The organism is Micromonospora sp. NPDC048930 (assembly GCF_043197935.1).
Classification (GTDB): domain Bacteria; phylum Actinomycetota; class Actinomycetes; order Mycobacteriales; family Micromonosporaceae; genus Micromonospora.
Window position 1 is genome coordinate 1 of record NZ_JBICUB010000015.1, and the last position, 162,847, is coordinate 162,847.

The 162,847-nt window shown below is 73.8% G+C and carries 155 protein-coding genes and 2 tRNA genes; 92 read left to right on the top strand and 65 right to left on the bottom strand.

The features are described 5' to 3' along the window. Positions 1-158: 158 nt before the first annotated feature. Entirely contained in the window at positions 159-881 is a 723-nt protein-coding gene (locus tag ACGFI9_RS29645; protein WP_393183364.1) for a low temperature requirement protein A, read from the top strand. A gap of 302 nt (positions 882-1,183) precedes the next feature. Here ACGFI9_RS29645 and ACGFI9_RS29650 read toward each other — a convergent pair whose 3' ends face one another. Beyond that, positions 1,184-2,254, bottom strand: coding sequence for a hypothetical protein (locus tag ACGFI9_RS29650; RefSeq protein ID WP_393183113.1), 1,071 nt, complete (start codon positions 2,252-2,254; stop codon positions 1,184-1,186). Beyond that, positions 2,251-3,030, bottom strand: a complete 780-nt coding sequence (locus ACGFI9_RS29655) for a SigE family RNA polymerase sigma factor (RefSeq protein WP_393183115.1) — start codon at positions 3,028-3,030, stop codon at positions 2,251-2,253. Before ACGFI9_RS29655 ends, ACGFI9_RS29650 begins: the two co-directional genes overlap by 4 nt. A 143-nt stretch (positions 3,031-3,173) precedes the next feature. Here ACGFI9_RS29655 and ACGFI9_RS29660 point away from each other — a divergent pair, with 143 nt between their 5' ends. Further along, a complete protein-coding gene (locus ACGFI9_RS29660; RefSeq protein ID WP_393183117.1) occupies positions 3,174-3,818 on the top strand; it encodes a hypothetical protein in 645 nt (214 codons plus the stop codon). An 81-nt stretch (positions 3,819-3,899) separates the two neighbouring features. On the opposite strand, the gene ACGFI9_RS29665 is transcribed toward ACGFI9_RS29660, so the two are convergent. After that, on the bottom strand, positions 3,900-4,028 hold the full coding sequence (locus ACGFI9_RS29665; protein ID WP_393183119.1) for a hypothetical protein: 129 nt from the start codon (positions 4,026-4,028) through the stop codon (positions 3,900-3,902). 113 nt (positions 4,029-4,141) lie between these two features. Next, the gene (locus ACGFI9_RS29670; RefSeq protein WP_393183121.1) at positions 4,142-4,849 is read right to left on the bottom strand and encodes a vancomycin high temperature exclusion protein; all 708 of its coding nucleotides are present in this window, start codon (positions 4,847-4,849) and stop codon (positions 4,142-4,144) included. A 106-nt stretch (positions 4,850-4,955) separates the two neighbouring features. On the opposite strand from ACGFI9_RS29670, the gene ACGFI9_RS29675 reads away from it, so the two are divergent. Then, the gene (locus ACGFI9_RS29675; protein ID WP_393183122.1) at positions 4,956-5,405 is read left to right on the top strand and encodes a hypothetical protein; all 450 of its coding nucleotides are present in this window, start codon (positions 4,956-4,958) and stop codon (positions 5,403-5,405) included. Here the strand turns inward: ACGFI9_RS29675 and ACGFI9_RS29680 are convergent. Genes ACGFI9_RS29680 through ACGFI9_RS29690 form a run of 3 tightly spaced genes read right to left on the bottom strand, consistent with a single transcriptional unit; the run spans position 5,393 to position 6,868 of the window. Next, positions 5,393-6,145, bottom strand: coding sequence for a class I SAM-dependent methyltransferase (locus ACGFI9_RS29680; RefSeq protein WP_393183124.1), 753 nt, complete (start codon positions 6,143-6,145; stop codon positions 5,393-5,395). The two genes, ACGFI9_RS29675 and ACGFI9_RS29680, sit on opposite strands and share 13 nt — an antisense overlap. A gap of 18 nt (positions 6,146-6,163) precedes the next feature. Beyond that, positions 6,164-6,526, bottom strand: a complete 363-nt coding sequence (locus ACGFI9_RS29685; protein ID WP_393183126.1) for a PH domain-containing protein — start codon at positions 6,524-6,526, stop codon at positions 6,164-6,166. Between the two features lie 33 nt (positions 6,527-6,559). Beyond that, positions 6,560-6,868: a 4a-hydroxytetrahydrobiopterin dehydratase gene (locus tag ACGFI9_RS29690; protein ID WP_393183128.1), complete on the bottom strand. Its 309-nt coding sequence runs from the start codon at positions 6,866-6,868 to the stop codon at positions 6,560-6,562. Between the two features lie 184 nt (positions 6,869-7,052). Between ACGFI9_RS29690 and ACGFI9_RS29695 the strand changes: the two genes are divergently transcribed. Continuing rightward, positions 7,053-7,493, top strand: a complete 441-nt coding sequence (locus ACGFI9_RS29695) for a (deoxy)nucleoside triphosphate pyrophosphohydrolase (protein WP_393183130.1) — start codon at positions 7,053-7,055, stop codon at positions 7,491-7,493. An 82-nt stretch (positions 7,494-7,575) separates the two neighbouring features. On the opposite strand, the gene ACGFI9_RS29700 is transcribed toward ACGFI9_RS29695, so the two are convergent. From ACGFI9_RS29700 to ACGFI9_RS29725, 6 genes are all read right to left on the bottom strand, one after another. Continuing rightward, positions 7,576-8,646 (bottom strand): succinate dehydrogenase/fumarate reductase iron-sulfur subunit, encoded by a 1,071-nt coding sequence (locus tag ACGFI9_RS29700; protein ID WP_393183132.1) that lies wholly within the window; start codon positions 8,644-8,646, stop codon positions 7,576-7,578. Next, a complete protein-coding gene (locus tag ACGFI9_RS29705) occupies positions 8,646-10,559 on the bottom strand; it encodes a fumarate reductase/succinate dehydrogenase flavoprotein subunit (protein WP_393183134.1) in 1,914 nt (637 codons plus the stop codon). Before ACGFI9_RS29705 ends, ACGFI9_RS29700 begins: the two co-directional genes overlap by 1 nt. A gap of 11 nt (positions 10,560-10,570) precedes the next feature. Beyond that, positions 10,571-11,377: a hypothetical protein gene (locus ACGFI9_RS29710; protein ID WP_393183135.1), complete on the bottom strand. Its 807-nt coding sequence runs from the start codon at positions 11,375-11,377 to the stop codon at positions 10,571-10,573. 256 nt (positions 11,378-11,633) lie between these two features. Then, on the bottom strand, positions 11,634-13,052 hold the full coding sequence (locus ACGFI9_RS29715) for a TldD/PmbA family protein (protein WP_393183137.1): 1,419 nt from the start codon (positions 13,050-13,052) through the stop codon (positions 11,634-11,636). Continuing rightward, on the bottom strand, positions 13,049-14,485 hold the full coding sequence (locus tag ACGFI9_RS29720) for a TldD/PmbA family protein (protein ID WP_393183139.1): 1,437 nt from the start codon (positions 14,483-14,485) through the stop codon (positions 13,049-13,051). Before ACGFI9_RS29720 ends, ACGFI9_RS29715 begins: the two co-directional genes overlap by 4 nt. 33 nt (positions 14,486-14,518) lie before the next feature. After that, positions 14,519-15,067 carry a Uma2 family endonuclease gene (locus ACGFI9_RS29725; protein WP_393183141.1) on the bottom strand — a complete coding sequence of 183 codons (549 nt, stop codon included), beginning with the start codon at positions 15,065-15,067 and terminating at the stop codon, positions 14,519-14,521. A gap of 238 nt (positions 15,068-15,305) precedes the next feature. On the opposite strand from ACGFI9_RS29725, the gene ACGFI9_RS29730 reads away from it, so the two are divergent. The 5 genes from ACGFI9_RS29730 to ACGFI9_RS29750 all read left to right on the top strand — a co-directional run bounded on the left by ACGFI9_RS29730 (position 15,306) and on the right by ACGFI9_RS29750 (position 21,352). Continuing rightward, the gene (locus ACGFI9_RS29730; RefSeq protein WP_393183143.1) at positions 15,306-16,409 is read left to right on the top strand and encodes an ABC transporter ATP-binding protein; all 1,104 of its coding nucleotides are present in this window, start codon (positions 15,306-15,308) and stop codon (positions 16,407-16,409) included. Continuing rightward, the gene (locus ACGFI9_RS29735) at positions 16,406-17,506 is read left to right on the top strand and encodes an ABC transporter ATP-binding protein (protein ID WP_393183145.1); all 1,101 of its coding nucleotides are present in this window, start codon (positions 16,406-16,408) and stop codon (positions 17,504-17,506) included. Before ACGFI9_RS29730 ends, ACGFI9_RS29735 begins: the two co-directional genes overlap by 4 nt. Continuing rightward, positions 17,503-18,510: an ABC transporter permease gene (locus ACGFI9_RS29740; protein ID WP_393183147.1), complete on the top strand. Its 1,008-nt coding sequence runs from the start codon at positions 17,503-17,505 to the stop codon at positions 18,508-18,510. The genes ACGFI9_RS29735 and ACGFI9_RS29740 overlap by 4 nt, the downstream gene beginning before the upstream one ends. 13 nt (positions 18,511-18,523) lie before the next feature. Further along, positions 18,524-19,510: an ABC transporter permease gene (locus tag ACGFI9_RS29745; RefSeq protein ID WP_393183149.1), complete on the top strand. Its 987-nt coding sequence runs from the start codon at positions 18,524-18,526 to the stop codon at positions 19,508-19,510. Positions 19,511-19,615: 105 nt separating this feature from the next. Next, the gene (locus ACGFI9_RS29750) at positions 19,616-21,352 is read left to right on the top strand and encodes an ABC transporter substrate-binding protein (RefSeq protein WP_393183150.1); all 1,737 of its coding nucleotides are present in this window, start codon (positions 19,616-19,618) and stop codon (positions 21,350-21,352) included. Between the two features lie 72 nt (positions 21,353-21,424). Here the strand turns inward: ACGFI9_RS29750 and ACGFI9_RS29755 are convergent, their stop codons facing one another. Then, positions 21,425-23,569 (bottom strand): prolyl oligopeptidase family serine peptidase, encoded by a 2,145-nt coding sequence (locus ACGFI9_RS29755; protein WP_393183152.1) that lies wholly within the window; start codon positions 23,567-23,569, stop codon positions 21,425-21,427. An 86-nt stretch (positions 23,570-23,655) separates the two neighbouring features. On the opposite strand from ACGFI9_RS29755, the gene mshB reads away from it, so the two are divergent. From mshB to ACGFI9_RS29770, 3 genes are all read left to right on the top strand, one after another. After that, positions 23,656-24,579 carry an N-acetyl-1-D-myo-inositol-2-amino-2-deoxy-alpha-D-glucopyranoside deacetylase gene (mshB, locus tag ACGFI9_RS29760; RefSeq protein ID WP_393183154.1) on the top strand — a complete coding sequence of 308 codons (924 nt, stop codon included), beginning with the start codon at positions 23,656-23,658 and terminating at the stop codon, positions 24,577-24,579. 17 nt (positions 24,580-24,596) lie between these two features. Next, the gene (locus ACGFI9_RS29765; protein WP_393183156.1) at positions 24,597-25,070 is read left to right on the top strand and encodes a hypothetical protein; all 474 of its coding nucleotides are present in this window, start codon (positions 24,597-24,599) and stop codon (positions 25,068-25,070) included. Positions 25,071-25,157: 87 nt separating this feature from the next. Beyond that, a complete protein-coding gene (locus tag ACGFI9_RS29770) occupies positions 25,158-25,622 on the top strand; it encodes a hypothetical protein (protein WP_393183158.1) in 465 nt (154 codons plus the stop codon). A 67-nt stretch (positions 25,623-25,689) separates the two neighbouring features. Here ACGFI9_RS29770 and ACGFI9_RS29775 read toward each other — a convergent pair whose 3' ends face one another. After that, positions 25,690-26,649: a GNAT family N-acetyltransferase gene (locus tag ACGFI9_RS29775; RefSeq protein ID WP_393183159.1), complete on the bottom strand. Its 960-nt coding sequence runs from the start codon at positions 26,647-26,649 to the stop codon at positions 25,690-25,692. Between the two features lie 79 nt (positions 26,650-26,728). On the opposite strand from ACGFI9_RS29775, the gene fdxA reads away from it, so the two are divergent. Genes fdxA through ACGFI9_RS29800 form a run of 5 tightly spaced genes read left to right on the top strand, consistent with a single transcriptional unit; the run spans position 26,729 to position 30,506 of the window. Further along, complete coding sequence (gene fdxA, locus ACGFI9_RS29780; protein ID WP_089005361.1) at positions 26,729-27,055, top strand: ferredoxin; 327 nt, start codon at positions 26,729-26,731, stop codon at positions 27,053-27,055. After that, entirely contained in the window at positions 27,052-28,161 is a 1,110-nt protein-coding gene (dapC, locus tag ACGFI9_RS29785; protein WP_393183366.1) for a succinyldiaminopimelate transaminase, read from the top strand. The genes fdxA and dapC overlap by 4 nt, the downstream gene beginning before the upstream one ends. Before the next feature lie 20 nt (positions 28,162-28,181). Further along, positions 28,182-29,207, top strand: a complete 1,026-nt coding sequence (locus ACGFI9_RS29790) for a prephenate dehydrogenase (protein WP_393183161.1) — start codon at positions 28,182-28,184, stop codon at positions 29,205-29,207. Positions 29,208-29,211: 4 nt separating this feature from the next. Beyond that, positions 29,212-29,859 (top strand): SIMPL domain-containing protein, encoded by a 648-nt coding sequence (locus tag ACGFI9_RS29795; protein WP_393183163.1) that lies wholly within the window; start codon positions 29,212-29,214, stop codon positions 29,857-29,859. Next, the gene (locus ACGFI9_RS29800; protein WP_393183165.1) at positions 29,859-30,506 is read left to right on the top strand and encodes a nucleoside/nucleotide kinase family protein; all 648 of its coding nucleotides are present in this window, start codon (positions 29,859-29,861) and stop codon (positions 30,504-30,506) included. The genes ACGFI9_RS29795 and ACGFI9_RS29800 overlap by 1 nt, the downstream gene beginning before the upstream one ends. Here ACGFI9_RS29800 and ACGFI9_RS29805 read toward each other — a convergent pair. Together ACGFI9_RS29805 and ACGFI9_RS29810 are read right to left on the bottom strand one after the other, a co-directional pair. After that, on the bottom strand, positions 30,483-33,074 hold the full coding sequence (locus tag ACGFI9_RS29805) for a hypothetical protein (RefSeq protein ID WP_393183167.1): 2,592 nt from the start codon (positions 33,072-33,074) through the stop codon (positions 30,483-30,485). The two genes, ACGFI9_RS29800 and ACGFI9_RS29805, sit on opposite strands and share 24 nt — an antisense overlap. 86 nt (positions 33,075-33,160) lie before the next feature. Next, positions 33,161-33,727, bottom strand: coding sequence for a sugar O-acetyltransferase (locus ACGFI9_RS29810; RefSeq protein WP_393183169.1), 567 nt, complete (start codon positions 33,725-33,727; stop codon positions 33,161-33,163). Positions 33,728-33,832: 105 nt separating this feature from the next. On the opposite strand from ACGFI9_RS29810, the gene ACGFI9_RS29815 reads away from it, so the two are divergent. After that, entirely contained in the window at positions 33,833-37,207 is a 3,375-nt protein-coding gene (locus ACGFI9_RS29815; protein ID WP_393183171.1) for a S8 family serine peptidase, read from the top strand. 82 nt (positions 37,208-37,289) lie between these two features. On the opposite strand, the gene dapD is transcribed toward ACGFI9_RS29815, so the two are convergent. Continuing rightward, entirely contained in the window at positions 37,290-38,249 is a 960-nt protein-coding gene (gene dapD, locus ACGFI9_RS29820) for a 2,3,4,5-tetrahydropyridine-2,6-dicarboxylate N-succinyltransferase (protein WP_393183173.1), read from the bottom strand. Positions 38,250-38,273: 24 nt separating this feature from the next. Between dapD and dapE the strand changes: the two genes are divergently transcribed. Then, a complete protein-coding gene (dapE, locus tag ACGFI9_RS29825; RefSeq protein WP_393183175.1) occupies positions 38,274-39,347 on the top strand; it encodes a succinyl-diaminopimelate desuccinylase in 1,074 nt (357 codons plus the stop codon). Positions 39,348-39,414: 67 nt separating this feature from the next. Here the strand turns inward: dapE and ACGFI9_RS29830 are convergent, their stop codons facing one another. Further along, a complete protein-coding gene (locus ACGFI9_RS29830; protein ID WP_393183177.1) occupies positions 39,415-39,576 on the bottom strand; it encodes a hypothetical protein in 162 nt (53 codons plus the stop codon). A gap of 156 nt (positions 39,577-39,732) precedes the next feature. On the opposite strand from ACGFI9_RS29830, the gene ACGFI9_RS29835 reads away from it, so the two are divergent. The 7 genes from ACGFI9_RS29835 to ACGFI9_RS29865 all read left to right on the top strand — a co-directional run bounded on the left by ACGFI9_RS29835 (position 39,733) and on the right by ACGFI9_RS29865 (position 50,536). Further along, the gene (locus tag ACGFI9_RS29835) at positions 39,733-40,611 is read left to right on the top strand and encodes a TIGR00730 family Rossman fold protein (protein WP_393183179.1); all 879 of its coding nucleotides are present in this window, start codon (positions 39,733-39,735) and stop codon (positions 40,609-40,611) included. Between the two features lie 3 nt (positions 40,612-40,614). Continuing rightward, positions 40,615-41,160 (top strand): TIGR00730 family Rossman fold protein, encoded by a 546-nt coding sequence (locus tag ACGFI9_RS29840; protein WP_393183181.1) that lies wholly within the window; start codon positions 40,615-40,617, stop codon positions 41,158-41,160. Between the two features lie 88 nt (positions 41,161-41,248). After that, on the top strand, positions 41,249-44,794 hold the full coding sequence (locus ACGFI9_RS29845; RefSeq protein ID WP_393183368.1) for an ATP-dependent helicase: 3,546 nt from the start codon (positions 41,249-41,251) through the stop codon (positions 44,792-44,794). After that, positions 44,791-48,219, top strand: coding sequence for an ATP-dependent helicase (locus tag ACGFI9_RS29850; RefSeq protein WP_393183183.1), 3,429 nt, complete (start codon positions 44,791-44,793; stop codon positions 48,217-48,219). Before ACGFI9_RS29845 ends, ACGFI9_RS29850 begins: the two co-directional genes overlap by 4 nt. Before the next feature lie 228 nt (positions 48,220-48,447). Further along, positions 48,448-48,651, top strand: coding sequence for a cold-shock protein (locus ACGFI9_RS29855; protein ID WP_067374184.1), 204 nt, complete (start codon positions 48,448-48,450; stop codon positions 48,649-48,651). 222 nt (positions 48,652-48,873) lie between these two features. After that, positions 48,874-50,184 (top strand): DEAD/DEAH box helicase, encoded by a 1,311-nt coding sequence (locus ACGFI9_RS29860; protein ID WP_393183184.1) that lies wholly within the window; start codon positions 48,874-48,876, stop codon positions 50,182-50,184. 163 nt (positions 50,185-50,347) lie between these two features. Continuing rightward, positions 50,348-50,536 (top strand): hypothetical protein, encoded by a 189-nt coding sequence (locus tag ACGFI9_RS29865; protein ID WP_393183186.1) that lies wholly within the window; start codon positions 50,348-50,350, stop codon positions 50,534-50,536. 29 nt (positions 50,537-50,565) lie between these two features. On the opposite strand, the gene ACGFI9_RS29870 is transcribed toward ACGFI9_RS29865, so the two are convergent. The 4 genes from ACGFI9_RS29870 to ACGFI9_RS29885 are packed head-to-tail and all read right to left on the bottom strand — an operon-like array spanning position 50,566 to position 53,746. Then, positions 50,566-51,033 carry an RrF2 family transcriptional regulator gene (locus ACGFI9_RS29870; protein ID WP_393183188.1) on the bottom strand — a complete coding sequence of 156 codons (468 nt, stop codon included), beginning with the start codon at positions 51,031-51,033 and terminating at the stop codon, positions 50,566-50,568. A 4-nt stretch (positions 51,034-51,037) separates the two neighbouring features. Then, positions 51,038-51,922 (bottom strand): ABC transporter permease, encoded by an 885-nt coding sequence (locus ACGFI9_RS29875; protein WP_393183190.1) that lies wholly within the window; start codon positions 51,920-51,922, stop codon positions 51,038-51,040. Next, a complete protein-coding gene (locus tag ACGFI9_RS29880) occupies positions 51,912-52,688 on the bottom strand; it encodes an ABC transporter ATP-binding protein (protein WP_393183192.1) in 777 nt (258 codons plus the stop codon). Before ACGFI9_RS29880 ends, ACGFI9_RS29875 begins: the two co-directional genes overlap by 11 nt. Next, positions 52,685-53,746, bottom strand: a complete 1,062-nt coding sequence (locus ACGFI9_RS29885) for an ABC transporter substrate-binding protein (RefSeq protein WP_393183194.1) — start codon at positions 53,744-53,746, stop codon at positions 52,685-52,687. The genes ACGFI9_RS29880 and ACGFI9_RS29885 overlap by 4 nt, the downstream gene beginning before the upstream one ends. A gap of 230 nt (positions 53,747-53,976) precedes the next feature. Between ACGFI9_RS29885 and ACGFI9_RS29890 the strand changes: the two genes are divergently transcribed. The 3 genes from ACGFI9_RS29890 (at position 53,977) to nudC (ending at position 57,686) form a co-directional block, all read left to right on the top strand. Then, positions 53,977-55,287, top strand: a complete 1,311-nt coding sequence (locus tag ACGFI9_RS29890) for a M16 family metallopeptidase (RefSeq protein WP_393183196.1) — start codon at positions 53,977-53,979, stop codon at positions 55,285-55,287. Further along, a complete protein-coding gene (locus ACGFI9_RS29895; RefSeq protein ID WP_393183198.1) occupies positions 55,284-56,621 on the top strand; it encodes a M16 family metallopeptidase in 1,338 nt (445 codons plus the stop codon). Before ACGFI9_RS29890 ends, ACGFI9_RS29895 begins: the two co-directional genes overlap by 4 nt. 117 nt (positions 56,622-56,738) lie before the next feature. Further along, positions 56,739-57,686 carry an NAD(+) diphosphatase gene (nudC, locus tag ACGFI9_RS29900; RefSeq protein ID WP_393183200.1) on the top strand — a complete coding sequence of 316 codons (948 nt, stop codon included), beginning with the start codon at positions 56,739-56,741 and terminating at the stop codon, positions 57,684-57,686. A 213-nt stretch (positions 57,687-57,899) separates the two neighbouring features. Here the strand turns inward: nudC and ACGFI9_RS29905 are convergent, their stop codons facing one another. The 3 genes from ACGFI9_RS29905 to ACGFI9_RS29915 form a co-directional block, all read right to left on the bottom strand. Further along, entirely contained in the window at positions 57,900-58,223 is a 324-nt protein-coding gene (locus tag ACGFI9_RS29905) for a hypothetical protein (RefSeq protein ID WP_393183202.1), read from the bottom strand. A 212-nt stretch (positions 58,224-58,435) separates the two neighbouring features. After that, positions 58,436-58,675, bottom strand: coding sequence for a DUF397 domain-containing protein (locus ACGFI9_RS29910; RefSeq protein WP_393183204.1), 240 nt, complete (start codon positions 58,673-58,675; stop codon positions 58,436-58,438). A gap of 73 nt (positions 58,676-58,748) precedes the next feature. Beyond that, on the bottom strand, positions 58,749-59,726 hold the full coding sequence (locus ACGFI9_RS29915) for a helix-turn-helix domain-containing protein (protein ID WP_393183206.1): 978 nt from the start codon (positions 59,724-59,726) through the stop codon (positions 58,749-58,751). A 231-nt stretch (positions 59,727-59,957) separates the two neighbouring features. Here ACGFI9_RS29915 and ACGFI9_RS29920 point away from each other — a divergent pair, with 231 nt between their 5' ends. Continuing rightward, entirely contained in the window at positions 59,958-61,229 is a 1,272-nt protein-coding gene (locus tag ACGFI9_RS29920; protein ID WP_393183208.1) for an MFS transporter, read from the top strand. A 59-nt stretch (positions 61,230-61,288) separates the two neighbouring features. On the opposite strand, the gene ACGFI9_RS29925 is transcribed toward ACGFI9_RS29920, so the two are convergent. Further along, complete coding sequence (locus tag ACGFI9_RS29925; RefSeq protein ID WP_393183210.1) at positions 61,289-61,531, bottom strand: mycoredoxin; 243 nt, start codon at positions 61,529-61,531, stop codon at positions 61,289-61,291. Positions 61,532-61,623: 92 nt separating this feature from the next. On the opposite strand from ACGFI9_RS29925, the gene ACGFI9_RS29930 reads away from it, so the two are divergent. The 3 genes from ACGFI9_RS29930 to ACGFI9_RS29940 all read left to right on the top strand — a co-directional run bounded on the left by ACGFI9_RS29930 (position 61,624) and on the right by ACGFI9_RS29940 (position 64,673). Continuing rightward, entirely contained in the window at positions 61,624-63,780 is a 2,157-nt protein-coding gene (locus tag ACGFI9_RS29930) for an ATP-dependent DNA helicase UvrD2 (protein WP_393183212.1), read from the top strand. A 130-nt stretch (positions 63,781-63,910) separates the two neighbouring features. Next, the gene (locus ACGFI9_RS29935) at positions 63,911-64,165 is read left to right on the top strand and encodes a hypothetical protein (RefSeq protein ID WP_393183214.1); all 255 of its coding nucleotides are present in this window, start codon (positions 63,911-63,913) and stop codon (positions 64,163-64,165) included. Positions 64,166-64,307: 142 nt separating this feature from the next. Further along, complete coding sequence (locus ACGFI9_RS29940) at positions 64,308-64,673, top strand: WhiB family transcriptional regulator (RefSeq protein ID WP_089005380.1); 366 nt, start codon at positions 64,308-64,310, stop codon at positions 64,671-64,673. Between the two features lie 332 nt (positions 64,674-65,005). On the opposite strand, the gene ACGFI9_RS29945 is transcribed toward ACGFI9_RS29940, so the two are convergent. From ACGFI9_RS29945 to ACGFI9_RS29955, 3 genes are all read right to left on the bottom strand, one after another. Then, complete coding sequence (locus tag ACGFI9_RS29945) at positions 65,006-66,352, bottom strand: ABC1 kinase family protein (protein WP_393183216.1); 1,347 nt, start codon at positions 66,350-66,352, stop codon at positions 65,006-65,008. After that, positions 66,349-67,476, bottom strand: a complete 1,128-nt coding sequence (locus ACGFI9_RS29950; RefSeq protein WP_393183218.1) for a TOMM precursor leader peptide-binding protein — start codon at positions 67,474-67,476, stop codon at positions 66,349-66,351. The genes ACGFI9_RS29945 and ACGFI9_RS29950 overlap by 4 nt, the downstream gene beginning before the upstream one ends. A gap of 203 nt (positions 67,477-67,679) precedes the next feature. After that, complete coding sequence (locus ACGFI9_RS29955; protein ID WP_012014940.1) at positions 67,680-67,847, bottom strand: DUF5679 domain-containing protein; 168 nt, start codon at positions 67,845-67,847, stop codon at positions 67,680-67,682. Positions 67,848-68,341: 494 nt separating this feature from the next. On the opposite strand from ACGFI9_RS29955, the gene ACGFI9_RS29960 reads away from it, so the two are divergent. Both ACGFI9_RS29960 and ACGFI9_RS29965 read left to right on the top strand, forming a co-directional pair. Continuing rightward, entirely contained in the window at positions 68,342-68,872 is a 531-nt protein-coding gene (locus tag ACGFI9_RS29960) for a M48 family metallopeptidase (RefSeq protein WP_393183220.1), read from the top strand. A 248-nt stretch (positions 68,873-69,120) separates the two neighbouring features. Then, positions 69,121-69,972 (top strand): hypothetical protein, encoded by an 852-nt coding sequence (locus ACGFI9_RS29965; protein ID WP_393183222.1) that lies wholly within the window; start codon positions 69,121-69,123, stop codon positions 69,970-69,972. A gap of 113 nt (positions 69,973-70,085) precedes the next feature. Here the strand turns inward: ACGFI9_RS29965 and ACGFI9_RS29970 are convergent, their stop codons facing one another. Further along, complete coding sequence (locus ACGFI9_RS29970; RefSeq protein ID WP_393183224.1) at positions 70,086-71,288, bottom strand: zinc-dependent metalloprotease; 1,203 nt, start codon at positions 71,286-71,288, stop codon at positions 70,086-70,088. Between the two features lie 183 nt (positions 71,289-71,471). Between ACGFI9_RS29970 and ACGFI9_RS29975 the strand changes: the two genes are divergently transcribed. The 9 genes from ACGFI9_RS29975 (at position 71,472) to ACGFI9_RS30015 (ending at position 79,870) form a co-directional block, all read left to right on the top strand. Further along, positions 71,472-72,485 (top strand): PDZ domain-containing protein, encoded by a 1,014-nt coding sequence (locus ACGFI9_RS29975; RefSeq protein ID WP_393183226.1) that lies wholly within the window; start codon positions 71,472-71,474, stop codon positions 72,483-72,485. 122 nt (positions 72,486-72,607) lie between these two features. Next, a complete protein-coding gene (locus tag ACGFI9_RS29980) occupies positions 72,608-75,595 on the top strand; it encodes a UPF0182 family protein (protein WP_393183228.1) in 2,988 nt (995 codons plus the stop codon). A 153-nt stretch (positions 75,596-75,748) separates the two neighbouring features. Continuing rightward, a complete protein-coding gene (locus ACGFI9_RS29985; protein ID WP_393183230.1) occupies positions 75,749-76,258 on the top strand; it encodes a SigE family RNA polymerase sigma factor in 510 nt (169 codons plus the stop codon). Next, the gene (locus ACGFI9_RS29990) at positions 76,248-77,174 is read left to right on the top strand and encodes a hypothetical protein (RefSeq protein WP_393183232.1); all 927 of its coding nucleotides are present in this window, start codon (positions 76,248-76,250) and stop codon (positions 77,172-77,174) included. The genes ACGFI9_RS29985 and ACGFI9_RS29990 overlap by 11 nt, the downstream gene beginning before the upstream one ends. 49 nt (positions 77,175-77,223) lie before the next feature. Continuing rightward, a tRNA-Met gene (locus tag ACGFI9_RS29995) sits at positions 77,224-77,297 on the top strand. 115 nt (positions 77,298-77,412) lie between these two features. After that, a tRNA-Met gene (locus ACGFI9_RS30000) sits at positions 77,413-77,486 on the top strand. A 114-nt stretch (positions 77,487-77,600) separates the two neighbouring features. Then, the gene (locus tag ACGFI9_RS30005; protein ID WP_393183234.1) at positions 77,601-78,200 is read left to right on the top strand and encodes an ArsR/SmtB family transcription factor; all 600 of its coding nucleotides are present in this window, start codon (positions 77,601-77,603) and stop codon (positions 78,198-78,200) included. Beyond that, on the top strand, positions 78,197-79,492 hold the full coding sequence (locus tag ACGFI9_RS30010; RefSeq protein ID WP_393183236.1) for an MFS transporter: 1,296 nt from the start codon (positions 78,197-78,199) through the stop codon (positions 79,490-79,492). Before ACGFI9_RS30005 ends, ACGFI9_RS30010 begins: the two co-directional genes overlap by 4 nt. A gap of 129 nt (positions 79,493-79,621) precedes the next feature. Further along, positions 79,622-79,870 carry a hypothetical protein gene (locus ACGFI9_RS30015; RefSeq protein ID WP_393183238.1) on the top strand — a complete coding sequence of 83 codons (249 nt, stop codon included), beginning with the start codon at positions 79,622-79,624 and terminating at the stop codon, positions 79,868-79,870. A gap of 39 nt (positions 79,871-79,909) precedes the next feature. Here ACGFI9_RS30015 and ACGFI9_RS30020 read toward each other — a convergent pair whose 3' ends face one another. Then, complete coding sequence (locus tag ACGFI9_RS30020; RefSeq protein WP_393183240.1) at positions 79,910-81,238, bottom strand: ABC transporter substrate-binding protein; 1,329 nt, start codon at positions 81,236-81,238, stop codon at positions 79,910-79,912. A 184-nt stretch (positions 81,239-81,422) separates the two neighbouring features. Here ACGFI9_RS30020 and ACGFI9_RS30025 point away from each other — a divergent pair, with 184 nt between their 5' ends. From ACGFI9_RS30025 to ACGFI9_RS30050, 6 genes are all read left to right on the top strand, one after another. Continuing rightward, positions 81,423-82,256: a phosphoribosylaminoimidazolesuccinocarboxamide synthase gene (locus ACGFI9_RS30025; protein WP_393183242.1), complete on the top strand. Its 834-nt coding sequence runs from the start codon at positions 81,423-81,425 to the stop codon at positions 82,254-82,256. 93 nt (positions 82,257-82,349) lie between these two features. After that, positions 82,350-83,123 (top strand): helix-turn-helix transcriptional regulator, encoded by a 774-nt coding sequence (locus tag ACGFI9_RS30030; RefSeq protein ID WP_393183244.1) that lies wholly within the window; start codon positions 82,350-82,352, stop codon positions 83,121-83,123. Positions 83,124-83,149: 26 nt separating this feature from the next. Continuing rightward, positions 83,150-83,314: a DUF397 domain-containing protein gene (locus ACGFI9_RS30035; RefSeq protein ID WP_393183246.1), complete on the top strand. Its 165-nt coding sequence runs from the start codon at positions 83,150-83,152 to the stop codon at positions 83,312-83,314. A 157-nt stretch (positions 83,315-83,471) separates the two neighbouring features. Then, positions 83,472-83,969, top strand: a complete 498-nt coding sequence (locus tag ACGFI9_RS30040) for a SigE family RNA polymerase sigma factor (protein ID WP_393183248.1) — start codon at positions 83,472-83,474, stop codon at positions 83,967-83,969. Then, the gene (locus ACGFI9_RS30045) at positions 83,966-85,111 is read left to right on the top strand and encodes a hypothetical protein (protein ID WP_393183249.1); all 1,146 of its coding nucleotides are present in this window, start codon (positions 83,966-83,968) and stop codon (positions 85,109-85,111) included. The genes ACGFI9_RS30040 and ACGFI9_RS30045 overlap by 4 nt, the downstream gene beginning before the upstream one ends. 39 nt (positions 85,112-85,150) lie before the next feature. After that, positions 85,151-86,089: a ribose-phosphate diphosphokinase gene (locus ACGFI9_RS30050; RefSeq protein WP_393183250.1), complete on the top strand. Its 939-nt coding sequence runs from the start codon at positions 85,151-85,153 to the stop codon at positions 86,087-86,089. A 33-nt stretch (positions 86,090-86,122) separates the two neighbouring features. Here the strand turns inward: ACGFI9_RS30050 and ACGFI9_RS30055 are convergent, their stop codons facing one another. Beyond that, positions 86,123-86,590: an ATP-binding protein gene (locus tag ACGFI9_RS30055; RefSeq protein ID WP_393183251.1), complete on the bottom strand. Its 468-nt coding sequence runs from the start codon at positions 86,588-86,590 to the stop codon at positions 86,123-86,125. A 115-nt stretch (positions 86,591-86,705) separates the two neighbouring features. On the opposite strand from ACGFI9_RS30055, the gene macS reads away from it, so the two are divergent. Together macS and ACGFI9_RS30065 are read left to right on the top strand one after the other, a co-directional pair. Beyond that, positions 86,706-87,830, top strand: coding sequence for a MacS family sensor histidine kinase (macS, locus tag ACGFI9_RS30060; RefSeq protein ID WP_393183252.1), 1,125 nt, complete (start codon positions 86,706-86,708; stop codon positions 87,828-87,830). 11 nt (positions 87,831-87,841) lie between these two features. Then, complete coding sequence (locus ACGFI9_RS30065) at positions 87,842-88,474, top strand: response regulator (protein ID WP_393183370.1); 633 nt, start codon at positions 87,842-87,844, stop codon at positions 88,472-88,474. Positions 88,475-88,477: 3 nt separating this feature from the next. Here the strand turns inward: ACGFI9_RS30065 and ACGFI9_RS30070 are convergent, their stop codons facing one another. The 3 genes from ACGFI9_RS30070 to ACGFI9_RS30080 form a co-directional block, all read right to left on the bottom strand. Continuing rightward, positions 88,478-89,050 carry a DUF5709 domain-containing protein gene (locus ACGFI9_RS30070; protein WP_393183254.1) on the bottom strand — a complete coding sequence of 191 codons (573 nt, stop codon included), beginning with the start codon at positions 89,048-89,050 and terminating at the stop codon, positions 88,478-88,480. A gap of 81 nt (positions 89,051-89,131) precedes the next feature. After that, positions 89,132-89,881, bottom strand: a complete 750-nt coding sequence (locus ACGFI9_RS30075) for an ATP-binding protein (protein WP_393183256.1) — start codon at positions 89,879-89,881, stop codon at positions 89,132-89,134. Between the two features lie 56 nt (positions 89,882-89,937). Further along, positions 89,938-90,939 carry an SDR family oxidoreductase gene (locus ACGFI9_RS30080; protein WP_393183257.1) on the bottom strand — a complete coding sequence of 334 codons (1,002 nt, stop codon included), beginning with the start codon at positions 90,937-90,939 and terminating at the stop codon, positions 89,938-89,940. Positions 90,940-91,175: 236 nt separating this feature from the next. On the opposite strand from ACGFI9_RS30080, the gene ACGFI9_RS30085 reads away from it, so the two are divergent. Continuing rightward, complete coding sequence (locus ACGFI9_RS30085; RefSeq protein WP_393183259.1) at positions 91,176-92,438, top strand: glycosyltransferase; 1,263 nt, start codon at positions 91,176-91,178, stop codon at positions 92,436-92,438. 91 nt (positions 92,439-92,529) lie between these two features. Here ACGFI9_RS30085 and ACGFI9_RS30090 read toward each other — a convergent pair whose 3' ends face one another. The 4 genes from ACGFI9_RS30090 to aroA form a co-directional block, all read right to left on the bottom strand. Continuing rightward, on the bottom strand, positions 92,530-93,429 hold the full coding sequence (locus ACGFI9_RS30090; RefSeq protein ID WP_393183372.1) for a hypothetical protein: 900 nt from the start codon (positions 93,427-93,429) through the stop codon (positions 92,530-92,532). A 60-nt stretch (positions 93,430-93,489) separates the two neighbouring features. Further along, positions 93,490-94,299 (bottom strand): histidinol-phosphatase, encoded by an 810-nt coding sequence (gene hisN, locus ACGFI9_RS30095; protein WP_393183261.1) that lies wholly within the window; start codon positions 94,297-94,299, stop codon positions 93,490-93,492. 97 nt (positions 94,300-94,396) lie between these two features. After that, positions 94,397-95,527: a ribosome small subunit-dependent GTPase A gene (gene rsgA / locus ACGFI9_RS30100; protein WP_393183263.1), complete on the bottom strand. Its 1,131-nt coding sequence runs from the start codon at positions 95,525-95,527 to the stop codon at positions 94,397-94,399. After that, positions 95,497-96,798: a 3-phosphoshikimate 1-carboxyvinyltransferase gene (gene aroA / locus ACGFI9_RS30105; RefSeq protein WP_393183265.1), complete on the bottom strand. Its 1,302-nt coding sequence runs from the start codon at positions 96,796-96,798 to the stop codon at positions 95,497-95,499. The genes rsgA and aroA overlap by 31 nt, the downstream gene beginning before the upstream one ends. 102 nt (positions 96,799-96,900) lie before the next feature. On the opposite strand from aroA, the gene ACGFI9_RS30110 reads away from it, so the two are divergent. The 5 genes from ACGFI9_RS30110 (at position 96,901) to rsrA (ending at position 100,371) form a co-directional block, all read left to right on the top strand. Continuing rightward, the gene (locus ACGFI9_RS30110; protein WP_393183266.1) at positions 96,901-97,611 is read left to right on the top strand and encodes an SOS response-associated peptidase; all 711 of its coding nucleotides are present in this window, start codon (positions 96,901-96,903) and stop codon (positions 97,609-97,611) included. A gap of 211 nt (positions 97,612-97,822) precedes the next feature. Then, positions 97,823-98,215: a WhiB family transcriptional regulator gene (locus ACGFI9_RS30115; RefSeq protein ID WP_393183268.1), complete on the top strand. Its 393-nt coding sequence runs from the start codon at positions 97,823-97,825 to the stop codon at positions 98,213-98,215. Positions 98,216-98,310: 95 nt separating this feature from the next. Further along, positions 98,311-98,928 (top strand): alpha/beta family hydrolase, encoded by a 618-nt coding sequence (locus tag ACGFI9_RS30120; protein ID WP_393183269.1) that lies wholly within the window; start codon positions 98,311-98,313, stop codon positions 98,926-98,928. 347 nt (positions 98,929-99,275) lie between these two features. Beyond that, a complete protein-coding gene (locus ACGFI9_RS30125; protein WP_393183270.1) occupies positions 99,276-100,082 on the top strand; it encodes a sigma-70 family RNA polymerase sigma factor in 807 nt (268 codons plus the stop codon). 1 nt (position 100,083) lies between these two features. Beyond that, positions 100,084-100,371 (top strand): mycothiol system anti-sigma-R factor, encoded by a 288-nt coding sequence (gene rsrA / locus ACGFI9_RS30130; RefSeq protein WP_393183272.1) that lies wholly within the window; start codon positions 100,084-100,086, stop codon positions 100,369-100,371. Between the two features lie 100 nt (positions 100,372-100,471). Here rsrA and ACGFI9_RS30135 read toward each other — a convergent pair whose 3' ends face one another. Continuing rightward, positions 100,472-100,711: a 50S ribosomal protein bL37 gene (locus tag ACGFI9_RS30135; RefSeq protein ID WP_393183273.1), complete on the bottom strand. Its 240-nt coding sequence runs from the start codon at positions 100,709-100,711 to the stop codon at positions 100,472-100,474. Positions 100,712-100,758: 47 nt separating this feature from the next. On the opposite strand from ACGFI9_RS30135, the gene ACGFI9_RS30140 reads away from it, so the two are divergent. Both ACGFI9_RS30140 and ACGFI9_RS30145 read left to right on the top strand, forming a co-directional pair. Beyond that, positions 100,759-100,974, top strand: coding sequence for a biotin/lipoyl-binding carrier protein (locus ACGFI9_RS30140; RefSeq protein WP_073834949.1), 216 nt, complete (start codon positions 100,759-100,761; stop codon positions 100,972-100,974). Then, entirely contained in the window at positions 100,971-101,483 is a 513-nt protein-coding gene (locus ACGFI9_RS30145; RefSeq protein WP_393183275.1) for a GNAT family N-acetyltransferase, read from the top strand. The genes ACGFI9_RS30140 and ACGFI9_RS30145 overlap by 4 nt, the downstream gene beginning before the upstream one ends. 43 nt (positions 101,484-101,526) lie before the next feature. On the opposite strand, the gene ACGFI9_RS30150 is transcribed toward ACGFI9_RS30145, so the two are convergent. Then, positions 101,527-102,096 (bottom strand): TetR/AcrR family transcriptional regulator, encoded by a 570-nt coding sequence (locus tag ACGFI9_RS30150; RefSeq protein ID WP_393183277.1) that lies wholly within the window; start codon positions 102,094-102,096, stop codon positions 101,527-101,529. Positions 102,097-102,210: 114 nt separating this feature from the next. Between ACGFI9_RS30150 and ACGFI9_RS30155 the strand changes: the two genes are divergently transcribed. Continuing rightward, positions 102,211-103,800 (top strand): MDR family MFS transporter, encoded by a 1,590-nt coding sequence (locus ACGFI9_RS30155; RefSeq protein WP_393183279.1) that lies wholly within the window; start codon positions 102,211-102,213, stop codon positions 103,798-103,800. A gap of 175 nt (positions 103,801-103,975) precedes the next feature. Here ACGFI9_RS30155 and ACGFI9_RS30160 read toward each other — a convergent pair whose 3' ends face one another. Then, on the bottom strand, positions 103,976-105,796 hold the full coding sequence (locus ACGFI9_RS30160; RefSeq protein WP_393183281.1) for a tetratricopeptide repeat protein: 1,821 nt from the start codon (positions 105,794-105,796) through the stop codon (positions 103,976-103,978). Positions 105,797-105,981: 185 nt separating this feature from the next. On the opposite strand from ACGFI9_RS30160, the gene ACGFI9_RS30165 reads away from it, so the two are divergent. Further along, a complete protein-coding gene (locus ACGFI9_RS30165) occupies positions 105,982-107,013 on the top strand; it encodes an SIS domain-containing protein (protein ID WP_393183374.1) in 1,032 nt (343 codons plus the stop codon). A 25-nt stretch (positions 107,014-107,038) separates the two neighbouring features. After that, positions 107,039-108,589, top strand: a complete 1,551-nt coding sequence (locus tag ACGFI9_RS30170) for a sensor histidine kinase (RefSeq protein ID WP_393183282.1) — start codon at positions 107,039-107,041, stop codon at positions 108,587-108,589. A gap of 120 nt (positions 108,590-108,709) precedes the next feature. Here ACGFI9_RS30170 and ACGFI9_RS30175 read toward each other — a convergent pair whose 3' ends face one another. After that, entirely contained in the window at positions 108,710-110,314 is a 1,605-nt protein-coding gene (locus ACGFI9_RS30175; RefSeq protein ID WP_393183283.1) for a glycosyltransferase family 39 protein, read from the bottom strand. A gap of 550 nt (positions 110,315-110,864) precedes the next feature. On the opposite strand from ACGFI9_RS30175, the gene ACGFI9_RS30180 reads away from it, so the two are divergent. Genes ACGFI9_RS30180 through ACGFI9_RS30195 form a run of 4 tightly spaced genes read left to right on the top strand, consistent with a single transcriptional unit; the run spans position 110,865 to position 114,245 of the window. Continuing rightward, positions 110,865-112,571 carry a nitrite/sulfite reductase gene (locus ACGFI9_RS30180; RefSeq protein WP_393183285.1) on the top strand — a complete coding sequence of 569 codons (1,707 nt, stop codon included), beginning with the start codon at positions 110,865-110,867 and terminating at the stop codon, positions 112,569-112,571. Continuing rightward, a complete protein-coding gene (locus tag ACGFI9_RS30185) occupies positions 112,568-112,726 on the top strand; it encodes a hypothetical protein (protein ID WP_393183287.1) in 159 nt (52 codons plus the stop codon). The genes ACGFI9_RS30180 and ACGFI9_RS30185 overlap by 4 nt, the downstream gene beginning before the upstream one ends. Then, positions 112,723-113,490, top strand: a complete 768-nt coding sequence (locus ACGFI9_RS30190) for a phosphoadenylyl-sulfate reductase (protein WP_393183288.1) — start codon at positions 112,723-112,725, stop codon at positions 113,488-113,490. Before ACGFI9_RS30185 ends, ACGFI9_RS30190 begins: the two co-directional genes overlap by 4 nt. Further along, a complete protein-coding gene (locus ACGFI9_RS30195) occupies positions 113,472-114,245 on the top strand; it encodes a sirohydrochlorin chelatase (protein ID WP_393183290.1) in 774 nt (257 codons plus the stop codon). The genes ACGFI9_RS30190 and ACGFI9_RS30195 overlap by 19 nt, the downstream gene beginning before the upstream one ends. A gap of 123 nt (positions 114,246-114,368) precedes the next feature. On the opposite strand, the gene ACGFI9_RS30200 is transcribed toward ACGFI9_RS30195, so the two are convergent. Continuing rightward, the gene (locus ACGFI9_RS30200) at positions 114,369-114,626 is read right to left on the bottom strand and encodes a WhiB family transcriptional regulator (RefSeq protein WP_073834718.1); all 258 of its coding nucleotides are present in this window, start codon (positions 114,624-114,626) and stop codon (positions 114,369-114,371) included. Positions 114,627-115,073: 447 nt separating this feature from the next. Next, on the bottom strand, positions 115,074-116,024 hold the full coding sequence (locus tag ACGFI9_RS30205) for a diacylglycerol/lipid kinase family protein (RefSeq protein ID WP_393183291.1): 951 nt from the start codon (positions 116,022-116,024) through the stop codon (positions 115,074-115,076). Here ACGFI9_RS30205 and ACGFI9_RS30210 point away from each other — a divergent pair. Beyond that, complete coding sequence (locus ACGFI9_RS30210; RefSeq protein WP_393183293.1) at positions 116,023-116,457, top strand: hypothetical protein; 435 nt, start codon at positions 116,023-116,025, stop codon at positions 116,455-116,457. The genes ACGFI9_RS30205 and ACGFI9_RS30210 overlap by 2 nt on opposite strands. Positions 116,458-116,489: 32 nt before the next feature. On the opposite strand, the gene ACGFI9_RS30215 is transcribed toward ACGFI9_RS30210, so the two are convergent. The 3 genes from ACGFI9_RS30215 to sodN all read right to left on the bottom strand — a co-directional run bounded on the left by ACGFI9_RS30215 (position 116,490) and on the right by sodN (position 117,909). Then, the gene (locus tag ACGFI9_RS30215) at positions 116,490-116,897 is read right to left on the bottom strand and encodes an anti-sigma regulatory factor (protein ID WP_393183295.1); all 408 of its coding nucleotides are present in this window, start codon (positions 116,895-116,897) and stop codon (positions 116,490-116,492) included. Positions 116,898-116,929: 32 nt separating this feature from the next. Next, on the bottom strand, positions 116,930-117,439 hold the full coding sequence (locus ACGFI9_RS30220) for a GNAT family N-acetyltransferase (RefSeq protein ID WP_393183376.1): 510 nt from the start codon (positions 117,437-117,439) through the stop codon (positions 116,930-116,932). Between the two features lie 65 nt (positions 117,440-117,504). Next, a complete protein-coding gene (gene sodN / locus ACGFI9_RS30225) occupies positions 117,505-117,909 on the bottom strand; it encodes a superoxide dismutase, Ni (protein ID WP_355635326.1) in 405 nt (134 codons plus the stop codon). A gap of 84 nt (positions 117,910-117,993) precedes the next feature. Here sodN and ACGFI9_RS30230 point away from each other — a divergent pair, with 84 nt between their 5' ends. From ACGFI9_RS30230 to ACGFI9_RS30240, 3 genes are all read left to right on the top strand, one after another. Further along, a complete protein-coding gene (locus tag ACGFI9_RS30230) occupies positions 117,994-118,353 on the top strand; it encodes a S24/S26 family peptidase (RefSeq protein WP_393183297.1) in 360 nt (119 codons plus the stop codon). A 140-nt stretch (positions 118,354-118,493) separates the two neighbouring features. Beyond that, a complete protein-coding gene (locus ACGFI9_RS30235) occupies positions 118,494-119,669 on the top strand; it encodes an NADP-dependent malic enzyme (RefSeq protein WP_393183299.1) in 1,176 nt (391 codons plus the stop codon). 42 nt (positions 119,670-119,711) lie between these two features. Further along, positions 119,712-120,674: a zinc-binding dehydrogenase gene (locus tag ACGFI9_RS30240; RefSeq protein WP_393183301.1), complete on the top strand. Its 963-nt coding sequence runs from the start codon at positions 119,712-119,714 to the stop codon at positions 120,672-120,674. Positions 120,675-120,699: 25 nt separating this feature from the next. Here ACGFI9_RS30240 and ACGFI9_RS30245 read toward each other — a convergent pair whose 3' ends face one another. After that, positions 120,700-121,665, bottom strand: a complete 966-nt coding sequence (locus ACGFI9_RS30245) for an alpha/beta hydrolase family protein (protein ID WP_393183303.1) — start codon at positions 121,663-121,665, stop codon at positions 120,700-120,702. Between the two features lie 207 nt (positions 121,666-121,872). Between ACGFI9_RS30245 and ACGFI9_RS30250 the strand changes: the two genes are divergently transcribed. Further along, positions 121,873-122,040 (top strand): hypothetical protein, encoded by a 168-nt coding sequence (locus tag ACGFI9_RS30250; RefSeq protein WP_393183305.1) that lies wholly within the window; start codon positions 121,873-121,875, stop codon positions 122,038-122,040. A gap of 36 nt (positions 122,041-122,076) precedes the next feature. Here ACGFI9_RS30250 and ACGFI9_RS30255 read toward each other — a convergent pair whose 3' ends face one another. From ACGFI9_RS30255 to ACGFI9_RS30290, 8 genes are all read right to left on the bottom strand, one after another. Further along, positions 122,077-123,195: an acetate/propionate family kinase gene (locus ACGFI9_RS30255; RefSeq protein ID WP_393183307.1), complete on the bottom strand. Its 1,119-nt coding sequence runs from the start codon at positions 123,193-123,195 to the stop codon at positions 122,077-122,079. Then, positions 123,192-125,258 carry a phosphate acetyltransferase gene (gene pta, locus ACGFI9_RS30260; RefSeq protein ID WP_393183309.1) on the bottom strand — a complete coding sequence of 689 codons (2,067 nt, stop codon included), beginning with the start codon at positions 125,256-125,258 and terminating at the stop codon, positions 123,192-123,194. The genes ACGFI9_RS30255 and pta overlap by 4 nt, the downstream gene beginning before the upstream one ends. A gap of 71 nt (positions 125,259-125,329) precedes the next feature. Further along, positions 125,330-126,034, bottom strand: coding sequence for a DUF998 domain-containing protein (locus ACGFI9_RS30265; RefSeq protein WP_393183310.1), 705 nt, complete (start codon positions 126,032-126,034; stop codon positions 125,330-125,332). A 109-nt stretch (positions 126,035-126,143) separates the two neighbouring features. Further along, a complete protein-coding gene (locus ACGFI9_RS30270) occupies positions 126,144-126,323 on the bottom strand; it encodes a DUF6104 family protein (protein ID WP_393183312.1) in 180 nt (59 codons plus the stop codon). Positions 126,324-126,411: 88 nt separating this feature from the next. After that, entirely contained in the window at positions 126,412-130,134 is a 3,723-nt protein-coding gene (locus ACGFI9_RS30275) for a multifunctional oxoglutarate decarboxylase/oxoglutarate dehydrogenase thiamine pyrophosphate-binding subunit/dihydrolipoyllysine-residue succinyltransferase subunit (protein WP_393183314.1), read from the bottom strand. A 260-nt stretch (positions 130,135-130,394) separates the two neighbouring features. Continuing rightward, entirely contained in the window at positions 130,395-131,207 is an 813-nt protein-coding gene (locus tag ACGFI9_RS30280) for an ABC transporter permease (protein ID WP_393183316.1), read from the bottom strand. Next, positions 131,204-132,142: an ABC transporter ATP-binding protein gene (locus tag ACGFI9_RS30285; RefSeq protein ID WP_393183318.1), complete on the bottom strand. Its 939-nt coding sequence runs from the start codon at positions 132,140-132,142 to the stop codon at positions 131,204-131,206. The genes ACGFI9_RS30280 and ACGFI9_RS30285 overlap by 4 nt, the downstream gene beginning before the upstream one ends. 160 nt (positions 132,143-132,302) lie before the next feature. Next, on the bottom strand, positions 132,303-132,959 hold the full coding sequence (locus tag ACGFI9_RS30290) for a hypothetical protein (protein WP_393183320.1): 657 nt from the start codon (positions 132,957-132,959) through the stop codon (positions 132,303-132,305). Between the two features lie 246 nt (positions 132,960-133,205). Between ACGFI9_RS30290 and ACGFI9_RS30295 the strand changes: the two genes are divergently transcribed. From ACGFI9_RS30295 to ACGFI9_RS30335, 9 genes are all read left to right on the top strand, one after another. Then, positions 133,206-133,982: a GNAT family N-acyltransferase gene (locus tag ACGFI9_RS30295; protein WP_393183322.1), complete on the top strand. Its 777-nt coding sequence runs from the start codon at positions 133,206-133,208 to the stop codon at positions 133,980-133,982. Next, positions 133,979-134,908: a lysophospholipid acyltransferase family protein gene (locus tag ACGFI9_RS30300; RefSeq protein WP_393183324.1), complete on the top strand. Its 930-nt coding sequence runs from the start codon at positions 133,979-133,981 to the stop codon at positions 134,906-134,908. The genes ACGFI9_RS30295 and ACGFI9_RS30300 overlap by 4 nt, the downstream gene beginning before the upstream one ends. A gap of 110 nt (positions 134,909-135,018) precedes the next feature. Further along, a complete protein-coding gene (locus ACGFI9_RS30305; protein ID WP_393183326.1) occupies positions 135,019-135,852 on the top strand; it encodes a DUF4097 domain-containing protein in 834 nt (277 codons plus the stop codon). Beyond that, complete coding sequence (locus ACGFI9_RS30310; protein ID WP_393183328.1) at positions 135,849-136,466, top strand: PadR family transcriptional regulator; 618 nt, start codon at positions 135,849-135,851, stop codon at positions 136,464-136,466. The genes ACGFI9_RS30305 and ACGFI9_RS30310 overlap by 4 nt, the downstream gene beginning before the upstream one ends. Positions 136,467-136,547: 81 nt before the next feature. Beyond that, on the top strand, positions 136,548-137,249 hold the full coding sequence (locus ACGFI9_RS30315; RefSeq protein WP_046571468.1) for a response regulator transcription factor: 702 nt from the start codon (positions 136,548-136,550) through the stop codon (positions 137,247-137,249). Continuing rightward, entirely contained in the window at positions 137,246-138,802 is a 1,557-nt protein-coding gene (locus tag ACGFI9_RS30320; protein WP_393183330.1) for a sensor histidine kinase, read from the top strand. Before ACGFI9_RS30315 ends, ACGFI9_RS30320 begins: the two co-directional genes overlap by 4 nt. A 62-nt stretch (positions 138,803-138,864) precedes the next feature. Beyond that, positions 138,865-140,430, top strand: coding sequence for a trypsin-like peptidase domain-containing protein (locus ACGFI9_RS30325; RefSeq protein ID WP_393183332.1), 1,566 nt, complete (start codon positions 138,865-138,867; stop codon positions 140,428-140,430). A 161-nt stretch (positions 140,431-140,591) separates the two neighbouring features. Beyond that, the gene (locus ACGFI9_RS30330; protein ID WP_393183334.1) at positions 140,592-141,263 is read left to right on the top strand and encodes a BON domain-containing protein; all 672 of its coding nucleotides are present in this window, start codon (positions 140,592-140,594) and stop codon (positions 141,261-141,263) included. 133 nt (positions 141,264-141,396) lie between these two features. After that, positions 141,397-142,458: a glycosyltransferase family 4 protein gene (locus tag ACGFI9_RS30335; protein ID WP_393183377.1), complete on the top strand. Its 1,062-nt coding sequence runs from the start codon at positions 141,397-141,399 to the stop codon at positions 142,456-142,458. A gap of 4 nt (positions 142,459-142,462) precedes the next feature. Here the strand turns inward: ACGFI9_RS30335 and ACGFI9_RS30340 are convergent, their stop codons facing one another. Beyond that, a complete protein-coding gene (locus ACGFI9_RS30340; RefSeq protein ID WP_393183336.1) occupies positions 142,463-143,917 on the bottom strand; it encodes a protein kinase in 1,455 nt (484 codons plus the stop codon). A gap of 177 nt (positions 143,918-144,094) precedes the next feature. On the opposite strand from ACGFI9_RS30340, the gene ACGFI9_RS30345 reads away from it, so the two are divergent. The 6 genes from ACGFI9_RS30345 (at position 144,095) to ACGFI9_RS30370 (ending at position 152,538) form a co-directional block, all read left to right on the top strand. Continuing rightward, complete coding sequence (locus tag ACGFI9_RS30345; protein ID WP_393183338.1) at positions 144,095-144,928, top strand: patatin-like phospholipase family protein; 834 nt, start codon at positions 144,095-144,097, stop codon at positions 144,926-144,928. Beyond that, positions 144,928-145,950: a 1-acyl-sn-glycerol-3-phosphate acyltransferase gene (locus ACGFI9_RS30350; protein WP_393183339.1), complete on the top strand. Its 1,023-nt coding sequence runs from the start codon at positions 144,928-144,930 to the stop codon at positions 145,948-145,950. The genes ACGFI9_RS30345 and ACGFI9_RS30350 overlap by 1 nt, the downstream gene beginning before the upstream one ends. A 31-nt stretch (positions 145,951-145,981) precedes the next feature. Then, on the top strand, positions 145,982-146,302 hold the full coding sequence (cutA, locus tag ACGFI9_RS30355; protein ID WP_393183341.1) for a divalent-cation tolerance protein CutA: 321 nt from the start codon (positions 145,982-145,984) through the stop codon (positions 146,300-146,302). A gap of 47 nt (positions 146,303-146,349) precedes the next feature. Next, a complete protein-coding gene (locus ACGFI9_RS30360) occupies positions 146,350-150,057 on the top strand; it encodes an SCO7613 C-terminal domain-containing membrane protein (RefSeq protein ID WP_393183343.1) in 3,708 nt (1,235 codons plus the stop codon). 124 nt (positions 150,058-150,181) lie between these two features. Further along, the gene (locus ACGFI9_RS30365) at positions 150,182-151,234 is read left to right on the top strand and encodes a fatty acid desaturase family protein (protein WP_393183344.1); all 1,053 of its coding nucleotides are present in this window, start codon (positions 150,182-150,184) and stop codon (positions 151,232-151,234) included. 155 nt (positions 151,235-151,389) lie between these two features. Beyond that, positions 151,390-152,538 carry an FHA domain-containing protein gene (locus ACGFI9_RS30370; RefSeq protein ID WP_393183346.1) on the top strand — a complete coding sequence of 383 codons (1,149 nt, stop codon included), beginning with the start codon at positions 151,390-151,392 and terminating at the stop codon, positions 152,536-152,538. A gap of 58 nt (positions 152,539-152,596) precedes the next feature. Here the strand turns inward: ACGFI9_RS30370 and rocD are convergent, their stop codons facing one another. From rocD to ACGFI9_RS30385, 3 genes are all read right to left on the bottom strand, one after another. After that, positions 152,597-153,811: an ornithine--oxo-acid transaminase gene (rocD, locus tag ACGFI9_RS30375; RefSeq protein WP_393183379.1), complete on the bottom strand. Its 1,215-nt coding sequence runs from the start codon at positions 153,809-153,811 to the stop codon at positions 152,597-152,599. Further along, positions 153,811-154,626 carry a dimethylargininase gene (ddaH, locus tag ACGFI9_RS30380; protein ID WP_393183381.1) on the bottom strand — a complete coding sequence of 272 codons (816 nt, stop codon included), beginning with the start codon at positions 154,624-154,626 and terminating at the stop codon, positions 153,811-153,813. Before ddaH ends, rocD begins: the two co-directional genes overlap by 1 nt. 173 nt (positions 154,627-154,799) lie before the next feature. Further along, complete coding sequence (locus ACGFI9_RS30385) at positions 154,800-155,438, bottom strand: NAD(P)-dependent oxidoreductase (RefSeq protein WP_393183347.1); 639 nt, start codon at positions 155,436-155,438, stop codon at positions 154,800-154,802. 105 nt (positions 155,439-155,543) lie between these two features. Here ACGFI9_RS30385 and ACGFI9_RS30390 point away from each other — a divergent pair, with 105 nt between their 5' ends. Then, positions 155,544-155,981, top strand: coding sequence for a winged helix-turn-helix transcriptional regulator (locus ACGFI9_RS30390; RefSeq protein ID WP_393183349.1), 438 nt, complete (start codon positions 155,544-155,546; stop codon positions 155,979-155,981). A gap of 42 nt (positions 155,982-156,023) precedes the next feature. On the opposite strand, the gene ACGFI9_RS30395 is transcribed toward ACGFI9_RS30390, so the two are convergent. After that, positions 156,024-156,728, bottom strand: coding sequence for a thrombospondin (locus ACGFI9_RS30395; protein ID WP_393183351.1), 705 nt, complete (start codon positions 156,726-156,728; stop codon positions 156,024-156,026). Positions 156,729-156,865: 137 nt separating this feature from the next. On the opposite strand from ACGFI9_RS30395, the gene ACGFI9_RS30400 reads away from it, so the two are divergent. Beyond that, on the top strand, positions 156,866-157,675 hold the full coding sequence (locus ACGFI9_RS30400; protein WP_393183352.1) for an Fpg/Nei family DNA glycosylase: 810 nt from the start codon (positions 156,866-156,868) through the stop codon (positions 157,673-157,675). Between the two features lie 87 nt (positions 157,676-157,762). On the opposite strand, the gene ACGFI9_RS30405 is transcribed toward ACGFI9_RS30400, so the two are convergent. After that, on the bottom strand, positions 157,763-158,602 hold the full coding sequence (locus ACGFI9_RS30405; RefSeq protein ID WP_393183354.1) for a helix-turn-helix domain-containing protein: 840 nt from the start codon (positions 158,600-158,602) through the stop codon (positions 157,763-157,765). A 114-nt stretch (positions 158,603-158,716) separates the two neighbouring features. Between ACGFI9_RS30405 and ACGFI9_RS30410 the strand changes: the two genes are divergently transcribed. Beyond that, positions 158,717-159,310 (top strand): NADPH-dependent FMN reductase, encoded by a 594-nt coding sequence (locus tag ACGFI9_RS30410; RefSeq protein ID WP_393183356.1) that lies wholly within the window; start codon positions 158,717-158,719, stop codon positions 159,308-159,310. Between the two features lie 39 nt (positions 159,311-159,349). Here ACGFI9_RS30410 and ACGFI9_RS30415 read toward each other — a convergent pair whose 3' ends face one another. Continuing rightward, positions 159,350-160,219: an aminoglycoside phosphotransferase family protein gene (locus ACGFI9_RS30415; RefSeq protein WP_393183358.1), complete on the bottom strand. Its 870-nt coding sequence runs from the start codon at positions 160,217-160,219 to the stop codon at positions 159,350-159,352. An 89-nt stretch (positions 160,220-160,308) separates the two neighbouring features. On the opposite strand from ACGFI9_RS30415, the gene ACGFI9_RS30420 reads away from it, so the two are divergent. Continuing rightward, positions 160,309-160,749: a SigE family RNA polymerase sigma factor gene (locus tag ACGFI9_RS30420; protein ID WP_393183360.1), complete on the top strand. Its 441-nt coding sequence runs from the start codon at positions 160,309-160,311 to the stop codon at positions 160,747-160,749. Positions 160,750-160,800: 51 nt separating this feature from the next. After that, positions 160,801-162,354: a recombinase family protein gene (locus tag ACGFI9_RS30425; protein ID WP_393183362.1), complete on the top strand. Its 1,554-nt coding sequence runs from the start codon at positions 160,801-160,803 to the stop codon at positions 162,352-162,354. Positions 162,355-162,847 lie beyond the last annotated feature (493 nt).

Here is a 162,847-nt window from a genome sequence, read left to right on the forward strand (position 1 = left end):
AGCCATCAATGATGGAAGCCCGAGACGCCGTATGAGCAGGCGTCGCATGCTGTTTCTGCCGATGGCGGGACAGCCACTCTAAGTTCCGCTTCAACGTCTGACTCCGTCCCTTCGGCGATCAGAAGGTCGGGGAAAACACCTCGTCCACCACGTGGGAGCTGTTCTTCGGCCTGGTGTTCGTCTTCGCCTTCGTCCAGGTCACCAACCTGATGGCCGACGATTTCACCGCCCATGAAGTGCTCAACGGGCTGCTGGCCCTGACCCTCCTGTGGTGGGCCTGGTCGATCTCGGCCTGGATCGCCAACCGGGTACGGGCTGATTTCGGCCTGACCCGGACGGTCGTGCGTGGTGCTCGCAATGCCACTGCTCGGCGGCTCCGCGCTCCTGTTCGCGGCGGCGATCCTGCCGCAGCGGCTGTTCCACCACCTTTGGCAGATCCACGCCGCCCGACCGCACTCTGGGCAGCGTCAAGCTACCGATCTCCGGCTGGCTCATCTGGGTTGAAGAAGATTTTCACGAGTTCCGGAGCCGGCCGGTTCGTGTCCCTGCACGGGCTCGCCGTGTACGTCCTCTATGGCGGCGTGGCGCTCTTCCTGCTCAGCCACGTCGCGTTCCAATTGCGGATCACCAGGCTCTTCAGAACGATCATCTGGCCGCGCCTGACCGTGGCGGCGCTGCTGATCGCGCTGATCCCGATCCTCGACGGGAGAAGAGCCGTGCTCGCACTCGGCCTCCTCGCCGCCTGCTGCGTCCTGCTCGTCGTCGTGGAGGTCATCGTCGCGGACGGCCAGCGCAGGAGGCTGCGCGAGGAGACCCTCATGCATCACGCGGACGAAGAGACGGAGATGGGCACCGGCTGGTCGCATCCCGGTGGGCGGTGAACGAACAACCTGAGAGCGTCATGTCTGTGAGACATAAATATGCCTCACAGACATGACGCTCCGAGGGGAGGGGCGTCCCACTCGCGGGAGCGCACCGGGGTCGGCTGTGGGCCGGCGCGTGCTCGGCGGGATCGCACTGCGGCACGGCGGCGACGACTACGTGCGGTGGGCCGGTCACATCGGTTACGGCATCCGGCCGTCCGCGCGTCGGCGTGGGCTGGCCACCTGGGCGCTGGGCCGGATGCTCGCGCGCGGAGCCCGGCGGCGTGTCGTTCGACGAGGACCCGGCACGCCCGGCCTGGTCAGCCCAGCCAGCGCACGCCCTCGGCGATTCGCAGCAGTTCCTGGCTGACGTTGCTCGGCCTCGGTGGGTGGTTCCGCGGGTCGCCTATGGGGAGGTTCACCGAGACGGTCAGCTGCCCGCCGTGGAAGCTCTCGACCACGAGCACGTCGCCCTGATTGATCAGGTAGGCCCGGCTCCCCTGGACGTCGACGGTCCGCTCGGTGCGCATGGCGCGCTCGGCCTCGGCCAAGTTGATCACGTTCCTCGGGTCGGAGCTCCAGGAGATGCCGTACCCGATGCCGGTGTCCACATACGGTTTCTCGATGGCCACCCCGTCCTCCGTGGTGGCTGTGCCCGATCCGACGATCCGGCCCGACCCGTCCTGGTAGCCCACGCTGGCCGTGGCACCGCCGGCACCCTGTCCGATGTGGTCGAGGCGCTGACCGGAGGGCAGGTACGTCGGGGCGAACGGGACCGTGAGCGAGCCCGCGGGCGCTTCGCTGATGTGCTCGGCGATTCGTTGTGCCGTCGGCGCCAGCCCTGTCGTCGCCTTCCCGCTCGGCTGGCCGACGCCGTACTCGAGGAAGACCCAGTGACCAGACGGGAGCGGGAACCGGATGAACGTCCGGGTTCGGCGGGTCACGATCTGGCCGTTACGACCGTTGACCGTGACGGGCTTCCATCCCGGCTTGATCTTTGCGTATCCCTGCCAAGCCGACTGGTCGATCGACACGGCCAGGTACGGGCCGCCTGCCATTGGATACAGGACGCTCTGCCGCCGGGGGCCGCAGTCCCGGGTCGGCTCGTCCAGGCCCTCCGGCAGCCAGCCGAAGCTCAGTCCACACGCCTGCGCTGGCACGGCTGGCGGCGCCGGGCTCCCCGCCGGGCGGGGGGAGGAGCGTTCCGAGCGGTCGACCACCACCGCCGTGCCGGTGAGCGCGAGCACGGCGAGGCCGGCGAGGCCGGCGGTGGCGTACCGGCGTCGGCGGCGGGACCGGGCGATGCCCGTGCGCACCCCGGCCAGGACCACGTCGGGGTCCGGCGTGTACCGCTCGCCCTCGGTGAGCGCGCGGGTCAGTCGTGCGTTCATCGACTCTCCTCCATTTCCCACTCCAGCCGAAGGGTGGCGAAGGCGCGGGCCCGGTAGACCCGCACCGACGAGACGGCGCAGTTGAGCACGTCGGCGATCTCCCCGTCGGATAGGTCCTCGTAGTAGCGCAGCACCAGTACGGCCCGCTGCTGCGGCGGCAGCGTCGCCATCCGGGCCCACAGGTCGTCGCGCTCGGCATGCCCGACGGCGTGGTCCGGGCCGTGTTTCTCGACCGGTCGGCGGGCCTGGTCCAGCGCCGCCCGGCGCGCCCCGCGTCGCCGCAGCGACAGGTATTCCGTGAGCACCATCCGGCGCAGGTAGAGATCCGGCCGGTCCATCCGGGCGATCCGCCCCCAGCGGGCGTGCGCCCGGATCACCGCGTCCTGGACCACGTCCTGGGCGAGGTCCCGGTCGCCGGTCAGCACGGCCGCGTACCTCAGCAGGGCCGGCAGCCGGGCGGCGATCACGTCGTCGAAGCTCTCCACCCGCAACACCTCCTGCCCTGAAAACGTCACCGACGCCGCCGAACGTGACACCGGCGGCGGGACGAAGCATGGACCAGCCGTCCAGCCGCCCGGGCACCGCGTGTCGCTGCCGCTGTGTTCCACGCAGTGCCCCGGTGGCCCGGGCGGCGGCGGTGCCGGCCGGAGGTCGCGGTAGGCCTCGGCGGCGATCGCAAGGCCGGGGATCCCGAGCGCGACGGCCAGCACGAGGAAGACAGCGGCGGTACGGACGAGCCGCAGCCGGTACGCCACCTGGCCGGGTCGGCCCGGCACCGCATGAGCCGGCGTACTCAGCCGGTCGCGCCGTGGTGGCGATCACCGCGGCGCTCATCACCGGCTAGTCCCTCTCCAGGGGTAGACGATCTGCCTCGCTCGCTGGAGTCGGCCTCCAGGGAGCCGGGCCTACGGTGTCGGCTGTGGACGATTCTGCTCGCCAGCGCCGCTGGCCCGCGTACACCATGGCGGTGCTGTTCCTCGGCTATGCCGCCGGGAAGGCTGTTCTGGCCGTGCAGCACCGGCTCGGGTTTCCGGGCGGCCCGCCGGTGTCGGCCGCCGAGACCGCACGCTACGCCCGCGACTTCATGGCTCCGGCCACCGCGCAGTGGCTCGCGACCGCGTCCGGCGTGGTCGGTGCGTGCCTCGCCCTCGCCACCGTCACGCGGTTGGGGAGACGGGTGCCGAGAACACTGATGCTGCCGGTGCTGGCCGGCATGTTCCTGGCCGTGGCGAGCGGTGCCGGGATCATGATGCTGGACGGCTTCGTCGGCATCGGTGTCGGCTGGCGGTGGTACCACGGCCTCCTCGGGCTCGTGGTGATCGGGCTTCAGGCCGCGATGATCCGGTCCTACCTGAGGGCGACGAGGCGCCGCGTTGGCTCGTCACCTGGCGCGCTGGGACCTGCTGCTCTGGTCGCCGTTCTTCCTGCTCTGGGGAGCATCGTGGACGATCGCGGCAGGGCGACTGGCCAGACCCGTTCCGGGGCTTCGGTGAACGTCGCAAGCTTCCACTGCCCGCCGCGCTGCGCGAGGCGTACCTGCTCTTCGGTCGGCGGGACGACCTGAACAGCAACCCTCACGGGGCGTTGTGCGGGGCGTCCCTGCCCGGGTAGTTGGGCAGGGGGAACGGCATAGCGCTCGCGGGGTTCAGGCCGGGCGGGTCAGCTCGACCTCGTCGGCCGCCAGGACCTCGACGCCGCCCTGCGGGTCACGGACCTCCAGCACCGGTACGCCCTCGTCGAGCTGCAACGACCGGCGCTCCTTACCGCTCGGCATCCGCGCGGCTGCCCGGCGGCCGGCGCTGCCTGCTCCGGGCTGACCACGACGGGCCGTGTGCCCGCCGGCTCACCCTAGGACACCGCGAGTGAGCGGGGCCCGGACGCGCCTCGTCAGCCGTCACGGAGGGCGTCGTCGACGCCGGTCTCGTGGCGGCCGAGGTGGACGGGATCGCGGCCGGAGAGCACGTCCACCGCCGCCTTCACGCAGGCGGCGTACTCCCGGGTGGAGCTGATCCACCAGCGCTGGGCGTACCGCCGGGCGGTGTCGTCGCCGACGCCGTTCGCGTCGATGCCGAGGTGCCGGCACAGCGACACGGCGCGGGGCAGGTGGAAGGACTGGGTCACCACCGTCGCCCGGTCCACGCCGAAGATCCGCTTCGCCCGCGCGCAGGAGTCGTAGGTGTCGAAGCCGGCGTAGTCGAGCACCACCTTCCGCTCCGGCACCCCCCGGTCGACCAGCCAGCGCCGCATCGCGTCGGGCTCGTTGTAGTCGGCGTTCATGTTGTCGCCGGACACCAGGATCGCGCGGACCTTGCCGGCGTCGAACAGCCGCCGCGCGATCTCCAGCCGCCCGGCGAGGAACGCCGAGGGGATGCCGTCCGGGCCCACCTTGGTGCCCAGGACCAGGGCTACCGGCGCGTCCGGCACCTCGGCCTCGGTGAAGACGTGGCCGTCCGCGCCGCCGCGGATCCACGCCGCGCTGCCCACCACCCCGCCGGCCAGCAGCAGCACGCCGACGGCCGCCACGAGGAGTACGCGGCGCAGGAGCCGCCGGTGCGTCCCGCACCACCGGTTGAGCGCCCTGAATCGCCCCCGCATGGGGGCGATTATCCCGGCCTGTGTCCGGCCACGTTGCCCCGTGGGTTCCGGCGTGGCGGTCCGATCGCGACTAGCGTGGATGCGTCGACGGCGGGAGGAGGACGGGATGGCGCGGCGGAATCCGGTGCTCGCGCGGCTCGACGTGCTGGTCGGGCGGTGGACGGTGCAGCCGGCGGTCGAGGGCCTCGGTGCCGGGTGGACGGAGTTCACCTGGGTCGAGGGCGGTCAGTACCTGCGGCAGTTCTCCGACGCGGAGCCGCTGCCGGAGACCGCGCCGCAGGCGTGGCGGGAGAACAATCCACTGCCCACCACCCAGCTGATCGGTCTCGACGACACGACCGAGGCGTTCAGCGTGCTGTACGCCGACGCGCGGGGCGTGCACCGGGTGTACCAGATGACGTTCGCCGACCAGGTCTGGCGGATGTGGCGGGACGCGCCCGGCTTCCACCAGCGCTGGATCGCGACGGTCGGCGCGGACACCGTCGACGGCCGCTGGGAGAGGTCGACGGACGGCGCCGACTGGACGATCGACTTCGCGCTGACCTACCGCCGCTGAGCGCCCCGGCCCGGTCGCCCGGCGGGCGCTCGGGCGACGACGACGAGCTCGCCGTCGTCGCTCGCCCCGACCGGCTCCCCGGCCCAGCCGCCGTACATCCGCTCGACGGTGAAGCCGGCGGCCGCCAGGGACGCCCGCAGCTCCACCTCGGTCCGGAACCGCAGCGTGCCCGGGCTGCGCAGCTCCTCCCCGTCGGGGAGGAGGTAGTGGTGCAGGAAGCTGACCAGCCCGTCGCGTACCTCGGTCAGCTCGGTCCAGGCGTCCACCGTGCCGTCGGGCAGGGTGAGACGGCGGCGGGAGTCGGTCGGGTTCCAGCGTTCCCAGCGGCGGGCCGCCGGGTCGCGGGAGTCGAACGCCAGCCGGCCCCCGTCGACCAGGGTCCGGCGCAGCGCGGCCAGGGTGGCGGCCCACTCGGCGTCGTCCCGGATCTCCTGCGCCACGTGGCTGGTCAGCACGGCCAGGTCATGAGCGGCGTCGGGCAGGTCGGCGGCGGTGCCCTCGACCCAGGTCACCCGCTCGGCGCCCGGCTTGACGCGGGCCGCGGCCAGGGCCGCCCGCGCCGGCTCGACTCCGGTGACGGCGTGGCCGGCGGCGGCCAGCGCCAGGGTGAGCCGCCCGGTGCCGCAGCCCAGGTCGACCACGCGGGCCGCCGGGGTCTCCGCCGCGAGGCGGAGGAAGAACTTGTCGTCGCGCCCCCACGGGTTCTCCACGTCGTAGATCGCCGCCAGCCGTGCCGTCACGACCGGTCAGGGTAGCGGTCAGGAGATGTGGTGGAGGATCACGTTGTGGACGTGGTGGCTCTTCTGCGCGCCCCGGAACTCGATCTCGTAGGTGTGCGTGCCGACGTGGATGGCGATCGCGCCGGTGGAGAAGAACGACCCGCCCCAGGACTTGTTGCTCACCACGCTCACGCTGGTGATCTTCGAGTACGGGATGCTGGTGATGGCGTACTTCTTGCCGACGAAGGAGCGGTCCTGGATGATCACCCGCCGGTCGGTCAGGCCGATGAACCCGGTGCCCGTGCCGATCGCGTCGTAGACGGCGATGATCTGTTCGCCGGGTAGGAGGCCGCTCTGGATCTGCTGGAACTGTTCCCTGCGGTCGTACGTCGGAGTGGCCATGCACCCGACGGTAGGTGGGGTGTGCCAGCCCGCTCAGGGCTCGGTGACCGCGCGGACCGCGTCCTCGATGCGGGCGGCCAGCAGGACCTCGCCCTCGGTGAGCGGCTCGCCGTCGCCGTGGCCCACCTTGATCTGCGTACGGTCGGCCCGGCGGCTGATCTCGGGGCGCAGCCGCAACGCGTCCGCGACCACCGCGACGCGCTCGGTCAGCGCGGCGTGCTGGGTGTCGTCCAGGACGAGGGTGCGGCGGATCTGCTCACCCTCGCGGGTCCACCCGGACAGCAGGGCGAGGGCGTCGCTGAGGTAGTCGTGCTTTGACCGGCTGTTGAACAGCACGCGCATCACCGCACCTCCCAGGCGTCGTTGCCGGCTTGTGGCCAAATCGTCGCCGTCCCGTGTCCTCGTAGACGCTCTCTAGTCTGTCGTCGCGCGGATGGTGTGTCCACGCCCACACTTCCGTGTTCTGTTGGCCTGACGTCGGCCTCAGGTACCCAAACCGCCGATTGATCTGGCACCCTGGACGGCCGTGCGGACCGAACGGGTTAGCGGGAACGGGCAGACCGAACGGCGGGAACCGAAGGTGGTCGTCGGGGCGGCGATCATCGCGGACGGCAGGGTGCTGGCCTGCGCACGTTCCGCGCCGCCCGAGGTGGCCGGCCGCTGGGAGTTTCCCGGCGGCAAGGTCGAGCCGGGCGAGGGCGAGGTCGCCGCGCTGATCCGCGAGTGCGCCGAGGAGCTCGGCGTACGCGTGGAGATCGGCGCGCGGGTCGGCCGCGACGTCCGGATGGCGCACGGACGATCCGTTCTCCGGGTGTACGTGGCCCGCCTCCTCCACGGTGACCAGCCGAAGGCCCTCGAGCACTCCGAGCTGCGCTGGCTCTCCGCCGCCGAACTCGACAGCGTGCCCTGGCTCCCCGCCGACGCGCCGGTCGTCGCGGCGCTGCGCCCCCTGCTCGGCAAGGTCTGAGCGGGAGAGCCGGACACCGGGGCGGAAACGGGACGGGGGCCGGCGGCATCCGCCGCGGCCCCCGTCGTCGTGTCCGTGCTGCTCAGTGCTTCGGCTCGTCCTGCTGCGGGTGAGCGAAGTTGAGGTGCTCCGGCGGCAGCGGGAAGGCCACGTCGTCGCCGAACGGCGACGGCGCTGCGGCCCGGTCGAAGGTCAGCTCGGTCAGCGGGAGCTTGCCGTTGGCGTCCACCGCCGGGGCGGTCGGGTGCGGCACCTCGCGGTGCCAGTTGACGCCCTGCTGCGCCTGCGTCTCGGCCCGCGTGTCGTGCGAGCCACCGGCGTGCGAGTGCACCCCGCTGTGAGCGGGGTTGGCGGTCACGGCGCCGCTGGAATGCCCGCTGGTCACGCTGGTCTGAGGCACCTGACCCCTCCGGAAGATCTTGCTACCAAGCCACACCAGGGGATCGTACCTGCGGTCGACGACCCGCTCCTTCATGGGGATGATCCCGTTGTCGGTGATCTTGATGTGCTCGGGGCAGACCTCGGTGCAGCACTTGGTGATGTTGCAGTAGCCGAGGCCCATCTCGGCCTGCGCGTACTCCTTGCGGTCGGTCTTCGCGTCGAGCGGGTGCATGTCCAGCTCGGCGGCCCGGATGAAGAACCGGGGACCGGAGAACGCGGGCTTGTTCTCCTCGTGGTCACGGATCACGTGGCAGACGTTCTGGCACAGGAAGCACTCGATGCACTTGCGGAACTCCTGCGAGCGCTCGACGTCCACCTGCTGCATCCGGTAGTCGCCGGGGGCCACGTCGGCCGGCGGCGCGAACGCCGGCGTCTCCCGGGCCTTCTCGTAGTTGAACGAGACGTCGGTGACCAGGTCCCGGATCACCGGGAACGTCCGCAGCGGGGTGACCGTGACGGTCTCCTCCTCCTCGAACGTCGACATCCGGGTCATGCAGCTCAGCCGCGGCTTGCCGTTGATCTCCATCGAGCAGGAGCCGCACTTGCCCGCCTTGCAGTTCCACCGGCACGCCAGGTCCGGCGCGTCGGTGGCCTGGAGGCGGTGGATCACGTCGAGGACGACCTCGCCCTCGTTGACCTCGACCGTGTAGTCCTGGAGGTCCCCGCCGGTCTCGTCGCCCCGCCAGATCCGGAACTGTCGCTTGGTCCCCATTACTTGCCCGCCTCCTCAGCGAGGGCGTCGAACTCGGCGAGTTCCTCGTCGGTCAGGTACTTGGAAAGCTCGGCCCGGTCGAAGAGCTGGATCAGCTCCGAGCGCATCTTCGGCAGCGGCTTCTGGGTCAGCCGGACCGTGTCGCCGTCCAGCGCGCAGACCAGGTTCACCTGCCGCCACTTCGGGTCCATCCCCGGGTAGTCCTCCCGGGTGTGCCCGCCGCGCGACTCCTGCCGCTCCAGGGCGGCCTTCGCGGTGCACTCCGAGACCACCAGCATGTTGCGCAGGTCCAACGCCAGGTGCCAGCCGGGGTTGTAGCGCCGGCCGCCGGACGCGCTCACCTTGGCCACCCGCTCGCGCAGCTCGCCGAGCTTGCTCAGCGCGTCGACCAGCTCGCCCTCCCGCCGGATGATGCCGACCAGATTCCCCATCACGGCCTGGAGGTCCTGCTGGAGGGTGTACGGGCTCTCCCCGGTGTCCCGCTGCAGCGGCGCCAGCGCCGTCTCCACCGCGGCCTCCACCGCCGCCACCGACACCTTCGGGCGGGCGGCGAGCTGGTCGGCGTACGAGGCCGCGTGGCCGCCCGCCCGCTTGCCGAAGACCAGCAGGTCGGAGAGGGAGTTGCCGCCGAGCCGGTTGGAGCCGTGCATGCCGCCGGAGACCTCACCGGCGGCGAAGAGCCCGCGCACGGTGCCGTACGCGGCCCCGGAGTCCGGGTCCACCTCGACACCACCCATCACGTAGTGGCAGGTCGGGCCGACCTCCATCGGCTCCTTGGTGATGTCGACGTCGGCCAGCTCCTTGAACTGGTGGTACATCGAGGGCAGGCGGCGGCGGATCTCCTCGGCCGGCAGCCGGGAGGCGATGTCCAGGTAGACGCCGCCGGCCGGCGTACCCCGACCGGCCTTGACCTCGCTGTTGATCGCGCGGGCGACCTCGTCGCGGGGGAGCAGCTCGGGCGGACGCCGGTTGTTGTCCGGGTCCTTGTACCAGCGGTCCGCCTCGGCCTCGTTGTCCGCGTACTGCTTGCGGAACACGTCCGGGACGTAGTCGAACATGAACCGCTTGCCTTCGGAGTTCTTCAGCACCCCACCGTCGCCGCGGACCGACTCGGTGACCAGGATGCCCTTCACCGAGGGGGGCCAGACCATGCCGGTCGGGTGGAACTGGAGGAACTCCATGTTGATCAGAGTCGCCCCGGCGCGCAGCGCCAGCGCGTGACCGTCCCCGGTGTACTCCCAGGAGTTCGAGGTGACCTTGTAGGAGCGGCCCACCCCGCCGGTCGCCAGGACCACCGCCGGGGCTTCGAAGAGGACGAACTCGCCGGACTCCCGGTAGTAGCCGAAGGCGCCGGCGACCCGGTCGCCGTCGAGCAGCAGCTCGGTGATGGTGGTCTCGGCGAAGACCTTGATCCGGGCCTCGTAGTCGCCGTGGTCCCGCTTGTCCTCCTGCTGGAGAGAGACGATCTTCTGCTGGAGGGTGCGGATCAGCTCCAGGCCGGTCCGGTCACCGACGTGCGCGAGCCGGGGGTACTCGTGGCCGCCGAAGTTCCGCTGGGAGATCTTCCCGTCCTTGGTGCGGTCGAAGAGCGCACCGTACGTCTCCAGCTCCCAGATCCGCTGCGGCGCCTCCTTCGCGTGCAGCTCGGCCATCCGGAAGTTGTTGAGGAACTTGCCGCCGCGCATGGTGTCCCGGAAGTGCACCTGCCAGTTGTCGCGCGGGTTCACGTTGCCCATGGCGGCCGCGGCGCCGCCCTCGGCCATCACGGTGTGCGCCTTGCCGAAGAGCGACTTGGAGATGATCGCGGTCTTCTTGCCGGCGAGCCGGGCCTCGATCGCCGCGCGCAGGCCGGCGCCGCCGGCCCCGATCACGACGACGTCGTAGTGGTGTCGTTCGATTCGCGTCTCAGTCATGTCCCGGGCCTTCAGTTGATGAACCGCAGGTCGTTGAACCACCCGGCCGCGACCGCCATGACGTAGAAGTCGGTGAGCGCCAGGGTGCCGAGGGTGATCCAGGCGAGCTGCATGTGCCGGACGTTCAGCCAGGACACCCCGGTCCAGGCCTTGTAGCGCACCGGGTGCTTGGAGAAGTGCTTCAGCCGGCCGCCGATGATGTGCCGGCAGGAGTGGCAGGAGATGGTGTACGCCCAGAGCATCACCACGTTGCCGATCAGGATCAGGTTGCCGAGCCCGAAGCCGAAGCCCTTGGGCGAGTGGAAGGCGTAGATCGCGTCGTACGTGTTGATGATCGAGATGATCGCGGCGGCGTAGAAGAAGTAGCGGTGCAGGTTCTGGCCGAGCAGCGGGACGCGGGTCTCACCGCTGTACGCCTTGTGCCCGTCGGGGACTGCGCAGGCCGGCGGCGACAGCCAGTACGACCGGTAGTACGCCTTGCGGTAGTAGTAGCAGGTCAGCCGGAACAGCAGCAGAAACGGCAGGGTCAGTGCCGCGTCCGGGATGATCCACCAGCCGGGCAGGAAGCTGCCGAAGTGCGAGGAGCCCTCGACGCACCGGTCGGTCACGCAGGGGGAGTAGAACGGCGTGAGGTAGTGGTACTGGTCCACCCAGTACCACTTGTGCATGAAGACCCGGACCGTCGCGTAGATGACCCAGGCGCTGAGCCCGACGACGGTGATCAGTGGCGCGAACCACCAGCGGTCGGTCCGCAACGTCTTCGCCGCTATCGCGGCGCGTGCCCGCGCCCCGTGCGGCCTCGTTGCCGTTGATGTCATTCGAGTCGTCTCCCTGACGGCGCCCTCGCGAGGGCGGCGGATCACCTTCCGTACCGGTCAGTGGACCGGCGAGACCGCGTCCACTGCCACGTCTTGCGCACACCAACGACCGCGTCGGCGAAACCGACGCAGCTAAGTGACACACGTTACGCCGATCTTCGCGGCCCGGCCGCGCAACGCAGTGTCCCGTGTGTCCCGGTGCTTGGAAAGACCCAAGCCATGATCAATATCTGGGGCGGGGGACGCGGCGGGCCGGTCAGCCCGAGGCGCCGCCGGTGAAGTTCCACGAGCCCAGCCGTACCGGCGGGCCCTCCCACCAGGCGCCGTCCACCCGGTCCGGCTGCCGCACGGGGATGCGGCCCAGCCCGAGCACCCGGCCCGGGCCCAGGGCCCGGGGGTACGACTCGGTGAACCGGAAGTCGCGGACCGCCCGGGTCGGCACGCCGTCCTCCACCAGCCAGACCCCGTTGCGGGTCAGCCCGGTGATGACCAGGCGCTTCGGGTCCAGCACCCGGGTGTACCAGAAGTCGGTGACCAGCAGGCCACGAGTCATCCCGCCCACCAGCGCGGCCGTGTCCGGGTCGGCGACCGCCCCGGTGACCCCGCCGCTCACCTGCTCGGCCGCCAGCGGCCCGCCGCCGGTCGGGCCGCCCGTCGCGGCGTCGGCCGCCGGCAGGAGACGGAGGTTGCGCGGGATCGGGCCGAACGTCGACCCGCCGACCATCCCGTGCCCGGTCGACCCGGTGCCCGCCTCGGCACCGCTGCGCCGGTCGTGCGCCACCGCCCGGGTGGTGCCCGCCTCGACCAGGGGCAACGCCCGGCGGGGCGTGCCCTCCAGGTCGTACGGCAGCCCGGAGCCGTGCAGCGGGTCGTCCACCAGGGTCACCGCCGGGTCGAACTGGGCCCCGCCCGGCTCGGCGAAGGACTGCCGTTCGGTGTACCGCTTGCCGTTGAAGCCGTACCAGGCCAGGTTCTGTAGCAGGTCGCCGACGGCGGCCGGTTCGAGCACCACCTCGTACCGGCCCGGGGGCAGCTCCACCGGGTCGGCCGCGGCCCGCGCCTTCGCCCCGGCCCGGGCGCCGAGCGCCGCGCCGTCGAGGTCGGCGAGCCGGTCGGCGCAGAGCCGGGCCACGCCGTCCGCCCCGCCGGTGCGCGCGATGCCGTCCATCGCCGCCTCGGCCGTCCGCCCTACCGCCGAGTGCCCGGCCGAGTTGGCGAACGCCCCCGACCGGTACGCCGTCCGGCAGTAGCCGGCCGCCTCCAGCCCCTCGACCGCGTCCACGAAGGCGCGCACCCGGGTGGCCCGCTCGTCCGGCGGGGCGTACGCGGTGGCCTCGTCGAACACGGCGGCCGGCGGGACCGGCGCGGGCGGGGTGAGCCCCGGCCAGGCCGGGTCGGGCGGGCAGAGCCGGGCGGCCGCCAGGGTCCGCTCGACCAGCGCGGTCAGCCCGGCGGCGTCGACCAGGCTGCCGCCGCCCGCCGCGGTGCGCCCGTCGGCGTGCAGCCGCAGCCGGACGGTGGTGCCCGACTCGGCGACGTTCTGGTGGATGAACGAGTTGGCGAACCGGGTCAGCGCCAGCTCGGACCGGGTCACCACCACCTCGGCCTGCGCGTCCGGCCCGGCGAGCCGGCGGACCAGCTCCACCACGCGGCCGGCGAGGTCCAGCTCGGTCATGCCCGCACCCCCACCCGTACGTTGCGGAAGCGGGCCGGGGCGGCCGGGTGGCCGGTGTGCCCGACCTGGCCGGGCTGCCCCTTCCCGCAGTTCGGTGTGCCCCACGGGACGATCTCCGCGGAGAGCATGTCCATCGAGCGCCAGAAGACCGGCCCGATTCCGGTGTACGTCGGGTTGCGCAGCATCCGCCCCCGCCGGCCCTTCTTCACCTCCCAGCCGATCTCGCAACCGAACTGGAAGTTGAGCCGCTTGTCGTCGATCGACCAGGAGCGGTTGACGTCCATCAGCACCCCGTCGTCGGTGGCGTCGATGATCTCGTCGAGGGTGTGCGGGCCGGGCTCCAGGCCCACATTGGTCATCCGCACCATCGGCAGCCGGGCCCAGCCGTCCGCCCGTACGCTGCCGCCGTAACCGAGACCGGCGACGGCGGCCGAGTCGCGGCCGGCGAGCACCCCCACCCAGCGGCCGGCGCGGACCGCGTCCCGCCGGACCGCCGGGGAGCCCTCGTCGTCGAAGCCGAAGCTGCCCAGCGCGCCGGGGATGGTCGGGTCGATGGTGATGTTCATCAGCTCGGAGCCGTAGCGCAGCGAGCCGAGCCGGCTCAGGTCCAGCCAGGAGGTGCCGGCGAAGGCGGCCTCCCAGCCGAGGATCCGGTCCAGCTCGATGGCGTGCCCGACCGACTCGTGGATCTGCAGGGCGAGCTGCTCGCCGCCGAGGATCAGGTCGGTCTCGCCGGCCGGGCACTCCGGGGCGGTGAGCAGCTCGCGGGACTCCTCGGCGATCCGCGCGGCGTGCGCGGCCAGGTCGAGCGAGGTGACCAGCTCCCAGCCGGTGGTGCCGTACTGCCCGCGGTAGCTCGGATAGGAGCGGCGCTGGGTCTCGCCGTCGCCGATCGAGGTGGCCGAGATGCCGCCGCCGCACTCCCGGATCCGCTGGTCGATCCGGTGCCCCTCGCTGGAGACGAACCACTTCGCGGTGTCCCAGATCTGGTAGAGCCCTTCGGCCAGGTCGGCGCCGTGCGCGCGCATGGTCTCCGTGGCCCGGACCAGCAGGTCGCCCTTGTCGGAGAGCGGCACGCCGAGCGGGTCCACGTCGCAGGCCGAGGCCCAGCTCGCCACCGCCGCCCCGACCGGGACCAGGTCGACCGCCGGGCCGGGGACCCGCGCGCTCGCGGTGGCGGTCGCCGCGGCCCGCCGGCCGGCCTCGCGCGCCGCGGCGTCCGACAACTCCGGTACGGCGTGGAAGCCCCAACTCGACCCGACCAGCGCCCGGACGCCCAGCCCGATGCTCTCGTCCTGGGTCAGCTCCTCGATGTCGCCGTTGCGCGCCGACATCGACTCGTAGCGGCGGTGCATCACCCGGGCATCCGCGTACCGGGCTCCCGCGTCGAGGGCGGCCTGGACGGCGGCGGCAGCCGCGTCGAACTCCGTCATGCGCCCGACCCTAGGCGAGCCGACCGGCATCCGTCAGGGGACGAGATCCTCTGGCCGGATCCTCGCCCGGAGTGGCTCAAGAAGCTCCAGCACCTCGCCCGGCTTCGTCACTGACAGCTCCCGGTAGTGCCGGCCCTGCCGCCGGTACAGGTGCAGCGTGCCGTTCTCCTGCTCGACGAGCAGGTACCACCCGATGCCGGCGGCGGCGTAGTAGTGCATCTTGAGCACCTTGTCGGTGGCGGCGTTGCTCGGCGAGATGATCTCGCAGACCAGCCGGACCGCACCCGCTTCGATGATGAGTTCGTCGAGGTCGACCGGCTCGGTGACGACGAGGTCGGGGATGGGGACGCGGCCGGGCCGGAGCCGCACGTTCACCGCCTCCAGCAGTTCCAGCCCCACGGCTTCGGCGGCCGCCTCGAGAATGTTGCCGAGCTTGCGTGAGATCCGCTGGTGCCGTGGCGTGGGGGCTGGCGTCACGTGAAGGCTCCCGTCGAAGAGTTCGACGCGCTGCTGCGTCTCGCCGAGGGCGAGGTACTCCTCTTCGGTCCACGGTCCGTCGTGGTCGAACACCGCCGCAGTCATGGTCACCTCCACCTCGTGCCGGCGGGAATCTTCACTTGGTCGCCGCACCCATGGTCGCACCTCACGTGCGACGACGCGGCGACGATGTCCAGCCACAAGCGCGAATGTCCAGGTGAGGACTGTTCAGGTCGGAAACCTAGTCGTTACGCTGTGGCCGCTGACAGGCCGCCGTTTGTAGCTTATTTTCGCCTCCAGAAGTTTGCTGTAGGTTCTCTTCGTCACCGAGGGGGAGGCGGTCATGGGCAGGTCGGAGACGGTGCCGTCCGGGGGACCGGACCGCCCCGAAGTGCCGGAGCAGCGCTCCGGCGAGGGCCCCTATCTGCAGGTCAGCGACCTGCGGGTGCGGTTCGACACCGAGGACGGCGTGGTCCGGGCCGTCGACGGGGTGTCCTTCTCGGTCGAGCGCGGGCGCACCCTCGGCATCGTGGGGGAGTCCGGCTCGGGCAAGAGCGTCACCTCGCTGGCGATTCTGGGTCTGCACAACGCTAAGCGCACGACCATCACCGGGGAGATCTCCGTCGGCGGCCGCCAGCTGGTCGGCCTGCCCGAGGAGGAGGTACGGCGGCTGCGCGGCCGGGACATGGCGATGATCTTCCAGGACCCGCTGTCGGCGCTGCACCCGTACTACACCGTGGGCCGGCAGATCGCCGAGGCGTACCGGGTGCACCACCCGAAGGCCGGCAAGCGGGAGGCGCGCACCAGAGCCGTCGACATGCTGGGGCGGGTGGGGATCCCGCAGCCGGCTAAGCGGTACGACCAGTACCCGCACGAGTTCTCCGGGGGCATGCGGCAGCGGGCGATGATCGCGATGGCCCTGGTCAACGACCCCGACCTGCTGATCGCCGACGAGCCGACCACCGCGCTGGACGTGACGGTGCAGGCGCAGATCCTGGACCTGCTGGCCGACCTGCAGGAGGAGTTCCGCTCGGCGATCATCCTGATCACCCACGACCTGGGGGTGGTCTCCCAGGTGGCCGACGACGTCCTCGTCATGTACGGCGGCCGGGCGGTCGAGCACGGGAGCGTGGAGCAGGTGCTGCGGCGACCGCAGCACCCGTACACCTGGGGTCTGCTGTCGAGCGTGCCGTCGCTGCACGGCGACGCCGACGCGGACCTGGTCCCGATCGCGGGCAACCCGCCCTCGCTGATCAACCTGCCGTCCGGCTGCGCCTTCCACCCGCGCTGCCGGTACGCCGGCCGCAACGGCGACCGGTCGCGCACCGAGGTGCCGGAGCTGGGCCCGGCGGGGGAGGCCGGGCACCTGGTCGCCTGCCACCTGCCGGCCGCCGAGCGCACCCGGCTCTACCAGCAGGACATCGCCCAGGTGGGAGTCGCCCAATGACCGAGCCGCTGTTGAAGGTGCGGGGCCTGACCAAGCACTTCCCGGTCCGTGACGGGTTCCGTGCCAGCGGGGCGGTCCGCGCGGTCGACGGCCTGGACTTCGACGTCCGGCCCGGCGAGACGCTGGGCCTGGTCGGGGAGTCCGGCTGCGGCAAGACGACCACCGGCCGGATGCTGGTCCGGCTGCTCGAACCGACCGCCGGCAGCATCGAGTTCGACGGCCGGGACATCACCCACCTGGGGCGGCGCGCGCTGCGGCCGTTGCGGCAGGACCTTCAGATCATCTTCCAGGACCCGTACGCGTCGTTGAACCCGCGCCACACCGTCGGCCGGATCGTCGCCATGCCGTTGCAGGTCAACGGGATCGACCCACCCGGCGGCATCAAGAAGCGGGTGCAGGAGCTGCTGGAACTGGTCGGGTTGAACCCGGAGCACTACAACCGCTACCCGCACGAGTTCTCCGGCGGGCAGCGCCAGCGCATCGGCATCGCCCGCGCCCTCGCCCTGCGCCCGAAGCTGATCGTCGCCGACGAGCCGGTCTCCGCGCTGGACGTCTCGATCCAGGCGCAGGTCATCAACCTGCTGCGGGACCTGCAACGCGACCTCGGCCTGGCCTTCGTGTTCATCGCCCACGACCTGGCCGTGGTCCGCCACTTCTGCCACCGGGTCGCCGTCATGTACCTCGGCAAGATCGTCGAGATCGGCGACCGCGACGACATCTACGAGCGGCCGCAGCACCCGTACACCCGGGCGTTGCTGTCCGCCATCCCCGACGTCACCACCCTCGGGCCGGCCGGCCGGATCCGGCTCACCGGGGACGTGCCCACCCCGCTCAACCCCCCGTCGGGCTGCCGCTTCCGCACCCGCTGCTGGAAGGCGCAGGACCGGTGCGCCGAGGAGGAGCCCGCGCTGGTCACCCGGGACGGCGGCAGGCAGCTCACCGCCTGCCACTTCCCTGAAACGGGAACGCTCGGCGCGGAGCCGGGAAGCGGGCCGGTGGGTGCCGGGAGCAGCGAGTCGCTGGAGGTGTCCGCCGTGAGCGCGAGGAGTGAGCCGGTGTTGCGAGCCCCGCAGTCGCGAACTGAGGAGGCACAGTGAGCCTGTCTCCCGTCGAGGGTGCGGCCCGCGCGGAGCTGGAGCCGGCCGCCGACCCGGTGACCACCGCCGAGAAGGGCATCGTCGGCCGGTCACCCGGCCAGCTCGCCTGGGCCCGGCTGCGCCGGGACCGCACGGCGATGGTCAGCGCCGGAGTGCTGGTGTTCCTCACCGTGCTCGCGCTCGCCGCGCCGCTGGTCTCCAAGCTGTACGGGGTCGGCCCGAACGAGCAGTTCCAGCAGCTCCTGGACGGCAACGGCATGCCGCTCGGCTACGTCGGCGGGATCACCGGCGACCACTGGTTCGGGCTGGAGCCGCGGCTGGGCCGGGACATCTTCATCCGGATGGTCTACGGCCTGCGCACGTCGCTGTTCATCGCGTTCGCCGCCGCCCTGGTCACCACCGCCATCGGCGTGGCGGCCGGCATCCTCGCCGGCTTCCTCGGCGGGCTCGTCGACACGGTGATCAGCTGGATCACCGACGTGGCGCTGGCCCTGCCGTTCCTCATCTTCGCCCTCGCCGTGGTGCCGACCGCCTCGCTGCGCTTCTACGGGCCCCGGGAGGAGGTGCCGCCGGCGTTCCAGGTGGCCGTGCTCATCGCCATCTTCGCCGCGTTCGGCTGGACGAGCACGGCCCGGCTGGTCCGCGGCCAGGTGATCTCGCTACGCGAACGGGAGTTCGTGGAGGCGGCCCGGGCCAGCGGCGCGGGGCTGGGGCACATGCTCTTCCGGCAGCTCCTGCCCAACCTCTGGGCGCCGATCCTGGTCGCCTTCTCGCTGGCCGTGCCGCAGTACATCACCGGCGAGGCGGCGCTGTCCTTCCTCGGCATCGGCATCCTCGAACCCACCGCCGACTTCGGCCGGATGATCTTCCAGAGCATCCCGTACCTGCAGACCGACCCGGCGTACGTGTTCTTCCCCGGCGTCACGATCTTCGTGCTCGTGCTCGCCTTCAACCTGCTCGGCGACGCGCTGCGTGACGCGCTCGACCCGAAGTCGTCCCGGTAGGCGGTGGACTGTCATGACGCGATTCCTGGTACGCCGGCTGCTGGCCGCGGTGCTCACCCTCTTCGCGGTGAGCGTGCTCAGCTTCCTGATGTTCTTCGGGCTGCCCCGTGACCCGGTCAGTGGCATGTGCCCGAAGAACTGCAACGCGGAACGACTGGAGCGGGTCCGGCAGGAGCTGGGCCTGAGCGACCCGCTGCCGGAGCAGTACGCGAACTACATGAAGGGCATCGTCACCGGGCGCGACCTGGGCAGCTCGCAGGGCGGCCGGTGCGACGCCCCCTGCCTCGGCTACTCGTACGTCAACAGCGAGGCGGTCACCGACACCCTCGCCCGGGTGCTGCCGGTGACGCTGAGCATCGTCATCCCGGCGGCGGTGCTCTGGCTGGTGCTCGGCGTCGGGCTGGGCATGATATCCGCGCTGAAACGCGGCACCGTGCTGGACCGGCTGGCCATCGGCTTCTCGCTGGCCGGCGCCTCGATGCAGCTCTACTTCGTCGGCGCGGTGCTGCTGCTGATCTTCACGTACAACCTGCGGATCACGCCGGTCCCGAGCTACACCTCCATCTTCGACAACCCGGTGAAGTGGGCCAGCGGGCTCGTCCTGGCCTGGATCTGTCTGGCCTTCCTCTTCTCCGCGATCTACGCCCGGCTGTCCCGGGCGCAGATGCTGGAGACGCTGTCGGAGGACTTCGTCCGCACCGCGCGGGCCAAGGGCCTGGCCAAACCCAAGGTGTACGGGCGGCACGCGCTGCGCGCGGCGATCACGCCGATCGTCACCATCGCCGGCCTGGACGTGGGCAGCGCGCTCGGTGGCACGGTGATCACCGAGACCACCTTCGGCATCCAGGGGCTCGGTCGGACCGCGGTGGACGCGGTCCGCTCGGGCGACCTGCCGACCATCATGGCCACCGTGCTGATCTCGGCGGTCTTCATCGTGGTCGCCAACATCGTGGTCGACGTGCTGTACGCCGCCATCGATCCCCGGGTCCGGTTGCGATAGCGCAACGGCCCCGGTCAGGGCATGGAGAAATCCACCGCCCTCTGTTACACAAACCGTAGTTTTCCTACGTCGTCTGACGAGGCTCCAGACAGGGAGGAGGCGCAGATGCGCCTGAAGAGGGCAACCGCCGCGGGCGGCGCACTCGCACTGCTCGTGGTGATGGGGGCGTGCAGTGAGAACAAGGGCACCGGTGGCAACACCGGCGCCGACCGGGTGCAGAGCGGAACGATCGCCACCGACCCGAAGGACTCGCTGGGCCCGGCCCCCGAGGTCCCGGGCGCGGCCAAGGGCGGCACGTTCCGGGTGATCCGCGAGACCAAGATCTCGCACATGGACCCGCAGCGGGTCTACTCGTTCGCCGGCCTGATGAACGCCCCGCTGTACGCCCGCTTCCTGACCACGTTCAAGGACGACGGCTCCGGCAAGGTGACCCTGGTCGGTGACCTCGCCGAGACTCCGGGCACGGACGTCAACAAGGACTGCAAGGTCTGGGAATTCAAGATCAAGGACGGGGTGAAGTTCGAGGACGGCAGCCCGATCACCTCCAAGGAGATCGCGTACGGCATCGCCCGCTCCTTCGACCCCGACCTCACCGGCGGCCCGACCTACCTGCAGGAGTGGCTCGCCAACGACCCGCAGTACGACACCAAGTGGAACTTCAAGGCGAACAAGACCTCGCTCCCGCCGGGCCTGAGCACGCCGGACGCGAAGACGCTGAAGTTCGAGTTCGCCAAGCCGCACTGCGACCTGCCGTTCGCCGCGTCGCTGCCGTACACCGCTCCGCTCAAGCCGGAGAAGGACACCGGGGTCAACCTGGACAACCAGCCCTTCTCCTCCGGGCCGTACAAGATCACCAAGAACACTGCCGGTGTCGAGGTGGTCATGGAGCGGAACGAGAACTGGGACCCGAAGACCGACCCGGTGCGGCACGCGTACCCGGACAAGATCGTCTGGACCTTCGGTCCGGACGCCGAGGCGGGCGCCAACCGGGTGATCGCCGACAACGGTGACGACCAGGCGGCGCTGGCCTGGAACGGTGTGCCCTCCTCGCTGGTCGCCCGGGTCACCGGCGACGCGACCCTCCAGCAGCGGTCGGTGCGCGGCCAGACCCCGAGCCTGTGGCGGCTCACCATCAACACGCAGCGGGTCACCGACCTGTCGGTCCGGCAGGCGCTGAACTACGCGATCGACCGGGACGGCTTCATCAAGGCGTACGGCGGTGAGGCCAGCGCCAAGGCGGTCACCACCCTGATGCCGCCGTCGACCATCGGCTGGCAGAACTACGACGCCTACCCGGCGGGCCCGAACGGCAACGCGGAGAAGGCCAAGGAACTGCTCGCCGGCAAGACCCCCGAGCTGGTGCTCGGCATGAGCGACGACTCGCCGGAGCTGGCCACCCAGCTCAAGACCAACCTGGAGCGGGCCGGCTTCAAGATCACCGTCAAGATGATCCCGACCGACGCCAAGCTCGACGAGGTCGGCAAGAAGAACAACCCGTACGACATCTGGACCGACCAGTGGGCCGCCGACTGGCCCAGCGGCGCCGCGATCCTTCCGGTGCTCTACGACGGCCGCGCCATCAAGGCGGAGAACAACAGCAACACCTCGTACGTCAACAGCGACGCCATCAACAAGGAGTTCGACCGGGTGCTCGCCATGCCCGCCGCCGACCAGGGCCCGGAGTGGGCCAAGCTGGACAAGCGGATCATGACCGAGCTGGCCCCGGCCGTGCCGCTCTTCGTCGAGCAGGGCTACTACCTGCACGGCTCGAAGGTGGGCGGGATCTACCTGTCCAGCATCTTCGGCTACCCGGCACTGATCAACGCCTACGTGAAGCAGTGACCCGGCAGTGAGCTGGAGGCCCCGGTCGACAACGGCGTCGACCGGGGCCTTCCCCGTTGCGGGCGCGGGCTCTCACAGGTGCCGGCGCAGGAAGTCCAGCTCCAGCCGGAGCAGGCGCTCGGCCACCCCGCCGGCCGCCATGTGGCTGGCCCCGGTCAGCGGCAGCACCGCGTGCGGCCGACCGGCGGCCAGCAGCGCCGCCGAGAGCCGCAGCGTGTGCGCGGCCACCACGTTGTCGTCGACCAGCCCGTGCACCAGCAGCATCGGCCGGGCCTGCGCCGGGTCGCCGACCGGCTCGGCGGCCAGCTCCACCAGCGAGTGGTGGGCGTAGACGTCCATCCCGTCGTCCGGCATGCCCAGGTAGCGCTCGCTGTACGCGGTGTCGTACAGGGTCCAGTCGGTGACCGGGGCGCCGACGATCGCGCAGCGGAACAGCTCCGGGTGGCGGAGCACCGCCAGCCCGGCCAGCCAGCCGCCGAACGACCAGCCCCGTACCGCCACCCGTGCCAGGTCCAGGTCCGGGTGCTTGCCGGCGAGCGCGGTCAACGCGTCCACCTGGTCGGCCAGGATCACGTCGGCCAGCCGCCGGTGGATGGCCTTCTCGAACGACGGGGCGATGCCCGGGGTGCCCCGGTTGTCGACGGTCACCACCGCGAACCCCCGGTCCGCCCACCACTGCCGCTCCAGCCAGGCGGCCCGCGTGGCGACCACCTCCTGGTGGCCCGGACCGCCGTAGACGTCCAGCAGCACCGGCAGCTTCGTGCCCTTCACGTGGTCGGTCGGGTAGAGCACCGCGCTCGGCAGCCGCCGGTCGGTCACCCGGACCAGCAGCGGCCGGGGCGCGTACGGCGGGTTCGCGGCCAGCGAGCGCAGCTCGCCCACCTCCCGGTCGCCGTGCCACACCCGCCAGCAGGTGCCCGCGAGCTCCAGCGAGGCCATCCCGACCACCAGGGTCGCGCCGCCGATCGCGGCGGTGTGCCAGCCCGGGTCGCTGCCCATCCGCCGGGCGTCCACCCCGCCGCCGATCACCGTCCGGACCCGGTAGAGGTGGCGCTGGCTCGGCTCACCCTCGCTCGCCTCCACCAGCAGGTCCGCCGGGGCGCCGCCGCCGGCCGGCAGTCGCCCCACCACCCGGCGCACGTAGAGCGAGGGCGGGGTGAGCAGCGTGCCGTCGGCGAACAGGCAGCGGGCGTCGTACCCGTCGTGGGCCAGCTCGCCGCCGACCAGCACCCGGCCGTCGGGCAGGTGCGCCGGGGTGCCGGGGATCGGCTCCACCCAGCGCGGGTCGGCCAGCTCGGCGTGCACCTGGGTCTCCCCGGTACGCGGATCCACCGCGAGCACCAGGCCGTGCTGCTGCGAGCGGCGCAGCACGGTGATCAGCGGCCCGCCGTCCGCCCAGCTCACCGAGGTCAGGTAGGGATAGGTCTCCCGGTCCCAGTGCACGTCGACCCAGCCGCCGTCGAGGTCGAGCAGGTGCAGGCTGACCTCCGCGTTCGGGCCGCCCGCCCGGGGGTACGCGACCGTCGTCGGCGCGCTCTCCGGGTCCGCCGGGTCGTGCAGGTGCCACCGGACCAGCCGCGACTCGTCGACCCGGGCGGCCAGCACCGAGCGCCCGTCCGGCGCCCACCAGTAGCCCCGGTACCGGTGGAACTCCTCGGCCGCGATGTGCTCGGCGAGCCCCCAGGTCACGCCGCTGTCCTCGCCGGCGAGGAGGTTGTCCGTGCCGTCCGGCTCCACCACCCGCAACTGGCCCCGGCGGACCCCCTCGGCGGCGTCGGTGACGTACGCCAGCCGCTCGCCGGTCGGGTCGGGGCGCGGGTCGATCACCGGGCCGACCGCGGCCACCTCGACCACGTCCCCGTGCACCAGGTCGGCCCGGAACAGCCGGCCGGCCAGGGCGAACGCGGCCACCCGGCCGGCCGCGTCCAGGGCGTACGAGCCGATGCCGGCGGAGGCCAGCCGCAGCCGCTCGCGCAGCGCCCGCTCACCCGGCGCCAGCGCCGCCGGATCGCCGTCCGACCCGAGCAGCACTCCCGGGTCGGCGACCAGCCGCTCCTCGCCGGAGGCGACGTCGAGCAGCCAGAGCGCGTCGGCCGGGTCCTCCGGCCCGGAGGAGCGCAGGAAGACCACCCGGGAGCCGTCGTCCGCGACGGAGACGGCGCGCGGCGCCCCGTGGCTGAACCGACGGGTACGGGCGGCCAGCTCGGGAAAGTCCACGCCTCGGATCGTAGGCTCGGCCCGGGCGTGATGTGGCCGACCTGCGGGGACGCGTAACCCTTGGTGGGACAGGACCGCCGGTTAGAGTGACGGTCGTGACGACGCTGCCCGATCGACGCCTCCTGCTGGTCCACGCGCACCCCGACGACGAGTCCATCGGCACCGGCGCGACGATGGCGCACTACGCCGCCACCGGCGCCCACGTCACCCTGGTCACCTGCACGCTGGGGGAGGAGGGCGAGATCCACGTACCGGAGCTGGCCCAGCTCGCGGCCGCCGAGGCAGACCAGCTCGGCGGGTACCGGATCGGCGAGCTGGCCGCCGCCTGCGCCGCGCTGGGCGTCACCGACCACCGCTTCCTCGGCGGCGCCGGCCGGTACCGCGACTCCGGGATGATGGGCCTCGCCACCAACGAGCACCCCCGGGCCTTCTGGCAGGCCGACCTCGACGAGGCCGCCGGCCACCTGGTGGCGGTCATCCGCCAGGTCCGCCCGCAGGTCATGATCACGTACGACCCGAACGGCTTCTACGGCCACCCGGACCACATCCAGGCGCACCGGGTCGCGATGCGGGCGCATCAGCTGGCCGACGAGGAGGGCATCGCGCCGGCCAAGGTCTACTGGACGGCCATGCCGCGCAGCGTGCTGGAGGCCGGGCTGAACCACTTCGTGGAGACCTCCGACAACCCCTTCGCAGGCATCGAGAGCGCCGACGAGCTGCCCTTCGGCACCCCCGACCCGGAGATCGCCGCCCGGATCGACGCCACCGAGCACCATGCCGCCAAGGAGGCGGCGATGCGGGCGCACGCCACCCAGATCCCGGCCACCTCCTGGCTCTACTCGATCGCCGGCAACTTCGGCGCCGAGTTCATGGGCGTGGAGTACTTCACCCTCGCGGTCGGCGAGAAGGGCCCGGGCAACGGCCCGTACGGCTGGGAGGACGACCTCTTCGCCGGGTTGGCGCTGGACGGGCCGGACCGGTCCCCGGTCGCGGCGGCCGGCCTCCGGTGACGCTGCCGGCCGTACCGATGTCGGTCGCCCCCGAGCAGCAGCCGGCCGCGCCGCCCGAGCGGCCGCGGCCGGCGCTCGGCGTCGCGCTGCGGGTCGCCGGTGGCGTGGTGGCGGTCTGGGCGGGTGTGCTCGCCGCGGTGCTGGAGCTGATCTTCGCCACCGGGGCCTGGGAGCTGGTCAAGGGCCAGTCCGACGGCCTGTCCAAGACGTTGGTGGGCGGTTCCGCCGCGCTGGGTGGGGTCGCCGGGGTGGTCGCGCTGACCGTGCTGCTCGGCTGGTTCGCGCACGCCGCCGTCGGCACCCGGTGGGCGGCGGCGCTGGCCGGCCTGCCCTGGTTCGTGGTGATCGTCGCGGGCGGTTTCCGGACCACCGAGGGGGATCTCGCGCTCACCGGTGACAACGTGCTGGGCCTGGGTTTGGTGGTGGCGGGCGCGGTCACCTTCGCCGTGGTGGGCTTCCGGCAACTGGTGCTGCCACCGGCCGCGCGGTGAGGGTGCAGACGGCGCACAGCTCGCGGTGGTACATATTCCTGCCAGGAGAGTCCGCCGTCGGGGCGGGCGTACGGCGGGAGGCGTGCGATGAAGGAGCGGTGGCGCGCGATCGGCGTGCTGGCGGCGGCGCTGTTCGTGGTCAACGTGGCGGCCCGGTTGGTCATCCGATTCGGCTTCCCGGACGACGACGCCGCCGCGGACCGGGTCTCCTGGCTGATGTTCGTGGTGATCGGGCTGGTCCTCGCCGTGATGGCGTTCCGCTGGGGCGGCGACCGGCCGGTGGGCCGGTGGGCCGCCGACCTGGGCGCGGCGGTGGCGGTGGCGCTGGCGCTGACCGTGTTCGTCGGTCCGCTGCTGGTCGGGGAGAACCCGTTCGGCGGCGGCGCGGGGCTCTTCTTCGCCCAGATCTGGCTCTACCTGGCCGCCACGCTGGCCGGGGTGCTGGTGGGCTTCCTGACCCTCACCGCGCTCGGCAAGGACTACCGCTCCCAGCAGCTCAAGCGGTACGCCGAGCTGAAGGCGGCGAAGCCGCGCAAGGTGGTCCGCCGCTGAGGCGGGCCGCCGGCTCGCCGGCGTGGCGGTTCCGGGGCCATCCGGGCACCGATCGCGTGGCCGGGGATCAGCCCGGCGCCACCCGGGTCAGGTAGGTGTGGTGGGTGGTGAAGCCCAGGCCCCGGTAGAGGGCCACGGCCGGGGTGTTGCGCTGCTCGACCTGGAGGAAGGCGTGCGTCGCACCCTCGGCCCGGCCCCAGTCGGCCAGGGCGCGGATCAGCCGGCCGGCGAGCCCGTGCCGGCGGGCCTCCGGCAGCACCTCGATCAGGGTCAGGCCGAGCCAGCGCCCCGGCCCGGTCACCGTGCCACGGCCGACGGCGACCAGCCGGCCGTCCGCGTGGACGCCGGCGAAGCGGACCTGTTCCACGGCGGTGAGCACGTGCCGGGCGGCGTCCGGCAGGCCGCCCTTGCGACCGGCGGCGATCGCGAGCCAGTCCTCGGAGGGTGCGGTGGCCAGCTCGACCGGCGGCTGGTCGGCCCGCCCGGGCGGGGCGGGCGGCAGCGCGGCGAGCGGCACGGTCTGCACCAGCACCGGCGGCCGGCTGTCCCAGCCCCGGGCGTCCAGTTCCGCGCCGACCGGCGCGGCGAGCGGCAGCGGGGTGTTCACCAGGGCCGGCTGCCCGTGGTCGGCGTACCAGCGCTCGACCGCGTCCAGCGCGGCGGGCAGCGGGCGGTCCGGATCCCCGACCGGCAGCGCCGAGTTGGCCCGGCCGGTCCAGCCCGCCGCGGCGCGCAGCAGCCAGTCGCCGAGCCGTCCGCGTACCGGGGCGGGCCACGCCTCGTCGGCGGCGAGTTCGAGGGCGATCACCGCGGCGGCGGTCGGCCGGCGGGCCGGCGGCACCCGCTTGGCCCGGTGGACCTCCCCTATCGGCACCCGGAGCCGACCCCTGTCGGTGGCCAGAGTGATGTGGCTCTCGCTCAGCTCGACGAGCTCCCCGAGGGCGTCGGTGAACAGCGGCCGGCCTTCGCGAATCCCCACAATCCGGCGGACCACGATCCGGTGTCCCACGTCCTGCTGTCGGAGCACGATCGACCTCCTCCCCGCCGAGATACTAGGCTCTTACCGGTCGCGGTGATCGCGACGAGTCTTGCGGAGGAGAAGACCGGTGACCTACATCATCGCCGAGCCCTGCGTGGACGTGCTCGACAAGGCATGCATCGAGGAGTGCCCGGTCGACTGCATCTACGAGGGCAACCGGATGCTCTACATCCACCCCGACGAGTGCGTCGACTGCGGTGCCTGTGAGCCGGTCTGCCCGGTCGAGGCGATCTTCTACGAGGACGACGTCCCGGAGCAGTGGAAGGACTACACCGGGGCGAACTACGAGTTCTTCGAGGACCTGGGCTCGCCCGGCGGCGCCTCCAAGATCGGCAAGGTGGAGAAGGACGCGTCGTTCGTGGCCGCCCAGCCGCCGCGCGGAGAGGGCCACTGAACCGGCCCGCGCCGGTCTCGTCGCGGCTGCCCGACTTCACCTGGGACACCCTGGACGCCGCGGCCGCGACGGCCGCGGCGCACCCGGACGGTCTGATCAACCTCTCGATGGGCACGCCGGTCGACCCGGTGCCCCCGGTGATCCGGCAGGCGCTGGCCGACGCGTCGAACGCCCCGGGCTACCCGCTGACCGCGGGCACCCCCGCGCTGCGGGACGCCATCGCGGCCTGGGTGGCCCGGGCCTGCGGCGCGGGCGTCGACGGGCTCGGGGTGCTGCCCACGATCGGCTCCAAGGAACTGGTCGCCTGGCTGCCCACGCTGCTCGGCATCGGCCCCGGTGACGTCGTCGTGGTGCCGTCCATCGCCTACCCGACCTACGAGGACGGGGTCCGGCTGGTCGGCGCCACCACGGTGCGCACCGACTCGCTGACCGCGCTCGGGCCGACCCCCCGGGTGCGGCTCGTCTGGGTCAACTCGCCCGGCAACCCGACCGGCCGGGTGCTGCCCGCCGCCCACCTGCGCAAGGTGGTCGACTGGGCCCGCGAGCGCGGCGCGGTGGTCGCCAGCGACGAGTGCTACCTGCCGCTGGGCTGGGACGCCGAGCCGGTCTCCATCCTGTCGCCCGAGGTCTGCGGCGGGTCGTACGAGGGCGTGCTGGCCGTGCACTCGCTCTCCAAGCGCTCCAACCTGGCCGGCTACCGGGCCGGCTTCGTCGCCGGTGACCCGGCGCTGGTGGCCGAGCTGCTCAAGATCCGTAAGCACGCCGGCATGATCGTGCCCGCCCCGGTGCAGGCCGCGATGGTCGCCGCGCTGGGCGACCAGGCACACGCCGACGAGCAGCGGGAGCGCTACCGGGCCCGGCGCGAGCAGTTGTACGCCGCCTTCACCGGCGCCGGCTTCACCGTCGAGCACTCGGAGGCCGGGCTCTACCTCTGGATGACCCGGGACGAGGACTGCTGGGACACCGTCCACTGGCTGGCCGAGCGGGGCATCCTGGTCGCCGCCGGCGTCTTCTACGGTCCGGCCGGCGCCCGGCACGTGCGGGTGGCCCTGACCGAGTCCGACGAGCACGTCGCCGCGGTGGCCGACCGGCTGCGCGAGCGCTGACCCGACGAGCGAGGTGCGTGATGCGCGGCAGGCCCGGCGCCAACCTCCGGGCCGCGGTCGTCGGCACCGGCCTGATCGGCGGCTCCGTCCTGCTCCGGCTGCAGGAGTGGGGCGCGGACGTGACCGGCTGGGACCCGGACCGGTCGACCCGCGCGCAGGGGCGTGACCGGGGGCTCCGCTTCCCCGACGAGCTGACCGACGCGGTACGCGACCGGGACGTCGTCTTCCTCTGCGGGCCGCTGCCCACCCTCCCGGAGACGCTGTTGACCGTGGCCAAGTCGGCCGGGGACGGTTGCGTGGTCACCGACGTCGGGAGCACCAAGGGCGGGGTGACCGCGTTCGCCGTCGAGCAGGGGCTGATCGGGCAGTTCGTGCCCGGCCACCCGATGGCCGGTACCGACCGGGCCGGCCTCGCCGCGGCCGATCCGGCGCTCTTCGACGGCGCCGCCTGGGTGCTCTGCCCGACGGCCGACGGGCTGGCCCGGTTCCGGTTCCTGGCCGCGCTGCTGGCCGAGGTGTTCCGGGCCCGGGTGGTCCCGATGACGGTGGAGGCGCACGACTCGGTGGTGGCGCTCGCCTCCCACGTGCCGCACCTGCTGGCCGGCAGCCTGGCCGGCGCGGTCGCCCGGTCCCCGGTGCGGGACGCCGTGCTGGGGCTGGCCGCCGGCAGCTTCCGCGACGGCACCCGGGTGGCCGGCACGCCGGCCCGGCGTACCGCCGACATGCTGCTCAACAACCGGGCCGAGGTGCTCCGCCAACTGGCCGAGGTACGGGCGTACCTCGACGAGCTGACCGCCGCGCTGGCCGCCGGGGACCCCGCCGCCCTGGTCGCCGGCTACGAGCGGGCCCGGGCGGCGCGGCTGGCGCTGGCCGGGCGGGTGCTGGAGCCGGGCCGGCGCGAGTTCCCGGCGGACGGGGAGGCCGAGGAGGAGCTGGTCTACCTGCTGGAACTGGGCGCGGCCGGGGGACACCTCACCGGCTGCCGCGTCGAGGCCGGCACCGTGACCTACACCGTGCACGTGCCGGGGGCCGCCCCACTAGGGTGAGGGCATGGTGGACGCACCGGTCGTGGCGGTACGCGGCGAGGCGTACCGGGAGGTGACTCCCGAGCTGGCCCGGTTCACGGTGACCGCGACCGCCCGGGACCGCGACCGGGAGACCACGCTGGCCAGGCTGGCCGAGCGGGCGGCCGCCGTCCGGGTGCTGCTGGACGGGGCGGAGCCGGCCGTGACGCGGCGGGAGACCGGCCAGCTCCGGGTCTGGCCGGAGACCAGACGGTCCGGCGAGCGGGTGGTGGCCTACCACGGCAGCGTCAGCACCACGGTGACCGTCGACAACTTCACCACGCTCGGCGAGCTGATGCTCCGCCTGGCCGACCAGGAGCAGGTCGAGGTGGCCGGCCCGTGGTGGTCGCTGCGGCCGGAGAGCCCCGCGTACCGGGAGGCGCGGCACGCCGCCATCGCGGACGCGCTGGCCCGGGCCCGGGAGTACGCGGAAGCGCTCGGCGCGCGGGTGACCGCCTTGCTGGAGCTGGCCGACACCGGTCCGTCCGCCGCCCCGCCGATGGTGGCCCGGGCGGCGTTCGCCAAGGGCGGGCCCGGTGGCGCGCCGCCCGAACTGGAACTGGACCCGCAGCCGCAGCCCGTGCAGGCGGCGGTCGAGGCCCGCTTCACCATCAGCGAGCCGGTGCTCGGCTGATGCCGCCGGCCCGGGTGCTCCCCCTCGACGACCTGGTGGCCCGGGCGCGCGCCCTCGCCGACGCCGGGCCGCGCCAGTTGCTCGGCATCGCCGGCGCGCCCGGCGCGGGCAAGTCGACCCTGGCCGAGCGGATCGTCGCCGAGGTCGGGCCGCTCGCCCGGCTGGTGCCGATGGACGGCTTCCACCTGGCCCAGTCGGAGCTGGTCCGGCTCGGCCGGGACGGGCGCAAGGGTGCGCCGGACACGTTCGACGTCAACGGCTTCGTCTCCACCCTGCGCCGGTTGCGCCGGCTGGAACCGTACTCGGTCTGGGCGCCGGTGTTCCGCCGTGACCTGGAGGATCCGGTCGCGGGGGCGATCGAGGTGCCGCCCGAGGTCCGGCTGGTGGTGACCGAGGGCAACTACCTCCTGCTGCGCGACGACCCGTGGGAGGAGGTCCGGACGCTGCTGCACGAGGCCTGGTTCCTGGACCTCGACGCCGAGCTGCGGGTGCGCCGGCTGACCGCCCGGCACGAGGCGTACGGGAAGACCCCGGAGCAGGCCCGGGCCTGGGCGCTGGGCAGCGACGAGGCGAACGCGACCCTGGTCGCGGGCACCGCCGGGCACGCCGACCTGGTGGTCCGGCTAACCGACCCCCTGCCGGGGTGACGGGACGGCCCGGCGCAGCAGCCGGGCCACCACGGCCCGCTCGCGGGCGAACTCCAGCGCCTCGGGGTAGTTGCTGTGGTTGCGGATCGGCGGGTCGGCGACCTCGCCCTCGGTGGGGTGCAGGGCCTCCGGGTCGGCGACCGGCACGTCCCGTTCCCCGGCGCTGACCTGCCAGCCCAGCGGGTCGGTGTCGCGCCAGAAGTTGGTCCAGGCGACGTACCCCGTGGACCAGGACATCGCCCGGGCGAGGGTGCGCAGCCGGTCCGGACCGAAGTACGCGGGGAAGACCCGGCCGTAGAGGCGGGTGAGCTGGCAGCCGTACGAGAAGAACCAGATCCGCCGACGCCAGTGCCGGGGCAGTTGGAGCAGCGTGGCGGCGCAGATGACGGTGCCCTGGCTGTGCCCGGACAGGATCACGCCGTCCATCCGGTTGGGGTGGTGCGGGGTGAGCGCGAGCAGGCCCGCCACCCGGGTCTGGAGTTCCGGCACGGCCCGTTCGGCGTAGCTCGGCGGGGCGAGCGGGTGCGCGGCCCGGGGCCAGAACGTGCCCACGTCCCAGATCACGCCGACCGACCGCCGTACGGTGTCGTTGCGGTAGACCAGCAGGCCGAGCGCGCTGACCACGACCGGCAGCCAGCCCAGCATCCGGTCGCCGAGGTCGGCGATCCGATGGATGACCACCTGCCAGCCGACGAGGGACTGCGGACCGGGTCGGCCGTGGGCGAGCGCCGCCGCGCAGCAGAGCGTCACCAGCACCAGGGAGACCCCGGCGTACCAGCCGACCAGTCGGATCGCGTGCTCGCCGACGAGCCGGTGCAGTGCCCGGAACGTGCTGACGTCGCGGCAGCGGCGCAGGTCGTGCGCGGAGAGGCCGTCGGACGCGGCGAGCGTGGCGTACTCGGCGCGGCGCAGCGACCGGAAGCGGAAGCCGGCCCGGACCAGGAGGCCGAGGAGGGCGAGCAGCCCGACCACGCAGGCCAGGCCCGCCCAGAACACCGCGAGCGGGGGTACCACCCGGGAGGACTCGCTCGGGACGGCCCGGCTGTCCAGCTGGTCGCTGGACCAGTAGAGCAGGCCGGCGCAGTAGGCGATGGCCATCATCCAGCCGAACCCGGCGATCAGTGCGGGGGCCCGGCCGCCCCAGGCGAGGTCGGTGTGCGGCGCGAGCGGCTGCTCGGCCACCTCGGGCCGGATCCGCGGCAGCAGCAGTCCGGTGGCGGCGACGACGATGGCCGGCACGACCAGCATCCAGACGTCCAGCCTGCCGGGTGCGGGCGGTAGGCCCGGCAGTCCCCGCTCGATCCAGACGACGCCGAGCGGCAGCAGGGCGCTGCCGGCCACCGGGGCGACCAGCGCCCGCCGGCCGGAGCGGTTCACCGCGCCGATCGCGATCAGCAGCAGCACCTGGTACGTGGCGAGCCAGGCGACGGCGGTGTCGTAACCGGGCAGCGACCGGTCGGTCCGGCAGCCGGTGATGGTCGGGTCGCGGACGCAGCCGACCGGCGGACGGAACTCGGTCAGGGGCCGCCCGGCGGGCCCGTCGGGCAGCAGCAGGAGTACGAAGGTGCCGACCAGCCCGAGGCCGGCGAGGAGCGCCACGGTGGCGCTCCACCGGCCGAGCGGGGTGGCCCCCCGCCGCCGGGTCAGCCAGGGCCGGCCCAGCGCCACCACGGCGATCGCCACGACGGCCGCGAGCAGGACGACGGTGGCCCAGGCGACCCCGGCCCGTACCCCGCGCGGCGGGTCCATGATGATCACCGCGGCGACCGGGACCGCGGCGGCGACCACCGCGCCGGTGCAGAGGTGCAGCACGGCGGCGCGGCGCAACTGCCCCTCGCCGCACCAGAAGGTCGGGTCCTGGAGCGGGTTCTCCCACGGGTCGGGCCGTTCCGCCGCCGGCTCGGCTGCCGGCTCCGCGTCGCGCCCCGCCGCCCGGGTACGGGGTTCGGCGGGCATCTCTGCCTCGTACTGGTAGGTACGCCAGGCGAGCCCACCGAGCGCCAGCAGCATGAGCAGGGGCAGCAGCAGGCCGACGGTGAGCGCCCGGGTGTCCTGGCGCCACCAGCTGTTGCCCAGCCACTCCCAGGGGCCGGGCAGGTGCCGGAGGCAGTCCTGGCCGACGCACTGCCAGCCGATCAGGTCCACGCCCACGCCGGTCATCGTGATCACCAGGGTGCCGGTGAGGCTCAGGCAGAACAGCCGGATGAGCCACGCGGTGGTGCCGGAGCGGCTGCCCCAGCGTTCGTGGTCCGGGGCGGGCGGGATGCCGCCGCGGGCGAAGAGCGCCACGTTGGCGAGGGTGAACGGCAGCAGCAGCGTCCACAGGGCCCGCTCGACGTCCCGCGCGGTCCGCGCGCCCGAGGTCAGCTGCCCCCAGCTGTACGCCTCGACGGTGATCGGGTCGTCGCGTCCGGCCGTGGTGGACCGGTAGAAGCCGGTCACCGCGCCGCCGGCGACGAGCCAGGGCTGTGGCCCGTCGCCCCCGGGGGCGGGGTGCAGACCGAGCAGTTGGTCGGGCGGGGTGTTCGACACCCCGTGCACCCGCAGTTCGAGCACCCGTTCCACCATGTGCGCTCCCTGGGTGAGCCGTTCACTACCCAGAGTGCACCGTCTGGTGCAGATCCGCACCCCCGGCGAACCGCTGTTTTAGCAGCTCAGCCGGCTTGCTCCAGGGTTCGCACCGGTCGGGCGGGGTTACCGAGCGCCACCACATTGGGCGGCAGGTCCCGGGTGACCACGGCGCCGGCGCCGACCACCGTGTTCTCGCCGATGGTGACCCCGGCCAGCACGATCACCCCGCCGCCGAGCCAGACGTTGTCGCCGATGGTGATCGGCTTCGCGGCCTCCCACTTGGCCCTGCGGGCCTCGGGCTCGACCGGGTGGGTGGCGGTGAGGAGCTGGACGTTGGGACCTATCTGGACGTCGGCACCGATGGTGATCCGGGCGACGTCGAGGAAGACCGCGTTGAAGTTGACGAAGGTGCGCGGCCCGATGTGCGTCTGCCAGCCGTAGTCGCAGTGGAACGGCGGGCGGACCCAGGCGCCCTCGCCGACCGAGCCGAGCAGCTCGCGGAGCGCGGCGAGCCGTCCCTCGGGGTCGTCGGCGGCGCTGGCGTTGAACCGCTCGGTGAGTCGGGCCGCCCGGTCCAGATCGGCGATGATCTCGGGGTCGTCCGCTATGTAGAACTCGCCGGCGAGCATGCGGTCCTTCATGGAGGTCACCGCCAAATCATGCCCCGGCTCGGCCGGGAATCTGTCGGCTCGGTGACTTCCGCTTGCATACCCGGTATGCAATTCTGACGCTATGCATCGATGTGTTCCCCATCGATGAAGACGTCTCCGAAGGAGGAAAGGTTGCTCCGAAAGAGAAGGAAACTTGCCAGCCTCGGCCTCGTCGGCACCCTCGTGCTCGGCGCGCCCACGGCGGCCGCCGCCGGCCCCGCCGTCACGCCCACCGGCTCGACCGCCGACCGGCCCGGCTCGGCGACGAACGCTCGTCCGGTCACCGTCACCCTGCTCACCGGCGACCGAGTCACCGTCAGTACCGGCGGCAGGGCCGCCGTACGGCCCGCGCCGGGTCGGGACGGGATCCAGTTCCTGGTCGGCCGGGACCGTGGCCACCTCACCGTGGTGCCGCGGGACGTGCTGCCGCTGATCCGCTCCGGCCGGGTCGACCGGCGGCTCTTCGACGTCACCGAGCTGGTCTCGTCCGGCTACGACGATGCCCGGCGGGAAACGCTTCCGCTGCTGGTGTCGTACCCGAAGGGAAGGCCCCGAAGCGCCGCCCCGGTCGCCGGCACCCGGTTGATCCGCGACCTGCCGGCCATCCGCGGCGCGGCGCTCACCGCGGCCAAGGCCGACGCCGGCGCGGTCTGGCGGACGCTGACGGCCGGACGGTCCGGCGCCCGGGTCGACGCGGCGGGGGGCGTCGACCGGATCTGGCTCGACGGCCGGCGGAAGGTCACCCTGGACCACAGCGTGCCGCAGATCGGCGCGCCGGCCGCCTACGCCGCGGGCTACACCGGGAAGGGCGTCACCGTCGCCGTGCTCGACACCGGCGTCGACGTCACCCACCCCGACCTGGCCGGCCGGGTCGCCGACTCGCGCAACTTCAGTGAGATGCCCGACGCCGACGACATGGTCGGGCACGGCACCCACGTGGCCTCCATCATCGCCGGCAGCGGTGCGGCCTCCGGCGGGAAGTACCGGGGCGTGGCCCCGGACGCCACCCTGCTCAACGGCAAGGTCTGCGAGGAGTTCGGCTGCTCCGACTCGGCCATCCTGGCCGGCATGGAGTGGGCCGCCGTGGAAAAGAAGGCCGACGTGGTCAACCTGAGCCTCGGCGGCTGGGACACCCCGGAGATCGACCCGATCGAGCAGGCCGTGCAGACGCTGACCGCGCAGACCGGCACCCTCTTCGTCATCGCGGCGGGCAACGACGGCGCGGACGGCTCGGTCGGCTCGCCCGCCACGGCCGACGCCGCCCTCGCGGTCGGCGCGGTGGACCGCGACGACGCGCTGGCGGAGTTCTCCAGCCGTGGCCCACGGGTCGGCGACGACGCGCTGAAGCCGGACATCACCGCGCCCGGCGTGGACATCGTCGCCGCCCGGGCCGCGCACGGCCAGATCGGCGACCCGGTGGGGGAGAAGTACGTCTCCCTCTCCGGCACCTCGATGGCCACCCCGCACGTGGTCGGCGCGGCGGCGCTCCTCGCCCAACAGCATCCCGGCTGGGCGGCCGGGCAGCTCAAGGCGACCCTGATGGCCTCGGCGAAGCCGCACCCCGACCAGACGGCGTACCAGCAGGGTGCCGGGCGGGTCGACGTGGCGCACGCCATCACCGAGACGGTGACGAGCGAGCCGGCGAGCGTGTCGTTCGGGCGGGCGGTCTGGCCGCACGACGACGACGCCACCGTCGACCGGACGGTCACCTACCGCAACGCCGGCACGGCCGCGCTGACCCTGGACCTCACCACCGAGGTCACCGGGCCCGGCGGGCGTCCCGCGCCGGACGGCATGTTCCGGCTCAGCGCCACCCGGGTCACCGTCGCGGCCGGCGGCACCGCGCAGGTCACCGTCACGGCGGACACCCGCCTCGGCGGGGTGGACGGTTACTGGACCGGCCGGATCGTGGCCCGCTCCGGCGCCACCGTCGCGGTCACCCCGGTGGCCGTGAACCGGGAGGTGGAGAGTTACACGCTGACCGTCAGCCACCGGAACCGGGACGGCGCGGCGACCGGCGACTACTCCACCATCCTGGCCGGCCTGGACGGCTTCCGGATCGTCGACGTCTACGACGCCGACGGCGAGGCCCAGGTGCGCGTCCCCAAGGGCGTGTACGGGCTGAACAGCATCATCTTCGAGAGCGACGCGCAGGGCGAGCCGGCCGGCGCCAGCATGCTGGCCCAGCCGCTCGTGACGGTCGACCGTGATCTGCGGATCACCGTGGACGCCCGGACCGCGAAGCCCGTCCGGGTCACCGTGCCGCGGCGTGACGCCACCCCGGCGCTGGTCGATCTCTCGGCGAACTGGTTCACCGCGGATGGCGGCGGCTACGGCTTCAGCCTGCTGTCGTTCGACTTCACCGGCCTGACCAGCGCCCAGGTCGGCGGCTCGACGTCGGCGGACCGGTTCGTCGGCGCGGTCGGCACCCAGTGGGCCGACCTGACGGTGACCTCCAGCCCCTACCTGTACGCGACCAGCGAGGCGCTGCCCGGCCGGTTCCCGACCGGCTACGTCCGGCACTACCGGCAGGGCGACCTGGCCACGGTGGTGCACCGGTTCCACGGTGGCCAGGCGGGCCAGGAGGCGGAACGGATCGTCTTCCCCGTCTCCGCGTACAACATCGGCGGCTGGGCCATCGGCCTGCCGACCACGGTCCCCGGCCAGCGGGTCGAGCACTACAGCACCGCCGGGATGCGCTGGAGCACGGAACTCGACCTCGGCACCCGGGCCGAGGAGGGCTGGCTGAACCCGCAGGCCGCGCTCTTCGCGGACGCGGTCCGCTACCGACCGGGCCGGACGGTCCGGGAGGACTGGAACGCGGCGCCGTACGGGCCGTCCTTCCCCGCACCCCGCCGGGCGGGGCAGGGCATCACCCGCAACGGCGACGCGATCACGGTCGACCTCCCGCTGTTCAGCGACGCCGCCGGGCACGCGGGCGGGTCGCTCACCGACGCCGAACGGACCGCGCTCTACCGCGACGGCGAGCTGGTCGGGGAGTCCCCGTACGGCGGGTACGGCGAGTTCGAGGTCCCGCCGGGCGCGGCGAACTACCGGGTGGAGGCCTCCGCCACCCGCGGCTTCACCGACCTGAGCACCCAGGTCTCGGCCAGCTGGACCTTCCGGTCCCGGCACGTGACCGGGGACGACTGGCTCCGGCTGCCGGCCATGGCGGTCCGCTTCGCGCCGCGGCTGGCGGTGGACAACAGCGCCCCGGCCGGGCGGACCTTCACCATCCCGGTGACGGTCGAACGGCAGCCCGGCGCGCCGGCCGCCACAGTCGCCAAGCTCACCGTCGACGTCTCGTACGACGGCGGCAAGACCTGGCGGAAGGCGGAGCTGCACCGGCAGGGCACCGGCTGGGCAGCCGTGGTCCGGCACCCCGCCGGCCCCGGGTACGTCTCGCTGCGGGCCACCGCCCGGGACAGCGCCGGCAACACGGTGACCCAGCGAATCATCCAGGCGTACCGCCTGCGGTAGTGGCTCGTCCGGGCCCGCGGTCTCCCTGCCACGGGCCCGGACGGCGGACGGGCCGGGGCGTCCCGCCCCGGCCCGGTCCGCGTCAGTCGTTGGCGTGCAGCGCCGCGTTCAGCTCGATGCCCTTGCCGGTACGCGGCTTCGCCTCCAGCGCGCCGGTCACCGAGTTGCGCCAGAAGAGCAAGCCGTCCACGCCGGAGAGCTCGCGGGCCTTGACCACCCGGCCGTCCGGCAGGCTGATCTTGGAGGCGGCGGTGATGTAGCAGCCGGCCTCCACCACGCAGTCGTCGCCCAGGCTGATGCCCACGCCCGCGTTCGCGCCGATCAGGCTCCGCTCGCCGATCCGCACCTTCTCGGTGCCGCCGCCGGAGAGGGTGCCCATGATGGACGCGCCGCCGCCGATGTCGGAGCCGTCGCCGACCACCACGCCCTGCACGATCCGCCCCTCGACCATCGAGGTGCCCAGCGTGCCGGCGTTGAAGTTGACGAATCCCTCGTGCATGACGGTGGTGCCGGCGGCCAGGTGCGCGCCGAGCCGGACCCGGTCCGCGTCGGCGATCCGCACGCCGGAGGGGACCACGTAGTCGGTCATCCGGGGGAACTTGTCGACCCCGTACACGGCCAGGTGGCGGCCGGCGGCGCGCTCGATGACGCGCAGCTCGTCCACCCGCTCCGGCGGGCACGGCCCGGCCGAGGTCCAGGCCACGTTGGCCAGCTTGCCGAAGATGCCGTCGAGGTTGAGCTCGTTGGGCCGGACCAGCCGGTGAGAGAGCAGGTGCAACCGGAGGTACGCGTCGGCGGCGTCCTTGATCGGGTCGTCCAGCGAGCCGATCACGGTGACCACCTGGACCGTACGCAGGCCGGGCAGCGCCCGCTCGCCGACCGCGCCGGGCGGCAGGTCGAGCACGTCGGCCTGGTCCTCCCCGGGGACCAGCGGCAGCTCGCCGAGTCCCAGCTTGCCGGTCGGGTACCAGGTGTCGAGCACCTGGTCGTCAGCGGTGATCGTGGCCAGGCCGATGCCCCAGGCAGACTGTGCGGTAGTCACGATTTTGACGGTACCGTGCCACCCATGCAGAACCCGCTGACCCCCGAGGTCTTGGCTGATCCGGTGGCGCTCACGCGCGCGCTGGTCGACATAGAGTCCGTCTCGCTGAACGAGAAGGCGATCGCCGACTGTGTCGAAGAGGTGCTGCGGGGTGTGCCGCACCTGACGACGTTCCGGCACTCCAACACGGTGATGGCGCGTACCGACCTGGGGCGGGCGCAGCGGGTGGTGCTCGCCGGCCACCTGGACACCGTCCCGCTGAACGACAACTTCCCGTCGACCATGCGCGGCGACCTGATGTACGGCTGCGGCACCTCGGACATGAAGTCGGGGGTGGCCTTCGCGCTGCACCTGGCGGTGACCCTGCCCGAGCCGCGCTACGACGTCACGTACTTCTTCTACGAGGCCGAGGAGATCGAGTCGAAGTACAACGGACTCACCCTCGTCGCCGAGGCCCATCCGGAGTGGCTCCAGGGCGACTTCGCGGTGCTGCTGGAACCGACGTACGGGATCGTCGAGGCCGGCTGCCAGGGCACCATGCGGGCGATCGTCACCACGCACGGCGAGCGGGCCCACGCGGCCCGGTCCTGGCACGGGGTGAACGCCATCCACGGCGCCGGCGAGGTGCTGCGGCGGCTGACCGCGTACGAGGCGCGCCGGGTGACCATCGAGGGCTGCGACTACCGCGAGGGCCTGAACGCGGTGCGGATCACCGGCGGGGTGGCCGGAAACGTCATCCCGGACCGCTGCGAAATCGAGATCAACTACCGGTACGCCCCGGACCGCGACCCGGCGGCGGCCGAGGCGCACCTGCGCGAGGTGTTCGCCGGCTTCGATCTGGCGGTCACCGACGCGGCCGCCGGCGCGGTACCGGGGCTGGACAACCCGCCGGCGCAGGAGTTCCTGGCGGCCGTGGGCGCGGCGCCGATCGGCAAGCTGGGCTGGACGGACGTGGCCCGGTTCGCGGCCATGGGCATCCCGGCGCTGAACTTCGGCCCCGGCGACCCGAACCTGGCCCACCACAAGGACGAGCACGTCGAGCTGACCAAGATCCGGGACGGCGCGGCCACCCTGCACCGCTGGCTCGCCTCGGCCTGACCCCGGATACGCGATCGGGGGGCCGGCGTCGGTGACGCGGACCCCCCGAGGTCGTGCCGGCGGACCGTCAGACGGCCGTGCCCAGCGGGGCGTCCGCCTCGGTGGACTCGCCGGTCAGGTCGGTGTGGTGGGCTTCCATCATGCGGGCACGGCGGCGCTCGGCCACCACGTCACGGATCCGCCGCTGCATCTGCCGGCGGATCCGGATCATCTCGGTGTGGCTGATCAACGCTTGCTCCTCCCCCGAAGGCAACGCGCCGGGGCATACCCCGTATGTGAATAGTAAGACGTACGGGCGACCGAATTAGTTGCCCAAGATCACGAAGAATTTCGCCGGACGGCTGGCCTCCGCACCCGGCCGTCCCACCTCCACTACGGTGGCTGCATGAGCCAGAGCGACGGGCGGCCGCCCGGCCGCGGACCGGGCGGGGAGCGGCACCGGGGTGCCGTCACGCTGCGCAACCGGGCCATCCCCAGCAGCACGGCGGACCAGCGGCTGCTGGACTCCCGGGCCAGGGGCGACTGGAAGACCAGGGACGCCTGGCGGGCGCTGCGCATCCTGTCGGAGTTCGTCGAGGGTTTCGACACCCTGGCCGACCTGCCGCCCGCGGTCAGCGTCTTCGGCTCGGCCCGGAGCAAGCCGGACAGCCCGGAGTGCCAGCTGGCCGAGGAACTGGGTGGCGTGCTGGCCCGGGCCGGCTACGCGGTGATCACCGGCGGTGGGCCGGGCGTGATGGAGGCGGCCAACCGGGGCGCCAGCGAGGCGGGCGGGCTCTCCGTCGGGCTCGGCATCGAGCTGCCGTTCGAGCAGGGCCTGAACGACTGGGTCGACCTGGCGATCGACTTCCGCTACTTCTTCGCCCGCAAGACCATGTTCGTCAAGTACGCCCAGGCGTTCGTGGTGCTGCCCGGCGGCTTCGGCACGATGGACGAACTCTTCGAGGCGCTGACCCTGGTGCAGACCGGCAAGGTCACCCGGTTCCCGGTGGTGCTGATGGGCGTCGACTACTGGCGCGGGCTGCTCGACTGGCTGCGGGACGCGATGGCCGCCGAGGGCAAGATCGGCCCCACCGACCTGGAGCTGATCTGCCTCACCGACGACGTCGAGGAGGCGGTCCGGCACATCGTGGAGGCCGAGGCGGTGCTCTCCGCCGAGCAGGAGGCGGTGCGCGAGGAGGCGGTCGCCCGGGTCGCCGCCGACCAGCGGGCCGCCGCCGACGCCGGTCCCGAGGGCCCCGGAGCCCGGCGGGTCGGGGAGCGCTGAGACGTGGCCGCGATCTGCGTGTTCTGCGCGTCCTCCCGTACCCTCGACCAGCGCTGGCTGGACCTGGCGTCCGAGACCGGCGCGGAGCTGGCCCGGCGCGGGCACACCCTGGTCAGCGGCGGCGGCTGCGTCGGCATGATGGGTGCGGTGGCGGACGGGGCGCGGGCCGCCGGCGGGTACACCTTCGGGGTGATCCCGCAGGCGCTGGTCGACCTGGAGGTCGCCGACCTGGCCGCGGACGAGTTGCTGGTCACCGACGGGATGGCCAGCCGCAAGACCCTGATGATCGAGAAGTCGGACGGGTTCGTCGCCCTGCCCGGCGGGCTCGGCACCCTCGACGAGCTGTTCGAGGTGTGGACCACCGCCACGCTGGCCCTGCACGACAAGCCGATGGTGCTGGTCGACGCCGACGGCTTCTACCGCCCCCTGCTCGACTGGCTGCACACCCTCGCCGACCGCAACTTCCTCAAGCCGGCCGGCCTCGACCTCCTCCTGGTCGCCGACACCGTCCCGGCCGCCCTCGACCTCCTCGACGCCCAGCTCACCTGACCGTCATCCGCATGGTGGACGTGAGCTGGCGCGCTTCGGGGACAGCGCGTGGTTCCGGGTGTCGTACCGGCGTGGTGGGATGTCGGTGATGCAGGCGTACCGGTTGGTGCGTCGGCCCGGCGGGGCGGGGACGGGGGTCGCCCACTCCGGCGGGGCGGGGCAGGGGGGTGGTCGGTCCGAGGGGCCGGCCGGTGCGGAGCCGCGATCCGGGGGGTCGGCGGGCGATGCCGCGCGCCCACCACGCCTGCCCGATCCGGTGCAGGCCGAGGTCGTCGCGCACACCGACGGGCCGATGCTGGTCGTCGGCGGCCCGGGCACCGGCAAGACCAGCACGCTGGTCGAGGCGGTCGCTGCCCGGGTGGCCGAGGGCGTCGACCCGGAACACATCCTGGTGCTCACCTTCGGCCGGCGCGGTGCCACCGACCTGCGCCGCCGGATCGAGGCGCGGATCGCCGACGCCGACCATCCTCAGCAGAGCGGGCGGGCGGCGAGCAGCCCGCCGGCGGCGAGCGGCAGCGCGACCCGCCCCGTCCGGGTGGTCCGCGAGCCGCTGGTGCGCACCTTCCCGGCGTACGCCTTCGGCCTGCTCCGCCGGGCCGCGGCCGAGCGGGGCGAGCCGTCGCCGCGGCTGCTCACCGGTCCCGAACAGGACCTGATCATCCGCGAGCTGCTGGACGTGGTCGGCGAGGAGCCGGGCGACGACCCGGTCGGCTGGCCGGAGGACCTGCGCCCCGCGCTGCGTACCCGGGCCTTCGCCCAGCAGCTGCGCGACCTGCTGATGCGCGCCGCCGAGCGGGGCGTCGGCCCGGTCGAGCTGGCCCGGCTGGGGGAGAAGCTGGGCCGCGCCGACTGGCCGGCCGCCGCCCGCTTCCTCCGGGAGTACGTCGCCGTCCTCGCCCTGCGCGACGTCAGCAACCGGGGCTCGATCGCGTACGACCCGGCCGAACTGGTCCGGGCCGCCACCGGCATGCTGCTCGACGACCCCGAGCTGCTGGCGGCCGAGCGCCGCCGGCTGGCCCACGTCTACGTGGACGAGCTCGCCGACACCGACCCCGCCCAGCTCGACCTGCTCGCCGTCCTGGCCGGCGGGGGCAAGTCCCTGGTCGCCTTCGCCGACCCGGACTCCTCCACGTACGCCTTCCGCGGCGCCGACCCGGCCGGCGTGACCACCTTCCCGCACCGGTTCCGTACCGCCTCCGGGGCGCCGGCCGCCCAGGTGGTGCTGACGACCTCGTACCGGGCCGGGCCGGAGCTGCTGGCGGCGACCGCCCGGCTGGCCCGGCGGCTACGCGGCCCGGCGGCGCACCGCCGGCTGCGCCCGCTGCCCGACGCCCCACCCGGCGCCGTCGAGGTACGCACCTTCCGCTCGGCCACCAGCGAGTCCGCGTGGCTGGCCCACGCCCTGCGCGAGGCGCACCTGCTCGACGGCGTGCCCTGGTCGCGGATGGCGGTGCTGGTCCGCTCCACCGGCCGGCAGCTGCCGTCGCTGCAACGCGCCCTGCACACCGCCGGCGTGCCGACCGTGGTGCACGGCGAGGACCTGCCGCTGCACCTCCAGCCCGGGGTGGCCCCGCTGCTGCTCCTGCTCCGCTGCGCCCTCGAACCCGACCGGCTGGACGAGGAGGCGGCCGTCGCCCTGCTGCACTCGCCGCTGGGCGGCGCCGACCCGCTCGCCGAACGCCGGCTGCGCCAGGGGCTCCGGGCGCTGGCGCTGGCCGCCGGCGACCGCCGCCCCTCCGGCGAGCTGATCGTCGAGGCGCTGCGCGACCCGGCCGAGCTGGCCACCGTCCAGCGGCGCTGGGCGGCCCCCGCCCAGGCGGTGGCCCGCCTGCTGGAGACCGCCCGGCAGGCCGCCGCCAACCCGGGCGCGACCGCAGAGGACGTGCTCTGGGCGGTGTGGCGGGAGAGCGGCCTGGCCGAGCGCTGGGCCGGGGCGATCACCCGGGGCCGGGCGGCCACCGGCGAGCACGAGACCGCGCAGCGCTGGCGGGCCGAGGCCGCCGACCGGGACCTCGACGCGGTGCTGGTGCTCTTCGACGCGGCGGCCCGGTTCACCGACCGGCTGCCCGGCGCGCGTACCGAGGTCTTCCTCGACCACGTGCTCGGCCAGGACCTGCCCGCCGACACCCTCGCCGCCAGCGCCGACCGGGGCGAGGCGGTCCGCCTGCTCACCGCGCACGCCGCGAAGGGCCTGGAATGGGACCTGGTCGCGGTGGCCGGGGTGCAGGAGGGCGTCTGGCCCGACCTGCGGTTGCGCGGCAGCCTGCTCGGCTCGGAGCGGCTGGTCGACGTGCTCGCCGGCCGGGCCGACGGCACCGCCGTCCGGGCCAGCCTGGTCGGGCAGACCTCGGCGCTGCTCGACGAGGAGCGCCGGCTGTTCCACGTCGCGGTGAGCCGGGCCCGACGCCGGCTGCTGGTCACTGCGGTCGCCTCCGCGGCGGTCGGCGGCGACGACCACGAGGAGCAGCCCAGCCGCTTCCTGCACGAACTGGCCGCCACCGAGCCGCCCGCGACCGGCGGGGGCGGCGGGGCGGTCCCGGCCCCGACACCGACCGGCCCCGCCGTCGGCCGGCCGGACGACGGGCCGGTGCCGGTCGTCGACGATCCGCCGGACAGCGGGCCGGTCGTCCTCCCGGTCACCCTGCCGCCGCGCGGGCTCACCCTCTCCGCGCTGGTGGCGGAGCTGCGTACCGCGGTCACCGACCCGGCCGTGCCGGTGACCCGGCGGCGCGCGGCGGCGGCCGAGCTGGCCCGGCTGGCCGCCGCCGGGGTGCCCGGCGCGCACCCGGACGACTGGTGGGGGCTGCGCGGCCTCTCCGACGACCGGCCGCTGGTCGACGAGGGCGAGCCGGTGAAGGTCACCCCGTCGGCCATGGAGAGCGCGTTGCGGTGCAGCCTGCGCTGGCTGCTGGAACGGCACGGCGGCAGCGCCCCGGCCAGCGCCGCGCAGGGCGTCGGCAACCTGGTGCACGCCGCCGCGATGCTGGCCGAGGACGCCAGCGTGGACCGGACCACGCTGCTGGAGTACGTGGCCGCCCGGTTCGACGCGATCGAGCTGGCCGCCCGCTGGATGGTCGGTCCGGAACGGCAACGCGCCGAGGCCATGGTGGACAAGCTGCTCCGCTGGCTGGCCGGGAACCCGCGCCGGCTGCTCGCCATCGAGCACGAGTTCGCCGTGCGGCTGGACGACCCGGCCCGGCCGATCGAGCTGACCGGCCGGGTGGACCGGCTGGAGGTCGACGCCGACGGCCGGCTCGTGGTGATCGACCTGAAGACCGGCAAGTCCACCGCGGTCACCGAGCGGGAGGTCGCCGAGCACCCGCAGCTCGGGGCGTACCAGGCGGCGGTGGAGGCGGGGGCGTTCGCCGAGTTCGGCGACGAGTCCGGGGGCGCCGCGCTGGTGCAGCTGGGCACCGGGGCGAAGGACGCCAAGGAGCAGGCCCAGGCCGCGGCCGGGGAGGGGCCCGAGGCCGGTTGGGCCACCGCGCTGGTCCGGCGTACCGCGGATACCATGGCCGCCGCCACCTTCGCGGCGGTCGCCAACTCGAAGTGCCGGGTCTGCCCGGTCCGGACGAGCTGTCCGGTGTCCGGGCAGGGCCGCCAGGTGGTCGAGCCGCCGACGGAGAACCCGTGACGACCCAGCCGACCCTCTTCAGCGCCAGCGCCACGCCGACCCCCCGCACCGCCGACGCCGGACCTCGCTACACCCCGGTGGAGCTGGCGAAGCTGCTGCGGCTGCCGGCTCCCACCCGGGAGCAGGCGGCGATCATCGCGGCTCCGGTCGAGCCGCTGCTGGTGGTCGCGGGCGCCGGGTCCGGCAAGACCGAGACCATGGCCGCCCGGGTGGTCTGGCTGGTCGCCAACCAGTACGTCCGGCCCGAGCAGGTCCTCGGCCTCACCTTCACCCGCAAGGCCGCCGGCGAGCTGGCCCACCGGGTGCGTACCCGGCTCGACCAGCTCATCCGTCGGCTCGGCCGCCCGCGCCTGGACCCGCACGACGACCCCCTCGCGGGCGAGCCCACCGTCTCCACCTACCACTCGTACGCCGGGCGGATCGTCACCGAGCACGGCCTGCGCGCCGGGTACGAGCCGACCACCCGGCTGCTCACCGAGGCGTCCCGCTGGCAGCTCGTCGACCTGCTGGTACGCAACTACGACGGCGACATGTCCGAGGTGGACCGGATGCCGTCCACCATCACCGACGCGGTGCTGGCCCTCGCCGGGGAGCTGGACGAGCACCTGGTCGACCCGGACGACCTGGCGGCCTGGACCGGTCGCTTCTACGCCGACGTGCAGTCCCGCCCCGGCCGGGTCTACGCGGACGTGAAGAGGGCGCTCCGGCTCCAGCAGACCCGGCTGAAGCTGCTGCCCCTGGTCCGGGCGTACGCCCGGCGCAAGGACGACTTCGAGGCGATGGACTTCGCCGACCAGCTCGCCCGGGCCGCCCGGGTGGCCCGGGACCATCCCGGCGTCGGGGTGATCGAGCGGGACCGGTTCCGGGTGGTGCTGCTCGACGAGTACCAGGACACCAGCCACGCCCAGGTGGTGCTGCTCAACGCGCTCTTCGGCGGAGGTCACCCGGTCACCGCCGTCGGCGACCCCTGCCAGTCCATCTACGGCTGGCGGGGCGCCAGCGCCGGCACGCTGGACCGGTTCCCCGCCGAGTTCGCCCGCGCCGACGGGACCCCCGCCCAGGTGCTCAGCCTCACCACCAGCTGGCGCAACCGGCCGGAGATCCTCGGCGTCGCCAACGCGCTCTCGGTGCCGCTGCGGGCGGCCGGCGCCCGGGTGCCCGAGCTGCACGCCGCGCTCAGCGTCCGCGAGCCGATCCCGCACCGCAGCCCGCGCGGCCGGGCCGCCGGCACCGTGCACTGCGCGCTCCTCGAGACGTACGCCGACGAGGCGGACTGGATCGCGGACAGCGTGCTGGCCGCCTGGCGGGGCGCGGCCGGCATGCCCGGCGCGCTGCCCGAACACATCCCGGTGCCGCAGCGCCCCACCACCGCCGTGCTGGTCCGGCTGCGCAGCCAGATCCCCGCGATCGAGTCCGCGCTGCGCGCCCGGGGCCTGCCGGTCGAGGTGGTCGGGCTCGGCGGCCTGCTGGACACGCCGGAGGTCCGGGACGTGGTCTGCACGCTGCGGGTGCTCGCCGACCCGACCGACGGGGCCGCCCTGCTGCGGCTGCTCACCGGGGCGCGGTGGCGGATCGGGCCGCGTGACCTGGTCGCCCTGCACCGGCGGGCGAAGGCCATCGCCCGGGCCCGCCGGGAGCTGGCCGGCGAGGACGGGCCGGAGATCACCGTGGACGCGCTGGACGAGGCGACGCTGGTCGAGGCGCTGGCCGACCTGGGCCCGGCGCAGGCGTACTCGGCGGAGGGGTACGCCCGGCTGCGCGCGTACGGGATGGAGCTGGCGCTGCTGCGCTACCGGCTCGACCAGTCCCTGCCCGAGCTGATCGCGGACATCGAGCGGACCATCGGCCTGGACGTGGAGGTGGCGGTCCGGGCCGGCCGGGACGGCACGGGCGACGCCGGCCTGGCCCGGGGCCACCTGGACGCGCTGGGCGACGTGGCGGCCCGGTTCAGCGGCGAGACGCCCGGCGCCACCCTCGCCGGGTTCCTCGCCTACCTGGCCGCCGCCGAGGACGAGGAGCGCGGCCTCACCCCCGGCGAGGTCGAGGTGGTGGAAGGCGCGGTGCAGATCCTCACCGCGCACGCCGCCAAGGGGCTGGAGTGGGACGTGGTGGCGGTCGCCGGGCTGACCCGGGGCGTCTGGCCGGGGCCGGTCCGCAACTCTGACCACTGGCTGGGCGGGCTGGGCGTGCTGCCTTTCCCGCTGCGCGGCGACGCCGACGGGTTGCCCGAGCTGGAGCTGGCCGGGGCCGAGGACCAGCGCGGGGTGGCCCGGGCGGTGGAGGACTTCACCGACGCCTGGCGGGCCCACGACGAGCGGGAGGAGCGCCGGCTCGCGTACGTGGCGGTGACCCGGCCCCGGCGGCTGCTGCTCTGCTCCGGCTACTGGTGGGGGGAGGGGACGAAGAAGTTCCGCGGCCCCTCGGTGTTCCTGCGCGAGGTGCACGACGCCTGCCTGGACGGCGCCGACGGGCACCTGGTCGACGAGTGGGCGCCCGAGCCGGCCGGGGACGCGGTCAACCCGACCACCGAGCAGGTGCTCCGGGCCGAGTGGCCGGCGGACCCGCTCGGCGCCCGCCGCCCGGCCCTGGCCGAGGCCGCCGCCCTGGTCCGCCGCTACCTCGCCGACCCCGACGCGGGCCGCCGCGAGGAGGCCGTCCTCGCCGCCGGCGCGGCGGCCGTCGACGCCGCCGGGGGCGGTGGCCCGGACCAGGCCCGGGCGGACGCGGACGATCCCGAGGTGGCGCGCTGGCGGCGGGAGGCCGACCTGCTCCTGGCCGAGCGGGCCGAACTGCTGCGCGGGGCGGAGGCGGTCGACGTCGAGCTGCCCGGGCACCTCTCGGTGACCCAGCTGGTGGCGCTGCGCCGTGACCCGGAGTCCCTGGCCCGGGCGCTGCGCCGGCCGATGCCCAGCGAGCCCAACCCGTACGCCCGCCGGGGCACCGCCTTCCATACCTGGCTGGAGCAGCGGTTCGGCGCCGACCGGCTGCTCGACGTGGACGAACTGCCCGGCGCGGCCGACGACGACGCCGCCCCGGACGAGGCGCTCACCGAACTCCAGGAGCGCTTCCTGGCCAGCGAGTGGGCCGACCGGGTGCCGGTGGAGGTGGAGGTGCCCTTCGCCACGGTGATCGCCGGCGTGGTGGTGCGCGGCCGGATGGACGCCGTCTTCCCCCGCCCCGGCGGCCGGTACGACGTGGTCGACTGGAAGACCGGCCGGCAGCCCACCGGGCGGGAGGCCGACGCGGCGGCGGTGCAGCTCGCCGTCTACCGGCTGGCCTGGGCCGAACTGGCCGGCGTGCCGGTAGAGCGGGTGGGGGCCGCCTTCCACTACGTCCGGGACGGGGTCACCGTCCGTCCGGCCGACCTGCTCGACGCCGACGGGCTGACCGAGCTGGTCGCCGGCGTGCCGGAATTTCCGGCGTAGGTCCCGGCGTTGGACAGTTCGTGCTAGGTTAGGCGCGTTGCAGTTTTGGTTTCCAGAGACTCTGTGTGCGCCTGGCGGATTGTGGCCCCAGGCGCGCTTTGTTGTGTCCGGAGTTCTCCGGGCGGGGCGACCAGCAGCGACAGGTGCGCCGCGCACCTCCGCGCGACGCACTCAATTTCGGCCCGCAACAGGTGCGGGTCCGAACGTTCCGTCAAGGAGACGAAACAAATGGCTATTGGCACCGTCAAGTGGTTCAACGCTGACAAGGGCTTCGGCTTCATCACCCCGGACGGCGGCGGCGCCGACGTCTTCGCCCACTTCTCGGCGATCCAGACCTCCGGCTACCGGAGCCTGGACGAGAACCAGCGGGTCGAGTTCGAGGTGACCCAGGGCCAGAAGGGCCCGCAGGCGGAGAACATCCGCCCGCTCTGATCTTCGGATCGCCCGGTAACACCCATCGCGCCCACCGGGCGCGCTGACGGGCCGGTCCGCCGCGCCACCCACCCGGGCACACCGGGTGCGGCGCGCCGCGGCGGGCCGGCCCGTACCCTTTCGGTTCGTGCTTGTGATTCCCGGTGGGTCGTTCCACCGGTGACGCGCCGCCTCCCGGCGCCTTTCCTCGACACGTGCCGCGTCGAGGAAAGGCATTTCCGCATGACCATGACCGCCCCCACCTTCGCCGCCACCGGCCTGGCCCCGGCGCTGGTCGCCGAGCTGACCGCGCAGGGCATCACCGAGCCGTTCCCGATCCAGGCCGCGACGCTGCCGGACTCACTCGCCGGCCGGGACGTGCTGGGCCGCGGCCGGACCGGCTCGGGCAAGACCCTCGCCTTCGGACTGCCGCTGCTGCATCGGACGGCCGGCCGCCGGGCCCGCCCCGGCCGACCGCTCGCCCTGGTGCTGGTGCCCACCCGGGAGCTGGCCCAGCAGGTCACCACAGCCCTCGCCCCGTACGCCCGCGCGGTCGGGCTGCGCTGCGCCACGGTGGTGGGTGGACTCTCCCTCCAGCGGCAGGCGGACGCGCTGCGCGCCGGCGCCGAGGTGCTGGTGGCCACCCCCGGCCGGCTGCACGACCTGATCGACCGGGGGGACGCCCGGCTGGACCAGGTGGAGATCACCGTGCTGGACGAGGCCGACCAGATGGCCGACATGGGCTTCCTGCCGCAGGTGACGAAGCTGCTGGAGCAGGTCGCCCCGGGCGGGCAGCGGCTGCTCTTCTCCGCCACCCTCGACGGGGGCGTGGACAAGCTGGTCCGCCGCTTCCTCGCCGACCCGGTCACGCACTCCGTCGATCCGGGCACCGCCACGGTGACCGCGATGACCCACCACGTCCTGCACGTCGAGGCGGCGGACAAGCCGGCCGCGCTGGCCCACATCGCCGCCCGGGCGGGGCGCACCATCCTTTTCATGGCGACCAAGCACCGGGCCGACCGCGTCGCCCGCCAGCTGCTCGCCAAGGGCGTACGCGCCGCCGCCCTGCACGGCGGCAAGAGCCAGCCACAGCGCACCCGGATCCTGGAGCAGTTCCGTACCGGGCAGGTCACCGCGCTGGTGGCCACCGACGTGGCGGCCCGGGGCATCCACGTGGACGGGCTCGACCTGGTGGTCAACGTGGACCCGCCGACCGAGGCGAAGGACTACCTGCACCGGGGTGGGCGTACCGCCCGGGCGGGGGAGTCGGGCACGGTGGTCACCCTGGTCCTGCCGGAGCAGCGGCAGGAGGTGTCCCGGCTGATGCGCGTGGCCGGCATCACGCCGCAGTCGACCCGGGTCCGCCCCGGCGACGAGGCGCTGGCCCGGGTGACCGGCGCCCGGGAGCCGTCCGGCGTGCCGGTGACCATCGCCGTGCCGCAGCCGGCTCCCGCCGCCCGGCCCCGTACGGCCACCGGCGCCACCGGCGGCGCCCGCTCCCCGCATCGCGCCGCCGGCCGGTCCCGCCGTCCGCGCCGCCCCCGCGCCAGCTGAGGTCCCGCCGCTCCGGTCCGGTCCTCGCGACCCGCGGCGCGCCGCTGAGTCGGGGTTCAGCGCCGAGTGCGTCCGATGGGCGACTGTTCCCGGCCTCCCGCTCAGCGATGCTGGCGTCGGGGGAAGTGGCCGGGCGTGCCGGCCGGACGCGGGAGGGGTGACCATGGCGGGCGACGCCGGCTCGCGGGCGACACGGGAGCTGCTGCTGGTCCTCGCGGTCGCGGCAGCCGGTCTGGCGCTCGCCATGGTGGCCGCGTTCGCGCCCTGGCATCCGGCCGGCGGTCCCGCCCGGAGCGGGCTGGTCGAGGTGCACAGCCCGTCCGGGCAGGCGGACGAGGCCACGGTGGGTTGAGCTGGCGGCCCCGGGGATTGAGCCGCCGGTCACGGGCTGCGGGAGCGGTCCCTCCGCTCGGCGATCCCGGACCGGTCGGCCAGCAGGTCGGCCAGGGTGGTCCGGTCGACGACCAGGGCGATCGCGCCGTCCACCGCCAGCCAGACGTCCCGCAGCCCGGCGGCCACCCCGTGATAGCCCGCCCGGTCCGCGGGCAGGCCCCGGACGCTGGTCAGCGCCCCGCCGACCGCCCGCAGCACGTCCCCGACGGTGATCTCGGTGGCGGGGCGGGTGAGCGCGTAGCCGCCCTCGGTGCCCCGGGCGCTGTGCAGCAGCCCGGCCCGGCGCAGGTCGAGCAGGATGCCATGGAGGAAGCTGAGCGGGATGTCCTGGCTCTCGGCCAGGCTCGCGGCCTTGACCAGGTCGCCGCCGGGTCCCCCGGTGGCGGGGGAACCGGCGGCGTCGGCGACGGCGAGCATGGCCCGGAGCGCGTAGTCGGCGCGCGCGGAGATGTACACGGCGTCAGTCGCCGGCCTGGTCCAGCACGCCCCACCGCCGGCGGATCGCCTTGTCGGCCGCGCCGAAGGCGGCGTCCACGAGCAGACCCACCACCAGGATGATGATCATGGTGGAAAGCAGCCACGGCGCGTCGGACAGCTCCCGGGCGTACGTGAGCTGCGCCCCGAGCGAGGTGGTCGAGATGCCCACCACGATCAGCTCGCCGGCCATCAGACTGCGCCAGGAGAAGGCCCAGCCCTGCTTGAGTCCGGCCACGATGGCCGGCAGCGCGGCCGGCGCGACGACGTACCGGTAGAGGTTCAGGCCCCGGGCGCCGAGGTTGCGACCGGCCCGTACCAGCAGCGGCGGCACGTAGTCGACGCCGCTGATCACCCCGTTGGCGATGGACGGCGCCGCGCCGAGCACCACCACGAAGAAGATGGCCTTCTCGCTCAGCTCGAAGAGCAGGATGGCCAGCGGGAACCAGGCGATCGACGGCATGGTCTGCAGTGCGGTGATCATCGAGCCGATCGCCGCGCGGAGCACCCGGAACCGGGCCACCGCGAGGCCGATCAGCAGGCCCACGCCGACCGAGAAGACGTACCCGAGGGCGGCCCGGCGCAGCGTGGTGGCCAGCCCCTGCCAGAGCTGCGCGCCGCCGGCCTGGCGGAGCAGCTCCTGCCCGACGGTGGCCGGGCCGGGCAGCGAGTACGGCGGCTTCCAGCCGCTCCACACCACCAGCTGCCACACGCCGATCGCGATGGCCAGGGCGGCCAGCTTCGGCCAGGTGGCCGACCAGAGCCGGGCGGCCCGGCTGGTGGTCCGCTGCCGGCCGGCGATCTCCAGCGCGTCCAGCCCGGAGATCTCCGCGTCGGTACGCGTCGACCCGGTGAGGGTGTCACTGGCCATGGCGGCCCACCTCCGTACGCAGCCGGTCGGTGACCTCGGCGGCGATGCTCGCGATCTCCGGGGAGTCGATCCGCCGTGGTCGGGGCACGTCGACCCGGGTGGACCAGATGATCCGGCCGGGCCGGCTGGAGAGCAGGATGATCCGGTCGGCGAGGCGGGCCGCCTCCCGGACGTTGTGGGTCACGAAGAGCACGGTGAGCCGGCGCTCGGACCAGATCCGCTCCAGCTCGTCGTGGAGGATGTCCCGGGTCATCGCGTCGAGAGCGCCGAACGGCTCGTCCATCAGCAGCACCGGCGTGTCCAGGGCGAGGGTGCGGGCCAGCGCGACCCGCTGCCGCATGCCGCCGGAGAGCTGGTGCGGGCGCGTGCGGCCGAAGTCGGCCAGGTGGACCGTACGCAGCAGCTCGGCGACCCGGGCCTTGCGCTCGGCCCGGGGCAGCCGGCGCAGCTTGAGCGGCACCTCGACGTTGGCCTCGACGGTGAGCCACGGGAAGAGCGCGGACTCCTGGAACATCAGGCCCGGGTTCGCGTCGCCCAGCTCGATCCGGCCGCCGCTCGGCAGGTCCAGGCCGGCGACCAGGTTGAGCAGCGTGCTCTTGCCACAGCCGGAGGCGCCGACCAGGCAGACGAACTCGCCGGGCTCGACGTCCAGCGACACCCCGTCCAGGGCCAGGACGGCGCTCCCGCCCTGGCCGTACACCTTGGTCACGCCGCGCAGCGCGACCGAGCCGGCCGCGCTGCGCGGTGTCGTCGTGGTCGACGTCACGGCTGGGTGACCTCGGGCTTGCCCTGCGCCTTGAGCACCTCGTTGAGGAAGGACAGGTCGTAGAGGCCGTCGAGGTCGACCGGCTGGGTGAGGCCGACGGCGACCGCGTGGTCCAGACCGGTCTTCAGCGAGGAGGCGATCGGGTCGTTGGTGAACTCCAGGGTGGGCCACGCCTGCTTGATCAGTTTCACGTCCAGCGGCTTGCCAGTGATCTTGCCGATGTGGTCCGAGATGGCCTGCTGCGCCTCGTCGGGCCTGGTGTTCACGAACTCGTTCGCCGCGACCTGCCCCTCGACCAGCTTCTTCACCAGGTCCGGGTGGGCCTTGAGGAACGTGGTGCTGACCAGCAGGTTGGTGATCACGAACTTCTTGTCCGGCCAGAGGTCGCGCTCGTCGACGAGGATCTTCCCGCCGGCGTTGACCAGGCGGGACACGAACGGCTCGGGCACCCAGGCGCCGTCGATCGCGCCGCTGCCGAAGGTCTCCACCGTCTGCGCGTTCTCCTGCGGGACGACCTGCACGTCGCCGCCGCCCTCCTTGGTGGTCCGGAGGCCCTTCTCCTTGAGCCAGTAGCGCAGCGCGACGTCCTGGGTGTTGCCGAGCTGCGGGGTGGCGATCTTCTTGCCGCGCAACTGCTCCACCGAGGTGATCTCCGGCTTGACCACCAGCGCGACGCCGCCGGAGGCGGCGCCGGAGACCACCCGGACCGCCTCGCCCTTGGACTTCGAGAAGGCGTTCACGGTCGGGTTCGGGCCGATGTACGTGGCGTCGAGCGCGCCGGAGAAGACCGCCTCGATGGCGGCCGGGCCGGCGTTGAAGGTCTTCGTCTCCAGCTTGACGTCGCTGCCGAGCTTCTCGGCGAAGATGCCCTTCTCCACGCCGACGACGGCCGGCGCGTGGGTGATGTTCGGGAAGTAGCCGAGGCGCAGCGTCACCGGACCGGACGCGCCGGCGGCGTCGTCGGCGTCGTCGCCGCACGCCGCTGTGCCCAGGGTGGCCGCGCCGACCACGGCGAGGGTGGCGAGGGAGACCAGCCGACGGAAGGGGAGCCGTCTCATCGTTAAGTCCAATCCACAGTATTCCTACTTAGTTGGTAGGAAGAGTGGGGCAGGCGGCGAGCGGCGTCAAGGCCCATCCACGATCCGGGACGGCCGACCTGGGGATTCACGGCAATTCCCACCTGTTCGGTGGAGTAAGGTGGGCCGCTCGGCCCACCGTCGGGCCGGCCCGCGGGAGTGCCGGGCCACACCGCCGGTGCGGGCGGTGCGGACGCGTTAGGGTCGATCACGTGCCGACGCGGAGAGCCAGAATTCCAGCGACGAAATACCCGGTCGAGCGGTTCACCCTCGACAACGGCCTGCGGGTGGTGCTCACCCCCGACCGCAGCGCCCCGGTGATCGGGGTGGCGGTGGTCTACGACGTCGGCATCCGGTCCGAGCCCGAGGGGCGCACCGGCTTCGCCCACCTCTTCGAGCACCTGATGTTCCAGGGTTCGGAGAACCTGGAGAAGCTGGCCCACTTCCGGCACGTCCAGGGCGCCGGCGGCACCTTCAACGGCTCCACCCACCTGGACTACACCGACTACTTCGAGACCCTGCCGAGCAACGCCCTGGAACGCGCGCTTTTCCTGGAGGCCGACCGGATGCGCGGCCCCCGGCTGACCGAGGAGAACCTGCGCAACCAGGTCGACGTGGTCAAGGAGGAGATCCGGGTCAACGTGCTCAACCGGCCGTACGGCGGGTTCCCCTGGCTGACCCTGCCGCCGGTCATGTTCGACACCTTCCCCAACGCCCACGACGGCTACGGCTCCTTCGTCGACCTCGAGTCGGCCACCGTCGCCGACGCCGCCGACTTCTTCCGCCGCTACTACGCCAGCGGCAACGCGGTGCTCGCGGTCAGCGGCGACATCGACGTGGCCGAGGCGACCGCGCTGATCGAGCGGCACTTCGGGGACGTGCCGGCCCGGCCCGCCCCGCAGCGGCCCGACTTCGCCGAGCCGGACCTGATCGCCGAGCGGCGGGCCTCGTACACCGACAAGCTGGCCCCGCTGCCGGCGGTGGCCGGCGCCTGGCGGGTGCCCGACCCGGTGACCGACTTCACCGGTTACCTGCCGTACGTGGTGCTGGCCGAGGTGCTCACCGACGGGGACGCCTCCCGGCTGGTGGAGCGGCTGGTCCAGCGGGACCGCTCGGTCACCAGCGTCGGTGGCTACCTGGGCTTCATGGGTGACCCGTTCGACGTGCGCGACCCCACCGCGCTGCTGCTCCAGTCCCACCTGCCACCCGGCGGCGACGTGGACAAGGTGCTGCGCACCGTCGACGAGGAGCTGGACCGGCTGGCCACCGACGGGCTGACCGAGGGCGAGCTGGCCCGTACCCAGGCCCGGATGGCCACCCACCTGCTGCGGGACACCGACGCGGTGCTCGGCCGGGCGCTGCGGATGGCCGTGCTGGAACAGCAGCGCGGCGAGCCGGGCCTGCTCAACGAGCTGCCCCGGCTGGTCGGCGAGGTGACCGAGGAACAGGTCCAGGCGGCCGCCGCCACCCTGCGGCCGGAGCGCCGCGCGTCCATCGAGGTCATCGCCGGAGGTGTCAGGTGACGGCAACCGTGGAGACCGGGACCCGGCCGTTGCCGCCGCTCGGCCCCAACCGCAGGCTCAAGCTGCCCGCCCAGGCCGAACGCACGCTCGGCAACGGCCTCACCGTGATCGCCGTACGCCGGCCCGCGGTGCCCCTGGTCGAGCTGCGGCTCTGGATGCCGTTCGGGCGTAGCCACCTGGCCCGGGGCGCGATGCTGGCGCAGACCGTGCTCGCCGGCACGGCCACCCACACCGCCACCCAGATCGCCGCCGAGCTGCAGAAGGTCGGCGGCGGGCTCTCCGCCGGCGTGGACCCGGACCGGCTGATGCTCTCCGGCACCAGCCTGACCACCGGCCTGGGCCGGATGCTGGAGATCCTCGCCGACGTGCTGACCGGGGCGGCCTACCCGGCCGACTGGGTGGAGACCGAGCGGGACCGGCTGGTCGACCGGATCCAGGTCGCCCAGAGCCAGCCCGCGCACCTGGCCCGGACCGCGTTGCTCAAGCGGATCTACGGCCGGCACCCCTACGCGGTCCAGACCCCGGAGCCGGACCAGGTCCGCGCGGTGAGGCCGCCCGCCCTGCGCAAGCTGCACGCCGAGCGGGTGCATCCGGCCGGCGCGGTGCTGGTGCTGGTCGGCGACGTGCGGCCGGACCGGGCCCTGGACGCCGCGGAACAGGCGCTCTCCGGCTGGAAGGGGGACGGGCACGTGGCCGAGCTGCCACCCGCGCCGCCGCTGGAGCCCGGACCGCTGCTGCTGGTCGACCGGCCCGGCTCGGTGCAGTCCTCGCTGCGGATCGCCCTACCCGCGGTGCCTCGCACCCACCCCGACCACGCCGCGCTGCAACTGGCCAACCTGGTCTTCGGCGGCTACTTCTCCTCCCGGTGGGTGGAGAACATCCGGGAGGACAAGGGCTACACGTACGGCCCGCACTCGCTGATCGAGCACTCGGTCGCCGGGTCGGTGCTGGTCGCCGGCGCCGAGGTGGCCACCGAGGTGACCGCCCCCGCGCTGCTGGAGACCATGTACGAACTGGGCCGGCTGGCCGCCCTGCCGCCGAAGCCGGACGAGCTGGAGCAGGCCCGCCAGTACGCCCTCGGCACGCTCCAGCTCGGCATGTCCACCCAGGCCGGGCTGGCCTCGCTGACCAGCGCGTACGCCGGCAACGGGCTGCGCCTGGACTTCCTCGCCGAGCATGCCGCCCGGCTGGCGAAGGCGACCGTGGACGACGTGGCCGAGGCGGCGGCCCGCTACCTCGCCCCGGCGAAGGCGGTCACCGTCGTGCTCGGTGACGCCGAGCGGGTCGCCGACTCCCTCGCCGCGCTGACCCCGGTCCGGACGGAGGCGGCGTGAGCGGGCGGAGCGAGCGAACCATTCGGCTCAGCAGCGTGGCGCCTCGCGCCGCCGGGGAGCGGAGCGAGGCGGTGGCGTGAGCGAGCGATCCATTGGGCTCAGCAGCGGGGCGGCGGCGTGAGCGGTGAGATCGCGCCACCGCTGGCCCGCGCCACGCTCGACCGGGCGGCGCACCGGCGTACCGACCCGGACTGGCTCGCCGAGGCGTGGGAGCGGGCCCGGGTGCTGGTGCTCGACTCGGCCGACGGCGGCCGGGCGCTGGTCCGTGGCTCCGGGGCGCCGCCGGAGCTGGTGCTGATCGGTTCCGGCGAGCTGCCCGAGGTGCCCCGCTCGGTGCCGATGTTCCTCGGTGTCGAGCCGGACGGCGTACCGGTCTTCGCGGTGGACGCGCCGCTGCCGGAGCTGCCCGGCACCCGGCCGGCCAACCTGCGCGAGGTGGGCCACCTGCTGGTCGACCGGGACGCGGGCATCTTCACCACCGCGCTGGCCCTGCTGAACTGGCACCTGCGGCACGGGTACTCGTCGGCGACCGGGCACCCCACGCAGGCCGACGAGGCGGGCTGGTCCCGGGTCGACGCGGCGGGTGACCGGACGTGGCCGCGTACCGATCCGGCGATGATCGTGCTGATCCACGACGGGGTGGGCGGCCCGGACGGGCGCTGCCTGCTCGGCAACAACGCCACCTGGGCGCGCAGCCCCGGGCAGCGCCGCTACTCCTGCCTGGCCGGCTACGTGGAACCGGGGGAGTCGGCCGAGGGCGCGGTGCTCCGGGAGGTCCGCGAGGAGGTCGGCATCGGGGTCGAGGAGATCGCGTACGCCGGCAGCCAGTCCTGGCCGTTCCCCGGCTCGCTGATGCTCGGCTTCCTGGCCCGGGCCGACGCCGACGAGCCGATCCGGGTCGACCCGGCCGAGATCGCGCACGCCCGCTGGTTCACCCGCCGGGAGATCGGCGCCGCGCTGGCCGGCGAGCCGGTCGAGGTGGACGGCGGCGACCGGCTGGTGCTCCCGCCGCCCTCCTCGATCGCCCTCTTCCTGGTCCACCGCTGGCTCGACGGCCACTGCTGACCCCCGCCGCGCCCCGCCACCTCGCCGACTTGGCCGGGTCGGGTGGGTCGGGATGTCACCACATCGGCGGCCGGGCCGGGTCGGAACGCGGCCCCGGCCCGTGACCGTCGTTGCCGCGGCGGTCACGGGCCGGGAACACGGGCCGCCGTGGCCGGGTGAGGCGAGGAACGCGGCGGGGGAGCCGGTCCGACCACGACGGACGTCAGCAGCCGGTCAACTGCGGTACCACCGGTAGGGGTGGGACTGCTCCGGGTCGGGGTGTGCCGTCAGACGCGCCGAGCCGGAATGGTCGAAAGCCGGGTCCGGCTCCTCGATCGGCAGCACCTTGACCCGGTGCCGGCCGGCGCGGACGGCCCCGACCGAGGCCAGCGCCCGGGCCAGCAGCAGCGCGGCGTCCCGGTCCTCCGCGTGGACGACCTGGCGGCGTGGCTCCGGCGCGGTGGTCTCGTCCCGCAGCCGACCACCGACCGCCCACGCGGCGGCGATGTCGGTGTCGGCGACGGCACGGATCTCGGTGCGGACGATCAGGAACCGCATGAGTGTCCTCCGGGTACGGATGGACGGATACGCGCTGGAACTTCCACGTCACTCTTTCGACATGTTACGCCCGGTGCTCGTCCCAGCAAGTGAAACTCGACGGTTCTTCACTCGTCGGCCGATCGGGGGATCCCAGGCCAGGACAGTTGTCGGGGGTGGACACGCGAAGGGGCCGCCGGCAGTACGCCGACGGCCCCGGGAGCATCGGCGGATCAGTTCAGCGCGAACTGCCCGTTCTTCGCGCCGGCGATGAAGCCCAGCCAGCCGGCCCGGTTGAACAGCAGCACCGGCCCGCCACGGTCCTTGCTGTCCCGCAGTGCCACCGCCGCCGGCCCGGTGCGCAGGGGCGCCACCTCGACGCAGTTCGAGGTCTGGCTGCGGGTGCTCTTGCGCCAGGCGGCGCCGGCGAGCTGCTGGGCGAGGTCGGACGAACTGTTGCGGATCTCGTTCATCGTTCTGCTCCTGCTCTGGAGTGCTCTGATGGGACGAGTGACGCCGCGGGCCGGACGGCCGGTCGTGCGTGGATCACCGGTCCGTCGTCAGGCGCCCCGAGTCGCGGCGGCGCTGGGCCGGCGCCGTTGCCGGCCCGAACGCCACTGTGGACTCGACTGCCGTTTCGGGCCGTCCCGTCGCCTCGATGAGCCAGGAGAGGGTGTCCGATGCGGAGAGCGCCGCCGAGCATAGCCACTCGAAGACCACTTTATAGCGATTTAGGGTGTTTACCTCGGTCGACATGACGTCGGTGAACCCACCTTCGATGGCGAGCGTCTCCGGGTCGAGCGGGTCGGCGAACCGGTAGACCGAGAAGGCGGTCGGCGGCAGGTACCAGTCGCCCACCCGGGTGTCCCGCTGCAGCAGGTGCAGGGTGACGTTCGGCAGCATGGCCAGCTCGCAGAGGTGGACGAGCTGCTCGTGCAGCACCCCCGGCGGGCCGGCCCGCCGGCCGAGCGCCGCCTCCTCGAGCACCGCGGTGTAGCGGGGCGCGTCCGGGCGGATCAGCAGCGACTGGCGGGCCTGGCGGGCGCGTACCTCGGTCTCCGGGTCCTCGCCGCCCTCCGGGTCGCCGGCCTGCTCCGCCACCCGGGCCGCGGAGATGATCCGGTGCCGGGCGTACCCGGGGGTCTGGAGCAGCCCCGGCACCAGCACCGGGTTGTACTCCGAGATCTCCGAGCAGCCCGCCTCCAGCTCGGCGAAGCCGCGCTGCTGCTCGGTCATCACCGGGAAGTTGCGCAGCCAGCCGCGCATGTCGCCGGCCTCGTGCGTGATCGCCAGCAGCTCCGCGCGCTGCTCGTCGCCGGCCCCGTAGAGGCTGAGCAGGACGCCGACGTCGTCCGGGTCGGGGCGGCTTCGCCCGTTCTCCAGACGGGACAGCTTGGACGCGGAGGCCCAGCCGATCCGTTCGATGACCTGGTCCCCGGTGAGGCCGGCCTGCTCGCGCAGGCGGCGCAGCTCCGTGCCGAGCCTGCGGCGGCGCAGGATCGGGCCTGGTGCGGTAGGAGGCACGGTGTCCTCTTCTCCGTCGACCGTCGCAGGACGCGACGGTAACTGTATGAAATTCGCCCCCCACGGTCAGTATGGACGGCGCGGCCGGCGTCGGAGGTTTCCGGCGGGGGCGTGTCTCGCGACAAAAAGAGGACTGTGGAGGGGTGCGCGGCGTGCCGGACGAGGAGGTCCGGGGCCCCGCACCCGTCCCCGACGCGCCCGCCGCGGCGCCTCCCCTCGGGAGGGAACCCGATGCGCACCGTCCTGCGCCGCCCCGACTTCCGCCTGCTCTTCACGGCCCTGATCGCCAGCATGGCGGCCGAGTCGGTCCTGCTGCTGGCCCTCGCCGTCTGGGTGAAGGACCTGACCGGATCGGACGGCATGGCCGGCGCCACCATCTTCGCCATCATCGCGCCGATGACGCTCGCCCCGCTGGTCGGCTGGCTGGTCGACCGGTACCGCCGCCGGCCGTTCTTCGTGGCCGCCAACCTGGCCACGGCTGTGCTGCTCAGCCCGCTCTTCGTGGTCCGGGACCGGGCCGACGTCTGGGTCATCTACGTGGTGGCGGCCCTGTACGGGCTGTCGTACATCGCGTTGAGCGCGGTGCTGAGCGGGCTGATCCGGCATCTGGTCCCGAGCGAGCTGCTGGCCGACGCGAACGGGGTGCTGCAGACCGTCCGGCAGGGCCTCCGGCTGGTCGGCCCGCTCGCCGGGGCCGGGATCTACGCCGCGGTCGGCGGCTGGCTCCTGGTCACCCTCGCGATGATCGGGTTCCTCACCGCCGCCGCGGTCGTCGGCCTGCTCCGGGTCACCGAGACCGCACCCTCCGGCGCCGACCTCGGCTGGCCGGCGGAGCTGGGCGCCGGGCTGCGGCACCTGGCCGGCGAGCCCGCGCTGCGCCGGGCCCTGCTCGGGTACGGGCTGGGCTCGCTGGTGATGGGCTTCACCGAGTCACTGATCTTCGCGTACGTGGACCAGGGGCTGCGCCGGGACGTCGCGTTCGTCGGCGTGCTGGTGACCGTGCAGGGGATCGGCGGGCTGGTCGGCGGCCTCCTCTCGGCCGGTGTGGTGCGCCGGACCGGGGAGGTGGGGGCCCTCGCCGCCGGGGTGATCTTCTTCGGGCCGGCCGCGCTGGCGCTGGCGTACCCCCGGCTCTGGCTCGGCGTGGTGGCGCTGCTGCTGGCCGGGGTGTCCCTGCCGCTGACCATGGTCGGGCTCACCACGCTGGTCCAGCGGCGTACCCCGCCGGCGCTGCTCGGCCGGGTCGCCGCCGCCTCCGAGGCGCTGGTCAGCGGTCCGCAGGCGCTCTCCATCGGCACGGGCGCGCTGCTCGTCGGCGTCTTCGACTACCGCCTGCTCTTCGCCCTGGTCGGGGTGGTCACCACGGTCGCCGGCGCCTACCTCTGGCACGGCCGCCGCCTCACCCCACCCGCACCGGCACCGCCCACCTCCCTGGCCCCCATCCCGCACCCGCGCCGCCCGCCGGCCGTTGTCGCCACGACACGCCGAGCCCGAGGGCGATAAAAGTCATGATCGACGCAAAGCGGCCGCCCGGGGGAGGGCGGCCGCTTTGCGGTACGGGGTCAGCCGGGGAGGGCGGCGAGGTGCTGCTTGACCTGGACGATCGAGGGGTTGGTGAGGGCGCTGCCGTCGGCGAAGCGCAGGGTCGGCACGGTCTGGTTGCCGCCGTTGACGCTCATCACGAACTCCGCGGCCTTCGGGTCCTGCTCGATGTCGACCACCTCGTACGCGATGCCCTCCCGGTCGAGCTGCGACTTCAGCCGGTGGCAGTAGCCGCACCACGAGGTGGAATACATCGTCAACATGGTCAGGTCCTCCAAGGGGATGGCTCGCACCCGGTCCGGTCAGGCCAGGCTAACCGCTGCAACATCGGCGAGGGCTGGGATGATTCCTGGCTGTGGTGGTTCACTCAGCGGCGGAGCGGGTGCTGGCCGGACTGGATCCCGAGCAGCGGTCCGCGGTGACCGCCCCGGCCGGCCCGGTGTGCATCCTGGCCGGCGCCGGGACCGGCAAGACCCGGGCGGTGACGTCCCGGATCGCCCACCGCGCGCTCACCGGGGACATCTCCGCCCGGCACGTGTTGGCGGTCACCTTCACCGCCCGTGCCGCCGCCGAGATGCGAGCCCGGCTCACCGCGCTGGGCGTCGCCGGTGTGCAGGCGCGCACCTTCCACGCGGCGGCGCTGCGCCAGGTCCGCTACTTCGCGCCCCGGCTGCTGGAGGGGCGGGCCATGCCGGAGCTGCTGGACAGCAAGGTCCGGGTGGTCACCCTGGCCGCCGCCAAGGTCGGCCTGCGCGCCGACCGGGCCGCCGCCCGCGACCTCGCCGGCGAGATCGAGTGGGCCAAGTCGTCGCTGGTCGAGCCGTCGGAGTACGTGGTGGCCGCGGCCAAGGCGCTCCGGGAGACCCCGTACGAGCCGGCGAAGGTGGCCGAGGTCTTCGCCGCGTACGAGAAGCTCAAGCGCGGCAACGGCGTGATCGACTTCGAGGACATGCTGCGCGCCGCCGTCTGGGGGATCGAGGAGCACGCCGACGTCGCCGAGCAGGTACGCGGCCAGTACCGGCACTTCGTCGTCGACGAGTACCAGGACGTCAACCCGCTCCAGCAACGGCTGCTGGAGGCGTGGCTCGGCGGGCGGGACGACCTCACCGTGGTCGGCGACGCCAGCCAGACCATCTACTCGTTCACCGGGGCCACCTCGTCGTACCTGGTCGACTTCCCGCGCCGGTACCGCACCGCCACCGTGGTCCGGCTGGTCCGCGACTACCGCTCCACCCCGCAGGTGGTCGGGCTGGCCAACGCGGTCATCTCGCAGGCCCGCGGCACCGAGGCCCGGCTGCGGCTGGAGCTGCACGGCCAGCGCCCGCCCGGCCCGGAACCCGAGCTGCGGATCTTCACCGACGAGCCCGCCGAGGCCAACGCGGTCGCCGCCCGCTGCCGGGCGCTGGTCGACGGGGGCACCCCGGCCCGGGAGATCGCGGTGCTGTTCCGCACCAACGCGCAGTCCGAGGCGTACGAGAAGGCGCTCACCGAGGCCGGGGTCCCGTACGTGGTGCAGGGGGCGGAACGCTTCTTCGAGCGGCCCGAGGTGCGCCAGGCGATGGTGGCGCTGCGCGCCGCCACCCGGTCGATCCCCGGAGAGACCCCGCTGCCGGCCGCCGTCGTGGAGGGGCTCGCGGCGGTCGGCTGGGCCCCGGACGCGCCCCCGGCGGGCGGGGCCGCCCGGGAGCGGTGGGAGGCGCTCGCCGCCCTGGTCCAGCTCGCCGAGGAGTACGCGGCCACCCCCGAGGTGGTGCCGATCGGCGAGGCCGCCGCGATCGAGCGGCCGGTGACGCTGGCCGACTTCAACGAGGAACTGGCCCGCCGGGCCGCCCAGCAGCACGTACCCACCGTGGAGGGGGTGACGCTGGCCTCGCTGCACTCGGCGAAGGGGCTGGAGTGGGACGCGGTCTTCCTGGTCGGCCTCGCCGAGGGCACCCTCCCCACCACGTACGCGAAGACCCCCGAGCAGGTCGAGGAGGAGCGGCGGCTGCTCTACGTCGGGATCACGCGGGCACGGGAGTGGCTCTGGCTGTCGTACGCGGCGGCACGCTCGCCGGGCGGTCGGGCCCGGCGGCCCTCCCGCTTCCTGCCGCAGCTCGACCGCTCGGGCGGCGGCACCGAGCGGGCCGGCGCCGGCGCGGCCCGGCGGACCGAGCGGCGGCGTACGCAGGTGGTGTCCTGCCGGATCTGCGGCGCCACCCTGCTCGCCGGGGCGGACCGGAAGCTGGGGCGCTGCCCGACCTGTCCGTCCGACCTGGACGAAGAGCTGTACGAGCGGCTGCGCGAGTGGCGGCAGCGGGTGGCCGGCGCGCAGAAGGTGCCGGCGTACGTGGTCTTCACCGACGCCACGCTCACCGCGCTGGCCGAGCGGAAGCCGGGCCGCACCGAAGAGCTGATCGCGATCGCCGGGATTGGCCCCCGCAAACTGGGACTTTACGGGGATACCGTGCTGGCGCTGGTGGGCGGGGCGACGGTCGACGAGGTCTGCCCGCAGAAAAGTTTCGAAATCTAGCCGTAAATCGTTTGCCCTCGCCCCGAGGCGAGGAATAGCCTCAGGACACACCTCGCGAGCGGCGCCATTCTGGCTGCTCAAGAGGGACGAGTCCATGGTCGATACGAGGAACGTGAGGGAGGTGGCACCCGTGGAGATCTTCACCTATGAGCGTCCGGCGGCGATGCCAGCTGCCTGCGCTCCGCTGTCGGCTGTCCGGGTGGCCCTTGCCGCTCGACCGTCGGTTTCCCAGCAGCACCAGGTCCCGGTTCAGGCCGAGCTGAACCTGACCGTGGCGCCGCTGACTGGAATCGAGGGGACCAGTGGCTTCACGGGCATGGGCATCGGTGACGTCAAGAAGCGCACGGATGTCCGCGGTGTTCCACCTCGAGGTAGACCGGTCTGATCCACCAGACCACCGGCTCACCTCGAGGCCGCGGAACCCGCACACCGGGATCCGCGGCCTCAGTTTTTTTGCACCGCCGTAGTGCCGAAGTACGTCGGAAATGCGATCCACGAGATCGAAGTGAGAGAGAGGTGACCGGAGGATGAGTCTGGCGTTGGCCCCGCTCGACGTGAGCGTCGAGGTGGAGGCGAACCTGCCCTGCCGGAAGTTCGACCCCGACCTGTGGTTCTCCGACTCGCCCACCGAGCTCGAGCTGGCCAAGTCGCTCTGCGGGGACTGCCCGCTGCGCGTCGAGTGCCTGGCCGGTGCGGTGGAGCGGGCCGAGCCGTGGGGCGTCTGGGGCGGCGAGATCTTCGAGCGTGGCGCGGTCGTCCCGCGCAAGCGGCCCCGTGGCCGTCCGCGCAAGGAGGACCTCGCCCGTGACGCCCAGCTCCGGGTCGAGGCCGAGGCGCGACTGGCGGCCAGTGGGCTGTCCGAGTCGCGCAACGCGGTCCGGCTGGCAGCCTGACACACCCCGTTCCACACGTCCCGCCGGTGACCCCCACCGGCCACGAAGAAAGCAGAAACCGATGCTCTACCTGCCGAATGGAACCGAGATGCAACTACTTCACGAAGCGTTGTCCCGGGCTCGAATGCCCCGGCCTCAGGCTGGTCGCACCACCACGAGCACTGAGGCAACCCGTTCCGCCCGTACCGTCGCGATGCGCGGCCGCAGCCAGTCGGCTCGCGACCTGGGCGTTCTCTAGATCACAACCGAGTACGACGGGGGCGGTGGCCGGACGGCCACCGCCCCCGTGGGCATTCCGTGACGCCCGCTGCCGTCGCGGTGTCCTACGGCGGTCAGCTCACCGGGGCGAAGCCGGGCAGCCAGCGCTCCAGGATCGCCCGGTAGGACGCCTTCGCCTCCAGTTGGCAGAGCACCCCGATCGAGCCCAGCGTCACCCGGTGGATCATCAGGTACGCCGGCGGCAGGTTGAGCTGCCGGCTCAGCTGGAACGCCGGCGACCGGGGGCTGGCCAGCCGGGCCGCCTCCGCGCGCAGCCAGGCCCGGGTGAACCGGAACTCCTCCTCGGCGACCGGGGCCAGCATCGGCCGCAGGTAGTCCAGCAGCGCCTGGGCGTCGATCGGCTCGGTCCGGCTGACGAAGCCCTCCTCGCGCAGCCCGTTCACCACCCCCGCCGCGTCGTCGCGGATCGCCAGCGCGGCGATCCGGCCGATCGGTTCGGGGGTGCCCTCCGGCATCCGGGCCACCGCGCCGAAGTCGATCACCCCGAGCCGGCCGTCCGGCAGCAGCCGGAAGTTGCCCGGGTGCGGGTCGGCGTGCAGCAACCCGGCCCGCATCGGTGCGGACAGGTGCAGCTCGGCCATCAGCCGTCCGGCCTCGTTCCGCTGCTCCTCGGTGCCGTCCCGGATGATGTCCGCCAGCGGCGTGCCCTCGACCCACTCGGTGATCAGGACCCGGGGCGAGGCGTCCAGCACCTCCGGGATGTAGATGTCCGGGTCGTCGGCGTACGCGGCGGCGAAGGCGCGCTGCGACTCGGCCTCCAGCTCGTAGTCCAGCTCCTCGGTGATCCGCTCCCGCAGCTCCACCAGGAGCGGCTTGACGTCCAGCCCGGGCTGGATCGCGCGGAACATGCCGCCCAGCCGGGAGAGCTGCTTCAGGTCCGCGAGCAGGGCATCCCCGGCGCCCGGGTACTGGATCTTCACGGCCACGTCCCGGTGGTGCGGGGCGCCGCCGGGGCCGTACCCGGGGTCACGCCAGACCGCGCGGTGCACCTGGCCGATGCTGGCGGCGGCGGCCGGGGTGTCGTTGAACTCGACGAACCGCTCCCGCCAGTCCGGCCCGAGCTGCTCGGCGAGCACCTTGTGCACGGTGGCGGCCGGCAGCGGCGGCGCGGCCTCCTGGAGCTTGGTGAGCGCCTGTCGGTAGGGGGCCGCGATCTCCTCCGGCAACGCCGCCTCGAAGACCGACAGCGCCTGGCCGAACTTCATCGCCCCGCCCTTGAGCTGCCCGAGCACGCTGAACAGCTGCTCGGCGGTGCGCTGCTGGATCTCGGCGGAGATGACGTCGGACGCGAGCCCGGTGACCCGCTTGCCCATGCCGAGGACGGTCCGGCCGGCGAAGCCGAGCGGCAGAGCGGCGAGCTTGGCGGTCCGGGACACGGCCCGGCGCGGGATGTCGGTCACCCGGTCATTGTTACCGACTCGGCGGGCCCGCTGCTGCTACGAAGCCGGGAGCGGGTGGGGCGGCCCCGGATCGGGCGACGCCCGGAGCATTCGCAGGACGGGTGCGGGGGCCACTGGCGGCGGCGGAAGCGGCCCGCCCCGGCGACCTCGACCGCGCAACCGAGGGTCTCCGGGGTGCCGCCGTCGAGGTGGGCCAGCGCCTCGGCGACCGCGTACGCGACGGCCGCGAGCCGGGTGGTGGCGGCGCAGGCGCGCCCGCCGTCGTCGGCCGCGAGCTGGGCGGCGAGCCGGGGCCAGTCCGGGTCCCGGTCGATCCGGTGCAGGTCGAGGCAGCGCAGGCAGGGGCCGACCGGCGGCCGGACCAGCGGACCGACCACCGGCACACCGCCGCGCAGGTCGACCAGGAGGTGGGGCTGGCGGCGCTGGGCGTAGCCGGCGGCCAGCAGGGCGGCGGGCCGGTCGGCGCCGAGCTGGACCACCAGGTCGACGCGGCCGCGCCGGAGCGGGGCGGTCGCCGTGCCGGGGGCGCACCGGCCGAGCGCGCCGCGTACCGCCGCGGCCAGCGGCCGGCCCACCTCGGCGGCGGTGAGCCCGGTCCCGACCAGGTCGGCCGGGCGGACCGGCCCGGCCAGCTCGGGCGTCACGTGTCCGACGCCGGCCTGGGCCAGCCCGACGGCGATCGCCGCGCCGAGCCGGCCGAGGCCGGTGACCAGCACCCGGGCGGTCCGGCGGCGGCGCACCACCTGGGCCGGCGTCGCGGGTGCTCCGGACGCCGCCAGGGCCAGCGCGTCCGCCTCGGCGGCGAGCCGGGCCCGGACCGGCCCGGCCAGGTCGCGGGGGAGCAGGTGGTGCGCCGGTACGACCAGCCCGGCGGCCCGGAGCGTGTCGAGCAGGACCCGGGCCTCCTCCGGGGCCACCTGGGCGGTGGCCGCGTACGCCAGGACGGCGCGCTCGCTGCGGGTGCCGTCCAACAGGTCGAGCAGCCGGGCGGCCCGGGGATTCGCCACCTCCAGCAGCACCGCCCGGCCGGGCTCGACCCCGAGCTGGAGGGTGTGCCGGTCCCGCCAGAGGCGGGTCAGGCCGGGCAGGAGGGTGGGGCGGGGGAGCGGGATCGGATGGGCCATGCCACGAATAGTGACCGTGTCCCCGCTCTCCGTCGATCGTTGTCCACAGGTGCGCCCGCGTGTAGCCAGGGTTGTCCACAGGGTTGGGCGGGCTTATCCACAACCGGCCGGTAACCGGTGTCGGTCAGCCGACAGTCAGGGCGGACGCGCGCGGGGGGAGGGGCGGCCGTCGGCCACCCCTCCCCCCGCGTGACCCGTACGGGTCAGACCTTGGCCTTGCCGAGGATGCGGTTCACTGTTGTGCCGCACACCGGGCACTTGCCCTTGGCCATGTTCATGCCGGTCTTCGAGACCTCCACGCGCCCCTCGAAGTCCCGCTTCTCCTTGCACTTCACGCAGTAACCGTTGTAGGTCTGGGCCTGGTCGGCCACGGTAGCCCTCCTCGTCTCGTCCGCCGGACATGCCGTCCCGGCGGGTTTCCCTGCGGCGGGCCAGGCGAGGCACCGGCGCCGGGGGGTTCTCGGCGGCCACTGGGGTGACCGCTGGTTGGCGGACCCTACCCAGGTCTGGGCAGTTCCATGTCAGCTGTGCGCCGACTCTGTGAGCAAGTCGACGTCGAGAGTGTGCATGCCGCATTAGGTCGGATAAGTCACTTTGGCGGGGACACGCCGGGTGAATGCGCTCAGATCCCCCTTAGGGGCGGCCCCCGCGCGACGACCCGTCCGTAGATCACCTAACGTGTGCGGGGGCGACGAGGTGACGCTCCGGAGTGTCGTGCAGGTCCCCCGCAAAGAAATTTTTCAGGACTCCTGACGACCAACCACCATTTTCCGGGCGCGTGTCGTCGTGTTGACTCTTGCGGACCCCTGGTCAGTACGCATTAGCTTTCCCTCGTGACAGTCAGCCGAGGCTGCGCGGACCAGTGATGGCCGGGACGCGGAAGCCGGTCGTCGAGGTACGGCGCAGCCAGCGCCGGCGACGCACGGTGTCCGCGTACCGGGACGGTGAGCGGGTCGTGGTGCTCATCCCCGACCAGTTCTCCCGCGCCGAGGAGAGCGAGTGGGTCGACCGGATGCTGGCCCGGCTCGCCGCCCGGGAGGGCCGGCTCGCCCGCTCCGACGCCGAGTTGCTGGCCCGGGCCAAGCGTCTGATCAACCTCTACCTTCCCGAGCACGGCGCGGCCGCCGCCCCGGCCAGCGTCCGCTGGGTCACCAACCAGAACGGCCGCTGGGGCTCCTGCACCCCGGCCGACCGCACCATCCGGATCTCGCACCGGATCCAGGACATGCCCGACTGGGTGGTCGACTACGTGCTCCTGCACGAGCTGGCGCACCTGATCGTGCCCAGCCACAACGCCTCGTTCTGGACCCTGGTCGGCAGGTACCCGAAGACCGAGCGGGCCCGCGGCTACCTGGAGGGCGTCGCCTCCGCCAGCGGCGTCCCCCTGGCGGACTGACCGCCGCCGGGCCCGGCGACCCGGCTTTGATCCACTCGGAGTGCGGCACTCCGTGCCATCCTGGCCCGCCGACACCCCGCCCCGCCGCAGGACGAGTCGATCATGTCGGGCACCTGCCGCGGACGCAGTATGCGGAAGCCAGACTTTCCCGGAAAGTGTTGTCTTCTCGCGCGCTGAGGCCACTACTTCCCTGAACTTGCGCGGATCTTGGTGGGCGGGTGGGACGCGGGCAGGGGTTAGGGTCGGGCATGGCTCGACGTGTGGTGGTGGCGTTGCTCGGACCGGTGGCCTGGACGCCGCCGGGGATCGACCCGACCCGGTGGCGGACCGCGCTCGCCGAGGACGTCGTGGACCTGCTCGCCACGCTCAACGAGGTGGAGACCGCGGTGGCGGTGACCCCCGGGGACCGCTGGCTGGCCGACGCCGTGGTCTGGCCCGGTACCGCCGTCCTCGAGGTGCCGGAACCCACCGTCAACGCCGTGTTCGCCGCCCTCGCCGGCACCGCACCGACCGCCGACGCCCGGCCCGCCCTGGCCCCTCCGCCCGCCCAGGCCGCTCCGCCCGGCCAGGCCGCTCTGCCCGCCGAGGCCGCTTCGCCCGTCGGCGCCGCCTCGCCCGGCGAGGCTCGGCCGGTCGAGGCGGCCCGGCCGGTCGAGGCGGCTCGGCCCGTCGACGCCGCTTCGCCCGGCGTTGCGGGGCCGGCCGGTGAGGTCACGCCGGTCGCAGGCGATCGCGCCGGGCGCGGCGGGTACGACCAGGCGGCCGTGGTGGTCGCCGACGCGCCGGACGTGCCCGGGCTCACCCTGGGCAAGCTGCTGCGGAAGCTGTCCAGCCGGCCGATCGCGGTGGCCCCGGTCGAGGGAACCGGCCCAGGGTTGCTCGGCGTGGCCGCCCGGCTGCCCGTACCCGACTGGCTGCCGGCACTGGACCTGGACCGGGATGCGCCGGCCGACGTGCGCAGGGCCGCCCCTCGGCCGGGGGACGTGGCGGTCACCGCCGGCTGGCGCCGGCTGCGCGGCCCGGCCGACCTGGCCACCCTCGACCCGGCCTTCGAGGGCTGGGAGGCGACCCGCGCCCTGCTCTCCGCCCCATCCCGCTGACCGCCGCCGTCAAAGCAAGATCCGCACAACTTCCGGGAAACAGTGGCCTCGCCCTGGCGTCGAGGCCACGGTTTCCGTGAAGTTGTGCGGACCTTGCGGGGGCAGCGGGCGGGTCAGGACTTGTCGTCGTCCTCGCCCGGAGCCTGCTCCTCCGGGGCGCCGGGGGCGGTGAAGTCGAAGTTCGCCAGCTCCTCGTCGAGGTCGCCGGTGGTCGCCGCGAACGCCTCCGGGTTGGCGAAGTCGTCGTCCGAGGGGAGCAGGTCGGGGTGGCCCCAGACCGCGTCCCGGCCGGCGATCCCGCGGTGCTCGGTCAGCGCCGCCCAGAGCACCGTGGCCTCGCGCAGCCGGCGTGGCCGCAGCTCGAGGCCGACCAGGGCGGCGAAGGTCTGCTCGGCCGGCCCACCGGCGGCCCGGCGGCGGCGGAACGCCTCGCCGAGGCGGACCACGTTGGGCAGGCGGTCGCCGGCGGCGCTGTCCACCACGTGGCACACCCAGCCCTCGACCAGGGCGAGCACGGTCTCCAGCCGGGCCAGCGACGCCTTCTGCGCCGGGGTGTCCTCGGGCGTGAAAATGCCCTCCAGGGCGATCGCCTGCATGGACTCCGGGTCGGTCGGGTCGACCCGGCCCATCGCCTCCTCGATCGCCTCCCGGTTGACCCGGATGCCGGCGGCGTAGTTCTCCACCGCGGTGAGCACGTGCCCGCGCAGCCACGGCACGTGCTGGAACAGCCGCTGGTGGGCGGCCTCCCGCAGGGCCACGTAGAGGCGCACCTCGTCCTCGGGCAGCTCCAGGCCCTCGCCGTACGCCCGGATGTTGGCCGGGACGAGCGCGGCGGTGCCGGCCGGGCCGAGCGGCAGGCCGATGTCCCCGGCGGAGAGCACCTCGGCGGCGAGCGAGCCGAGCGCCTGGCCGAGCTGGCCGCCGAAGAGCGCGCCGCCCAGCGTGGCGACCATCGACTGCATCGGGCCGAGCTGGGCCCGGGCCTCCGGCGGCACCAGGTCGCCCATCGCGCCCACCATCCGGCTGGCCACCGGGTCGCAGAGCTTGCGCCAGACGTCGAGGGTCTTGAAGATCCACTCGTTGCGGTTCCAGGCGACCGACGTCCGGATGCCGGAGGGCCACGAGGTGGCCGGCTCCAGCCAGAGGTCGGCGATCCGCAGCGCCTCCTCCACCGCGTTGCGTTCGAACGGCGAGACCGCCGGGTCGCCGCTGGCGGCGAGCTGGCTGGCGGCCACCTGACGGGCGAGGTCCCAGTTGACCGGCCCGCTGCCCGGCGCGGAGAGCAGGTGCTGCAACTGCGACATGAACTGCTGCATCTGCGCGGGATCGTTGGGGTCTGGTGGTTGCCCACCCGGGAGCGCGAATCCGAACGGAATATCAGGCACGTCGTCTACGGTACGCGTGCCCCGCCGCAGGTCGCGCCGTCGGCGTTGCGCTGAGGGCGAAGTCCGGCGGTCACCGCGCCGGACGTCTCCGCCCGGATCGGTACGCTCTGCCGCATGAGACGTCGCGGCGTGACCGTCCTGCTCGGTGCACTGCTCACCGCCCTGCTCAGTGTCGGCGTGCTGAGCGTGCCCATCCCGTACGTGGTGCTCGGTCCCGGCCCGACGGTCAACACTCTCGGCAGCGCCGACGGCAAGGAGATCATCCAGGTCAGCGGGCGGTCGACGTCCACCTCCGCGGGCCAGTTGCGGCTCACCACGGTCGGCGTGCAGCCCACCGTGCGGCTCCGGTCGGCGCTGGCCGGCTGGTTCTCCGAGGACGAGGCGGTGGTGCCGCGCGAGCTCGTCTACCCGCCGGGCGAGTCGGAGGAGGAGGTCGAGAAGCGCAACGCCGAGGACTTCCAGAACTCGCAGACCAGCGCGGAGACCGCCGCCCTGCGGGAGCTGGGTTACCCGATCCGGGTGCTGGTGAAGGCGGTCACCCCGGGCGGGCCGTCGGTCGACGTGCTCAAGCCCAACGACGTGCTCACCTCCGTCGACGATCAGCAGGTGACCAGCGCGGGCAAGCTCACCGAACTGATCCGGGCCAAGCCGGCGGGGACCGAGCTGAAGATCGGGTACACCCGGGCGGGCGTCCCGGCCACGGCCACGGTGACCAGCCGGGAGCAGGACGGCCGGCCCCGGATCGGCATCGAGATCGACCAGCAGCAGCCGCACCCGTTTACCCTCAAGATCGACCTCGGGGACATCGGCGGCCCGAGCGCCGGACTGATGTTCGCCCTCGGCATCATCGACAAGCTGGAGCCGGCCGACCTGACCGGCGGGAAGATCATCGCGGGCACCGGCACGATCGACGACGAGGGCCGGGTCGGCCCGATCGGCGGCATCGCCCAGAAGCTGGTCGGCGCCAAGCAGGCCGGCGCGAAGGTCTTCCTGGTGCCCGCCGACAACTGCGCCGAGGCGGTCCGTAACCCGCAGCCCGACCTGCCGTTGCTCAGGGTGGCGTCACTGGACGACGCCCTGAAGGCGCTGGACACGCTCCGCGCCGGAGGTCAGCCCACCCGTTGCTGAGCCGGTTGCGGCCGTGCGCGAGGATCGTGACGTGACCTTGACCCGACGTGTTCAGGAACACGCCGTACTCTGGGTGCCTGGTCGGAGCCGATCACATCGAGCGTGCGGAGCCAACAGTGGTCATGCGTAGCAGTCCCCTGCCGAGGATGAGCCGGCGCGGACGCGTCACCATCGGGGTCCTGATCGGGGTGTTCGTGCTCTTCACCCTGCTCGGGTGGGGAGTCAACGCCTGGACCGACTGGCTCTGGTTCGACGAGGTCCGCTACACCCAGGTCTTCACCGGGGTCCTCGCCACCCGGCTGCTGCTGTTCCTGCTGGTCGGGCTCGGCATGGCGCTGGTCATCGCCGGCAACCTCTGGCTGGCGTACCGGCTGCGGCCCCAGTTGCGCCCGCACTCCCCGGAGCAGGTCACCCTCGATCGCTACCGGATGCTGCTGAGCCCGCGGCTCGGCACCTGGATCGCGCTGGTCGCCGGGGTCATCGGGCTGTTCGCCGGGCTCTCCGCGCAGAGCCGGTGGAGCCAGTGGCTGCTGTTCCGCAACGGCGGCAGCTTCGGCGTGAAGGACCCGGAGTTCGGCGTCGACGTCGGCTTCTACGTCTTCCAGTTGCCGTTCTGGCGCTACCTGCTGGGGGTCGGCTTCACCGCGGTGGTGCTGGCCCTGCTCGGCGCGCTGGCCGTGCACTACGTCTTCGGCGGGGTGCGGCTGCAGGGCGTCGGGGACCGGATGACCAACGGGGCCCGCGCTCACCTGAGCACGCTCGTCGCCGTCTTCGTCCTGCTCAAGGCCGTCGCGTACGTGCTGGACCGGCGGGCGATGCTGCTGGAGTACAACGAGGGCGCCAAGCTCTACGGCGCCGGCTACGCGGACGTGAACGCGCTGCTCCCGGCGAAGGAGATCCTGGCGTACATCTCGGTCGTGGTGGCGATCGCGATCATCGTGTTCTCCAACGCGGTGATGCGGAACCTGGTCTGGCCCGGCATCGCGCTGGCCCTGCTCGGCGTCTCCGCGGTGGCCATCGGCGGCATCTACCCGTGGGCGGTGCAGACCTTCGAGGTCAAGCCGAGCGCCCGGGACAAGGAGGCGCCGTACATCCAGCGGAGCATCGAGGCGACCCGGGCGGCGTACGGGCTGACCGGCACCAAGACCTCGGGGTACCAGGCGAGCAATCTGACCCCGCCGGCCAGCCTGGCCACCGACACCTCGGTGGTGCAGAACATCCGGCTGCTCGACCCGCAGCTGGTCTCCGAGACGTACACCCAGCTCCAGCAGGTGCGCGGCTTCTACGACTTCGGCCCGAAGCTGGACATCGACCGGTACACCGTGGCCGGCAAGACCGCCGACTACGTGGTCGGCGTCCGGGAGATCAACTACGGCGAGCTGACCCCGCAGCAGAGCAACTGGATCAACCGGCACACCGTCTACACCCACGGCTACGGCCTGGTCGCGGCCCCCGCCAACCAGGTCTGCAACGGCCTGCCGTACTTCGTCTCCGGCTTCCTCGGGGAGTCGGGGAAGGAGGCGCAGGGCTGCTCCTCGCCGACCGACCAGATCCCGGCCCAGCAGCCCCGGATCTACTACGGCGAGCGGATGGAGGCCGACGACTACGCGATCGTCGGGCAGACCGGGGACCGCAACGTGGAGTTCGACCGCCCGACCTCGACCGGCGGCGAGCAGTACTACACCTACACCGGCGAGGGCGGCGTCAAGATCGGCTCGTTCACCCGCCGGCTGCTCTACGCGCTCAAGGAGCAGGAGTCGAACTTCCTCCTCTCCGAGGCGGTGAACGAGGATTCCAAGCTGCTCTACGTGCGCAACCCCCGGGACCGGGTGGAGAAGGTGGCGCCGTTCCTCACCGTGGACGGCGACCCGTACCCGGCCGTGGTGAACGGCCGGATCCAGTGGATCGTGGACGGCTACACCACGGCCGCGACCTACCCGTACGCCGACCGGGTCAACCTCCAGGCCGAGACCGCCGACGAGCTGACCGGCCGGGGCACCTTCCAGCTCGCCCGGGAGAACGTCAACTACATCCGTAACTCGGTGAAGGCGACGGTCGACGCGTACGACGGCACGGTCCGGCTCTACGCGTTCGACGAGACCGATCCGGTGCTCAAGGCGTGGAACAAGGCGTTCGGCGGCGACCTGGTGCTGCCGAAGGCGGACATCCCGCCGGAGCTGGCCGCACACTTCCGCTACCCGGCGGACCTGTTCAAGGTGCAGCGCAACCTGCTCACCCGGTTCCACGTCACCGACCCGGGCGACTTCTACTCGGGCCAGGACTTCTGGCAGGTGCCGAACGTGCCGGACGCGCCGGACAGCGGGCAGAAGCAGCCGCCCTACTACCTCTACACCCAGTTCCCCGGGCAGGCGGAGGGGCCGCGCTTCCAGCTCACCTCCGCGGTCACCCCGAACGGCCGGCAGAACCTCGCCGCGCTGATCTCCGGGTCGTACGTCGACGGGCAGCCACGACTGGAGGTGCTGGAGCTGCCGGACCAGACCCGGACCGCCGGCCCGGTCCAGGTGCACCAGCAGATGACCAACACCAACTCGAACATCCGGCAGCAGCTGAATCTGCTCTCCTCCGGCAACCAGGCGCAGGTGCAGTACGGCAACCTGCTCTCGCTGCCCTTCGGCAACGGCATGCTCTACGTCGAGCCGGTCTACGTGAAGAGCAACCAGCAGGATGCGTACCCGCTGCTGCAGAAGGTGCTGCTGTCGTACGGCGACGGTGGCTCGTACATGGTGCTGGCGGACAACCTCGCCGACGGCGTCAAGCAACTCGTCGAGCAGGGCAAGCGCGCCGGTGCCGGCAATCCGCCCAGCTCCGGGGGCAACGCCCCGCCGCCCACGGGCGGCACCAGCCCGCCGGTGCTCACCGGCGAGCTGGCCCAGGCCGCCGACCGGGTGCAGGCCGCGATCGGTGAGGTCAAGGCCGCCCAGGCGTCCGGTGACTTCGAGCGGTACGGGCGGGCGCTGAAGGCGCTGGACGAGGCGATGACCGCGTTCCAGGAGGCGCAGACGGCGGCCAACCCGTCGCCCGCCCCGTCGACGAGCGGCAGCCCGTCCGCGTCGCCGCCGGTCTCGCCGTCCCCCTCCCCGAACGGCTGACGCCGACCCGACCAGGCAGGCCCGTGGCCCGGAACCCGTAGCGGTCCCGGGCCACGGGCCTGTTGTGTCGCGTACCGGACGGAACGCCCGCAACCCGGCACCCCGTTCCACCGTCAACAGTGCAGGTGGGGACGGAGGGAGGCGGATTCTTCGATGCGGGACGCGAACAGCTTCGACGACTTCTACCGCAGCACGTCGGCGCGGACGCTGCGGTACGGCTACGCGGTGGCCGACGACCCCGGCGAGGCCCAGGACCTGGTCCAGGAGGCGTACGCCCGGGCCTGGCGGCAGTGGGGGAAGCTGGCCGCCCATCCGGCCCCGGAGGCGTGGTTGCGGCTGGTGATCAGTCGGCTCGCCACCGACCGCTGGCGCCGGTTGCGGAGCTGGCGGCTGGCGGCCAGCCGGACCGGGCCGCCGGACGACGTGCGGCCACCCGGCGAGGAGACCGTGCTGCTGGTGGGCGCGCTCCGGCAGCTGCCGGCCCGGCAGCGGCAGGCCCTCGCCCTGCACTACCTGTTCGACATGTCGGTGGAGGAGGTCGCCCGGGAGGCCGGGGTCCCCACCGGAACCGTGAAGTCGTGGCTGTCCCGGGGTCGCACCCGGCTGGCCGAACTGCTGCCCGGGGTGGCGACCGAGGAGCTGGAGGTGAACGATGTCGCGTGAACTGGCCCGTTTCTACCGGGCGCTGGCCGCCGACACCGACGAGCGGGTGCTGGCGGCGCCGGACCAGGTGCGCCGGCGCGCCGACCGGCGGGCGCGCAACCGGGCCGCGCTGGGCGTACTGGCCGCGGCCGTGCTGGTCGGCGGGACCGCCGCCGGCTCGGGGATCGTGCTGACCTCCGGCCCGGACGCCTCGCCCGGACCGCCGCCGGCCGCCAGCCCCACCGGCGGCCCGTCGGCGCCGCCCACCACCGGGGCGCCCAGCCCGTCGCCGTCGGCGAGCCGCAGCACGCCCCCGTCCCGTACGCCGGACCGGCCACCGGCGACGACCGGCTCGCCCGCGGCCAGCACGCCGACGCGCATCCCGGACCGGGCGTTCTTCACGCTGCCGCCGGCCAACGACACCGGCAGCGGGGAGGAGTTCGGCTCCGGGCCGGTGCTGCCCGCCCTCTGCGGGGTGGCCCCGGGCGAGTCGGACGTGGTGGCCCGCCGGGCCCGGACCATGGCGTTCAAGCTCGCGGGTACGCCGGCGGGGTACGTACCGGACGGCAGCTACCGGCACAGCATCACCATCTACCGCGCGGGCCGGGCCGACGACGCGCTGCGGCAGCTGCGCCGGGCCGTGCAGAACTGCCCCACGCAGCCGGACCCGTACTCGGAGCGGACCACCCACCTGAAGCTGTTGACCGGCGGGGGGTACGGCGACGAGTCGGTGCTGTTCGAGATCCGCACCCTGCAGCAGGACGTCAACGGCTACCCGACCGGCGGTGACGAGGTACGCCTGATCCGGGCGATCCGGGTCGGCGACGTGGTCACCGTGCTCTGGGAGCAGGGCTGGGAGGGCACCTCGACCGACCGCGAGCAGTTCGACGCGGACAGCCGGCGGGCCACCGACGCGGTGCGGAGGTGGCTGGACTGAGGCTCGTTTTGCGCCCCCTGGGGTCGGTGCGCTACGGTGGACGAACCGACGCGGGGTGGAGCAGCTCGGTAGCTCGCTGGGCTCATAACCCAGAGGTCGCAGGTTCAAATCCTGTCCCCGCTACTCGACCCGAAGGGCCCCGGAGATCTCTCCGGGGCCCTTCGTCGTACGGGGCCGTGCCGCGATCGGTAACCCGGCTGATCTCCACGGCGAAGATGCGATAGGCTGTACGAGCCGACGCGGGGTGGAGCAGCTCGGTAGCTCGCTGGGCTCATAACCCAGAGGTCGCAGGTTCAAATCCTGTCCCCGCTACTCGTCGCGAAAGGCCCCGGAGTTCGCTCCGGGGCCTTTCGCCGTTTCGGCACCGATCCGCAGGTCAGCAGGGTGGGTCTTGCCAGCCAATTTCTGAGAGACTACTCTCGAAACATGTCTCTCAGAAATCCGGGCGACGCCGGCAACCCCTACGGCGATCTCGAACTGACCGACCCGAAGGCGATGCGGGCGCTCTCCCACCCGGTCCGGCTGGCCATCCTGGCGCGGCTCCAGGGGTACGGTCCGGCGACCGCCACCGAGCTCTCCGAGCACGTCGGCGCGACGCCCTCGGTCACCAGCTGGCACCTGCGCCACCTGGCCGGGTTCGGCCTAGTCCGGGACAGCGGGACCGGCGGCGACGCCCGGAAACGCTACTGGGAGGCGAGCGCGCGGGGCTTCCGGTTCACCTTTCCCGAGGACCCGGAGGGCCAGGCCGCGAGCCAGGTGCTGAGCCAGGCCATCTTCACCCGGGACGCCGACCTTCCCCGACAGTGGATGGCCGAGGTGGAGCCGCGACTGGCGCCGGAGTGGCGGCGGGAGGCGGGCCTGTCCAACACCAACGTCCCGTTGACCGCGGCCGAACTGGCCGCCGTCAACGCCGCGATCGAGCAGGTCCTCGCGCCCTACGTCACCCGGGACCCGGCCGACCGACCGGCGGGGGCCCGGCATGTGCGGTTCATGCGCTACGTGATGCCCGAGGCGGAGGAGCGGTGAGCGGGCCGGGGGAGGCCCCACGTCCGCTGCTCCGCGAACCCGGCTTCCGGTCGTTCTTCCTGGCGCACACCGTCTCGCAGTTCGGCGACCGGATCTCCGAGCTGGCCTTTCCGCTCCTCGCGGTGCTCCTCCTCGACGCCACCGCCGCCCAGGTGTCGGTGCTCACCGCCCTGGTGTGGCTGCCCAACCTCGCCGGGATTTTCATCGGCACCTGGGTGGACCGGCAGCCGAACAAGAAGCGCCTCCTGGTGGCGGCCGACCTGATCCGGGCCGGACTGCTCGTGACGGTGCCGCTCGCCTTCGCGTTCGACGCCGGCACGCTGGCCCAGCTCTACGCGGTGGCGCTGCTGACCGGGGCGGCCTCGGTGCTGTTCAACACCAGCTACCCGGCCTTCTTCGTGCTGCTCGTGGACCGGCCCCGCTACCTGGCAGCGAACAGCGCGCTGAGCGCCAGCCGCTCGGTGTCGTTCATCGCCGGTCCGGCCCTCGGCGGTGCGCTGGTGCAGGCGCTGACCGCGCCGATCGCGATCCTGGTGGACGCCGTCTCGTTCCTGCTCTCCGCGGTCGGCGTCGCCCGGGCCCGACGGACCAGGGTGGCCGCCACCGACGAGGACGCCGCGAGCGGCCGGCTCTGGCAGCGGGCCCGGGAGGGGCTGCGGTTCACCCTCGGCCACCCCGTCCTACGGGCCGGCCTCGGCTGCACCACCACGGTCAACTACTTCAGCTTCATCTTCAGCGCGCTGCTCGTCTTCTTCGCCAGCCGTACGCTCGGCCTCCCGCCGGGGCTGCTCGGCCTCGCCCTCGGGGTCGGCGCGGCCGGCGGACTGCTGGGCGCGGTGGTGGCGCCCCGGCTGTCCGCCCGGATCGGCGTGGGCCGCAGCATCGTGCTCGGCGGGGTCGTCTTCCCGGCCTCCATCGCCCTGGTGGCCGTCGCCGGGGGCCCGCTCTGGGCACGGGTGACGCTGGTGGCCGCGGCGGAGTTCCTCTCCGGGATCGGCGTGATGCTGTTCGACGTCAACCTCAACGCGCTCCAGGCCACGGTCATCCCCGACGGCCTGCGCAGCCGGGTCTCCGGGGCGTACTCGACGGTCAACTACGGCGTCCGGCCGCTGGGCGCGCTGACCGGTGGCGCGCTCGGCAGCTGGCTCGGCCTGCGCCCCACGCTCTGGATCGCGGCGATCGGCGGGACCCTGTGCGTGCTCTGGCTGCTCCCCTCGCCGATCCCGAAGGTGCGTTCCCTGGACCAGCTCGACGACCCCGAAGAGAGCCGGCTCGCTCCGGCCGGCACGTGAGACGTGTCGGAGCCGGGCGTCCACACCGACGCCGCCACGAACCTCTGGTGGCGGGTCGTCCGGTGACCCCCGGGTCGGGTTCGGCCCGTCCGCCCTGCCCGGGTTGCGCATCTCGGCGAGGATGGGGGCATGTCTGCTTGGAACAGGTGGTGGGGGCGGCTCGCTGCCGTCCTCGGTGCGGTCGTGCTCTCGGTGTTCGTGCCGGTCGCGGCCTGGGCGTCCACGGGGACCGGCGAGCTGGTGGTCGAGGCCGCCCGGCGGCGGTCCCGGGGCGGCGGCGGCTTCCTCGGGCTGCTCTGCTGCCTCGTGGTGGTCGTGGTGATCGTGCTGTTGGTGCTGCGGTTGATGCGTAACCGGCGCGGCGGCCCGCCGCGCTGACCCGACCCGTCCGCCGCGGTCCCGGCCGGGCCGCGGCGGTCACCCGGCCAGGGCCGCGTTCGCCTGCGCCATGAACTTCGAGGTCGCCGCCCGGGCCCCGGACCTCTTCCCGCGGATGCTCTCCGCCGCGGCGATGAGCAGCGCACGCACCCGCGCGTGACCCCTGGGCGGGGGAGCGGGCGCCGGACCCATCAGGTCGGCGAGGTCGGTGCCGAGGGCGACCAGCCGCTTCTCCGTCCGGTCGGTGGTGCCGTCGGTGACCGACCGCCGGACGGAGACGCTCGGGTTCAGCCCGCGTTCGGTGCCCAGGATCCGGCCGGCCGCCACGTCGTTGGTCAGGAAATTGATCACGTCGACGACCACCCCGGGCTCACGGGTGCCCCGGAAACCGGCCCAGTACATCGACGCCCGCGGCCACTGCGCGGCCGGGCTGCCGGGCAGGGCGACCATGCCCAGCTCGTCGTGGGTCAGGCGCTGGAGCTCGGGAAGCTGGTGGGACCAGGCGAAGGACGCGGCCGCGTGTCCGGTGACCACCAGCTGGTTGGCCGCCTCGCCGGTGTCCGCCAGCTCCACCAGGGCGGCGCTCGGGGTGGCGCGGTCGTACCGGGCCACCTCCCAGAACTCGAACCAGTCGAGCAGCTCGGCGGACGTGAAGCCGAGCTGCCGCCCCTGGTACAGCTCGCCGCCCTGGCCGCGCAGCCACAGCCAGAGCGCGCGGTAGTCGCCGGAGGGGTCCATGGTGCCGGCCACCCGGCTGCCGGAGGCGCGGGTGACCCGGGCGGCCCACCGTACGTAGTCCTTCCACGGCATGCCCTGGTGCGGCTCGGGCACCGCGAGGCGGCGCAGCAGGTCGCGGTTGTAGACCAGCGCCGCGTTGGTCTGGGCGGCGGGGACCGCCATGGTCCGGTCGTCCACCTGGCCGTACCGGGCCAGGTTCTCCGGCAGGCCGCGCAGGTCGAGCCGGTGGTCGGCGACGTACCGGGTGAGGTCGAGGACGATCTCCCGCTGGGCGTACTCGGTGAGCACGGTGTCGTCGATCTGGAACAGGTCCGGCACGTTGCCCCCGGTGGCCTGGATGGCCAGCCGGTCGTAGTAGCCGGGCAGGCCCTGCCAGGTGACCCGGAACCGGACCCGGGGATGCTGCTGCGAGTAGAGCCGCAGCGCCTTCTCGGTGGCCTTGGCCCGCGCCTCGCCGCCCCACCAGAACACCGACAGCTCGATCGGCCCGTCGTCCGCCCGGGTCTGCTCGTCGGGGGAGCAGCCGGCGAGCCCGCCGGTGGCGAGCAGGGGCAGGCCCGCGACCGCGCGCAGCAGCCGCCGCCGGGTCGGGTCGGCGCCGGCGGGCGGCACGGGCGGGGAAGCGCGCACGGGGGCTCCTGGGGCGCGGGCGGCTGCGGCGGACGGACCATTTACACAGGGCACGGGGGAAGGTGTCAACGCCGGGCCCGTTCCTCGACGTGGCGCCCCGACCGCCTCCCGCGTCCACCCGGCCGGGCGGGACGGTCCGGTGGCCGCACCGGGCGTCCCTCCGGCGCGTGGTGTACTAGGCGCCGTGGAACTTCTGCACTCGGGCAAGGTCAGAGACGTCTTCGCCGACGGCGACGAGCTGATCCTGGTCGCCTCCGACCGGATCTCCATCTACGACGTGGCGTTGCCGACCCCGATCCCCGACAAGGGTCGCCTGCTCACCGCCCTGTCGCTGTGGTGGTTCGAGCAGCTCGCCGACCTGGTGCCGAACCACGTGATCTCCGCCACGGACGTGCCGGAGGAGTTCGCCGGCCGGGCGATCCGCTGCCGCCGGCTGGACATGGTCCCGGTCGAGTGCGTGGCCCGGGGCTACCTGACCGGCGGTGGCTTCGCCGAGTACCAGCGCAGCGGCGCGGTCTCCGGCGTGGAGCTGCCCCGGGGCCTGGTGGAGGCGTCGATCCTGCCCGAGCCGATCTTCACCCCGTCGACCAAGGCGCCCAAGGGCGAGCACGACGAGCCGATCACGTACGCGCAGGTGGTCGACAAGGTCGGCGCGGAGACCGCCGAGCGGCTGCGGCAGATCACCATCGACGTCTACCGGCGCGGCGCGGAGATCGCCGCGGACCGCGGCATCCTGGTCGCCGATACCAAGATCGAGCTGGGCTGGGCGCCGGACGGCACCCTGGTTCTCGCCGACGAGGTGCTCACCTCCGACTCGTCCCGGTTCTGGCCGGCCGAGTCGTACCAGCCGGGCCGGGCGCAGTTCTCCTACGACAAGCAGTACGTCCGGGACTGGGCCACCGGCAGCGGCTGGGACAAGCAGCCGCCGGCCCCCGAGGTGCCGGCCGAGGTGGTCGAGGCCACCCGGGCCCGCTACGTCGAGGTCTACGAGAAGCTCACCGGCAACCGCTGGGACTGACCGGGACACACCACTTCGCCGCACCTGCTGGACCCACCCCGGGTCACCGTCGAGGATGGTCCCGTCACTCTCGGTCGATCTCGGGGCGGTCGGATGAACGGCGACATGTGGATCAGGGCGCTCAAGGCCGCGCGGGCCGGCGCGGGTGTCTCCCAGGAGGCGCTCGCGGAGTTGATCAGGTGGAGCCCGTCCACCATCGCGGCGATCGAGACCGGCCGGCGCCGGCCGACCCCGCAGTTCGCCGAGGCCGCCGACGCGGCACTGGGCACCGGCGGGCTGCTGGCCGAGCTGCTGGCGGTGGCCGCCCGGCAGGATTCCCCGGCCTGGTTCGCGCCGTGGCGGGGGATCGAGACCGAGGCGATCGCCCTCCGCACCTCCCAGCCGTCGCTGGTGCCGGGCCTGCTGCAGACCGAGGCGTACGCGCACGCGGTGCTCCGCGCCCAGGGCACCCACACCCCCGAGCAGGTGGACCGGCTCGTCGCCGGCCGGATGGCCCGCCAGGAGCTGCTGACCGGTCCGGCCCCGAAGCGGTTCACCGCCATCATCGACGAGACCGCCCTGCGCCGGGTCGTCGGCGACCGGGACGTCCAGCGTGCCCAGCTGGAGCGGCTGGCCGCGCTGCCGCACGTCCGGCTCTACGTGGTGCCGGCCGAGGTCGGCGCGCACCCCGGGCTGGCCGGCGGCTTCGTGCTTGCCACCCTGCCGGACGGCGACGAGGTGGCCTACGTGGACGGAGTCTTCGGTCAGGTCGTCGACCGGCCCGACGCCGTGGATACCATCAGGACCATGTGGGACACGCTGCTCAGCGAGGCCCGGCCCGCCAGCGTGTCGGTGGAGCTGATCGGGAAGCTGGTGAGCGAGCTGTGAACACTGCCCCCACCCCTCGGTGGCGCGTGTCGAGCCGGTCCGGCAACGGCGGGGACACCTGCGTCGAGGTGGCCGACAACCTGCCCGGCCGGGTGCTGGTCCGCGACTCCAAGGACCGCGAGGGCGCCACCCTCGCCTTCGCTCCGGGCGCGTGGCGGGCCTTCGTCGCCCTGGTCAAGGCCGCCGGCTGAACCATCGCCCCCGGCCGAGGGCGCGACCGCCAGCGGACGCGGCATCGCCGGACGCTCCCCACTGGACTGCCCGGCTCTGCCGACCGGCCGTGGAAACTGATCCGCCGGCGCGTGCAGCGGATCCGGCCACCCGTGGCCTCTACCGGGTGGAGGTGCCATGCAGCCGACGTTCGAGGAGTTCGTGACCGCGCGCGGGGGATCCCTGCTGCGGTTCGCGCTGATGCTCACCGGTGACCGGCACCAGGCCGAGGATCTCGTCCAGTCCGTGCTGGCCAAGGCGTACGTCCGCTGGGCGCGGGTGGCCGCGATGGGCCAGCCCGAGGCGTACCTGAAGCGGGTGCTGGTCAACGAGAACCTGCGCTGGTGGCGGCGGCGCTCGTCGCGGGAGACGCCGGTCGCCGAGCCGGGCGACGGCCCGTCCGGGGTGGACGGGGCCGGGGCGTACGCGGCCCGCGAGGCGGCCTGGGCGCTGCTGGGCCGGCTGCCCCGGCGGCAGCGGGCGGTGCTGGTGCTCCGCTATTACGAGGACCTGGCCGACGCGCAGATCGCCGAGATCCTCGGCTGCACCCCGGGCACCGTCCGTTCCCAGGCGGCCCGGGCCCTCGCCACGCTCCGGGCCGTGGTGCCCACGATGGATCGGGAGGCGCTGCCGTGAGCCGCTACGACGTGGAGGATCTGCTCCGGGACGCGTTCCACGGGCACGAGTCGGAGATCGAGGACGGTCAGCAGGGGCTGGTCGGGGCGGTGCGGGCCCGAGTGGCCCGGCGCCGCCGCCGGTCCCGCCGGGTCGCCGTCGGCGCGACCGCCACCGCCGTGCTCGTCACCGTCGGGCTGGTCCCGGTGCTCACTCGGGACCGGCCGCCCAGTGCAACACAGGTGGCCGAGCGCCGAGCGGCCGAGGACCGGGCGGCGACCGCGAACTGGCGCTGGGAGAGCGCCCTGGGCGCGGAGATCCGGGTGCCCGACGCCTGGGGAGTCAACGACTACGGCTGCCATATGACCGGACAGCCGAGCGCGGTGCGGGCCGGGGGTGGTCCGCAGCCGAGGTGTCTGACGCCGGAAGCCCCCACCAAGGAGTTGGCCTTCCTCAGCGACAGGACCGTGGACCAGCCCGGCGCCGTGCTGTCCGGCCGCCCGCTGACCGTCGACGGGGTGCCGGCCGTACGCACCGAGGGGCGGCTGCCGGACGGCCGCTGGGCCGGGTCGGTCACCGTGGACTCCCGCCGGGTCGCGGTCACGGTGCGGACCCTCGACCAGGAAACCACCCGGCGGATCCTGGACAGCTTCCGGCTGGTGGAGACCGACCACGCCGGCTGCGCCGCCCGCCGCCCGTCGGTGCCGCCCGCCCCGCCGACCGGACAGCCCCACTCTGCGCCGCGCGTCGAGGACAGCTCGCAGCGGCGGCCCACGCCGTTCGTACCGGCCCCTACCTCGATCAGCATCTGCCAGTACCCGGGAGAGACCGGGTCGGCGTTCGCGGACCGACTCCTGGGCTCCGTTCGGCTGACCGGGGACGGCGCGAAGAGCCTCGCCGCCGCGCTCAACGCGGCGCGCCCCGGGTGGAACGCCGGCCATCCGGCGGCCTCCTGTAAGCGGCCCGATCCGGCCCGCTACGACGTGCTGCTGCTGGTCCGCGGCCCCGACGGCGAGACCCGGGTACGCGTGCGCTACAGCGGCTGCGCCGAGCTCGGACTGGACAACGGGGTGCGCCGGGCGCAGCTCACCATGCGGCTGCTCGCCCAGATCATGCGACCGCTGCACACCGGCTACGGCGTGAGCGTCGACCTGCCCGACTAGTCCACCGCCCTTCCGCGACGGCCCGTACGATCAACAAGCGTGCGTGACATTGCCGTGTTCAGCGGGACCGCCCACCCCGACCTCGCCGCTGAGATCTGCACCCACCTCGGCGTCCCGCTGCACCCGGTCCGGGTGTCCCGGTTCGCCAACGACTGCCTGGAGGTGCAGTTGCAGGCGAACTGCCGGGAGCGCGACGTCTTCCTGATCCAGCCGCTGGTGCCCCCGGTCCAGGAGCACCTGGTCGAGCTGCTGCTCATGATCGACGCGGCCCGGGGCGCGTCGGCCGGCCGGATCACGGTGGTGCTGCCGCACTACGCGTACGCCCGGTCGGACAAGAAGGACGCGCCGCGCATCTCCATCGGCGGCCGGCTGGTGGCCGACCTGCTCACCTCGGCCGGCGCGGACCGGTTCCTCGCCATGACCCTGCACTCGCCGCAGGTGCACGGCTTCTTCAGCGTCCCGGTGGACCACCTGCACGCGCTGCGCGAACTGGCCGCCCACTTCAAGGGGTACGACCTCAGCAACGCGGTGGTGGTCTCGCCGGACCTGGGCAACGCCAAGGAGGCCGCCGCGTTCGCCCGGATGCTCGGCACCCCGGTGGCGGCCGGCGCCAAGCAGCGGTTCAGCGACGACCGGGTCCAGATCAGCACGGTGATCGGTGACGTCGCCGACCGGGACGTGATCGTGCTGGACGACGAGATCGCCAAGGGCAGCACGGTGCTCGAGCTGATGGCCCACCTGCGCGAGCGGAACGTCCGTTCGATCCGGCTGGCCTGTACCCACGGCCTCTTCTCCAGCGGCGCGCTGGAGCGGCTCAGCGCGCAGGACGGGGTACTGGAGATCGTCTGCACCAACACGGTGCCGAACCCGGCCGAGAAGCGGGTGCCGAAGCTGGAGGTGCTCTCGGTGGCGCCGGCGCTGGCCGAGGCGATGCGCCGGATCCACAACGGCGAGTCGGTCAGCGCCCTCTTCGCCTGAGCCGGCCGGGGTCGGTGCCGTCCGGGCGGGGGCTCAGCCGTCGACGGGGCGGGCGGCGGGCTGCCGGGTCGCCATCGCGGCGGTGATCCGGACGATCGTGCCCTCCGCGCCGGTCTCCACCGCCATCGTGTCGCTCAGCTCCCGGGCCAGCCAGAGGCCCCAACCGCCGGCCTTGTCCGGGGCGGGGCGGTGGTGGTCGCTGAGCCGCTGGACGCTGATCCCGTGGCCGTGGTCGGCGACCTCGCAGACCAGCTCCCCGCTCTCGTGCCAGAGCCGCAGCCAGCCCTGGCCGCCGCCGTGCCGCACGGCGTTGGTGATCAGCTCGTTCACCGCCAGCACGAAGTCGTCCAACCGCTGGCCGCTCAGCCCGCAAGCGCGTGCGCAGGAGGTGACCGAGTGCCGTAGCTCGGTCACCTGGGCCTGGTCGAAGGCCTCGGCGATGAGGAGGGAACGTTCGATGGGCACAACCGTACGCGGTGCGGGGGATTCTGCGTTCGTCATGGCCCCGTCCCGGCGGTTGATCTCGACGATTTTCGCGGCATTTCCACCGTACGTCAGGGTTTCCCGCCCCGCACCCACCGCCCCGCCCCGGGCGCGCTGTGGCAAGGTGTCGCGCATGCCGTCGTCCCCGGGGGGCCTGGAGGTCCCGCTCTGGCGGTCCATCGCGGTGTTCCGGTTCGCCTCGCTGGCGTACGTGGGCCTGCTGGTCCTCCGCGACGCCCACCGGTACGCGCACCCCGTCGCCGCCGGCGGCGTACTCCTGGTGATGCTGGCCTGGACCGGGGTGACCGCGGCCGGCTACGCGCGCCCGGCCGGACGGCGCTGGCCGCTGCTCCTGGCCGACCTCGGGGTGGTCCTGGCGATCATGCTGGCCACCCCGAGGGTGATCGGCCGCGCGGCGCTCGCCGCCGGCGTGCCCACCCTGACCGTCGCCTGGCTGGCCGGGCCGGTGCTGGCGTGGGCGGTCTCCGGCGGCCGGCGGCGGGGCGCGGTCGCCGCCCTGATCCTCGGCGCGGTCGACCTGGCCACCCGGGAGCGGATCAGCCAGTCCTCGCTCACCGGGGTGATCCTGATGCTGCTCGCCGGGGTGGTGGTCGGGCACGTGGCCCGGTTGGCGGTCACCGCCGAGGAGCGGCTGCAACGGGCGGTGGAGCTGGAGGCGGCCACCCGGGAGCGGGAGCGGCTGGCCCGGGACATCCACGACTCGGTGCTCCAGGTGCTGGCGCTGGTGCAGCGGCGCGGCGCCCAGCTGGACGGCGAGGCGGGCGAGCTGGCCCGGCTGGCCGGCGAGCAGGAGGCCGCGCTGCGCGCGCTGATCGGCCGGGCGGGCGCCGTGCCGGCCGAGGCGGGCGACGCCCGGGACCTGCGCGACCTGCTCGACCGGTACGCCTCGGCGACGGTCGAGGTGGCCGCGCCGGCCACCCCGGTGCCGCTGCCCGCGGGGGTGGCCGGCGAACTGGCCGCCGCGGTCGGGGCGGCGCTGGACAACGTGGCCCGGCACGCCGGCGGGCGGGCCTGGGTGCTGATCGAGGACGAGGGGGAGACGGTGACCGTCTCGGTACGCGACGAGGGGCCGGGGATCCCGGCGGGGCGGCTCGCCGAGGCCGCCGCGCAGGGCCGGCTCGGGGTGGCGCAGTCCATCCAGGGACGGGTTGCCGACCTGGGCGGCGAGGTTCGGATCGTCTCCGCCCCGGGGGCCGGTACGGAGATCGAGCTGCGCGTCCCGAGGAGCGGCCGGTGAGCATCCGGGTGATGGTGGTCGACGACCACCCGATGTGGCGGGAGGGCGTCGCCCGGGACCTCACCGAGGCCGGGTACGAGGTGGTGGCGACCAGCGGGGAGGGACGGCAGGCGGTGCGGGTGGCCCCGGCGGCCCGCCCCGATGTGGTGGTGCTCGATCTCCAGCTGCCCGACGTCTCCGGGGTCGACGTGATCCGTGGGCTGCGGGCGGTCCTGCCGACGGTGCGGGTGCTGATGCTGTCGGCCAGCGGCGAGCCGCAGCGCGTGCTGGACGCGGTGAAGGCCGGCGCCACCGGCTACCTGGTCAAGTCGGCCGCGCCGGCCGAGTTCCTGGATGCGGTGCGGCGCACGGCGGCCGGCGAGCCGGTCTTCACGCCCGGCCTGGCCGGGCTGGTGCTCGGGGAGTACCGCCGGCTGGCGGCCGGCCCGGCCACCCCGGACGACGCGGCGCCCCGGCTCACCGAACGGGAGACCGAGGTGCTGCGGCTGGTCGCCAAGGGCCTGTCGTACAAGCAGATCGCCGAGCGGCTCGGGCTCTCCCACCGGACGGTGCAGAACCACGTGCAGAACACGCTCGGCAAGCTCCAGCTGCACAACCGGGTCGAGCTGACCCGCTACGCCATCGAGCGGGGCCTGGACGACTGACGGTCAGGTGGCCTCCGGGGGCCGGGTCTCGTGGATGGCCAGCTCCTCCGCGGTCGCCCCGCCACCGGCCGCGCCGGCGTCGAACGCGACGTTGTCGGTCTCCTCGTCGGTGCGCGCGCCCTGGTCCGGCTCGACCAGCCGGCCCACCTGGTGGTCGGCGACCGCGCCGAGCTGGCCGTGGTCGTAGAGGGAGACCGGCGAGTGCGGGTCCGAGGTCGGGCCCGGGTCGATCACGTCGGCGTCGAGCTGGGCCTGCGCGGCGGCCTCCTCGCTGTCCGCCTCGGCGGCGATGTCCGGATCGACCGGGCCGGCGAGCGGGTCGTCGGCGGGCCGCTCGTACTGCTCGCGCTGGAGCTTGTAGTCCAGCGACTCGCCGTCGAGCTGCTCCTCGGCCGTGGTCCCGTACCGGTCCACGGCCACCGGGGTGCGGTCGCCGGGCAGCTGGGCCGGCTCGGGGCCGTCCGCCTCGCGCCCGGTCAGGACATCGTCGTCGGCGGTCGAGTCGTCGTCGGCGGTGTCGGGCAGGCCCTCCGCCTCGGGATCGGACACGGGGGTGGGGTACTCGTCGTCGCGCATGGGTGGTCACTACCCACTGGGCTCGTGGCCTTAACCGGGTTCGGCGGGGTGGATCGGGAGGAACAGGGCCAAAAGGGTCGGTCAGCTCCGGAACGCCGCCTCGTCCTCGGCGTGCAGGACGCACCAGACCACCTTGCCGTCCGGCAAGGGGGTGCTGCCCCAGCGTCGGGCCACCGTGTCGATGAGCAGCAGCCCGCGACCGCCAGCGGAGTTCAGCGGCGCCGGCCCGGCGTACGCGGGCCGCCGGGCGGAGTGGTCGCGTACCGCCAGGTGCAGGGCGCCGTCCCGGGGCGCGACCCGGACCGTCATCGGCGTGCCGGCGTGGGCGACCACGTTGTTCACCATCTCGGTCACCGCGATGCAGGCCGGCTCGGCCAGGTCCGGCACACCCCACCGGCCGCAGCCGTCGGTGAGCAGGGCGCGGGCCTCCCGGGCCGCCGCCACCACGGCCGGCAGGTCGGCGTTCAGCACCGCCGCCAGCGGCGCGTCGACCAGGGCGGCCTGCGCCTCGTCCAGGGACGGGTAGACCGGGGCCCCGTCGGGGTCGAGCGCCGGGTCGGGGGCGCCGGGGACGGGCGGGTCGAGTACGAGCAGCCCGGCCGCCGGCCAGTCGGCCACCGTGCGGTGCACCTCGTCGAGGACGGCGCGGGCCCGCGGGCCGACGATCCGGACCCCGGACAGGTCGACGATCACCGGGCCGGGTCGCTGCCACAGACGCGCCAGCAGGGCGTCGCGGACGGGGGCGGTCCCGGCCGGGTCGAGCACGCCGGTCAACCTGACGATCGCGGACGACTCGTCCGCCTCCACCAGGCATCGCACGTCCGTCGGCATGATCGTCCCATTGTGCATGCCAGTTGGGGGACGCGCATCCGGCCGCTTCGCGGGAATCATCCGCGTTCCGCCCGGGAGCGCCGGGCCATCGCGGCCACGGTGCCGACCGCGGTGCCCGCCGCGGCGAGCCCGAACGCCGCCGTCATCCGGACCAGCTGCCGGCGCCGACCGTGCCAGCCTCCGGACCGGTCGGCCTCCGCGTCGGGCCGGAACACGTTGCCGGTGCTGTCCAGGGCCACCCGCGGGCCGAACTGAGTGCGGGCGGCGTACCAGCCGAGCAGCCGCTCGGCCAGCGCCGGGGCGAGCCGCCACTGGATGCCGAGCAGCCGGGCGGCGCCGCCCGCGTACGCCTCGCGGCGGGGCCGGCGCAGCAGCCGGACGATCGTCTCGGCCACCACCTCCGGCGGATAGACCGGCGGGAGCGGGGTCAGTTCCCGACCGCTGTGGTTGGCGGCGTGCCGGTAGAACGGGGTGTCGATGCTGGCCGGCAGCACGGTGCAGATGGAGATGTTGCCCCGTCCGGTGACCCGCAGCTCCTGCCGGACCGTGTCGGCCAGGCCGCGGATGCCGTGCTTGGTGACGTTGTACGCCGACTGGTAGGGGACGGCCGCCTCGGCCAGCACCGAGGCGTTGTTGATCAGGACCCCGCCGCCGGCCGCGTCCAGCCAGGGCAGCGCCGCCTTCGTCCCGTACACCGCGCCGAGCAGGTTCACCGCCACCACCCGGCGGAACTCCTCGACCGGGATCTCGTCGAAGAGCCCGACCGCGCTCACCGCCGCGTTGTTGATCCAGGCGTCGATGCGGCCGAACTCCGCCGCGGCCCGTGCGGCGAGCACCCGTACCGCCTCCGGGTCGGTCACGTCGGTGGGCACCGCCAGCGCCCGCCCGCCCAACTCCCGGCAGCGCGCGGCGACCCGGTGCAGCGCCTCCTCGGTGCGGGCCGCCAGCACCACGTCGGCGCCCCGGCGGGCCAGCGCGTACGCGGTGGCCGCGCCGATCCCGCTGGAGGCGCCGGTGATCACGACCGTGGCGTCGTCGAGGCTGCGGGTGAGAGGCATTTCTGGCCGGTACCCCCGGTCCGGGCCGGTCATGCCGCCGGGAATGCCCGGATCATGGTTCGCCCCGCCACAGATCCGGGCAGGCGTCACCTACCCGGCGGAAAGTCGGGCCGCCGCCCCGGCACCCGGTCCGCCGGACCGCTCCCGATCTGCCAGGTTTCGGCGCACCGGGGCCGGGTTAATGGGACCCTCTGACCGGAGGACCCAACGCTGGATAGAACGCATGGAGGTGCACCATGCGCGTCGGCCTTGTGTGTGCGCACGCCGGCCCGTCCGTCGACGGTCCCGCCGTCGGCACACACCAGCACATCGCGCGGGTCGCGGCCGAACTCGCCGTACGGGGTCACGACGTCCGGGTCTACGAGCGCCGCGACGAGCCGGCCCAGCCGGACGCCACCGAGGTGGACGGCTACCGGCTGGAGCGGGTGCCGGTCGGCCCGCCCGACCCGCTGCCCACCGCCGAGCTGGTCCCGTACGTGGCCGAGTTCGGCGGCTGGCTGGCACGCCGCTGGTCCGCCGACTGGTCGCCGGAGGTGGTGCACGGGCACTACTGGCTGGGCGGTCTCGCCGCCGCGCACGCCGTCCGGGAGACCGACATCCCGGTCGTGCAGACCTTCCACTCGCTCGGCATCGAGCAGCTGCGCCACCTCGGCCAGCGGTACGACGGGCCGGGCGAGCGGATCCCGCTGGAGCGGGCGCTGACCCGGGCGGTCGACATCGCCGTCGCCCAGTGCAACGACGAGGTCGACGAGCTGACCCGGATGGGGCTGCAACGCACCGCCGTGGCGATGGTGCCGACCGGGGTGGACACCACGCAGTTCCACCCCGACGGCGAGGCCGCGCCCCGGGACCAGCGGGCCCGCATCCTCTCCGTCGGCGGGCTCTCGCCCGGCCACGGCCAGGACGACCTGATCCGGGCGATGCGCTTGGTCGGCGACGCCGAGCTGGTGATCGCCGGCGGTCCGCCCGCCGAGCAGCTCGCCGACCACGCCGAGGCCCGCCGGCTCCGCGAGCTGGCCGAGCGGACCGGGGTGGCCGAGCAGGTGAAGCTGGTCGGCGCGGTGCCGCACGACCAGATGGCCACCTGGTACCGCTCGGCCGACGTGGTCGCCTGCACCCCGCACTACTCCTCGGCCGGGCGGGTGTCGCTGGAGGCGATGGCCTGCGGCGTGCCGGTGGTCGGCTACGCGATGGGCGGCATCGCCGACGCCGTGGTCGACGAGGTCACCGGCCGGCTGGTCCCGCCCGGCGACGTACGCACCCTCGGCGTCGCCCTGCGCCGGCTGCTCGCCGACAACGCCGGGCGGTTCGCGTACGGGCACGCCGCGGTGGACCGGGTCCGGTGCAGCTACACCTGGGAGCGGACGGCCGGCGCGCTGGAGCGGCTCTACGAGCGGGTGATCGGCCGCCGCAAGCCGGCCGAGCCGGCCGAGCCGGCGGAGGTCCGCCAGCCCGTCGAGGTGGCCGCCGAGCAGCGCGGCCCGGTCGAGGCGGCCTGACCCTCGCCGCCCGCGTCGATCCGGCGATCGGATCGCGGCAGGTCGGGGGTCCGAGGCGCCGGGCAGCACGGTCTGCGGCGGGTCGAGCCGATCAACCCGCGCGGTCGGCCGGATTCGGGAAGGCTCGGCGACCGGCGCGGGCGGTGGCGCCGGCAGTGATCATCGGACGCTCCCGCTCCCGGGCGACCGCGTGGTGGTGCTGCGGCTCCGCGTACCGGGTGAGGCCGACCACCGAGACCAGCGTGGCCAGGAAGCCGAGCCCCGCCAGCCACTCCCGTCCCGGCCAGATCCGGTCGTTGAGCAGCAGCAGGCCGATGATCGCCGCGGGCACCGCTCCGGCGGCGTCCATCGCGGCCACCGCCGCCGTGGTCGAGCCGCGCTGCATCGCCAGCCCCAGCAGCAGCTGCCCGACCACCGAGTGCGCGACCAGCAGGTAGAGCAGCGGGTCCCGGACGAACGCCTCCGCCGTGTCGGCCGAGGCGAGCGGCCGGGCGGCCACCGCGGCGGCGGAGAACGCCATCCCGGCCAGCGAGCCGAGCGCCACCGAACCGGGCGCACCGCGGAGCCGGACGGCGAAGAACCCGAGGACGGAGATCACCACCACCGCGACCGCCAGGCCGACCAGCCCGGCGGTGCCGAGTTGTCGGGAGGGCGCCGGCCGGGCGGCCAGCACCAGCGCGGTGATCCCGCCGAAGAGCAGCGCCAGCAGGGCGATCTCGGCGGCCGGCAGGCGCCACTTGAGCACCACCACCCCGATCACCGCGGTCACCCCCAGCCCGGCCGCCACGCTGGCCTGGACCAGGAACAACGGCAGGTCGCGGCGGGCCAGGAAGGCCAGGACGAATCCGGTGACCTGGCAGAACAGCCCGACCAGGTAGGTGCGGTGGCCGGCCAGCCGGAGCAGCAGCCCCGGGTCGAAGGTGTGGTGCACGGTGGTTCGGGCCGCCGCGACCGACTGGAGCAGGTTGGCGAAGCCGTACGCGACGATCATCGCCGCCAGGAAACACCAACCGGAGGACACCACCTGGCGAGGATAGAGGCTACCGGCGGGTCAGTGCTCGGCCGGCCGGCCGAGCCGGGCCAGGATGTCGTCGTGCAGCCGCCCGTTGGTGGCGATCGCGCTGTTCTCGCCGCCGGCCGGCGCCGGGCTTCCGGACAGGTCGGTGAACCTGCCCCCCGCCTCGGTGACGATCGGCACCAGGGCGGCGATGTCCCAGAGCGACAGCTCCGGCTCCGCCATCACGTCCAGTGCCCCCTCGGCCAGCAGCATGTAGCCGTAGAAGTCGCCGTAGGCCCGGCTGCGCCAGACGTCCCGCATGAGCTGCAGGACCGCCTCCAGCCGGCCCGCCGCCTCCCAGCCGGTGAGCGACGAGTAGCAGAAGCTGGCGTCGGCCAGGCCGGTCACCCCGGAGACCCGGATCGGCGCGCCGGAGGCCAGGTCCGGGCCCGCGTACGCGCCCGCGCCGAGGGCCGCCCACCAGCGCCGGCCGAGCGCCGGGGCGGAGACCAGGCCGAGGACCGGACGGTCCCCCTCCAGCAGGGCGATCAGTGTCGCCCAGACCGGGACACCCCGGACGAAGTTCTTCGTGCCGTCGATCGGGTCGACGACCCAGCGCCGCCCGTCCGGGCCGGTGGCGGGCTGCTCGCCGTACTCCTCGCCGAGCAGGCCGTCGCCGGGGCGGTGGGTGGCCAGCAGGGCGCGGATCTCCCGCTCCACGGCGGTGTCCGCGTCGGAGACCGGGGTCAGGTCCGGCTTCGACTCGACCCGCAGGTCGAGGGCGCGGAACCGGGCCGTGGCGACGGCATCGGCGGCGTCGGCGAGCCGGTGGGCGAGGGCGAGGTCGTCGGCGTACCCGGTCATGGCCGAAACGGTAGCGAGGCCCGGACCCGGACCTCGGCGCCGGGTCGCCGGCGTCCGCCGATCAGGATCCGGGTCGCCGGGACGTCGACGTCCGTGGTCAGGAGCCGGCGAGCGGATCGCCGGGGTTGCGCTCGACCTCCCGCGGGTCGCCCTCGCCGCTGCGTGAGGCCAGCAGCCGACGGTACGACGCCAGCCGGCGCGGGTCGGCCTTGCCGGCGGCGACCCAGGCGTCCAGCGCGCAGTCCGTCTCCTCGGCGGTGTGCTGGCAGTTCGCCGGGCAGTCGACCGTCCCCTCCACCAGGTCGGGGAAGCCGTGCAGCAGGCTCTCCGCGGAGACGTGCGCCAGCCCGAAGCTGCGTACCCCGGGGGTGTCGATGATCCAGCCCGGGTCACCGGTGGCGCCGGGCGCCGGTGGCAGCCGCAGCGCCACGGCGCTGGTCGAGGTGTGCCGGCCCCGGCCGATCGCGCTGACCGCGCCGACCGCCCGGTCGGCCTCCGGGACGAGCCGGTTGACCAGCGTCGACTTGCCCACCCCGGAGTGGCCGACCAGCACCGACACCCGGCCGGCGAGCAGCGCGAGCAGCGCGTCCAGCGAGGAGTCCGGCCGGATCAGCACGTACGGCAGCTCCAGCTCGGTGTAGTAGTCGAGGACCGCCTCCGGGCCGGCCAGGTCGGCCTTGGTCAGGCAGAGCAGCGGCTCGATGTCGGCGTCGTACGCGGCCACCAGGCAGCGGTCGATGAACCCGGTTCGCGGCGGCGGGTCGGCCAGCGCGCTGACGATCACCAACTGGTCGGCGTTGGCCACCACCACCCGTTCCAGCCGCCCCTCGGCGGTGGTGGCGTCGTCCTCCGCGGTGCGCCGCAGCACCGACCTGCGCTCGGCGATCCGGACGATCCGGGCCAGCGCGCCCGGCGCCCCCGAGGTGTCGCCGACCAGCCCGACCCGGTCGCCGACCACCACGGATTTGCGGCCCAGCTCCCGGGCGCGCATCGCGGTGATCGTCGGGGCGTCCGGCCCGGCGTCCGGGAGCACGCAGGTGTAGCGGCCCCGGTCGACGGCGATCACGAACCCGTCGACCGCGTTCTCGTGCCGCGGCCGGGTCCGGGTACGCGGGCGCGAGGGCTTCCCGGGTCGGACCCGGACGTCGTCCTCGTCGTACTCCCGCCGTCTGGTCGCCAGGACGTCCCCCCGTCGCGTCAGTTCTTGCCGGTCACCATCCCTGACCATAGTGCCGGGAACTCCGGCATGGTCTTCGAGGTGCAGGCCACGTCGTCCACCTCGATGCCCGGGACGGCCAGCCCGGCCACCGCCGCGGCGTGCGCCATCCGGTGGTCGGCGTACGTCCGGAAGGTGCCGCCGCGCAGCGGCCGGGGCCGGATCTCCAGCCCGTCGGCGGACTCGGTGATGTCCGCCCCCAGCGCGGCGAACTCTCTGGCCAGGGCCGCGATCCGGTCGGTCTCGTGCCCCCGGATGTGCCCGATCCCGGTCAGCCGGGACGGCGAGTCGGCGAGCATCGCCAGCGCGGTCAGTGCCGGGGTCAGCTCGCTCACGTCGGAGAGGTCGGCGTCCAGGCCGTGCACCGCGCCGGTGCCCCGCACGGTCAGCCCGGCCGTGCCCAGCGTCACCTCGCCGCCCATCCGGGTCAGCAGGGCGCGGAGCTGCTCGACCGGCTGCATGCTGCTGCGCGGCCAGCCCTGGAGGGTCACCTCACCGCCGGTGACCAGCGCGGCGGCGAAGAACGGCACCGCGCCGGACAGGTCCGGCTCGATCTCCCAGCCCCGCCCGGTCAGCGGGCCGGGCTCGACGGCCCAGACGTCCGGGGTGGTGTCGTCCACCGCGGCCCCGGCGGCCCGCAGCATCTGCACGGTCATCCGCAGGTGCGGCGCGGACGGCACCGGCGGCCCCTCGTGCCGGACCACCACGCCCCGGTCGAACCGGGGCGCGGCCAGCAGCAGGCCGGAGACGAGCTGGCTGGAGGCAGAGGCGTCGATGACCACCTCGCCGCCGGCGACCCGGCCGGCGCCGAGGACGGCCAGCGGCAGGCTGCCGGTCGCCGGCGTGTCGATCCGTACGCCGAGCGAGCGCAGCGCCCCGATCAGCGGGCCGAGCGGGCGGACCCGGGCCTGCGGGTCGCCGTCGAAGGTGACCCGGCCCGCGGCGAGGCCCGCCACCGGCGGCAGGAACCGCATCACCGTGCCGGCCAGGCCGACGTCCACGTGGGCCGGGCCGACCAGTTGGTGCGGCCGGACCAGCCAGCGTTCGTCGTCGGAGACCGACACGTGCGCGCCCAGCTCGCGCAGCCCGCCGGCCATCAGCTCGGTGTCCCGGGCGCGCAGCGGCCGGGCGAGCGTCGACGGCCCGCTGGCCAGGGCGCTGAGCACCAGGGCCCGGGCGGTCATCGACTTGGAGCCGGGCAGGCGCAGCGTGATGCCGACCGGGTCGGTGGCGGTCGGCGCCGTCCATGGCTGCGGCGGACGCGTTGCGGTCAGATTCCCCACGGTCACATTGTGCCAATTCGTGCGGCCGGGGGAACCGCCCCTCGTCCCAGCTCCCGGTTGGCGGGACAGCCGGACGGGCCGTGGCGCGTTAGCGTGTGCGCCATGTGCGGGAGGTACGCGACGAGCCGGAGTGCGGGCGACCTGAGCGCGCTGTTCGAGTCGTACGACGAGACCGGCGGCGCGGTCGGCCCGGACTTCAATGTCGCCCCGACCGATCCGGTGCCGCTGGTCCGGTTGGCCCCCGAGGGGCACCGCGCGCTCTCGGTCGGCCGCTGGGGGCTGGTGCCGCACTGGTCGCGGAGCGCCGCCGGCGCGGCCCGCATGATCAACGCGCGGGCGGAGACCGTGGCGACCAGCCGGGCGTACGCCCCGTCCTTCGCCCGCCGGCGCTGCCTGGTCCCCGCCGACGGCTGGTACGAGTGGGTCCGCGAGCCGGACGGAAAGCGGCAGCCCTACTACATGACCCCGAAGGACGGCTCGGTGCTCGCCTTCGCCGGCATCTGGTCGGTGTGGCAGTCCGCCGACCGGGAGCTGCTCACCTTCAGCGTGCTGACCACGGCGGCGGTGGGCGAGCTGGCCGAGGTGCACGACCGGATGCCGCTGCTGCTGCCGCCGGAGCGCTGGGCGTCCTGGCTGGGGCCGGCCGGAGAACCGGGCGACCTGCTCGTGCCGCCGGCGCCGGAGTGGCTCGCCCGGCTGGAGATCCGCCCGGTGTCCCCGGCGGTCGGTGACGTCCGCAACGACGGTCCCGGGCTCACCGCTCGGGTCGCGCCGGCGCCTCGGGAGGCCGTCTCGGAAATGACGCTGTTCTGATCACTCTCGGCACATTGTCGTGTGCTGATTTGCTGGGGTTGCGCCTGAATCGTCGCCCGGCTTTTTTGCCATGTTTAGCCCAGAGTCTTGTCCCCGTGTCCGCGAGTGCGATAGAACACAGCGCCGGCGTTGGGCGTCTGTTCGCACGGGGCGGATGACACCCATCGATCTTCTCATGATCAGAGCCGGTCCCACGGGGGAGGTGGGTGTATTGACACGGGCACGTATGCCGCGCCCGCATGAGGTGGCCGCCGCGCGACGGGACCCGCGACTGCTGCGGGCGTTGCGGGAGCGGCGACAGGACGAGGCGTGGCGGACCAGAGGAACCTGCCAGAGCGTGGATCCGGAGACCTTCTTTCCGGCGCCCAACGAACCGGCCGACGCGGCCGTCACGCTCTGCCGCAGTTGTGACGTCCAGGGATCCTGTCTGGCCTGGGCGCTGGAGGTGGGGGACTGCCACGGCGTCTGGGGCGGCACCACGCCACGCGAACGGCGGGCGATGCTCGTCGCCTGGCGCAGCGAGGTGCAACCGGATCCGGACGTCGCCGACGAGGCCGGCCCGCCGGTCCGCGACCGGCTGCTCACGCTGGTGCCGTTGAGCTGATTTCCGCGCGTCGCCCGTACCCTTCCCGGGGTGCGGGCGACGGCATTTCCGCCCCTTTCGGCCGCCCGCCATCGGGTCGGACGCAGAATGTGCCGGTGCGGCAGACCGACGAGATTCCCACGCCCCGCGGACCGGCCCGGGTCGACACCGACGTGCCGGACGGCGGGTACACCACCGTTCTGGTGCTCGGCCACGGCGCGGGCGGCGACGTGGCCGCCCCGGACCTGGTCGCGGTCCGGGACGCGGTGGTCGCCGCCGGGGTCGGCGTGGTGCGGGTGACCCAGCCGTACCGGGTCGCCGGCCGGCGCGCGCCCGCGCCCGCCGGGCACCTCGACGAGGCGTGGACGGCCGTGCTGGCGGTGCTCCGGGAGCGCCACCCCGACGTCGCCCGCTGGGTGGTCGGCGGCCGGTCCAGCGGTGCCAGGGTCGCCTGCCGTACCGCCACCGCAGTGGGTGCCGCCGGCATCGTCGCCCTCGCCTTCCCGCTGCACCCGCCGGGCCGCCCGGAGCGCTCCCGCGCCGACGAGCTGCGTACCGGCCTGCCCACCCTGGTGGTCAACGGGGACCGGGACCCGTTCGGGATGCCCCAGCCCGGGCCGGACGTCGAGGTGGTGACCCGCCCGGGTGAGCGGCACGACCTGCGCGGCGATCCCGCCGGCACGGCCGAGGTGGTACGCGACTGGCTGCGCGCCCGTGGCTGGACGCCCAGCTGACGAGGTGGCCCGGTCCCGCTTCGAGATCGTGCCCGAGCCGGGAAGTAGTGGCCTCCAGGTCACGGCGAGACCACCACTTCCGGGATCGAGCGTGATCTCGGCCGGGGCGGGCGCAGGGGTGATCTTGCGAGGGGCGACGCGTGACCGGGGGCGGCGGCGGGTCGTTGCATCGGATGGTGCCGCCCACCCGGTTCGGGTGATCGGGGCCATCCTCCCAGGCCCTTCCTGGTCCCAGCGTCGGTCGCGGCCGAGGCCGGGACCAGGAACGGCGGCCGGCGGCGGAATGTGGCGCCCGGCGCCGGGCGTTACTAACCCCGGACGACATTTCCAGCCGAGGGGGGTGACCGGTGCCGACCGAGACACGGAGCCGGGAGCGGGACGAACAGGACGCGCGGCAGCTCAGGCAGCTGCTCGACGCGCCGGAGTGGCCCGCGGCGGCGTCGGCCGTGAGCACCAGCACACAGTCCGGAAGTGAATCTGCCGGCAGCTGGGTACGCGTATCCTCGGCGGGAAAGCATCCGACGCGAGGGGATGTGCGGTTGACCACCGAGAAGACGGACGAGCGCAGGGCCCGCTTCGAGCGGGACGCGATGCCCTTCGTCGATCAGCTCTACGCTGCCGGGCTGCGGATGACGCGCAACCCGGCGGATGCCGAGGACCTGGTCCAGGAGACGTACCTGAAGGCGTACGCGGCCTTCCACCAGTTCGAGCAGGGCACGAACCTGAAGGCCTGGCTCTACCGGATCCTGACCAACACCTACATCAACTCCTACCGGAAGCGGCAGCGCCAGCCCGTCCAGGCACCCACGGACGAGATCACTGACTGGCAGCTCGCCGAGGCCGAGTCGCACACCTCCAGCGGGCTGCGCTCCGCGGAGACCGAGGCGCTGGACCGGCTGCCGGACAGCGACGTCAAGGAGGCCCTCCAGCAGTTGCCGGAGGAGTTCCGCCTGGCGGTCTACCTGACCGACGTCGAGGGCTTCTCCTACAAGGAGGTCGCCGACATCATGGGCACGCCGATCGGCACGGTGATGTCCCGGCTGCACCGCGGTCGACGTAATCTGCGCAAGCTGCTCGAGCAGTACGCGGCGGAGCGGGGCTTCACCGCCGCGCCGTCGAAGGGTTCGACCGCTGCCGCCGGTCGGGAGGTGTGACGTGAGCTGTGGGAAGCCGCATGAGACGGACTGCCGCGAGGTGCTTGCTGAGGTCTACCTCTACCTGGATGTGGAGTGCGGCGAGGAGCGGCGCGTCCTGATCCGGGAGCACCTGGAGGAGTGCGGGCCCTGCCTGCGCGAGTACGGCATCGAGCAGGAGGTGAAGGCGCTGGTCGCCCGCTGCTGCGGCAACGAGACCGCGCCCGAGCAGTTGCGCGAGCGGCTGCGGGTCCGCCTGAGCGAGTTGGTGGTCTTCGAGACCACGGAGTCCCGCGAGCTCACCGACTGAGCGACCGCGACACGACGGGAAAACACCGGTGGCCCGGGTCCGCACGGACCCGGGCCACCGGTGTCTCCGGCCAGAGGGCCGGTGCTGATCGGCGCGCCGATCAGGCGTTGGGGCGCTTGCCGTGGTTGGCGGCGCTCTTCTTGCGGGCCCTCTTCCTACGTGCCTTCTTCGCCATGCTCTGCCTCCTTGTGCTGGTCACGGTCCGGCCGCGAGGAGCGCGGCGAGGTCGCGTACCGGTCCACCGGCGGTGCGGGGACCGACCCGCTGATGCTAGTGCCGGCCACGGCCGCCCGGGTCCGGCGGGGGCGGAAGACAGGGGTTCGGGTGTGACCGGAGCCATGATTGGATACCGTTCGCAGGCACACCGGTGGAGAGGGAGGGCCAAGGATGGCCGAGGAGATCCGCGCCGAGATGGTGGCGAACGTCTGGAAGGTCGTCGCGTCGGCCGGGGACACGGTGTCCGAAGGGGACACGCTGGTGATCCTGGAGTCGATGAAGATGGAGATCCCGGTGGTCGCCGAATCCGACGGTGTGGTGCAGCAGATCGCGGTCAACGAGGGTGACGTCGTGCAGGACGGCGACCTGATCGCGGTGATCGGTTGACCGGCCTGGTCGTCCGCCGGGCGGAACCGGCGGACCACCCCGCGGTCGCCCGCCTGACCGTCGCCGCGTACGAGGCGGACGGCCAGCTCAAGGGCGAGAACGGCTACGGCGCGGTGCTCGCCGACGTGGCCACCCGGGCGGAGACCGGTGAGGTGCTGGTCGCCGTGGACGAGGTGACCGGAGCGGTGCTGGGTGCAGTGACGTTCGTGCTGGCCGGCACCCCGTACGCCGAACTGTCCGGACCGGGCGAGGCCGAGTTCCGGATGCTCGCGGTCGACCCGGCCGCGCAGGGCCGGGGTGCCGGGAAGGCCCTGGTCCGGGCCTGCGTCGCCCGGGCGACCGAGCTGGGTTGCTCGGCCGTGGTGATCTGCGTGCGCAGCGGCATGGCCGCGGCGGCGCACCGGCTCTACGAGCGGCTCGGCTTCGTCCGGGTGCCGGAGAAGGACTGGTCCCCGCTGCCCGGTGTCGAGCTGCTCGGCCTGCGGCTGGACCTGCCCGCGCGCGGCTGACCGGAGGGCCGCCGCCGAGGCGGCCCGGCGCCGACCGGCCCGGTCAGCCGGCGTCGGCGATCTTCGCCAGCAGCTCGTCGGCGACGTCCAGGGCGATCTTCTTCCGCTCGTCCTGGGTGATGCCCGGGGCGCGGATGGCGAACCAGCTGGTGTGCACGGCGAACAGGCACAGCGTGCCCCGGAGCTGGGCCTGCGGCGACTCGTCGCCCCGGCACAGCTCGTTGGCCAGCTGCATCATCCGGTCCCGCATCTGCATCCCGGCGCTGAGGCTCTTCAGCACCGTCTGGTTCTGCTCGAAGAAGCGCATCACCGACGGCAGGTCGCCGCTGAACATGGTGTCGGCGTACCGGCTGATCAGTTCGCGGCGGGTGGCCAGGGTGGCGGGCTGGGTACGGGCCCACTCGATCAGCTCGTCCATCCGGCGCAGCCGGTCCTCGACGAAGCTGTTGACGATCTCGTCCTTGCTCTTGAAGTGGTAGTAGAGGGCGGCCTTGGTCACCCCGAGCCGCTCGGCGATCTCCCGGAGCGAGGTCCGCTCGTACCCCTGCTCGGTGAAGAGTTCCAGCGCGACGGCCTGAATCCGCTCCCGCGTGCCGCCTGTGCTCTCCCTCACCGTTACCACCTATCTCGCTTGACGGGTTTCCGCTATCCAACTTACCGTGCGGCTAGTAAGGTAACTAGCCGGGCGGCAAGTAAGTTAGTCACAGATCTTCGGGGGAGCTTACCCATGAGTCAACCAGCCCAGGCGGCAGCGCGACCGAACGTACGCGTCGTCCTGTTCGGCCTGATGATCGCGATGATGCTCGCGATGCTCGACAACATGATCGTCAGCACCGCGCTGCCGCGGATCGTCGGCGAGTTCGGCGGGGTCGACCACTTCACCTGGGTCGTCACCGCGTACGTGCTGGGCACCACCGTCTCCACCCCGATCTGGGGCAAGCTCGGCGACCTCTACGGGCGCAAGGCCGTCTTCCTCACCTCGGTGGTCATCTTCCTGATCGGCTCCGCGCTCTGCGGCATGTCCGGCTCCACCATGTTCGGCGGGGTCGAGGACGGCATGATCGAGCTGATCGCGTTCCGGGCCGTGCAGGGCCTCGGCGCCGGCGGCCTGATGGTCGGCGTCATGGCGATCATCGGTGACCTGGTGCCGCCCCGTGAGCGGGGCCGCTACCAGGGCATGATCGCCGGCATCATGGCGATCGCGATGGTGGCCGGACCGCTGGTCGGCGGCTTCATCACCGACAACCTCTCCTGGCGCTGGGCGTTCTACGTCAACCTGCCGCTGGGTGGCCTGGCCCTGCTGGTCCTCGCCAGCACCATGCACCTGCCGAAGTACCGCACCGAGCACAAGATCGACTGGCTGGGCGCCGGGCTGCTCTCGGTCGGCATCACCGCGATCGTGCTGATCACCACCTGGGGCGGCAACGAGTACGACTGGGTCTCGCCGCAGATCCTCGGCCTCGCCGCGCTCGCCCTGGTGGCGCTGGTGATCTTCGGCTTCGTGGAGCGCCGGGCCCCCGAGCCGATCCTGCCGCTGGGGCTGTTCGCCAACCGCAACTTCGCGCTGATCTCGCTGATCGGCTTCCTGCTCGGCTTCGCCATGTTCGGCGCGATGAACTTCCTGCCGATGTTCCAGCAGACCGTGCAGGGCGCCTCGGCCACCAACAGCGGCCTGCTGCTCCTCCCGCTGATGTTCGGCATGCTGGTGGTCTCGCTGGCGGTCGGCCGGGCGATCACCAAGACCGGCCGCTACCGCGCCTTCCCGATCATCGGCGGCGTGGTGATGACCGTCGGCATGGGGCTGCTGACCCGGCTCGACGTCGACACCAGCAAGGTGGAGTCCTCGCTCTACATGATCGTGCTCGGCGTCGGCATGGGCTTCCTCATGCAGACCTCGATGCTGATCGCGCAGAACAGCGTCGAGCAGAAGGACCTGGGCGCGGCGAGCGGCGCGGCCACCTTCTTCCGGTCGATCGGCGGCTCGTTCGGCATCTCGCTCTTCGGCGCCATCTTCGCCAACCAGCTCGCCGACTCCGCCGCGGGCGCCGCGTTCAACGGCGGTGGGGGCGAGGGCCGCGGCATGGACCTGGCGAAGCTCAAGGAGCTGACCGGGCCGGTACGGGAGCTGGTCCTCGGCGCCCTGGCCGACGGCATCTCCCACGTCTTCGTCTGGGCGGTGCTGTTCACCGTGGCGGTGCCGGTGCTCGCCTGGTTCATCAAGGAGGTCCCGCTGCGCTCGGCCAACGAGCCCCCGGCCGCTCCGACCACTCCCGAGGAGGAGGCGGAGGCCGCCCTCGGCAAGGCCCCCGTCGCCTGACCCACCCTCCGTCGCGGCCACGCCGTACCCCTGACGGGGTGGCGTGGCCGCGCCCTTTCTCCCACCCCACCCACTCCACTGAAGGTCCGCCCTGATTCACGGAAAGAGTGCCTTTGCCGGCCGTGACAGGGCCACTTTCCGTGAATCAGGGACCTTCGCCGATGGGGGCGGGGGGTCAGGGGCGGAGGAGGGCGCGGAGGCGGTGCCAGAGGCGGCGCCAGGCGCCGGGGCGGCCGCCGGGCGCCGGGCCGGTGATCATGGTGTGGGCCAGGTCCCGGGTGGGTGGGTCGAGGTCCGGGGTGGCCAGCGCCAGGTGGGCCAGCGAGGCGGCGATGGGCACCCGGCGCTCGCGCGCCACCGCCGCCACGTCGGCCAGCCGCTCGGCCACCACCCCGGCCACGTCGGGGCGTACGGCGGGGTCGACCCAGGCGGCGGTGACCAGGGCGAAGAGCGCCGCCTCGGTGATCCAGTCCTCCACGCCCCAGACCAGCTCCAGCAGCACCCGGCGGCGGGTGGACTCGGGCCACGGCTCGTCGGTGCGGTGGTGCAGCAGGCCCAGGCAGGCCCAGACCTGCACGCAGCGCACCCAGAGCGAGGGGTCCTGGCCGGACAGCACCCGGCCCAGCGCGGTGGCCGGCGCCTCGGGCGGGTGCAGCAGCAGGCCGAGCAGGTCGGCCAGCTCCAGGGTGGCCAGTCCCACCGCGGCGTCGTACGCGGCCGGCGGGTGGGGCCAGGCCGGGTGGGCGAGCTGCCGGATCCGTTCCGCCGCCTCGGCCGAGGGCATCGGCAGGGTGGGTGCCGCGATGGTGCCCTCGTACCGCCAGAGCTGGCAGGTGGTGGCCCGGCGCGGTTCCCGGGGGTCCGGCTCGGCCACCGCGGCCACCTCGACGTCCAGCCCCGGCGCGGCCGCCGCCGCGGTCCGCATGGCGCTCGGCGGTTCCAGCGCGTCCAGGCGTACGGCGACCCGGGCCGACTCCTCGCTGCCGAGGGCCCGGCGCAGCGCGTCCAGCACCGGCCCGCCCGCCGGGGTCACCTGGCCCAGCCAGGGCCGGCTGCGGCAGCACTCGGCCAGGTCGCCGTGTTCGTGGCTGTCGTCCGGGTGCTCCCGGACGAAGTCGGCCAGCGCGACCAGGTGGGCGACGTCCCCGTCGCGCTGGAAACGCAGCCGGTGCGCGGTGTGCACCGCGCAGTCGAAGGTCGGGTCCTTCGCGAGGGCCCGGTCGATCCAGTCCAGGGCCTCGTCGAGCCGGCCGTTGTCGGCCAACGTGCCGGCGATGTCGGCATAGACCGCCAGGTCGTCCGGGTCGAGCGCGACGGCTCGGCCGAGGGCGGCGAGCGCGTCCCGGGTCCGTCCGGCGCTGCGGTACGCGTACCCGAGCCAGACCTCGCCGAGCTTGGTGGGCTGTGCGCGTACCCCCCGGGCGGCCCAGGTGACGGCGAGGGCGACCTCGCCGAGGCGGCGGGCCAGCGCGGACGCCGCGCCCAGCAGCAGCGGGTGCCCGGGGTGGACGGTGACCGCGTTGCGGGCCAGCGTGAGGTACGGCCGCAGCGGGTCGCGGAGCCGGCGGGGGACCGGGTCGGGCACCGCCGCGCAGATCTGCATGAGGATCCGGGCGGTCCGTTCCGGGTCGAGCCGTTCGGGCAGCTCGGGGGCGGTCACCCAGGGCACGCCGGCCCAGTCCGCGCCGGGTGCGTAGGCGCTCGCCGCGGCCAGCAGGTCGAGCCCCTCGGCGGGCCGTCCGGCGGCGGCGAGCAGGTGGGCGCGGGCCACCACCGCGCCGACGTACGCGTGGTGGCCGAGCGGGAAGAGTTCCAGGTCGCCGCCGCTGGCGGCGTTCAGCCGGGCGAGCGTCTCGTGCACCTCGGGCAGCGTCGGGGCCTGGACCAGAGCGGCGGCGACGTGGCCGGCGGCGTGCGGCAGGTCCCCCTCGGCCAGCGCGAGCCGCGCGAGCGCGAGCTCCTCCTCGGCGGAGAGCGCGGGGTCGTCCTCGGGCACGTCGTTGTCTCTCGGGTGGTGGGTGGCCGGCCGGGCAAGCCTAGGGGATCACGAATCGTGATGGTGATCAACTGCGCACTACTGCTCGTTCCATTGCTCGTCACGGCCGAACGATGCAAGACTGAGCACGGATCGCGCGGGAATCGCGCAGAAGGGGGTCTTACGTGACGCGTCCAGGGGCCGGCATGGCCGCCGACATCGACGAGCAGCCGGCCGGTTACGAGCGGCTGCTCTCCGCCGAGCACGCCGGGGCCATCGCCCGGGTCGCGGCGGTGATCGCCGAGCGTCGGCCCCGCCACGTGGTGTTCACCGCCCGGGGCACCTCCGACCACGCGGCGCTCTACGCGGCCTACCTGACCGAGATCCGGCTCGGCCTGCCGGCCGGGCTCGCCTCGCCGAGCGCTGTCACGGTCTTCGGTGCCCGGCCCGACCTCTCCGAGGCCCTCGTCGTCGGGGTCAGCCAGAGCGGCGGCTCGCCCGACCTGGCCGAGGTGCTGCGGGTGGCCCGGGAGTCGGGCGCGCTCACCCTCGCGGTCACCAACAACCCGGACTCGCCGCTGGTGGCCACCGCCGAGCTGAGCATCGACATCGCCGCCGGCCACGAGCGGGCGGTCGCCGCCACCAAGACGTACACCGCCGAGCTGCTCGCGCTGCTGATGCTCGTCGAGGGGGTACGCGCCGGCGACGGGGCGCTGCCCGCCGAGGAACGGGCCGCCCTCGCCCGCCTGCCCGAGCTGGCCGAACGCACCCTGTCCGACGACACCCCGGCCCGGCTCGCCCCGCGCTACCGGTTCGCCGCCCAGCTCGTCACCACCGGCCGGGGGTACGCGTACCCGACGGCCCGCGAGGCGGCGCTGAAGCTGATGGAGACCTCGTACCTGCCGGCGCTCGCCTTCTCCGGGGCCGACCTGCTGCACGGCCCGCTCGCCATGACCGACCCGGACGTGCCGGTGCTGGCGGTGGTCGGCTCCGGCCCCGGCGGGACGTCGATGCGCGAGGTGCTGCCCCGGCTCGGCGAGCGCCGCGCCGACGTGGTGGTGGTCGGCTCCGCCGACGTCGAGGCGACCGCCCGGATGGCCGTCCCCGAGGTCGACGAGCGGTACGCCCCGCTGCTGGACATCCTCCCGCTGCAGCGGCTGGCCCTCGCCCTCGCCCTCGCGCGCGGCGAGGACCCGGACGCCCCGCGCGGGTTGAAGAAGGTCACGGCGACGATGTGAGGCCCGGCGTGGCACCCTGGTCAGCGTGTCCACCCTCCGTGACCTCGCCGAGGAGCACACCCAGCTCCGGCCGGCCGACATCGACCACCTGCACCGGATCGCCGGCGACTGGCAGCTCCTGTCCGACCTGTCCTTCGCCGACCTGCTGCTCTGGGTGCCCGTGGACGGGGACGGCACGTTCCTCTGCGTGGCCCAGGTCCGCCCGACGACCGCGCCGACCGCGTACCTCGACGACCAGGTCGGCCGGATCGTCGGCGGGCCGGAGGTGGCGCACCTGGAGGTCGCCCACCGGCAGGGCCGGATCTGGCGGGAGGGCGACCCGGTCTGGTACGGCGACGTGCCCGCCCGGCACGAGGCGATCCCGGTCCGGCTGCGTACCACCGAGGGGGAGGCCGGCGAGGTCATCGCGGTGGTCGGCCGGGACACCAACCTCTCCACCGCCCGGACGCCCAGCCAGCTCGAACTGAACTACCTGACCACCGCGGACGACCTGGCCCAGATGATCGCCGACGGCACCTTCCCGCCGCCCCGGCACCCGGGCGAGACCACCTCCGCGCCCCGGGTCGGCGACGGCCTGGTCCGGCTCGACGCCAACGGCCAGGTCACCTACGCCAGCCCGAACGCGCAGTCCGCGTACCGCCGGTTGGGCTACGCCTCCCACCTGGTGGGGGAGGATCTGGCCAAGCTGCACCGCCGGCTGGCCAGCGACCCGCTGGAGGGCACCGACGCGGGCAACGCCGTGCTGGCCGCGCTGCGCGGCGATTCCCCGCCCCGGCGGGAGATCGACGCCCGGGGCGCGACCATGCTCACCCGGGCACTGCCGCTGATGCCGGCGGGCGTGCCGATCGGCGCGCTGGTGCTGGTCCGCGACATCACCGAGGTACGCCGCCGGGACCGCGCCCTGATCACCAAGGACGCCACCATCCGGGAGATCCACCACCGGGTGAAGAACAACCTGCAGACCGTCGCCGCGCTGCTCCGCCTCCAGGCCCGGCGGGTCGCCATGCCCGAGGCCCGGGTCGCCCTGGAGGAGTCGGTACGCCGGGTCGCCTCGATCGCGCTGGTCCACGAGACGCTCTCCATGTCCAGCGACGAGGCGGTCGAGTTCGACGGCATCGTGGACCGGGTCGCCAGCGCGGCCACCGAGGTCGCGGCCACCGAGGTGTCGGTCGGCATGCGCCGGCAGGGCAGCTTCGGCGTACTGCCCGCCGAGATCGCCACCTCGCTGGTGATGATCCTCAACGAGCTGCTGCTCAACGCCGTCGAGCACGGCTTCCCGCCGGCCGGGGAGGAGGTCCCGGCCCCGCCCGGGGAGGCGGCGAAGCCCGAGGTGGTGGTCTCCGCGCACCGCTTCCGCAAGCAACTGCACGTCTCCGTCGCCGACAACGGGCGCGGCCTGCCCGAGCAGTTCGACGCCGAGCGGGGCGGCAACCTCGGCCTCCAGATCGTCCGCGCTCTGGTCACCGGGGAGCTGCGCGGCACCATCGAGCTGCGCAACGGGGCCGCCGGCGGCACCGAGGCCGTCCTGGTCGTCCCCCTGGCCCGCGCCACCACCCCCGACCGCCTCACCCCCTGACCCCACCCCGCACCGCGCCCACCCCCCACGCCCCGCGCTGATTCACGGAAAGAGTGGCTTCCCGGCGCGCCATGGCCACTGTTTCCGTGAATCAGTGCGTAGCGGGGCGGCGTGCGGAGGTCAGCGGGTGAGGAGGGCGACGGTGAGGCCGGGGCGGGGCCAGACCTGGCGGACGGTGAAGGAGTCGCGCAGGGCCACGCCCTTCGCGCCCGGGACGGCGGCGAGGGGGTCGGTCCGCCGGCCGGCGACCACCAGCCACACCCGCTGCACGCCGGCCAGGCACTCCGCCGGCCGCGCGCACTCGCCGGCCCAGAGGTCCGCGCGCTGCCGCTGGTCACGGACCACCAGCACGTCGCGGGGGCGGCGCGACCCCAGGTGGTACGCCGTCCCGAGGTCGAGGAAGAGCCAGCTCTGCCGGGGCGAGTAGACGATCGCGTCGCCCGGTTGCTGGTGCACGGCGATCACCCGGGCCACGCCGGCGTAGTCCACCGTGGCCGTGCGCGGCCACTCGTGGGTGCGGCGCAGCGCGGCCTGGTCGGGCAGGCCCAGCAGGCCGGCCAGGGTCACCACGGCGAGCGCCGGCACCAGCCGTACGCCGGCCAGCGCGGCCCCGGCCAGCAGGCAGGCGAACGGGACCGTGAAGACCAGGTAGCGATTCACCCAGAGCGGCACCCGCGTGCCGGCGGCGAAGAGCAGCAGCACCGGGAGCAGGACGGTGACCCCCGGCAGCAGCGCCCGCCGGCCGAGCCGTCCCGCGCCGAGCGCGGCGAGGCCGACCACCAGCCCGCCGACCACGCTGCTCTGCGCCACGCCGCCGGGGAGCGCCGCCAGGTCGGACAGGTGGGCGAGGTGCACCCAGTCGAGCTGCCGGGACCGCTGTCCCCGCGCCACCAGGACCAGCGGCGCGACCAGCAGGACGGTCGGCAGCAGGGCGAGCAGCCAGCGCCAGAGAAGCCCGGGACGGGGCCGGTCGTCCGCCACGTCGCGGACCCCGCCGGGCGAGCCCGTCGCAGCCCCGACCGCTTCCGGACCGACCTCTGCCGCCGGTCCGACAGGGGGTGCCGGCGGGGTCACCTCGCCCGCTTCTCCGCCGCGGTCGACGGGGAGGCCGGCGGCGCTCCGGCCGCGCCCGGCCACGAGCAGCACCACGAGCCCGTGCGCGGCGAACAGGGTGAGGGCGATCATGTGGGTCAGCCCGAGCAGGGCGGCGGCGACCGCGTACCCGGTCCAGCGCCGCCAGGTCGGCCGGCCCAGCGCGTCGACCAGCAGCAGGGTGGCGAGCACGGCGAGCAGGGTGGCGAGCGCGTACGGGCGGGCCTCCTGGCCGTACCGGGAGGTGCCGGGGAGGACCGCGAGGAGCAGGCCGGCGAGCAGCCCGACCCGGGCGCCGGCCAGCCGCTCGCCGAGCCGGGCGGTGAGCCCGGCGGCGGCGGCCATGGCCAACGCGGAGGGCAGCCGCAGCGCGGCCGGGGAGGTGCCGAGGAGCGCGGTCCAGCCGTGCATGAACAGGTAGTAGGGGCCGGTCGCGGCGTCGATGGTGCCGGCCAGCCGGACCAGGTCCCGGACCGGTCGGGTGGCGGCGCTCCAGGTGGCCAGCTCGTCCCGCCAGAGCTGGGCGTGCCCGATGCCGGCGAGGGTGATCACCAGGGTGAGCAGGGTCGGCGGCAGCCAGACCAGCCAGATCCGGCGGTCACCGGAAAGCCCGGAATCCGACGCTTTGCTCACGTTCCGCAGCGTCACACAGCGGCCCCGCCCGCCGGGCCGGTCCGGCGATTCCCGGGCTGGCCGACCCCGGGTTGCCGCATGTCGCGCCTTCGCGGCCGGCCGATGCCCCGCCTTGCCGCATCCCGCGGGCGCGGGCCGCCGGCCGGGTTGCGCACGTCGTGGCGGGTCGGCCCCTCGGGTTGCCGCATCTCGCGGGTTCGCGCCGCGTCGACGCCGCGGGTTGCCGCAAGCGGAGTCGATCATTGTCGATGCGGTGGGCCGGCCGCCCGTGATGTGGGATCACACACTCAGTCGTTGGCCGGGCGTCGCAGGCTGTGGGAGCATGTCAGCCATGACCGCCGCTGTCGTCCGCCGCTTCGTGGCCCGCCGCCACGTCGACTACGGCCGCGTGCGCAGCGCGATCTGTCCGGCCTACTGACGACGCCCGACCCATCCGTCTCGGGCGCGCTCACGCGCCGGCCGTCACCGACACCGCCGTCCACGGCCCTTGCACCAGGGCCGGCCGCCGCGTCCGCGCTCCCAGGCACTGCAGACAACGGAGGACGCCGCGATGGCGGTCAGCAGCACCCCCACCCGCCCCGAGACGCCGCCCGCCGCGCGGGCACCCCGCCGGCCCCGTGGTGAGGGGCAGTGGGCGCTCGGGCACCGCGAGCCGCTCAACGGCAACGAGCGGATCAAGAAGGACGACGACCCGCTGAACGTCCGGGCCCGGATCGAGAACATCTACGCGCACCGGGGCTTCGCCTCCATCGACCCGCAGGACCTGCGCGGCCGGTTCCGCTGGTGGGGCCTCTACACCCAGCGCAGGGCCGGCATCGACGGCGGCCGTACGGCGGTGCTGGAGCCGCACGAGCTGGAGGACGAGTTCTTCATGCTCCGGGTCCGGGTCGACGGCGGTGAGCTGAGCCTGGCCCAGCTCCGGGTCATCGCCGACATCTCCCGCGAGTTCGCCCGGGACACCGCCGACATCACCGACCGGCAGAACATCCAGTTCCACTGGATCCGGGTCGAGGACGTGCCGGAGATCTGGCGCCGGCTGGAGGAGGTCGGCCTGCAGACCACCGAGGCGTGCGGCGACTGCCCCCGGGTCGTGCTGGGCAGCCCGGTCGCCGGCGTGGCCCGGGACGAGGTGCTCGACCCGACCCCGGCGCTCGACGAGATCGTCCGCCGGTACGTCGGCGACAAGCGGTTCTCCAACCTGCCCCGCAAGTTCAAGACCTCGATCTCCTGGCTGGTCGACACCCCGTACGAGGCGAACGACATCGCCTTCCTCGGCGTCGAGCACCCGGAGCACGGCCCCGGCTTCGACCTGTGGGTCGGCGGCGGCCTCTCCACCAACCCGATGCTGGCCAAGCGCCTCGGCGTCTGGGTGCCGCTGGCGGAGGTGCCGGACGTCTGGGCGGGCGTGGTCGGCATCTTCCGGGACTACGGCTACCGCCGGCTGCGCAACCGGGCCCGGCTGAAGTACCTGGTCGCGGACTGGGGCGTGGAGAAGTTCCGCGAGGTGCTGGAGAAGGAGTACCTGGGCCGGACGCTGCTCGACGGTCCGGCCGCGGACCTGCCGGAGAAGCCGATCGACCACATCGGCGTGCACCGGCAGCGGGACGGCCGCAACTACGTCGGGGCCGCCCCGGTGGTGGGGCGGGTCTCCGGGCCGCAGCTGGCCCGGCTCGCCGAGGTGGTCGAGGCGCACGGCAGCGACCGGGTGCGGCTCACCCCGTACCAGAAGCTGCTGGTGCTGGACGTGGCGCCGGAGCGGACCGACTCGCTGGTGGCGGAGCTGCGCGCGATCGGCCTGGAGGCCCGGCCCTCGGCCTGGCGGCGCGGCACCATGGCCTGCACCGGCATCGAGTACTGCAAGCTCGCGATCGTCGAGACCAAGCGGCGCGGCGAGGAGCTGGTGGCCCGGCTGGAGGAGCGGCTGCGCGACTTCGACGCCGACATCTCCATCCACCTCAACGGCTGCCCGAACGCCTGCGCCCGGACGCAGGTCGCCGACATCGGCCTCAAGGGCCAGCTCGTGGTGGGGCCGGACGGCCGCCAGGTGGAGGGCTTCCAGGTGCACCTGGGCGGCGGCCTCGGCATGGCGCAGGGGCAGACCGCCGGCTTCGGCCGCAAGCTGCGCGGCCTGAAGACCACCGCCGAGGAGCTTCCGGAGTACGTGGAACGACTGGCCCGCCGCTACCTGGCCGGCCGGACCGAGGGCGAGACCTTCGCCAACTGGGTGATCAGGGTCGACGAGGAGGAGCTCCGATGAGTGACACCCGTTCCGTGCCGCTGTACTGCCCGTACTGCGGGGAAGAGGACCTGCGGCCGAGCGAGGCCGGGCACGGCGCCTGGGAGTGCCACGCGTGCGCCCGGGTGTTCAGCGTGAAGTTCACCGGTCTGCTGTCCCGGGCGGTGGCCCGATGAGCGGCGGGCTGCTCTCCGCCGCCGGGCTGGGCCTGGTCGGGCTGGGCGGCCCGCCCCCCGCCGACCCGGCCCGGCGCGACCCGGAGGAGCTGCGCGCGCTGGCCGAGCAGGCCGGCCGGGAACTGGAGGGCGCTCCCGCGCTGGAGATCGCCCGCTGGGCCGCCGAGACCTTCGGCGACCGGTTCTGCGTGACCAGCTCGATGGCCGACGGCGTGCTGGCGCACCTGGTCTCCCGGGTCGCGCCCGGCGTCGACGTGGTGTTCCTGGACACCGGGCTGCACTTCCCGGAGACGCTCAAGGTCCGGGACGAGGTGGCCCGGCGGTTGCCGGTGAACGTGCGCTCGATCCGGCCCCGGCTGACCGTCGGGCAGCAGGACGGCCAGTACGGTCCCCGCCTGTTCAGCCGCTCCCCGGACGACTGCTGCCAGCTGCGCAAGGTGGAGCCGCTGGAGCGGGCGCTGACCGGGTACGACGCCTGGGCCGCCGGGCTGCGCCGGGACGAGTCACCGACCCGGGCCAACACCCCGGTGGTGGCCTTCGACGCCCGGCGCGGCAAGGTCAAGGTGAACCCGATCGCCGCCTGGACCCAGCGGGACGTGGACGCCTACATCGCCCGCCACGACATCCCGGTGAACGAGCTGTTCGGCCGGGGCTACGGCTCGATCGGCTGCTGGCCCTGCACCCGCCGCACCAAGGCGGGGGAGGACCCGCGGGCGGGCCGCTGGGCCATGTTCGAGAAGACCGAGTGCGGCCTGCACACCTGACGGCCGGCCACGCGGCGGCACCGGTGGTGCTGGTCGCGCACGGCAGTCGTGACCCACGGGCGGCCGAGGCGACCCGGGCGCTGGCCCGGGCCGTGGCGGCCGCCCGCCCGGGCGCGCCGGTGCTGCCGAGCTGGCTGGACCACACCGCGCCGGGACCGGCCGCCGTGCTGCGCGAGCTGGCCGCCGCCGGTCACTCCCGGGCGGTGCTGGTGCCGCTGCTGCTGACCGCCGCGTACCACCGGAAGGTCGACATCCCGGCCGCCGTGGCCGCCGCGCGGGAGGCGGGCGCGCCGATCGACGTGCGGGTCGCCGAGGTGCTCGGCCCGGCCGACGGGGAGGTGGACCCGAAGCTACTGGCGGGGCTGCGCCGCCGGCTCGCCGAGGCGCGTCCCGACGGGTACGACGGCCTGGTGCTGGCCGCCGCCGGCACCCGGGACGCCCGGGCGCGTGGCTCGGTGGGCCGGGTCGCGGCGGCGCTCGGCGCGGATCTCGGCGTGCCCTGCCGCGTGTCGTACGCCTCGGCGGCGCCCCCGGCGGCCGGCGCCGCGGTGGCGAAGCTGCGCGCCGGCGGGGCGCACCGGGTGGCGGTGGCCGCCTACTTCCTCGCGCCGGGCCTGTTCCACGACGGCGTGGTCGCGGCGGCGGGGGAGGCCGGTGCGGTGGCGGTCGCCGACCCGCTCACCGACCTGCCGGAACTCGCCGATCTGGTGCTGCGGCGGGTCGACGCCGCCACCGCCGACTGGGTGCCGCTGTGACGGGCGTCGCCGCCCCTCCGATGATCAGGAAGGACGGCGACGGGGTATCCGGGAATCATGGGGTCCGGGCAGCAGAACGCCCCGGCGGGTGACCCGGCCGGGGCGTGTCGCTGTGTGGTGCGATCAGGCGGAGTGAGCGCGCAGCACCCGGAGACCGCCGCGGCGCTTGACCGCGCGGCGCTCCTCCTCGCTCATCCCGCCCCAGACGCCGGCGTCCTGACCGGACTCCAGCGCCCACTGCAGGCACTGGTCGGTCACCGGGCAGCGCCGGCAGACGGCCTTGGCCTGCTCCACCTGCAGGAGGGCCGGACCGGACGTCCCGATCGGGAAGAACAGCTCCGGGTCCTCGTCGCGGCAGACGGCATCGTGGCGCCAGTCCATGGCGGCAACACTCCTCATTCTTAAGTGGGTGGCCAGATAACGCTTCGTTGCTTTTCCTATATGCATCCGCATTGCCGATCGGTGACGGTCAGCATCCGTCAATTCGGCGCTGCGTGAGCAGGCTGCGGGCCCCAGGACCTGCTGGAACAGCTCAACCTGCCGAGCATATCCAGGCAATGTCCCGGTAACACAAGTTCGCTTGTGAATACTTTCACGAACTACGGCGATGTCAAGGGTGCCGCTCGGAAAAACTCCGAACAGTGAGCGGGCTCACCACCCTTTTGTCCGGGTTTCAGAGCGCTCTGGTTACCCGGCGTACCACTGTCGCGGATCAATATAGTAGAGTCTGCGTGACATTGCTGACATTTCCGGCACCTTCCTTCGGCGTGGCGTGCCCCCGCGAGAGTGCGGTGGATCACGGCGTCAACCGACGGCAGTACCCGAGACCTAGCAGATTACTCTCAGTGCGGCCGGAATGGATGTGAATCTGACTTTCTCCCGCTCGCCCAGGTAGTCCCCGTCGAGCTGGAACGCCTGCGGACGGGCCGAGAGCAGCGTGAACTCCGCGACGTCGTGCAGCCGGAGCACCTGCTTCCCGTGCGGATCGGGAGTGCGGGAGAAGAACTGGGTGACCGTCCGTGCGGTGCTCGCCACCTTAAGCTGCCGCATCGCCAGCACGTCCAACCCGAGGTCGAACGACGCCTCCGGGTTGGGGTTGATCTCCCGCTCGCCCAGGTACGTCCACGGCGCGGTGTTCTGGATGATGACCGTGGCCAGCTCCGCCTCGGCGGCCTCGCCCGGCCGTTCCAGCGTGATGGTGGGGTGCCGCCGGTCCGAGCCGAGGAAGTACTGCGCCGCCGTGGAGCGGAAGTAGAGCGCCGGTGTGGACACCCGGCCGCGCTTGCGGGCCTGCTCCACCCGGCGGATGACGGCCGCGTCGATGCCGAAGCCGGCGCAGAAGGTGAAGTAGCGCTCGTCCGCCCGGCCCAGGCCGATGGTGCGCGACCGGCCCAGCCGCAGCCCCTCCAGGATCATGCTGGTCCCGTCCGGCCACTCCCGGGGCAGCCCGAGCGCGCGGGCGAAGACGTTGGTCGAGCCGCCCGGCACGGTGGCCAGCGCCGGCAGCCGCTCCGCCGGGGTGTCCCCGGTGCGGAAGGTCGGGGGCTCGGCGGCCATCAGGCCGTTCACCACCTCGTTGACCGTGCCGTCGCCGCCCAGCGAGACCACCAGGTCGACGCCCTCCTCGGCGGCCTCCCGCGCCAGGTCCATGGCGTGGCCCCGCCGGCGGGTGTACCGCACCGACAGGTCGACTTCGCTGCGCAGCGCCCGGACCAGGACGTCCCGGCTGCGCTCGCTGGTGGTGGTGGCCTTCGGATTGACCACCAGGACGGCCCGCATGGGCGGCACTGTACCGCGACTACTCACGGGTATCGTGTCGCGCGTGACGATCGACTCCGACCCGCTCCCCGCCACGCTCCGCTGGGCGGTACGCCTGCTGCGTGCCGAGGCGGTGGCGCTCGGCCTGATCGCGGTGTGGCTGATCTGGTCCGACCTGACCGCGCCCACCCACGATCTGACCTCGGCGTTGCTCGTGACGGCGTTCGCGGTCGCCGGAGCGGCGGCGCTCTGGGGCCTCGGTGGCGCGCTGGCCCGGCGCCGGGCCGGCGGCCGGGCCCCGGCCATCGTGCTCCAGCTCATGCTGCTGCCGGTCGGCTGGTACATGATCCAGGGCGGCCTGGGCTGGCTGGGGCTGCCGCTGATGGTGCTCGGCCTGGCGGTGACCGGCCTGCTGGTGAGCACACCGAGCAACCGCGCCCTCGGCTTCCACTGACCCTGCTGGTCCGTGGTCGGCCTGGCGACGGGTCAGTAGCCGGACGCGCGGCGGGTGAGCAGCGAGATGGTGGCGCGGCCGTCGGCGGCCCGGGCGGCAGCCGTGGTGGTCAGCGCGGTGAGCACCTTCCAGGCGAAGGACGACTCGGAGGGGAGCGTCGCGCCACGGACGGTCGGTACGGTCACCTCGACCGTGAGCGCGTCCTCGGTCACCGCGAACCGGCACTCCAGTTCGGCCTTGGGGGTGGCGATGGCGAGCAGCATCGCGCAGGCCTCGTCGACCGCGATGCGCAGGTCCTCGATCTCGTCGAGGGCGAACTGGAGCCGGGCCGCGAGGCCGGCCGTGGCGGTGCGGAGCACGCCCAGGTAACCGCCGTCGGCGGGCACGGTGAGGTGCACGACGTCGTCGTCCGTCGTCGGCTGGCCGGTCAGTTGAGTCACGCCTCATCCCCCCGGTGCGGGACTCTACCCGGTCAGGCGGGCGGGTGGGTGGGCGCGGCCGTGACCTGGGCGGCGAGCTCGTGCAGCGCCGTGCCGGTGAGCCGGTACGGCGTCCACTCGTCCATCGGGGTGGCGCCGATGGCGGCGTAGAAGCGTGCCGCCGGGTTCCAGTTGATCATCCACCAGTCCAGCCGCCGGTAGCCGCGCTCGACGCAGATCGCGGCGAGGGTGGCGAGCAGCCGGCGGCCCGCCCCGGTGCCCCGGGCGGCCGGGCGGACGTACAGGTCCTCCAGGTAGATGCCGTGGACGCCTTCCCAGGTGGAGAAGTTGAGGAACCAGAGGGCGAAGCCGAGCGGCTCGTCCGCCGCGTCCACCGCGACGTGCCCGAAGAGCGCCGGCTGCGGACTCCGACCACTCCAGCTCGGCGCGTCTGACGCCGCGCCGCGACCTGGAGCAGTCGCGAAGAGCGCGGCGGTGAGCTGCTCCTCGGTGAGGTGGCACTGCTCGGGGGCCTTCTCGTACTCGGCGAGTTCGTGCACCATCGCGACGACGGCCGGCACGTCCTCGGGACGCGCCGGCCGGATCGTCGGTGCCTGATCGGTCAGGCTCACGCCTGCTTGGTCTCCCAGAAGATCTTCGAGATCTCGTCGATCTTCTGCAGCAGCTGGTCGGCGATGGCCGGGTCGGTCGCGCCCTTGGCGCCGGCGGAGCCCGCGAGCTTGGTGGTCTCGTTGAAGAGCTGGTGCAGGTGCGGGTACTTCTCGAAGTGCTGCGGCTTGAAGTAGTCGGTCCAGAGCACCCAGAGGTGGTGCTTGACCAGCTCGGCGCGCTGCTCCTTGATGATGATCGCCCGGGTGCGGTACTCGGGGTCGGTGTTCGACTGGTACTTCTCGCAGATCATTTTGACCGACTCGGCCTCGATCCGGGCCTGCGCCGGGTCGTACACGCCGCACGGAAGGTCGCAGTGGGCGCTGGCGGTCACACGGGGCGTGAGGATGCGAGGAAGGCGCATCAGGGTCCTCCATGGGATGTTTGCGATGATCCGAGACGACATTACTCCTGGACATGCTCCCCGGCGGGCGGGAGGTGAAACCCGATGCGTGCCAACGAGCACACCCGGCCGGTATTGCGCGGGCCGCTGACGCCCGTGCTGGTCACCGGCCCCTCCATGGTCCCGACGCTGCGGCACGGTGACGCGGTGCTGGTGCGTGTCGGGGGGCGGCCGGTGCGCCCGGGGGACGTGGTGCTGGCGGTCTTCCGCAGCCGTCCCGACCTGCTCGTGGTCAAGCGCGCGGTCCGTCCCGAGGACGGCGGCTGGTGGTTACGCGGCGACAACGACCTGGTCACCGACGACTCCCGGGCGTACGGGGTGGCCGACGTCCGGGGCCGGGTGGTGGCCCGGTACTGGCCCCTTCCGCGGCGGATCAGGGGTGGTACGCGTCAAAGGCGGATATGACCCCGATCACATCCCAGTGCGGGCAGCCTGACTATGCTCGGAAAGTGCCCGGGTGACCCCCCGCACCGCCGCCCCGCCGGCCGCAGACCATCGCGCGCCGAGCCGGCCGGTCCGTCTGCTCGACAGATCCTGGAGTCACCATGTCTTCGTCCACCCCGGACCCTGCTGATCCGGTCTTCCGGCTGCACCTCGGCGGCAAGATGGCGGTCGCCTCGACCGTCCCGCTCACCAGCCGGGAGGACCTCTCCCTCGCGTACACCCCGGGTGTGGCCCGGGTCTGCGAGGCGATCGCCGCCGACCCCGACCTCGCCGACGACTACACCTGGGTGTCGCACACCGTCGCGGTGGTCACCGACGGCTCCGCCGTACTCGGCCTGGGCAACATCGGCCCGCGCGCGGCGCTGCCGGTGATGGAGGGCAAGGCGGTGCTCTTCAAGCAGTTCGCGGGCGTGGACGCGGTACCGATCTGCCTGGACACCCAGGACGTGGACGAGATCGTGGCGACCGTCAGGGCCCTCGCCCCCTCGTTCGGCGGGATCAACCTGGAGGACATCAGCGCCCCGCGCTGCTTCGAGGTGGAGCGGCGGCTGGACGAGGCGCTGCCCATCCCGGTCTTCCACGACGACCAGCACGGCACGGCGATCGTGGTGCTGGCCGCGCTGCGCAACGCGGCGACCCTGCTCAACCGCAAGCTCGGTGACCTGCGGGTGGCGGTCAGCGGGGCCGGCGCGGCCGGGGTCGCGGTGACGAAGATGCTGGTCGCCGGCGGCGTGAACCCGGACCAGGTGGTGGTCTGCGACTCCAAGGGCATCATCGGCCGGCACCGGGAGCTGACCGGGACCAAGGCCGAGCTGGCCGAGACCACCAACGCCGACGGCCGGCAGGGCGACATCACCGAGGCGCTGCGCGACGCGGACGTGCTGGTCGGCGTCTCCGGCGGGCAGATCCCCGAGGCGGCGGTGGCCGGGATGGCCCCGGGCGGGATCGTCTTCGCGCTGGCCAACCCCACCCCCGAGGTGCACCCCGAGGTGGCCGCCCGGCACGTCGCGGTGGTCGCCACCGGCCGCAGCGACTACCCCAACCAGATCAACAACGTGCTCGCCTTCCCCGGCGTGTTCCGGGGCGCGCTGGACGCCCGGGCCACCCGGATCACCGACGGGATGAAGGTGGCCGCGGCCGACGCCATCGCCAACGTGGTCGCCGAGTCGCTGACCGCCGAGGCGATCGTGCCCTCCCCGCTGGACCCGCGGGTCGCCCCGGCGGTGGCCGAGGCGGTCGCCGAGGCCGCCCGCCGGGACGGGGTCGCCCGCCGCTGACCGAAGGAAGGGCCCTTCTTAACGGACGCTCAGCTTGTTACCGTGCCGATCATGCGTGCCGCCTATGCCTCGGCCTTCGACGCCGACAACCCGCTCGCCGCGCTCACCGTCGGCGACCGTCCCGAGCCGACCCACCCGCAGGAGGACTGGGTCACCGTGCAGGTACGGGCCAGCTCGCTCAACCACCACGACCTCTGGTCGCTGCGCGGCGTGGGCCTCGCCGCCGACCAGCTCCCGATGATCCTCGGCTGTGACGCGGTCGGCACCGACCCGGACGGCGACGAGGTGGTCATCTACCCGGTGGTGCCCACCTCGGGCGACCCGCGCGGGGTCTCCATCCTCTCCGAGCACTTCCCGGGCACCTTCGCCGAGCGGGTGGCCGTACCCCGGATGAACCTGCTGCCGCTGCCGGACGGCCTGTCGGCCACCGACGCGGCCTGCCTGCCCACGGCCTGGCTCACCGCGTGGCGGATGCTGACCACCAGGGGCCGGGTGGACGAGGGCGAGTCGGTGCTGGTCCAGGGGGCCGGCGGGGGCGTCGCCACCGCGGCCGTCGCGCTCGGCGTCGCGCTCGGCAAGCGGGTGTACGCGACCAGCCGCGACGCCGCCAAGCGGGAGCGGATCACCGAGCTGGGGGCGACCGCGCTGGAGCCGGGCGCCCGGCTGCCCGAGCGGGTAGACGTGGTGATCGAGACGGTCGGCGCGGCCACCTTCGACCACTCGCTGAAGTCGGCCGCCCCGATGGCCCGGATCGTGGTCTCCGGCGCCACCGCCGGGCACGAGCCCAAGGTCAACCTGCGCCGGGTCTTCGCCATGCAGCTGGAGATCCTGGGCACCTCGATGGGCACCCCGGACGAGCTCACCCAGCTGCTCGCGTTCTGCGCCGAGCACGAGGTGCGGCCGGTGGTGGACAGCGTGGTGCCGTTCAGCCGGATCGAGGAGGCGTTCGCCCGCCTCAACTCCGGCGAGGTCTTCGGCAAGGTGGTCGTCGACCACACCGCCTGACCGGTGCGTCGCCCTGGACGGCCACTCAGAGGTGGTCGTCCAGGGTGGCCAGGCCGCCCCGGGCGGCGTCGGCGGGGAGCCGCTTCTTCGCCGCCGCGTCGCCGTACAGGGTCCAGCGGAGGAACTCCAGGGTGGTGTCGGCCACCACCCGCAGCGCCTTCCCGTTGCTGAGCAGGGCCCGGCCGTGGTCGCCCCGGGGCAGGCTGAGCATCGCCTTCGGCCACGGCACCGCGTCGTAGACCGCCTTGCCGGCGGCGTAGCTCACCACCTCGTCGGCCTCGCCGTGCACGAAGAGCTGCGGCGCCGCCGCCCCGGCGAACCCGGTGCCCACGCCGAGCGCCGTACCGGCGAAGACGATCCCGGCGTCCAGCCGCTCGTCCCGCCCCGCCGTGAAGAGCCCGATCGTGGTCACCCCGCCCGCGCTGTGCCCGGCCGCGGCCACCCGGTCCGGGTCTAGCCGGCCGCGCAGCGGGTCACCCGCCTTCGTGTTCAAGGCCAGCACCTGGGTCAGCGCGTACGACACGTCGGCCGGCTGGTTGAGCACGTCGAGCGGATTGCCGTCGCCCCCGGCGCCGGTGTGCGGGAACCTCGGGGCGGCCACCACGAACCCGGCCGCCGCCCAGCGGCTCAGCAGCAGCTGGTAGTCCTCCGGGCGGGCGCCCAGCCCGTGGCTGAACATCACCACCGGGAACCGCCCGGTCGCGGCCGGCGCGGACCGCTCCGGCGCGCCGCCCGCCGCGCCCCGGGCCGGGTACCACACGGTCACCGGCAGGGGGCGGTCGCCGTCGCGGTTCAGCTTCAGCTGGCGTACGCCGACCGCGAAGCTCTGCGTGGGGGCGTGCCCGGCGGGTACCCGTGGGGCCGGTGTGGTCGCCTTCGCCGGCACGTCGGGGGCGGGCCGCTGCGGTGCGGCGGCAGTCCCGCCGGAGCATCCGGCCAGACCTGCGGTGAGCAGGGCGGCGGTGACCAGGGCGGCGCGGCGACGGAGCATGAAGACGATTGTGCCTCGCGGTAGTGGTCGGTCGGCCGGACAACGGCCGACGGTGAGCGGATCGGCACGCCGGCCATCAGCCGGTCGGTACGCGGCAAGGCCGGCGCGGCCACCACGAACCCGGCGGCGGCCCACCGGGTGGATCGGGTTTCCGGCACCGGCCCGGCAGATTCCTGCGGCTCGACACGCTTCGCTAGGGTCACGCGCATGGCTGAGAACTACACCGACCCCAGCGGCAACACCGCCCAGTTCCGGGCCTTCGTCGACGCACCCGACGCGGCCGCCGCGCCAGCACCGTCCCGGCTGCCGCTCATCGCCGGGATCGGCGCGGTCGTCGTGCTGGTCGCCCTGGTGGCCTGGCTCGTCCTGGGCTGAGCCACCGGCCCCGTCGGGGTGCCGGCGGGGGCGCCCTCAGGCGCGGGAGCCGAGCACCTCCCGGGTTTGCCGGGCGATCTCGAGTTCCTCGTCGGTGCCGATCACGCAGACCGTGACCTCGGCACCGGCAGGGGAGATCACCCGGTCGCCGCTGCCCGCGTTGCGGGCCGGGTCGACGCCGATGCCGAGCCGCTCCAGGCCGGCCAGCGACGCCGCGCGGACCGGTGCGGCGTGCTCGCCGACCCCGGCGGTGAAGGTGACCGCGTCGACCCGCCCGAGCAGCGCGTAGTACCCGCCCACGTAGCCCTTGATCCGTCGGCAGTAGATGTCGAAGGCGAGCGCGGCGTGCGGGTCGCCGGCGTCCCGGCGGGAGAGCACCTCGCGCATGTCGTTGGCCCCGGTCAGGCCGAACAGGCCGCTGCGGTGATTGAGCAGGTCGTCGATGTCGTCCACGTGCATCCCGGCCTCCCGGCGCAGGTGGAAGATGACCGTCGGGTCCAGGTCGCCGCTCCGGGTGCCCATCACCAGGCCCTCCAGCGGGGACATGCCCATCGAGGTGGCCACGCTCCGGCCGCCCTGCACCGCGCAGGCGCTCGCCCCGTTGCCCAGGTGCAGGGTGATCGTGTTCAGGTCGGCGTACGGCCGGTCCAGCAGCTCCGCGGTGCGGCGCGAGACGTACGCGTGCGAGGTGCCGTGAAAGCCGTACCGGCGGATGCCGTACCGCTCGGCGGTCTCGCGTTCGATCGCGTAGGTGGCGGCGGCCTCGGGGAGCGTGTGGTGGAACGCGGTGTCGAAGACGGCCACCTGCGGGGTGTCCGGCAGCGCCTCCCGGGCCACCCGGATGCCGGTCAGGTTCGCCGGGTTGTGCAGCGGGGCGAGCGGGACGAGGTCCTCGATCGCGGCGAACACCCGGTCGTCGATCAGCACCGGCGCGCTGAACCGGCGGCCGCCGTGCACCACCCGGTGCCCGACCCCGGCCAGCCCGGCGAGGTCGAGCCGGTCGATGATCTCCCGTACCGCGCTCTCGTGGTCCGGCGGCCCGCCACCCGGCTCGCCCACCCGTTCGATCTTGCCCTGGTCGCGGACCTCCTCGCCGTCGTACAGCCGGTACTTGACGGACGAGGACCCGCAGTTGAGGACGAGGATGCGGCTCATGAGGACTCCCCGGCGGCGGCCTGGATGGCGGTGATCGCCACGGTGTTGACGATGTCGGGCACGGTGGCGCCCCGGGACAGGTCGTTGACCGGCCGGCGCAGGCCCTGCATGACCGGGCCGACCGCCACCGCGCCGGCCGAGCGCTGCACCGCCTTGTACGTGTTGTTGCCGGTGTTCAGGTCCGGGAAGATGAACACCGTGGCCCGCCCCGCCACCGGGCTGTCCGGCAGCTTGGTGGCCGCGACCTGCGGGTCGATCGCCGCGTCGTACTGGATCGGGCCCTCCACCAGCAGTTCCGGCCGGCGCGCCCGGACCAGCTTGGTGGCCGCCGCGACCTTCTCCACGTCGGCCCCGAAACCGGAGTCGCCGGTCGAGTACGACAGCATCGCCACCCGCGGCTCGATGCCGAACCGGGCGGCCGTGTCGGCCGAGGAGATCGCGATGTCGGCGAGCTGGGCGGCGTCCGGGTCGGGGTTGACCGCGCAGTCGCCGTAGACCAGCACCCGGTCGGCGAGCAGCATGAAGAAGACGCTGGAGGCGACCGAGACCCCCGGTACCGTCCGGATGATCTCGAACGCCGGGCGGATGGTGGCCGCCGTGGTGTGGGTGGCGCCGGAGACCATGCCGTCCGCCCGGCCGGTCTGCACCATCATCGTGCCGAAGTAGTTGGCCTGGGCCACGATGTCGTGGGCCAGCTCGACGGTGACGCCCCGGTGCGCGCGCAGCTTCGCGTACTCCGTGGCGAACTCCTCCCGCCACGCGCTGCTCACCGGGTCGACCACCTGGGCCTCGCCGATGTCGACGCCCAGCTCCCGGCTCCGCCGGGCGATGTCGTCGGGGCGGCCGAGCAGGGTCAGGTCGGCCACGCCCCGGCGCAGCAGGATCTCCGCGGCCCGCAGGATGCGCTCCTCCGTACCCTCGGGCAGCACCAGCCGGCGGCGTCGCGCCCGGGCCCGGTCGATCAGGTCGTTCTCGAACATCAGCGGGGTGACCCGCTCCGACCGGCTCACCCGCAGCCGGCGGGCCAGGTCGACGGTGTCCACGCAGCGTTCGAACGCGCCCAGCGCCGCCTCCACCTTGCGCGGGTTCGCCACGCTGGGCCGGCCCTCGATCCGGCTGGACGCCGCGACCGTGTCGTAGCTGTCGCTGCTCACCGAGAGCACCGCCAGCCCGGTGTTCAACCGTTCGAACAGCCGCATCGCCCGCGGGTCGGGCTGCTCGCCGAGGGTGAGCACCAGCCCGGCCAGCGAGACCTGCCCGGCCACGTGCGCGGCGCCGGCCGCGACCAGCAGGTCGTCCCGGTCGCCCGGGGTGATCACCAGCGCCCCGTCGGTGAAGTGGTCGAGCAGGGTGGGCACGTGCGCGGCGCCGACCACGTAGTCGAGCACGTCCCGGTCCAGCGCGGCCGGGTCGCCGGAGAGCAGGGTGGCGCCGAGCGCCGCCGCCACCTCGGCCACCGTCGGCGCCGACACGGCCGGCACCTCCGGGATGGCGTACGCGGGGACGGGCAGCTCGGGCAGGGTCATCGGCCCGGGCACCCGGTTGGCGACCACCGCCACCACCGTCGCCCCCAGGTCCGCCAGGTCGTGGTACGCGCCGCGGACCGCCGCGGCGATCGACTCGGGCTCCTGGCCGAACCCGTCGACCACCGGCACCACCACGCTGCCGAACTCGGTGGCCAGCCGGGCGTTGAAGGCCAGCTCGCGCGGCCCGGCGCCGTCCCCGTCGGCGAAGTCGCTGCCCACCACGACGACCGCCGGGCAGCGCCGCTCCACCTCCCGGTAGCGGGCCACGATCCGGGAGATCAGCTCCTCCCGCCGGCCCTCCGCGACCAGCGCGGTGGCCTCGGCGTACGTGCTGCCGTGCAGGTCCTCGACGGGCAGCTCCACCCGGTAGCGCTCGGTGAGCAGGGCGAGGATCTGGTCCGGCCCCCGGCCCGGGACCAGCGGCCGGAACGCGCCGATCCGCTCGACCTGACGGGACAGCAGCTCGGCCAGCCCGAGCGCGACCGTCGACTTGCCCCCGCCCGATCCCACGCTGGTCAGGTACACGCTGCGCGCCACGACCTCACGCTACAAGATCGCGGTCTGCCTCGCCCGGGTCCTTGGGCCCGGGGCGGACGACCCTTCGTCGGTCAGGAGCCTGCCGGCAGGGGAGGGGAGGTCTGCGGATCGGGTGCGATGTCGGCCGGCTCGGCGGCCCGGAACAGCGCGTCGCTCTTCGCCAACCAGGCGGCGCCGAAGGCGAACACCGCGACCGTCTCGCACCAGAGCACCGGCTTGAGCGTGTGCCGTACGTCGGCGGGGAGCTGGGTGCTCGCCAGCGCCAGCACGATGGCCGCCAGGATGAGCAGGCCGCAGGCGCGGTAGAACCGGACGGCGGCCGGCCGCGGCGGCACCCCGACCCGGTCCGCCTGGGTGAACAGGAACAGGCAGAAGACGGCGAGCAGGACGAACAGGACCGCGGCGGCGATCTGGTGCACCACGCCGACCGTCCGGTCCGTGTCGCTGGTGGTGCCGGGCCGGGCGCCCACCGTGGTCGGGAAGAGGGCCACCGCGACGGCCAGCACCCCGGCGACGGTGCCGAGCACATCGTCGGGCCGCCGGTACCGGTAGCTGATGAGGAAGACCCCGACGGCACAGAGACTGCCGACGAAGACGTCCCGCATCTCGGTGTGGTAGTAGCCGCTGAGCGAGTCGAGCAGGGTGAACCGGCGGAGCACGACGATGTGACCGACCAGGAGCACGATCGGCAGGGCGGTGCCGACGGCGCCGATGCCGAGCCGGAGGCGACGGACGGTCACCGCGTCCTGCGGCGGCTTACGGGTTACGGGATTCACTTCCGCCTCCCTGGCGTCAGGCGGCGTTGTGGTCCGGCGCGTCCCGTCGGACCTTGGACGCTGCCTTCCAGTGGACGCGACGGAACGCCTCGGCGTCAATCGGTGACGGTCAGTCCTCGTCCTCGTCGTCCAGCCGGGCCAGCCAGGTGGCGAAACGCTCGACCGGCGTCTCGAACTCCGGGTTCAGGTCGACGAAGTCGCGCAGCCGCTCGCCCAGCCACTCCAGGCTGACCTGCTCGTCGCCCCGGCGCTCGACCAGCTCCTCGATGCCACGGTCGGTGAAGTACACGGTTCGTCCTCTCGAAAACGGGGCCGCCACACGAGGCGGGGCAGCGCCGTCGTACGGTCGCTGCCCCGGTGCTCGCGGTGCGGTCAGGTCACGGGCGGGGGAGAGCCGCCTCGATCAGCGCGGCCTGCTCGACGTCGTGCATCTTCGCCGAGCCCACCGCCGGAGCGGCGGCGGCCGGGCGGGAGATGCGGCGCAGCCGGACCTCGGGCAGGTGCTCCAGCAGGTTGAGCGCGACGAACGACCAGGCGCCCTGGTTGGCCGGCTCCTCCTGGACCCAGGCGAAGTCCTCGGCGTTCGGGTACTGCGCCAGCGCGGCCCGGACCTCCTCGACGGGCAGCGGGTAGAGCTGCTCCATCCGGATGATCGCGGTGTCGGTGACGCCCCGCTCCTGCCGGGCCTGGAACAGGTCGTAGTAGACCTTGCCCGAGCAGAGCAGCACCCGCTTCACCTGCTGCGGCGCCGGGGCCGCGGTGTCGGCGAGGACCGGCTGGAAGGTGCCCGTGGTGAAGTCCTCCACCGGCGACACGCAGAGCTTGTGCCGCAGCAGCGACTTCGGCGTGAACACCACCAGCGGCTTGCGCTTCGGCGACAGGGCCTGGCGGCGCAGCAGGTGGAAGTAGTTCGCCGGGGTGGTCGGGATGGCCACCCGCATGTTGTCCTCGGCGCAGAGCTGGAGGAACCGTTCCGGGCGGCCGGAGGTGTGGTCCGGGCCCTGGCCCTCGTGCCCGTGCGGCAGCAGCAGGGTGACCGCGGAGCGTTGGCCCCACTTCACCTCACCGGACGAGATGAACTCGTCGATCACCGACTGGGCGCCGTTGACGAAGTCACCGAACTGGGCCTCCCAGCAGACCAGCGCGTTGACGTTCTCCACCGAGTAGCCGTACTCGAAGCCCATCGCGGCGTACTCGCTGAGCAGCGAGTCGTGCACGAAGAAGCGGGACCGCTCGCCGTCGCCGGTGAGCGACTTCAGCGGCAGGTAGTCGTCCCCGGTCTTCGCGTCGAGGATGGAGGCGTGCCGCTGGACGAAGGTGCCGCGGCGGGAGTCCTGGCCGGCGAGCCGGACGGTGACCCCGTCGTGCAGCAGCGCGCCGAACGCGATGATCTCGCCGTAACCCCAGTCGATGTTGCCCTCGACGGACATCTTCGCCCGCCGGTCGAGCAGCTGCTGGATCCGCTTGTGCGGGGTGAAGCCCTCCGGCAGGTTGACGTGCGCCTCGCCGATCGCCTTGACGACGGCGGCGTCGGTGGCGGTGTCGACCTGCGGCTCCGGCTCCTCCTCGCGGCGCGGCCGGCTGAGCTGGCGCGGCGTGGTGGCCGCGTCCCGGGTGGCCTTGAAGACCCGCTCGAGCTGCGACTGGTAGTCGCGCAGCAGCTCCTCCGCGTCCTCCACGGTGATGTCACCCCGCCCGATGAGCTCCTCGGTGTAGAGCTTCCGGACCGACCGCTTCGAGTCGATGATCTGGTACATCTGCGGGTTGGACATCGACGGGTCGTCGCCCTCGTTGTGCCCGCGCCGGCGGTAGCAGACCATGTCGATCACGACGTCCTTGTTGAACGCCTGCCGGTACTCGAAGGCGAGCCGGGCCACCCGGACGACGGCCTCGGGGTCGTCGCCGTTCACGTGGAAGATCGGCGCCTGGATCATCCGGGCCACGTCGGTGCTGTAGAGGCTGGACCGGCTGTACTCCGGGGCGGTGGTGAAGCCGACCTGGTTGTTGACCACCACGTGCACCGTGCCGCCGGTGCGGTAGCCGCGCAGCTGCGACAGGTTCAGCGTCTCGGCCACCACGCCCTGGCCGGCGAAGGCGGCGTCACCGTGCACCGCCAGCGGCAGCACGGTGTAGCCCTCCAGCTTGAGGTCGATCCGGTCCTGCTTGGCCCGGACGATGCCCTCCAGCACCGGGTCCACGGCCTCCAGGTGCGACGGGTTCGCCACCACCGACACCTTGACCGCGTGCGCGCCGTCCGGGGTGGTGAACTTGCCGTTCTGGCCGAGGTGGTACTTCACGTCGCCCGAGCCCTGGGTCGAGCGCGGGTCGAGGTGCCCCTCGAACTCGGAGAAGATCTTCTCGTACGGCTTGCCGACGATGTTGGCCAGCACGTTGAGCCGCCCGCGGTGGGCCATGCCGATGACGACCTCGTCGAGCCCGGCCTCGGCGGAGCACTCCAGCACCTCGCCCAGCAGCGGGATCAGCGACTCGCCGCCCTCCAGCGAGAAGCGCTTCTGGCCGACGTACTTGGTCTGCAGGAAGGTCTCGAACGCCTCGGCGGCGTTGAGCCGGTTGAGCACGTGCTTCTGCTCGTCCTGGGTCGGCTTCTCGTACTTGCGCTCGATCCGCTCCTGGATCCAGCGCCGCTCCTCCGGGTCCTGGATGTGCATGTACTCGATGCCGACCCGGCGGCAGTACGAGTCGCGCAGCACGCCGAGGATCTCGCGCAGCTTCATCCGCTGGCGGCCGGCGAAGCCGTTCACCGGGAAGACCCGGTCCAGGTCCCACAGGGTCAGCCCGTGCTGGAGGACGTCCAGGTCCGGGTGCTTGCGGATCTTGAACTCCAGCGGGTCGGTGTCGGCCATCAGGTGGCCGCGCACCCGGTACGCGTGGATCAGCTCGTGCACCCGCGCGGTCTTGTTGATCTGGCCCTCGGAGTCGACGGCCACGTCGCGCACCCAGCGTACCGGCTCGTACGGGATGCGCAGCGAGGTGAAGATCTGGTCGTAGAAGCCGCGCTCGCCGAGCAGCAGCTCGTGCATCACCTTCAGGAACTCGCCGGACTGGGCGCCCTGGATGATCCGGTGGTCGTACGTGCTGGTCAGCGTGATGATCTTGCTGACCGCCAGCTCGGCCAGGGTCGCCTCGCTCATGCCCTGGTACGGCGCCGGGTACTCCATCGCGCCGACGCCGATGATGGCGCTCTGGCCCTGCATCAGGCGCGGGATCGAGTGGACCGTGCCGATGCCGCCCGGGTTGGTCAGCGAGATGGTGGTGCCGGCGTAGTCGTCCATGGTCAGCTCGTTGCGGCGGGCGCGCCGGACCACGTCCTCGTACGCCTGCCAGAACTGCCGGAAGTCCATCTGCTCGCAGCCCTTGATGGAGGGCACCACCAGGTTGCGGGAGCCGTCCGGCTTGGCCAGGTCGATCGCGATGCCCAGGTTGACGTGCTCCGGGCGGACCATCGCCGGCTTGCCGTCCACCTCGGCGTACGAGTTGTTCATCTCCGGGTGCTCGACCAGCGCCCGGACCATCGCGTACCCGATGAGGTGGGTGAAGCTGACCTTGCCGCCGCGCCCCCGGGCCAGGTGGTTGTTGATGACGATGCGGTTGTCCACCAGCAGCTTCGCCGGGACCGCGCGGACGCTGGTGGCGGTCGGCACGGAGAGCGAGGCGTCCATGTTCTGGACGATCTTTGCGGCGACCCCGCGCAGCGGGGTGGTGCCGGCGGCGGTCGCGGTCGGGGCCTTGGCGGCCGGCTTGGCCGGGGCGGCCTTCTTCGCCGGGGCCGGCTCCGCCGGCTTGGCGGCGGGCCTGGCCGGGGCGGGCGCGGGCTTGGCCGCGGCGGCCGGCTGCTGGGCGACGGCGGCGACCGGCTCCTGCTGCTCGGCGGGCTCCGGCTTGGCGGCCGGCTTGGCCTGGCCGTCCGGGCGCGGGGTGGCGGCGCCGGGGGCGGGTCGGTAGTCGGCGAAGAAATCGTGCCAGGCCGAGTCGACGCTCGAGGGGTCGGCGAGGTAGCGCTGGTACATCTCCTCGACGATCCACTCGTTCGGGCCGAAACCCGCCAGTGGGTTCTCCTGCGAAGTCTGCTGGGTCGACACGGCCGCTAATCGCCTCTTTCACGCGGGTTCGTAATGTCACGCGGTGTCATCCGGTGCCCGAAACGGGCACACGAGAGACGGCTCCCAGGCTACGCCGTAGGAATGCCGCAGGCATTCTCGCCTCCGGCTGGTGGTCCGTTTCACAGAAGATGCCAGAAGTTCGGCAAACCCAGCGTGTCGCCCCGACGCCTGCTAAGTGAGGAACGGCCCCGGCCGGTGACGCGCGGTCACCGGCCGGGGCCACGTCGGGCAGGGCGGGCTCAGGCGATGTCGCGCCGCCGGGTGATCAGGACGCCGGTGGTCCCGCTGACCACGGCGTAGCCGACCAGCACGAGTGCGCCCACCCACCAGGCCGGGGTGAACTGGCTCGCCTCCCCGCTGATCATCACCTGGGAGGCGACTGCCGGCCAGACCACCTGCCACTTCACCACGGCCTCGCTGTCCAGCCAGTTGGAGAGCAGGAAGAAGAGCAGCTGCACGACCTGGGTGCCGACCAGGTACAGCACCGCGGCGGTGATCACCGCGCCGAGCTGGTTGGGGATCAGCGTCCCGATGCCGACGCCCAGGATCGTCCAGATCGCGTACGCCAGCAGGTTGAGCAGCAGTGCCCGGTGCACCTCCCACTCGCCCAGCTGGGTGTCGTGGCCGTCCAGGGACAGGAAGGCCGCGCCGGCCAGCAGGTCGATCGCCGTGGTGGCCAGCCAGAAGCCGAAGCCGAGCAGGGACGCGGCGCCGAGCTTGCCGAGGATGACCGAGGTGCGGCGCGGCGTGGTCAGGAAGGTGGTGGTCGCCGTCTGGTGGAAGAACTCGTTGGTGACCATCAGGATGCCGATCAGCATCACGAAGAGCAGCCCGAGGTACTGCCCGGAGGTGTAGAGGTTCGCCGCCTGGGCCGGGGCGCTCGCCTGGGCGCCGGTGACGCCGACCTCCTCGCCCCGGCCGCTCAGGATGGTGTGGGCGAGCCAGGCGTTCACCGCGAAGGCCAGGGCGGTGGCGAGGAGGGCCCCGATCCCCAGCAGCCACCAGGTGCTGGTGGTACGGATCTTGAGCAGCTCGGATCGGACCAGGTTCATCGGATCTCCGCCTTTCCGGCCGTCAGTTCGAGGAAGACCCCCTCCAGGTCGGGGCGCTCGGTGGTCAGCTCGTGCAGCTCCACCTTGGCGGCCAGGGCCACCCGGCCCACGGTCGGGGCGTCCACCCCGCTCACCAGCAGCGCGCCCTGCCCGTCGGCGTCCACCGTGGCCGACTGCTCGCGCAGCGCGGCGGCCAGCTCCTCGGCCTGCGGCGTGCGCACCCGCACCCGCCCGCCGTGCGCCATCGAGCCGATCACCTGGTCCACCGGCCCCTGCCGGACCAGCCGGCCGGCGGCGATGATCACCACGTCGTCGGCGAGCAGTTGCATCTCGGAGAGGAGGTGGCTGGAGACCAGCACCGTCCGCCCCTCGGCGGCCAGCCCCTTGAGGAAGCCGCGCATCCAGCGGATCCCCTCCGGGTCGAGGCCGTTGGCCGGCTCGTCCAGGATCAGCACCTGCGGGTTGCCGAGCATCGCGGCGGCGATGCCGAGCCGCTGCTTCATGCCCAGCGAGTAGCCCTTGAACTTGCGCTTCGCCGCCGGGGTGAGCCCGACCAGCGCGAGCGCCTCGTCGGCCCGCTGCCGGGGCAGCCCGGCCGCGGCGCAGATCACCCGCAGGTGGTTGATCCCGGTGCGGCCCTTGTGCGCGCTGGACGCCTCCAGCACCGCGCCCACCGAGCGCAGCGGGTCGGTCAGGTCGGCGTACCGCCGACCGCCGATGGTCGCCTCGCCGGCGGTGGGGGTGACCAGGTTGAGCAGCATGCGCAGGGTGGTCGTCTTGCCGGCGCCGTTCGGGCCGAGGAAGCCGGTCACCCGTCCCGGTTGGACGGTGAAGGACAGATTGTCGACCGCCCGGACGTTCTTGTACTGCTTCGTCAGTCCGGACACCACGATCTGGCCGGTCCCGGCGCTGGGGCTCCACTGCCCGTCGGACATCGTTCTCCTCTCCTGCCACGGCGCGCGGGCGCCGGTGGGGGCGCCGTTGCGGGGACGCCGTGGCACAGCCTGGCAACCGTAGGCAAGCGGGTCAATCAGGCGGGACGCGTACGTCCTCCTCCCGCTGGGGCAGGAGGCGGTCATCCTGAGGGAGGAGACGTCAGGCCGCCGGCAGCGCGATCCAGGTGGCGCGGGCGTACCCGAGCAGGTCGCCGCCCGGCCCGTAGAGGCTGGAGTGGACCTCGGCCTTGCGTCCCTCGGCGCCGACCATCGCGCCGGTCACCACGCACTCGTCGCCGGGACGCGGCAGCGCCCGGACCACGGCGGCGATCCGACCCAGGACGTACGGGCGGCCGGGTGCGATCACCGCCCAGCCGCCGGGGCAGTCCAGCGCGGCCCACACGGTCGCCGGCACCACCGGCTCCGGGGCGGTGAACGGCGCGGCGGTCCGCCCGTCCGGCAGCCGGCCCGGGAAGATCCGCAGCCCGTCCGGGTGCTGCGGACCGCAGACGTAGCAGCCCGGGAAGGGGTGCTCCACCAGTCCCGGGTACGCCTTCGCGGCGGCCTCGGCGGTCGGCCGGTCCACCGGCGGCACCACGGCGGTGAACCCGTCGACCCGGCGTACCTGGGCGATCAACTGGCCGTCCGGGTCGCGGACGTCGCCGTCGACCGCGGTCAGCGGGGTCTCCAGCGGCGGCGGCCTGCGGAGGGTGACCTCGACCGGACCCCGGTCGTCGACCGCGGCCGCGAAGATCCCGGCGCTCCAGCCGCCGTTGCCCGACCCGGCCGGCCCGTGGAACCGCGACTCGATGATCATCCGTGCCCTCCGCGATCGCTCCGGGCCCCGGCCCCCTCGCCGGCCCCGCCCCCGCAGCCTCGCACGCCTGCCCCGGCCGGCTCCACCGGGCCGATCACGGCGGCCGTCCGGAACCGGACGAACCGCCCGGTCGACCCCAGGATCGCCGCAACCGGGCGCGGGTGGGGGCGGACTGTCGGTCGGCGTTCACCGGATCGACGCTCCTCGCCACCGGGGGCGGCAACCCGCGGCCCCTACACAGGTCCCATGGCCGTTCTGCACGCCGCTGGCGCACCCCTCACGACCAGCGGTTACACCCTGCTGATCGCCGACGACCCCACCCTGGTCGCGGCCGCCCAACGCCTGCGGCACGAGGTGTTCGCCACCGAACTCGGCGCGACCCTGCCCCCGGACGCCGCCGGGCTCGACACCGACGAGTTCGACGCCCACTGCGACCACCTGGTGGTGCTGCGGGAGGGCACCCATGAGGTGGTCGGCACGTACCGGCTGCTCCCGCCGGGGCGCACCGACCGCCGCTACTCGGACAGCGAGTTCGACCTGACCGCGCTCGCCCCGCTCCGCGACGACCTGGTGGAGGCGGGCCGCTCCTGCGTCCACCCGGACCACCGCTCGGGTGCCGTGATCAACCTGATGTGGGCCGGCATCACCCGCTACCTGCACCTGCGCGGGTCGCGCTGGCTGGGCGGCTGCGCCTCCGTGCCGGTCTCCGACGGCGGGACGGCGGCCGCCGAGGTGTGGTCGCAGGCCAGCGCCCGGCACCTCGCGCCGCCGCCGCTGCGGGTGACGCCCCGCCGGCCGTGGTTCGCCGAGGCGCCGGCCGTCGCCGGGCCGGAGTTGTCACCCGCCGCGCGCCGGGCGCTGGTCCCGCCGCTGCTCCGCGGTTACCTGCGGCTCGGCGCCTGGGTCTGCGGCGAGCCGGCGTACGACCCGGACTTCGGCTGCGCCGACTTCTACGTGCTGTTCTCGCTGGACCGGCTGAACCCCCGCTACCTGCGGCACTTCCTGGGCGGGGAGCCGTCGTGAGCAGCGCCGACCTGTGGCGCCCCGCCTCGGGCTGCGGCCCCCGGTGCCTGCCCGGCGCCACCGGCTCGACCGTCTCGCCGGCGCGTCGGGCGGCGCGGCTGCTCGGGGTGGTTGGCATGCTGCTGGTCGGCGTCGGGCTGGCCGTGGTCCTGCCGGTGCTGCCGGCCCGGGAGCGGCGGGCGGCGCTCCGCGGCTGGGCCCGGGGGACGCTGCGGGCGCTGGGCGTACGACTGGCGGTCCGGGGCCGGCTGCCCCGCCGCCGTGCCCTGCTGGTCGCCAACCATGTCTCCGGGCTGGACGTCCTCGCGGTGCTCGCGGTCGCGCCGGCCCGGATGGTCGCCAAGCGGGAGGTGCGGGACTGGCCCGTGGTGGGCCCGCTCGCCGCCGCGGCCGGCACGGTCTTCGTGGACCGCTCCAGACCGCGTGACCTACCGGGCACCGTGGGGCGGGTGACCGCCGCGCTGCGCGCCGGCCATTCCGTCGCGGTCTTCCCCGAGGGCACCACCTGGTGCGGCACGGCCGCCGACTGCCGGCCCAACCGCGGGTTCCGGCCGGCGATGTTCCAGGCCGCGGTGGACGCGGGCGCGCCGGTCGTCCCGCTCCGCCTGAGCTACCGGTACGCCGGCGAGCCGACCACGCTCGCCGCCTTCCTCGGCGAGGAGACGCTCTGGGAGTGCGTACGCCGGGTGCTGGCCGCCCGGGACCTGACCGTATCGGTCGGGCTGGGCGCGGCGCTGCACCCGGCGGCCGGGGCGGACCGGCGGATGCTGGCCCGGGCCGCCGAGTCGGCCATCCACCTCGTCCCGCCCCCGGCGACGGCCGGCTCCCCGGGCCGGGCCGTGGATCCGGTGGCGGGCCCGCTCTCGTCCCTTCCGATCGGCGGGCCGACCGTCAGAAGGGAGTCGGAGTTGGACCTCGCCGCCTGACGCCATCGCGACATACATCGCGACACTCTTGTTCAGTCGCGATGTATCGCGTTATGCTCGCCCCGTCGATCGACGTGCCCGGGTAGGCACGTCACCGAGGGGAGGACGTCATGGCCAGCTGGACGGTCGACAGCCCGCAGCGGCTCATCCTGGACGAGCCGGTCACCCGGCTGGACGTGCACCTGATCAGCGGCCGGCTCAACGTGGTCGGCACCGACGGCCCGGCCCGGGTCGACGTCAACCGGGTCAGCCGCCGCCCGGTCCTGGTCGAGCTCCGCGACGGCCGGCTGACCGTCGGGCACGAGCGGCCCCCGCGCTGGCCGGGAGTGCTCTGGTGGCTCGGTCAGCTCGGCCGCCGGTTCCGGGCCGAGGTGTCCATCGCCGTCCCGGCCGACGTGCTGGCCGACCTGCACCTGATCGACGGCTCGCTGGTCGCCTCCGGCCTGCGCCGGGACACCCGGGTCGACGTCACCTCCGGCCAGGTCACCCTGATGGGGCTGCGCGGCCGGACCACCGCGAAGGTGACCTCGGGTCCGGTGGAGGCGCTCGGCGTGGGCGGCGACCTGACCCTGGAGACGGTCTCCGGCGAGCTGATCCTCGCCGACAGCGCGCCCGAACGGGTGCGCGCCCACGCGGTCTCCGGGTCGATCACCTGCGACCTGGACAACCCTCGCGGCAGCGAGATCCGGCTCAGCGCCATCTCCGGCAGCATCACCGTCCGGGTCCGGGAGGACAGCGACCTCGCGGTGCACCTGCACACCACCTCGGGCCGGATCACCAGCGGCTTCCCGCAGATCGGCGGCGGCGCCGGCTTCGGCGCCATCAAGGACAGCCACGGGGTGCTCGGCGCGGGCGAGGGTAAGCTCTGGGCGTCCGCGACCTCCGGCAGCATCGCCCTGCTGGCCAGGCCCGTCGAGGACGACGACCTGGAGGAGCTGCCGTGACCGCCGTGTTCAGTCACGGGCGGCTCCGGCTCTACCTGCTCAAGCTGCTCGACGACGGTCCCAAGCACGGCTACGAGCTGATCCGGCTGCTGGAGGACCGCTTCCTCGGCCTGTACGCGCCGAGTGCCGGCACCATCTACCCCCGGCTCCAGCGCCTGGAGGTCGAGGGTCTGGTCACCCACACCGCCGCTGGTGGCCGCAAGGTGTACGAGATCACCGAGGCGGGCCGCGCCGAGCTGCGGCAGCGCGCCGGCGAGCTGGCCACCCTGGAGTCCGACATCACCGCCTCCGTCGAGGACCTCTCCGCCCTGGCCGGGGAGATCCAGACCGAGGTACGCGGCTCGGTCCGCGACCTGAAGCGCGAGCTGCGCGAGGCGGCCCGGCAGACCCGCCGGACCCGCTGGGAGCCCCCGCCGGCGCGTACCGCCGGCAACGGGGCGCGGACCGGGGCGGCCGAGTCGCCCCTGCTCGCCGAGTTCGACCAGCGGCTCGCCGCGTTCACCGTCGAGGTCGGCGCGCTGGTCCGTGCCGGTCGGCTCACCGACACCCAGCTCCGTACGGCGATCCGGCTGCTGGACGGCGCGCTGGACGGGCTGCGCCGGCTGCTCCGCTGAGCCCGCCCCGGGTGCCCGGCTCACAGGTTGTTTCCAGGATCCACCCAGCGCGGCCGCAGCCAGAACGCGGATGATGGGTGCATGGTGGCTACCCAGACCGAGGCCCGACTGCTCGTCGTCGAGGACGACCCGAACATCCTCGAGCTGCTCTCCGCGAGCCTGCGCTTCGCGGGATTCGACGTCGCCACCGCGACGAGCGGCAGCGCCGCGCTGAACGCCGCCAAGGACCACCGGCCCGACCTGGTCGTCCTCGACGTGATGCTGCCCGACCTCGACGGCTTCGAGGTCATCCGGATGCTCCGCGAGGGCGGTACGCGTACCCCCGTGGTCTTCCTGACCGCCCGGGACGCCACCGACGACAAGATCCGCGGGCTGACCCTGGGCGGCGACGACTACGTGACCAAGCCGTTCAGCCTGGAGGAGCTGACCGCCCGGATCCGGGCGGTGCTGCGGCGTACCGCCACCGGTGAGCACGCCCCCTCCCGGCTCACCTTCGCCGACCTGGAGCTGGACGAGGAGACCCACGAGGTGCACCGGGCCGGCCAGCGGGTGCAGCTCTCCCCGACCGAGTTCAAGCTGCTGCGTTACCTGATGCTCAACGCCAACCGGGTGCTCTCCAAGGCGCAGATCCTGGACCACGTCTGGAACTACGACTTCCGGGGCGACGACAACATCGTCGAGTCGTACATCTCCTACCTGCGGCGCAAGGTCGACAACACCCAGCCCCGGCTGATCCACACCCTGCGCGGGGTCGGGTACGTGCTGCGCAAGCCGGCGGCGTGAACGCCCTGCACGACGCGAAGGGCTGGCTGCGCAGCGTCCCGCTGCGGGTGAAGCTGGTCGCCTCGGTGCTGGCCCTGGTGGCGGCGGCGCTCGTCGTGATCAGCTCGCTCACCGCGTTCTTCCTGCACAGCTACCTGGTGGACCGGCTCGACGACGAGCTGAACTCGTACCTCGCGCGGGTCGATCCGACGTCGGTTCCGAGCAGCAACACCCAGGGCAACAACCTGCCCAGCGACTACATGGCGGTCATCGCCAGCCGGAGCGAGGGCAGGGCCAAGATCTACTGGGACAGGCGGCTCTCCGAGGACGACCTGCCCGGCTCGCTCAACCAGTTCTCCTGGTACCAGCAGCACGCTGGCCAGGGTGCCTTCACCACCGACGCGGCCGACAAGCGGCTGCGCTGGCGGGTGGTGGTCAAACAGGTCGACGACGACCAGTTCATCGCGGTCGGGCAGAACATGGTCGACATCGACCTGGCCGTCCGGCAACTCGTCTGGATCGACCTGCTGGTCGGCGGGGCAGTGTTGATCATCCTGGCCTCGGTCGGCGCGGGCATCGTGCGTACCAGTCTCAAGCCGCTGGTGGAGATCGAGCGGACCGCGGCGGCCATCGCCGGCGGTGACCTGACCCGGCGGGTGCCCGACCCGGAGGAGGGCCGGGCCTGCCCGACCTCCGAGCTGGGCCGGCTCTCCCGGGCACTGAACGCGATGCTCGCGCAGATCGAGGCGGCCTTCACCGCCCGGGCGGCGTCCGAGGCGGCCGCCCGCAGCGCGGAGGTCAGCGCCCGGGACGCGGCCGCGTCGGCGCAGGCGTCCGAGGCGCGGGCCCGCCGCTCCGAGGAGCGGATGCGGCAGTTCATCGCGGACGCCTCGCACGAGCTGCGTACCCCGCTGACCACCATCCGCGGCTTCGCCGAGCTCTACCGGCAGGGCGCGGCCCGGGCACCCGAGCAGACCGCCGGCCTGCTGCGGCGGATCGAGGACGAGGCGGCCCGGATGGGGCTGCTGGTGGAGGACCTGCTGCTGCTGGCCCGGATGGACCGGGAGCGGCCGATCACACTGGCCCCGGTGGAGCTGCCGGTGCTGGCCTCCGACGCGGTCCAGGCGGCCCGGGCGGTCGATCCGGAGCGCCGGATCGAGCTGGAGATCGAGCAGGGCGCCGGTCCGCTGGTGGTGCTCGGCGACGACGCCCGGCTGCGGCAGGTGATCGGCAACCTGATGACCAACGCGCTCACCCACACCCCGCCGGAGGCCTCGGTGACCCTGCGGCTGCGGGTGGAGCCGGGCAACCTGGCCGTGGTGGAGGTGGCGGACACCGGCCCGGGGCTCACCCCGGAGCAGGCCGAGCGGGTCTTCGAGCGGTTCTACCGGGTGGACGCCGCCCGGACCCGACGGGCCGGCGGACCGACCAGCACCGGGCTCGGGCTGGCCATCGTCGCCGCGCTGGTCTCCGCGCATCACGGCACGGTCGAGGTGGCCGAGACGCCCGGCGGCGGGGCCACCTTCCGGGTGAAGCTGCCGCTGCTGCCGGAGACGCCCGACTCGGGGGAGTGACTTTCAGAAAACCTTCAGGCAGGTTCCAGGCTGGTCGCAGTGCCAGCGGGCAAGGTGGAGGCATGAGCGAGCACGAGACCGACCAGCAGCGGACGCCGGCCCCGGCCGACGCCGAGCCGTCGCACCCCACCGCCGAGCTGCCCCGCACCGGAGACGGGCAGTCGGACTCCACCGCCCCGCTGCCCCGCACCGAGGCCGGGCAGCCGGACCTCGTCACCACCACGCCGGCGGGCGCGCCGGTTCCGGCCGACTCCCCGGCCGCCGGAACCCCCGCCGCCAGCGACACCACATCGACTCAGCCCGCCGGCCCGTACGCCACGGACGCCGGCCGCACCGAGCCGCCGGCTCAGCCCGCCGGCCCGTACGCGCCGCCGGCGGCCACCCCGTCCGCGCCGCCGTACCAGCCGCAGCAGCCCTGGTACGGGGGCCAGCAGCAGGGCGGCTGGGCGCACCAGGGCGGCTACCAGCCGCAGGGCGGCCCGGTGCCCTACCAGCCGCATCAGGCGTACCCGGGCGGGCAGCCGCACCAGGCCGGCCAGCCGGTCCCGCCGTGGGCCCCGCAGCCGCAGCCGGTCCGGCCGAGCCGGGCCGGGAAGTTCGTCGGCGCCGGCGCGCTGGCGCTGGCCCTGATGCTCGGCTCCGGCGTGGCCGGCGGCGCCCTGGCGCTCGCCGTGGGCGGGCACACCACCGTCACCCGCACCTACTCGGCGGCCCCGGTGATCAACAGCGCCGACCTGCCGAAGATCGCGGCCTCCGTCCAGGACAGCATCGTCACGATCATGACGGGCAGCGGTGAGGGCTCCGGGGTGATCCTCAGCGCCGACGGGTACGTCCTGACCAACAACCACGTGGTCGCCTCCGCCAACGGCGACACGGTCAAGGTCGTCTTCGCCGACGGCAAGTCCGCCCAGGCGAAGATCGTCGGCACCGACCCCAAGACCGACCTCGCCGTGGTCAAGGCCAGCGGGGTGAGCGGCCTGAAGGCGGCCAGGTTCGGCGACAGCGACGCCATGCAGGTCGGTGACCAGGTGCTCGCCCTGGGCAGCCCGCTCGGCCTGCAGGGCTCGGTGACCGCCGGCATCCTCAGCGCCCGGGACCGCACCATCTCCGCCGGCGAGGAGGGCCAGCAGCAGGACCCGCGGCAGGGCGCCAGCTCGATCTCCGGCCTGCTCCAGACCGACGCCCCGATCAACCCGGGCAACTCCGGCGGCGCGCTGGTCAACACCCGGGGCGAGGTGATCGGCATCAACACCGCGATCGCCACCGCCGGGCAGGGCAGCAACGGCAACATCGGCGTCGGCTTCGCCATCCCGAGCAACAAGGCCAAGGACGTCGCCGAGAAGCTCCAGCGCGGCGAGAAGATCAGCCACCCGTCGCTCGGGGTCAGCGTGAACGCAGCCGAGGACGGTGGCGCGCTGATCGCCGCGGTCACCCCGGGCAGCGCGGCCGAGAAGGCCGGGCTCCAGCGGGGCGACGTGATCACCAAGTTCGGCGACAAGGTGATCAACGACTCCAACGACCTGGTGGGCGCCGTCCAGGCGGGCAAGGTCGGCGACCGGGTCCAGGTGGAGTTCAAGCGCAACGGGTCGACCGAGACGGCAACCGTGACGCTCGCCGAGACGTCCTGACCAACAGACCTGCCTCCTCCACGGGCGGAGGGTGACGGAGTCAAGGGGGTTGACTCCGTCACCCGCCGCCCATTTTCGGGTCTCACCCGCTCCGGGTGAGCCCGGCTCACCCCGTCCGGCGGCACGCTCGACGGACCGGGAACCGCACGGGAGGGGACGTCATGACCACCACCGCCGCCGTCCGTACCGATCCGGAGATCCAGCGGGACGTGCTCGCCGAACTCGACTGGGACGCGCAGACCCGGCCGACCGAGATCGGGGTGACCGTCGCCGACGGGGTGGTGACGCTGACCGGCGAGGTGGACAGCTACGCCCGGCGCTGGGCGGCCGAGCGCTGCGCCCACCGGGTGCGCGGGGTCCGCGCGGTCGCCAGCGACCTCGAGGTACGCCTGCCCGCCGGCGAGGAGCGTACGGACGCCGACATCGCCATCGCGGCCAGCCGGGCGCTGGAGTGGGACAGCTTCGTCCCGGCCGACCGGCTGGACGTGACGGTCGCCGACGGCTGGGTCATGCTCCGCGGCGAGGTCGAGTTCGGCTTCCAGCGGCGTACCGCCGAGCGGGAGCTGCGCCGGCTGCGCGGCGTACGCGGGGTGACCAACCTGGTGGAGGTGTCTCCGCCGAGCCCGTCCAGCGACGAGCAGAACCGGCGCGACCTGCAACGGGTGCTCTTCCGGCGGACCGGCACCGAGCGGATCGACGTCCAGGTCAGCGGCGACACCGTGGTGCTCGCCGGGGCCGTCCGCTCCTGGTGGCAGCGGGAGGAGGCGGAACGGGCCGCCTGGGCCATGCCGGGCGTCCGCGAGGTGCACGACCGGATCATGGTGACGGGGTGAGCCGGCGCGCCTCGTTTACCGCCGGTCGCGCCGGGAAAGCGCCGCCGATCACGTACGGGACCAACGGGGAGGACTCGTCGCCGTGAACCACCTGCCGTCGGAACGCTCGCGCGCCCGGCCGCTGCGGATCGCCATGGTGGTGCCGCCCTGGCTGTCGGTGCCGCCCCCCGGCTACGGCGGGCTGGAACAGGTGGTGGCCGGCCTGTTGAACGCGCTGGTGGACCGCGGTCACGCGGTGACCGTCTTCGGTGCCGGTCCGGATCACGGCACCGCCGCCGAATACGTCTCCACCTGCCCGGACGTCCAGTACGACCGGCTGGGCGAGTCGCTGCCCGAGCTGGCCCACCTGGCCCACGTCAACCGGCTGGTGGATCCCGCCGACTTCGACGTCATCCATGACCACACCACCATCGGCCCGCTGGTCGCCGGCCGCCGGCGGGTGCCCACCGTGGCCACCGTGCACGGCAACCCGGTGGGGGAGTACGGCACCGTGCTCAGCAACACCGACCACGGGGTGGGGCTGGTCGCCATCTCGCACGCCCAGCGCCGGGCCAACCCGGAGCTGCCCTGGGTGGGCACCGTGCACAACGCGCTGCCACTGCGGGACGTCCCGCGCAAGCGGGCCCCGGGCCAGGGGCCGGTGCTCTGGCTCGCCCGGTTCAGCCCCGACAAGGGCCCGGACCTGGCCATCCGCGCCTGCCGGGCGGCCGGCCTGCCGCTCACCCTCGCCGGCAAGTGCAACGAGCCCGCCGAACGCCGCTACTTCGAGCAGGTGGTCGAGCCGCTGCTGGACGAGGACATCACCGTGGTGCTCAACGCCGACCGGGACGAGACCCTGCGGCTGCTGCTCGACGCCCGCTGCCTGATCATGTCGATCCAGTGGGAGGAGCCGTTCGGCATGGTCATGGTGGAGGCCATGGCGACCGGTACGCCGGTGGTCGCGCTGCGCCGGGGCGCGGTGCCGGAGCTGGTCCGGCCCGGGCTGACCGGGCTGGTCTGCGACCGCCCCGACGACCTGCCGGCGGCGCTGCGCGAGTCGTCCCGCCTCGACCCGGCCGACTGCGTGGCGCACGTCGCCGAGAATTTCTCGGTGGAACGGATGGCCCTCGGCTACGAGTCGGTGTACCGGAGCTTCCTGGCCGCCCGGGCCGCGCAGGCCGGGCAGCGGCAACCCGCCCCCGTCGTCGCCCGCTGACCGGTCAGGTGCGGGCCGCGGCGAGATCGGCGGCGGCCGCGTCGAGCTGACGGGCGTACTCCAGGCTGATGCTGCCCTCCCGCCGCCGGTCGGCGATCTTGTCGCGGAGCCGGTCCACCGCGGCGGCCAGGTCGCCCGCCTCGGACGCCGCGGTCGCGTTGCGCAGCAGGTTGCGCAGGTCGACGCCGACGTCCTCGCGGATCTGGCCGGCGGCCAGCCCGTCCTCGATCAGGCCCTCCACCCGGTTGGCCGCCTCCACCAGGCTGGCCCCCGGCGGTGGCGCGGGCGTGGTGGTGGCCCGGGACGGCCGGGTCGGGCCCGGCGCGGGCGGCTCGGTCCGGGCCGGGGCCCGGCTCGACGGCGTCACGGAGGGAACGACCACGGGTCCCGCCGTCGGCAGCCCGCCGGTCGGCGGCTGGCGGTCCGGGACGAGGGCGGGCACCAGCAGCACTGCCCCGGCGACCACCACCACCCCGACCGCGACCGCCAGCAGCGGCCGGCGGCGGCGCCCCGCGCCGTCCTTCGCCGCGCCGGCGCCGCCCGCGTGCGCCGGGTCCGCCGCGGTCGGCTCCCCCGGCAGGGGCACCGTCGGGGTCGGCAGGGTGGTGGCGGCCGGCGGATCGGCGGGCAGCAACTGCTCCCGCAACGCCGCCGCGACCTGGTGCGCGGTGGGGCGGCGGCGCGGGTCGCGGGCCAGGCAGCGCAGGCAGATCTCCGCGACCGGCGCGGGCAGTCCCGGTACGTCGTCCAGCGTCGGCGCCGTGCCCTCGGCCCGCGCCCGGCTGAGCTGCTCCCAGGTGTCCGCCGGGTACGGCACCTGGCCGGTCAGCGTCTCGAAGAGCAGCACACCCAGCGAGTAGACGTCGGTGGCGGGCTGGGCCGGCGCGCCGTCCAGCCGTTCCGGCGCGACGTACGCCGGGGTGCCGAAGGTGCCGCCGTCCTCGTCCTCGTCCGGAGCGCCGACCCGGGTGGCGATGCCGAAGTCCAGCACCTTCGCGCCGATCCGGGTCATCATCACGTTGGCCGGGGTGATGTCCCGGTGCACGATGCCCAGCCGGTGCGCCGCGGCCAGCGCCTCGGCCACCTGCGCGCCGGTCTCCACCGCCTGCGTCCAGGGCAGCGGCCCCTCGGTCAGCCGGTGCTCCAACTCCTCGCCGACGAGCAGCTCCATCACCACGAAGGAGGTGATGCTGCCGTCCGGCGCCACCGTCTCGCCGTAGTCGTGCACGGCGGTGACGTGCGGGTGCACCAACTGGGCGGCGGAGCGGGCCTCCTCGCGCACCATGCCGCGGTACCGGGCGTCCGCGGCGAGCGAGGGCGCGAGCACCTTCACCGCGACGATCCGGTCCAGCACCTCGTCGCGGGCACGCCAGATGACGGACATGCCGCCGGCCCCGATCTGGTCGATGAGCCGGTACCTGCGGGCCAGCAGCCTGCCGGCGTGCAGTGACGCCTTCACATCGCACCTGCCTGGGCTTGGGAGCGCTATCAGGTTGCGGGAATGTGTCCGGCGTGTCAACGGGTGTCCGGTCCGTGGTCGACGGCGCGCGCCGCCCTGGTCGCCCCCGGTGAGCACGGCTGCCGGCCCGGCCGGCTGCGCCGGGCGGCCTACCGGCCGCGTGCCAGGATGAACGGCATGGCAAGTGGTCCGGTGGCGTTCGTGCTCGGCGGTGGCGGAGTGCTCGGCGCGGTCGAGGTCGGCATGCTGCGCGCCCTGTTCCGGGCCCGGATCCGGCCGGACATGGTGCTCGGCACCTCGATCGGCGCGGTCAACGGCGCCCTGGTCGCCGCCGACCCGACCGAGGCGGTCACCGACCGGTTGGTCCGGCTCTGGGCCTCACCCGAGGCGAGCGAGGTGTACGGCGACTCCGTCGCCCGGCAACTGCGCCGCTTCGCCGCCCGTACCCACCTGCACTCGCCCCGGCCGCTGCGCCGGCTGCTGGAGAACGAACTGGGCGAGGAGACCACCTTCGCCGACCTGAAGGTGCCGTTCCGCTGCTGCGCGGCGAACATCGAGCGCGCCGCCGAGCACTGGTTCCACAGCGGACCGCTGGTGCCGGCGGTGCTCGCCTCCGCCTCGGTCCCCGGCCTGCTGCCGCCCACCGAGATCGACGGTCAGCACTACATCGACGGCGGCGTGGTCAACTCGATCCCGGTCGGCGAGGCGGTCGCCGCCGGGGCGACGCAGATCTTCGTCCTCCAGGTGGGGCGGATCGAACGCGAGCTGTCCCCGCCCCGCCGGCCCTGGGAGATCGCCCAGGTGGCCTTCGAGATCGCCCGGCGGCACCGGTTCGCCCGGGAGATGGCCGCCCTGCCCGAAGGCGTCGAGGTGCACGTGCTGCCCACCGGCGGGCCGGGGCCGCGCGAGGACAGCCCGTGGGCCTACCGCGACATGGCGGCGGTGGGGCGGCGGATCAGCCGCGCGTACACCGCCTCCCGTCGCTACCTGGACAGCCAGTTGGAGCGCTGATGCCGCTGCCGCCGCGCTGGGTACGCCGGTTGCTGCTCGCGCCCGGCGTGGTGCTGCTCGCCGTCGCGGTCCTGGTCACCCTGCCCGGCTGGGCGCTGCTGGCGCTGGCCGCCTCGCCCCTGGTGCCGGGGCGGCTGCGGCCGCTGCGGCTGCTCTGGATCGGCACGGTCTACCTGGTCTGGGACGCGGCCGCGCTGCTCGCCCTCTTCGTGCTCTGGCTGGCCTCCGGCTTCGGGGCACGCAAGCGTTCGCCGGCCTTCCAGCGCGCGCACTACCTGCTCGCCGGGTACTTCCTGCGGGTGCTGTTCTGGCAGGCCCGCTGGACGCTGCGGCTGCGGATCGACGTGGTCGGCACCGACCCGGACACCGCGCTGCCCGGCCGCCCCGAGCTGGTGCTCTGCCGGCACGCCGGGCCCGGCGACTCGTTCATCCTGATCCACGCGCTGGTGAACTGGTTCCACCGCGAGCCCCGGATCGTGCTCAAGGAGAGCCTCCAGTGGGATCCGGCGATCGACGTCCTGCTCAACCGGCTGCCCAACCGGTTCATCGCGCCCGGGCCGGACGGCCGGGAGTCGGCGATCCGGCAGATCGGCCACCTCGCCATCGACCTGGACGACGACGACGCCTTCGTGATCTTCCCGGAGGGCGGCAACTTCACCCCCAGCCGGCGGCTGCGGGCCATCGCCCGGCTGCGCGCGCTCGGCCTGGAGCGGATGGCCCTGCGCGCGGAGCGGATGCAGCACGTGCTCGCCCCGCAGCCGGGCGGGCTGCTCGCCGCCCTGGACGCCGCCCCGGACGCCGGGGTGATCTTCGTGGCGCACACCGGGCTGGACCGGATGCTCACCGTCACCGACGTGTGGCGCGAACTGCCGATGGACAAGCGGATCGTGATGCGCTTTTGGTCGGTGCCGCCGGAGAAGGTCCCCACCGACCGGCAGGAGCGCATCGACTGGCTCTTCGACTGGTGGGCGCGGATCGACCGGTGGATCGCCGCCAACCGGGACGGCGTCGCCGCCGGCTGACCCGGCCGGGCCGGCCGCGTAGGGTGCGCTAGTGGAGCAGATCTGCGTGGTGACGACGGTGGTGGACGCCCGCCCGGTGGCGGACGTGCTGGCGGCCACGGCCGTCGCCGGCCGCCTGGCGGCGTGCGCCCAGGTCGGCGGCCAGGTGGACAGCACCTACTGGTGGCGGTCCGCGATCGAGACCACCACCGAGTGGTCGGTGCAGTTCAAGACCGCGCCGGACCGGGTGGACGCCCTGGTCGACCAGCTCCGCGTCAACCACCCGTACGAGGTGCCGGAGATCCTGGTGGCCCGGGTGGAGAGCGGCAACCCCGACTACGCCGCCTGGGTGCACGAGCAGACCCGGCCCTAGGTACGCCTACTCTGTTCCCCCTTGCCCCCGGCGTCGATGCTGGTCCGGTGGAGAACACCGGCTACCCCTGTCCCGGTTGCGGCGCCCCCGCCGATCTCGTCGCCGGGTGCCGCGGCTGCGGCCGCCCGCCGTACCCGCCGGCCGCCGAGGTGATCCGGCTGGACCGGGAGATCGCCACCCTCACCCCGCAGGTGGAGCAGGCCCGGGTGACGTACCAGGACCTGGCGGGACGGCTCGGCGCGGCCCTGGCCCGCCGGGCGGAGCTGAGCGCCCGGACGACTGCTCCGGGTCGCGGCGTGGCGTCAGACACGCCGAGCCGGAGTGGTCGCACCCGGCGGGAGATCCCACTCCCGCGCCCGGTCGCCCCGCCGGCGCCGGCCGTGCCGCCGGTCCCGTTGCCGGGCCCCGGACGGCCCGGCGGGGCGGAGACCTCGACGCGCGCCGTTCAGGGTCTCCTCTTCGTCCTGGGTGGACTGCTGCTCGGCACCGCGGCGGTGGTCTTCACCGCGGTCGCCTGGGCCGCGTTCGGGGTGGCCGGGCGGGCGCTGATCCTGCTCGCCTGCACCGCGCTCGCCCTCGCCGCGCCGTTGCTGGCCCGCCGGCGCGGGCTGGCCGGCACCGCCGAGACGTTCGCCGCCGTGGGGCTGCTGCTGGTGCTGCTCGACGGGTACGCCGCCTGGTCGGTGGACCTGCTCGGGGTGGCCGGCTGGCCGGGGAGCCGGTACGCCGCGCTGGTCGGGGGGATCGGCACGGCCGTGGCGGCCGGGTACGCGCGGCTGAGCCGGCTCACCGTGCCGTGGTTCGCGGCGCTGCTGACCGCGCAGCCCGTACTGCCGCTGGCCGTGGCCGCGGCGCAGCCGTCCGCCGCCGGCTGGGCGCTGGTCCTCACCGCGGTGGCGCTGGGCGACCTCGTGGTGGTGGTCGTCCTGCGGAACCGGATCGGGTCGCGGGTGGGCGACGCGGTCCGGGACCGGGCCGGGGTGCCGTCGCCGGTCGGCGGAGCCCCGGTCCGCGGGGTGGCCGGCGGGGGGCCGGTCCACCCCGACCCGCCGAGCGGGGGACCGGTGGCCGGCGGGGGGCCGGCCACCGTGCTCGCCGGGTTGGTGCTCGGCTGGGTCGGGCACGGCGTCGCGCTCGCCGTCGCGGCCGGCTGTGCGCTGGTACCGCTCGTCCTGGGGAGGGCGGCCGGCACCCCGCTGCTGGCCGGTGGCCCGCTGCTGCTGGTGGCGCTGGCCCTGGGCGCCGGCGCGCTGGCCGCCGGCGGTCGCACGTACCGCGCGGTCGCGGCGGGGCTGCTGGTGCCGGTGCTGGCCACCGCGCTGATCCGGCCGGTCGCCGAGCTGCGGCCGGGAGTGCTGCCGCTGGCGGCCGCACTGGTGGTGGCCGCGCTGGCCGGGGCGGTGCGGGCGGTGCCGGAGCGGCTGCGTACCGGGCCGCGGGTGGGGGCGCTGGTGATCGCGGCCGGGCTGGGCCAGGTCGCCGTGGCCGGTGCCGTGGTCGTCGGCGCCGCGACCGCTGTCGCCTCGTACCCGGCCTGGTCGGGGGCGGATCCGGTGCCGGCCTGGTCGTGGGGGTGGCAGCTCCTGGTGGCCGTCCTGCTCACCGCCGGGGCGGTGGCGCTGCACGTGCCCCGCGCCGGCTGGCCGGTCGTGGGCGCGGTCGGCGGCACGCTGGCCGTACTGGCCGCTCCGGCCGTCACGGTCACCCGGTGGCCGCTGGTGGTGGCGCTCGACCTGGTCGCGGCCGGCGTGCTGCTGCTCGCCGCCGTGCACCGGCCGAACCGGCGGTACCCGGCGGTCGACCGACGACTCCAGCTCGGCGCGTCTGCCGCCGCGCCGCGACCTGGAGCCGTCGTGGTCCCCGCGCTCGCGGCCGCCGTACTGTCCGGTCACGCCCTGCTGGTCGGCCGCGCCGCGCCGGCCGGGGCGGGAACCGCGTTCGCCGTCCTGGCCGCCGTCGGCGTGCTGGCGGCGGCCCTGGGCCGGCGCGGCTCCGGTGCGCAGCCCGCCGTCGGGGGCGTGGCGCTGGCGGCGGGGCTGGTCGCCGTACCGCCGGCGGTGGCGGTGGGGCTGCTCGGCCTCGGCGCCCCGTCCTGGTGGCAACTGCGGGGCGCGTTCGCCGCCGCCGCGGTGCTGGTGGTCGCCGTCCTCGCGGTCCGTCGACACTGGACCGACCTGCACGGGTACGCCTCGGCCGGCTTCGCCGTCGGGCTCGCCGCGGTAGCGGCCACGCCGCTTGTCCTGGCCGGTGGCGAACCGGTGTCGCTCTACGCCGCGTCGGGTGTGCTGCTGGCGCTGGCCGCCGGCGGGGGCGCCCGGCCGCCGATCGCTCCCCGGGTGGTCGGTGCCGGGCTGGCCGGGTTGGCGCTGCTCGCCGCCGCCCCGGCGACCCTCGGGGTGCTGCTGGGGTTGCCGGTCCGCCCGTGGTCCGGGGCGCCCGCCGCCGTGTCGGCACCGGGTGCGCCGGCCGCCGGCCTGACGCTGCTGCTGCTCGGGGTCGCCGCCGCGGCGTACGGCCGGATCGCGACGGCCCCCGATCGCCGCGCGGCGTCGGACCGGCCTTCCTCCGATCCCGAGCGCCGCCTGGCGGCGTGGAGGCCGCATGAGGGCCGCCGGCCGAGCTGGAGCCGCGGGTGGTGGCGGCCGGCGCTGGCCGCGCTGCCGTTCGGCGCGGTGGCCCTGCCGGTGCTGCTGGCGGCGGCCGGCGCGCCGTGGCCGGTGGTGCCCGTCGCGGCGTTCGGCGCCGGGCTGGGCGCGCTGCTGGTGACGGCGCTCGCCGCGCCGCGCCCGCCGCTGCCCGCGGTGGCCCTACCGGTGGGAGCGGCGCTCCTCCTGCCCGGGCTGGGCGGGCTTCTCGCCACCCGGGCCGGGACGCTCGTCGGCTTGGGTGCACTGGTCGTCGCGGCGGTCGCCGTCGGGGCGGCCGGGCGGCACCCCGGCGCCCGGCTCGCCGGCTGGCTGGCGGCCGTGGCGTCGGCCACCGGTTTCGCGGTGACCGCGCCGCTGGCCGCCGGGCTGCCGCTGCGGACCACCGCGTTCGCGGTGCTGGCGGTGGCGGCGCTGGCCCTGCACGCCGTACCGCTGCTGCGGCCGGCCCCGACCGCGGCGCTGGAGGCGGCGGCGCAGGCGACCGCGGTGCTGGCGCTGCTGCTCACCGACGGCGCGCTCCGGCACGCGGCGGCGGTCTGCGCGCTGTGGGGCGCGGCCGTGGCGGTACGGGTGCTCCGCCGGGACGAGTCGCCGGCCGGACGCCGGGCCCTCGCCGCGGTGGCCGGCGGCAGTGAACTGCTCGGCGGGTGGCTGCTGCTGGCCGCCGGCGGAGTGGTGGTGCTGGAGGCGTACACGGCACCGGCGGCGGCGCTGGCCCTCGTCGCGGGGCTGGTGGCGCTGCGCACCCGGCCCGGGCTGAACAGCTGGCTGGCGCTCGGCCCGGGGCTGGCGGCGGCGCTGCTGCCCAGCCTGGTGTCGGTGGTGGTGGCGCCGGACCCGCAGCCGTGGCGCCGGCTGGCGCTCGGCGTGGTCGCGCTCGGCGCGGTGCTCGCCGGGGCGGCCCGGCGCTGGCAGGCGCCGGTCCTGCTGGGCACGGCCACCCTGGTGCCACTGGCGCTGCACGAGCTGGCCCGGGGCTGGGACCTGCTGCCCCGCTGGATCTTCCTGGGGCTGGGCGGGCTGGCGCTGATCGGCCTCGCCGCCACGTACGAGCGGCGCCGCCGGGACCTGGCCCGGCTGCGCACCCTCGTCGGGCGGATGGGCTAGGTAGGGAAAACACCACCCCGGATTGGGGGGTTGCCAGGATTACCCTGCGCAACCGATCCGACCAGACTCGGTGACGGAGAGTCGCGCCGCCGGCGTGACCACGGGCACCGGGGAGCGGGATCGGATGACCTCATCGACGTTGACGGCACCACCGACCCGGCGGGGCAGCGACTACGCGCGGCTGTCCCGCCGGGTCGCCGAAGCCGGGTTGTTCGCCCGCCGGCCGGGCTGGTACGCGCTCCGGATCGGGCTCACCCTGGGCGCCTTCCTGGCCGGCTGGATGCTGGTGGTGGCGGTCGGCGACTCCTGGGCGCAGCTGGCGCTGGCGGCCGGGATGGCGGTGGCCACCACCCAGGTGGCGTTCCTCGGGCACGACGCCGGCCACCGGCAGATGTTCCGCCGGCGCGGCCCGAGCGAGCTGGCCGGGCTGATCGCCGGCAACCTCGCCGTCGGGCTCAGCTACGGCTGGTGGGTGGACAAGCACAACCGGCACCACGCCAACCCGAACCACGCCGACGAGGACCCGGACGTCGGGGCGGGTGCGCTGGTCTGGACCGACGAGCAGGCGGCGGCGACCCGGGGGCTGAGCCGGTGGATGGCCCGACGGCAGGCGTGGTTGTTCTTCCCGCTGCTCCTGCTCGAAGGGCTGGCGCTGCACGTGGCGAGCGTCCAGGCACTGGTCGGCCGGGAGCCGGACGGCCGGTGGCGGACCCCGGTACGGCACCGCGCGGTGGAGGCGCTGCTGCTCGTCGCGCACGCCGCCGGCTACCTCGGCCTGCTGTTCGCGGTGATGTCGCCGGGCAAGGCCCTGCTCTTCGTCGCCGTCCACCAGGGGCTGTGGGGGCTCTACATGGGGTGCGCGTTCGCCCCCAACCACAAGGGCATGCCGATGCCGAGCGCCGAGGACGACCTGGACTTCCTGCGCAAGCAGGTGCTCACCTCGCGGAACGTGCGGGGCGGCCGGTTCGTGGACGTGGCGCTGGGCGCGCTGAACTACCAGATCGAGCACCACCTGTTCCCGAACATGCCTCGGGCGAACCTGCGCCGGGCCCGGCCGATCGTCCGGGCGTACTGCGCGGAACAGGGCATCCCGTACGTGGAGACCGGGCTGGTCGAGTCGTACCGGCAGGCGCTGGCGCACCTGCACGAGGTGGGCCGGCCCCTGCGGCGCGGCTGACCTCCCGGGCTGCCCGCCGTGCCGGAAAACGGGTCGGTCCGGGCCTGCCGGTAGGGTCGTCGCATGGCAGACGTGCTCACCGCCGAGGCGGTGCGGGACGAGCCGGGCGGGCAGAACCCGTCCCGGCGGAGCGACGACATCGTCCGGAGCGCCCCATGAGATTCGAGATCAGCAAGGTGCTGGACGCCATCGAGGGGCGGGTCACCACCGACCCCTCGCTGGCCCGGGCCGTGGTCGATCTGGCCGAGGTGATCCGCTGGCAGGACCTGGACGGCGGGCGGCCGGCCAGCCTGCTGCGGCTCGGCATGGTGATCGACGCCCTCTCCCGCGAGATGGGAGAGGACAGTGTCCCGGTCTACGCGATCGTGCACCGGGCCCTGCTCTCCGACGCGGACCTGACCTCGAACGAGCGGATGGTGGTCCGGCGCTGGGCCGACGACGGCCTGGTCGAGGTGCTGGACCACCCCGGCGACCGGGTGCTCGAGGTCGCGGACCTGCTCGGCCTGCCGGTGCTCAGCCGGGTCCGGTTCGACGGGTTGCAGGGCCGCTACCCGTGGCTCGGGCAGGCCGGGCGGGTGCTCGCCCCGGTGCCCGGCGCCGGCGGGCCGGTGCTCATCGCGCACGTCGGCGGCGGGCAGAGCCCGGCCTCCGGCGGCCGTTCGGCGGTCGGCGCGAAGCTGCTCGCCCGGCAGTGGCGCTGCCCCGAGCCCGGGTGCGCCCTCTTCGGCGGTGGCGGTGGCGGCGGCGCCTTCGCCGACCTGGCCCGGGTGGACCGTGCCCCGGCCGCTCAGCCGCCGCCGAGCCTGCGCAACGGCGTGCCGACCTGTCCCCGGCACGGCGTCCGGCTCGGCGACGCCGGGCCGCGCCCGCGTACGGAGGTGCTGGCGGTCCGGATCGGCGGGCTGGTGCGGCGGCGCTTCGTGCTCACCGAGACCCAGGCGGTGCTGGTCGGCCGGGCGCCGGACCCGGCCGACGGCATCGTGCTCGGCCAGTGGCTCAACGACGAGGCGCGGCGGTGGATCAGCCGCAGCCACGTCCGGTTCGAGCTGAGAGTGGGCGAGGTGATCGTGACCGACACCAGCACCAACGGCTCCGGCGTACGCCCGGGCGGCTCGATGGCCGAGTCGGACCGGATCGCGCTCGCCCCGCAGCAGTCCCGGGTGCTCGCCGAGGGCGACATCGTCGAGCTCTACCCGGGCGTGCAGGTCGGCCGGGCCGACGAGCTGCCCAGCGACGCGAAGTTCAGCCCGACGTCGGTGATGGCCGAGGCGCCCACCATGGCGATGCGGCTGCCCCGCCCCTGACCGGAACGACGAAGGGCGCCGGGACCGTCGTGGTCCCGGCGCCCTTCCGCGTACGGGGTCAGCCCGCCAGCACGGCGGCGAGCTGGGCCACCGCGTGGTCGATCTCCTCCTCGGTGATCACCAGCGGCGGGGCGAGCCGGATGGTCGAGCCGTGGGTGTCCTTGGCCAGGACGCCTCGCTCCATCAGCCGCTCGCAGGCCTGCCGGCCGGTCATCAGCGCCGGGTCGATGTCCAGCCCGGCCCAGAGGCCCCGGCCCCGGACGGCGACCAGGCCCTTGCCGATCAGGCCGCGCAGCCCGGCGTGCAGCCGCTCGCCCAGCTCGGCCGAGCGCCGCTGGAACTCGCCGGTGGCGAGCAGCCGGACCACCTCGGTGGCGACGGCGCAGGCCAGCGGGTTGCCGCCGAAGGTCGAGCCGTGCTGGCCCGGCTTGAGCACACCGAGCACGTCGGTGTTCGCGGCCACCGCGGAGACCGGCACGATGCCGCCGCCGAGCGCCTTGCCCAGCAGGTACATGTCCGGGACGACGCCCTCGAGGTCGCAGGCGAACGTGGCGCCGGTCCGGCCCAGACCCGACTGGATCTCGTCGGCGATGAACAGGACGTTCCGCTCGGTGCAGACCTGGCGGACGCCCGGCAGGTAGCCCTCCGGCGGGACCACGACGCCCTGCTCGCCCTGGATCGGCTCGAGCAGCACCGCGACGGTGTTCTCGTCGATCGCGGCGGTCAGCGCGGCGAGGTCGCCGTAGGGGACGACCGTGAAGCCCGGGGTGTACGGCCCGAAGTCGGCGCGGGCGTCCTCGTCGGTGGAGAAGCTGACGATGGTGGTGGTCCGGCCGTGGAAGTTGCCCTCGGCGACCACGATGTTGGCCTGTCCCGGGGTCACGCCCTTGACCTGGTAGCCCCACTTGCGGGCGACCTTGATGCCGGTCTCCACCGCCTCGGCGCCGGTGTTCATCGGCAGGACCAGGTCCTTGCCGCACAGCTCGGCCAGCTCGCGGCAGAAGTCGGCGAACTGGTCGTGGATGAACGCCCGGCTGGTGAGGGTGAGCCGGTCCAGCTGCGCGTGCGCGGCCTCGATCAGCTTCGGATGCCGGTGGCCGAAGTTCAGCGCCGAGTACCCGGCCAGGCAGTCCAGGTAGCGGCGGCCGTCCACGTCGGTCAGCCAGGCGCCCTCGGCGGACGAGATCACCACCGGCAGCGGGTGGTAGTTGTGCGCCGTGTGGCGCTCCGCGTCGCGTACCGCCCCCGGCGTCCGCAGCATGTCGTCGACGATCACTTGCTTGCCTTTCCCTGACGGAGTCGCAACGTGCAGCACTTCGGACCGCCGCCGGCCTTGCGCAGCTCGGACAGGTCGATCCCGATGGTCTCGTAGCCCCGGTCGCGCAGCTTGGCGGCGAGGTCGCTGGCCTGCGCGGGGAGCACCACGTGCCGCCCGTCGCTGACCGCGTTCAGCCCCAGCACCTCGGCGTCGGCCATGGTCGCGTGGATGGCGTCCGGGAACAGCCGGCGCAGCACCGCCCGGCTGCCCGGCGAGAACGCCTCCGGCAGGTACGCCACGGTCCGCTCGTCGAGCACGGTGAGCGCGGTGTCCAGGTGGTAGAAGCGCGGGTCCACCAGCTGCATGGTGATCACCGGGTAGCCGAAGACCTCCTGGAGCTGGGCGTGCGAGGCGTGCGCGGTGCGGAACCCGGTGCCGGCGAGCAGGTGGTCGCCGACCAGCAGGACGTCGCCCTCGCCCTCGTTGACGTGCTTCGGGTCGTACATCTCGAAGCCGGCGGCCTCGAACCAGGCGCGGTAGGCGGGGGCCTCGTCGGCGCGCTGCGGGTCACGGAACTGCACCGCCATGGCCTTGCCGTCGATCACCGTGCCGCCGTTGGCGGCGAAGACCATGTCCGGCAGGCCGGCCACCGGGTCGATCAGCTCGACCTCGTGGCCCAGGTCGACGTACGTCTGGCGGAGCTGCTCCCACTGCCGGATCGCCAGGTCGGCGTCCACCGGCGCGGTGGGGTCCATCCACGGGTTGATGGCGTAGTCGACGGCGAAGTACGTCGGCCGGCACATCAGGAAGCGCTGGCGGGTGGCGTCCATCGTCATGTCGTGCTCCCAGGGGTCGGGCGCGCCCGGCCACCGTCGGCCCACGGGCTGGCGCCGTGGTCCAACGGTATGCGGCGCGGGCCGACGACATCCACCGCGAGAAGTTGCGTACGACGTCGGATCGTTGCGTCTGGCGTGCTTCTCGCGGTGGATCGTTGCGTCGCCGCTCAGGCCCGCTCCACCCCGAGGTGGAGCTGCCGGTGCCGGGGCGTCTCGACCTCGTCCAGCAGCGCCACCGCCAGATCGGCGTACGTGATCCGGCTCGCGGCGTCGGCCGGCGCGAACCGGTACCGGCCGGTCGGCGTGCCGCCGTGGTCGAAGTCCCCGGCCGGGCTGAGCACCAGCCAGTCGACGGCCCCGCCGGCCTGCCGCAGCACCTCGGTCCCCGCCCCGTGCCCCAGGCAGAAGGCCCGGTACTCCTGCGGGTAGTCCGGCGTGTCGAGCAGCGGCACGCCGGCGACGGTCGGCAGCACCGAGGCGAGCCCGACCACCAACAGCCGGTCCACCCCGGCCGGGCCGAGCCCGCTCAGCAGCGCCCGCGCCGTCGCCGGGAAGAAGACGTCGGGCGGCGCGGAGAGGTCGACCGCCGCGTGGACCGCCGCGTCGTGCCCGGCGGCCAGTTCGGCGACCCGATCCGCGTCGGTGACGTCCCCGGTGACCACCGTCACCTGCCCGTCGGCGGACAGATCTGGGTGGCGGGCCGGGTCGCGGAGCACCGCGGTGACTCGGTGCCCCCGGTCGCGCGCCTGGCGTACCACGGCCCGGCCGGCCCGCCCACCGGCACCGAAGACGATGATCCTGCTCATCGACGTACCCCTCATCACCCGTTGGCCGGCGTGGTCGCCGGCCGGTCGGGGCGGACGCTATCCAGGCGGCCGGTTTCCACCCGGATACCGACTACGGTGGGCGGCATGCGTGCGCCGCTCGACCCCGACATGTTCGACGAAGTCTGCCCGTCGGACCTGACGCCGATCCGGTTCGGGGACAAGTGGGCCGGGATGATCATCCGGTGCCTCGAGGGCGGGCCCCGGCGCTTCTCGGAGCTGCGGGTGCCGCTGCGCGGCGTCACCGCGAAGGTGCTCACCCGGTCGCTGCGGAAGCTGGCGGAGGACGGGCTGATCCGGCGCGACGCCCGGGCCGGGCGGGTGGAGTACGCGCTGACCCCGCTCGGGCGCAGCCTGCTCGGCCCGATGGAAGTGGCCTGCGCGTGGGCCCGGGAGCACTGGGAGGAGCTGCTCGACGCGCGCGAGGGAGTCGTCCCGGCGGACGGGCCTGGAACACGTCTCGGGGGCGGCGAACCGCCGCCCCCGAGCAAGGGTGTTGCCCGGCTGGTGAACCACCAGAGCTGATCGGGCGTGCCGGCCCTGCGCCGGCGAGCCGGACAGTGCCCGTCAGAACCAGTTGGCAAACTGTGAATCAAGCCACTCGCGGAACCGGCCCGTCCACTCGCCGTCGGTGGTCGGCCAGTCGAACTGGCCGGTCATCGCCACGATGCCGAGCACCACGGCGGCGATGCCCACCGCGATGCCGATCAGCGCGTCGGTCTTGCCGGCCACGTGCCGGCGGCGGGTGGCGATCAGCCCGAGCACGGCGAGCACCGCGCCGACCGCGCCCAGCCCGATGCCGTAGCCGGCCAGGGTGCCGGAGAGCACGAACAGGGCGCCGACCACCGACACGATCAGGCCGAGGGTGGCGAGCAGGCTGGCCCGGGGCTTCGGGCCGACCGCCACCGGGGCGGTCCGGGAGTCCAGGTCGGGCCGCTCGACCGGCCGGTCCGGCCGGCCGTCCCCGTCCAGGTCGACGGTCCGCTCCTCGCTCGGGTCCGCGGCGACCGCCGTGCCGGCGCGCCGGGTGTCCGCGTCCAGCGGCCGGCCGGTGCCCGCGCGTGCCGCCGCGGCCCGGTCCGCCGCGCGCCGCTCCGCCTCGGTGGCGGTCGCGCCGCTCCGGTACGTGGTCCGCTCCGCGTCGCGGTCGGTGACCACCGGCCGGCCGTCGGCCCGGTCCGCGACGGTGCTGTCGTCGCGGGCGTCCACGACGCCGTCGCCGTTCTCATCCGTACTGGCCGCCGGGGCGTTCCGGCGGGACAGGATCTTCACTTCGACACCTCCTGATCAGGGCGCGGAGGCCGCGCATGACAGGAAAGAGGTACCCAGCGGGGGAGAAGTCGACACCCGTCGACGGGTCGGACCCGCCGGCTCGGCGTCGCGCCGGCGCCCCGGCTACCGTTGCCGGCGTGCCAGAAGGACACACCATTCACCGCCTGGCGGCCCGGCACGCCGAGCTGTTCGCCGGCGACAAGGTGCAGGCCGCCAGCCCGCAGGGCCGCTTCGCCGAGGGCGCGGCCCGGATCAGCGGCACCGTCCTGGACGGCACCGAGGCGTACGGGAAGCACCTGCTGCACCACTACGCGGGCGAGCTGACCCTGCACGTGCATCTCGGGCTCTACGGCAAGGTCACCGACGGCCCCGGCGAGCCGCCGCCCCCGGTCGGCCAGATCCGGCTGCGGCTCACCAGCGACGCCCACTGGCTGGACCTGCGCGGCCCGACGGCCTGCGAGCTGCTCACCCCGCCCGAGGTGGCCGCGCTGCGCGACCGGCTCGGCCCCGACCCGCTGCGGGCCGACGCCGACCCCGACCGGGCGTACGCGCGGATCCGGCGCAGCCCCACCCCGCTGGCCGCGCTGCTGCTGGATCAGTCGGTGGTGGCCGGCACCGGGCTGATCTTCGTGACCGAGGCGTTGTTCCGGGCCGGGCTGCCGCCCACCCTGCCCGGCCGTGACCTGAGCCCGGCGGGCTGGCGGGAACTCTGGGCGGACCTGGTCGCGCTGATGACCCGCGCGGTGGAGCGGGGCCGGATCGACACCGTACGGGAGATCCACCTGCCGGAGGCGATGGGCCGCGCGCCCCGGGTCGACCGGCACGGCGGCGAGGTGTACGTCTACCGCCGCCCCGGCGCGCCCTGCCACGTCTGCGGCACCGGGGTCAGCCGGGGCGCGCTGGCCGGCCGCAACCTCTACTGGTGCGCCACCTGCCAGGCCGGCTGACGCCGGAGCGGTACCCCCGCGACCGACCCCGCCGGCCACCGGCGTCGCGGCGAGCGCCGGGCCGCGTCCCGCACCGCGTCGGCGGCGTCAGCTCGCCGCCCGAAGGATGCCCCGCGGGCGGTGCCGCAGCTGCTCGACGGCGTGCGCGGTCGCCTCGTCGGCGGGCAGCAGGACGACCAGCTGCTGCGCGTCGGTGCTCGGCAGCTCCAGCCGTTCCCGGTCCCAGCGCAGCTCCTGCGCGGCGGGATGGTCGATCCGGAGCGGGACGGGCGACGGGGGCAGGTGGTGGTGGAGCCGTCGGGTGAACTCCGGCCCGGCGACGGGGGCGAGTTCGGCCTTGAACCACTCGGATGTCTCCGCGGACGGCCCGAGCCAGAGGTCGAACGCCTGCTCGTCGGCCACCTGGTGCCAGTCGGGGAGGAAGGTACGGGCACGCGGATCGGTGAACACGTAGCGGGTCAGGTTCGGCCGCTCCGTGTCGAGCAGCCCGATCCCCCGCATGACCAGCTCGAACCCGCTCGTGTACGCGAGCACGTCGCCGAGGCGGTTGGTGACGAACGCGGCGGCGGGCTCCAGCAGTCGGAGGGTCGCCAGCACCGCGGGCCGGACCTCACGGTTGGGCGGCGACGGCCGCCGGTGCCCAGGGCAGGCGCCGCCGGTGATCTTCGCGAGGTAGCGCAGGTGGTCGCGTTCCCGGGCGTCCAGGCTCAGGGCGTCGGCGAGCGCGTTCAGCACCGCGGGCGACGGGTTGCGGTCCCGTCCCTGCTCGATCCGGGTGAGGTACTCCACGCTGATCCCGGCGCGGGTGGCCAGGTCCGAGCGCCGCAGGCCGGGAGCCCGACGCCGGCCACGATCGGGCAGGCCGAAGGACTCCGGCTGGATGCTGTCGCGCTTGGCCCGGACGAAATCCCCCAACGGCGTACCCATGGGTCCGAAGTCTAGGGCGGGTGCCGGCGGCCCTGAACCTCGTAGCGTGGCCCCACGGGGGCCAGCCTGCGCCCGGTCTGGTTGCGGCCGTCGCGGCGGCGGACCGTGGACCGCATGAGCAAGAAGCACAAGTTGGTCGTTGTCATCGGAAGCGTCCGCGAGGGCCGGTTCGGGCCCGTCGTCGCTTCCTGGGTCGCCGAGCAGGCGCGCGAGCACGGCGGGTTCGAGGTCGACGTCGTCGACCTCGCCGAGGTCGAGATCCCGCTGTCGTTGCCGGCGGAGTCCCCGAAGTTCGCCGGCGACGCCTACCCCCGCCCGGAGGGGATGGCGTCGCTGACCGCCCGGTTGACGGACGCGGACGCGTTCATCCTGGTCACACCGGAGTACAACCACAGCTATCCCGCCTCGCTGAAGGCGGCCATCGACTGGCACTTCACCCAGTGGACGGCCAAGCCGGTCGCCTTCGTCAGCTACGGCGGGGCCGCCGGCGGTCGCCACGCCGTCCTCCACCTCGAGAACGTCCTCACCGAACTGCACGCGGTGACGATCCGCGACGGCCTGGCCTTCCCGAACTACTTCACCGGCTGGGAGGACGGCCGGCCGCTGGACGCCGCGGCGCCCGGATACGCCAAGACCCTGCTGGACCAGCTCGCCTGGTGGGCCGGAGCTTTGCGGGCGGCCCGCGACGCGGTCCCGTATCCGGCCTGACCGGACCGGCACCGGTCCCCGGCCGTCGCCGGGGACCGGTCACTCCACGCCGAGCAGCCAGCGGACCACCTCGATCTGGTTCGGGAACAGCTGTCCCGCGCCGATGCTCCACGCCGTGCAGTGCACGACCGTCCAGCCCCGGACCCGCTCCCGGTCCAGGCCCAGCTCGGCGCTGAGCCGGTCCAGCCGGTGCCGCACCGCCGCGGGCGAGTGCCCCAGCTCCATCCCGCGCACCATCGGCACCGGCCCGAACTCCCGCTCGCCGACCAGCGGCTTCGGGTCGATGACCAGCCACGGCTCCCGCGTCGCCCGGAGCACGTTGCCGGCGTGCAGGTCCTGGTTGACCAGCACCTGCTCGCCCTGGCTCGGAGCCAGGTCGGCGAGCAGCCCGAGGGCGGTGTCCAGCAGCCGCCGCTCGTACGGCCGGTTGGCCTGCTCCCAGTGCGCCGGGATCCGCTCCGCCCAGCCGGCCGCCTCCTCGGCGAGCGGGGTGAACGGCGGGCCGGCCGGCACGCCGAGCCGGGGCAGCAGCTCGACCACGGCGGCCAGCGCCGCGTCCGCCGGCAACGCGTGCAACGGGGTGCCGGGCACGCAACGCTCCACCAGCAGCGCCCGCCGCCCCGGGTCGTGGGCCAGCAGCCGGATCGCACCCCGGCCGGCCCAGTGCGCCAACGCGGCCGCCTCGTGCACGCTGTCGTCGTCCGGGTACTGCAGCTTCAGCACCGCCGGCGTGCCGTCCGGCAGCTCTGCCGGCACCGCAAGCGAGGCGAACGCGTACCCGAACGGGGGTCCCACCACCCGGAGGTCCCACTGCGCGACGCACTCCGCCAGCCGGTCCGGCAGCACCGCCCGCCACGCCCGGCCCGCCGGGATCCGTTCGGTCCAGCGCAGGCTCTCGGGGATCTCCATCCGGCCATCCTCGGGCCTGTTCCCCGATCGCGTACAACCGTTTCCGGCGGGGTGTCGTCTGGAACAGCGAACCCCACGGAGGTGGCCGGATGCCGGACGCATCGGACCAGGAATACGTCGAGTACGTCGCCGCGCGCCTGCCGGCGCTGCGCCGGCTCGCGTACGCGCTCTGCGGCGACGCCGACCAGGCCGACGACCTGGTGCAGGAGACCGCCACGCGGCTCTACCTGCGCTGGGCGCGCATCGGCGAGGTCGAGCAGCTCGACGCGTACGTCCGCACGGTGCTGGTCCGGTACTTCCTGGACACCCGGCGGCGCGGCTGGTGGCGGGTGCACCTGTTCGGCGGGCCCCCCGACGTCCGGTCCACCGAGGACCGGGGCGTCGAGGAGCGGACCGTGCTGCGCGACGCCCTGGCCCAGGTGCCGCCCCGCCAGCGGGCGGTGCTGGTGCTGCGCTTCCTGCACGACCTGCCGGTCGAGGAGGTGGCCCGGACGCTGGGCTGCTCGCCCGGCACTGTCAAGGATCGTTAGAAGCTAGGGTCGATGTTGCCGACACGAACGTCGATCTAGGGGGACGGTCTGATGGTACGGCGGAGGGTCCGGTCGGGGAATCGGGGCCGGTTCGACAGCAAGGACGCGTTGCTGGCCGGTGGCGTAGAGGTGCGGGCGTTGCGGTATCAGCGCGCGAGTCAGGACAAGAAGGAGCAGGGCAAGAGCGTCCACGACCAGGGTGTGCTCAATCTGGCGGAGATTACGAAGCGTTCGTGGGCGGACGCGGGGTCGTTTACTGACAACCACCGCTCGGCGAGCCGGCGTGCGACGAAGGAGCGGGAGCAGTTCGAGTTGTTGATCGAGCAGATCCGCGCGGGCAAGGGTGACGTGCTGGTGGTGTGGGAGATTTCCCGCAAGGAACGTGACCTCGCGGTGTTTGTGAAGATCCGGGACATGTGCCACGAGGTCGGTCTCTACTTTTGGCTGGTCGGCGGCGTTTTGTATGACCTGCGGGACAAGAACGACCGGATGATGCTCGGCTTCCAGGCGGTGCAGGCGGAGTGGATGGCCGACTCGATCCGCGACAACGTGCTGCGCGGCATCGTCGGCGCGGCCGAAGCGGGCCGCCCGCACGGGAAGATCACCTACGGGTACCGGCGGATCTACGACCAACGCACGAAGGCGTTGCTGCGCCAGGAGCCGGACACCGAGGTCCGCACTGCGGTCGCCGCCGACGGGACCGTCACTGAGTACTCGCACGCTCAGGTGGTGCGGGACAACTTCCGCAAGATCTCCGAAGGCATGCCCCTCACCGTCCGGGAGGCCGAACTCAACCGCCTCGGCATCCCTGCCTCGCAAGGCGGGATCTGGCGGCGCGGGATCCTGCGCAAGCAGTTGATGAACCCCGCCTACATCGGCAAGCGGGTACTGCGCGGGGAGATCGTCGGCGACGGGATCTGGCCCGCCCTGGTGAGCGAGGAGACGTACTGGTCTGTGGTGCGGATGCTGGGCGACCCGTCCCGCACGACGACCCGCCCGGCGCGGGCGGTGCATCTGCTGTCATACATCGTGCGCTGCGGGGTGTGCGGGGGTCCGTTGTCGTCGCAGCGGCTCAACCGGCACGGCTGGACCGGTCAGGTGTACTCCTGCCTGCACAAGCGGTGCACGGCGGTGAAGGCCGAGTTCCTGGATGAGTACGTGCAGCGCACGGTGGTGGCGTGGCTGTCCCGCCCCGACGTGTACGACACCCTCACCGCCGCCAGCGCCACCGACGAGGAAGTTGCCCACGCCCGCGCAGAGGCGCAACGGCTGCGGGGCGAGTTGGAGGATTGGCGGAAGCTGGGTGAGGAGGGCGAGGTCACCGCGATCGCCTACGCCCGTGCCGAGAAGGGCCTGTTGGCGCAGATCGCCGAGTACGAGCAACGCGCCGCCCACGCCGGGATCCCCGCCGTGCTGCGCGGGCGCATCGGCGACCAGGCGGTGCAAACGTGGCAGGACCTGGGCGACGACATTCCGGTCAAGCGGGAGATCATCCGCCTCGTCGCCGACATCAAACTCCTACGCGCCGGGTTCAAGGGCGAACGCCGCACCTTCGGCCGCCACCGCCTCGACTGGACCTGGAAGTTCGGCCCGCAAGACCAGTAAGCGACCTGATCCTGCGCGGCAGCCGCGAGGCGAGTCGCTGGACGACTTGACCTTTCGGCCGGGGGTGAGTGTCGGTCGTGTCCGCCGCCTGTCTCCTACCGGGCCGGCGGGTGCTGCGGCGGTTCGCCTTCGACGTCACCGCTGCTGACCAGCAGAAACGAGCAACTGCCGCGACCCGCAGGCGGCGTAGGTCTTCCTACCCGTGCAGGCCCTCGACGCCCGGTCCAGCCTGCGGCGTATGCTTTTGCTTCCGGTCGCCAGAGGTCCGGCGACTTGCCGGCGATTTGCTCGCACAGCAGGTCAACAGGGGTCACACTCTCGGATCCGAGCCATCGGGTCGGGTCGAGGGATAGCAGCTGTCGCGACGTACGCCGCTGAATCACTCTGCTTCACCGGACTTTAGAGCGACCGGCAATAGGCGTCACCTGAGTCGGCGGGTTGTCGGCCGGGTGTCCCAGCGGTAAAGCGTGCGGGCTCGTTGGATGAGTTGACG

Excerpts from the sequence above, each read along its gene's own strand:
- ACGFI9_RS29735 (WP_393183145.1), top strand. The coding sequence starts at position 16,406 with ATGACCGAGCCGCTGTTGAAGGTGCGGGGCCTGACCAAGCACTTCCCG.
- ACGFI9_RS30290 (WP_393183320.1), bottom strand. The coding sequence starts at position 132,959 with ATGATCATCGAGTCGCGGTTCCACGGGCCGGCCGGGTCGGGCAACGGC.
- ACGFI9_RS30140 (WP_073834949.1), top strand. The coding sequence starts at position 100,759 with ATGGCCGAGGAGATCCGCGCCGAGATGGTGGCGAACGTCTGGAAGGTC.
- ACGFI9_RS30075 (WP_393183256.1), bottom strand. The coding sequence starts at position 89,881 with ATGCCGACGGACGTGCGATGCCTGGTGGAGGCGGACGAGTCGTCCGCG.
- ACGFI9_RS30425 (WP_393183362.1), top strand. The coding sequence starts at position 160,801 with ATGGTACGGCGGAGGGTCCGGTCGGGGAATCGGGGCCGGTTCGACAGC.
- rsgA (WP_393183263.1), bottom strand. The coding sequence starts at position 95,527 with ATGGTCAGGGATGGTGACCGGCAAGAACTGACGCGACGGGGGGACGTC.
- sodN (WP_355635326.1), bottom strand. The coding sequence starts at position 117,909 with ATGCGCCTTCCTCGCATCCTCACGCCCCGTGTGACCGCCAGCGCCCAC.
- ACGFI9_RS29990 (WP_393183232.1), top strand. The coding sequence starts at position 76,248 with ATGTCGCGTGAACTGGCCCGTTTCTACCGGGCGCTGGCCGCCGACACC.
- ACGFI9_RS30165 (WP_393183374.1), top strand. The coding sequence starts at position 105,982 with ATGGCCGCCGACATCGACGAGCAGCCGGCCGGTTACGAGCGGCTGCTC.
- ACGFI9_RS29670 (WP_393183121.1), bottom strand. The coding sequence starts at position 4,849 with ATGCGGGGGCGATTCAGGGCGCTCAACCGGTGGTGCGGGACGCACCGG.
- ACGFI9_RS30135 (WP_393183273.1), bottom strand. The coding sequence starts at position 100,711 with ATGGCTCCGGTCACACCCGAACCCCTGTCTTCCGCCCCCGCCGGACCC.
- ACGFI9_RS30235 (WP_393183299.1), top strand. The coding sequence starts at position 118,494 with ATGTCTTCGTCCACCCCGGACCCTGCTGATCCGGTCTTCCGGCTGCAC.
- ACGFI9_RS30285 (WP_393183318.1), bottom strand. The coding sequence starts at position 132,142 with ATGTCCGACGGGCAGTGGAGCCCCAGCGCCGGGACCGGCCAGATCGTG.
- ACGFI9_RS29940 (WP_089005380.1), top strand. The coding sequence starts at position 64,308 with ATGAGTCTGGCGTTGGCCCCGCTCGACGTGAGCGTCGAGGTGGAGGCG.
- ACGFI9_RS29950 (WP_393183218.1), bottom strand. The coding sequence starts at position 67,476 with ATGGCCCATCCGATCCCGCTCCCCCGCCCCACCCTCCTGCCCGGCCTG.
- ACGFI9_RS30065 (WP_393183370.1), top strand. The coding sequence starts at position 87,842 with ATGGTGGTCGACGACCACCCGATGTGGCGGGAGGGCGTCGCCCGGGAC.
- ACGFI9_RS29725 (WP_393183141.1), bottom strand. The coding sequence starts at position 15,067 with ATGACTGCGGCGGTGTTCGACCACGACGGACCGTGGACCGAAGAGGAG.
- ACGFI9_RS30030 (WP_393183244.1), top strand. The coding sequence starts at position 82,350 with ATGAACGGCGACATGTGGATCAGGGCGCTCAAGGCCGCGCGGGCCGGC.
- ACGFI9_RS29815 (WP_393183171.1), top strand. The coding sequence starts at position 33,833 with ATGAAGACGTCTCCGAAGGAGGAAAGGTTGCTCCGAAAGAGAAGGAAA.
- ACGFI9_RS29705 (WP_393183134.1), bottom strand. The coding sequence starts at position 10,559 with ATGACTGAGACGCGAATCGAACGACACCACTACGACGTCGTCGTGATC.
- ACGFI9_RS30405 (WP_393183354.1), bottom strand. The coding sequence starts at position 158,602 with ATGGGTACGCCGTTGGGGGATTTCGTCCGGGCCAAGCGCGACAGCATC.
- ACGFI9_RS30365 (WP_393183344.1), top strand. The coding sequence starts at position 150,182 with ATGACCTCATCGACGTTGACGGCACCACCGACCCGGCGGGGCAGCGAC.
- hisN (WP_393183261.1), bottom strand. The coding sequence starts at position 94,299 with ATGACCGGGTACGCCGACGACCTCGCCCTCGCCCACCGGCTCGCCGAC.
- ACGFI9_RS30350 (WP_393183339.1), top strand. The coding sequence starts at position 144,928 with ATGCCGCTGCCGCCGCGCTGGGTACGCCGGTTGCTGCTCGCGCCCGGC.
- ACGFI9_RS30390 (WP_393183349.1), top strand. The coding sequence starts at position 155,544 with ATGCGTGCGCCGCTCGACCCCGACATGTTCGACGAAGTCTGCCCGTCG.
- ACGFI9_RS29885 (WP_393183194.1), bottom strand. The coding sequence starts at position 53,746 with ATGAGACGGCTCCCCTTCCGTCGGCTGGTCTCCCTCGCCACCCTCGCC.
- ACGFI9_RS30415 (WP_393183358.1), bottom strand. The coding sequence starts at position 160,219 with ATGGAGATCCCCGAGAGCCTGCGCTGGACCGAACGGATCCCGGCGGGC.
- ACGFI9_RS29710 (WP_393183135.1), bottom strand. The coding sequence starts at position 11,377 with ATGACATCAACGGCAACGAGGCCGCACGGGGCGCGGGCACGCGCCGCG.
- ACGFI9_RS29665 (WP_393183119.1), bottom strand. The coding sequence starts at position 4,028 with ATGCCGAGCGGTAAGGAGCGCCGGTCGTTGCAGCTCGACGAGGGCGTA.
- ACGFI9_RS29800 (WP_393183165.1), top strand. The coding sequence starts at position 29,859 with ATGCCGCCGGCCCGGGTGCTCCCCCTCGACGACCTGGTGGCCCGGGCG.
- ACGFI9_RS29765 (WP_393183156.1), top strand. The coding sequence starts at position 24,597 with ATGTCGGTCGCCCCCGAGCAGCAGCCGGCCGCGCCGCCCGAGCGGCCG.
- ACGFI9_RS29745 (WP_393183149.1), top strand. The coding sequence starts at position 18,524 with ATGACGCGATTCCTGGTACGCCGGCTGCTGGCCGCGGTGCTCACCCTC.
- ACGFI9_RS30070 (WP_393183254.1), bottom strand. The coding sequence starts at position 89,050 with ATGCGCGACGACGAGTACCCCACCCCCGTGTCCGATCCCGAGGCGGAG.
- ACGFI9_RS29805 (WP_393183167.1), bottom strand. The coding sequence starts at position 33,074 with ATGGTGGAACGGGTGCTCGAACTGCGGGTGCACGGGGTGTCGAACACC.
- ACGFI9_RS29960 (WP_393183220.1), top strand. The coding sequence starts at position 68,342 with ATGGCCGGGACGCGGAAGCCGGTCGTCGAGGTACGGCGCAGCCAGCGC.
- ACGFI9_RS29905 (WP_393183202.1), bottom strand. The coding sequence starts at position 58,223 with ATGCGGTTCCTGATCGTCCGCACCGAGATCCGTGCCGTCGCCGACACC.
- ACGFI9_RS29685 (WP_393183126.1), bottom strand. The coding sequence starts at position 6,526 with ATGGCCACTCCGACGTACGACCGCAGGGAACAGTTCCAGCAGATCCAG.
- ACGFI9_RS30190 (WP_393183288.1), top strand. The coding sequence starts at position 112,723 with ATGAGCGGCGGGCTGCTCTCCGCCGCCGGGCTGGGCCTGGTCGGGCTG.
- ACGFI9_RS30295 (WP_393183322.1), top strand. The coding sequence starts at position 133,206 with ATGGCCGTTCTGCACGCCGCTGGCGCACCCCTCACGACCAGCGGTTAC.
- ACGFI9_RS30305 (WP_393183326.1), top strand. The coding sequence starts at position 135,019 with ATGGCCAGCTGGACGGTCGACAGCCCGCAGCGGCTCATCCTGGACGAG.
- ACGFI9_RS30335 (WP_393183377.1), top strand. The coding sequence starts at position 141,397 with ATGGTGGTGCCGCCCTGGCTGTCGGTGCCGCCCCCCGGCTACGGCGGG.
- ACGFI9_RS30245 (WP_393183303.1), bottom strand. The coding sequence starts at position 121,665 with ATGCTCCGTCGCCGCGCCGCCCTGGTCACCGCCGCCCTGCTCACCGCA.
- ACGFI9_RS29965 (WP_393183222.1), top strand. The coding sequence starts at position 69,121 with ATGGCTCGACGTGTGGTGGTGGCGTTGCTCGGACCGGTGGCCTGGACG.
- ACGFI9_RS29690 (WP_393183128.1), bottom strand. The coding sequence starts at position 6,868 with ATGCGCGTGCTGTTCAACAGCCGGTCAAAGCACGACTACCTCAGCGAC.
- ddaH (WP_393183381.1), bottom strand. The coding sequence starts at position 154,626 with ATGGACGCCACCCGCCAGCGCTTCCTGATGTGCCGGCCGACGTACTTC.
- ACGFI9_RS29770 (WP_393183158.1), top strand. The coding sequence starts at position 25,158 with ATGAAGGAGCGGTGGCGCGCGATCGGCGTGCTGGCGGCGGCGCTGTTC.
- ACGFI9_RS29925 (WP_393183210.1), bottom strand. The coding sequence starts at position 61,531 with ATGTTGACGATGTATTCCACCTCGTGGTGCGGCTACTGCCACCGGCTG.
- ACGFI9_RS30200 (WP_073834718.1), bottom strand. The coding sequence starts at position 114,626 with ATGGACTGGCGCCACGATGCCGTCTGCCGCGACGAGGACCCGGAGCTG.
- ACGFI9_RS30220 (WP_393183376.1), bottom strand. The coding sequence starts at position 117,439 with ATGGTGCACGAACTCGCCGAGTACGAGAAGGCCCCCGAGCAGTGCCAC.
- ACGFI9_RS29650 (WP_393183113.1), bottom strand. The coding sequence starts at position 2,254 with ATGAACGCACGACTGACCCGCGCGCTCACCGAGGGCGAGCGGTACACG.
- ACGFI9_RS30205 (WP_393183291.1), bottom strand. The coding sequence starts at position 116,024 with ATGCGGGCCGTCCTGGTGGTCAATCCGAAGGCCACCACCACCAGCGAG.
- ACGFI9_RS30080 (WP_393183257.1), bottom strand. The coding sequence starts at position 90,939 with ATGCCTCTCACCCGCAGCCTCGACGACGCCACGGTCGTGATCACCGGC.
- ACGFI9_RS30210 (WP_393183293.1), top strand. The coding sequence starts at position 116,023 with ATGGGCGGCACTGTACCGCGACTACTCACGGGTATCGTGTCGCGCGTG.
- ACGFI9_RS30385 (WP_393183347.1), bottom strand. The coding sequence starts at position 155,438 with ATGAGCAGGATCATCGTCTTCGGTGCCGGTGGGCGGGCCGGCCGGGCC.
- dapE (WP_393183175.1), top strand. The coding sequence starts at position 38,274 with ATGCAGAACCCGCTGACCCCCGAGGTCTTGGCTGATCCGGTGGCGCTC.
- ACGFI9_RS30370 (WP_393183346.1), top strand. The coding sequence starts at position 151,390 with ATGAGATTCGAGATCAGCAAGGTGCTGGACGCCATCGAGGGGCGGGTC.
- ACGFI9_RS29975 (WP_393183226.1), top strand. The coding sequence starts at position 71,472 with ATGAGACGTCGCGGCGTGACCGTCCTGCTCGGTGCACTGCTCACCGCC.
- ACGFI9_RS30330 (WP_393183334.1), top strand. The coding sequence starts at position 140,592 with ATGACCACCACCGCCGCCGTCCGTACCGATCCGGAGATCCAGCGGGAC.
- ACGFI9_RS30090 (WP_393183372.1), bottom strand. The coding sequence starts at position 93,429 with ATGATCGTCGCGTACGGCTTCGCCAACCTGCTCCAGTCGGTCGCGGCG.
- ACGFI9_RS30420 (WP_393183360.1), top strand. The coding sequence starts at position 160,309 with ATGCCGGACGCATCGGACCAGGAATACGTCGAGTACGTCGCCGCGCGC.
- ACGFI9_RS29985 (WP_393183230.1), top strand. The coding sequence starts at position 75,749 with ATGCGGGACGCGAACAGCTTCGACGACTTCTACCGCAGCACGTCGGCG.
- ACGFI9_RS29750 (WP_393183150.1), top strand. The coding sequence starts at position 19,616 with ATGCGCCTGAAGAGGGCAACCGCCGCGGGCGGCGCACTCGCACTGCTC.
- ACGFI9_RS30005 (WP_393183234.1), top strand. The coding sequence starts at position 77,601 with ATGTCTCTCAGAAATCCGGGCGACGCCGGCAACCCCTACGGCGATCTC.
- ACGFI9_RS30110 (WP_393183266.1), top strand. The coding sequence starts at position 96,901 with ATGTGCGGGAGGTACGCGACGAGCCGGAGTGCGGGCGACCTGAGCGCG.
- ACGFI9_RS29715 (WP_393183137.1), bottom strand. The coding sequence starts at position 13,052 with ATGACCGAGCTGGACCTCGCCGGCCGCGTGGTGGAGCTGGTCCGCCGG.
- ACGFI9_RS30180 (WP_393183285.1), top strand. The coding sequence starts at position 110,865 with ATGGCGGTCAGCAGCACCCCCACCCGCCCCGAGACGCCGCCCGCCGCG.
- ACGFI9_RS30315 (WP_046571468.1), top strand. The coding sequence starts at position 136,548 with ATGGTGGCTACCCAGACCGAGGCCCGACTGCTCGTCGTCGAGGACGAC.
- ACGFI9_RS30325 (WP_393183332.1), top strand. The coding sequence starts at position 138,865 with ATGAGCGAGCACGAGACCGACCAGCAGCGGACGCCGGCCCCGGCCGAC.
- ACGFI9_RS29865 (WP_393183186.1), top strand. The coding sequence starts at position 50,348 with ATGGCGGGCGACGCCGGCTCGCGGGCGACACGGGAGCTGCTGCTGGTC.
- ACGFI9_RS30155 (WP_393183279.1), top strand. The coding sequence starts at position 102,211 with ATGAGTCAACCAGCCCAGGCGGCAGCGCGACCGAACGTACGCGTCGTC.
- ACGFI9_RS29875 (WP_393183190.1), bottom strand. The coding sequence starts at position 51,922 with ATGGCCAGTGACACCCTCACCGGGTCGACGCGTACCGACGCGGAGATC.
- ACGFI9_RS29720 (WP_393183139.1), bottom strand. The coding sequence starts at position 14,485 with ATGACGGAGTTCGACGCGGCTGCCGCCGCCGTCCAGGCCGCCCTCGAC.
- ACGFI9_RS30410 (WP_393183356.1), top strand. The coding sequence starts at position 158,717 with ATGAGCAAGAAGCACAAGTTGGTCGTTGTCATCGGAAGCGTCCGCGAG.
- ACGFI9_RS30250 (WP_393183305.1), top strand. The coding sequence starts at position 121,873 with ATGGCTGAGAACTACACCGACCCCAGCGGCAACACCGCCCAGTTCCGG.
- ACGFI9_RS29795 (WP_393183163.1), top strand. The coding sequence starts at position 29,212 with ATGGTGGACGCACCGGTCGTGGCGGTACGCGGCGAGGCGTACCGGGAG.
- ACGFI9_RS29910 (WP_393183204.1), bottom strand. The coding sequence starts at position 58,675 with ATGAACGAGATCCGCAACAGTTCGTCCGACCTCGCCCAGCAGCTCGCC.
- ACGFI9_RS29835 (WP_393183179.1), top strand. The coding sequence starts at position 39,733 with ATGAGCCAGAGCGACGGGCGGCCGCCCGGCCGCGGACCGGGCGGGGAG.
- ACGFI9_RS30345 (WP_393183338.1), top strand. The coding sequence starts at position 144,095 with ATGGCAAGTGGTCCGGTGGCGTTCGTGCTCGGCGGTGGCGGAGTGCTC.
- ACGFI9_RS29970 (WP_393183224.1), bottom strand. The coding sequence starts at position 71,288 with ATGCAGCAGTTCATGTCGCAGTTGCAGCACCTGCTCTCCGCGCCGGGC.
- ACGFI9_RS29980 (WP_393183228.1), top strand. The coding sequence starts at position 72,608 with ATGCGTAGCAGTCCCCTGCCGAGGATGAGCCGGCGCGGACGCGTCACC.
- ACGFI9_RS29675 (WP_393183122.1), top strand. The coding sequence starts at position 4,956 with ATGGCGCGGCGGAATCCGGTGCTCGCGCGGCTCGACGTGCTGGTCGGG.
- ACGFI9_RS29700 (WP_393183132.1), bottom strand. The coding sequence starts at position 8,646 with ATGGGGACCAAGCGACAGTTCCGGATCTGGCGGGGCGACGAGACCGGC.
- ACGFI9_RS29790 (WP_393183161.1), top strand. The coding sequence starts at position 28,182 with ATGCGCGGCAGGCCCGGCGCCAACCTCCGGGCCGCGGTCGTCGGCACC.
- ACGFI9_RS29855 (WP_067374184.1), top strand. The coding sequence starts at position 48,448 with ATGGCTATTGGCACCGTCAAGTGGTTCAACGCTGACAAGGGCTTCGGC.
- ACGFI9_RS29730 (WP_393183143.1), top strand. The coding sequence starts at position 15,306 with ATGGGCAGGTCGGAGACGGTGCCGTCCGGGGGACCGGACCGCCCCGAA.
- ACGFI9_RS29920 (WP_393183208.1), top strand. The coding sequence starts at position 59,958 with ATGCGCACCGTCCTGCGCCGCCCCGACTTCCGCCTGCTCTTCACGGCC.
- macS (WP_393183252.1), top strand. The coding sequence starts at position 86,706 with ATGCCGTCGTCCCCGGGGGGCCTGGAGGTCCCGCTCTGGCGGTCCATC.
- ACGFI9_RS29845 (WP_393183368.1), top strand. The coding sequence starts at position 41,249 with ATGCAGGCGTACCGGTTGGTGCGTCGGCCCGGCGGGGCGGGGACGGGG.
- ACGFI9_RS30230 (WP_393183297.1), top strand. The coding sequence starts at position 117,994 with ATGCGTGCCAACGAGCACACCCGGCCGGTATTGCGCGGGCCGCTGACG.
- ACGFI9_RS30085 (WP_393183259.1), top strand. The coding sequence starts at position 91,176 with ATGCGCGTCGGCCTTGTGTGTGCGCACGCCGGCCCGTCCGTCGACGGT.
- ACGFI9_RS30280 (WP_393183316.1), bottom strand. The coding sequence starts at position 131,207 with ATGAACCTGGTCCGATCCGAGCTGCTCAAGATCCGTACCACCAGCACC.
- ACGFI9_RS29860 (WP_393183184.1), top strand. The coding sequence starts at position 48,874 with ATGACCATGACCGCCCCCACCTTCGCCGCCACCGGCCTGGCCCCGGCG.
- ACGFI9_RS30255 (WP_393183307.1), bottom strand. The coding sequence starts at position 123,195 with ATGAGCCGCATCCTCGTCCTCAACTGCGGGTCCTCGTCCGTCAAGTAC.
- ACGFI9_RS30015 (WP_393183238.1), top strand. The coding sequence starts at position 79,622 with ATGTCTGCTTGGAACAGGTGGTGGGGGCGGCTCGCTGCCGTCCTCGGT.
- ACGFI9_RS30185 (WP_393183287.1), top strand. The coding sequence starts at position 112,568 with ATGAGTGACACCCGTTCCGTGCCGCTGTACTGCCCGTACTGCGGGGAA.
- ACGFI9_RS30055 (WP_393183251.1), bottom strand. The coding sequence starts at position 86,590 with ATGACGAACGCAGAATCCCCCGCACCGCGTACGGTTGTGCCCATCGAA.
- ACGFI9_RS30040 (WP_393183248.1), top strand. The coding sequence starts at position 83,472 with ATGCAGCCGACGTTCGAGGAGTTCGTGACCGCGCGCGGGGGATCCCTG.